This window comes from Actinobacillus indolicus (assembly GCF_004519515.1).
Taxonomy (GTDB): domain Bacteria; phylum Pseudomonadota; class Gammaproteobacteria; order Enterobacterales; family Pasteurellaceae; genus Glaesserella; species Glaesserella indolica_A.
The window spans coordinates 1,120,793-1,351,478 of the sequence record NZ_CP038145.1 but is presented as its reverse complement, the minus strand read 5'-3'; the positions used below and the strand labels follow the sequence as shown (position 1 = coordinate 1,351,478).

At 40.8% G+C, this 230,686-nt stretch carries 236 protein-coding genes, 8 tRNA genes and 1 pseudogene (2 of these 245 cut by a window edge); 82 read left to right on the top strand and 163 right to left on the bottom strand.

The window, feature by feature from the left end:
• The 20 genes from EXH44_RS06710 to EXH44_RS06615 form a co-directional block, all read right to left on the bottom strand.
• A protein-coding gene (locus EXH44_RS06710) for an ApeI family dehydratase (protein ID WP_162856774.1) crosses the window boundary here: on the bottom strand, positions 1-355 show its 5' portion. 1,310 nt of this gene lie to the left of the window's left edge; 355 of the gene's 1,665 nt are visible here — the first part of the coding sequence; the start codon lies at positions 353-355; the stop codon falls past the left edge of the window.
• Between the two features lie 59 nt (positions 356-414).
• Positions 415-660 (bottom strand): acyl carrier protein, encoded by a 246-nt coding sequence (locus EXH44_RS06705; RefSeq protein WP_162856773.1) that lies wholly within the window; start codon positions 658-660, stop codon positions 415-417.
• Positions 661-671: 11 nt separating this feature from the next.
• A complete protein-coding gene (locus EXH44_RS06700; protein WP_162856772.1) occupies positions 672-929 on the bottom strand; it encodes a phosphopantetheine-binding protein in 258 nt (85 codons plus the stop codon).
• Positions 930-931: 2 nt separating this feature from the next.
• Positions 932-1,693 (bottom strand): lysophospholipid acyltransferase family protein, encoded by a 762-nt coding sequence (locus EXH44_RS06695; protein ID WP_162856771.1) that lies wholly within the window; start codon positions 1,691-1,693, stop codon positions 932-934.
• Positions 1,678-2,430 carry a beta-ketoacyl synthase chain length factor gene (locus tag EXH44_RS06690; protein ID WP_162856770.1) on the bottom strand — a complete coding sequence of 251 codons (753 nt, stop codon included), beginning with the start codon at positions 2,428-2,430 and terminating at the stop codon, positions 1,678-1,680. The genes EXH44_RS06695 and EXH44_RS06690 overlap by 16 nt, the downstream gene beginning before the upstream one ends.
• A 40-nt stretch (positions 2,431-2,470) precedes the next feature.
• Positions 2,471-3,100, bottom strand: a complete 630-nt coding sequence (locus tag EXH44_RS06685; RefSeq protein ID WP_208717121.1) for a hypothetical protein — start codon at positions 3,098-3,100, stop codon at positions 2,471-2,473.
• Positions 3,093-4,142 (bottom strand): beta-ketoacyl synthase N-terminal-like domain-containing protein, encoded by a 1,050-nt coding sequence (locus EXH44_RS06680; protein WP_162856769.1) that lies wholly within the window; start codon positions 4,140-4,142, stop codon positions 3,093-3,095. The genes EXH44_RS06685 and EXH44_RS06680 overlap by 8 nt, the downstream gene beginning before the upstream one ends.
• Positions 4,142-4,426: an acyl carrier protein gene (locus tag EXH44_RS06675; RefSeq protein WP_162856768.1), complete on the bottom strand. Its 285-nt coding sequence runs from the start codon at positions 4,424-4,426 to the stop codon at positions 4,142-4,144. The genes EXH44_RS06680 and EXH44_RS06675 overlap by 1 nt, the downstream gene beginning before the upstream one ends.
• 72 nt (positions 4,427-4,498) lie before the next feature.
• The gene (locus tag EXH44_RS06670) at positions 4,499-5,743 is read right to left on the bottom strand and encodes an ABC transporter permease (RefSeq protein WP_162856767.1); all 1,245 of its coding nucleotides are present in this window, start codon (positions 5,741-5,743) and stop codon (positions 4,499-4,501) included.
• Positions 5,737-6,459, bottom strand: a complete 723-nt coding sequence (locus EXH44_RS06665) for an ABC transporter ATP-binding protein (RefSeq protein ID WP_162856766.1) — start codon at positions 6,457-6,459, stop codon at positions 5,737-5,739. Before EXH44_RS06665 ends, EXH44_RS06670 begins: the two co-directional genes overlap by 7 nt.
• A gap of 39 nt (positions 6,460-6,498) precedes the next feature.
• On the bottom strand, positions 6,499-6,846 hold the full coding sequence (locus EXH44_RS06660; RefSeq protein WP_244238712.1) for a transposase: 348 nt from the start codon (positions 6,844-6,846) through the stop codon (positions 6,499-6,501).
• Positions 6,847-7,061: 215 nt separating this feature from the next.
• Positions 7,062-8,051 (bottom strand): BtrH-related acyltransferase DarH, encoded by a 990-nt coding sequence (gene darH, locus EXH44_RS06655; RefSeq protein WP_162856764.1) that lies wholly within the window; start codon positions 8,049-8,051, stop codon positions 7,062-7,064.
• 91 nt (positions 8,052-8,142) lie between these two features.
• A complete protein-coding gene (locus tag EXH44_RS06650; protein ID WP_244238711.1) occupies positions 8,143-8,571 on the bottom strand; it encodes a DarG family dialkylresorcinol biosynthesis protein in 429 nt (142 codons plus the stop codon).
• Between the two features lie 44 nt (positions 8,572-8,615).
• Entirely contained in the window at positions 8,616-9,755 is a 1,140-nt protein-coding gene (locus EXH44_RS06645) for a beta-ketoacyl-ACP synthase III (protein ID WP_162856763.1), read from the bottom strand.
• Between the two features lie 75 nt (positions 9,756-9,830).
• Positions 9,831-10,739 carry a dialkylrecorsinol condensing enzyme gene (locus EXH44_RS06640; RefSeq protein WP_162856762.1) on the bottom strand — a complete coding sequence of 303 codons (909 nt, stop codon included), beginning with the start codon at positions 10,737-10,739 and terminating at the stop codon, positions 9,831-9,833.
• 56 nt (positions 10,740-10,795) lie between these two features.
• Positions 10,796-12,046: a beta-ketoacyl-ACP synthase gene (locus EXH44_RS06635; protein ID WP_162856761.1), complete on the bottom strand. Its 1,251-nt coding sequence runs from the start codon at positions 12,044-12,046 to the stop codon at positions 10,796-10,798.
• Between the two features lie 50 nt (positions 12,047-12,096).
• Complete coding sequence (fabG, locus tag EXH44_RS06630; RefSeq protein WP_162856760.1) at positions 12,097-12,828, bottom strand: 3-oxoacyl-ACP reductase FabG; 732 nt, start codon at positions 12,826-12,828, stop codon at positions 12,097-12,099.
• 85 nt (positions 12,829-12,913) lie between these two features.
• The gene (locus EXH44_RS06625) at positions 12,914-13,366 is read right to left on the bottom strand and encodes a hotdog family protein (RefSeq protein WP_162856759.1); all 453 of its coding nucleotides are present in this window, start codon (positions 13,364-13,366) and stop codon (positions 12,914-12,916) included.
• Entirely contained in the window at positions 13,359-14,582 is a 1,224-nt protein-coding gene (locus tag EXH44_RS06620) for a beta-ketoacyl-ACP synthase (RefSeq protein ID WP_208717119.1), read from the bottom strand. The genes EXH44_RS06625 and EXH44_RS06620 overlap by 8 nt, the downstream gene beginning before the upstream one ends.
• Positions 14,583-14,590: 8 nt before the next feature.
• Positions 14,591-15,073, bottom strand: a complete 483-nt coding sequence (locus EXH44_RS06615) for a hypothetical protein (protein WP_162856757.1) — start codon at positions 15,071-15,073, stop codon at positions 14,591-14,593.
• 181 nt (positions 15,074-15,254) lie between these two features.
• On the opposite strand from EXH44_RS06615, the gene dapD reads away from it, so the two are divergent.
• The 4 genes from dapD (at position 15,255) to acs (ending at position 20,295) form a co-directional block, all read left to right on the top strand.
• Positions 15,255-16,079: a 2,3,4,5-tetrahydropyridine-2,6-dicarboxylate N-succinyltransferase gene (gene dapD, locus EXH44_RS06610; RefSeq protein ID WP_162856756.1), complete on the top strand. Its 825-nt coding sequence runs from the start codon at positions 15,255-15,257 to the stop codon at positions 16,077-16,079.
• Positions 16,021-16,752, top strand: coding sequence for a haloacid dehalogenase-like hydrolase (locus EXH44_RS06605; RefSeq protein WP_162856755.1), 732 nt, complete (start codon positions 16,021-16,023; stop codon positions 16,750-16,752). The genes dapD and EXH44_RS06605 overlap by 59 nt, the downstream gene beginning before the upstream one ends.
• Positions 16,753-16,843: 91 nt before the next feature.
• Complete coding sequence (gene paeA / locus EXH44_RS06600) at positions 16,844-18,142, top strand: polyamine export protein PaeA (protein ID WP_162856754.1); 1,299 nt, start codon at positions 16,844-16,846, stop codon at positions 18,140-18,142.
• Positions 18,143-18,345: 203 nt separating this feature from the next.
• A complete protein-coding gene (acs, locus tag EXH44_RS06595; RefSeq protein ID WP_162856753.1) occupies positions 18,346-20,295 on the top strand; it encodes an acetate--CoA ligase in 1,950 nt (649 codons plus the stop codon).
• Between the two features lie 75 nt (positions 20,296-20,370).
• On the opposite strand, the gene crp is transcribed toward acs, so the two are convergent.
• The 8 genes from crp to coaBC all read right to left on the bottom strand — a co-directional run bounded on the left by crp (position 20,371) and on the right by coaBC (position 26,186).
• Positions 20,371-21,045, bottom strand: coding sequence for a cAMP-activated global transcriptional regulator CRP (gene crp, locus EXH44_RS06590; RefSeq protein WP_162856752.1), 675 nt, complete (start codon positions 21,043-21,045; stop codon positions 20,371-20,373).
• A gap of 66 nt (positions 21,046-21,111) precedes the next feature.
• A complete protein-coding gene (locus tag EXH44_RS06585; protein WP_135673907.1) occupies positions 21,112-21,336 on the bottom strand; it encodes a YheU family protein in 225 nt (74 codons plus the stop codon).
• 6 nt (positions 21,337-21,342) lie between these two features.
• Positions 21,343-21,948: a nucleoid occlusion factor SlmA gene (gene slmA, locus EXH44_RS06580; RefSeq protein WP_135673905.1), complete on the bottom strand. Its 606-nt coding sequence runs from the start codon at positions 21,946-21,948 to the stop codon at positions 21,343-21,345.
• An 8-nt stretch (positions 21,949-21,956) separates the two neighbouring features.
• Positions 21,957-22,412, bottom strand: coding sequence for a dUTP diphosphatase (gene dut, locus EXH44_RS06575; protein ID WP_135673903.1), 456 nt, complete (start codon positions 22,410-22,412; stop codon positions 21,957-21,959).
• 16 nt (positions 22,413-22,428) lie between these two features.
• Positions 22,429-23,361, bottom strand: a complete 933-nt coding sequence (locus EXH44_RS06570; protein ID WP_162856751.1) for a DUF5672 family protein — start codon at positions 23,359-23,361, stop codon at positions 22,429-22,431.
• A 21-nt stretch (positions 23,362-23,382) separates the two neighbouring features.
• The gene (locus EXH44_RS06565) at positions 23,383-24,054 is read right to left on the bottom strand and encodes a YARHG domain-containing protein (protein ID WP_162856750.1); all 672 of its coding nucleotides are present in this window, start codon (positions 24,052-24,054) and stop codon (positions 23,383-23,385) included.
• A 91-nt stretch (positions 24,055-24,145) separates the two neighbouring features.
• The gene (locus tag EXH44_RS06560) at positions 24,146-24,979 is read right to left on the bottom strand and encodes a glycosyltransferase family 8 protein (RefSeq protein ID WP_162856749.1); all 834 of its coding nucleotides are present in this window, start codon (positions 24,977-24,979) and stop codon (positions 24,146-24,148) included.
• Complete coding sequence (coaBC, locus tag EXH44_RS06555) at positions 24,972-26,186, bottom strand: bifunctional phosphopantothenoylcysteine decarboxylase/phosphopantothenate--cysteine ligase CoaBC (RefSeq protein WP_162856748.1); 1,215 nt, start codon at positions 26,184-26,186, stop codon at positions 24,972-24,974. Before coaBC ends, EXH44_RS06560 begins: the two co-directional genes overlap by 8 nt.
• A gap of 169 nt (positions 26,187-26,355) precedes the next feature.
• Here coaBC and radC point away from each other — a divergent pair, with 169 nt between their 5' ends.
• From radC to EXH44_RS06515, 8 genes are all read left to right on the top strand, one after another.
• The gene (radC, locus tag EXH44_RS06550) at positions 26,356-27,072 is read left to right on the top strand and encodes a RadC family protein (protein ID WP_162856747.1); all 717 of its coding nucleotides are present in this window, start codon (positions 26,356-26,358) and stop codon (positions 27,070-27,072) included.
• Between the two features lie 125 nt (positions 27,073-27,197).
• The gene (rpmB, locus tag EXH44_RS06545) at positions 27,198-27,434 is read left to right on the top strand and encodes a 50S ribosomal protein L28 (protein WP_006251446.1); all 237 of its coding nucleotides are present in this window, start codon (positions 27,198-27,200) and stop codon (positions 27,432-27,434) included.
• A gap of 11 nt (positions 27,435-27,445) precedes the next feature.
• Positions 27,446-27,616 carry a 50S ribosomal protein L33 gene (rpmG, locus tag EXH44_RS06540; protein ID WP_005624479.1) on the top strand — a complete coding sequence of 57 codons (171 nt, stop codon included), beginning with the start codon at positions 27,446-27,448 and terminating at the stop codon, positions 27,614-27,616.
• A gap of 299 nt (positions 27,617-27,915) precedes the next feature.
• Complete coding sequence (adhE, locus tag EXH44_RS06535) at positions 27,916-30,531, top strand: bifunctional acetaldehyde-CoA/alcohol dehydrogenase (RefSeq protein ID WP_162856746.1); 2,616 nt, start codon at positions 27,916-27,918, stop codon at positions 30,529-30,531.
• Between the two features lie 158 nt (positions 30,532-30,689).
• Positions 30,690-31,019, top strand: coding sequence for a MaoP family protein (locus EXH44_RS06530; RefSeq protein ID WP_162856745.1), 330 nt, complete (start codon positions 30,690-30,692; stop codon positions 31,017-31,019).
• Between the two features lie 52 nt (positions 31,020-31,071).
• Positions 31,072-32,166, top strand: a complete 1,095-nt coding sequence (gene trmA, locus EXH44_RS06525; RefSeq protein ID WP_162856744.1) for a tRNA (uridine(54)-C5)-methyltransferase TrmA — start codon at positions 31,072-31,074, stop codon at positions 32,164-32,166.
• Positions 32,167-32,256: 90 nt separating this feature from the next.
• Positions 32,257-32,346 (top strand) — tRNA-Ser (locus EXH44_RS06520).
• An 84-nt stretch (positions 32,347-32,430) separates the two neighbouring features.
• Positions 32,431-32,520: transfer RNA gene (locus EXH44_RS06515), tRNA-Ser, on the top strand.
• A 50-nt stretch (positions 32,521-32,570) separates the two neighbouring features.
• Here EXH44_RS06515 and EXH44_RS06510 read toward each other — a convergent pair.
• From EXH44_RS06510 to hemH, 4 genes are all read right to left on the bottom strand, one after another.
• Entirely contained in the window at positions 32,571-34,598 is a 2,028-nt protein-coding gene (locus EXH44_RS06510) for a M13 family metallopeptidase (RefSeq protein ID WP_162856743.1), read from the bottom strand.
• Between the two features lie 94 nt (positions 34,599-34,692).
• On the bottom strand, positions 34,693-36,000 hold the full coding sequence (locus EXH44_RS06505) for an ammonium transporter (RefSeq protein WP_162856742.1): 1,308 nt from the start codon (positions 35,998-36,000) through the stop codon (positions 34,693-34,695).
• An 18-nt stretch (positions 36,001-36,018) separates the two neighbouring features.
• Positions 36,019-36,357 (bottom strand): P-II family nitrogen regulator, encoded by a 339-nt coding sequence (locus EXH44_RS06500; RefSeq protein WP_162856741.1) that lies wholly within the window; start codon positions 36,355-36,357, stop codon positions 36,019-36,021.
• A 243-nt stretch (positions 36,358-36,600) separates the two neighbouring features.
• A complete protein-coding gene (gene hemH, locus EXH44_RS06495) occupies positions 36,601-37,563 on the bottom strand; it encodes a ferrochelatase (RefSeq protein ID WP_162856740.1) in 963 nt (320 codons plus the stop codon).
• A 233-nt stretch (positions 37,564-37,796) separates the two neighbouring features.
• On the opposite strand from hemH, the gene rpsL reads away from it, so the two are divergent.
• The 8 genes from rpsL to EXH44_RS06455 all read left to right on the top strand — a co-directional run bounded on the left by rpsL (position 37,797) and on the right by EXH44_RS06455 (position 49,648).
• Positions 37,797-38,171, top strand: a complete 375-nt coding sequence (rpsL, locus tag EXH44_RS06490) for a 30S ribosomal protein S12 (RefSeq protein WP_005708967.1) — start codon at positions 37,797-37,799, stop codon at positions 38,169-38,171.
• Positions 38,172-38,297: 126 nt separating this feature from the next.
• Complete coding sequence (gene rpsG, locus EXH44_RS06485) at positions 38,298-38,768, top strand: 30S ribosomal protein S7 (RefSeq protein WP_021111952.1); 471 nt, start codon at positions 38,298-38,300, stop codon at positions 38,766-38,768.
• Positions 38,769-38,861: 93 nt separating this feature from the next.
• On the top strand, positions 38,862-40,964 hold the full coding sequence (gene fusA, locus EXH44_RS06480) for an elongation factor G (protein ID WP_162856739.1): 2,103 nt from the start codon (positions 38,862-38,864) through the stop codon (positions 40,962-40,964).
• Between the two features lie 69 nt (positions 40,965-41,033).
• Positions 41,034-42,221, top strand: a complete 1,188-nt coding sequence (gene tuf / locus EXH44_RS06475; protein ID WP_162856707.1) for an elongation factor Tu — start codon at positions 41,034-41,036, stop codon at positions 42,219-42,221.
• 1,564 nt (positions 42,222-43,785) lie between these two features.
• On the top strand, positions 43,786-45,510 hold the full coding sequence (gene ltrA, locus EXH44_RS06470) for a group II intron reverse transcriptase/maturase (protein ID WP_108923275.1): 1,725 nt from the start codon (positions 43,786-43,788) through the stop codon (positions 45,508-45,510).
• 284 nt (positions 45,511-45,794) lie between these two features.
• Positions 45,795-46,811 carry a YeeE/YedE family protein gene (locus EXH44_RS06465; RefSeq protein WP_162856738.1) on the top strand — a complete coding sequence of 339 codons (1,017 nt, stop codon included), beginning with the start codon at positions 45,795-45,797 and terminating at the stop codon, positions 46,809-46,811.
• Positions 46,812-46,872: 61 nt separating this feature from the next.
• Positions 46,873-48,240 carry a rhodanese-like domain-containing protein gene (locus EXH44_RS06460; protein ID WP_162856737.1) on the top strand — a complete coding sequence of 456 codons (1,368 nt, stop codon included), beginning with the start codon at positions 46,873-46,875 and terminating at the stop codon, positions 48,238-48,240.
• A 76-nt stretch (positions 48,241-48,316) separates the two neighbouring features.
• Positions 48,317-49,648: a rhodanese-like domain-containing protein gene (locus EXH44_RS06455; RefSeq protein ID WP_162856736.1), complete on the top strand. Its 1,332-nt coding sequence runs from the start codon at positions 48,317-48,319 to the stop codon at positions 49,646-49,648.
• 65 nt (positions 49,649-49,713) lie between these two features.
• Here EXH44_RS06455 and EXH44_RS06450 read toward each other — a convergent pair whose 3' ends face one another.
• Entirely contained in the window at positions 49,714-49,878 is a 165-nt protein-coding gene (locus tag EXH44_RS06450) for a hypothetical protein (protein WP_162856735.1), read from the bottom strand.
• A 208-nt stretch (positions 49,879-50,086) separates the two neighbouring features.
• On the opposite strand from EXH44_RS06450, the gene EXH44_RS06445 reads away from it, so the two are divergent.
• Entirely contained in the window at positions 50,087-51,595 is a 1,509-nt protein-coding gene (locus EXH44_RS06445; protein ID WP_244238757.1) for a subtype B tannase, read from the top strand.
• Between the two features lie 121 nt (positions 51,596-51,716).
• Here the strand turns inward: EXH44_RS06445 and accC are convergent, their stop codons facing one another.
• From accC to arsC, 4 genes are all read right to left on the bottom strand, one after another.
• On the bottom strand, positions 51,717-53,060 hold the full coding sequence (accC, locus tag EXH44_RS06440) for an acetyl-CoA carboxylase biotin carboxylase subunit (protein WP_162856733.1): 1,344 nt from the start codon (positions 53,058-53,060) through the stop codon (positions 51,717-51,719).
• A gap of 78 nt (positions 53,061-53,138) precedes the next feature.
• On the bottom strand, positions 53,139-53,606 hold the full coding sequence (accB, locus tag EXH44_RS06435) for an acetyl-CoA carboxylase biotin carboxyl carrier protein (protein WP_162856732.1): 468 nt from the start codon (positions 53,604-53,606) through the stop codon (positions 53,139-53,141).
• 193 nt (positions 53,607-53,799) lie between these two features.
• Positions 53,800-54,243 (bottom strand): type II 3-dehydroquinate dehydratase, encoded by a 444-nt coding sequence (gene aroQ / locus EXH44_RS06430; protein ID WP_162856731.1) that lies wholly within the window; start codon positions 54,241-54,243, stop codon positions 53,800-53,802.
• A gap of 8 nt (positions 54,244-54,251) precedes the next feature.
• On the bottom strand, positions 54,252-54,590 hold the full coding sequence (gene arsC / locus EXH44_RS06425; RefSeq protein ID WP_162856730.1) for an arsenate reductase (glutaredoxin): 339 nt from the start codon (positions 54,588-54,590) through the stop codon (positions 54,252-54,254).
• A 134-nt stretch (positions 54,591-54,724) separates the two neighbouring features.
• On the opposite strand from arsC, the gene EXH44_RS06420 reads away from it, so the two are divergent.
• Positions 54,725-56,263 (top strand): YjjI family glycine radical enzyme, encoded by a 1,539-nt coding sequence (locus EXH44_RS06420; protein ID WP_162856729.1) that lies wholly within the window; start codon positions 54,725-54,727, stop codon positions 56,261-56,263.
• 21 nt (positions 56,264-56,284) lie between these two features.
• Positions 56,285-57,073: a 4Fe-4S cluster-binding domain-containing protein gene (locus EXH44_RS06415; RefSeq protein WP_162857538.1), complete on the top strand. Its 789-nt coding sequence runs from the start codon at positions 56,285-56,287 to the stop codon at positions 57,071-57,073.
• A gap of 86 nt (positions 57,074-57,159) precedes the next feature.
• On the opposite strand, the gene lipA is transcribed toward EXH44_RS06415, so the two are convergent.
• The 29 genes from lipA to EXH44_RS06270 form a co-directional block, all read right to left on the bottom strand.
• Entirely contained in the window at positions 57,160-58,122 is a 963-nt protein-coding gene (lipA, locus tag EXH44_RS06410; RefSeq protein ID WP_162856728.1) for a lipoyl synthase, read from the bottom strand.
• A 12-nt stretch (positions 58,123-58,134) separates the two neighbouring features.
• Positions 58,135-58,791, bottom strand: coding sequence for a lipoyl(octanoyl) transferase LipB (lipB, locus tag EXH44_RS06405; RefSeq protein ID WP_162856727.1), 657 nt, complete (start codon positions 58,789-58,791; stop codon positions 58,135-58,137).
• Positions 58,792-58,794: 3 nt separating this feature from the next.
• The gene (locus EXH44_RS06400; RefSeq protein ID WP_162856726.1) at positions 58,795-59,382 is read right to left on the bottom strand and encodes a Fic/DOC family protein; all 588 of its coding nucleotides are present in this window, start codon (positions 59,380-59,382) and stop codon (positions 58,795-58,797) included.
• The gene (locus EXH44_RS06395; protein ID WP_021114106.1) at positions 59,348-59,533 is read right to left on the bottom strand and encodes an antitoxin VbhA family protein; all 186 of its coding nucleotides are present in this window, start codon (positions 59,531-59,533) and stop codon (positions 59,348-59,350) included. Before EXH44_RS06395 ends, EXH44_RS06400 begins: the two co-directional genes overlap by 35 nt.
• Positions 59,534-59,553: 20 nt before the next feature.
• Positions 59,554-59,853: a DUF493 family protein YbeD gene (gene ybeD / locus EXH44_RS06390; protein WP_162856725.1), complete on the bottom strand. Its 300-nt coding sequence runs from the start codon at positions 59,851-59,853 to the stop codon at positions 59,554-59,556.
• Between the two features lie 115 nt (positions 59,854-59,968).
• Positions 59,969-61,150 (bottom strand): serine hydrolase, encoded by a 1,182-nt coding sequence (locus EXH44_RS06385; RefSeq protein WP_425266835.1) that lies wholly within the window; start codon positions 61,148-61,150, stop codon positions 59,969-59,971.
• Positions 61,151-61,162: 12 nt separating this feature from the next.
• A complete protein-coding gene (locus tag EXH44_RS06380; protein WP_162856724.1) occupies positions 61,163-62,143 on the bottom strand; it encodes a septal ring lytic transglycosylase RlpA family protein in 981 nt (326 codons plus the stop codon).
• A 48-nt stretch (positions 62,144-62,191) separates the two neighbouring features.
• On the bottom strand, positions 62,192-63,319 hold the full coding sequence (gene rodA, locus EXH44_RS06375) for a rod shape-determining protein RodA (RefSeq protein WP_162856723.1): 1,128 nt from the start codon (positions 63,317-63,319) through the stop codon (positions 62,192-62,194).
• Positions 63,312-65,264, bottom strand: a complete 1,953-nt coding sequence (gene mrdA / locus EXH44_RS06370) for a penicillin-binding protein 2 (protein ID WP_162856722.1) — start codon at positions 65,262-65,264, stop codon at positions 63,312-63,314. The genes rodA and mrdA overlap by 8 nt, the downstream gene beginning before the upstream one ends.
• 6 nt (positions 65,265-65,270) lie before the next feature.
• Positions 65,271-65,738, bottom strand: coding sequence for a 23S rRNA (pseudouridine(1915)-N(3))-methyltransferase RlmH (gene rlmH / locus EXH44_RS06365; protein ID WP_135673913.1), 468 nt, complete (start codon positions 65,736-65,738; stop codon positions 65,271-65,273).
• Positions 65,739-66,053 (bottom strand): ribosome silencing factor, encoded by a 315-nt coding sequence (gene rsfS / locus EXH44_RS06360; RefSeq protein WP_135673911.1) that lies wholly within the window; start codon positions 66,051-66,053, stop codon positions 65,739-65,741.
• An 811-nt stretch (positions 66,054-66,864) separates the two neighbouring features.
• Positions 66,865-67,173: a helix-turn-helix domain-containing protein gene (locus EXH44_RS06355; protein WP_162856721.1), complete on the bottom strand. Its 309-nt coding sequence runs from the start codon at positions 67,171-67,173 to the stop codon at positions 66,865-66,867.
• Between the two features lie 10 nt (positions 67,174-67,183).
• On the bottom strand, positions 67,184-67,519 hold the full coding sequence (locus EXH44_RS06350) for a type II toxin-antitoxin system RelE/ParE family toxin (protein ID WP_162856720.1): 336 nt from the start codon (positions 67,517-67,519) through the stop codon (positions 67,184-67,186).
• Between the two features lie 586 nt (positions 67,520-68,105).
• Positions 68,106-70,292, bottom strand: a complete 2,187-nt coding sequence (locus tag EXH44_RS06345) for a DUF927 domain-containing protein (RefSeq protein WP_162856719.1) — start codon at positions 70,290-70,292, stop codon at positions 68,106-68,108.
• Complete coding sequence (locus EXH44_RS06340; RefSeq protein ID WP_162856718.1) at positions 70,276-70,683, bottom strand: hypothetical protein; 408 nt, start codon at positions 70,681-70,683, stop codon at positions 70,276-70,278. The genes EXH44_RS06345 and EXH44_RS06340 overlap by 17 nt, the downstream gene beginning before the upstream one ends.
• Positions 70,680-70,943, bottom strand: a complete 264-nt coding sequence (locus EXH44_RS06335) for a hypothetical protein (RefSeq protein WP_162856717.1) — start codon at positions 70,941-70,943, stop codon at positions 70,680-70,682. The genes EXH44_RS06340 and EXH44_RS06335 overlap by 4 nt, the downstream gene beginning before the upstream one ends.
• The gene (locus EXH44_RS06330) at positions 70,936-71,244 is read right to left on the bottom strand and encodes a hypothetical protein (RefSeq protein WP_162855753.1); all 309 of its coding nucleotides are present in this window, start codon (positions 71,242-71,244) and stop codon (positions 70,936-70,938) included. Before EXH44_RS06330 ends, EXH44_RS06335 begins: the two co-directional genes overlap by 8 nt.
• 1 nt (position 71,245) lies before the next feature.
• The gene (locus EXH44_RS06325) at positions 71,246-71,452 is read right to left on the bottom strand and encodes a hypothetical protein (protein WP_162856716.1); all 207 of its coding nucleotides are present in this window, start codon (positions 71,450-71,452) and stop codon (positions 71,246-71,248) included.
• The gene (locus tag EXH44_RS06320; RefSeq protein WP_162856715.1) at positions 71,445-71,630 is read right to left on the bottom strand and encodes a hypothetical protein; all 186 of its coding nucleotides are present in this window, start codon (positions 71,628-71,630) and stop codon (positions 71,445-71,447) included. Before EXH44_RS06320 ends, EXH44_RS06325 begins: the two co-directional genes overlap by 8 nt.
• Entirely contained in the window at positions 71,623-72,567 is a 945-nt protein-coding gene (locus EXH44_RS11115) for an ash family protein (RefSeq protein ID WP_244238710.1), read from the bottom strand. Before EXH44_RS11115 ends, EXH44_RS06320 begins: the two co-directional genes overlap by 8 nt.
• A 49-nt stretch (positions 72,568-72,616) precedes the next feature.
• A complete protein-coding gene (locus EXH44_RS06310) occupies positions 72,617-73,372 on the bottom strand; it encodes an antA/AntB antirepressor family protein (protein WP_162856714.1) in 756 nt (251 codons plus the stop codon).
• Between the two features lie 18 nt (positions 73,373-73,390).
• Positions 73,391-73,828 (bottom strand): hypothetical protein, encoded by a 438-nt coding sequence (locus EXH44_RS06305; RefSeq protein ID WP_162856713.1) that lies wholly within the window; start codon positions 73,826-73,828, stop codon positions 73,391-73,393.
• Positions 73,810-74,133: a hypothetical protein gene (locus EXH44_RS06300; protein WP_162856712.1), complete on the bottom strand. Its 324-nt coding sequence runs from the start codon at positions 74,131-74,133 to the stop codon at positions 73,810-73,812. The genes EXH44_RS06305 and EXH44_RS06300 overlap by 19 nt, the downstream gene beginning before the upstream one ends.
• A gap of 39 nt (positions 74,134-74,172) precedes the next feature.
• Positions 74,173-74,457, bottom strand: coding sequence for a hypothetical protein (locus EXH44_RS06295; protein ID WP_208717117.1), 285 nt, complete (start codon positions 74,455-74,457; stop codon positions 74,173-74,175).
• Positions 74,441-74,794 (bottom strand): hypothetical protein, encoded by a 354-nt coding sequence (locus EXH44_RS06290; RefSeq protein WP_162856711.1) that lies wholly within the window; start codon positions 74,792-74,794, stop codon positions 74,441-74,443. Before EXH44_RS06290 ends, EXH44_RS06295 begins: the two co-directional genes overlap by 17 nt.
• Positions 74,795-74,810: 16 nt before the next feature.
• Complete coding sequence (locus EXH44_RS06285) at positions 74,811-75,017, bottom strand: helix-turn-helix transcriptional regulator (protein ID WP_010787251.1); 207 nt, start codon at positions 75,015-75,017, stop codon at positions 74,811-74,813.
• Between the two features lie 227 nt (positions 75,018-75,244).
• Entirely contained in the window at positions 75,245-76,243 is a 999-nt protein-coding gene (locus EXH44_RS06280; RefSeq protein ID WP_162856710.1) for a DUF2076 domain-containing protein, read from the bottom strand.
• A gap of 251 nt (positions 76,244-76,494) precedes the next feature.
• Complete coding sequence (locus tag EXH44_RS06275; RefSeq protein WP_162857535.1) at positions 76,495-77,754, bottom strand: tyrosine-type recombinase/integrase; 1,260 nt, start codon at positions 77,752-77,754, stop codon at positions 76,495-76,497.
• Between the two features lie 294 nt (positions 77,755-78,048).
• A tRNA-Sec gene (locus EXH44_RS06270) sits at positions 78,049-78,143 on the bottom strand.
• 64 nt (positions 78,144-78,207) lie between these two features.
• Here EXH44_RS06270 and selA point away from each other — a divergent pair.
• Positions 78,208-79,593 carry an L-seryl-tRNA(Sec) selenium transferase gene (selA, locus tag EXH44_RS06265; protein ID WP_162856709.1) on the top strand — a complete coding sequence of 462 codons (1,386 nt, stop codon included), beginning with the start codon at positions 78,208-78,210 and terminating at the stop codon, positions 79,591-79,593.
• Entirely contained in the window at positions 79,590-81,440 is a 1,851-nt protein-coding gene (selB, locus tag EXH44_RS06260) for a selenocysteine-specific translation elongation factor (protein WP_162856708.1), read from the top strand. Before selA ends, selB begins: the two co-directional genes overlap by 4 nt.
• Before the next feature lie 150 nt (positions 81,441-81,590).
• Here selB and tuf (EXH44_RS06255) read toward each other — a convergent pair whose 3' ends face one another.
• The 5 genes from tuf (EXH44_RS06255) to EXH44_RS06235 form a co-directional block, all read right to left on the bottom strand.
• Positions 81,591-82,778, bottom strand: a complete 1,188-nt coding sequence (tuf, locus tag EXH44_RS06255; RefSeq protein ID WP_162856707.1) for an elongation factor Tu — start codon at positions 82,776-82,778, stop codon at positions 81,591-81,593.
• 242 nt (positions 82,779-83,020) lie between these two features.
• Positions 83,021-83,096: transfer RNA gene (locus EXH44_RS06250), tRNA-Thr, on the bottom strand.
• Positions 83,097-83,098: 2 nt separating this feature from the next.
• Positions 83,099-83,173: transfer RNA gene (locus tag EXH44_RS06245), tRNA-Gly, on the bottom strand.
• 43 nt (positions 83,174-83,216) lie between these two features.
• Positions 83,217-83,301: transfer RNA gene (locus EXH44_RS06240), tRNA-Tyr, on the bottom strand.
• A gap of 35 nt (positions 83,302-83,336) precedes the next feature.
• A tRNA-Thr gene (locus EXH44_RS06235) sits at positions 83,337-83,412 on the bottom strand.
• A gap of 244 nt (positions 83,413-83,656) precedes the next feature.
• Here EXH44_RS06235 and coaA point away from each other — a divergent pair.
• Together coaA and EXH44_RS06225 are read left to right on the top strand one after the other, a co-directional pair.
• Positions 83,657-84,607, top strand: a complete 951-nt coding sequence (gene coaA, locus EXH44_RS06230; protein WP_162856706.1) for a type I pantothenate kinase — start codon at positions 83,657-83,659, stop codon at positions 84,605-84,607.
• A gap of 3 nt (positions 84,608-84,610) precedes the next feature.
• The gene (locus EXH44_RS06225) at positions 84,611-85,312 is read left to right on the top strand and encodes a tRNA1(Val) (adenine(37)-N6)-methyltransferase (RefSeq protein ID WP_162856705.1); all 702 of its coding nucleotides are present in this window, start codon (positions 84,611-84,613) and stop codon (positions 85,310-85,312) included.
• 39 nt (positions 85,313-85,351) lie between these two features.
• Here EXH44_RS06225 and rraA read toward each other — a convergent pair whose 3' ends face one another.
• From rraA to EXH44_RS06170, 11 genes and pseudogenes are all read right to left on the bottom strand, one after another.
• A complete protein-coding gene (gene rraA, locus EXH44_RS06220) occupies positions 85,352-85,852 on the bottom strand; it encodes a ribonuclease E activity regulator RraA (RefSeq protein ID WP_162856704.1) in 501 nt (166 codons plus the stop codon).
• Between the two features lie 63 nt (positions 85,853-85,915).
• Positions 85,916-87,165, bottom strand: a pseudogene (locus EXH44_RS06215) (PqiA/YebS family transporter subunit).
• Positions 87,162-87,749, bottom strand: a complete 588-nt coding sequence (gene rnhB / locus EXH44_RS06210) for a ribonuclease HII (protein WP_162856703.1) — start codon at positions 87,747-87,749, stop codon at positions 87,162-87,164. The pseudogene EXH44_RS06215 and the gene rnhB overlap by 4 nt, the downstream one beginning before the upstream one ends.
• The gene (ygfZ, locus tag EXH44_RS06205; RefSeq protein WP_162856702.1) at positions 87,749-88,639 is read right to left on the bottom strand and encodes a CAF17-like 4Fe-4S cluster assembly/insertion protein YgfZ; all 891 of its coding nucleotides are present in this window, start codon (positions 88,637-88,639) and stop codon (positions 87,749-87,751) included. The genes rnhB and ygfZ overlap by 1 nt, the downstream gene beginning before the upstream one ends.
• Before the next feature lie 110 nt (positions 88,640-88,749).
• Complete coding sequence (locus tag EXH44_RS06200; protein ID WP_162856701.1) at positions 88,750-89,205, bottom strand: hypothetical protein; 456 nt, start codon at positions 89,203-89,205, stop codon at positions 88,750-88,752.
• 15 nt (positions 89,206-89,220) lie between these two features.
• A complete protein-coding gene (locus tag EXH44_RS06195) occupies positions 89,221-89,676 on the bottom strand; it encodes a hypothetical protein (protein ID WP_162856700.1) in 456 nt (151 codons plus the stop codon).
• A gap of 66 nt (positions 89,677-89,742) precedes the next feature.
• Positions 89,743-90,234, bottom strand: a complete 492-nt coding sequence (locus EXH44_RS06190) for a hypothetical protein (protein ID WP_162856699.1) — start codon at positions 90,232-90,234, stop codon at positions 89,743-89,745.
• 11 nt (positions 90,235-90,245) lie between these two features.
• Positions 90,246-90,713 carry a hypothetical protein gene (locus EXH44_RS06185; protein WP_162856698.1) on the bottom strand — a complete coding sequence of 156 codons (468 nt, stop codon included), beginning with the start codon at positions 90,711-90,713 and terminating at the stop codon, positions 90,246-90,248.
• A 576-nt stretch (positions 90,714-91,289) separates the two neighbouring features.
• Positions 91,290-91,748, bottom strand: a complete 459-nt coding sequence (gene mgsA / locus EXH44_RS06180) for a methylglyoxal synthase (protein ID WP_042905927.1) — start codon at positions 91,746-91,748, stop codon at positions 91,290-91,292.
• A 123-nt stretch (positions 91,749-91,871) separates the two neighbouring features.
• On the bottom strand, positions 91,872-93,200 hold the full coding sequence (pgtP, locus tag EXH44_RS06175; RefSeq protein WP_162856697.1) for a phosphoglycerate transporter protein PgtP: 1,329 nt from the start codon (positions 93,198-93,200) through the stop codon (positions 91,872-91,874).
• 199 nt (positions 93,201-93,399) lie between these two features.
• Positions 93,400-94,185: a Cof-type HAD-IIB family hydrolase gene (locus EXH44_RS06170; RefSeq protein WP_162856696.1), complete on the bottom strand. Its 786-nt coding sequence runs from the start codon at positions 94,183-94,185 to the stop codon at positions 93,400-93,402.
• Between the two features lie 153 nt (positions 94,186-94,338).
• Here EXH44_RS06170 and thrC point away from each other — a divergent pair, with 153 nt between their 5' ends.
• Positions 94,339-95,616, top strand: coding sequence for a threonine synthase (gene thrC, locus EXH44_RS06165; RefSeq protein ID WP_162856695.1), 1,278 nt, complete (start codon positions 94,339-94,341; stop codon positions 95,614-95,616).
• 22 nt (positions 95,617-95,638) lie between these two features.
• Here thrC and EXH44_RS06160 read toward each other — a convergent pair whose 3' ends face one another.
• The 3 genes from EXH44_RS06160 to EXH44_RS06150 all read right to left on the bottom strand — a co-directional run bounded on the left by EXH44_RS06160 (position 95,639) and on the right by EXH44_RS06150 (position 98,292).
• Entirely contained in the window at positions 95,639-96,217 is a 579-nt protein-coding gene (locus EXH44_RS06160) for an NAD(P)H-dependent oxidoreductase (protein WP_162856694.1), read from the bottom strand.
• A gap of 71 nt (positions 96,218-96,288) precedes the next feature.
• Entirely contained in the window at positions 96,289-97,647 is a 1,359-nt protein-coding gene (gene mnmE, locus EXH44_RS06155; protein WP_162856693.1) for a tRNA uridine-5-carboxymethylaminomethyl(34) synthesis GTPase MnmE, read from the bottom strand.
• Between the two features lie 84 nt (positions 97,648-97,731).
• On the bottom strand, positions 97,732-98,292 hold the full coding sequence (locus tag EXH44_RS06150) for an LOG family protein (protein WP_162856692.1): 561 nt from the start codon (positions 98,290-98,292) through the stop codon (positions 97,732-97,734).
• Between the two features lie 63 nt (positions 98,293-98,355).
• Between EXH44_RS06150 and EXH44_RS06145 the strand changes: the two genes are divergently transcribed.
• Positions 98,356-98,676: a MazG nucleotide pyrophosphohydrolase domain-containing protein gene (locus EXH44_RS06145; RefSeq protein WP_162856691.1), complete on the top strand. Its 321-nt coding sequence runs from the start codon at positions 98,356-98,358 to the stop codon at positions 98,674-98,676.
• A 57-nt stretch (positions 98,677-98,733) separates the two neighbouring features.
• On the opposite strand, the gene EXH44_RS06140 is transcribed toward EXH44_RS06145, so the two are convergent.
• Complete coding sequence (locus tag EXH44_RS06140) at positions 98,734-100,083, bottom strand: GntP family permease (RefSeq protein ID WP_075592251.1); 1,350 nt, start codon at positions 100,081-100,083, stop codon at positions 98,734-98,736.
• Between the two features lie 195 nt (positions 100,084-100,278).
• Here EXH44_RS06140 and EXH44_RS06135 point away from each other — a divergent pair, with 195 nt between their 5' ends.
• Positions 100,279-100,794, top strand: coding sequence for a gluconokinase (locus EXH44_RS06135; protein ID WP_162856690.1), 516 nt, complete (start codon positions 100,279-100,281; stop codon positions 100,792-100,794).
• On the opposite strand, the gene gntR is transcribed toward EXH44_RS06135, so the two are convergent.
• The 10 genes from gntR to EXH44_RS06085 form a co-directional block, all read right to left on the bottom strand.
• Positions 100,791-101,792, bottom strand: coding sequence for a gluconate operon transcriptional repressor GntR (gene gntR, locus EXH44_RS06130; RefSeq protein ID WP_162856689.1), 1,002 nt, complete (start codon positions 101,790-101,792; stop codon positions 100,791-100,793). The two genes, EXH44_RS06135 and gntR, sit on opposite strands and share 4 nt — an antisense overlap.
• Positions 101,793-101,926: 134 nt before the next feature.
• The gene (locus EXH44_RS06125; protein WP_162856688.1) at positions 101,927-102,517 is read right to left on the bottom strand and encodes a cytochrome c3 family protein; all 591 of its coding nucleotides are present in this window, start codon (positions 102,515-102,517) and stop codon (positions 101,927-101,929) included.
• Complete coding sequence (locus tag EXH44_RS06120; RefSeq protein ID WP_135676244.1) at positions 102,517-102,945, bottom strand: nitrate reductase cytochrome c-type subunit; 429 nt, start codon at positions 102,943-102,945, stop codon at positions 102,517-102,519. Before EXH44_RS06120 ends, EXH44_RS06125 begins: the two co-directional genes overlap by 1 nt.
• Positions 102,942-103,811 (bottom strand): quinol dehydrogenase ferredoxin subunit NapH, encoded by an 870-nt coding sequence (gene napH, locus EXH44_RS06115; RefSeq protein ID WP_160403434.1) that lies wholly within the window; start codon positions 103,809-103,811, stop codon positions 102,942-102,944. The genes EXH44_RS06120 and napH overlap by 4 nt, the downstream gene beginning before the upstream one ends.
• The gene (napG, locus tag EXH44_RS06110; RefSeq protein WP_162856687.1) at positions 103,811-104,569 is read right to left on the bottom strand and encodes a ferredoxin-type protein NapG; all 759 of its coding nucleotides are present in this window, start codon (positions 104,567-104,569) and stop codon (positions 103,811-103,813) included. The genes napH and napG overlap by 1 nt, the downstream gene beginning before the upstream one ends.
• 92 nt (positions 104,570-104,661) lie before the next feature.
• A complete protein-coding gene (napA, locus tag EXH44_RS06105) occupies positions 104,662-107,145 on the bottom strand; it encodes a nitrate reductase catalytic subunit NapA (RefSeq protein ID WP_162856686.1) in 2,484 nt (827 codons plus the stop codon).
• Between the two features lie 32 nt (positions 107,146-107,177).
• Complete coding sequence (locus EXH44_RS06100) at positions 107,178-107,462, bottom strand: chaperone NapD (RefSeq protein WP_021110111.1); 285 nt, start codon at positions 107,460-107,462, stop codon at positions 107,178-107,180.
• 52 nt (positions 107,463-107,514) lie between these two features.
• Positions 107,515-108,072 (bottom strand): ferredoxin-type protein NapF, encoded by a 558-nt coding sequence (gene napF / locus EXH44_RS06095; RefSeq protein WP_162856685.1) that lies wholly within the window; start codon positions 108,070-108,072, stop codon positions 107,515-107,517.
• Positions 108,073-108,243: 171 nt separating this feature from the next.
• The gene (gene ykgO, locus EXH44_RS06090; RefSeq protein ID WP_005713329.1) at positions 108,244-108,369 is read right to left on the bottom strand and encodes a type B 50S ribosomal protein L36; all 126 of its coding nucleotides are present in this window, start codon (positions 108,367-108,369) and stop codon (positions 108,244-108,246) included.
• A gap of 18 nt (positions 108,370-108,387) precedes the next feature.
• Positions 108,388-108,654: a type B 50S ribosomal protein L31 gene (locus tag EXH44_RS06085; protein ID WP_005713327.1), complete on the bottom strand. Its 267-nt coding sequence runs from the start codon at positions 108,652-108,654 to the stop codon at positions 108,388-108,390.
• Between the two features lie 212 nt (positions 108,655-108,866).
• Here EXH44_RS06085 and rpe point away from each other — a divergent pair, with 212 nt between their 5' ends.
• A complete protein-coding gene (gene rpe / locus EXH44_RS06080) occupies positions 108,867-109,541 on the top strand; it encodes a ribulose-phosphate 3-epimerase (RefSeq protein WP_162856684.1) in 675 nt (224 codons plus the stop codon).
• 57 nt (positions 109,542-109,598) lie between these two features.
• Here rpe and trkA read toward each other — a convergent pair whose 3' ends face one another.
• The 6 genes from trkA to EXH44_RS06050 form a co-directional block, all read right to left on the bottom strand.
• On the bottom strand, positions 109,599-110,975 hold the full coding sequence (gene trkA / locus EXH44_RS06075; RefSeq protein ID WP_162856683.1) for a Trk system potassium transporter TrkA: 1,377 nt from the start codon (positions 110,973-110,975) through the stop codon (positions 109,599-109,601).
• Positions 110,976-110,990: 15 nt separating this feature from the next.
• Positions 110,991-112,289, bottom strand: a complete 1,299-nt coding sequence (gene rsmB / locus EXH44_RS06070; RefSeq protein ID WP_162856682.1) for a 16S rRNA (cytosine(967)-C(5))-methyltransferase RsmB — start codon at positions 112,287-112,289, stop codon at positions 110,991-110,993.
• Positions 112,289-113,239, bottom strand: a complete 951-nt coding sequence (fmt, locus tag EXH44_RS06065; protein WP_162856681.1) for a methionyl-tRNA formyltransferase — start codon at positions 113,237-113,239, stop codon at positions 112,289-112,291. The genes rsmB and fmt overlap by 1 nt, the downstream gene beginning before the upstream one ends.
• Before the next feature lie 164 nt (positions 113,240-113,403).
• Positions 113,404-113,829 (bottom strand): universal stress protein, encoded by a 426-nt coding sequence (locus EXH44_RS06060; protein WP_162856680.1) that lies wholly within the window; start codon positions 113,827-113,829, stop codon positions 113,404-113,406.
• Positions 113,830-113,838: 9 nt separating this feature from the next.
• Positions 113,839-116,475 (bottom strand): TRAP transporter permease, encoded by a 2,637-nt coding sequence (locus EXH44_RS06055; RefSeq protein WP_162856679.1) that lies wholly within the window; start codon positions 116,473-116,475, stop codon positions 113,839-113,841.
• A 140-nt stretch (positions 116,476-116,615) separates the two neighbouring features.
• Positions 116,616-117,575 (bottom strand): TAXI family TRAP transporter solute-binding subunit, encoded by a 960-nt coding sequence (locus EXH44_RS06050; protein ID WP_075605646.1) that lies wholly within the window; start codon positions 117,573-117,575, stop codon positions 116,616-116,618.
• A gap of 225 nt (positions 117,576-117,800) precedes the next feature.
• Here EXH44_RS06050 and EXH44_RS06045 point away from each other — a divergent pair, with 225 nt between their 5' ends.
• Positions 117,801-118,409, top strand: a complete 609-nt coding sequence (locus tag EXH44_RS06045) for a YigZ family protein (protein ID WP_162856678.1) — start codon at positions 117,801-117,803, stop codon at positions 118,407-118,409.
• A gap of 27 nt (positions 118,410-118,436) precedes the next feature.
• On the opposite strand, the gene yidD is transcribed toward EXH44_RS06045, so the two are convergent.
• The 4 genes from yidD to EXH44_RS06025 form a co-directional block, all read right to left on the bottom strand.
• Positions 118,437-118,739, bottom strand: coding sequence for a membrane protein insertion efficiency factor YidD (gene yidD / locus EXH44_RS06040; RefSeq protein ID WP_162856677.1), 303 nt, complete (start codon positions 118,737-118,739; stop codon positions 118,437-118,439).
• Positions 118,682-119,062 carry a ribonuclease P protein component gene (gene rnpA, locus EXH44_RS06035; protein WP_162857534.1) on the bottom strand — a complete coding sequence of 127 codons (381 nt, stop codon included), beginning with the start codon at positions 119,060-119,062 and terminating at the stop codon, positions 118,682-118,684. The genes yidD and rnpA overlap by 58 nt, the downstream gene beginning before the upstream one ends.
• Positions 119,063-119,091: 29 nt before the next feature.
• Complete coding sequence (gene rpmH, locus EXH44_RS06030; protein ID WP_005599701.1) at positions 119,092-119,226, bottom strand: 50S ribosomal protein L34; 135 nt, start codon at positions 119,224-119,226, stop codon at positions 119,092-119,094.
• Positions 119,227-119,353: 127 nt separating this feature from the next.
• Complete coding sequence (locus EXH44_RS06025; protein ID WP_162856676.1) at positions 119,354-119,782, bottom strand: EamA family transporter; 429 nt, start codon at positions 119,780-119,782, stop codon at positions 119,354-119,356.
• A gap of 135 nt (positions 119,783-119,917) precedes the next feature.
• Between EXH44_RS06025 and nhaA the strand changes: the two genes are divergently transcribed.
• Positions 119,918-121,096, top strand: a complete 1,179-nt coding sequence (gene nhaA / locus EXH44_RS06020; protein WP_162856675.1) for a Na+/H+ antiporter NhaA — start codon at positions 119,918-119,920, stop codon at positions 121,094-121,096.
• Positions 121,097-121,163: 67 nt separating this feature from the next.
• Here the strand turns inward: nhaA and EXH44_RS06015 are convergent, their stop codons facing one another.
• Positions 121,164-122,066 carry a LysR family transcriptional regulator gene (locus tag EXH44_RS06015; protein ID WP_162856674.1) on the bottom strand — a complete coding sequence of 301 codons (903 nt, stop codon included), beginning with the start codon at positions 122,064-122,066 and terminating at the stop codon, positions 121,164-121,166.
• A 177-nt stretch (positions 122,067-122,243) separates the two neighbouring features.
• On the opposite strand from EXH44_RS06015, the gene EXH44_RS06010 reads away from it, so the two are divergent.
• The 3 genes from EXH44_RS06010 to EXH44_RS06000 all read left to right on the top strand — a co-directional run bounded on the left by EXH44_RS06010 (position 122,244) and on the right by EXH44_RS06000 (position 124,489).
• Positions 122,244-123,212, top strand: coding sequence for an alpha/beta hydrolase family protein (locus EXH44_RS06010; protein WP_162856673.1), 969 nt, complete (start codon positions 122,244-122,246; stop codon positions 123,210-123,212).
• A 93-nt stretch (positions 123,213-123,305) separates the two neighbouring features.
• Positions 123,306-123,866, top strand: coding sequence for an NAD(P)H-dependent oxidoreductase (locus tag EXH44_RS06005; protein WP_162856672.1), 561 nt, complete (start codon positions 123,306-123,308; stop codon positions 123,864-123,866).
• Positions 123,863-124,489: a flavodoxin family protein gene (locus EXH44_RS06000; RefSeq protein WP_162856671.1), complete on the top strand. Its 627-nt coding sequence runs from the start codon at positions 123,863-123,865 to the stop codon at positions 124,487-124,489. Before EXH44_RS06005 ends, EXH44_RS06000 begins: the two co-directional genes overlap by 4 nt.
• 92 nt (positions 124,490-124,581) lie before the next feature.
• Here the strand turns inward: EXH44_RS06000 and ptrA are convergent, their stop codons facing one another.
• The 8 genes from ptrA to EXH44_RS05960 form a co-directional block, all read right to left on the bottom strand.
• Complete coding sequence (ptrA, locus tag EXH44_RS05995; RefSeq protein ID WP_162856670.1) at positions 124,582-127,524, bottom strand: pitrilysin; 2,943 nt, start codon at positions 127,522-127,524, stop codon at positions 124,582-124,584.
• Positions 127,525-127,668: 144 nt separating this feature from the next.
• A complete protein-coding gene (recC, locus tag EXH44_RS05990; RefSeq protein WP_162856669.1) occupies positions 127,669-130,947 on the bottom strand; it encodes an exodeoxyribonuclease V subunit gamma in 3,279 nt (1,092 codons plus the stop codon).
• 51 nt (positions 130,948-130,998) lie between these two features.
• Positions 130,999-131,298: a DUF5374 domain-containing protein gene (locus tag EXH44_RS05985; RefSeq protein ID WP_162856668.1), complete on the bottom strand. Its 300-nt coding sequence runs from the start codon at positions 131,296-131,298 to the stop codon at positions 130,999-131,001.
• Positions 131,291-131,950, bottom strand: coding sequence for a DUF2572 family protein (locus tag EXH44_RS05980; protein ID WP_162856667.1), 660 nt, complete (start codon positions 131,948-131,950; stop codon positions 131,291-131,293). The genes EXH44_RS05985 and EXH44_RS05980 overlap by 8 nt, the downstream gene beginning before the upstream one ends.
• Complete coding sequence (locus EXH44_RS05975; RefSeq protein ID WP_162856666.1) at positions 131,947-132,642, bottom strand: hypothetical protein; 696 nt, start codon at positions 132,640-132,642, stop codon at positions 131,947-131,949. Before EXH44_RS05975 ends, EXH44_RS05980 begins: the two co-directional genes overlap by 4 nt.
• The gene (locus EXH44_RS05970; RefSeq protein WP_162856665.1) at positions 132,608-133,117 is read right to left on the bottom strand and encodes a pilus assembly FimT family protein; all 510 of its coding nucleotides are present in this window, start codon (positions 133,115-133,117) and stop codon (positions 132,608-132,610) included. The genes EXH44_RS05975 and EXH44_RS05970 overlap by 35 nt, the downstream gene beginning before the upstream one ends.
• A gap of 88 nt (positions 133,118-133,205) precedes the next feature.
• Positions 133,206-133,736, bottom strand: coding sequence for a bifunctional 3-hydroxydecanoyl-ACP dehydratase/trans-2-decenoyl-ACP isomerase (gene fabA / locus EXH44_RS05965; protein WP_010785985.1), 531 nt, complete (start codon positions 133,734-133,736; stop codon positions 133,206-133,208).
• Between the two features lie 120 nt (positions 133,737-133,856).
• On the bottom strand, positions 133,857-135,491 hold the full coding sequence (locus tag EXH44_RS05960) for an AAA family ATPase (protein ID WP_162856664.1): 1,635 nt from the start codon (positions 135,489-135,491) through the stop codon (positions 133,857-133,859).
• A 76-nt stretch (positions 135,492-135,567) separates the two neighbouring features.
• On the opposite strand from EXH44_RS05960, the gene matP reads away from it, so the two are divergent.
• Positions 135,568-136,014, top strand: coding sequence for a macrodomain Ter protein MatP (gene matP / locus EXH44_RS05955; RefSeq protein WP_162856663.1), 447 nt, complete (start codon positions 135,568-135,570; stop codon positions 136,012-136,014).
• Between the two features lie 58 nt (positions 136,015-136,072).
• On the opposite strand, the gene ompA (EXH44_RS05950) is transcribed toward matP, so the two are convergent.
• The 3 genes from ompA (EXH44_RS05950) to ompA (EXH44_RS05940) all read right to left on the bottom strand — a co-directional run bounded on the left by ompA (EXH44_RS05950) (position 136,073) and on the right by ompA (EXH44_RS05940) (position 139,204).
• Positions 136,073-137,164 (bottom strand): porin OmpA, encoded by a 1,092-nt coding sequence (ompA, locus tag EXH44_RS05950; protein ID WP_162856662.1) that lies wholly within the window; start codon positions 137,162-137,164, stop codon positions 136,073-136,075.
• Between the two features lie 162 nt (positions 137,165-137,326).
• Positions 137,327-137,980 (bottom strand): IS1595 family transposase, encoded by a 654-nt coding sequence (locus EXH44_RS05945; protein ID WP_162856388.1) that lies wholly within the window; start codon positions 137,978-137,980, stop codon positions 137,327-137,329.
• A 117-nt stretch (positions 137,981-138,097) separates the two neighbouring features.
• A complete protein-coding gene (ompA, locus tag EXH44_RS05940; RefSeq protein ID WP_162856661.1) occupies positions 138,098-139,204 on the bottom strand; it encodes a porin OmpA in 1,107 nt (368 codons plus the stop codon).
• Positions 139,205-139,611: 407 nt separating this feature from the next.
• Here ompA (EXH44_RS05940) and ydiJ point away from each other — a divergent pair, with 407 nt between their 5' ends.
• Both ydiJ and EXH44_RS05930 read left to right on the top strand, forming a co-directional pair.
• Positions 139,612-142,704: a D-2-hydroxyglutarate dehydrogenase YdiJ gene (gene ydiJ, locus EXH44_RS05935; protein WP_162857533.1), complete on the top strand. Its 3,093-nt coding sequence runs from the start codon at positions 139,612-139,614 to the stop codon at positions 142,702-142,704.
• A gap of 333 nt (positions 142,705-143,037) precedes the next feature.
• Positions 143,038-143,457, top strand: a complete 420-nt coding sequence (locus EXH44_RS05930; RefSeq protein ID WP_162856660.1) for a hotdog fold thioesterase — start codon at positions 143,038-143,040, stop codon at positions 143,455-143,457.
• A 75-nt stretch (positions 143,458-143,532) separates the two neighbouring features.
• Here the strand turns inward: EXH44_RS05930 and rpoC are convergent, their stop codons facing one another.
• From rpoC to EXH44_RS05915, 3 genes are all read right to left on the bottom strand, one after another.
• Entirely contained in the window at positions 143,533-147,813 is a 4,281-nt protein-coding gene (rpoC, locus tag EXH44_RS05925) for a DNA-directed RNA polymerase subunit beta' (RefSeq protein WP_162856659.1), read from the bottom strand.
• Positions 147,814-148,081: 268 nt separating this feature from the next.
• Entirely contained in the window at positions 148,082-152,110 is a 4,029-nt protein-coding gene (gene rpoB, locus EXH44_RS05920; RefSeq protein ID WP_162856658.1) for a DNA-directed RNA polymerase subunit beta, read from the bottom strand.
• A 442-nt stretch (positions 152,111-152,552) separates the two neighbouring features.
• Positions 152,553-152,753 carry a hypothetical protein gene (locus EXH44_RS05915; RefSeq protein WP_162856657.1) on the bottom strand — a complete coding sequence of 67 codons (201 nt, stop codon included), beginning with the start codon at positions 152,751-152,753 and terminating at the stop codon, positions 152,553-152,555.
• Between the two features lie 187 nt (positions 152,754-152,940).
• Between EXH44_RS05915 and EXH44_RS05910 the strand changes: the two genes are divergently transcribed.
• Positions 152,941-153,201, top strand: coding sequence for a helix-turn-helix domain-containing protein (locus tag EXH44_RS05910; protein WP_162856656.1), 261 nt, complete (start codon positions 152,941-152,943; stop codon positions 153,199-153,201).
• A 51-nt stretch (positions 153,202-153,252) separates the two neighbouring features.
• On the opposite strand, the gene EXH44_RS05905 is transcribed toward EXH44_RS05910, so the two are convergent.
• The 8 genes from EXH44_RS05905 to secE all read right to left on the bottom strand — a co-directional run bounded on the left by EXH44_RS05905 (position 153,253) and on the right by secE (position 157,557).
• On the bottom strand, positions 153,253-153,660 hold the full coding sequence (locus tag EXH44_RS05905; RefSeq protein ID WP_162856655.1) for a type II toxin-antitoxin system VapC family toxin: 408 nt from the start codon (positions 153,658-153,660) through the stop codon (positions 153,253-153,255).
• The gene (locus EXH44_RS05900; RefSeq protein ID WP_162856654.1) at positions 153,657-153,905 is read right to left on the bottom strand and encodes an antitoxin; all 249 of its coding nucleotides are present in this window, start codon (positions 153,903-153,905) and stop codon (positions 153,657-153,659) included. Before EXH44_RS05900 ends, EXH44_RS05905 begins: the two co-directional genes overlap by 4 nt.
• Before the next feature lie 129 nt (positions 153,906-154,034).
• Entirely contained in the window at positions 154,035-154,403 is a 369-nt protein-coding gene (gene rplL / locus EXH44_RS05895; protein ID WP_135675243.1) for a 50S ribosomal protein L7/L12, read from the bottom strand.
• A gap of 57 nt (positions 154,404-154,460) precedes the next feature.
• Positions 154,461-154,952, bottom strand: a complete 492-nt coding sequence (gene rplJ / locus EXH44_RS05890; protein ID WP_005714465.1) for a 50S ribosomal protein L10 — start codon at positions 154,950-154,952, stop codon at positions 154,461-154,463.
• A gap of 291 nt (positions 154,953-155,243) precedes the next feature.
• Positions 155,244-155,933 (bottom strand): 50S ribosomal protein L1, encoded by a 690-nt coding sequence (rplA, locus tag EXH44_RS05885; protein ID WP_111750034.1) that lies wholly within the window; start codon positions 155,931-155,933, stop codon positions 155,244-155,246.
• 4 nt (positions 155,934-155,937) lie between these two features.
• The gene (gene rplK, locus EXH44_RS05880) at positions 155,938-156,366 is read right to left on the bottom strand and encodes a 50S ribosomal protein L11 (RefSeq protein ID WP_111750035.1); all 429 of its coding nucleotides are present in this window, start codon (positions 156,364-156,366) and stop codon (positions 155,938-155,940) included.
• A 197-nt stretch (positions 156,367-156,563) separates the two neighbouring features.
• A complete protein-coding gene (gene nusG, locus EXH44_RS05875; RefSeq protein ID WP_162856653.1) occupies positions 156,564-157,142 on the bottom strand; it encodes a transcription termination/antitermination protein NusG in 579 nt (192 codons plus the stop codon).
• Position 157,143: 1 nt separating this feature from the next.
• On the bottom strand, positions 157,144-157,557 hold the full coding sequence (gene secE, locus EXH44_RS05870; protein WP_135675240.1) for a preprotein translocase subunit SecE: 414 nt from the start codon (positions 157,555-157,557) through the stop codon (positions 157,144-157,146).
• 220 nt (positions 157,558-157,777) lie between these two features.
• Here secE and EXH44_RS05865 point away from each other — a divergent pair, with 220 nt between their 5' ends.
• Positions 157,778-158,311, top strand: coding sequence for a hypothetical protein (locus EXH44_RS05865; protein WP_162856652.1), 534 nt, complete (start codon positions 157,778-157,780; stop codon positions 158,309-158,311).
• Positions 158,312-158,377: 66 nt separating this feature from the next.
• Here EXH44_RS05865 and EXH44_RS05860 read toward each other — a convergent pair whose 3' ends face one another.
• The 3 genes from EXH44_RS05860 to EXH44_RS05850 all read right to left on the bottom strand — a co-directional run bounded on the left by EXH44_RS05860 (position 158,378) and on the right by EXH44_RS05850 (position 162,761).
• Complete coding sequence (locus EXH44_RS05860; protein ID WP_162856651.1) at positions 158,378-159,739, bottom strand: sodium-dependent transporter; 1,362 nt, start codon at positions 159,737-159,739, stop codon at positions 158,378-158,380.
• A 155-nt stretch (positions 159,740-159,894) separates the two neighbouring features.
• A complete protein-coding gene (gene ald, locus EXH44_RS05855; RefSeq protein ID WP_162856650.1) occupies positions 159,895-161,004 on the bottom strand; it encodes an alanine dehydrogenase in 1,110 nt (369 codons plus the stop codon).
• Between the two features lie 272 nt (positions 161,005-161,276).
• The gene (locus EXH44_RS05850; RefSeq protein WP_162856649.1) at positions 161,277-162,761 is read right to left on the bottom strand and encodes a TrkH family potassium uptake protein; all 1,485 of its coding nucleotides are present in this window, start codon (positions 162,759-162,761) and stop codon (positions 161,277-161,279) included.
• A 106-nt stretch (positions 162,762-162,867) separates the two neighbouring features.
• Here EXH44_RS05850 and epmA point away from each other — a divergent pair, with 106 nt between their 5' ends.
• The 12 genes from epmA to EXH44_RS05790 all read left to right on the top strand — a co-directional run bounded on the left by epmA (position 162,868) and on the right by EXH44_RS05790 (position 171,478).
• The gene (gene epmA / locus EXH44_RS05845; protein ID WP_162856648.1) at positions 162,868-163,848 is read left to right on the top strand and encodes an elongation factor P--(R)-beta-lysine ligase; all 981 of its coding nucleotides are present in this window, start codon (positions 162,868-162,870) and stop codon (positions 163,846-163,848) included.
• 107 nt (positions 163,849-163,955) lie between these two features.
• Positions 163,956-164,738: a TatD family hydrolase gene (locus EXH44_RS05840; protein WP_016527622.1), complete on the top strand. Its 783-nt coding sequence runs from the start codon at positions 163,956-163,958 to the stop codon at positions 164,736-164,738.
• 39 nt (positions 164,739-164,777) lie between these two features.
• The gene (locus tag EXH44_RS05835) at positions 164,778-165,305 is read left to right on the top strand and encodes a DUF1523 family protein (RefSeq protein ID WP_021113777.1); all 528 of its coding nucleotides are present in this window, start codon (positions 164,778-164,780) and stop codon (positions 165,303-165,305) included.
• Positions 165,306-165,410: 105 nt separating this feature from the next.
• Entirely contained in the window at positions 165,411-166,139 is a 729-nt protein-coding gene (gene lpxH / locus EXH44_RS05830) for a UDP-2,3-diacylglucosamine diphosphatase (protein ID WP_162856647.1), read from the top strand.
• The gene (locus tag EXH44_RS05825; protein WP_162856646.1) at positions 166,140-166,934 is read left to right on the top strand and encodes a glycosyltransferase family 2 protein; all 795 of its coding nucleotides are present in this window, start codon (positions 166,140-166,142) and stop codon (positions 166,932-166,934) included.
• A 13-nt stretch (positions 166,935-166,947) separates the two neighbouring features.
• Positions 166,948-167,310, top strand: coding sequence for a YbaN family protein (locus EXH44_RS05820; RefSeq protein WP_162856645.1), 363 nt, complete (start codon positions 166,948-166,950; stop codon positions 167,308-167,310).
• A 52-nt stretch (positions 167,311-167,362) separates the two neighbouring features.
• The gene (gene mog / locus EXH44_RS05815; protein ID WP_162856644.1) at positions 167,363-167,956 is read left to right on the top strand and encodes a molybdopterin adenylyltransferase; all 594 of its coding nucleotides are present in this window, start codon (positions 167,363-167,365) and stop codon (positions 167,954-167,956) included.
• An 8-nt stretch (positions 167,957-167,964) separates the two neighbouring features.
• Positions 167,965-168,303 (top strand): nitrogen regulatory protein P-II, encoded by a 339-nt coding sequence (gene glnB / locus EXH44_RS05810; RefSeq protein ID WP_005711076.1) that lies wholly within the window; start codon positions 167,965-167,967, stop codon positions 168,301-168,303.
• 8 nt (positions 168,304-168,311) lie between these two features.
• Positions 168,312-168,800, top strand: a complete 489-nt coding sequence (gene lspA / locus EXH44_RS05805; protein ID WP_162856643.1) for a signal peptidase II — start codon at positions 168,312-168,314, stop codon at positions 168,798-168,800.
• Entirely contained in the window at positions 168,801-169,745 is a 945-nt protein-coding gene (ispH, locus tag EXH44_RS05800) for a 4-hydroxy-3-methylbut-2-enyl diphosphate reductase (RefSeq protein WP_162856642.1), read from the top strand.
• The gene (locus EXH44_RS05795; RefSeq protein ID WP_162856641.1) at positions 169,745-169,984 is read left to right on the top strand and encodes an FAD assembly factor SdhE; all 240 of its coding nucleotides are present in this window, start codon (positions 169,745-169,747) and stop codon (positions 169,982-169,984) included. The genes ispH and EXH44_RS05795 overlap by 1 nt, the downstream gene beginning before the upstream one ends.
• A gap of 69 nt (positions 169,985-170,053) precedes the next feature.
• Complete coding sequence (locus EXH44_RS05790) at positions 170,054-171,478, top strand: DHA2 family efflux MFS transporter permease subunit (protein WP_162856640.1); 1,425 nt, start codon at positions 170,054-170,056, stop codon at positions 171,476-171,478.
• Between the two features lie 31 nt (positions 171,479-171,509).
• Here the strand turns inward: EXH44_RS05790 and EXH44_RS05785 are convergent, their stop codons facing one another.
• From EXH44_RS05785 to EXH44_RS05770, 4 genes are all read right to left on the bottom strand, one after another.
• Positions 171,510-172,700: an anaerobic sulfatase maturase gene (locus EXH44_RS05785; RefSeq protein ID WP_162856639.1), complete on the bottom strand. Its 1,191-nt coding sequence runs from the start codon at positions 172,698-172,700 to the stop codon at positions 171,510-171,512.
• A 6-nt stretch (positions 172,701-172,706) separates the two neighbouring features.
• Positions 172,707-173,288 (bottom strand): Crp/Fnr family transcriptional regulator, encoded by a 582-nt coding sequence (locus EXH44_RS05780; RefSeq protein ID WP_162857532.1) that lies wholly within the window; start codon positions 173,286-173,288, stop codon positions 172,707-172,709.
• 154 nt (positions 173,289-173,442) lie between these two features.
• Positions 173,443-174,891, bottom strand: coding sequence for a sulfatase family protein (locus tag EXH44_RS05775; RefSeq protein ID WP_021110113.1), 1,449 nt, complete (start codon positions 174,889-174,891; stop codon positions 173,443-173,445).
• A gap of 89 nt (positions 174,892-174,980) precedes the next feature.
• Positions 174,981-176,672, bottom strand: a complete 1,692-nt coding sequence (locus tag EXH44_RS05770; protein ID WP_162856638.1) for a solute:sodium symporter family transporter — start codon at positions 176,670-176,672, stop codon at positions 174,981-174,983.
• Between the two features lie 261 nt (positions 176,673-176,933).
• Between EXH44_RS05770 and EXH44_RS05765 the strand changes: the two genes are divergently transcribed.
• Positions 176,934-177,737, top strand: a complete 804-nt coding sequence (locus tag EXH44_RS05765) for a sulfite exporter TauE/SafE family protein (protein ID WP_162856637.1) — start codon at positions 176,934-176,936, stop codon at positions 177,735-177,737.
• Here the strand turns inward: EXH44_RS05765 and pdxY are convergent.
• The gene (gene pdxY / locus EXH44_RS05760) at positions 177,734-178,597 is read right to left on the bottom strand and encodes a pyridoxal kinase PdxY (protein ID WP_162856636.1); all 864 of its coding nucleotides are present in this window, start codon (positions 178,595-178,597) and stop codon (positions 177,734-177,736) included. The two genes, EXH44_RS05765 and pdxY, sit on opposite strands and share 4 nt — an antisense overlap.
• A 109-nt stretch (positions 178,598-178,706) precedes the next feature.
• Between pdxY and EXH44_RS05755 the strand changes: the two genes are divergently transcribed.
• Positions 178,707-178,782, top strand: a tRNA-Thr gene (locus EXH44_RS05755).
• A gap of 129 nt (positions 178,783-178,911) precedes the next feature.
• Here the strand turns inward: EXH44_RS05755 and accA are convergent.
• The 3 genes from accA to EXH44_RS05740 form a co-directional block, all read right to left on the bottom strand.
• A complete protein-coding gene (accA, locus tag EXH44_RS05750) occupies positions 178,912-179,865 on the bottom strand; it encodes an acetyl-CoA carboxylase carboxyl transferase subunit alpha (protein WP_162856635.1) in 954 nt (317 codons plus the stop codon).
• Between the two features lie 121 nt (positions 179,866-179,986).
• Positions 179,987-181,396: a multicopper oxidase domain-containing protein gene (locus EXH44_RS05745; RefSeq protein ID WP_162856634.1), complete on the bottom strand. Its 1,410-nt coding sequence runs from the start codon at positions 181,394-181,396 to the stop codon at positions 179,987-179,989.
• Between the two features lies 1 nt (position 181,397).
• Complete coding sequence (locus EXH44_RS05740) at positions 181,398-182,120, bottom strand: 1-acylglycerol-3-phosphate O-acyltransferase (RefSeq protein WP_162856633.1); 723 nt, start codon at positions 182,118-182,120, stop codon at positions 181,398-181,400.
• A 154-nt stretch (positions 182,121-182,274) separates the two neighbouring features.
• Here EXH44_RS05740 and tpx point away from each other — a divergent pair, with 154 nt between their 5' ends.
• Positions 182,275-182,775 (top strand): thiol peroxidase, encoded by a 501-nt coding sequence (tpx, locus tag EXH44_RS05735; protein WP_162856632.1) that lies wholly within the window; start codon positions 182,275-182,277, stop codon positions 182,773-182,775.
• 40 nt (positions 182,776-182,815) lie between these two features.
• Here tpx and ccmI read toward each other — a convergent pair whose 3' ends face one another.
• The 5 genes from ccmI to EXH44_RS05710 all read right to left on the bottom strand — a co-directional run bounded on the left by ccmI (position 182,816) and on the right by EXH44_RS05710 (position 186,096).
• Entirely contained in the window at positions 182,816-183,715 is a 900-nt protein-coding gene (gene ccmI, locus EXH44_RS05730) for a c-type cytochrome biogenesis protein CcmI (RefSeq protein WP_162856631.1), read from the bottom strand.
• A complete protein-coding gene (locus EXH44_RS05725; RefSeq protein ID WP_162856630.1) occupies positions 183,715-184,173 on the bottom strand; it encodes a cytochrome c-type biogenesis protein in 459 nt (152 codons plus the stop codon). The genes ccmI and EXH44_RS05725 overlap by 1 nt, the downstream gene beginning before the upstream one ends.
• Positions 184,174-184,178: 5 nt before the next feature.
• Positions 184,179-184,718 carry a DsbE family thiol:disulfide interchange protein gene (locus EXH44_RS05720; RefSeq protein ID WP_162856629.1) on the bottom strand — a complete coding sequence of 180 codons (540 nt, stop codon included), beginning with the start codon at positions 184,716-184,718 and terminating at the stop codon, positions 184,179-184,181.
• 46 nt (positions 184,719-184,764) lie between these two features.
• On the bottom strand, positions 184,765-185,658 hold the full coding sequence (gene asd, locus EXH44_RS05715; RefSeq protein WP_162856628.1) for an archaetidylserine decarboxylase: 894 nt from the start codon (positions 185,656-185,658) through the stop codon (positions 184,765-184,767).
• Between the two features lie 96 nt (positions 185,659-185,754).
• A complete protein-coding gene (locus EXH44_RS05710) occupies positions 185,755-186,096 on the bottom strand; it encodes a ComEA family DNA-binding protein (RefSeq protein WP_162856627.1) in 342 nt (113 codons plus the stop codon).
• A 275-nt stretch (positions 186,097-186,371) separates the two neighbouring features.
• Here EXH44_RS05710 and EXH44_RS05705 point away from each other — a divergent pair, with 275 nt between their 5' ends.
• From EXH44_RS05705 to rfaC, 4 genes are all read left to right on the top strand, one after another.
• Entirely contained in the window at positions 186,372-187,793 is a 1,422-nt protein-coding gene (locus tag EXH44_RS05705; RefSeq protein ID WP_162856626.1) for a LysM-like peptidoglycan-binding domain-containing protein, read from the top strand.
• A 64-nt stretch (positions 187,794-187,857) separates the two neighbouring features.
• Positions 187,858-188,262, top strand: coding sequence for an MliC family protein (locus EXH44_RS05700; RefSeq protein ID WP_162856625.1), 405 nt, complete (start codon positions 187,858-187,860; stop codon positions 188,260-188,262).
• An 8-nt stretch (positions 188,263-188,270) separates the two neighbouring features.
• Positions 188,271-189,323 (top strand): lipopolysaccharide heptosyltransferase II, encoded by a 1,053-nt coding sequence (gene waaF, locus EXH44_RS05695; protein ID WP_162856624.1) that lies wholly within the window; start codon positions 188,271-188,273, stop codon positions 189,321-189,323.
• The gene (gene rfaC / locus EXH44_RS05690; RefSeq protein ID WP_162856623.1) at positions 189,304-190,284 is read left to right on the top strand and encodes a lipopolysaccharide heptosyltransferase RfaC; all 981 of its coding nucleotides are present in this window, start codon (positions 189,304-189,306) and stop codon (positions 190,282-190,284) included. Before waaF ends, rfaC begins: the two co-directional genes overlap by 20 nt.
• Here the strand turns inward: rfaC and EXH44_RS05685 are convergent.
• The 3 genes from EXH44_RS05685 to ffh all read right to left on the bottom strand — a co-directional run bounded on the left by EXH44_RS05685 (position 190,281) and on the right by ffh (position 195,039).
• A complete protein-coding gene (locus tag EXH44_RS05685) occupies positions 190,281-191,504 on the bottom strand; it encodes a capsule biosynthesis protein (protein ID WP_162856622.1) in 1,224 nt (407 codons plus the stop codon). The two genes, rfaC and EXH44_RS05685, sit on opposite strands and share 4 nt — an antisense overlap.
• Positions 191,505-191,517: 13 nt before the next feature.
• Complete coding sequence (locus EXH44_RS05680; protein ID WP_162856621.1) at positions 191,518-193,569, bottom strand: capsular polysaccharide biosynthesis protein; 2,052 nt, start codon at positions 193,567-193,569, stop codon at positions 191,518-191,520.
• A 78-nt stretch (positions 193,570-193,647) separates the two neighbouring features.
• Positions 193,648-195,039, bottom strand: a complete 1,392-nt coding sequence (gene ffh / locus EXH44_RS05675) for a signal recognition particle protein (RefSeq protein ID WP_162856620.1) — start codon at positions 195,037-195,039, stop codon at positions 193,648-193,650.
• Positions 195,040-195,294: 255 nt separating this feature from the next.
• Here ffh and EXH44_RS05670 point away from each other — a divergent pair, with 255 nt between their 5' ends.
• On the top strand, positions 195,295-196,272 hold the full coding sequence (locus EXH44_RS05670) for a DUF1852 domain-containing protein (protein WP_162856619.1): 978 nt from the start codon (positions 195,295-195,297) through the stop codon (positions 196,270-196,272).
• Between the two features lie 22 nt (positions 196,273-196,294).
• Complete coding sequence (locus tag EXH44_RS05665) at positions 196,295-197,329, top strand: methionine synthase (RefSeq protein WP_162856618.1); 1,035 nt, start codon at positions 196,295-196,297, stop codon at positions 197,327-197,329.
• A 165-nt stretch (positions 197,330-197,494) separates the two neighbouring features.
• Here the strand turns inward: EXH44_RS05665 and EXH44_RS05660 are convergent, their stop codons facing one another.
• Complete coding sequence (locus EXH44_RS05660) at positions 197,495-197,839, bottom strand: helix-turn-helix domain-containing protein (RefSeq protein ID WP_162856617.1); 345 nt, start codon at positions 197,837-197,839, stop codon at positions 197,495-197,497.
• 127 nt (positions 197,840-197,966) lie between these two features.
• On the opposite strand from EXH44_RS05660, the gene EXH44_RS05655 reads away from it, so the two are divergent.
• The 4 genes from EXH44_RS05655 to EXH44_RS05640 are packed head-to-tail and all read left to right on the top strand — an operon-like array spanning position 197,967 to position 199,146.
• Positions 197,967-198,215: an outer membrane protein assembly factor BamE gene (locus tag EXH44_RS05655; protein ID WP_162856616.1), complete on the top strand. Its 249-nt coding sequence runs from the start codon at positions 197,967-197,969 to the stop codon at positions 198,213-198,215.
• Between the two features lie 15 nt (positions 198,216-198,230).
• Positions 198,231-198,551, top strand: coding sequence for an outer membrane protein assembly factor BamE domain-containing protein (bamE, locus tag EXH44_RS05650; RefSeq protein ID WP_162856615.1), 321 nt, complete (start codon positions 198,231-198,233; stop codon positions 198,549-198,551).
• Positions 198,535-198,855 carry an outer membrane protein assembly factor BamE gene (locus EXH44_RS05645; protein ID WP_162856614.1) on the top strand — a complete coding sequence of 107 codons (321 nt, stop codon included), beginning with the start codon at positions 198,535-198,537 and terminating at the stop codon, positions 198,853-198,855. The genes bamE and EXH44_RS05645 overlap by 17 nt, the downstream gene beginning before the upstream one ends.
• Positions 198,856-198,864: 9 nt before the next feature.
• Entirely contained in the window at positions 198,865-199,146 is a 282-nt protein-coding gene (locus tag EXH44_RS05640; RefSeq protein WP_162856613.1) for a hypothetical protein, read from the top strand.
• Positions 199,147-199,246: 100 nt separating this feature from the next.
• On the opposite strand, the gene EXH44_RS05635 is transcribed toward EXH44_RS05640, so the two are convergent.
• Complete coding sequence (locus tag EXH44_RS05635; protein WP_162856612.1) at positions 199,247-199,774, bottom strand: GNAT family N-acetyltransferase; 528 nt, start codon at positions 199,772-199,774, stop codon at positions 199,247-199,249.
• Between the two features lie 85 nt (positions 199,775-199,859).
• Here EXH44_RS05635 and mioC point away from each other — a divergent pair, with 85 nt between their 5' ends.
• Positions 199,860-200,303 carry an FMN-binding protein MioC gene (gene mioC / locus EXH44_RS05630; RefSeq protein WP_162856611.1) on the top strand — a complete coding sequence of 148 codons (444 nt, stop codon included), beginning with the start codon at positions 199,860-199,862 and terminating at the stop codon, positions 200,301-200,303.
• Between the two features lie 9 nt (positions 200,304-200,312).
• Positions 200,313-201,977 carry a bifunctional metallophosphatase/5'-nucleotidase gene (locus EXH44_RS05625; RefSeq protein ID WP_162856610.1) on the top strand — a complete coding sequence of 555 codons (1,665 nt, stop codon included), beginning with the start codon at positions 200,313-200,315 and terminating at the stop codon, positions 201,975-201,977.
• A 61-nt stretch (positions 201,978-202,038) separates the two neighbouring features.
• On the opposite strand, the gene EXH44_RS05620 is transcribed toward EXH44_RS05625, so the two are convergent.
• Together EXH44_RS05620 and EXH44_RS05615 are read right to left on the bottom strand one after the other, a co-directional pair.
• Entirely contained in the window at positions 202,039-202,308 is a 270-nt protein-coding gene (locus tag EXH44_RS05620; RefSeq protein ID WP_162856609.1) for a helix-turn-helix domain-containing protein, read from the bottom strand.
• On the bottom strand, positions 202,289-202,651 hold the full coding sequence (locus tag EXH44_RS05615; RefSeq protein WP_162856608.1) for a type II toxin-antitoxin system RelE/ParE family toxin: 363 nt from the start codon (positions 202,649-202,651) through the stop codon (positions 202,289-202,291). Before EXH44_RS05615 ends, EXH44_RS05620 begins: the two co-directional genes overlap by 20 nt.
• Positions 202,652-202,845: 194 nt before the next feature.
• Between EXH44_RS05615 and EXH44_RS05610 the strand changes: the two genes are divergently transcribed.
• The 9 genes from EXH44_RS05610 to napF (EXH44_RS05570) all read left to right on the top strand — a co-directional run bounded on the left by EXH44_RS05610 (position 202,846) and on the right by napF (EXH44_RS05570) (position 212,135).
• Positions 202,846-203,688 (top strand): patatin-like phospholipase family protein, encoded by an 843-nt coding sequence (locus EXH44_RS05610; protein ID WP_162856607.1) that lies wholly within the window; start codon positions 202,846-202,848, stop codon positions 203,686-203,688.
• 231 nt (positions 203,689-203,919) lie between these two features.
• Positions 203,920-204,006, top strand: a complete 87-nt coding sequence (gene tnaC, locus EXH44_RS11170; protein ID WP_373767434.1) for a tryptophanase leader peptide — start codon at positions 203,920-203,922, stop codon at positions 204,004-204,006.
• 67 nt (positions 204,007-204,073) lie between these two features.
• Complete coding sequence (gene tnaA / locus EXH44_RS05600) at positions 204,074-205,492, top strand: tryptophanase (protein WP_162856605.1); 1,419 nt, start codon at positions 204,074-204,076, stop codon at positions 205,490-205,492.
• A 117-nt stretch (positions 205,493-205,609) separates the two neighbouring features.
• Complete coding sequence (locus tag EXH44_RS05595) at positions 205,610-206,827, top strand: aromatic amino acid transporter (protein WP_162856604.1); 1,218 nt, start codon at positions 205,610-205,612, stop codon at positions 206,825-206,827.
• A 218-nt stretch (positions 206,828-207,045) separates the two neighbouring features.
• Positions 207,046-209,475, top strand: coding sequence for a DMSO/selenate family reductase complex A subunit (locus tag EXH44_RS05590; RefSeq protein WP_162856603.1), 2,430 nt, complete (start codon positions 207,046-207,048; stop codon positions 209,473-209,475).
• Between the two features lie 10 nt (positions 209,476-209,485).
• Positions 209,486-210,103 (top strand): DMSO/selenate family reductase complex B subunit, encoded by a 618-nt coding sequence (locus EXH44_RS05585; protein WP_162856602.1) that lies wholly within the window; start codon positions 209,486-209,488, stop codon positions 210,101-210,103.
• Between the two features lies 1 nt (position 210,104).
• A complete protein-coding gene (locus EXH44_RS05580) occupies positions 210,105-210,941 on the top strand; it encodes a DmsC/YnfH family molybdoenzyme membrane anchor subunit (RefSeq protein ID WP_162856601.1) in 837 nt (278 codons plus the stop codon).
• Positions 210,942-211,007: 66 nt separating this feature from the next.
• Positions 211,008-211,610, top strand: coding sequence for a Tat proofreading chaperone DmsD (gene dmsD, locus EXH44_RS05575; protein ID WP_162856600.1), 603 nt, complete (start codon positions 211,008-211,010; stop codon positions 211,608-211,610).
• A gap of 6 nt (positions 211,611-211,616) precedes the next feature.
• Positions 211,617-212,135, top strand: coding sequence for a ferredoxin-type protein NapF (napF, locus tag EXH44_RS05570; protein ID WP_162856599.1), 519 nt, complete (start codon positions 211,617-211,619; stop codon positions 212,133-212,135).
• A gap of 174 nt (positions 212,136-212,309) precedes the next feature.
• Here napF (EXH44_RS05570) and glpK read toward each other — a convergent pair whose 3' ends face one another.
• The 3 genes from glpK to glpT all read right to left on the bottom strand — a co-directional run bounded on the left by glpK (position 212,310) and on the right by glpT (position 216,523).
• Complete coding sequence (gene glpK, locus EXH44_RS05565; protein ID WP_162856598.1) at positions 212,310-213,818, bottom strand: glycerol kinase GlpK; 1,509 nt, start codon at positions 213,816-213,818, stop codon at positions 212,310-212,312.
• 113 nt (positions 213,819-213,931) lie between these two features.
• Positions 213,932-215,014, bottom strand: a complete 1,083-nt coding sequence (gene glpQ / locus EXH44_RS05560) for a glycerophosphodiester phosphodiesterase (RefSeq protein ID WP_162856597.1) — start codon at positions 215,012-215,014, stop codon at positions 213,932-213,934.
• Between the two features lie 63 nt (positions 215,015-215,077).
• Positions 215,078-216,523, bottom strand: coding sequence for a glycerol-3-phosphate transporter (glpT, locus tag EXH44_RS05555; protein WP_162856596.1), 1,446 nt, complete (start codon positions 216,521-216,523; stop codon positions 215,078-215,080).
• Positions 216,524-216,826: 303 nt separating this feature from the next.
• On the opposite strand from glpT, the gene glpA reads away from it, so the two are divergent.
• The 5 genes from glpA to EXH44_RS05530 are packed head-to-tail and all read left to right on the top strand — an operon-like array spanning position 216,827 to position 222,310.
• Positions 216,827-218,518 carry an anaerobic glycerol-3-phosphate dehydrogenase subunit A gene (gene glpA / locus EXH44_RS05550; protein WP_162856595.1) on the top strand — a complete coding sequence of 564 codons (1,692 nt, stop codon included), beginning with the start codon at positions 216,827-216,829 and terminating at the stop codon, positions 218,516-218,518.
• The gene (gene glpB / locus EXH44_RS05545) at positions 218,508-219,791 is read left to right on the top strand and encodes a glycerol-3-phosphate dehydrogenase subunit GlpB (protein ID WP_162856594.1); all 1,284 of its coding nucleotides are present in this window, start codon (positions 218,508-218,510) and stop codon (positions 219,789-219,791) included. The genes glpA and glpB overlap by 11 nt, the downstream gene beginning before the upstream one ends.
• Before the next feature lies 1 nt (position 219,792).
• Positions 219,793-221,070: an anaerobic glycerol-3-phosphate dehydrogenase subunit GlpC gene (gene glpC / locus EXH44_RS05540; RefSeq protein WP_162856593.1), complete on the top strand. Its 1,278-nt coding sequence runs from the start codon at positions 219,793-219,795 to the stop codon at positions 221,068-221,070.
• A 59-nt stretch (positions 221,071-221,129) separates the two neighbouring features.
• Positions 221,130-221,504 (top strand): helix-turn-helix domain-containing protein, encoded by a 375-nt coding sequence (locus EXH44_RS05535; protein ID WP_162856592.1) that lies wholly within the window; start codon positions 221,130-221,132, stop codon positions 221,502-221,504.
• Positions 221,489-222,310 carry an IS3 family transposase gene (locus tag EXH44_RS05530; protein WP_162857531.1) on the top strand — a complete coding sequence of 274 codons (822 nt, stop codon included), beginning with the start codon at positions 221,489-221,491 and terminating at the stop codon, positions 222,308-222,310. The genes EXH44_RS05535 and EXH44_RS05530 overlap by 16 nt, the downstream gene beginning before the upstream one ends.
• Positions 222,311-222,426: 116 nt before the next feature.
• On the opposite strand, the gene EXH44_RS05525 is transcribed toward EXH44_RS05530, so the two are convergent.
• The 8 genes from EXH44_RS05525 to aldA form a co-directional block, all read right to left on the bottom strand.
• Positions 222,427-223,365, bottom strand: coding sequence for a phosphatidate cytidylyltransferase (locus EXH44_RS05525; protein WP_162856591.1), 939 nt, complete (start codon positions 223,363-223,365; stop codon positions 222,427-222,429).
• Positions 223,362-224,018 carry a lysophospholipid acyltransferase family protein gene (locus tag EXH44_RS05520; RefSeq protein WP_162856590.1) on the bottom strand — a complete coding sequence of 219 codons (657 nt, stop codon included), beginning with the start codon at positions 224,016-224,018 and terminating at the stop codon, positions 223,362-223,364. Before EXH44_RS05520 ends, EXH44_RS05525 begins: the two co-directional genes overlap by 4 nt.
• 10 nt (positions 224,019-224,028) lie before the next feature.
• On the bottom strand, positions 224,029-224,394 hold the full coding sequence (locus EXH44_RS05515) for a hypothetical protein (RefSeq protein ID WP_162856589.1): 366 nt from the start codon (positions 224,392-224,394) through the stop codon (positions 224,029-224,031).
• A 29-nt stretch (positions 224,395-224,423) separates the two neighbouring features.
• Positions 224,424-225,725, bottom strand: a complete 1,302-nt coding sequence (locus EXH44_RS05510) for a phosphatase PAP2/dual specificity phosphatase family protein (RefSeq protein WP_162856588.1) — start codon at positions 225,723-225,725, stop codon at positions 224,424-224,426.
• Between the two features lie 65 nt (positions 225,726-225,790).
• Positions 225,791-227,539 carry a bifunctional alpha/beta hydrolase/class I SAM-dependent methyltransferase gene (locus EXH44_RS05505; protein WP_162856587.1) on the bottom strand — a complete coding sequence of 583 codons (1,749 nt, stop codon included), beginning with the start codon at positions 227,537-227,539 and terminating at the stop codon, positions 225,791-225,793.
• Between the two features lie 12 nt (positions 227,540-227,551).
• Positions 227,552-228,151, bottom strand: coding sequence for a CDP-alcohol phosphatidyltransferase family protein (locus EXH44_RS05500; protein WP_162856586.1), 600 nt, complete (start codon positions 228,149-228,151; stop codon positions 227,552-227,554).
• Between the two features lie 188 nt (positions 228,152-228,339).
• Complete coding sequence (locus EXH44_RS05495; RefSeq protein ID WP_162856585.1) at positions 228,340-229,785, bottom strand: NAD-dependent succinate-semialdehyde dehydrogenase; 1,446 nt, start codon at positions 229,783-229,785, stop codon at positions 228,340-228,342.
• A gap of 116 nt (positions 229,786-229,901) precedes the next feature.
• Positions 229,902-230,686, bottom strand: the 3' portion of a protein-coding gene (aldA, locus tag EXH44_RS05490) for an aldehyde dehydrogenase (protein WP_162856584.1). 658 nt of this gene lie beyond the right edge of the window; 785 of the gene's 1,443 nt are visible here — the last part of the coding sequence; its start codon lies off the right edge, out of view; the stop codon is at positions 229,902-229,904.

The window sequence follows — 230,686 nt, the reverse complement described above, 5'->3', positions numbered from 1 at the left end:
CAAGCGGTCGGTTTTGATCGATTTTTTGCAAAGGAAAATCGGTGGCTAATTCCGAAAACATAAGATGGCTGGGCTTAGGTTGTTCGTTATCCGTCAGCCAAAAATCAGCGTGTTGATTTGCCCAAGTTACACTTTCTGGTGTGTCATTGGGTGGAAATAGGACTTTCACATTAGCGTGCCAACAAGCAAGTAAAGTACAAGCTAAATTTGCTCCATCTTCCAACCATACAGCAATGGCTTTTATCTTGTTTTGTTGTAAATAAGCGGAAATTTGTAATGCTCGTTGTTCAAAATCCGCATAAGTCCACGTTGGGAAATGTGCTATGGCACTATGAGGTAAGTAATGATTTTTCATAAAGTCAGTAGAGGCAAGCCCTTATTAAACAAATGGGCAAATGCCCCTACATAGATAGATTAGTTGCTACTAATTTTTTTTACCGCAGTAACGACATCACTGACGGTGCGCACATTACGGAAATCTTCTGCTTGAAGTTTGTAACCCGTTTGACGTTTGATGTAATCGATCAAATCGATCGCATCAATACTGTCAATTTCAAGATCTTCATATAAATTGGTTTCAGGCTTAATACGATCTTCATCAATTTCAAATAATGAAACTAAAGCTTCCGTTAGAATTTTCTGAATTTCTTGTTCAGTCATTGTCTCCCCCCTTAACCTTTGTGAGAGCGGATAAAACTTGCGAGCGTTGCAACGCTTTCAAAGTGTTCACGCAAGTTTTGTTGTTCACTATCAAGTTGTAAACCAAAGGTTTTTTGCACTGCTAAACCTAATTCCAACGCATCAACGGAATCTAAACCTAGACCGTCATCACCAAAAAGTGGAGCCTCTGTTTCAATATCTTCAACGGTAATATCTTCAAGGGCAAGACTGTCAATAATCAGCTGTTTAAGTTGTTGTTCGAGTTCCATTTTTAGTCCTTAGAGTAAGTATTAAAATAATTTTCTAAATAATCATTTAAACGGCGAGAGGCGATTGGCAACGGTTTTTCTGCAAGCCACTGTTGCGGATCAATATCCTCTCCCACCGTTAATTCATAACAGATTTTCTTGCTTGGTATTTTATACCAAGGCTGACCTTTTTTGAAATTTAACGGATGCATTTTAATTACAATCGGCGTAATTACTTTCGCACTGCGTAAACCGATGGATACTGCACCACGGTGTAATTTTACCACGCCATCCCAGTCTGTGCGTGTTCCTTCGGGAAATAACAAGAGCACTTGGTTTTGTAAAATCTGATGGCTCTGCTCAAGTAATTCTTCCGATTCGGTATTTGGAATAAACCCACAAGCACGGATCGGGCTACTCATAGATGGATTATCTAGCAGATCTTTTTTCACGATACAGTTAAAACGAGGCTCTTGGCTGAAAATCAACACTACGTCGAGTAGTGATGGGTGATTGGCTAATACCAACTGTCCTTCTCGCCCCAAGCGTTCAAAACCGTGATATTTCACTTCCAAAATTCCTGCCCATTTCAGGTAATTGACGAAAAATCGCCACGTTTTCCCGACAATTTGTCGCCCTTGCAGTTGCGTTGCCAAATCGTTATGCGGATAATTTTTCGCATAGCGATGCAATACAATTTTAAACAACACGCCGACTATGCCAAACAATACAAAGCCGAATAACGTGCCAAGAAAACGCCTAATCCAATCTAGTTTTTCTGCCATTGCCAATATCCCCCTCGACTGCTTGGTGTTTGCCATTGCGATTGAGCAAGATGCTGTTGTTTAACCCAATTTAAACTATTATCACCTGTTGCAAAAAAAGACTCTATATTCCCCGGCTGTGCGTGTAAACTAAGATGATATTGCTCCCCCTTTTCTATGATCATTGCCAAAGCATAAGCAAACGGCTGGCGTATAACGGGCTGAGCATTATATTCTGCATATAGCGGAGATTCCGAAATCACCACTAACACTTTCTCGTAACCATCGTTCAACAATAAATATGCCTCAAGTAAAGCGGTTTCCAAATTATCTTGTTGAGCTGTAATTGCAGTCGTTTCTGTTTTCACCTGACGCATTTCGGACCATTGTCCGACTAAGGCGTTGTGAACCGACAGACTAAAGGAAGTCGGCGAAACATCACCCTCTTGCAATAACGTTTGCCACAAAGCAAAACTGCGGTTGATCTCACTGTTTGAAGAGGCATATACCACGGGCAGATTTTCATCTTGTTCAGTTAAACACCACGCAGACTCAAAAAAGAGCCGTGCAGAATCACTTAAACGGCGACGTTTAAGTGGGGGAAGAAATGCCAGTTTTGGTGCAAAATCTTCCCAACTTGTACTGTTTTGTTGCCAGTGGTTTTCGCCTAGTTTCCAATCTTCTACGGTTAAGGTTTTATTACAAACCACATTCCAACGACTGATATTAAAAGAAAAGTTACAAATTAAAGTTGTCATTCGTGGCTAATTCATGATCTAAGATTGACATTAGTTTACACTATTTCAGTAGGGAAAATACAGACTCATTTGTGATATTCATTTCTTGAATCGTAGTAAACCAATGAGATGTATTTAACCCATTATTCGCATCATCTATTGAAATAACATCTGACGATATATTGTTGAGTGAATTTTGAGAGAGTAGCCACCAAATACTTCCTTCTTGCTCGCCATTTGAGCTTTCATATGCCCAGCCGACTAAGGCATTTTGACAACATTCAGATTGTAGATCTAACATTGCTAATTTTAACGGTTGCAAATAATTGTGTTGATTGACCGCCAAAAAAAGCGTTGTGGCGGTGGTATTTAAAGTTTGAGCAAGTTGAAATGTGGCAACATTATTGAGATTCGCCATAAAATCTAAGGGGCTAGGGATATTTTCTGTATTTAATTGCTGAAAGATTTTGTTAAATTTAGCTGGCGAGCTAAAACTGGACGCAAGATAAATAGGGGTGTTTGGGTAAATATGCTCTTTTAAAGGCAAAGCACCCAACATGGCTAATTGGGTAAAACGGCTCATTCGGCGAGCATCGATACCCTGTGTTTTTAACTGTTGGCGTAGGGTTTTATCATCAACATCTTGGCAAAGAAATTGGCTGCGTTGAGCAATATAAACGGCATTATTCATTGTGATTTAACCTCATTATCCACGCCACATTGCTGCCACCAAAGCCTAAAAAGTAGCTAAGATAATAGCCATTTTCGAGCTTTTTACCGTGAGCAAGCGGTAAGTTATCGGCATTTTTTTGCAAATTAGGAACTTCACTTTGAATAAAACAATCAAGCAAAAAGGCGGTTTCTAAGGCACCGCTTGCCCCTAAGGTATGCCCCATAAAATGTTTAGTAAGAATCCATTGGGCTTGTGGAAATAAGTCTAATAATAACCGCCCTTCCATTTCATCACTATTTCCGCCTACACCATGAACCTTAATTCCTTGAATAAGGTTAGGTTCAACATTGGCAACTTCACAGGTTTGGAGTAATAATTTTTGCAAGGCGATTGGGCTGTTGTTGGTTAGATTTTCATTGTCCGTTAAACTGCTGACACCCAATAATTCACATTCAAACTGATGATTGGGTTCAGTGCTTAACGCCAGACAAGCTACCCCTTCACCCAACACAATGCCTTCTGAATCAATCAATGGAAGATACGGCTCAGAATGGGATAACAAGTGCATGGAATGGAAATGTTCAAACGTTAAACGATTAAATAGCTCAAAACCAATCACAATCGCTTTGGAATAAAGCCCTGATTTCAGCATCTTATAAGCATAATGCACCCCTTGTGCCGAAGAAGTGCAAGAAGTTGCGAAGCTAAACACTTCCGTCTGATATTTTTGTCGCAAATATTCGCCAATCACCGCAATGCTGTATTCTGTCGGCAAAGGCTGTTGTTGAGCCAAGCGTGCCTCACAATCAGCAATCACATAACTGGTTGAACCTAAGAAAAAGGGAATTTGGCTTAATTCTTCCTGCGACCAAGCGGTTTGTTCAAGCAGTTGTGCGATTTGTTGCTCAATCAGTGAATAGAGTTCGGGCAAGGTTACAAATTGCGAATCAAAGGCTTTGAAATAAGGCAATGCCGTCTGCACACCGAGCTGACAAGCGGTCTGTTTCGAGATATTTTCTGCAAAGCGTGATTGACTGGCAACAAGATAAACGTTCGACATTATGAATGGCTCTCACGCACAAATTTTGCCAAATCTTTCACACACATCATATGCTTACGCACCATTCTATCCCCTTGCAACCGCACTTTAAAATGCGCTTGCAACGCCACCACAATTTGTAACGCGTCTAAGGAGTCCAGCTGAATACGACTTTGTTCACCAAACAGCCATTCATCATCGCTGATGTCTTCGGGTGCAAAATCGTCTTTCTCGCTTTCTTGGATAATCAGTTTTTTTAACTCTAATTCGAGCAATTCGGGTTCTAGGGTAAATTGGTATTTCATAATTCGTAGGGTGCGTTTGCTAACGCACCATTTAAATAAATGTTAATAATCGGTGCGTTTACACGCACCCTACTAAAATCTTACTTGTGTTTTTAATTGATGTTGATAAATCAACGCAGCCAAGCCTAATGCAGTCAAACCAAAAGCGGTCAATTTCCCCAATTCATTTGCAATTTGCGACAATTCATATTGATTTAACAGCAAATTTTGGAAACCGCTTAACGCCCAACCCATTGGCGACCATTGTGCTACCGTCTGCATAATGTCAGGCATCACATAAGTCGGCACCATAATACCGCCAATTGCCGCCATAATAATGATGCCACCACCGCCCAACACCACGGCGTGTTCTGTGGTGCGAGCCACCACGCTCACCAACAAGCCGTAGCCCAATGCTGCTAAACTCACCGCACTGGACAGCACTGCATAAGGCAACCAATCGCCCGACAAGGTAAAGGCAGGCATATCCAACTGCGGTAACACCAGATAGCCAAGGGCAATCATACCGACAAATTGCAGTTGGTTAATCATAAAATAAGGGATCAGTTTGGCGACAATCAACTGAAACGCCGACGCCCTTGCCATTCGTAGCCGTGTAATGGTATTGGTTTGGCGTTCCATTGCCATCACATTAGACAGCGGAATCATAATAAAAAACATACCAAAAATCAGCCAAGCAGGGACGCTGTGTTGCACCGAATTGGGTTTCGCCACTTCTTTGCCTTGGCGGTTGAGATACACTTCTTGCCACAGTTCTTTGCTCAAATAATCGTTGATTTGGCTAAACTTTTGGTCTAGCTCTTTGTTTACTTTGTTCTCTATCTCTTTAATTTGTTTGCGTTTATTGTTTTCTAAGGTGATGTGATTGTCTTTCAGATAATGCTGAATACGTTGTTCCGTATAATGTTTTTGCAATACGCCTTTCACCCCCAACAACCAACCCCGATCGACACTCGGATTTAGCCATAATTGCAAGGCTTGTTCTTTGTTCAAAGCGGTCTGTTCCGTGTTGAAATTGGCAATTAATAGCTCAAATTTACCCGCTTGTAATGCCGTCTGATACTGTTCCAACTGGCTTAAATCCGCCTGCTGAATATTCAGATTTTCCCGTTGCAATGCCTTGAAAAAATCGTAGTTAAGCGAATTATTTGGCTCACTTAATAACACGATTTCCGATTGGTGACTGAGTTCATTATCATTGCTCAACGCCGCCGACATAATCAACATAAACAAAATCGGCATCATAAACAACACGGCAACCCCGTGTAGATCACGACTTAAAAGGCGAAGTTCTTTAAAGATCGATGCTATTAACACGATTTATCCGCCTTAGCCAAAAATGACAAATAAAACCGCTCCAAACTTTGACCCTCCGACAAAATTCCTTGCACCGAACCTTGATAAATCAGCTTGCCTTCATTCAATAACACCAATTTATCGCACAACTGCTCGATTTCCTGCAAATAATGAGACGTATAAATCACCGTCACTCCTTGCTTGGTTAAATCCGCCACGCTGTCTAAAATAAACTGGCGAGATTGTGGGTCGATGCCAACGGTGATTTCATCAAGAAAAATCACTTTCGGACGGTTGATTAACCCAATCGCAAAATTTAAACGGCGTTTCAAACCGCCCGATAAATGCTTGGCAAGTTTGGATTGATGTGCCGTTAGCCCTGTTTTTTCCAACAATTCCGCCAACCATTTTTTATCGCTGACATCATAAAGTGTGGCGAAAAATTTTAGATTTTCCCACACCGTCAAAAGCGGATAAAAGGCAAAATCTTGCGGCACAAGGGAAATTTGATGTCGTTGAGCCTTCGTCAGTTTCTCAAACGGCACACCATTAAACAAAATCTGCCCCGATTGCACCGCTTGCAACCCCGTCAGTAGCGACATCAAAGTCGTTTTCCCTGCCCCGTTCGGACCAAGCAAACCAACCGCCAAGCCTTGTTCAATATGCAGATTGATATTTTGCAAAGCAGGGGTTGGAGCGTTGGGGTATTGGTGGTTTAAATTGTGTATAACTATCATCTAATATCCGTAGGGGCGGGTCCTGTGCCCGCCCGTAATTTATTCTTGCATATATAATTTGTCGTGCATCCAATTTAACGGATTATTCTCAATATATTCAGCAATCGTTAAATAATCTTTTTCATTTCGAATAATATGTTCGTAATAACTCCGTTGCCATAATTTTCGATTAAAGGGTTGCCAATTATTCTGCTTTACATTTTTGATATATTCAACATTTGTCCGAGATTTAAATCGCTGGATAACACCAAATAATGAATGACGAGCTAGTTTATCTGAATTTTCAATTTGTAGAATAAAATGAATATGATTAGGCATAATCACATAATCTAAACATTTTATTGTTGGAAAATGCTGTTCCAATTCAAAATAAGCTGTTTCAACCATTTTTCCGGCATTATTTAAGTTCATTTTCTCATCGCAGATGTTTCCGAATAAACATAGGCGATCTTGAACACAAATGGTAATGAAATAAAGTCCACTTTCGGAATAATCGTAGTGTTGTAGACGAATTGTTTTTCGTCGTGGTAAATTTAATTTATTCATATATCCCGATATTTAACAATTATTTTCGGGCGGGCACAGGACCCGCCCCTACCATATTATTTCAACATCTTCCACAATCTTTCTTCCCTTTCCGCAATTCCCCTCAAAAACTCCGCTATTTCCCGATACCCTTCCACATTCGGTTTTCGACACTGTTTTACACAAAGGCTGGCGAATTGTCGCCATTGGTCGCCGATTTCGGTCATCTGTTCTGATGCCTGTTTAAACTTCGGTTCTTGGCAAATATCAGCGGCTTGTTCAAGGAAATAAGCATAAAGGTAGCGAAAACCTGCACCGCCCGTGCCGATTTCTTCTTGCATACGCACAATATGCCCAAGATACAAGCAGTTGTATTTTTCACCTTTTTTACCAGTTGCCAGCTTTTCAATGCTGTTCGCCACGGTACGAATGCCTTTTACCCCCACAAAAAACAGCGGAGCAAGCATCTGTTTTGCCTGTTTGCGAATGGCTTTACGGATTAAATTCGGCAAGTCAATCTGCGACATATCGGGTTGATTGTCAAAATAGTACATCAAACCTTTTGCCGCCAATGCCCCTTTGGCAAACCTTGCCCGTTGCAAATCGTCTGCATTGCAACGTTGCACCGTTTCAAAAACAGGGTCGCTAATCAAATAGTCGCTGCCTTCCTTGCCATACACCAACAAATTATGTGCATTAAAATGGAACCGCATTTCAGGCGGAAAATAGGGCAACCAAAACACCGAAGTTTGCAAGCCCACTAATTTATTTTGTGCCAATGCCTCATCAAGTGCCGTCTGCCCTTGTTCAGCCGAGCGAAACTTTTGCATTTTTAACCGCGCGTTGAGCGATTTAGCCAAAGATTTAATAATCGAACGAGGTGGCATACGATAAGAAATCAATGGCATTCCGCTCACTTTAATCAACGGAATATAAACAAAGGTTAATGCCGATGCTAAGCCGAAAACCATTGCCTCGTTAAAATCAACACCCTGCGATTTCAACAAGGTGGACATCACGCCACTTTCACAATGGGCAGTGTGTTGGTGTTGGAAGTTGTTGTTCATTTGCAAAATTTTTATAAAAAGTAACCGCTTGAAAAATTGTTCCAGTTGTCAACTTTAAGTTTACAACTAAATGCTATTTTGAACTGTCAACTTAAAGTTGACTGTTCAAATTTAACATTTTTATATCTACCCCAAACACCCCTGCATAATTCTCCAACTTCTTCTGCGACAATTTCGCCCAAACTTCGGGCTTGCAATGCCGTCTGATTTGCCATTGCCAAAATCCGGTGGCTTGGGCGAGGGATTGTTCATCGAAACGGTATTTGTACATCAAATAATAAAGTAGGGATTTTTCGCCGTTTTTGACCGCTTGTAGGGCTTGTTCGGTTTGTTGGTTGAGTTCTTCCACCGCTTGTTGCGTAGCAAATTCTTCATCGTCCCAACCCGATGTGGTGCCGCTTTCGTAGTTGCCGTTACGGGTGGCGTAGATGATTTTTTTCTGTCCACGAAAGATTTTGCTGTTGTCTTGGGGAATGTCTTTTATATCCATAGTTCGCAGGGGTGCGTGTAAACGCACCATTTTATCTTCGTTACATTTATTGGTGCGTTTACACGCACCCTACCTTAATTTTTCACGACTTCTAACAACATAAAACAAGACGAAAACCGTCCGCTTTCGGGAATGTAGCACAATACTTTTTGCCCTGATTTTAGCTCAAACGTACGGCTAAATTCGTCCAAAATAATGTAAATGGATGCCGAGCCTGTGTTGCCTTTAGTTGTGAGGTTGGTAAACCATTTTTCTTGCGGAATATCGAAGTTGATATTGCGTAAACCTTCCGATAGCTTATCACGGAAGAAACCCGAAGAATAATGGGGAAGTAGGTAGTCGATTTCGTCTGCTTTTAAGCCGTATTTTTCAATGGCACGAGCTAAGGCTTTTTCCACCGTGTATTTAACGATATTTTCGTTAAGCAATTTCACATCTTGCTTGATTGCCATAAAACTCTTAGCGTCCCGTTCCGTCTGCGACACCGATTTCCAACTGACAAATTTGCCGTCTTGTACTTCGCCGCCTGCGTACATACAAACCGGCATTTCATTGGCATAAGAAATCAGCTCAATCCAGTGAATTTGAAAGCTGATGCCGTCTGCATTGGGCTGATTGGAAAGTTGCACCGCCCCTGCCCCATCGGACAACATCCAACGCAAGAAATCTTTTTCAAAACCGATTTCAGGTTTGGCATTATCAAGCTGTTTTTGTGCCACTTCACTTTTGAAATTTTCACTACGCATAATGGCTGAGGCACATTCCGATGCCACGGCGACCGCACTTTGATGTTCGCCTGTGCGTACCGCATTGAAAGCGTGTTTCATCGCCGCCATACCTGCAACGCAAACGCCCGACATTGACATCACTTCCATTGGAGGTGCCTTGTCGAGCAAACTGTGTACCATCACCCCTTGCCCTGGCATAATTTGGTCTGGATAAGAAGTACCAACCGCAAGGCTGGTAAATTCATTGGCAGAAATACCTAAATTTTTCACCGCTTGCACAGCAAGTTCCGTGCTACTGTGTGTGGCTTGACGAGTGACAGGATCAATGGCGTAATAACGTTGCTCAATAGCATTTGAACGCAAAATCATTTTACGCACGCGTGAAGGCACATCTCCCACCATTCCCAATACCGCTTCCATTTGGTCGTTGGAAACGAGGTTGTTCGGCAAGAAAGCGGAAATTTTATTGATATAGACGTTTTGCATTTTTTATTCCGTAGGGTGCGTTTGCTAACGCACCATTTTTATTATCGTTTTCAAAGCGGTGCGTTTACACGCACCCTACTCGCCTGATGGCTCGGCAAAATACCGTTTTTGTTCATCTAATTTTTTCTGTAACACCGGCTTTAACGCCCATTTAATCACCGCTGAAATCGGTACAACCGTTAAAATCATTGCGATTAAAAAAGCGATATAGACACAGAGCATTACTTTTCTAAATTGTGGTGAAATCTGACCGCACTTGATAAGCAATTTGCCCCAAATATGGAAACTTCGGCTACCTACTTTTTCGCTCATCATCAGCTTTTCATCAATCTTCACCGCATTCATATTGCGGAAAATGCTTGTATCAAGCGGTCGGTTTTCGCTAAAAATTTGCAACAGTTTTTCACCAAATCGGCTGACATCTTGAATTTCACTTTCTGCAATGCCTGCACTCGGCAGATTACCGACTTTTTTCTTGCCGGTCAGCATCCAAAGCGGTGTGGTGATAAAACTCGCCCAGTCGTTCGATTGATCAACCTTAACCACGTTGCCAATCAGGTTTGCACCACAATCCGCCAGCAATTTTTTCATTTTTTCTTGAGCTTGTAGCCACATATTACGACAGCCGATTAGCGTAATAACGGGCGTATCTTTTAAAATCTGTTTGGCTTGTTCACTTTGCAAAAATGCTGTGATGGGTTGTGAAGGCGATAAGAACCAAACCGTGTAGGCAATAATCACTAAATCATATTTTTCACTATTCAATTCGGGTTGCTTGATGGGTGCAGGTTGCAAATGCACGCTTTCAGGAAAAGCATTAAAAAACGGTAAAAACCGCCAAGGAAATGTATAGGCGGTTTGCGGTTGAAGTTGGCAATGCTCGATAATAATGTCCGATTGCGTTTGTAATGGCGAAACAAAACTTTTGGCAAGCTGTGTGAGTTGCCCAGTTTGAGAATAAGAAACCAGTAAGATTTTTTTCATTTTTTTCTTTATGTAGGGTGCGTGTAAACGCACCTGAAATATTCCCTTTGGTGCGTTTACACGCACCCTACCCAACGTTTAAAAATCAATGAGGTATTGACCCCACCGAAGGCAAAATTATTGTTCATCACATAATCCGTTTGGATTTCTCGTCCATCGCCTTGGATATAATCGACCTTGCCACAGCGTTCATCAACAGTTTCAAGGTTGATTGTCGGTGCAAACCAACCATCACGCATCATTTCAATACTGAACCAACTTTCTAATGCACCGCAAGCACCGAGCGTGTGTCCGAGATAGCTTTTTTGTGAACTGAGCGGAACATAACCGAAAACTGCCTCTGTGGCTTGCGTTTCGGCAATATCACCTTTTTCCGTTGCGGTGCCGTGTCCGTTTACATAGCCGATTTGCGTTGGCGAAATACCTGCATCTTTTAACGCCAATTCCATACAGCGTTGCATTGTGCTTGCTTGCGGTTGGGTAACGTGGCTACCGTCACTGTTCGCCCCATAGCCCACCACTTCGGCAATAATATTTGCACCACGAGCTAAGGCGTGTTCCAACTCTTCCAACACAAACATTCCAGCCCCTTCACCAATCACCAAACCATCACGATTTTGATCATAAGGACGTGGGGTTTGATGTGGATTATCATTGTTACGGCTTGCGGCATACAGGCTGTCGAACACATAGACTTCAGACGGGCAAAATTCCTCGCCACCACCTGCCAACATCATTGGGATCATATCGTACTTAATCGCTTCATAGGCATAGCCAATACCTTGTGAGCCTGATGAACAAGCACTTGACGTTGGGATAATCCGTCCAGTTAAACCGAAGAAAATCCCGATATTTGCAGCAGTAGTGTGAGGCATCATGCGGACATAAGTGTTAGCACTAAAAGTATGGCATTGCCCCGTCATTAAAAGCTCACCAATATCACGAATATCTCGAGTACTTCCCGTTGACGAACCGCACGCTACACCCATCCTACCGTCGGTAACAGTTGGGATAATTTTGCCATCAAGATACAAATTTGCAGAAGCTAAAGCTCGTTCAGCCGCATCAACACATAATTGTGAAACTCGTCCCATACTGCGTAACTGTTTGCGAGTCCAATGCTGAGGTGTTTGATAATTCGAAACTGGAGCACCTAAACGGGCTTCCAGTTCAGGATAGCGTCCTTCCCAATCCATAAATTGCACAGCATTTTGTTTGCGTTGGAAAGCATTTTTAATCTCCGCCCAACTATTACCAAATGCGGTAATGCCTCCGATACCTGTAATAACTACTCTTTTTGTTTGCATAATTTATCTCGTTTTATCGTCATAGCTGAGCGTTCACACATCTACTACATTTAGCACAATCCACCATTCACAGCGATCACTTGGCGAGTGATGTAACCTGCTTTTTCGTCCATTAAAAATTGAACGACGTGTGCCACTTCTTCAGGATCACCCATTCGCCCAGCTGGGATCATTTTAAGAATTTCATCAATAGGCACATTTTCATCTAAAATATCCGTATCAATCAGCCCTGGAGCAACGCAGTTCACGGTAATTTTACGTTTTGCTAATTCAATTGCAAGGGCTTTCGCCGCACCAATAATACCTGCTTTAGAGGCACTGTAATTGACTTGCCCACGATTGCCGATCAAGCCAGATACGGAGGTAATACAGACAATTCGCCCTGCTTTACGACGGCGGATCATTGGCATCATAATCGGGTGTAATACGTTATAAAAACCGTCTAAATTAGTGCGAAGTACGCTATCCCAATCGTCATCAGTTAAGGCTGGAAAGGCATTATCACGGGTTAAACCTGCATTTAAGACCACACCATAATAAGCCCCATTCGCCTCGACATCAGCCTCAAGAATGGCTTTCACCTGTTCACGGTGGCTGACATCAAACTGCAATACTCTTGCATTTTGTCCTAGGTTTCTCACCGCTTGTGCAACTTCTTCCGCTTCTTCAATACGGCTACGACAATGCACCACAATGTCATAACCTTGTTTTGCTAATGTTAAAGCAATCGCTTTGCCGATACCTCGGCTAGAGCCTGTAATTAAAATCGTTTTATCTGACATTTTTTGATTCCGTAGAGTGCATTTGCTAACGCACTAAATTTTCTAGATGATTTCAAGAATGGTGCGTTAGTAAACGCACCCTACGTTAAATTTTGCTATCCTTCGGACTAAACACATTCAACGCCCCTTCTAAAATAGCCTTACCCGAAGTTAAGTCAATCAGTTGGCTGTCAAAGACTCCAAAGCCTGTACTGTCTTGGATCGACATCTTAATTTTAATTTGTAGTTTACTTCCAACAGGGATTTCTTGTGTATGAATATGTAGTTTTCGAGTACCGAGCAGATAACCTAAACGCACAGGTTCATCAGCAAGTGTGGCTAAACAACCTGACCACGCAGCCACACCTTGTGCCATAATCTCAATGCCTGCAAAGGTAGCTAATTTCCCATGTTTAATCAAAATGTTATCTGAACGAATTTCTGTTTCGGCAATCAGAAAGTCTTCGCCAAAATCGCTGATACGATCTAACAAAACCATATCGCCACTGTGTGGTAACAATGGTGCCACTTGTTCAATCGGGCAAACTAATTTAGCCATTGGTTTCTCCTAAAATTAACACGGCATTGTTACCGCCAAAGGCAAAGGAACTGCTTGCGCCGATTCGCTGGCCGTCTGCCCAAACGCTGTTTTCATCGGTAATAGCAATATTTGGCAAAGTACTGTCCGCTTGTTTATCCCAAAGTTGCGGTAGTAATTTGCCTGTTGGGTTATGTTTACGGCTGATTACCGCCCATAAAATTGCTGCCTCAACTGCCCCTGCTGCACCGAGAGTATGCCCTGTATAAGGTTTAGTGGTGGTACAAGCGGTTTGATTGCCGAAAACTTTTGCAACGGCAAGGCTTTCCATCTGATCGTTATGGATTGTTCCTGTGCCGTGTAAATTAATCCAACCAATCTGATCAGCTGAAAGTGCGGTAGATTTTAATGCTGTTTCAAAAGCGGCAATCGCCCCTTCACCTTCGGGGTGTGGTGAAGACATATGATAAGCGTCGCTACTCGATCCATAGCCGAATAGTTGAATATGATGCTCGTCTAGCGGTGCTTTAGTCATTATAAATACTGCCGCTCCTTCACCAATGTTGATCCCGTTACGATTTACTGAAAAGGGATTGGTTTGTTGTTCCGATAATACCGATAGCGAACCGAAACCGCTGATGGTTAAAGGCGAAAGGGTATCGACACCACCACAGATAACAGCATCGCATAAGTTATTCTTGAGTAAACGTGCCGCACTAATTAACGCTCTTGCACCTGAAGTACAGGCGGTGGAAATACCGTAAGTTAATCCTTTTAATCCATAAACTTCCGCCACAAAATCAGCAGGTGCAGAAAAAATCTGTTGCTGTTGGCGAAACTCTGCTCCAGACCAGTCATTATGTAATGCCCCTTGTTTAAAGACAGGGATATTTTCATCAACACCTGTTGTGGATGTTCCCATTACCACGGCAATACGTTGTTTTCCAAAACGTTCAATCGTTGCCTGAATTTGCGGTTCAATTTGAGCTAACGCGTGCCAAAGAAGTTGGTTATTACGGCTATGATGCATTTTTGCCAAGTTTTCAGGAAAGGCTCTTAACGGGAAACGACATTCGCCGAAAACGCCTGTTTTACCTTGAATTTGATGATCTTGAAAGACATTCTCTGATTGTTTTAACGGGGATTCTGCCCCAATCAGTAATTGACTTAAATGTGTTTCAATGCCTTCGCCTAAACTACTGACGAGGGCAGGCTGGCTTAAATAAAATCTATCCACATAGTCCCCTATTGTTCTAACGGCTCGATTTGCCATTGACTACCATCGGCAAGTGTAATCTGAAATTGATTTTGTTGCTGTGAAATACGCCACACTTTTTGGTAATTTATTGAATAAATCTGACCGCTTGTTGTCTGCTGAATATCACTAAACTGAAAGAGTGGTTGATTTGGGTTTAATGCTGTGGCTAACGCAGAGTAAAGTTGTTGGGCTTGGCGATTCGGCATCACAAAACCGTCATTTTGCCAGCCTTGTTTGGTTAATAATAAACGGGCAATCGGCGCACCAAGCGGATCGGTTTGCACCCAACGCCATTGTTCTGTAGAAAATTGTACCGCAAGTACGCTAGTTTCTTGTTTTGGTTGGAGCTGTTCCACTTTAAATAAACGTTGTTCAACATCTTGTCTAGGGAGCTGTTGAACAGAAATTGAGCTACAGGCAGTTAATACGCACAATATTAAAAATAAGTATATATTTTTTAAGAATGTCATAAGCATTTTATAAAATATGTTCGAATTTTATTAATATGACTAATTCTTTCATACTTCACGTTACGGAACAACTCTCAAACAAAATCAACAAAGATATTTTTGTGAATTTAGTAGAAATCCCCGCGCTTATATGTTAAAACGTTCGCCGTTTTTTTATTTTATTCACAAGAAGGAAATGCAAATGTCATTACAAGCAATTATTGAAGCGGCGTTCGAGCGTCGCGCTGAAATTACCCCAAAAACGGTTGATGCACAAACACGTTCAGCTGTCGAAGAAGTGATTAAAGGATTAGATAATGGTTCACTACGTGTTGCAGAAAAAATTGATGGTGAATGGGTTGTTAATCAATGGGTGAAAAAAGCGGTTTTACTTTCATTCCGTATCAACGACAACGAAATCATTGATGGTGCAGAAACCAAATATTACGATAAAGTACCAACCAAATATGGCAAATATAGTGAAGAACAATTCAAAGCAGACGGTATCCGTGCTGTTCCAGGTGCCGTTGTGCGTCAAGGTTCACATATTGAGAAAAACGTGGTGTTAATGCCATCATTTGTGAACATCGGTGCTTATGTTGGCGAAGGTACCATGGTGGATACTTGGGTAACGGTGGGTTCTTGTGCACAAATCGGTAAAAACGTGCATTTATCAGGTGGTGTGGGTATCGGCGGTGTGTTAGAGCCGTTACAAGCTAACCCGACCATTATCGGCGATAACTGCTTCATCGGTGCACGTTCTGAAATCGTAGAAGGTGTGATTGTTGAAGACGGTTGTGTGATTTCAATGGGGGTGTTTATCGGTCAATCCACCAAAATCTATGATCGTGAAACAGGCGAAATCCATTACGGTCGTGTACCAGCGGGTTCTGTGGTGGTTTCAGGTAGCCTTCCGTCAAAAGATGGTAAATACAACCTTTACTGTGCGGTTATCGTGAAAAAAGTTGATGAAAAAACTCGTGGTAAAGTGGGTATCAACGATTTATTACGTTCTATTGAAGAGTAATCATTATTTTAGGGAGGGAAACCTCCCTTTATTTATTGCAAATCCTATGAAACATATCTTTTTTGATCTTGATGGCACACTTCATCAGGAAGATACTGGGGCTCTTTTTATTAAATATTTGATCAAAAGGCGCATCATCAATTTGATCGTTTTTTTCCCTTTCTTACTGATTTCTTTAGGAATTTATTATCTCTTTCCGACAAAAAGAGCCAGCCTAAATCTTATTTTATTTTTTACAACTTTAGGCTCCACGAAAAAACAGTATCAGCAGTATATTAACGGCTTTTGTAAGCAATTCTTACCTACGCCAATCCCCCAAGTTTATCAAGCATTTGAAGGGCATTTAGTTCAAAAGGATACCATTTTTATCATTTCAGGTAGCCCTCTCATTATCATAGAGAAACTTTATCCTGATTGGTTCAAACACCCTTATATTCACGTTATAGGCTCACTACTCACTTATCGTTTTGGCAGTTTATGGTTAACGGAATATTGTTTAGCAAAGAATAAAATTAAGATGTTGGATAAACGTTTTCAGCCCGCAATTCAATTTGAAATGGGCTATTCAGATAGCATGACTGATTTGCCTTTATTTCTACGCTGTAAGCAAGCATTCAAAATCACCAAAGGTGGTGAGTTACAAGAATTAAGATTACAAGCGGTCAGATCTTGATCTTTTTTTGCAAAATTTTGCGGAAATCTTACCGCTTGTCTGCCTAGGCTTTGCTATAATTTCTCCAACATTGTTTTAATTTGAATCGATCATGGGACTATTTGAATCTATCTTACTTATTCTTTGTTTGATTGTTATCAGTGCAATTATTTCTTCAGGTGAAATTTCACTCGCGGGCGCAAGAAAATTAAAGTTACAGACTTTAGCTAATGAAGGCGATAAACGCGCTGAGCGTGTACTTGCTTTACAAGAAAAACCTGGGCAATTCATTACCGTTGTACAAATTGGCTTAAATATGGTGGCAATTCTTGGCGGTATGGTGGGTGAAGGGTCGCTTACTCCCTATGTGCATCAATTTCTAAGCCAATATAGCCAAGCTGAGTGGCTGGAAAGTGCATCATCGTGGCTCTCTTTTGCGATTGTGACGATCTCATTTATTATTTTTGCGGACTTAATGCCAAAGCGTTTAGCTATGGCTAACCCTGAAAATGTTGCTATGAAAATGGTCGGCATTATGTCCTTTAGTATTCTTATTTTTAAACCTTTGGTGATTATTTTTGATACTGTCGCCAATGGTTTATTCCGTTTATTACGTATTTCAACCGTCCGCCAAGATACGATGACATCGGACGATATTATTGCCGTGGTTGATGCGGGTGCAGAAGCAGGCGTACTTAAAAACCAAGAACATTATCTAATCGAAAATATTTTCGATATGCAACAGCGAACAGTCACATCAACCATGACCATTCGGGAATATATTGTTTCTCTAGATAAATCGTTCAATCGCCAACAAATCATTGAAACCCTAAAAGAGAATTCCCATTCCAAGCTGATTATCACCGACGGCAGTTTGGATAAAATCTTAGGCTATGTGGAATCACACACCTTATTGACGCTCTATTTGCAGGAAGAAAACGTAAAATTGACTGATAATCGAGTGTTACGTAAAGCATTGTTTATTCCTGATACCCTTTCGCTGTTTGAAGTGTTGGAGCTGTTTAAATCGTCAGGGGAAGATTTTGCGGTGATTATCAATGAATATGCGTTAGTTGTGGGGATTGTGACCTTAAATGACGTGATGAGTATTGTCATGGGCGAATTGGTCTCTAGTGAAGAAGAGCAGATTGTTCGCCGTGATGAGGACTCTTGGCTGGTCGATGGTTCAACACCATTAGAAGATGTGATGAGAGCCTTAGATATTGAAGCCTTCCCAAATCAAGAGAACTACGAAACCATCAGCGGTTTTATGATGTATATGCTACGAAAAGTGCCGAAAAAGACCGACTTTGTGCTGTACGACAAATATAAGTTTGAAATTATTGATACGGAAAATTTCAAGATCGATCAGCTAATGGTGTCTTTAAGAAAAGACTTAAAAAATGAGTAAACTCGTTATTATGGCAATACTTCAACACATACCACATACTGTTATTTAAGAAATTAAATATATTTTCTTGGTGCTTTTGTAAATTTATGCGAACAAGATCACAACAATTTATTAACAAAATTGATCTTTATTTAATCTTCGCATAGAGTGCTGTGGACTGATTAGATTCTGTCCACATTCCTTATTATCACAGGAGCACTTCTATGCAAAATACAACTCCTCTTATTTTTAAGCCAAATGATGAATTTCGCCGTCAAGCAAATGTTTCTGGGCTTGAAGATTATCAGGCACTATGGGAATTTGCAGACAAGGATTACCTGCAGTATTGGAGTGAATTAGCACGCGAGCTAATCACTTGGAAAAAGCCTTTCATGCAAATTTTCGATGATAGTAACCCACCGTTTTATAAGTGGTTTTCTGACGGTACATTAAATGTCTCCTATAACTGTTTGGATCGTCATCTTCCCGATAAAGGCGATAAGCTTGCGCTGATTTTTGAATCCGATTTTGGTCAGATTTCTCAATTTACTTATGCACAGTTACACAATCGTGTGTGCCGATTTGGTAATGCACTACGAGAACTTGGCATCAAGAAAGGCGATCGTGTCATTATTTATCTTCCAATGATTGTCGAAGCTGTCATCGCTATGCAGGCTTGTGCACGAATTGGTGCGGTACATTCAGTTGTCTTTGGTGGATTCTCCGCTGGGGCATTGCGTGATCGTATTGAAGATGCGGAAGCGAAATTAATTATTACGGCAAATGCAGGGCTTCGGGGTGGAAAAATTATTCCATTAAAAGAGACCGTTGATGAAGCGCTCGATATAGGCTGTAAATCAGTAGAAAATGTTATCGTTTATCATCGTGTCAATATTGATACTCCATGGAAAAAAGGGCGTGATCTTTGGTGGAATGAGCTTTCTAAAAACCAACCTGCGTTTTGCGAACCTGAATGGATGAACGCAGAAGATCCGCTCTTTATTCTCTATACCTCGGGTTCAACAGGTAAACCGAAAGGGGTAGTACACAGTACGGCAGGTTATTTATTAGGTGCGATGAACTCCTTTAGGGTGATTTTCGATCATAAACTGAATGATGTGTATTGGTGTACTGCTGATGTTGGTTGGATTACAGGGCATTCCTACATTTGTTATGGTCCGCTTGCCAACGGAGCAACTCAACTGATTTATGAAGGCGTGCCAAGTTACCCTGATGTAGGACGTATCTGGCGTATGATTCAACGTCATAAAGTCTCGGTATTTTATACATCTCCAACACTTATTCGTTCTCTAACGCGTTTAGGTGAGAGTGTAGCCAATAAATATGATCTGTCGAGTTTACGCCTACTTGGTTCGGTCGGTGAGCCGATCAACCCTTCTGCATGGCTTTGGTATCATAATGTGGTGGGTAAAGGGAAATGTCCGATTGTGGATACTTGGTGGCAAACAGAAACAGGTTCCATTATGCTTGCCCCTGTTCCAGGCGTGATTGCAACAAAACCTGGCTCCTGTACATTGCCTCTGCCTGGTATTATGGCGGAAGTCGTGAATGATCAAGGGCAAAAATGTGATGTGGAAGAAAGTGGTTCTTTAGTGATTAAACGCCCATTCCCATCAATGTTGCGGACTATATGGGGAGATGATGAACGCTACAAAGAGACCTATTTCCCTGCTACTTTTGGTGGGAAATACTATGTCGCAGGCGATTCTGCTCTACGAGATAAAGATGGCTATTTCTGGATTTTAGGTAGAACAGATGATGTGCTTAATGTGTCAGGACATCGACTTGGTACCGCAGAAATTGAATCTGCTTTAGTTGCCCATGAACGTGTTGTGGAAGCAGCTGTTGTAGGTAAACCAGATGAAATCAAAGGTGAATCTGTCGTTGCCTTTGTGGTATTAAATGGTTTCCGTCCAGAAGGGGAAGAGGCGAAAGCACTCGCGGAAGAATTGAAAATCTGGGTATCCAATGAGATTGGAAAAATCGCTCGACCAGAAGATATTCGTTTTGCAGAAAATCTGCCAAAAACGCGCTCAGGTAAAATTATGCGCCGTTTGTTACGTTCTATTGCGAAAAACGAGTTGATCACCCAAGATATTTCGACCTTAGAAAATCCTCAAATCATTGGTCAATTACAACAATCTGTTTTATAACATGATACAAGCGGTAAGATTCCTCGATTAATTTGCAAAAAATAAAGGAAATCTTACCGCTTGTCAGTATCAAAATTAGCGTGTTCCGAACACTACGATTGTTTTACCATGGGCTGAAATTAGCCCATCATCTTCTAACATTTTTAAGATACGCCCCACGGTTTCACGGGAGCATCCCACCATCTGCCCAATCTCTTGGCGAGTAATTTTAATTTGCATCCCTTGTGGATGAGTCATCGCATCGGGCATTTTAGCTAAATTCATCAATGTTTGAGCAATACGCCCTGTCACATCAAGGAAAGCAAGGTTGCTGACTTGTCTTGATGTCATACGTAAACGACGAGCCATTTGCGCAGATAAATACATCAAAATATCAGGATTAAGATGGACTAACTGTTTAAATTTCTTATAAGAAATTTCCGCAATTTCACAGTTACCTTTTGTTCTCACCCAAGCCGTTCTAGGCTGTGTTTTTTCTTCAAAAAGACTTATTTCACCAACAAATTCGCCTTGACCTAAGTTTGTTAATAGCATTTCTTTGCCTTCATCATCCTTAATGAAGACAGAAACAGATCCACTGACAATATAGAATAATGATTCAGCATCTTCTCCTGCATGAATCAGGGTATATTTTGCAGGATAACGATGAATATGACAGTGCGTGAGAAACCATTCAACAGCGGGATCATGAATTGATGGCGGTGGGCTAACGCCTTCTAATTGCGCTGTTGAGATTGAGACATCTTGCATAAAAACCTCTATAAATCATTTATAGTTGATATAGCTTAATACTACGTAAAGAAGTGTAGCACAAATTTACAAATTCCCTAAGAAAGATTTTTTGTCCTTGATATCAATGCTCTCATGCAATTCAGACCATACAATGACGATTTTATCTGCTTTAAGTTGTGCCAAAAGATGTTCCCGTTTTTCTTCCAAAGTATATTCACGAGTGCCGTAATCGGTCCCCTCTCTTAAAATAAAAGAATCTAAAACGTTATATAAGGTACTTTCTTCAAGTTCTTGCCAAGGGATAATCATTTTTTCCTAGTAGAATAATGGCTTAATTAGTTGCCACTGTTTTTCAAAATGTTGATGTTGGTTGAAGCTAAAATTAGAGCGAACAAGGCGCAAAAATTGCCCTTCACAGAAATTCACCAAGTAACCCGCTAATGCTCGTTCATCGGCAAAAGCTCTGCCTTCACGCAATTTACGCATCTGCAATAAATTCATAAATTGTAGCTCTAACCCTTCAAAGAATTTTGCGACACGAGCTTTGAGTAACTCATCTTCAAACATTAATGCATGCCCTGTCAGAATGCGTGTCACCCCAGGGTTCTTTTGCGCAAATTCTAAGATGGTTTGTAAAATTGCTTTAACCGCAAGTTCCGTACTTTCTTGGCGTTTACTTGCATTGATATAGCTCGTTAATGTCATTTCAATCCGTTCAATCAGAGCCTCAAACATCTTTGTTTTACTTGGGAAATAACGATATAACGCCCCTTCAGACACGCCGACCGCTTTTGATAATCTTTCGGTCGTAACACGTTGCATACCTTCTTCCGAGTTAAGTAGCCCGATTAAGACTTCTAACACTTGTTGCTGGCGTTCTTTTACCGATTTTTTCGGCATCTTGATAACAGGTTCTGTCATTTTCAATCCTATTGCTTACCTGAATGACCAAATCCACCCTCACCACGATCTGTCGCAGTAAACTCTTCTACAATGTTAAATTGTGCTTGCACCACAGGCACAAACACGAGCTGGGCGATACGATCACCAACTTCAACAGTAAACGGCTTATCGCTACGGTTCCATAGGGAAACCATAAGCGGGCCTTGATAATCGCTGTCGATTAAGCCAACCAAGTTACCCAATACGATCCCGTTTTTATGCCCAAGCCCTGAGCGAGGCAAAATCACCGCAGCTAAGCTTGGATCAGCGATATAAACCGAAATCCCTGTTGGAATTAACACCGTCTGCCCTGCTTCTACGGTTAAAGGTTGTTCGATTAATGCGCGTAAATCTAACCCTGCTGAGCCTGTTGTTGCATAGGTTGGCAATGGAAATTCTGTTCCGATACGTTTATCTAAAATTTTTAAGTCGATTTGTTTCATTTTTTATCCTATCCATTTAATCATTATTCTTTTCTAAAAAATGTCTTGGTACATCAATACTTAGTTTTGATGCTAATAGCCAATTACACCAAGAGTTTGTTGCAATATTATCATCTCTAAATTTTACTTTTTTTTGCATATATACTGTGTTCTTGGCTTTAAGCACTAAATACCCAAAAGTATGACAACCCAATATCTCAGTCAGTGGAATCTTACGTTTACTATGAATATTCGCTGACTCACATGCAAAATATGTAGATATTTTAGGTGGCGCAAATTTAATATCCTTTTGAAGTAATTGTTTTCTGAACAACACTGTCAATACAATATCTTCATAATGACTTTTGGAGGATGTGTAATCTAAACTGACTTCTTCTCCTACCGAAATAGGCTCTGGGATGGGAAAAGGAAATTTTATTTTGAGTTCTCTAGGAAGTTTTAAGATCCTTTTACTTCTTAATGAAAAGCCACCATTTTGCCCTTCAAAAACATGTTCTGGCATATTTTCATAGAAAGGATCACACTGTTCGTTGTTATACTGTTTTAAGCTACCATCTTCAAGGTATTCATACATACAATAGAGTGGAGCTCCAATAAAATCATAATTAAAAAATTCATCTTTCCAATTATCGCCATTAACGACAAAGCCGTCATTTTGTACAACAAGTGCAAAATCAGTATCGATAAGATCACCTAAGGCATATAAAATAAAAAGATTGTATTCCAAATAGCTAAACGGCTTACAACGAATATGTTGTACATAAGCTTCAAGATGTTCAGGGCGCTCTGGCGAAATTAATACACATTTTAAATTTTCAACAGGAAGCTTTTTCTGCAATTCCTCGTAGCTACGCTCAATCGCATAGGCTGAACCTTGTGCATAAGCCTGATGGCCAGTTACACTCACTATCGTGAGTGTTTTAGTATTTTTGTCAGAAGATTTATTCATTTTGCTTTCACTCAAATTCATTTAACCCGCAATATCGGTACGGATGTATTTCAAAGATTGGTGCTCAAGTTCAAATACCCAATAAATTGCCCATTCGTCATCTAAATCCCCTTTTTCATTAAAAGAAAGCACAAGCTGATTATGATGAATATAAGCTTGATAGCCTTGCCAAGACAGCCCATTATCTATATTCACACTATAAAAACCAGACTGTTTTAGTGCCTCATTATCTATGGTATTTAGTAATTTTTGGAAAATAGACCAATGTTCTTTATCTATGATCATCTTCATCGTTTTCTCAAGTAAAACCTTATCTTGAGCTAACTGTGTTAAATGTTCTATCTGGGCTATTATCTCTTTGTGTCTTTTTTCTAAAATTAAAATCTGTTTTTGTAAGAGGTCAACATTTTGTTGCTCTATTGCCGTCAATGTAACACTGCTATTATCTTTTGCAGGCTTATACCAATGCTGTTGCTCATAATACGCTTGCAATTCTTGTTTTTGAAAGCGGTATCCTTTGGTTGCATAAAGATCATTTTTCATTCGTAGCAACTTAGCCAAAGGTATTTCAGCAAGATTGGTTTTCGCAAGAAGCTCTGTCGAACATTTTGTACAAGTACTTTGAGGCTCTGCTATATCTAAAGCTAAAAGTGTAGGACTGAAAAATAAATAGAGTAGGAAGTATTTTTTCATATACCTGTAAAATTTTTATTAAATCTGACCGCTTGTTTTCAAGATTTCACAAGATAACTAGCTAATTCCCTCACCAGCTATCAAACTAAAATTATAATGTTAATTTAAGGCTTCCAATCGGAAGATTTACAATACAATCCCAAGATAGCTGATGATAACATCTAAATAAAGCAATAACCGCCATTACATTTTTATCCGAGGATGAAACGTTACCAAGTGGTTTATTTGGTCCGGTAAAATGCAAAATATAAGGTGCTATTTTATCTTTCTCAAACGTACATTTTTTATATAAAACATGATCTAGTTGGAAATTAGATAATTTATCTAATTTTAGCCAATTATCTTGAAAGTACACATTCAAAATATCTTGATCACCAAAAACAATCCGTTCTTTTAATTGCTCCGTTAATTTAATCAAATCTGTTTTTATGCCTCGACATCGATTTGCCTCAAAATAAAGAATACCAGCATTAAAATAATCTCGATGTTTATAGGGGTGATCAGCAATACTATTTACATATGGATCAGACACCGCAGCTATCGCGTATTTAGAGGCTTTAAGCTGATTAAATGGTAAAGTGATATCGCCATTAATCACAATATCACAATCTAAATATATCCAATAAGGTGTTGAAGCATATTGAAAAAGATCTTCAATATAATATCTTAAATAAGTCGCCTTACTGATATAACCGTTATCGTCAAAACGATTTAAAGAGTCTTGATTTAAATAACAAAGCTTTAATTCTGAACGGCGTTGCGCAAAATAAGGCTGTAAATTTTTCGCCCAATCACTTGGAATATCCCTCGTATTTAATACAAATACAGATAAATTTTCATTATGTGCCAATAAAGATTTTAATGAACATTCTAAATAAGGAAGATAATTTTTATCGGTAGCAAATAATACATTAACTTTATCCATTCAGCCCTTTTTCCTTATAGCGTTTCTGAATTTCTTCGACCAACCCTTCCGCCAATTTCCCTTTCTCTGCAAGCGGTAAGATTTTCTCGCCATTTTGCCAAAAGAGATGAAGTGAGTTTTGATCTTGCCCGAACACCTGTCCACCAGAGACATCATTGGCACAAATTAAATCTAAATTTTTACGTTGTAACTTATCTTTCGCATAATCTGCTACATTTTGCGTTTCAGCAGCAAAGCCCACAACAAAAGGGCGGTTTTGAGTAAGATGGGCTACTGTTGCAATAATATCGGGATTTTTTACCAGTTTTAAAGTCAGTTCATCATTATCGCCTGTTTTCTTAATCTTCTGTTCTGCTACCTGCTCCACTCGGTAATCTGCGACCGCCGCACAGCCGATAAAAATTGCATTTTTTTGTGCCAAACTCACCGCTTGTTCCGCCATTTGTTGTGCAGAAATCACGTCAATACGGCTAACATTTTGTGGTGTAGCTAAATTGACAGGACCTGCAATCAAGGTGACTTTTGCTCCACGTTTAGCGAAGGCTTCTGCGATCGCAAAGCCCATTTTGCCTGAACTATGATTGCTGATATAACGCACAGGATCGATCGCTTCACGCGTTGGGCCTGCGGTAATCACCACGCTTAAGTCAGCAAGATCTTGCGATTGCGTAAAATGATCTTCAATCGCTTGGAAGATCTCGAACGGCTCAGACATTCTGCCTTTACCTATATCGCCACAGGCTTGAAAGCCAGCGTTAGGCCCAATAATCGAAACGCCTTGCTCTATTAAACTTTGCAAATTTTCCTGCACAATCGACCGCTTGTACATCTGCTGGTTCATTGCCGGTGCAAGTAAAATTGGCGAAGCGGTCGCAAGGCAAATGGTGGAAAGTAAATCATTGCCCATTCCAATACGCAGCCGTGCAATAAAGTCTGCTGTTGCAGGGGCAATTACCACTAAATCAGCCCATTTCGCCAATTCAATATGCCCCATCGCTAATTCTGCTTGGGGATCTAGTAAAGAAGTCGAAACCGCGTTACCTGAAATGGCTTGTAACGTTAGTGGCGTGACAAAGGCTTCTGCCGCTGGGGTTATTGCTACTCGCACTTCTGCTCCCGCTGTTTTTAATAAACGGATTAGCTCAATGGTTTTGTATGCTGCAATACCGCCAGTAATGCCGATAAGGATTTTTTTATCTTTTAACATAACGAATCATCTTTATGATGGATTTTCTGTTCGCTATTCTACGCAAATAGGTACTCACTCACAACGCCCTATTTTTGCGATCTTTGTCGAAAAAAGAGAAAAAGCCTTTTGAATCAAGGAGGGAAGATTTTTATGCTGTTTGCACTTTTTAACTAATTGAACAAAAAATATGAATGAAAGTTATAGTGAATTAATGCCGAGAGAAAAATTGCTGAAATTTGGTGCTGAAGCCTTAAGTGATGCTGAGCTATTGGCAATCTTTTTACGTACAGGAATTAAAGGGATGCCTGTGATGGAACTCTCCGAAAATGTATTAACAGCATTTGGATCATTACGTGGTTTACTCTCAGCGACATTAGAAGATTTCTGTAAAATCAAAGGATTAGGGCAAATTCAGTATATTCAACTTCAGGCAACAAAAGAGATGACCAAACGCTATTTATCACAACAAATGAAAGTGAACGAAATGATTGATAGCCCTTATCTTGCAGTAATGTATTTTCAATCCGAATTGGAGTCATGGGAGCGAGAAGTGTTTATGGTGATCTTTTTAGATAACCAAAATAGGTTGATTAAAACAGAAAAAATGTTCTATGGCACAATCAACCAAGCGTCCGTCCACCCACGTGAAATCATTAAAGAAGCCTTAAAATGTAATGCAGCCGCTATATTAGTCGCACATAATCATCCATCGGGAAATTGCACACCAAGTGAAGCGGATCGCTACTTAACGAGAAAGATCGAAATGGCGTGCGATCTGATCGATCTTCGCTTTGTCGATCATATTATTGTTGGCAAAGGTGATTACTTTTCATTCGAAGAAGAAAAGTTTGAACTGGAAAATTGTGAATTTTCCCCTTGTTTAGATGAACTAAAGCAAGTATAATCCGCAGTCTTTAAAATAGTCTGTGGGTCGGGTGTATGTACCTGACGAGGTCGTCAGATTGAGTTGAGCCTTTCTGATCGCCCGAACCATTTAGCTTAAGCTTAAGTAATATCGGAGAATTGAAAATGTCTAGAGTCTGTCAAGTAACAGGCAAGCGTCCAGCAGTTGGTAACAACCGCTCACACGCAATGAATGCGACTAAACGTCGTTTTCTTCCAAACCTTCACACTCACCGTTTCTGGGTTGAGAGCGAAAACCGTTTCGTAACTTTACGCTTAACAGCGAAAGGTATGCGTATTATTGATAAAAAAGGCATCGATGCAGTATTAGCTGAAATCCGTGCTCGTGGCGAAAAAATCTAAGGAGCTAACAAATGGCAGCTAAAGGTAATCGCGAGAAGATCAAATTAGTTTCTACAGCTGAAACTGGTCACTTCTATACAACAACAAAAAACAAACGTAATATGCCAGAAAAAATGGAAATCAAAAAATTTGATCCAGTTGTGCGTAAACACGTTGTTTATAAAGAAGCAAAAATCAAATAATTTGCTTGTTCATCTTAAAAACCCAGCGAAAGCTGGGTTTTTTAACCTCCCCAAAATATTGCATCAGATATGCAAGAAATATCAAATATCTCACCGCTTGTATTTTCAGCAAAAAAGTTTCCTATTTGTTACTGAAAAGTAATCAAAAAATCTCTGAAAAATGATGTTTTTGAAAGGAAAAATACCCTTTTTGATCTAGGTCAGATCTATCTCAAAGTCTTTGAAGAACTACAAGCATTTTCACTCCAAATGAGCAATAATTTCCTCAGTTAAAATATTAATCTTTAGAGGAAGCTACTATGGCTCAAAACAACCAAACTGCATCTGTTTATGATGCTCAAACAGAAGTGAATGAACTTGTAGAAAAAGGTTTAAAAGCGTTAGATGAATTTCGCTTATTAAACCAAGAACAAGTGGATTATATTGTGGCAAAAGCATCTGTTGCAGCCCTAGATAAACACGGTGTACTAGCGCTTCACGCCGTAGAAGAAACGGGACGCGGGGTGTTTGAAGATAAAGCGACAAAAAACCTGTTTGCCTGTGAATATGTCGTCAATAATATGCGACATCTCAAAACTGCCGGGGTTATCAGTGAAGATGATGTAACAGGTATTACGGAGATTGCTGATCCTGTCGGTGTTGTTTGCGGAATTACTCCAACTACTAACCCTACATCTACCACCATTTTCAAAGCACTCATCGCCCTTAAAACTCGTAATCCAATCGTTTTTGCCTTCCACCCATCTGCTCAACAATGTTCTGCTCACGCTGCTCAAATCGTCTATGATGCTGCGGTTGCTGCTGGTGCACCTCAAAACTGTATTCAGTGGATCAAAACCCCATCTATGGATGGAACTTCACTCCTTATGAAACATAAAGGTATCGCAACCATCCTTGCAACGGGTGGTAATGCGATGGTGGAAGCCGCCTATTCTTGCGGTAAACCTGCGTTGGGGGTCGGTGCTGGTAATGTTCCTGCCTATGTAGAAAAAACCGCTAAACTTAAACAAGCAGTATATGACATTGTGATGTCAAAATCCTTTGATAATGGAATGATCTGTGCATCAGAACAAGCAGCCATTGTGGATAAAGAGATCTATGACGATTTCATCAAAGAGATGCAATCTTACGGTGTTTATCTCGTGAATAAAAAAGAGAAAGCGTTGCTTGAAAAATATATCTTCGGTGTAGATAAAGCCGATAAAGCAAGCTGCTCCGGCGCTAAATTAAACTCTGCGGTGGTAGGTAAACCTGCGGCTTGGATTGCAGAACAAGCGGGCTTTTCTGTGCCAGAAAAAACCAATATCCTACTTGCAGAATGTAAAGAAGTGGGTGAAGTGGAACCTCTAACTCGCGAGAAATTATCGCCTGTCCTTGCTTTATTAAAATCAGATTCCACCGAACACGGTTTAGCCTTATCCGAAGCCATGGTGAATTTCCACGGTTTAGGTCACTCTGCCGCTATTCACACCCAAGATAAAGAATTAGCAAAAATCTTTGGTGAACGTGTGAAAGCCATTCGGGTGATTTGGAACTCACCATCTACCTTTGGTGGTATTGGTGATGTATATAACTCTTTCTTGCCTTCTCTCACCTTAGGCTGTGGCTCTTACGGTAAAAACTCGGTGAGTAATAACGTAAGTGCATTCAATCTATTAAATATCAAACGTGTGGGCAGACGGAGAAATAATATGCAGTGGTTTAAAGTACCATCAAAAATCTACTTTGAGCGTGATTCAATTCAATATCTCAAATCAATGGTAGGTGCAGAAAAAGTGATGATCGTAACCGACAGATCGATGGTTGATCTTGGCTTTGTCGATCGTATCACTGAGCAACTTCGCCAACGTCGTAATAAAGTCACCTATCAGCTCTTTGCAGATGTCGAGCCAAACCCAAGTTTAGATACCGTTAAACGTGGTACAGAGTTAATGCGTAGTTTCCAACCAGATACGATCATTGCTCTAGGTGGTGGTTCACCGATGGATGCAGCGAAAATTATGTGGTTATTCTATGAACAACCGGAAGTGGATTTCCGTGACCTTGTTCAAAAATTTATGGATATTCGCAAACGTGCTTTTAAGTTCCCACAATTAGGACGTAAAGCGAAGTTTGTCGGTATTCCAACCACATCAGGAACAGGTTCTGAAGTGACACCATTTGCGGTAATTACCGATGGTGACATTAAATATCCGTTAGCAGACTACTCACTAACACCAACAGTCGCGATTGTCGATCCAGCATTGGTGATGTCTGTCCCATCTCACGTTGCTGCAGATACGGGCTTAGACGTATTAACTCACGCAACCGAAGCCTATGTGTCGATTCTTGCTAATGACTATACCGACGGTTTAGCCTTACAAGCGATTAAACTCGTTTTTGAAAACTTAGAAAAATCGGTAAAAGCCTTTGATGAAGTCGCTCGTGAAAAAATGCATAACGCCTCAACTATGGCTGGTATGGCATTTGCGAACGCTTTCTTAGGTATTTGTCACTCAATGGCACACAAAATCGGCGGTAAATTCCATACTGTTCACGGACGTACCAATGCAATCTTGCTTCCGCACGTGATTCGTTATAACGGTACTCGCCCGACAAAAGTGGCAACTTGGCCGAAATATACGGATTATGTTGCGGATGTGCGTTATCAAGACATTGCGAAAATGCTTGGTTTACCAGCATCTACACCAGCAGAAGGAGTTGAATCTTATGCTAAAGCGGTGCACGATTTAGCCGTACGTTGTGGCGTGAAAATGTCATTAAAAGATCAGGGAGTTGATGAAAAAGCCTTCCTTGATGCTCGTCGTGAGTTAGCCTTCAATGCCTTTGAAGACCAATGCACGCCTGCCAACCCTCGTTTAGCGATGGTGGCTGATATGGAAGAGATTATGACCAAAGCCTATTATGGTAAATAATCATTTTTACGATATTTAGGGATACAAGCGGTGAGATTCGTAAAAAATTTTGCAAATCTCACCGCTTTTTGCATTAAAACATTGATCTTTTCCTAAGTTTTGGCTTTAATGCTTGCCCGATTTTGATTTTCCTAAATACAGTATAGATAGAGGCAATTATGGCAGAAAGTTTTAGCGTAACACGTCGTTTCTTCGACGATAAAAATTATCCACGTGGTTTCTCTCGTCACGGTGATTACACCATTCGTGAATCACAAACCTTAGAACAGTTTGGTCAAGCTTGTCTAGCATTAGAAAGCGGTGAACGCCAACCTGCTACTGCAGAAGAAAAACAATTTGTTGCCGTAATGAAAGGTGAAAGAGCTGCAGAAACTTTCTTAGAAAAAGTCTGGGTTAAATACCGTGATTTAACCAGCAAAACTAAACGCATTTACACCCTTTCAGGTGATGTAAGTGGCGACCTTGGTGGCGACGATTCTGCAGAATAATGTGTGGGAAGGCTTGAAAAAGCCTTTTCTTTTTCCTTTTTGATAAATTCAAATGACCTTACCAATTCATCAATATCCAGCGTTACTTGCAAAAAAAGCTGAGAATCTCACCGCTTTACTTGCACCTTTTAATGCACCTGAACTTGACGTTTTTGCTTCTGACACAAGCCATTTTCGCTTACGTGCAGAATTTCGTGTCTGGCACGATAATGGCGATCTTTATCACATTATGTTCGATCAAGCGACTAAACAACGCTACCGTGTCGATCAATTTCCGATTGCAAGCCAACTGATTAATCGAATGATGACAGTGTTGCTGGCTGAAATCAAAGGTAACGAGTTACTGACGCGTAAACTGTTTCAGATTGACTATTTAAGTACATTAAGTGGGCAAATCGCCGTTTCAATGCTTTATCATAAATCGCTGACAGAAGAATGGATAGTGCAAGCGAAGTTACTTAAACAACGCTTGATCGGCTATGGTTTTGATGTCCAGTTAATCGGGCGTGCGACGAAGCAAAAAATTGCATTAGATTGTGATTATGTAGAAGAAGCCTTGAATGTTGATGGCAAAGTTTACCGTTATCGCCAAGTGGAAAATAGTTTCACGCAACCCAACGGCAAAATGAACATCAAAATGTTGGAATGGGCGAGAGCTTGTACGGCAAATAGTAAGGGTGATTTATTAGAACTCTATTGTGGCAATGGTAATTTTTCAATTGCGTTAGCAAACCAATTTCGTAAGGTGCTAGCGACCGAGATTTCAAAATCATCGGTAGAATCTGCCCAATATAATATTGAAGTAAACGGTGTAGATAACTTGCAAATTATCCGAATGTCTGCGGAAGAATTTACGGAAGCGATGAATGGCGTTCGAGCCTTTTACCGCTTGCGTGGTATTGACCTAAAACAATATGATTGCAATACCATTTTTGTTGATCCGCCACGAGCAGGGCTTGATCAAGCCACGTTAGATATGGTGCAGGGCTATGAAAGAATCCTCTATATCTCTTGCAATCCACATACGTTAGCCGACAATTTAAAACAATTAACTCAAACTCACCGCATTGAACGCTGTGCATTGTTCGACCAATTCCCTTACACCGAGCATATTGAAAGTGGGGTTTGGTTAATTCGTAACAGCTAAGTAGGCGAAAAATAGAACATTTGACGGTTTTGCATCATTTTGTGCTTGACCTAGTTCAGAGTTATCTATATCATTCCGCCTGTTTTCAGCGGAGGAATGGCAGAGCGGTTGAATGCACCGGTCTTGAAAACCGGCGAGGGTTAACGCCCTCCGTGAGTTCGAATCTCACTTCCTCCGCCACTGAATATACAGCCTGTTGATAAGTAATTATCAGCAGGTTTTCGCTCTCAAGAGCAAATAAAAATTAAAAATAGCTTTCAACTCGGAGGAATGGCAGAGCGGTTGAATGCACCGGTCTTGAAAACCGGCGAGGGTTAACGCCCTCCGTGAGTTCGAATCTCACTTCCTCCGCCACTTATTTTAAACGCCAGTTTTGATAACTGGCGTTTTTTATTTATTATTAATTACCAAATCCTAATCCGCTCATTAATCGGACGGTACATTGCATCACCTTGCTTTGTATTAAAAGCATTATGGAAGCCTGAGATATTTAATACAGGGGCAAAAGCACGGTATTGTCCTGGGGCGTGTGGATCGCTTTTCACTTGGTGCGTTAAGGCTTGGACCGTCGCTTTATTTCGCCACGAACGTGTCCAGCTCATAAAAAAGCGTTGATCTGGGGTAAGGTTCTCCAAAGTTGGGGTTACGCCGTGATCTTGCTCATAACGTTTTAAGGCATCATAAGCAATACTTAATCCGCCCAGATCCGCAATGTTTTCCCCTAAGGTGAAACGTCCATTGACAAAGATTTTCGGGACGACTTCAAATTTATCAAATTGAGCAACCAGTTGATCTGCAAGGGCTTCAAATTTTTGTCGATCTTCTGCTGTCCACCACTCTTTTAAGTTGCCATCACCATCAAATTTTGAACCGCTGTCGTCAAAGCCGTGGGTGATTTCGTGTCCGATAATGGCACCGATAGCCCCAAAATTAACGGCAGGATCAGCGTTCATATCATAAAGCGGTGCTTGTAAGATCCCGGCAGGGAATACAATACGGTTCATCAATGGGCTATAAGAAGCATTCACCACCTGTGGCAACATTCCCCATTCATTCAAATCAACAGGCTTGCCGATTTTGTTCAAGGCTTCTTGATAATTCCATTTGGCAATTTCACGCAAGTTAGCATAAAGCGAACCGCCTTGTTCTACGGTTTTCAAATGCAGTTGGCTATAATCTTTCCATTTGTTTGGATAACCTACTTCAATGATGAATTTATCTAGCTTCACTTTCGCTTTTGCTTTGGTTTCTGGCGACATCCAACTTAAATTGTCGATACGATAATGATAGGCTTTGACCAAATAGCCAGCCATTTCAAGTAGGTCTTTTTTGGCTGTTGCAGGGAAGAATTTTTCCACATAAAATTGAGCAAATTCCTGCCCGATTTGGTTGTTAATCAAACGTAACGCTCGTTTATCTAACGGCCTTTGCTGTTTCTGCCCGACCAACTGCTTGCCATAAAAAGCAAAATTCGCATCATCTAAGGCTTTGTTTAAATAGGTGGACGCATTTGAAATGGTTTTAAAGCGTAGGTAATCTTTAATTAACCCAAGATTTTGTGGATTGATGAGCTGATCAAACTGCTTTAAGAAATTCGGTTCCCAAACAATCACTTCTTCCGTATTCACCCCAACGGCTTTAAGATAATTCGCCAGATTAATATGTTTACTTGCTTTAGCTAATTCATTGATAGATAAAGGATTATAGCGTTTTTGAATATCTCGACGCTGTTCATTGGTAAATAGGGTTTTCGCAATCGCTTTTTCATATTCCACAATCGCTTTCGCTTTTTGCTTCGGATTTTTTACCTGAGCAAAATGAAGCATTTGTGCGACATAATCTTGATAAAGCTGTAATGTTTTACGATTTTCAGGGGTATCTTTTTGATAATAATCGTTGCTCAAACCAAGGCTATCATTACTGAAATAGATCGCATTTTGGCGAGAATTTTTCAGGTGAGCAAACACCGACCAACCAAATAACATCTCATTGCCTTGCTTGGTTTCGTCAATTAAGTATTGTTCTAACTCGGCAAAGGTTTTTATCTGATCAATTCGGATTAAATCAGCTTGAATTGGACTTAAACCGAGCTTTTCACGGGCAGTCAAATCGGTATAACTTTGATAAAGTGCTTTTAAACGTTGTGCTTTTTCATCATTCGCAAAATTTGGGTCTGAAATCACCGCTTGTAACAGCTCAACGGAACGCTTTTCATTCAATTCATTAAGTTCTGCTAAGGTTCCCCAAGAAGTACGATCCGCAGGGATTTGGGCGGTATCCAGCCACTTACCATTCACATAGCGATAAAAATCTTGCTGTGGGGCAACGCTGTTATCCACCCCTTCGGTTAAGGTGCTTTGATAGGTTTTCGTGGTACAAGCCGTTAAGCCTAAAGCTAGGGCAATAAGACTAAAAGAGAGTGTTTTTTTCATTTTATCTCCAAAGGCAAGCGGTAAGATTTGACTAATTATTTGCAAAAAACTTAGTCCATCTTACCGCTTGTAAGTTCGATTGTCTTGTTAATCGTTATTCAACGCGCTCGCCGTGGATGGTAATATCCAAACCTTCACGTTCTTCGTCACGTTCCACACGTAAACCTTTTGTGATTTTCTCAATGATTTTGAGAAGAATAAAGCTGACGATACCACTATAAAGCACGGTGATGATGACATCTTTTAATTGGGTTAACACTTGGCTACCGACAGTCGCTTCGCCACCAAAAATCGTGTTGTTGAAGAAGATACCTGTCAATACTGCTCCTGCAATACCGCCGAAACCGTGGATACCAAAGGCATCTAAAGAGTCATCGTAGCCTAGTTTGTGTTTGAGTACGGAGACAGAAAAGTAGCAAACTACTGCGGTAATGATACCGATGAAGATGGCGCCTTGTGGATCAACAAAACCAGCTGCAGGCGTAATTCCGACTAATCCTGCGACAGCACCTGATGCTAAACCTAATGCAGAAGGGCGGTGTCCTGCGATTTTTTCACAAATTAACCACGTTAATGCACCAAAGGTTGCCGCAATTTGTGTCACAGCCATTGCCATACCTGCAGATGCGTTTGCTGCCACAGCTGAACCTGCGTTGAAGCCAAACCAGCCAACCCAAAGCATTGCTGTTCCCATTAAGGTGTAAACCATGTTGTGTGGTGGCATTGCTTCTTTGCCATAGCCGACACGTTTGCCGACTACAATCGCAGCTACTAAACCTGCAACCCCTGCGTTAATGTGTACGACGGTACCACCAGCGTAGTCTAACACACCGCCTTCAGCCATAAAGCCACCACCCCAAACCCAGTGGCAAGTTGGTACATAGACCAGTAAGAACCAAAGTCCAGAGAACCACATCATTGCGGAGTATTTCATACGTTCTGCAAATGCACCTGAAATAATCGCTACAGAGATTACTGCAAAGGTCATTTGGAAAAACATAAATACGGCTTCAGGTACTGTGCCTGCGTTAGGGGCAATGGTTGTCATCTCTTTAGCAAGATCTAATCCCATGCCGGATAAGAATAGGCGATCAAAACCACCGATAAACGCATTACCTTCGGTGAAAGCTAAGGAGTAGCCGACGGTAATCCATAATACTGAAATTAAAGCGGTTACAGAAAAACTGTGCATCATTGTGCTGAGTACGTTTTTCTTACGCACCATACCGCCATAAAACAGCGCTAAGCCAGGAATAGTCATAAAGAGTACTAAAATGGCAGAAATCATTACCCATGCAGTATCGCCACTATTTAATGCTGATAAAGGTTGCCACCAAGAGGTTTCGGCATAGCTCAATGTGGGTAAAAGAGAAAGTCCAAGTAAAATTGATAATTTTTTCATAATCATATCCTTATTGTCTTATAGAGCGTCGTCGTCTGTTTCACCCGTTCGAATACGGATAACACGTTCAATATCGGTGACAAAAATCTTTCCATCACCTACTTTGCCAGTTTTAACAGATTGTTGAATCACACCAATGACATCTTCGACAACATCATCGCTTACCGCAATTTCAACTTTGATTTTAGGTAGGAAATCCACCGCATACTCAGCACCTCGATAGTTTTCGACATGCCCTTTTTGACGACCAAAGCCTTTGACTTCTGTGACGGTCATACCATGTATGCCAAGATCAGAAACCGCTTCTCTTAAATCATCAAGACGGAAAGGATTTATAATTGTTGTAATTTGTTTCATGGTTTAACTCCTGTATATTTTGATTAATACACTCCATTTTGGGTGCAAAGAGAAGTTAACCAATTTCTATTAAATCAACAATAGCTGAAGTTAAAAATTCAAACAAAATGCATTAATATTGAATTTTATTTAATATAAATGCAATTTAATTAAATTTTATCTAAAAATTTTTATTCTAGCGTGATGGAGGGCAAAGAAAAAGCCTTTTTTCCCAAAAAATAGGGAGAAAAAGGCTTTAGAAAATTAAGCTAATTTATCTTCGATAAGTTTAACGAGTAGGCGGATATGATCGCTATTGGCATTTAAAGCTGGGATATAGCGGTAACTTTCTCCGCCTGCATGTTCAAAGTTTTCACGATTCTCTTCTGCAATCTCTTCTATTGTTTCTAAACAGTCTGCAGAGAATCCAGGACAGATAACGGCAACTTTTTTGATGTTTTTGGATGGAAAGCCCATTAAGGTTTCATCAGTATAAGGTTTAAGCCACTCTTCTTTGCCAAAGCGAGATTGGAAAGAGATATGCCATTGTTTCTCCGTAAGATCGAGCTGTTCCGCAACCAAATGTGCTGTTTTACGGCAATGTTCTGCATAGAAATCACCCTCCGTTTCATAACGAGCAGGTATGCCATGAAAAGAGAACAGCAATAATTCATCCTGTTCTAATTGAATAGTATTGGCGAGAGCTTTGATATATAAAGGCTCATTATGATAATTATGGATAAATTCAAAAGGAACCACTTTCTTATGTTGTGTAAGCGCACGGGCAAAGGCATCAAATACAGAAGCGGTTGTCGTTGAGCTATATTGTGGATAAAGCGGAAGTACAATGATTTTCTCAACATCATGTTTAATCAAACGTTCTACTGCACTTTCAATGCTTGGGTTACCATAGCTCATGCCTAATTCTACAATGACGTTTTGATTTTTAGCATTGAAATAAGATTGAACCGCTTTTTGTTGTTGGCGAGAAATGGAAAGCAAAGGCGAACCGGCTTCAGTCCAAATAGATTTATACGCTTCTACAACTCTTGGCGCCCGTTTAGGTAGCACCATAAAATTGAGAATAAATTGCCATTTCCACTTAGGTAGGTCGATAACACGCGGATCACTTAAAAATTGTTTAAGATAGCGTTTGACTGCGGGTGTTGTAGGTTCATCAGGTGTACCAAGATTAGCAAGCAATACGCCGATTTTTTGTTGTGACATAATAATCTCCAAAAATAATGTGCATAGTGTAGCAAGAGGAACCTCAGAGAGAAAGTGTCTCTTACCTATCAAACACATTTGTTATATTTACGCCTTTACAAGCGGTGGCTTTTAGGAAAAATTTTGCAAAATTTAAATGGACTTGACATTAATTAAACAGAGTAATAGAATTTACCGTCCTTTCGTCTGTGAAAGGCTTTTTTATTGTTTTAATTTTAACTGGAGCTTTATTAATGGCAACTATCAACCAGCTAGTACGCAAACCGCGTGTGAAAAAGGTTGTAAAAAGCAACGTTCCTGCATTAGAGGCTTGCCCGCAGAAACGTGGTGTGTGTACTCGTGTATACACTACAACTCCTAAAAAACCAAACTCAGCGTTACGTAAAGTATGTCGTATCCGCTTAACAAATGGTTTTGAGGTAACTTCTTATATCGGTGGTGAAGGTCACAACCTTCAAGAACACAGTGTTGTATTAATCCGTGGTGGTCGTGTTAAAGACTTACCAGGTGTGCGTTATCACACTGTACGTGGTGCACTTGACTGTGCAGGCGTTAAAGACCGTAAACAAGGTCGTTCTAAATACGGCGTTAAACGTCCTAAGTCTTAATGGTTCTCCGTTAAGTAAGGCCAAACGTCTAAATTAATATTTAAACCATAAACTCCAGTCAAAGGCGCTTAGTCGCAAAAGATGAGTTTTGGATATCCTGAAGATTTATAATACGGAGAAATCGCAATGCCACGTCGTCGTAGTATTGAACCACGCAAAATTCTTCCAGATCCGAAGTTCGGTTCAGAATTACTTGCAAAATTCATCAACGTTTTAATGGTTGATGGTAAAAAATCTATCGCAGAATCAATTGTTTACGGTGCGTTAGATACATTAGCTCAACGCTCTGGTAAAGATGCGTTAGAAGCATTCGAAATCGCACTTGAAAACGTGCGTCCAACTGTTGAGGTTAAATCTCGTCGTGTTGGTGGTTCTACTTACCAAGTACCAGTAGAAGTTCGTCCAACTCGTCGTAATGCTTTAGCAATGCGTTGGATCGTTGAAGCAGCACGTAAACGTGGTGACAAATCAATGGCACTTCGTTTAGCTAACGAATTATCAGATGCAGCAGACAACAAAGGCTCAGCAGTGAAAAAACGTGAAGACGTTCACCGTATGGCTGAAGCTAACAAAGCGTTTGCTCACTATCGTTGGTAATAAGCTTTTGATTTTTGTAGGCTTCATCTCAAAATTTGCGATGAAGCCTCTTACTATATAAATTTACATTAGATTCCAAATAAGGTAATAATAATGGCTCGTACAACTCCCATTGAGCGCTACCGTAATATCGGTATCAGTGCTCACATCGACGCAGGTAAAACAACTACCTCAGAGCGTATCCTTTTCTATACAGGTGTAAGTCACAAAATCGGTGAAGTACACGATGGTGCAGCGACGATGGACTGGATGGAACAAGAACAAGAGCGTGGTATCACAATCACCTCAGCTGCAACAACAGCGTTCTGGTCTGGTATGTCTCAACAGTACCCACAACACCGTATCAACGTTATCGATACTCCGGGACACGTTGACTTCACAATCGAAGTAGAACGTTCAATGCGTGTTCTCGACGGTGCGGTAATGGTTTACTGTGCGGTTGGTGGTGTTCAACCACAATCTGAAACTGTATGGCGTCAAGCTAACAAATATAAAGTTCCACGTATTGCGTTCGTAAACAAAATGGACCGTACTGGTGCAAACTTCCTACGTGTTGTTGAACAAATCAAAACTCGTTTAGGTGGTAACTCTGTTCCGCTTCAACTTCCAATCGGTGCTGAAGATAACTTCAAAGGCGTAGTTGACCTTATCAAAATGAAAGCGATCAACTGGAATGAAGCTGACCAAGGTATGACATTTACATACGAAGATGTTCCAGCGGATATGTTAGCTGCGTGTGAAGAATGGCGCGGTAACCTAGTTGAAGCAGCTGCAGAAGCATCTGAAGAGTTAATGGAAAAATTCTTCTCTGGTGAAGAATTAACTGAAGAAGAGATCAAAACTGCATTACGTCAACGCGTATTAGCGGGCGAAGTCATCCCAGTTTGCTGTGGTTCTGCATTCAAAAACAAAGGTGTTCAAGCTATGCTTGATGCGGTAATCGACTACTTACCAGCACCAACAGATATTCCAGCAATCGAAGGTATCAACGAAGATGGTACTCCTGGTGAACGTCACGCGAGCGATGATGAGCCATTCTCTTCATTAGCATTCAAAATTGCAACTGACCCATTCGTAGGTAACTTAACCTTCTTCCGTGTATACTCAGGTGTAATTAACTCTGGTGATACAGTTTATAACTCTGTAAAACAAAAACGTGAACGTTTCGGCCGTATCGTACAGATGCACGCAAACAAACGTGATGAAATCAAAGAAGTTCGTGCGGGCGACATCGCTGCAGCGATCGGCTTAAAAGATGTAGGTACAGGTGACACATTATGTGCACAAGATGCTCCAATCATCCTTGAGCGTATGGAATTCCCAGAGCCAGTAATCTCTGTAGCGGTAGAACCAAAAACTAAAGCTGACCAAGAGAAAATGGGCTTAGCGTTAGGTCGTTTAGCACAAGAAGACCCTTCATTCCGTGTTCACACAGATGAAGAGTCAGGCGAAACCATCATTTCAGGTATGGGTGAGTTACACTTAGACATCATCGTTGACCGTATGAAACGTGAGTTCAAAGTGGAAGCGAACATCGGTAAACCACAAGTATCTTACCGTGAAACTATCCGTACTCGTGTTAACGATGTTGAAGGTAAACACGCGAAACAATCAGGTGGTCGTGGTCAATACGGTCACGTTGTTATCGACTTATATCCATTAGATCCAGAAGGTCCAGGATACGAGTTCGTGAACGAAATCAAAGGTGGTGTAATCCCTGGTGAATACATCCCTGCAGTTGATAAAGGTATCCAAGAACAACTTAAATCTGGTCCATTAGCAGGCTACCCTGTAGTGGATTTAGGTGTACGTTTACACTTCGGTTCATACCACGATGTTGACTCATCAGAATTAGCGTTCAAATTAGCAGCGTCATTAGCATTTAAAGCAGCGTTCGCTAAAGCAAGCCCAGTTCTACTTGAGCCAATCATGAAGGTAGAAGTTGAAACTCCACCAGATTATGTTGGTGACGTAATTGGTGACTTAAGCCGTCGTCGTGCTATGGTAAACGGTCAAGAAGCGAACGAGTTCGTTGTTAAAATCAATGCTGAAGTTCCACTTTCAGAGATGTTTGGTTATGCAACAGACTTACGTTCACAAACTCAAGGTCGTGCATCATACTCAATGGAACCGTTAAAATATGCTGAAGCTCCAGCAAGTGTTGCAGCTGCAGTTATCGAAGCGCGTAAAAAATAATTTTTAACTTTTTAAAACCCCATAGCACATAGTGTGCTATGGGATTTCATCAACAAAGGAAACTTTACAATGGCTAAAGAACAATTTAATCGTGGCGATAAAGTCCACGTAAACGTAGGTACTATCGGTCACGTTGACCACGGTAAAACAACCTTAACAGCAGCAATCACAACCGTTCTTGCGAAAAAATTCGGTGGTGCTGCACGTGCGTTTGACCAAATTGACAACGCACCAGAAGAGAAAGCGCGTGGTATTACCATCAATACTTCACACGTTGAGTACAACACAGAATCACGTCACTATGCACACGTTGACTGCCCAGGACACGCGGACTATGTTAAAAACATGATTACCGGTGCGGCACAAATGGACGGCGCAATCTTAGTAGTTGCAGCAACAGACGGTCCAATGCCACAAACACGTGAGCACATCTTATTAGGTCGCCAAGTAGGTGTACCATACATCATCGTATTCTTAAACAAATGCGACATGGTTGACGATGAAGAGTTATTAGAATTAGTTGAGATGGAAGTTCGTGAACTTCTTTCACAATATGACTTCCCAGGTGATGACACACCAATCGTACGTGGTTCAGCGTTACAAGCGTTAAACGGCGTGCCAGAGTGGGAAGAGAAAATTCTTGAATTAGCGGGTCACTTAGACAACTACATTCCAGAGCCAGAGCGTGCGATTGATAAACCATTCTTATTACCAATCGAAGACGTATTCTCAATTTCAGGTCGTGGTACAGTAGTAACAGGTCGTGTTGAGCGTGGTATCATCAAATCAGGTGAAGAAGTTGAAATCGTAGGTATCAAACCAACGACAAAAACAACAGTAACTGGTGTTGAGATGTTCCGTAAATTATTAGACGAAGGTCGTGCGGGTGAGAACGTAGGTGCATTATTACGTGGTACCAAACGTGAAGAAATCGAACGTGGTCAAGTATTAGCGAAACCAGGTTCAATCACACCACACACAGACTTCGAATCAGAAGTTTACGTATTATCAAAAGAAGAAGGTGGTCGTCATACTCCATTCTTCAAAGGTTACCGTCCACAGTTCTACTTCCGTACAACAGACGTAACTGGTACTATCGAATTACCAGAAGGTGTTGAGATGGTAATGCCAGGCGATAACATCAAAATGACTGTAAGCTTAATTCACCCAATCGCAATGGACGAAGGTTTACGTTTCGCGATTCGTGAAGGTGGTCGTACAGTAGGTGCGGGCGTAGTAGCGAAAATCATCAAATAGTGCGACAAGTTGTCGTGCTTATGGCAATAACTCCTTATATATCAAGGGGTTATTGTTGAAAGCAAGTGGTCTTCGTACCACTTGCTTTCGACTATTCTGATAGCTCTGTGAGCTTGATGGGTAGGCAGACCAAGAACGGAGCGTTGCTCAAGACTTGGTTCTAAGTTGGGAAAGATAATGTCCAACTTTATGCGGTAATAAGGTATGGTCTTCACTCTGATGTACTTAATTTCTCTCGTCAGAAGCTAAGAAGAGTAAGAAAGCAAGACCCGTTATCGAAAGATATGACTACCGTTAGTCTCCTGCATTATGTAGAGTGGCTTGGGTCAGTTCCTAAATGTCATATCGTCCATAAAGACTAGTTATCCAACCTACTATAAATAAAATCCCAAAGGTTTTCGGCATTCTGAGAAAAACCGACCATAAGAAAGTGGAATTTCTTATGATTGAATGTATCCTTTACGACTTATCTTAACAAAGGGACGTTCCGAATAGGAAGCACCCATTGTGGTTTGAGAATAATAACCACCCGTGAATGGCTTGCGGTAACAGCACGGCTGTTGTTCGGTTCAAATTTACCTAAACTTTCATTGACTCATCTTACTTCGCTATGTGATAAATAGACAGAATGTCTACATACAGTAGCATAGGTTTGATCTATCTAATGAAAAGTGGTCGATTTACAATGTTATTCTTAATAACAAAAGCTAAGTTTTAAAGCAACAGTAAGGGCTTATTTATTACAACTTAGTAAGTATGCGTAAGCTGTTATTACCATTGTTACAATCAATAGCGTTGAAGATATAGGCAGTACAACAACATTGATGAGTGTAACCTGTTATGTAACTAGCAGTAACCTAGGGATAGTGCATTACTGGCAACGGTAGTGTACAGAGCTTCCTGACAATGTACACCCCGCAAGGGTTATTGAAATCGTGAGAAGACAATAAGAAAGCATTAAACTACATAATGTTGAGTGGCTAGGTTGAGTGGAAAGATAAATGTAAAGTGAACAGTTGATAAACTTCGTTAGATTTGAAGAGCCTACGGTAGTTATTGGCTCTAACCAAAAGGTATGCAGTGGGTTATTCCTTTTATTTGTGGGAATACGTTACCGTAACACTGTCGGAGAACAGACTGTATCTTCCCCACTCGTGTGGTAATAATGGAACTTGGTAAGCCTATATTTTCGCCTGAAAAGGCAGGTAAAGCGTAAGTGATACTGTTGGGAATGTAGGTAGAAGAGGTTAGAGAAAGCGAATGTTGTGCTGTAATGGTGCAAATAGGGTATGAGAGATGACCTAACCCGAAAGGGTGCAGACTTCTAACTGGTCTTTCATCGCAAGATGTCTGACAATTCCTTAGCCGTTTTAACCGAGAAGAAGAAAGCGAGCGTTGGCTTGCTGATTAGCAATAATCAAATAAACCAACGCAAGCACTCTTTATCTCACACAGATAACAAGAGTGTAAGTCTATTGGTCGCAATAGCAACTCTTGTACGTCTACAAACTGCTAGAGAAGCTATTCTATTACCAAGAAGACTTATCTCTTTATGGAGATAGGTATGAAAGAGCAAACTCATCATACTAAGAAATTAGTAGGCAGTCCAGCTCCAACGATCTCACACATATCACAATGGCATTATATCGACTGGTATAAGGTAAATAGGTATGTGAAAGGGATGCAGGTGCGGATTGCGAAGGCAACACAGGAAGGCGATTGGCGTAGGGTTAAAAACCTACAACGAATGCTGACCCACTCGTTTTATGCGAAGGCATTAGCAGTACGACGAGTAACTGAAAATAAAGGCAAACGAACCGCAGGTGTTGATAAAACAATTTGGGATACCCCCAAATTGAAATGGCAAGCAATTAGTGAACTTTCAGGCAAAAAGTATAAGCCAAGCCCATTAAAGCGAGTGTTTATACCCAAAGCAAATGGAAAGAAACGCCCACTGGGTATTCCGACGATGAAAGATAGAGCTATGCAAGCTTTGCACCTGTTGGGATTGCAACCTGTTGCAGAAACCTTGGCTGATAAAAGCTCTTATGGATTTCGAATAAGCCGTTCAACAGCTGATGCGATTAACCATATACACAGCATTTTCTCTTTAAGGGGAGAAAAGAAATCAGCAGAATGGGTACTTGATGCAGATATACAGGGATGCTTTGACCACATAAGCCACGATTGGCTTATTCAGCATATCCCAATGAACAAACGGATATTGCGGAAGTGGCTAAAATCAGGCGTGGTTGAGTTTGGACAGTTAAAGGCAACGAAAGAAGGGACTCCGCAAGGGGGAATCATTTCGCCAACTTTAGCGAATATGGCACTAGATGGATTGGAAACTTTGCTTGCCGAGCATTTTGGTAAAAAGCAAAGCAGACAGATAATCCGTAACAAAACCTATATGGTGCGATATGCGGATGATTTTATTATTTCGGGAAGTTCGCAAGAAATACTGGAAGAGAAGGTTATCCCATTAGTTAAAGGTTTCTTGGCAGAGCGTGGTTTAACGCTATCAGAAACAAAAACTCACATCGTACACATTGAGCAAGGGTTTGACTTTTTAGGCTGGACAGTGCGACGGTTTAAGCGGAAAGTACTTATCAAACCAAGTAAGAAAAATGTGGAAACATTTTACCGAAAAGTGAAAAAAGTATTGACCGAAATGCGTACTGCCAAGCAGTCCGATGTGATTAAAGTATTAAACCCAATGCTCAAGGGGTGGGCAAACTACCATAGACATAGTGTAGCAAAAGCGACCTATAATCGAATGGATATGTTGATTTGGCAAGTCTTATGGAAATGGTGTCGCCGTCGTCATTCAAATAAAGGGACGCGTTGGATAAAAGAGAAATACTTTTGTACTACGGCAACTCGGAATTGGGTGTTTGGCACAGTAGACATCAATGAAAAAGGCGAGCAATATCCGCTTGACCTGCTTTATTGTAGTGATACTAAGATAAAACGACATAAGAAAATAAAGACAGATTACAATCCGTTTTTACCTGAATGGGAATTGTATAAAGAAGTTTTAAACCAACGCAGACTTTATGAAGAGCAATCTCATAGACAACAATGGCGAGCTTTATTCAAAGAACAGAAAGGAAAATGTGCGTTATGTCAAGGTATGATTACCAAAGAAACAGGGTGGCACGACCATCACATTACCTATAAAGTACTAGGTGGTTCAGATAGTTTGAGCAACCGATGTTTGGTACACCCAACGTGTCATACGAAAATTCACGCTTTAAATTTGAAAGTGGTGAAGCCGACTACAATGTAGTTAATAGAAAGGCTTGAGCTGTATGCAGAGAAATTTGCTTGTACAGTTCTTAGGGGGCTAGGTTGCAGTAATGCAATCTGGCTACCCGATATTAATTATTTGATAGAAACGTTAAGCTTAAAAGCGAATAGAGAAGGCTCATCGAAAGGTGAGCCTTTTTGTTTGGCATACAAGCGGTGAGATCTTGTCAATATTTTGCAAATAATTTGTCATTTATTTTTTGTTAGAGTTATGTTCTAATATTACACCTACATTTCCGTAACATTTGTATTAAGGTTTAATCAATGTTCAGTGGTCTTTTTATCGGAATACTTCTCGGTTTTTTCTTACAACGTGGGCAATTTTGCTTCGTGTCTGGTTTTCGCAACATTTATACCCAGCGAAACTTCCGCTTTTTTACCGCATTGTTAATTGCGGTGTCCATTCAATCCATCGGATTTTTTAGTTTAAGTGAATTAGGGCTGATCACCATTCCGAATACTCCTATGCCTGTGTTAGCAACAGTGTTAGGCGGTTTTGTTTTTGGTATCGGTATGATCTTGGCGAATTGCTGTGCCAGCGGTGGTTGGTTTCGCACTGGGGAAGGGGCAGTTGGTAGTTGGATTGCCTTGGTATGTTTTGCCCTCACAATGACGGCAACTCAAACGGGGGCGTTGAAGCAGTGGGTCAATCCGTTACTACTGGAAACGTCAAACCTTGACAATATGCACCGCACTTTTGGCATTTCGCCGTGGATTTTAGTTGCCATTCTCGTATTGATGACACTGGCAATGATTATTCACCATATCAAACACCCACGCTATCAATTCCCGAAAGAACCGACGCAAGCGGTGATCTCCCATCGAATTTTTACCAAACACTGGCACCCTTTTGCCACCGCCGTATGTATCGGTCTGCTCGGCGTGTTAGCGTGGTTTGTTAGTGAGCAGTACGGCAGAGCTTACGGCTATGGTGTTGCTGTGCCGACCGCCAATGTAGTGCAATATATCGTGATCGGGCAACAGCGTTATCTTAACTGGGGAACTTATTTCGTTCTCGGCATTTTGCTCGGCTCTTTTATTGCCGCAAAATTGAGTGGGGAATTTGAAATCCGTGTGCCTGAACCCAAAGCGATTATGCAACGAATGCTTGGCGGTTTTCTGATGGGGATCGGAGCCAGCCTTGCAGGCGGTTGTACGATCACCAACTCGCTGGTTTCAACCGCTTATTTTTCGTGGCAAGGTTGGCTTGCTACGCTGATGATTATGCTCGGCTGTTGGACTGCAACTTACTTTATTAAGCCAACGCAATGTCGTATTTAATTTAATAAACCAGCCTAAATTCCCTCCCCCGTTTACGGGGGAGGGTTAGGGTGGGGGGAATATGAAAAAAACACTTTTTGCAATTTTTTCTCTCTTTCTGACCGCTTGTAACGACAATGTAGTCAAGACAATCGATACGGCAGAACTACTGGCGAACCTTGATAATCCTGACTATATCATTATTGATAGCCGTAACGACAGCCTGTATAACGGCTTTAAAGAGAAACACGCCAGCCGTGGCGGACATATCAAAGGGGCTATTCAATTTCGTTGTAACTGGTTTGAACGGATTGAAGCCGATAAGTTCGACAGTTTTGCCGAAGCCAAAGGGATCAGCAAGCAGAAAACCTTAGTGATTTACGATAGCAACTCTGACGAATCAGCTTGCATTTCGGCAGAATTTAATGCAAAAGGCTACAAAGTTCGCACTTTTAGCGACTTTATCAGCTATGCCAATGCCGGTTATCCATTAGACAGTTTTCCTCATTTCCAATATAGCGTTTCGCCCGAATGGCTGTACGCTTTAATGCAGGGGGAGCAACCTGAAACTTACCACAACGACCAATTTATGCTGTTTGAAGTGTCGTGGGGAACGCTCGAAAAAGCCAAAGCCTACACGCAACATATTGTCGGAGCTTACCATTTCGATACGGACTGGGTGGAAGGTGAAGCCCCTGTCTATAACCTTGCCAATCCGCAACAAATTGAGCAAAACCTGTTACAACACGGGATCACCAAGGATAAAACTATCGTGCTTTATTCTGATAATCCACTTGCCGCCTATCGTGTGTTTTGGGCGTTGAAATGGGCTGGAGTGGAAGATGTACGAGTGTTAAACGGCAATCTTGCCACTTGGATGGACGCAGGTTTTCCAACGGAAACCAAAGTCAATCTGCCACTGCCTGAAACGGAGTTCGGCACAACCATTCCGGCTAATCCGCAGATCAACATCAGCCAACCTGAACAGGCTTACGCCCGTCAGCAACGAGGCTTGAAGCTCGTTAGCACAAGGGCGTGGGAAGAGTTTATCGGCGAAGTGAGCGGTGATGAACATATTCAAGCAACAGGCGAACCGCAGGGAGCGATTTGGGGCTTTTCAGGAACGGCACCGTCAAATGTGGCAGATTTTTACGACCCTGATGACACCTTGCGTAACCCGAAAGAGATCGTAGCACTGTGGCAAAGTCAGCATATTCAACAGGGCGATCAACTGGCGTTCTATTGCGGAACAGGCTGGCGAGCGTCCGTACCGTGGTTTATGACCCAACTGCTCGGCTGGCAAAATACGGCGGTTTATGACGGCGGTTGGAATGCGTGGCAGATGACCAAATTGCCTGTACAAAAAGGCGTTCCCAACGACGTTGTAAAACCCGATGCCAAAAATGACGCCGGCAGAATGTTGAAAAAAGGCAATTCGTGTCGGAGTTAAAAAAATATTCCCCTCTTTAGCAAAGAGGGGAGCTTGTTTCGTGGCAATGATTTATTAAAAAACAAAAGGAAACCCTATGAAACTCAAACTTACTTTACTTGCAACTTCTTTGGCTTTTTTGACCGCTTGTGACGACAAGTCGGTGAAAGAAATCGGCATTGATGAACTGGTAAAAAATCTAGACAACCCTGAATTTGTGGTGGTTGATGGTCGCCAAGACAGCCTTTATAACGGCTTTAAAGATGGCGATGCCAAACGTGGCGGACATATTAAAGGGGCGGTGCAATTCCGTTGCGACTGGTTGCCACAAATTGCCGATGACAAATTTGAAACATTTGCTAAAAACAAAGGGATCAGCAAAGAGAAAACCGTGGTGTTTTACGATACCAATGCGGAGCAACTGAGCTGTTTAAGCAAAAAATTTGCCGACAAAGGTTATAAAGTGCGTGAATTTAAAGCGTTCAAAGAGTACGCAAACAGCGATAAGCCACTTGAAGCCTTCCCGAATTTCCAATACAGCGTATCGCCTGAATGGGTCAATGCGGTGATCAAAGGTGAAAAACCTGAAACCTACGCTAACAACGATTTTATGGTATTCCACGTTGGTTGGGGACCTGTTGAAAAAGCGGAAAGCTACAAACAGCATATTCCGGGGGCGTTCCACTTCAACACAGACTGGGTAGAAAACGATCCGGTATGGAACTTATCTGAGCCGAAAGTAATTGAGCAAAACTTACTCAATGCAGGAATTAACAAAAACAAAACCATTATTCTTTATTCTGATAACCAACTCGCCGCTTACCGCATTTTCTGGGCGTTAAAATGGGCTGGTGTGGAAGATGTACGAGTGTTAAACGGCAATTTTGCCACTTGGACAAAAGCAGGCTTCCCAGCAGAGACGACCGTTAATACCCCAACTCCGGTCAGCGAGTTTGGTGCAGTTATTCCGGTTAATCCACAGATCAACATCTCAATGCCGGCAGATGCGATGGCTCGTCAGCAACAAGGCTTGAAATTAATCAGCAACCGAGCGTGGGACGAATACACGGGCAAAATCAGCGGTTATGACTACATTCCGGGTAAAGGCGAACCACAGGGGGCAATTTGGGGCTTTGCAGGTAGCGACTCGTCCAATATGGCGGATTATTACGACCTTGACGGCACACTGCGTAACCCAAATGAAATCTTCGCACTTTGGAAAGGACAAAACATCAACCAAGGCGATCAACTTGCATTCTACTGCGGCACAGGCTGGCGAGCAGGGGTATCTTGGTTTATGACCCAATTAGCAGGCTGGAAAGATACCTACGTTTATGACGGTGGCTGGAATGCGTGGCAGATGGACTCAACCTTCCCTGTACAGAAAGGCGCGCCGAATAATATGGCGAAGCCGGATAGTAAAAATTAATAGAAATGATCAAGCGGTCAGATGATTGCAAAATTTTGCGACGATCTGACCGCTTGTATTAGAAGTTAGCGATCGTTTGGACCTTTTTGCATCTGCATTCCACCTTGACCGCCTCCATGGCTACCTTGACTGCCACCATGACCGCCAGGTCCCCAGCCCCAAGGCCCACAACAAGCACTTAATGCAAATACTGCAATTGCGACTGTCGCTAATGAAAATACTTTTTTCATATAAATTCCTTTGCTTTCCGAAATAGTAAAATAAAAAATATGCACATAAGATGCATTTACTATGACAAGTTATTAGAAGATTCGTTTCCATTCGATATATATAGATTTATACTAAGATAGAAACATTTTTCTGATTCTTTTGTCATATATAAAGATTATTTTACATTTGGAGAGCATGATGAAACTCAATAAATTAACTACACTTCTTATGGCCTGTTTTGTATCCACAGTCTTTGCAGCACCACCTTCACAGCCAGATCCATTAGCTAATCTGCCTTATTTTAATCAAACTCAAGATGGCTATCAGCTTGAATTCGATGATAAAAATTACCGTAGCTTAGAAACCGTTATCAATGGTGAAATGATTAAATTCCGTGCTTTTGAGAAGATTGTGTATGTCAAAAATCCACTAGAGCCTGATTATCAAACCATTAACTTATATGTTCCTGAAGCCTACTTTAACGGTGGTTCAATAAACGGATTTAATGTTAACACCGCTCCAATTTTCTTACCGAATGCGGTTGGAGGTTATATGCCTGCAAAAGCAGCAACCTATGATAAGAAAGGTTTTGGCTCAAATGCAGATAAACCAAACGCGATTGTGACAGCTCTCTCTAAGGGCTATGTCGTTGCAAGTGTTGGGGCCAGTGATCGAACCCTTGAAAAAGATGGTAAATATACAGGTAAAGCTCCAGCGGTAATTATTGACTTAAAATCGGCTGTCCGCTATTTACATTTTAATGATGCACGTATGGCTGGTGATGCGAATAAAATTATTTCAAATGGTACAAGTGCAGGCGGTGCTTTATCGGCTTTACTTGGTGCTAGCGGTGATCACGTAGATTATGCTGAATATTTCAAACAGGTTGGCGCAGCAGAAGCCAGCGATGCAATTTTTGCCGTATCTGCTTATTGCCCAATTACCAACTTAGAGCATGCTGATAGTGCCTATGAATGGGAATTTAATGGCTTAAATCAATTTAGCCGTATGGATATGAGCAAGCTAAATGCAACGACATTTAATGATCGCTCAAAACCTATGCCTAAAATTGAAGGAGAGTTAACTACAGAGCAGATTAAAACATCGGATGAATTAAAAGCCGCATTTCCAGCTTATGTTAATAGCCTGAACTTAAAAGATGAAAAAGGCAATTCGCTTACTCTTGATAAAGAAGGAAACGGATCTTTTAAAGAGTATGTCAAACACGTGATTGTGAGAGCCGCCGATACCGCTCGTAAAAATGGTACAGATTTAAGTGATAAATCGTGGCTTACTTTAAGTAAAGATGGTGTTTCTGACATGGATTGGAGTGGCTATATTCATTCAGAAAAACGAATGAAGTCCCCTCCTGCTTTTGATGCTTTCGACTTAAGCACAGGCGAAAATAACCTATTTGGAACGGAAACCGTCAATAATCAACATTTTACTTCTTACGCCCTTGAACGTAGTACCACTAAAGGCGGTATGGCAGATGCTCATATCATCAAAATGATGAATGCAATGAATTACATCGAAAATCCTAAAGCTGCAGAGCATTGGCGTATTCGTGTAGGTACATCAGATCGTGATACATCTCATGCAATCGCTGCTATTTTGGCTGTTAAGCTCAATATGGCAGGTAAACAGGTTGATTATGAAACGCCTTGGGGGGTTCCACATTCTGGGGATTATGACTTAGATGAGTTATTTAAATGGACGGATAGCATCACGAAATAATGGTAAAATTTAAGTGATAACTCACCGCTTGTATCATCCACTTTAATGGATGTTAAAGTGGATTTAATTAACTTTTTATAAAAAAATAGCGCTGATTAAGCGCTATTTTTATGAGATAAAACTATTTCAATCCCAGTTTCTTCTCAAGATAGTGGATATTTGTTCCACCTTTGCAGAAGTTCTCATCAGAAAGAATCTGTTTATGAAGAGGAATATTCGTTTTAATTCCTTCAACAATAGTTTCTGATAACGCATTTTCCATACGACGAATTGCAATATCACGATTTTCAGCAAAAGTAATCAATTTACCAATCATTGAATCATAATGCGGAGGAACAGAATAGCCTGCATAAATGTGAGAATCCCAACGAACACCTAAACCACCTGGAACGTGTAAGCGGGTGATTTTACCTGGTGAAGGTAAGAAGGTCGCTGGATCTTCTGCATTGATACGACACTCAATTGCGTGGCCACGCACTTTAATATCTTCTTGTTTAACTGAAATTGGTAAACCTGCAGCAACACGGAGCTGTTCTTTGACAAGGTCAATACCTGTAATCATTTCTGTCACAGGGTGTTCTACTTGTAAACGGGTATTCATTTCAATGAAATAAAACTCGCCATTTTCAAATAAGAATTCAAATGTACCTGCACCGCGATAGCCGATTTCACGGCACGCATTGGCACAACGTTCACCAATAAACTTACGTAATTCAGGGGTAATGCCTGGAGCTGGCGCTTCTTCCACCACTTTTTGATGGCGACGTTGCATAGAGCAATCACGCTCTGCTAAATAAACCGCATTACCGTGTGTATCTGCAAGCACTTGGATTTCGATATGGCGTGGATTTTCAAGGTATTTTTCCATATAAACCATATCGTTATTGAAGGCTGCTTTTGCTTCTGCTTTGGTCATCGCAATAGATTCTTCTAAATCTTTTTCATGATGAACCACGCGCATACCACGACCGCCACCGCCACCAGAGGCTTTGATAATTACAGGGTAGCCAATACGCTTAGCGATTTCTTTATTTTTTGCAACATCAGAACCTACAGGACCATCTGAACCTGGCACACAAGGTACGCCTGCTTTTTTCATCGCATTGATAGCAGAAACTTTGTCGCCCATTAAACGAATCACATCGGCAGTTGGGCCAATAAAGGTAAAACCTGATTTTTCAACCTGTTCCGCGAAATTGGCATTTTCAGACAAGAAACCATAACCAGGGTGGATCGCATCGGCGCCAGTTACTTCTGCGGCTGCAATAATCGCAGGTATGTTTAAGTAACTTTTGGTTGATGGAGCAGGCCCAATACATACCGTTTCATCCGCAAGAAGAACGTGTTTCAACTCACGGTCTGCGGTTGAATGGACTGCTACTGTTTTGATACCTAATTCACGGCAAGCACGCAAAATACGTAACGCAATTTCGCCACGGTTTGCAATGACAACTTTTTCTAACATAAAACTATGTCCTTCGTTGAACAAGCGGTCACTTTTTTGCAAAATTTTGCAATAATCTGACCGCTTGTAAGAGATGAATTATTCAATAATGAAGAGTTTTTGATCGAATTCAACCGCTTCGCCGTCGTTTACTAGGATCGCTTTGATCACACCCGCTTTATCAGACTCAATACGGTTCATCATTTTCATCGCTTCAACGATACAGAGTGCATCACCGACTTTTACTGTTTTACCGACTTCAACAAATGGCGCAGCTTCAGGGCTTGGGCTACGATAGAATGTTCCTACCATTGGAGAAAGTACTGCATGTCCTGAAACTTCCGCAGTTGGTGCTGGAGTTGCTGCAGACGGTGTAGCAACTGGTGCTGGCGTAGCTACAGGCGCTGGAGTTGCTTGTGGCGCTGCAACATATTGTACTGTAGCAGGTGCAATCGCTGGAGCTGCACGGCTAATGCGTACTGTACCTTCTTCTTCAGACACTTCTAATTCAGTGATGCCTGATTCTTCTACTAATTCGATAAGTTTTTTGATTTTGCGAATATCCATAGTGAGATCCGTTGTGATAATAAAATAAAAGAATCTGTACAGAATTGTACAGTGAAAAATTGCGCGTAGATTACCTGAATTTTTATGAATTTGCGACGAAAATCTTACAAAAATGATGGATTTGTTAGCAAATTTGCCACTGATCGTAGCAGTTCAGTTTTTCTCTTTTTACTTCAGACAACAAAAAGTGGGTTTATTTCCCATTCTTTAAAAACTGAATAGCATAATCTAAAGCATAATCGTAACCTTTTGTTCCTAACCCACAAATCACACCTTTTGCAACATCACTTAAATAGGAATGATGGCGGAAAGGCTCACGGGCGTGTACATTGGATAAATGAACTTCAACAAAAGGAATGGCAACCGACAACAAGGCATCACGCAAGGCAACGCTGGTATGAGTAAACGCACCAGGGTTGATAATGATAAAATCAACCTTTTGAAAGCCTTGATGAATCCGATTAATCAAAGGTTCTTCGCCATTTGCTTGAAAATAGTCAAACGCAAAGCCTTGTACTTCTGCTTGTTGTTTTAAATGTTGTTCAATATCAGACAGCGTTTGTGAGCCGTAGATATGCGGTTCACGTTTGCCGAGCATATTTAGGTTTGGACCATTTAACAATAAGATGCTTTTCATCATTTTTCCTATAATAATGTGTTGACTAATTCAGGTGGTCTGCAAAGTTTTGTGCCTTTCTGGCTGCTTACAAAAGGTCGATTTAGCAGATTAGGGTATTGGGCAATCAACGCGAAAATATCGTTGTCACTCATCTCTGGCGTAATCTGTTGGTAAGCATCCACATCGCTACGAATGGCATCTCTTACAGACAGTCCACTTTCGGTAATCAGCTGGGTAATTTGTTCGACATTGAGCGGAGATTTCAAGTATTCAATGATGTTCGGCTCAATGCCCGCTTCCTGAATGATCGCTAAGGTTTCACGGGATTTACTGCATTTAGGGTTATGGTAAATCGTGATTGTCATTGCTCACTCCTTATGCATTTGGTTATTGACGAGATTGCAGATCAAGAAAATGCTAAGTATCTCGCATTTTTATATTAAGCAAAGTGCTACAATCATACTGATTTTTTAGCCAAATTGCGAATGGGGAATTAGCGATGCAAGCGACATTACAAGATATTTTAGATACCGTGAAATCAAACGGTTTAACTTACCAACAAAAATTGATGATTATTGGCAACATTGCGGAACGTCTGTTTAACCCGATGGATCTGCTCGGCTATACGCAAGAAGAGTGGGATCACATTAATAATCAGATGATCTGCGATCTGAACGAAGGCTATGCGATTTATCGTCCACGTTATATTTTGCCCGATTACAGTGTGTATATTAAAAAAGGTTGCCAATTTTTAGATTTGCCACCGCCTAAGGATCTTGATGAAGCACTTGATGGCTTGTTAATCATCTACTCACACGTGCCGTCGATTACTACCTTCCCTGTCTATATCGGGCGTTTAGATGAGTTGTTAGATCCGTTTATTACCAATGAAGAACAAGATTACATCAAGATTAAACGATTCTTAAATCATATTGATAAAACCGTGCCAGATTCATTCTGTCACGCCAATATCGGTCCTTATGATACCAAAGCAGGTCGCTTAATTCTCAAGGCGGTGATTGAGCTTGAAAATCCAACGCCAAATATGACGATTCGTTATGATAAAAACAAAACATCTCGAGAATTTGCAGAGCTTGCTGCGAAAGCCTGTTTGTTAGTATCCAAACCGTCTTTTGCAAATGACGCTTACTATATTTCAGATTTAGGTGAGCAGTATGGCGTGGCCAGTTGCTACAACGCATTGCCTGAATGTGGCGGGGCTTACACCTTAACTCGCCTACGTTTAGGCACTATCGGGCGAGCTTGTAAAACGGTGGACGAAATGGTCAATCACCTATTACCAAAAGTTGCCAAACTTGCCCTATCCACAATGGATAAACGCCATAAATTCCTTGTGGAACAAAGCAACTTTTTTGAAACGGATTTCTTAGTAAAAGAAGGCTTTATTGAGCGGACTAACTTCACGGGAATGTTTGCGATTGTTGGGCTTGCAGATGCGACCAATCATCTACTTAAACAAGAAGGTTTAGATGAAACCTTTGGTAAGAGCAAACGTGGCGATGAAATTGCGACACAAATTATGGAAAAATTGCGTGAAGTAACTAATGCTCACCAAGGCCTTTATGCAGAACGCACAGGCAACCGCTATTTGCTCCACGCACAAGTTGGGGCAAGTATGCACGAAGAAGATAAGGCAAATGCACCAGCTCACCGAGTGCGTGTCGGCGAAGAGCCAACATTGCTTGCTCACTTAAAGCAGTCTGCTCCGTTCCATCAATACTTCCCATCGGGTACGGGCGATCTGTTTGCCTTTGACCAAACCTATGTCGATCATCTTGATGCGGTTGTCGATATTATTGACGGTGCATTTGCCCTTAACTATCGATACATTACCACTTATTTGAAAAACACCGATTTGATTCGAGTAACAGGCTATTTGGTGAAGAAAAGCGAAGTAGAACGTTTCCGCAAAGGTGAAGCGGTGTTAAGAGATACCACGTGGTACGGTTCAGGTACGGATGAATGTGCTAATGTGTTTGATCGCCAATTACGTGATGAACAAGATGTGAAGGGCTAATTTGTAAAAAATTCAATGGAAATGACCGCTTTATCTGAGATTTTTGTCCCTTTGCACCGTATTATTCCGTTCTCAAACGTGGAAGGGCAAGGCAATCGAACATCTATTTTCTTACAGGGCTGTAAGCTAAATTGCCTCTATTGCCATAACCCCGAAACCATTCCACGTTATACGGCAGATGCAAAGCAAGTGAGCCTACAATATCTCTACGAGCAAGTGATGGACGCAGTGCCTTTTATTCGTGGTGTCACAATTTCGGGGGGAGAACCGACGATTCATCATAAAAAATTAGTACCGCTATTTAAGGCTCTCAAAACACAGGGGCTTACGTGCTATTTAGACAGTAGCGGTTTTTTTGATTATGAAACAACGCTTCCTTTAATTGATGTGACGGATAAATTCCTGTTTGATTTAAAAGGGCAAGGCTTAGGATTGCAGACGCTCTGTTTTGAACGTAAAAACCAAGCAGGGAAAGTACCGAACCAACTTATTCCGAGCTATCAACATATCAAAAGTGAGAACCTAGATCGCAATTTGCAAAATCTAGCTAAATTGTTACCGCTTGGAAAGGTGGAAGAAGTGCGTTTAGTCTATTTGACGGAGTTCTTTGATAGCAAAGCATTAGTCAAACAGGTTGCTGATTTACTGATGCCTTACCCTGATGTCGCCTTCAAAATTATCCGAGTGCATACCAAAGGAAGCCGAGATCCTGAAGGATTAACCCCTTTTGTCCCTACCAATGAACAAGTCGATGAATTGGCTAAATTTGCAGAGTATTGTGGGATTAAGAAGGTGGTGAAGATTTATTAGACTAAAGGATTATTGATCTGCACCTTAATGAGTAGGAGGTTAATTCCACTTTTGAGGGCAGATCAATTTTTAAAATTTTTATCCTTTTACTTCACCAACTCACCTTTCGCTTGTAAATCTGCGTGGTAGGAAGAGCGGACGAAAGGTCCACAGGCAGCGTGTTCAAAGCCCATTTCGTTGGCTTTTTTACGGAACATATCAAATTCCGTTGGGTGAACATAACGTGCCACTGGTAAATGGTGGCGACTTGGTTGTAAATACTGCCCTAATGTCAGCATTGTGACCCCGTGATCACGCAAGTCTTGCATCACCTGTAAAATCTCTTCGTTGGTTTCCCCTAAACCGACCATAATGCCTGATTTAGTTGGAATATTTGGGAAAACCGCCTTAAATTCCTTGAGCAATTTGAGCGACCATTCATAATCTGCACCTGGACGAATTTCTTTATACAGGCGTGGCACGTTCTCAAGGTTATGGTTAAACACATCTGGTGGATTTTCTTTTAAAATTTCAATCGCTTGTTCAATGCGACCACGAAAATCTGGCACTAAAATCTCAATTTTAATCCCAGGGTTTAACGCACGGATTTCTTTCACACATTCCGCAAAATGTCCTGCACCACGATCAGGCAAATCATCACGGTCCACAGAAGTAATCACCACATATTTGAGCTTCATATCCTGAATGGTTTCCGCCAGTTTCTTCGGCTCGTCTTTATCTAAAGGCAACGGCTTGCCGTGAGCCACATCGCAGAATGGGCAACGACGAGTACAAATTGCCCCCATAATCATAAAGGTTGCCGTGCCGTGATTAAAACATTCGTGCAAGTTAGGGCAAGAGGCTTCTTCGCACACAGAGTGTAACCCGTGGCGACGCATACCGTTTTTGATACTTTCAATTTTCGCTGAGTTGGCTGGCAGTTTAATTTTCATCCACTCAGGTTTTTTCAGTAATTCTTGGTTGGGATCGATATTTTTAACGGGAATAATGGACGTTTTAGCAGCATCACGATACTTTACGCCACGTTCCATTTTAAAAGGTGTACCCATTCGATAATTGTCCTATTTGTTAATAATTTGTTGCTTATTATAGCCGAGAATTTGGGTAAAGTAATCGACCAATTTAGGCGAAACTTTGTCGCAATCGGCTTCAGCTTCAGCGACAAAATCAGCCAATTGACACATTTCCAACCCTGCGTAGCCACAAGGGTTGATGTTGCGAAACGGCGTTAAATCCATCTGGATATTCAACGCTAGTCCGTGAAACGAACAGCCTTTACGAATGCGTAACCCGAGGGAACAGATTTTCTTACCGCTCACATACACCCCGGGGGCATCTGGTTTTGGATAGGCATCAATCCCATAATCTGCAAGGGTTTTCACTACACATTGTTCCAATGCCGTCACCAAATCTCGTACGCTCAAATCGTTACCTTTTGCTTTGTGGCGTTTAATGTCAATCAGCACATACATAATTTGCTGTCCTAAACCGTGATAGGTAATCTGCCCACCACGATCCGATTGTACCACGGGGATATTCGTTGGATTGAGCAGATGCTCAGGTTTCCCAGCAGAACCTTGAGTAAACACCGATGGGTGCTGAACCAGCCAAATTTCATCAGCGGTCTGTTCATCACGCTTATCGGTAAAATCCTGCATTTTGTGCCAAATTTCTTGGTAATCTTGCACACCAAGTTGGCGAATGATAAGTTGGGGCATAGGTTATAACTGTTTTATCCGTTGTCTAATAATCTGTTCAAGCAAGCTATAATCACAACGTTGTGATTTAATGGATGCTTCAATGTTTTCTTCGGGGCTTAACTGACCAAAATGTATTTGATAGCCAGCTTGTCGAGCAAGTAATATCAAAAAAGCCCTTTGCGTTCTGCCATTGCCTTCTCTAAAAGGGTGTAACATATTAATTTCACCCCAATAAAAAGCTAAACGCTGAATAAATGGCTCTAACGCCAGTTCTCGCAAATAGTTCTCTGCTTTTAGTTGAGCAAAGAGTTTATTCGCTTCAAGCTCAATCCGCAAAGGTAACGCAAACATAGAAGATCCTTTACTGATTGAGATTGTTCTCAACTCACCTGCCCACTCATAGACGTCCTCAAATAAAAATTTATGAATAGCCTTTAAATGTGCTAAATCAAATTTTCCTTCGAGCGGTTTTTGTAACAACAAGGTCAGTTTTCGTAGAACAAAAATGGTTTCCGCTAGATCAAGCTCTTCTTCTGTCTTTGCCCCAAGCTTATTTTTTAAGATACCTGCTTGATTAAGATAGGGATCTCGTCCGCTCCCATATTTCATAAGCCGACTCCATTAACTGTTTATCATTAATTTCCCCTGCTAACCAAGCAGACATCTGTTCAAGATTTTCTTGGGTTGGAGATAAAAATTCTAACGCAAATGAATCAACCGCATCTTGTAGGGCTTGGCTCTTACGTTGAAAGAGTGTCATTTCATTCCCCTAAATTTTTATTACAACACCATTCTCACGCCTTCAATTTTGGCTAAGTCAGCGTACAATGTCTCGACTTGTTCGATATTTTCGGCTTGAATGGTGACGGATACCGAATGATAAGTCCCTTTACCACTTTCTTTGAGAGACGGGTTATAGTCCCCTTTAACCACTTTTTGCACTTCGCTCACGACATCATCGATTAGACCTTCACGAGCCGCCCCCACCACTTTGAAAGTAAATGAACAAGGAAATTCAAGTAAGTCTTTTAATTTTTGTTGTGGAATATCGGCTAAATTTACGTTTTTTGTTTCTGCCATTTCGTATCCTTATGAATGTGATAGCGGTGCGATCTTGCAAATTTTTTGCAAAATCCCACCGCTTGTAAGATGTCTCCTAAATGGGGATCATTATTTAAATTACAAGAGGCGGAAATTAGTTGAATAGCCCTTTCACCGTTAAGACTATCCAATCCCACGCTTTGCCAAAAATACCTGCTTCTTCAACATCTTGCATGACTTGCAGATCAATAGAAGCAATATCTTTATCATTTAATTGATAAATTACTTTCCCTACAATTTGACCTTTAGCTAATGGTGCTTCTAAATTGTTTTTATCCAACGTATAACGGGCCTTAAGCTCTGCGGCTTTTCCTTTTGGCACAGTAATATAGCTATCATTTAATGTACCTAGCTGAATTTTACCCACATCACCATAATAAACACTTTGCTCTAATACATTCTGCCCCGCTGAAAGTGGCTTAACGGTCTCAAAGTTGGCAAAACCCCATTGTAATAGATTTTTGCTTTCTACTTCACGGCCTTTCATGGTTGGCACACCCATCACAACTGAAATAAGACGCGTATTAGTATTGTAAGCGGACGCAACTAAATTATAGCCAGCTTTATCGGTATGGCCTGTTTTCATCCCATCTACATTGATAGATTTATCCCACAATAAACCATTACGGTTAGGTTGCTTAATTTTATTGAAGGTGAAATCTTTCTCTGCATAGATCTTATATTCTTCAGGTAAATCACGAATGATATGAGCACCAATAATCGCCATGTCACGTGCTGAAGAATATTGCTCTGGATGGTCTAAACCATGTACCGTTGCAAAGTGAGTGTTTTTTAAACCAAACTGTTGCACATATTTATTCATCACATCAATAAAGGCTTGTTGTGAACCTGAAATATGTTCCGCAATTGCCACACAGGCATCATTACCTGATACAACAATAATTCCCTTATTAAGATCAGAGACTGAAACTTGTTGATTTAAATTGAGAAACATCTTCGATGATCCTGGGAATTTTTGCCCCCAAGAACTCTCTGTTACTGTCACTAAATCTTCATTTTTAATTTTTCCAGATTTTAATGCCTCACCGACAACGTAGCTCGTCATCATTTTTGTTAAACTCGCAGGATATTGGCGTTGATCTGGATTTAAGCTGGTCAATACAGCACCTGAATTATAATCCATTAGAATGAATGTTTGCGCATTTAACTGAGGTGCAGGAATACCAAAATCGATATCGTTAGCATAAGCAACATTTAAGCTAGAAAAAGCAAGTGCACATAAACTTGCTGTTTTAAGTAATTTACTTTTCAACATATAAAATCCTATCTATTTTTCTGAATAACTTATCACACGATAGCCCAAACGGTTGAGCTGCTGTCTTACTTTTATTGATTCATTTGCCGATGCAACATCAATCACAACATTAAAGCGATTGCCTTTTTCTATAATATGGCTTTTTGCTTTCACCGCATTTGCCACTTTCTTCGCTTCTTTTTCTGTTTTTAATTGCAGAACTTTTACTGCAAATTTCGGTTGGGATATGACCGCTTGTGTTGCCGGTTTGGTTGTCTGTTCTACCTGTGTAGCCGGTGTCGCTTTTATGGCTAATGAATCACCTGATTTTTTTACTTTTAAATTTAAGCCTTCTCTTTTTGCCAAATGATAAAGAGCTTCAGCCCCTTTACCGATAATATAACCTTGGCTATCAACTTGCATTGCCTCAACTTTAACACGAGCTGTACCAGATTGAATCATACCAATCTCTTTTGCAGCGCCTTTTGATAAGTCAATAATACGACTTTTACTAAATGGACCACGATCATTGATTCTTACGATCACTTTTTTTCCATTACGTAAATTTGTGACTAATGCATAAGAACCTAACGCTAAAGTTTTGTGTGCAGCGGTATAAGCATGTTTATTAAAAATCTCGCCATTGGCTGTTTTTCTTCCATGGAATTCACCGCCATAGTAACTAGCTACCCCTGTTTGACTATATTGTTTAGAGGCTTCTTTTCCAATAATTTTATGGGTTTTACCTTTTTCTCGATAAGTTCTCTGGCTAGTTGATACCTTAACAGGTTTTAAAACTGCACCTTTTACGCCATATAATTTTTGTGTTTCATTCACAGTTTTAGCGGTAGCTTTTTTCTTTGTTGCTGATTTTTTTACAACTTTAGCTACGGCTTTCTTTTGTGTTTTTTGAGCTACCACACTTTTTGTTTTTTGTGGTGCAGCAATTGAATCTAACGGGCTAAATGCCACTAGACTAGCCAATAATATTGTTGCAATTTTGGTTAGTTTCATAGAAGTTCCTCTTAATAATACAATGTAAATTTATCAACTAAATCCACACTATAATTTAGTATAAGGATTATTTTTGTCTCGACGTTCACGATGAACATAACTCGACATCATTAATCCAAAAGCCGCCATAAGCGTCACATAAGATGTTCCACCGTAGCTAAAAAGGGGTAATGGTACACCTACGACAGGTAAAATACCGCTCACCATACCAATGTTCACAAAAACATAAACGAAAAAAAGTAGCGATGTTCCGCCAGATAAAATTCGTCCAAATGCAGTACCCGACTTTGCTCCAATCATTAAGCCTCGAGCAATAATAAAAAGATAAATCACCAATAAAATTAATACCCCAATCATACCGTGTTCTTCACTTAATACCGCAAAAATAAAATCGGTATGCGGTTCAGGCAAAAACTCTAATTGTGATTGAGTACCTTCCATCCAGCCTTTTCCTTCAATGCCACCTGAGCCGATCGCAATCTTAGACTGAATAATATGATAACCAGCTCCTAACGGATCTTTCTCTGGGTCAATTAATGTCATCACTCGAGTTTTCTGATAGTCATGCATTAAGTAAAACCACATAATTGGAATAAAGCCTGCTAAAAAGACCACGCCAGCACCAATAAGTTTCCAACTTAATCCAGCAAGGAAAAGTACAAATACCCCAGCGGCACACACTAAGATAGAGGTTCCTAAATCGGGTTGAGCTGCAACCAACAAAGTTGGAACAATAATCATCGCAAGAGCAATAGCCGTATCTCTAAAATCGGGTGGAAGTGAGCGTTTACCTAAATAAGCCGCCACCATCAATGGCACCGCAAGTTTTGCGATTTCTGAAGGCTGAAACCGAACGAAACCTAAATTCAACCAACGTTGTGCACCTTTACTCGTTTCACCCACTAAATCCACGAGTACTAACAAAATAATACAAACCACATAGAGATATGGAGAAAGTTTCTCATAAAACCGAGGTGGAAACATTGCCATTACGAACATAACACCAAGCCCTAGACAAACTTGGATAATTCTATTGGTAAACATTCGCTCACTGCCACCACTAGCACTATAAAGAACCAGTAAACCATAGCCTGTAATAGCAAACAGACCAACTAGGAGCCATATATCTAAGGCAAAAATTTTCCAAAAACGGCTTAAAAATGATGATTTATTCACTTAATCCCTCTGTAGCTTCAATAGCAAGCGGTGATTTTGTTTCCACATTTTGCGAATCTGTAGATTTAAGCAAATGCAACAATGCATAATCCATGATCTTACGAGCAACTGGTGCTGCAGTACTACCGCCACCGCCCGCATTCTCTAAAATAATTGAAATAATCACTTTTGGATTTTCATAAGGTGCATAACCAATAAACCAACCATGGTCATGAAGATCTTTTTTCAATCCTTTTGCATTGTAGTTTTGCCCATTTAAACTGAAGACTTGTGCTGTACCCGTTTTTCCAGCTGCACGATATGCTGTTCCTGCAAAGGCTTTTTTACCTGTTCCGTTGCTTGCATTAATAACGTTATACATACCTAACTTAGCCAGTTGCCAATATCGACTAGAAACACCAGTAATATCTTCATACAACAGCGGATCTTTATATGGTGTCACTTTGGTGGACATCACTTCTTTCATTAAGTGAGGGGTGTTCACTTTTCCATCATTGATTAAGACGGCTGTCGCTTTAGCTAATTGTAATGGCGTAGAAATCCAATAACCTTGTCCAATGCCAACGGAAATTGTATCGCCTTGTAACCAAGGTTTTTTATAACGTTTTTGTTTCCACTCTCTGCTAGGCATAATACCGACAGATTCTTCTGCTAAATCAATCCCTGTTTTAACACCAAAACCAAACTTTTTCATCCAGTCAGACATTTTATCAATCCCCATATCGTAGGCGAGTTGATAAAAGAATGTGTCTGAAGATTCTACAATCGCTTTATGCACATCCGTTCTGCCATGACCACTCTTTTTCCAGTCACGGAAACGTTGTGTTGAGCCAGGTAAAATCCAAAAACCAGGGTCAAAAATAGTTGTACTTGGGGTAATTTTACCTTCACTTAGCCCTGCGACTGCCATAAAAGGCTTAATGGTTGATGCGGGGGGATAAGTTCCTTGAGTTGCACGGCTATATAGCGGACGATCAGGATCTTCTAGAAGTTGCTTATAATCCTTTCCCGAAATTCCATCGACAAATAAATTATTATCATAACTTGGGTTCGTCACCATAGCTAAAATACTGCTATCTTTCGGATCCATGACAACTACCGCCCCTTTCTGATTACCCAATAAATTTGCCACAAAGCGCTGTAATTCAATATCAATGGTTAATCGAATACTTCCGCCAGCAACAGCAGGCTGATCACGCAATTTACGGATGACTTTACCACGGTTGTTGATTTCAACTTCTTCAAAACCGGTTATGCCATGAAGTTGTTCTTCATAAAATTTTTCAATCCCTAATTTACCAATATCAGATGTTCCCGCGTAATTTCCATATTTTCCTTCATCTTCTAAACGCTTTTTATCTTTATCGTTAATTTTCGCAACATAGCCTAAAATATGGGTCAAGACATCACCATAAGGATAATTACGTTTGAAATATGCGTGAACATCCATACTTGGGAAACGGTGTTGATTCACAGCAAAACGTGCAATTTGCTCTTCTGTTAAATCGGGCTTTAATAAAATTGGGGTATAACGTGAGGCTCGTTTTTTTTCTTTACGGAAATTCTCAATATCTTCATCACTCAAGCCAACGAGTTGCTTAAGCTCTTCTAATGTTTGTTCTAAATTATCTACCTTCTCTGGCACAATGTATAAGCCAAAGTAAGTTAAATTTTCGGCTAAGACTTTACCATTACGATCGTAAATTAATCCACGTGTAGGCGGTACAGGTAATAATTTAATACGATTGCCATTCGAACGTGTTTGATAAGAATCATAGTCAACAACTTGTAAATGATAAAGGTTAGTCAGTAATACACCTGTAAGGACAAGAACACCAATAAAAGCCACGAAAGCACGACGAACAAACAAATTTAACTCTGCTTGCCCATTACGCACTTTTTCGTAACGTTTTGATTTCGTGAGTTTGCCTAATTTACCAATCATGCGTCATTATTCTCGATGATAAGGGTGATTTGTGGTTAAAGACCAAGCTCGGTACATGCTCTCTGCCACCACTATTCGCACAAGGGGGTGCGGTAAAGTGAGCGGTGAAAGAGACCAACTCTGTTCTGCGGCAGCTTTACATTCAGGCGATAAGCCTTCAGGCCCACCAATTAATAGACACACATCTCGCCCGTCGTTTTTCCAACTTTCTAATTGCTGGGCAAGCTGTTCCGTTGTCCATGGTTTACCTGGAATATCTAGCGTAACGATTTTTCCACGCCCGCAAGCAGCCAACATTGCCTTACCTTCTTGCTCTAAAATACGCTTAATATCCGCATTTTTGCCACGCTTTCCAGCTGGAATTTCAATAAGCTCAAAAGGCATATCTTTTGGGAAACGGCGTTGATACTCTTCAAAACCTTTGGTAACCCAATCAGGCATTTTAGTTCCCACTGCCACTAATTGAATTTTCATCTATACCCAAAGTTTCTCTAATTGATACATTTCACGACTATCTTGTTGTAGGATGTGCACAATCGCTTGACCGAAGTCGACAACGATCCAATCTGCGACAGACTTACCTTCGTGAGCAAAAACTTCAACACCCGCTTTTTTACTTTCTTCAATTAAATTATCCGCCGTTGATGCCACATGGCGACTTGATGTCCCCGTACATACAATCATAGTATCGGTAATACTGGATTTTCCACGCACATCTATCGCTTGAATATCTTGAGCTTTGAGCCCTTCTAATGTCTCTGTTAAAAATTGAACTAAATTCATGACCATCTTTATTCTACTTATTTTAAAAGGCGCGAATTATACCATAGAAAAGTGAAGAAACAGGCAAAATGCCATAGCAAGCGGTTAGATTTATGAAAAGTTTTGCAAATTTTTAGCTGGAGTTTTAGAAGAGAAAAGATTGGCGGAGCGTATGGGAGTCCAACTCATAGCTTAACCATTTGAAATTTAAAGATTTTATTTTTGCAACTTAAAATCTTGTTACTAATCTTGTTACTATTTTTCATTCCATACCACTAAATAGATTGTTATTTAATCAATTTTTAGTAGCTAAACACTACAGAATTTTGAAGTTTATCACTTGTATAGGATTGTTTTTAAAATTGGTGGTTCAGGTGAAGAACGTTCACTTTTTACTATGGTGATATAACTATGCTTAAGGTGTCATCTCCTCAAAATTGAGGAAACGATTTAATTTTAGGATAATCCATTTACTTAAAATAACACGCCTTGCAATTTTAAGAGGCTGAAGAAAACCAATATCAGCAAATTCGACATCTACCGCCATCATTCTAGGCATAATTATTCACTTTTAATCAAAAGATGATGATGGCTAGAACCCCGAAAAATTGCCGAAAACCACGCCGCCGCAACCCCGTGGAAACCCCCACCCCGTCGGGAGTACCTTTTTAATTGGAGCAAATATATAATTATATTTCCTATGTATAATTTTGTATAAACCCCCTAATTCTTAAAGCCCACAAAAAAGCCCTACATTCAAAAAATGTAAGGCTTATTGTTTAGTACATCTGCTTAACATCGCAATCATAGATTTTTGAGAAGCGTTCTATTAATGAATTTAAGCATTCGCAATTTGTTCAAATAGTTGAGGTGATTTCTGTACCATTTTAAGCAAGAGCATAGCTTGCTGATTTGGTTTGCTTTTGCCTTGCTCCCACCCTTGATAGGTTCTTACACTTGTCCGCAATTTTAAAGCAAATAATGCTTGTGATAGGTTTAACTCCTCTCTAATAGCTTTGATTTCTTCTGCTCGCATTTCTAAAGGCTCAGGGCGTGCTAAGCTTTCCATTTTTAGCGTTCTTTTCCCATCTAAAAACTCCTCCATTGCTGTTAAGCCTTCCATTAAATCATTATAAAACTTTGTCATTCTAGTTCCCCTATAGTTTTGTTTTGATACGTTCAATTATTGTAATTAGTGATTTTTGTTGTTCCAACGTTAGATCGGTTTGCTCATTTTTGCCGTAAGCCATAATTAAAAATATTTGGCTTTTGGTTTGAAAGTAGTAATAAATAACCCTTGCTCCTCCTCGCTTGCCTTTGTTCCGCTTATTGTCTGCTATTCTTATCTTTCTCAATCCTTTTAAGCCTTGTATCACATCGCCTTTTTCAGGGTTTTCTAATAATTCATTTTGGAAAGCTCTATACTCTTCATCTGTTAAATTCTCCGCTCTAAATCTTTCGAATGGTGGTAATTCAATAAAAGTTAAATTCATTCTATAAATCCGTTAATTGCGTATAGTTCTATTATATACTCTTTTTGCGTATAGATACATCATAAAAGCTAATTTATTGCTGTTCCCCAAAATGTGTAGCATAAAAAGAGATATTATCCGCAGAAACCAAAACGCCACCCCTCCGCCACTTTTACTGTTTCAAAAAATTTTTTTTATATTTAGTAAAAAACAGTAGTCCAATTAGTCCAATTAGTCCAATCCTTTAAAATCAAATACTTAAGTGGCGTTTTTTGGACTAATTGAGTAGTCCAATGTAGTCCAAAATTAGTCCAAAACTAACAAAATACTCTTATTGTTCATTTTTTGAGTAGTCCAAAATGCCCTGAAATTAGTCCAAAAAAAGAAAAATTAGTCCAATGAATTTTATGTAATATATTGATAAATAAAGATATTATTTTTTAAATAGGTGTTTTGGACTAATTGGACTACTAAAAAACTACGCGTATGGAAAAAAAATTTTTTGTAAAGGTAAAAAAAAGAGCTAACCATCTCTGGAAAGCTCTTAAATTATCAATGTAGCATACAGACTACAAAAACACTTGATGTTATGGTTTGTTATGGTTTTTTATGCTTCGTCACTTTCAACAAGTGGGAAAACGAGATAACATCTTGTACGTTTCGGATCTATCCTGCTTGGTATTCTTACTAAGTATCTATAGCCATTTTCGCCCTTAGATAGCATTCCTTTATCTGATAGGATTTTACAAGCCTGCTCCTTTGGGTGTCCCTTTATCGCTTCCTCAAAAGCTAATGGATACAGATAAAAGCTCTCTATCTCATTATCTCGTTGAGGAATGATTTTATAGCCTGCGATATTCGAGATGGCTCGCTGTTCAGGGTTGTTTGGGTATTCGATAAACCGCCCCTCAGCATTTGCTAATAGCCAGCCGTTCACCTGCTCAATGATTTGCTTTTCTTCTTGGCTATGTAGTCCAAAGATATTGATCCATTCATTGAAGCAATGTAGCAACGCCTCACCGTTGGCGGAAATATCCCACCCTGTGAGAAAGCTCGCTAATTGCAAGGCAGTTTCGAGGATAGCAAAACGGCTAGCCACTCGTTGAACTTGTGGACTTGCGTCACTTGGCAAGCGGTCTAACCATTTTGTTTTCATTTGGCTATGGACAATAATCAATACTTTCTGATTGTCCTCCACTGTTAGCCACTCAATCCACGCCCTGCCAACTGCTCCGTAGTGTTGCTTGCTCGCATAGTTCAAGTGGTCGGCGTGTGCCTTGCCGTCAGGGAATGAATGATAGACTTTCGCCCTTGTGATAGGTACATTCAGCAAGCGGACTAATTGCCCTGCGTTTGTCTTAATGCCTCCCATCGACAAATAGCCCTCTAGGTCAATTTCACCCGTAGAAAATGCCATAATCCGCCACCGTTGTAGCTCTCTATTACCGCCGTCTTTTGCTCCCTGTATTTTCCCCATGCCATTAAATAAAGCGTAGGCGGTTTGCTCTATGTACTTGCGGTTTGAGCCTTGCCCGATTTCATCAAGTGGCATGAAGTTATCATTTCTTGCTGAGGCTTCATTGATTAAGCCTAGCCCTGTTGCGTTCCACGATAAGCGAATTTTGTCAGGGTGTCCGTATAGACTGCTGGCAATGTTTGCGGTAGTGGTTTTGCCTGCGGTTGAGCCACCGAATAAGTGAACCCCAAAGCTCTCAGCCTCTATGATGTTCATTATCGGGGCAGATAAAGCACAAGCCACGCCCAACATCATTGAAGGATTGCCTCGCACATTATCCGCAATCTCTTGCCTCCAGCTCTCTATTGTGCCTTTGGTGTCGTATCCGCTGGCGGTGGCGGATTGTCGGTTAAATAGCACAGGTGTTTCAGGTTCGCCTAATACTTCCCCGTTTGGCAAAATGTAAGCCCCGTTATGCCACCCTGTAGCGTTGGTGATGTGCCATAGGGTACGCTTACCGCTACTTTGTAAATAGTCCGCTAGCTCGTTGCGTAGGTAGGTGCGAGTAGTTAAACGTAGCCCTTTGGCTTTGAGCTGTCGCCACCCTTCACGTTCGCCTAAATCCCCTAAGGATAACGCCTCTTTGACTGGTTGCGATTTGCCCTCAGGCGTCCACTCTAGCACGAGATAATGTTCAGCCTCGCTTTGCCCTATGCCAACCACTGCGATTTCATCTGAGAGCCATTCCGTGCGTTCTGAGAGCAGTTCGCCTGTGTCCTTGTCGTATTTCGGGGTAATGCGATAAAGCCCCTCTACGCCGTTTTCTGTGCGTTTTTCGACATAAGGCTTATGTTTATCTATGTCAGCATTCACATCATCGCTAGCGGTCACTTCCGCCACATTTTCCGCCATTGCTTCACCTTGTCGAATGCGTTCGATATATCCGCTTAAATCTTCTAGGTGTTGCTCGGCTTCGTCAATGTAGTGAATGGCTTTTGCCTGCGTGTTGTTAGCAAGGTTTAAGCAAAGTTTAGCAATAATCTCACCGCTTACCGCTTCCCCGTGGTTAGCTCGCTGTAGTGTGATAGTGTGAGCTTGCTCAGGTGCTATGCGGTATTGATGAACGTTTTTCAAAACCTCACCTGTTAGCACAATAGGAGGCGATTTCTCGCCCTGTGGTAACACATCATCAAGTGCTATCTCGCCCTGTGTGCGTTCAGCTGGTGGAGCTTTGGCAAAATCCCACGCTTGAGAGCCGATAATGATATAAGCATTTTCCGCATTAGGTTTTTGTAGTTTCATATTTGGGGCGTTTTTTAGCTTAGTGAATGCTTTCATTGTCGCCCCCTGTTAAGCCCATTACTGCCATTTGGCTAGCTGTGTTACATTGAGCAATGATTTGATGAAATTGACGAGCAACAAAGCTAGCCACAATGTTTTGCAATAGCGTTTTCTGTACTTCTTCGTCGCTCATTTCCTCTTGATTTGCCAGGCTTGGCGGAAGCTCTAGCAACACTTTAGCAATACATTGCAACTCACCACATAAACGGCTTGATAGCTCAGGCGTTACCATTGAGACATCGGCTAATAACTCGCTGAGTGTGTCAAAAAGAATGTGACAACGTGGAAAAATCGGCTCTTCTGTGCCGTCTAACATATTCTTATAGGCAATTGCGATAGCGTCCTTTTCGGCTTCGTTGAAGTTATCCCAGTTTAATTTGTCGTTCATACATTCCCCCTGCTTAAAATCTCGTCCGTTTTATCAATCAGTTGATTAATTCTATAAACATGGTTTTGTAATACCTGTAAATGCTCCGATTGTTCGCCTAAATGCCACTGAATAACGCTTAGAGCGTGTTTTAATACTTCGCCTGTGTAAGCGGTCGGATTATCCGCCATTGCGTTAATTTGGGCGTTTATGCGTGTGTGGTCTATGTTCATTCGATCTAACAACGATAAAGGGATTTTGATGTGCTGAATGCTATTCATCGCCTAACCCTCCTATGTGAGCCATTTCAACGGTTTTGTATTGTGCTTTAAGCGTCTGATAGGCTAGGTCTGCCTGTGCTTTGGTTTGGTATATGCCACATTTGGCTAGCTCGCCTTTGTCGTTGAAGCAGTTGATTTGATACTGGTAAACCTTAGCAATGCGGAAATCAACGTAAACATTTTGCGGGTCGACTTTTCGTGAACGCATTTCCGCCACCGCTTGCCCGTGCTTGTCGAATGTGCCTAATAGTGTGCCTTTGCCGTTGTAGGTGTAGCCTGTGAGTTGGTATGGGTTATTCATCTTAAACCTCCGCCAAGTCATCTAAGCCTTTACTCATTAATGCCAATACGCCATTTAATGCGGTGTAATGGTCTATCATTTCGTCATCAGTTAGCGATTTTTGGACGAACTCTAAGAGCGTATAGGCTTGCCATAGGGTATTTGTGCCGTCTTTTAAGCATTGCTGTGCTTGCTCGTCTAAAGCGTATGGTTTGATTTGATTACGCATTTTCTTCCCCCTCTACATCGATTAAATACTGAAAGCCTGTGAGTTTAATCACTCTTAAATACTTGTAAGCTTGTTCTAATTCGCCTGCTTCGGCTTGCTGTTTAGCCCATTTGATATAAAGCTCAATCTCTGCGATTTCTTGCTGTAATTTTTCTTGGGTGAGGGTTTGATTACGCATATACGCCCCCTTTTGTCGCAAATGAAAGGGCAATAGATACATTTCGGGCGGTGTTTCCGCTTGGGGTTTGGGTTGGGTTTTTCATATTTGTAACTGTGTTTAGTAAGTGATTGAAAGGATATATCGCTAATGGGTGCGATACGGTCTCAACTACCGCAGTTACACGGCTAGCCTTATTCGTCCGATTGCTCGGCTTATCTCGGCTTATCAACCGTACCGCAAATTCTGAATAGATCACAGGTGTAGTAATCCCGTGATTTTGGGAAATTTGAGATACAAAAAAATCGCAAATCTTACAGGTGCGATAACCGGTAACTGTTTTAGTAGTGCAATCATCATACCCGTAACGGCTTGCTTTTGGCAATCTGTTATTTTGTTCAGGGGTTTGACAAGCGGTCTGATTTGCTTGTGATGATTTACGAGCAATTAAAAGCGGTTTAATGTCTGATTTTGGTAAACGTGAATAGGCTTCTGTTAAGCTGTTGGCAAATACAGAAATTCTTAAACGAGAATGAATAAATAGGAATGTGTAAAACATTTTTGATAGCTCCATGTATGATTTATGAAGGCTACCGCTAAACTTCTCAGGGTTTGGGCGGTAACGTGTAACGGGCTGAGAAACTGCGATACATGGAACACAGCAAAGGGCGAAACCTTTCCCATTACACGCTACCATTGAGAGAAATTCACTCGCCCGATTTCTCGGGGCTGTGTTTTCTTTGGGTGTGCGTGTGCTACGAATAAAAAAACACGCTTTGGGCGTGCTATTCGCCATGTATAAATCGTTCGAGTTCTCAGGCTCGGTTGTAGATTTTGCTACAACGTGAGCAGGATAAACCTCGCTTAGCATTTTGAAAAGTGAAATGTTTTCATTAAGGTTGATTTTTGAATGAAAAAGAGTAATATCTCTTTTGACATTGATAAGATTGCTTTTCATAAGTATGTTACTCCATAACCCCTTAGTGTTTCGGCTAAGGGGTTTTGTTTTATTGCTGGAATTTATTCATCAGCATTTCTGCTAATCGTGCTTTGCGTTGGTGGAAATCATTGATATTCATATCAAGCAAAATCTGATCTGCCTGTTCTAAATACTCCAACCGTTCTAATTGCTCCGCATTTAACGCTTCTCTTGTGTCGATTGTGATAGCGTGAGCCGTCCGCCAATGCTGAACATTCATACCTAATACAAGTGATGTCAGCATATTTGCTTCGTTGGTGTAGTGGTGTTTGTGGGTTTCCTTGCCTAATCGGGTTCGGTTACGCTCTAAGGAATTACACATCTTAGTAAACGGTGTTTTAACGGCTTCTCGCTCAATTCGCCATTCTTGACGGTGTTTATCCACTAAATCAGGTGCAATGCTTAACAAGGTATCTTCACATTTCAAAAAATACTGGCGTGCTAATTTTCCTTGTTCGTTGCGTTCTACCATTGCCAATTCTTTAGCCATTGAGAGCGTAATCAGGTAATCTTTGCGATTATGTCCGCCCCGATTGTTTGTTTTTTGCTCCTCATTTTTGAGGATTAAAGATTGAGCAGTGTTTTGCTTGATAAATTTATCAACCAAAAAATAATCCCAATCTTTCTTAAAACCGTAGGCTTTGGCGTTACGTCTAAACCAATCATCAAAACGAGTTTCAACTTCTAAGAATTTCCATAAATCCCTAGCGTTTACTAGTGGCTGTTTTTCGCCTTGCTTAAATATTTGGGTGATTGGTAAAAGTTCTTTTAGGTTTGTTTTCATTGGGTTGATCCTTAAATATCAAGTTTTACTAGGGGATCTTTTTTTAAATTTCAGATAATCCGCTCTAATTTCTGCTAAAAGAGCCATTTTCTGCGTCACCACGTCATAAAGTTTCATTTGAAGATGTTTCAGCTCTTGAAAACCTTGCTCAATCTTTTCCTTGCGTTCTTTGGCTTGCTGGTTGGCTTCTGGCATTCCAACCCCTAAATCAACCCTATATGTTCGCAGTCGATAACGTGGCAAATAATCCCCTCGCTCAATCATTAATTTTTTCTCTTGCTCGATAATCTCTACCGTTCTGAAGTCATTTAGTAGAGTGCTTGCCTTTGCTCTTAGTGTGTGGCGTTGCATTTTGTTTGCTCGCTCACTTCCTAACACTTGAATAAGAGCTTTAGTTGCATTACCTAGCTTTGCGTAAGCTCTTGCAAAATCTTCTCTTATCGCTCTACCGTACACGTTTCCCCCTTTCGTCTATGAATTTCTTTGTTGAAGCTATCTTCAAAGAATTGATTAATCTCAATCATTGAATTTAATAAATCCGCCAAGTGTTTAAGCTCTTCCCCGATTTCGTGAATAGGATTTATAGCCATAAATAACGGGTCTTCGCCTTGTTCTTTTAAGCTCTCAACCTGTTCACGAATTGCGACAAACTCACTTAATTGATGTTTTGCTCTATCGGTAACGGTTGAGATTGTTGTAAGGTTCTTGGAAGTCGTTTCTATAAACTTCTGATAGCCGTCCACCTTAGCTTTTGCTGTCATTGTCTTGCTCCTTAACTGAAATTTCGTGCATATTTTTTTTTACTTAACTGAAATTTTGTATAAAGAATTAAACTTCTTCCGTAGTGGCGATAACTGAAGTAATAGGCTATCGCTTGGCATTGCTTTAAATTCCCTTGCTAGCGTTTCTATTCGCTCAGATAACACGATTAGCAATTCATCTAATGGGTAAGGTTCATCATCTGAATACAAGCTCTTAAACGTGAATAGAGGCGTTTTAGAGCCGTTTTCAATGTAGTGCTTGATTGCTATATCCATTAGCACAGGGTTCATTTTGGCGATTACGCATTTAATTACTGCGGTCATCCGTCCCCCTAAATTGTGATAAATAGCGTTGTGTTTCATACTCAGTCAGCATAGGTAAACCACATTTAGCACGCTCACCATTTAGCAATGTGATAGCCTTCAAGGCTTCTTTTGCATTGAGTAAGCTGTAAATTGTGTAAGTCCCTGTGCCGTGTTGGTTCGGTTTTTTGATTTTATGAATGGCGATATTGTGTAGTCTTGGTAATTCCGTTACCTCATTACGCCCGCAGTTGATGAAGTATTTAAAGTCAATCTCACGTCCACTTATGCCTTGTGGGTGTTCTAGTAGAGCTTTGATAGCTTTCGCTTTTCGGGTTGGGTAGATAGGTTGCTTCATAAGATGTCACCTCGCTTTATTGTTGGAATGAAGCCAACCACGCTTTTACATCGCTCTCTTTCCAGCGAGAAGAACGCCCCCATTTCTCAGGTTGTGCTAGTTTGCCGTTTTTAATGTGTCGATAAATGAAAGCGTGTGATACTCCGCTTAATGCTCTTAATTCCGCCATTGAGTAACGTTTCTCTACGGCTTCGGTTGTGGTTTGGTTTTGGATTTGTTCCATATAAATACCCCTGTTTATGTTGGTTTATGGTTGGAAATGTAGGGGTATTAAATCGCTGTAAGCTTTGGGATTATGGGAAATTCTCAAAACAAAATGGGAAGTGAATTTGGGAAGTTAGTTAAAGCCTTATACAGTCTAGCTTTGAAGTGTTTTGGGAAGTTATAAAATTTTTGGGAAGTATAGCAAGCGGTAAGATTTGGCGGATTTTTTTGCAAAGAAAAAGGCGGTTATTCCGCCTCTTTCAAAATCTCTGTAAGTCTATTTCTAAACCCCTCTGCTGTTTTTGGGGTTATAAATAGCCCTTGTAGCTCTCTTTCTAAGTCATTGGCTATTGCCATTTTGTTGATCTTATTTCCTCGTTGATATTTTGAATGGTTGATGTCTTTTTTAGTCAGCTTCTCAACAAGCCCATAAATAATTTGTAAATGCGTTTCTCGTTCCGTTGGGTTGTAGTTTTGGCTATTGTCCACCGTTGGCGATTGTGTTGCCTGAGCTAGCTTCTGTTTTAGCTCCTCAAGTTGTTGCTCTAATTCGGTTATGCGCTGGTTTAAAGTCGAAATAATTTCATCTGTTTGTGATTCTTTAAATTTATCAGGAAACGGCATTTTATTTATAAAATCTTCTAATGAACATCTTGTCATAAAAACATTTTGATTGCTTACAGGAATCTTTCCCAGTCTAATTTGGAAAAGTTTCCAATAAGAGCAATCTTCCTCGTTTTCTATGCCGTTTATGATTTCTGTTAATTGAATATCTCTATATTTTAAGATAGGCGGCAGCAGTTGATTAAAAAAGAAATATCCATTTTCATAATCAACTCTTTTTTTTCTAGAAAAAGAATTTTTATTCGCTATACCAAATATTCCTTTCATTACTGGAAAATCCACAAAATGAAATGCTCCTCTTTTATCTTCTTGATTCTCTATTTCCCCAAAAATAGAGAATTTTAATGAATTTAGATAAATCCTATTTTTATCATTAGTGATTATCTTTGATTTCCCACTTTCAGATAGCACAACTACACCACGCTTAAAAGATTGATATAGTAACTCTTGTTCCAATACGCTCAATTTATCTATATCAATATGCAAATAAATTTGTAAATCATCGCAGTAATCAAGCAAATCATCTATGGTTAAATCTAAGCCTGTTTCTTGTTTTATAATTTGAATGCTTTCAGAAATAGTAAATTTTTGTTTTATAGATAAATCTGATAATTGAAACATATTCGCCCCTATGCGTTGCCCTATTTGGTGAGGAAGTGGAAAAGAGCAAATAGGGTTACTCTCTTTCAGTTTGGTAGCTACTCCGTACCTATCCACTTCAATTCGAGTTACAAGCATTTACGCTTGTTTACGGTGAGAATAATTTTACTGATTTTTTAAACAGTTTCAAGGCTGTTTATTAGACAAAGTAATAAGATTTTTTGCAGAAAACTAATAAAAAAGCCTAGCTGTAAAACTAGACTTATCGGTACTTATAAAAATGGTTTTGGTGCTAATTCTTCCACATAATCCGCCCAATGTTGCAACATATCAAAACGTTGCTCTAAGTAGTTCGCTTTGTTATAACTGCCTCGTATTCGATTTCTATCTTTGTGCGATAAAGCTCGCTCTATCCAATCCGCATTAAAATTCTGTTCATTGAGTGATGTACTGAACAAATGGCGGATGCCGTGAGTGGTTAGCCGATCTTCACCAATGGATTTAATAATTGCTTTACGCATTGCTTCTATAGATAAATGCCCTGTTTTCTTTGAAGCAACACTAGCAAAAACAAAAGGACTTTGAATATTGGCGTTTACTACCTCATTAAAATGCTTCATCTTGTTTAAAAGCTCAATAGATTGGCGTGATAGCGTAACAATGTGCGTTCTGCCCTCAGGTAAGTTCTTATTCCCTTTCTGTACTTGATAAGCCCATAGCCTTTCTTTTTCGTCTATATCTTCCCATTTTGCTTTTGCAATCTCTGATGGTCTGCCACCTGTTAGCAGAACCAACATTACGGCATAAAACACATTTAAACCAAAACGCCCCTCATCTCGTTTTTGATAGAAAGCCTGTAGAAATTCCGCTAATTCGTCAGGTTGAATTGTGTTCATACTTTGCGGTGTTGGTTTATCGAATTCTTTCCCAATATCAGAAAGATTATTGGTTGCTATTAGCCCACGGTGTAAAGCGTACCGCATTACCTCGTTAATTTTAGCGATAGTTTTGCGTATAGTTTCAAGTTTCCCTGCTCTCTCTAAAGGCTTTAACGCATTAATTGCAATAAGCGGGGTTATTTCTGAAATAGGATAATTGGCAAAATGCGGAAGAATGTGGCGTTCAAATAAAGCCCATGTATCTTTTGCGGTTCGTTCTGAAAAGTCTGCCTTAAGCTTTCTATCTTCGAACCACTTCACCGCCATTTTCCCAAAAGTTAATTCTAATCTATTCGCTTGCTCTTGCTTGTCTAGTTCTCTTTGTCTAACTGGATCGATATTTTGAGCAAGTAATGCTCTTGCTTTTGCGTGTTCTTTCCTTGCTTGTATTAAAGAGATTTCAGGGTATTCCCCAATAGTGAAGTTTGTTCTCGTTTTGGTGTATGGTTTGTAGTAGTTAAAGATAAATACTTTAGCCCCGCTCTTTCTAACAATTAAACGCAATCCGCCACCGTCAGAGAGTGGATAATCTTTATCTTTGGGTTTCGCTTGTCTGATTTGCGTATCTACTAGCTTGTATTTCATCTTTAAAATCCACCAAAAGTAACAAGGATAGTAACAAGGTTTTATTCGTTCAATAAATTCTTCTAAGTATTGGCACATCTAGCCTTAAACCAAAAACAGTAACAAGGTTTTTTAAATAAAATATGGTTTTTTGGGAGTAACCAACACAAAAAGCAAAATCTTGTTACTAATCTTGTTACTATTTTTTTGTGATGATAGGATACATTGAGAGACGTAGAGAGACAATAGAAAGATTAAGAAGCTAGTATTTTCAAGGGGTTTTGTTAGGTTGGTTTACGTTGAGAGATGTGTAGAAACTTGAGTTGGCGGAGGTGTATGGGAGTTGAACCCACCCGAGAACGCTGGCGTCCTCAACAGGATTTGAAGTCCTGCCACATCACCGGATATGACACACCTCCGAAAAAGTGGCACTATTCTACTGAATTTATTAGAATTGTGCAAAATTTCTGACGGATTTCTGCTATGCAATCACTATTTCGTTCAATTCCTGCGATTGATAAACTGCTAAAAACACCGCAAGGTGCTGATTTAATTCAACAATTCGGACATCAAGCCTTTGTTACTCAAGCTCGTTTGTTGATTGAACAAGCTCGCCAACATATTCAGCAACATCAAAGTCTGCCTGATTTTCTACAAACGGAAAATACGCTTTTTAACGAATTAACTCACCGCTTGCAAAGCCTCGCTCAAGTCAAGATGAAACGCGTGTTTAATCTGACGGGAACAGTTTTACATACCAACCTTGGTCGGGGTTTATGGTCGGAGCAAGCGATTTCAGCTGCTACTGATGCAATGCGAAATAATGTGGCGTTAGAGTTTGATATTGACGCAGGTAAACGCAGTCATCGCGATCTCTATATTTCGGAACTGTTGCAACAACTGACAGGGGCGGAAGCGGCTTGCGTGGTAAATAATAATGCTGCTGCCGTATTGCTAATGTTGGCTACTTTTGCTCAAGGCAAAGAAGTGATTATCTCCCGTGGTGAATTAATTGAGATAGGCGGTGCTTTCCGTATCCCCGATATTATGGCTCAAGCAGGGTGCAAGTTAGTTGAAGTGGGTACGACAAATCGCACCCATTTAAAAGATTATCGCAACGCAATCAACGAAAATACCGCATTTTTAATGAAAGTTCACACCAGTAATTATCAAATTCAAGGTTTTACCTCGAGTGTGAGTGAAGAAGAGTTAGTGGCATTAGGGCAAGAGTTTAATCTGCCTGTGATTAGTGATTTAGGCAGTGGCTCACTCACCGATATGCAAGCTCTAAACCTACCTGCTGAACCTATGGTGCAACAGAAAGTTGCTTCAGGGGTGGATTTAGTCTCGTTTTCAGGGGATAAACTACTTGGCGGACCACAAGCCGGGATTATCGTTGGGAAAAAAGCCTTTATCGATCAGCTTCAACAACACCCACTCAAACGGGTTTTACGTTGTGATAAAGTGATTTTATCAGGCTTAGAAGCCACATTACGCCACTATCTTTTCCCTGATCGTTTAACGGACGGTTTACCGACCTTACACTTGCTGACTCAATCTCTTGATAGCTTGCAACAGAAAGCGGAACGTTTAAGAGAGGCTCTCTACAAGCGGTTAGATTCCCGTTATTTTTTGCAAATCGAACCGAGTGAAGCCCAAATCGGCAGTGGGGCGTTACCGACAGAAAAAATCCCATCGCTTGCCGTAACCATTTCGGCAGACAAGCAGAGCGATTTACTTGAACTAGAAAAACAGTTTAAGGCCTATCCAAACCCGATTATTGCTCGTTTTGCCCAACAAAAAATGTGGCTAGATGTGCGAAGTGTGGCGGAGTTTGAGGCACTTATTTTTATGTTGGAGGAACTATGATCATCGTCACCGCAGGACACGTCGATCACGGCAAAACATCACTTTTACACGCTCTAACAGGCACTCACACTGCTCATTTGCCTGAAGAGAAGAAACGAGGGCTGACGATTGATCTTGGCTATGCTTATTTGCCGATTGAAAATGATATTTTGGGTTTTATTGATGTACCGGGTCACCAAAAATTTCTGTCTAATATGCTGGCAGGGCTTGGCGGTATCCAACACGCTTTGTTGGTGGTATCGGCAGACGAGGGGATTAAACCGCAGACGGAAGAGCATCTTGCCATTCTTCGCCTGCTGAATTTTAAGCAGATTATTGTCGTACTCACCAAGGCGGACAGAGCGGAAGCTACTCGTATAACCCAGCTGATCGAACAATTAAAACAGCGTTATCCGTTTTTAGCTTCAGCACATTTCTTTGCGACTTCGGCTCAGACAGGCGAGGGAATTGAGCCGTTAAAGCAATACCTGATCAGCCTTAATCACCAAAGCACACAAATAGATAAACCGTTCCGCTATGCGATTGACCGTGTATTTAATGTGAAAGGTGCAGGTTTAGTTGTAACGGGGACTGCAGTCGCAGGGAAAGTAGCTATCGGTGATGAATTTTATCTCTCAAGCGGTCAGAAAGTGCGGATAAAAAACATTCACGCTCAAAATAATGAAGCGTCAATCGGGGTGGCAGGGCAACGTTTAGCCTTAAATATCGCCAATGTAGAAAAAGAGCAGATTGAGCGTGGCGACTGGATTACACAACAAGATCCCCAATTTGCTTGCGACCGCATTACCGTTCGCCTAACGACAGCCCAAGCCTTAAAAGAAAACAATGTTGTGCATCTCTATCACTTTGCCAGCCACACTACCGCCAAGTTAAATTTACTGGATAGAAGCCAATGCCTTGCTGATGATACAGCGATAGCCGAACTGATTTTAGATACGCCGTTGCATATTGCTTTAGAAGACAAACTCATTTTGCGTAGTGGCGATGACAGCCAAACCCTTGCCGGTGCGGAAGTGATCGAAATCCACTCGCCGAAACGCCATAAACGTAGCGAAGCACGCTTGAGTTATCTCTCACAGTTAGCTAACTGCACAAGCTATCAAGAACGTATTGCACTCTATCTGCAACATAAAGCGGTGAATTTGACCCAACTACTGTGGGCAGAGCAGATTTTTATTCGTGATTTAGAAAAACTGTCGGAAAAATCGGATTACTATCTCAATGCTAATCACCTGTTTAACGGGGCATTTAAAACTCAGATCCAGCAACACATTGTAGCGAAGCTCGAAGAGTATCATCAACAACATAGCGATCAGCTTGGAGTGACTAAAGCTCGGTTACATCGTATGACTGCATTAGATCAGGCAGAACTGCTTATTTTTGCGTTGATTGACGATCTAATTGCGAATAAAACCTTGGCACAAACTCGCGGTTGGATCCATACTCCAACACACCGCATTGAGTTCAGCGATGCCGAATTGCAAATTTGGGCAGAAATCCGACCGCTATTTGAACGCACCAATCAAGCCTTATGGGTGAGAGATATTGCTTCCGAACTCTCCATAGACGAAACAGAAATGCGTAACTTGCTATATAAAGCAGGAAAGTTGGGTTATTTAGTGCCGATTGTCAAAGACCGTTTCCTATTACATGAACAGATCAGTGCATTTGCTCAACTTATCAAAAATTTCATTGAACAACACGGCGAAATTTCGGTAAATCAGCTTAGAGATGAAATTCAATATGGGCGTAAAGTGACCGTACAACTGATCGAATACTTCGACCGTTCAGGCTTCTTACGCCGTAAAGGGAATGTGCATCTATTAAGAGACAAGGAAACTTATTAACAAAAATGCTAGGTAAAACTACCTAGCATTTTTTATATAATTGCAAAATATTGACAAGATCTCACCGCTTGTAGGCCAAATAAAAAGGCTCACCTTTCGATGAGCCTTCTCTATTCGCTTTTAAGCTTAACGTTTCTATCAAATAATTAATTATTTGATGATTTTCGCTACAACGCCCGCACCTACTGTACGACCACCTTCACGAATCGCGAAACGTAAACCTTCGTCCATTGCGATTGGGTGAATTAAGCTTACAGTCATTTTGATGTTATCGCCTGGCATTACCATCTCAACACCTTCTGGTAATTCGATAGTACCAGTTACGTCTGTTGTACGGAAGTAGAACTGTGGACGGTAACCTTTGAAGAATGGAGTATGACGACCACCTTCTTCTTTTGATAATACGTAAACTTCTGATTCGAAGTCTGTGTGTGGTGTGATTGAACCTGGTTTCGCTAATACTTGACCACGTTCGATTTCTTCACGTTTGGTACCACGTAATAATGCACCTACGTTCTCACCCGCACGACCTTCGTCTAATAATTTACGGAACATCTCAACACCAGTTACTGTTGTTTTTGTCGTTGGTTTGATACCTACGATTTCAACTTCTTCACCTGATTTGATGATACCACGCTCAACACGACCTGTTACTACTGTACCACGACCTGAAATTGAGAATACGTCTTCGATTGGTAATAAGAATGGTTTATCAATCGCACGCTCTGGCTCTGGAATGTAGTTGTCTAAGTGACCCGCTAATTCAAGAATTTTCTCTTCCCACTCTGGCACGCCGTTTAACGCTTGTAACGCTGAACCACGTACGATTGGTGTGTCATCACCTGGGAAGTCATATTGTGAAAGAAGTTCACGAACTTCCATCTCAACTAATTCTAATAACTCTTCATCGTCAACCATGTCGCATTTGTTTAAGAATACGATGATGTATGGTACACCTACTTGGCGACCTAATAAGATGTGCTCACGTGTTTGTGGCATTGGACCGTCTGTTGCTGCAACTACTAAGATTGCGCCGTCCATTTGTGCCGCACCGGTAATCATGTTTTTAACATAGTCCGCGTGTCCTGGGCAGTCAACGTGTGCATAGTGACGTGATTCTGTGTTGTACTCAACGTGTGAAGTATTGATGGTAATACCACGCGCTTTCTCTTCTGGTGCGTTGTCAATTTGGTCAAACGCACGTGCAGCACCACCGAATTTTTTCGCAAGAACGGTTGTGATTGCTGCTGTTAAGGTTGTTTTACCGTGGTCAACGTGACCGATAGTACCTACGTTTACGTGGACTTTATCGCCACGATTAAATTGTTCTTTAGCCATTGTAAAGTTTCCTTTGTTGATGAAATCCCATAGCACACTATGTGCTATGGGGTTTTAAATTAAAACCTACTTATTATACTACACATTTATTTCGTTTATAAACTCAAAACCTAGAGATTTTTTTAGGTTTAAATGTTAATTATAAACAAATAGGATCAATGCTATTTTAGCACATTAATCAAATTTAAAAATCAATTATTGCTTAAAAGTAAAGGAAAAGATGAAGATAGAAAGAGAATAGGTGGTGCTGATAGGCGGATTTGAACCGCCGACCTCACCCTTACCAAGGGTGCGCTCTACCAACTGAGCTATATCAGCGCTGGAGCGGGCAGCGGGAATCGAACCCGCATCATTAGCTTGGAAGGCTAAGGTAATAGCCATTATACGATGCCCGCTGTTCTAAATTCGTCTGTCCCATCAGGATTCAATTAGAAGAAATGGTGGAGGGAGAAGGATTCGAACCTTCGAAGGCTGAGCCAACAGATTTACAGTCTGCCCCCTTTGGCCGCTCGGGAATCCCTCCACGTTAATTGAATACTTGTCTACCTTAAGCTAGAATGGTGCCGACTACCGGAATCGAACTGGTGACCTACTGATTACAAGTCAGTTGCTCTACCTACTGAGCTAAGTCGGCGTTGCGTTGTCGTAAGCAAGTGATGCGCATTATAGGGATTTCGGAAAACCTTGCAAGCATTTTTTTCAAAAAAATTAAAAAATCATTTCTTTCGATGACAAAATACGCAATATGCTGATTTTTTAGATATTTTCGTGATTTTTATTAGATAAAATCCCAATCAACGTCATTTATATTGTATATTTCACAAAATGAATGCCATTTCAGATGGATGCTTTTAATAAGAAAAATAGAGAATTTGGCAATGAGCCTGACAAAATCCACCAAAATTACGCCTTTTTTAACCTTTGATCGACAACAATGGGCAGAACTCCGTAAATCTGTACCATTAAAACTGACCGAACAAGACCTGAAACCCCTTTTGGGTTTTAATGAAGAACTGTCTTTAGAGGAAGTCAGTACCATCTATCTTCCCCTTGCACGTTTGATTAACTATTACATTGATGAAAATCTCAAACGCCAAGAAGTTTTACATAAGTTCTTAGATGTAGAATCACCTAAAGTACCTTATATCATCAGTTTAACCGGCAGTGTATCGGTAGGAAAAAGCACTTCTGCCCGTATCTTGCAAGCCTTGCTTTCCGAATGGCCTGAAAAGCGTAAAGTGGATTTAATCACCACCGACGGTTTTCTCTACCCATTAAAAACCTTACAAGAACGTAACTTAATGAAGAAAAAAGGCTTTCCTGAGTCTTATGATATTCATCGTCTTATTGAATTTGTTTCTGACATAAAATCAGGCAAGCGCCATGTTAAAGCACCGATTTACTCTCATTTAACTTACGACATCATCCCTGATAAATATAATGAAGTGGATCAACCTGACATTGTGATTTTAGAAGGCTTAAATATGTTACAGAGTGGCATGAACTACCCACATAGTCCACATAGCGTTTTTGTGTCTGACTTTGTCGATTTTTCCATTTATGTTGATGCGGATGAGAGCCTACTGAAAGAATGGTATATCCACCGTTTCTTAAAGTTCCGCCGTAGTGCCTTTACCGATCCGAATTCCTATTTCCACCACTATTCAAAATTGACACAAGAAGAAGCGGTGCAAACGGCATCAACGATTTGGGATGAAATCAACGGATTAAATTTAAAACAAAACATTTTACCTAGCCGTGAACGTGCTAATCTAATTCTCGTGAAAGGCGAAGATCATGCGATTGAAACCGTCAAACTCAGAAAATAGCCTATGAGTAAGGGGTTTCAGTTTAAACAGTTTTTCATTGCACACGATCAATGTGCAATGAAAGTCAACACCGATGGTATTCTTTTAGGGGCAATCGCAAATATAGATCATGCACAGACGCTCCTTGATCTCGGTACAGGCACAGCATTGATCGCCCTGATGTTAGCACAACGCGCCCCTTCCACGCAGATTACCGCCCTTGAGCTTGATGAGTCAGCCTTTCAACAAGCGAGCCACAATGTTGCGCAGAGCCCTTGGGCAGATCGGATTGATGTGCTTCAAACGGATGTGATGCAGTGGACATCGACTCAAAAATATGACCTGATTGTGTCAAATCCACCCTACTTTGAACATAGCTTAGCCACGAAGAGCAAACAACGAGATTTAGCAAGAAGTGTGATTCATCGCCATATAGATTGGCTAATCCAAGCAAAAAAATGGCTACATCCACAAGGAAAAATCAGTTTTATACTTCCTTTTGACAGCGGTATAAAACTGATTTCACAAGCTGAACAAGAGCAACTTTACTGTATTGAGCATTGGAAAATTAAAACCACGCCCACAAGCTCATACAAGCGGTCAGTTTTGACCTTTTCTTTGCAAGCTCTCACATTAAAAGAACAAGAGCTCACGATTTATGATGAGCATCATCAATATCGTGATGAATTTAAACAGCTCACCAAAGATTTTTATCTCAATTTCTAAAAAACAAAACAGACACCGAAGTGTCCGTGAACAACAAGTTTATTCTGCGATTTCATCTGCCAAGTCTAAGAGTTCAGGCGACAACACAATCCCTGTTAAATCCGCATAGACATAATCTTCAGGCAAAAAGGTCACTCCGCCAAAATTGACAGGGGTATCAACTTCACCCACCATTGAGTCATCAGCTCCAACAGGAATTGGGGCGAGGGCTTGGATACCAATATCTAGGGTTTCCAATACATCTAATTGACGTACTGCACCATTGACAATAATACCTTCCCAGCCATTATCCACGGCAAGTTGGGCAAGTTCTGCATCAATTAATGCTCGACGCACTGCACCACCGCCATCGACTAAAAGCACTCGTCCTTGACCTTCTTCTTCCAACACTTCTGCAATTAAGCCATTGCTTTCAAAGCATTTTACTGTGGTAATTTTGCCGTAGAAAGATGAAAGTCCGCCAAAGCTAGAAAAAATAGGTTCAACAACATCAACCTGATCGGAATAAATATCACAAAGTTCAGAAGTATCAACACGCATAACTTGCTCCTTTTTTCAATTTTATTGGTGGAAGTATAAACCTTTGCAAAATTTTGTTCAAATCTAACCGCTTTGCTGAGTTGTATTATGTTCTCGATGTATCCGCCATAACATTCTGGCATCAATGTTTGATGATGAAATCATTGTTAGAAAAACGGCTGCTCCAAAATAAAAGGCTGCTTCACCCACCGAGAAGCTGATAATTTGCCCACGTTCAACCAAAGACATCATCAGTGCGAGAACAAACAAGTCTAACATTGACCAGCGTCCAACAAAGTGAACATAGTGTAGTAGTTTCATTTGCCAGTGAATTGGGTGTTTCCAGCGGTAATGGATCGCAAGCAACAAGTAGAAAATCACGGCAACTTTACTAAACGGTACGGCAATACTGGCAATAAAGATAATGGCTGCAATTAAGTAACTGCCCATTTCCATAAATAAAATCACCCCGCCCATCAATGTATCTGCGGAAGTTGTCCCAGCAAATTCAGTCGATGAAATCGGCAAAAGGTTGGCAGGGATCATCATCACTGCCCCAGCAATCAAAGTCGCCCATACCCGTTGTAGTTTAATGCTGTCGGATACATCTAAATTGCTTTCACAACGTGGGCAACGATGTCGCCCTTTTTTATCCACAATATTTTCATCAAAGGTATATTCGCAAGCCGAGCAAATACTTGGCTGGCAAGGGTGATCGGCAGGCAGTGTATGATATTCAGGATAAAACCGCTCCCACCAACGTTTCGGATCGATTTTGATAAACAGTAACGTGGTTAAAATCGCTGTCATTATGAATGCGATAATGTAGTAGTCAAACTCCAACTTGGCATATTCACGCACTTTAAATGCCGCCACAGCAATCGCCACGAGATAAACATCTAACATCACCCACTGTTTCGCTTTGCTGAGTAAAATCAAGGTGTAGCGTGGTCTATGGTGGATTAGCCGTTGAATGAAGATCAACAACACCAAGCCTGCAAAGGCAAAAGGCATAATCACCGAACAGAGCAAAATCATAAATGCCGTGTAGGGAAAGCCTTCCGTCGCCATTTTCCATACCCCCCCCAGACGGACGCATAAATCGGCACGCCTAGTAGGTCGATATTCATCAACGGCAGCCATAAGCCAAAAGGCAATAAAATAAGAATAGACAAGGCGATAATGGCACAACGTCGCAAGCTCCAACGGTTGCCTGATTGCAACACTTCATTGCAATTCGGGCAACAAGCGGTCTGATTGGGTAGATCTTTTGCTATGCTGACAACGCTGTCACATTCAAGGCATCGCTGTAAGTAAATCTCGTCTTTTTTCATTCTTTGGTTAATCGTTGTGCAACAGGGGCAAAACTTTTACGGTGATAAGGAGTTACGCCCAGACTTTCTAATTTTTCAAAATGTAGCTTGGTTGGATAGCCTTTATGCTGTGCAAAGCCGTACTCAGGAAACTGTTTATCCAGTTCGTCCATTTCCTGATCCCGTGCCACTTTGGCTAAAATAGATGCAGCACTGATTTCAGCAACAAGACTATCGCCTTTCACGACCGCTTGTGCAGGCATAGGCAAGGTTGGAATACGATTGCCGTCCACCAGTACAAAATCAGGTTGAATACGAAGCCCTGCAACCGCTCGTTGCATTGCCAACATTGTGGCGTGCAAAATATTTAGCTGATCGATTTCATCTGGCTCTGCTCGCCCTAAAGACCAGCATAATGCCTTCGCCTTAATTTCTTCTGCCAACGCCAGACGACGTTTCTCTGAGAGTTTCTTCGAGTCGGCAAGCCCTTCAATCGGCTGATTAGGATCAAGGATAACGGCAGCCGTCACAACCGCTCCAACCAAAGGCCCACGCCCAACTTCGTCCACCCCTGCAATGAGCTTTGCTTTTGGATATTCAAACATCAATTTTCTTCCAAGCTATAAGGCAGTTCAAATAATGCCAAGCTGACATTGCTGACACGGAAATTGGCTTCTGGCTCAAGTTCTTTATTCAGCACCACTTGTAACCAAAGCTGTTGTTGATAACGCTGGACCGCTAAAATTGTCCCAGTGTTTTTCCAGTTTTCGCCCAACTGCATTTCAATGCTAGATACAACGGCTGGCAATTCGATTTCTCCTTCCACATTACCCACAAAGGTAAACATCGCCCGTTTATTTGCACCACGATATTTCGCACGAGCCACTGTTTCCTGACCGATATAACACCCCTTAGTAAAGGAAATTGCTTTATCAAGCAGTTGCAGATTGGTTGCCTGTGGAATTAGCTCAAACTGATTAACCTTGTAGAGTAACGGCACGCCCTGTTGAATATCAATCAGATCCCACAAACTGCCATCGCCATTGGTTTCTACCGCAATATCGCCCCAAAAGATCGCCCGTTTAGGCTCTTCGTCAAGGTAACAAGCGGTCACATTCTCGTTAAATTTTGCAATGATCTCACCGCTTGTCGTTCCAAACAGAGCCTGATCTAATTCAGTAAAGGTCACTTTGGAAAACACCGCATATTTCTTCAACTGCACTAGCGCTTCAGGCAACAGATCTTGTTGAATAATCAGGAAAAACTGCTCCGCCGTTGCACGATATAAACGGAACAACGCACTCATTTTTCCTTTCGGATCGCAATGGCAAGTTAAGGTCTGTTCACCGACCGCCAGTTTCGCCACATCACAAGTAAGCTGTCCTTGCAGATATTTTTCCGCATCAATCCCAGCTACTTCAATCAAGCGATATTGGGTTAAAGCCACACACAACTCAGGCTGTTGATGTGTCACTTTTTGACATTCACATTTCATCTTATTATCTCAAAATAGGGTTAAAAACAGGCAGATCATACACGATTTGCCCGATGGGATAAATTGATTTACAGGGGGAATTTATGGGGAAGGATATGTTATAACCAAATTCACAAACAAAAAATATTATTCGGTTTTAACCCTAATACTTTAGTAATTTTAATTATTTTCTTATTCTCTGTATTAATCACTTTTATGAAGCGACTTCTTTCTACATCTGTAGTTACATATTCTTCATAGAGTTGTTTAAATTGTTTTAGATGCTCTTGTGATAACATATTTGCTTTATCACGTTCATCTTCCTTGACAAAATCTACCATTAAATCAATGAGTTCAGACTGAAAATAATCTTTCCACTCCTCATTTTCTCGATGACAGTATTCATTTAATAATTGTAGCGTATTAAAAATTTGATTGATATATAAACGGTAAAAGTCTGCATCAAAATCAACTAATTGACGATAACCCCAAATAAGTTCTTTTTCTGCAAATAAAATAGAATGTATTTCGTTTGAATCAATAGCTGTATCTAAAAACCATTTAGTTTTAACTATATTAGCTAACAAATAGTTTTCTACAGATCAGTATTCTTTATTAACATATTTCTTCAGTTCTAGTTCTTGTCCTTGTTGGTATTTTATGTAATCTATAAATTTTTGTTTTATCTCATATTCCTGAATTAGTTTATCTAAAGTATGATTATTCTTTTTTAGTTTTTCAAGTTCTAATATTATTAGTTTTTTAGCATTATCGATTTCTTCAGTCGCATCTTGGTGTTTCTCCTTAAACTCTTTAGTTTTCTGCTCTATATTAAAATAAGTATAAACTGTTCCTATAGCTAAAATTCCACCTAATAAAGTAAATACATTTACTGCTGCTTCCCAAGCTCCTTCCGTATTAAATTTTTGATAAATTGATAAACTTGAGAAAACAAATAATGCAATAGAAAAAACAATAATAGTTAAACAATAAAAGAATTTTTTACACATAGCAAAATAACTTATTTTTTGATGATAAAAAAAGCCACCTTTACGCATAAATTACTAAAGGTGGTTTATATTAAATCCTCTATAACGCAGAATGATATTAGCCTATGACAAAGTTTATAATAAATGTCCTTTACCAAATTTATTAGCAAATTCTTTCAATGACTTTTCTGCAATATTTGGAGTAAAACAAAGATCTGTTCCTTTCAGATCTGCAACAGCTGCTTTATAAATAGCCTTTTCAAGATATTTGTCTTGAAACTGTTGTTTATAAATATTTTCAAAGTTTTCTAGTGTCAGCGGTATATTATTTTTTCTCATATATGGAGATGCTACTCTACTGACAGATGATGCCAATATATATTCTTTATCATTTTTATTATACGAATTGGCAATTTTTAAAGCTTTTTCTATATATCTATCCCATTTCTTTTCCATTTTAGGATTAACATGTTTGCAAACATCAGCTGTACCCAGAACAAAACCTAAATAATTTAATTCATCAGAATTAGATACCACCTCTTGTATATTTGTATTCGGTAAACTAATATTATTCATACACCCCGATAACACAAAAGATATCGTAATAGCTGATAATAATTTTTTCATTTTAATACTCCTTAGTAGGTATTACACATTACCTGCCCACCGATCTTATTACAGAAAGTATTCACAGGGCGATTTTGATAGATTTGTTGAATCACTTGGTTATTTTGTTGTTGCTGTGCTTGATAAGCCGCATCTCTCTGTCCAGCAAATTGAACATCTACAGACTGAACATTATTACTTACAGCAGTTAGACTGTAAGAATGACTACTGGAATTAACAGGGAATCGGTTGCGATAAGTATCTGTAGCACCTCCCATCCAGACTGCTTTACAAGGCTGTACTTGAACATAACCACGCTGAATATCACCTTCAGAAATATTGTAATAAGCATTGTATGGTGTGTAACCTACAAATTGACCACCACAAATCAATTTTGCAGACTGTGGGGCTGAGTTATACCAAACGTGTAAGCCAGATGAACAGGCTGATAAACCTAAACTTATAGCGATAAGTAATAATTTTCGGATTGATAAAAACATAAACTAGGACCTTCGGTTAAAGTAAATTGGGTTAATGAATAAATAGTTTGAAGAAATTTGAATAGCTGATGAAAATTTCCCCCCCTCTAGAATCGAGTATTTTGTGATTATATATTGTTTTTTTTTGCACAACAAGCTATGCTAGATAAGGTGTAAAAGTAAGGTTTCAAAAAGGAAAAGTACTGGTATTGTGGATAATATGACACAAATTGATTAACCACTCTTATCAACAAACATTTCCCATTTGAACCAACTGATTTTTAGGTATGGAATTTTGTTCATTAGTGTTGAACGGTTTTGTTCATTACTATTGAATAGTTTTATTCACTAGCATTAAACAATTTGTACCGTTTTGGAAGATGTTTGGGCAATAACAGTAACTTATTGAGGAAAAGCATAGATTAAATGTAGGGGCAAACTACATTTGCCCCAAAATGCTCTAAATAAATGAAGCGGATCACTTGGCATCCGTTTCCTAAATTTGTGAAAAGCGATATTCAATGGACGCCAAGCGTGGCGTCCCTGCTTGCTTTAAGCTTGGATAAAAATATCCCATCACTTGTAAAGATTAAACAATTATTTCAAACGCTCTTTCAAATAACGGTCGTAATCAGGAATTTCGATCTCAACATCTTGTTCAAACAAGCTAGATTGTAATAAGAAATCGGCAGATGCTTGGTTGATTGCCACAGGGATATTCCAGACGGTCGCAATACGCATTAAGGCTTTAACATCAGGGTCGTGCGGTGCGGCATTCATCGGATCCCAGAAGAAAATCAGCATATCAATTTTCTTTTCCGCAATCAGTCCGCCCAGTTGCTGATCCCCTCCCATTGGACCGCTTAATAATGCAGTAATTTCTAAGCCTGTTTCTTTGGCTAGTAGGTTACCTGTTGTGCCTGTCGCATAAAGCTGGTGGGATTTTAACGCAGTGCAATGTTTCTTTGTCCATTCCACTAAGCTCTGTTTACAGCTATCGTGAGCGACAAGGGCGATATGTTTGTGTAAAGGGATAGTTCGATTGGTGCGATACATAGAAACTCCTTTTATGCTAAAAATAAGCTCAAGTTTAGAATAAATTGGTTTTATTGGGAATGAAAAAAGCGACTTAGAGAACATATTTGCTCTAAGTCGCCTTATCTTTATATTTAAGAGAAATTATTGTTTTTCAGGTCTATGGAATAAGGTGAATGCGATAAAACCGAATCCTAAGAAACAAGATGCGATTAAGGCATAGAAACCACCATCCCAACCGTAAACGTCCACTAATTTACCCATTACCCAACCTGCACTTGCAGAACCAAGTAAGTAACCGAATAAACCAGTTAAACCTGTTGCTGTACCTGTTGCAACACGTGGAACTAAATCTGCCGCTTGTAAACCGATCATCATTACTGGGCCGTAGATTAAGAAACCAATCGCCACTAAGCAGATGTTATCAACTAATGGGTTGCCTGCTGGGTTTTTCCAATAAACAATGATCGCAATTAATACACCCACTAGGAATAGTAACATTGGCGGTGCACGGTGACCTTTGAATACTTTATCACTTAAGTAACCGCTTGCGAGCATACCAAAGATACCTGCGTATTCATAAAGGAAGTATGCCCAACTTTGTTTGTCTACGGTAAAGTGTTTCACTTCTTTTAAGTAGGTTGGTGCCCAGTCAATAATCCCATAGCGAATGAAGTAAACAAACACGTTCGCAATCGCAATCGCCCATAGGAATTTATTGTTGATGATATATTTGTAGAAAATATCTTTAGAAGAAAGGGTATGCGCTGATTCCACTTTTTCTAATACTTTCTCGCCTTTCCATTCATCAACAGGCGGTAAACCTTGTGATTCTGGCGTATCACGCATTAAGTAAAGCACCACAAAGGCAAGTACAATCGCAATCAATGCTGGCAGGTAGAACAAGGATTGCCATACGCCGAAGATAGATAAACCTAAAATCGCCAATGGACCAATCAAACCACCACCTAAGTTGTGTGACACGTTCCACCAACTCCACCAAGCTCCACGTTCAGAACGAGAGAACCAGTTAGTCATCGTTTTTGCACCAGGTGGATACCCCATACCTTGGAACCAACCATTTAAGGCGGCAAGTAAGATCATTAATGGAATTGAAGAAAGTACACCCGGTACCAAACCAAAAATCAAGCTGATGATGGCAGAACCTAATAAACCAATAGTGATGAAATATTTTGGGTTTGAGCGATCTGAAACATTTCCCATAATGAATTTACTAAATCCATAAGCGAGAGATAATGCCACTGCTACCGTACCAAGATCTGCTTTGCTAAATCCATATTCGTCGATTAAATAAGGAATGGCTAAAGAAAAGTTCTTACGAATCAAATAGTAAGCCGCATAGCCAATAAACACGCCAGCAAATACTTGCCAACGTAATTTGCGATATTCTGCGTCTGTACGAGAACTTTCAATTCTCGGTGCAGGTGCAGATGCCTTTAGAAAAGAAAACATACAAGCTCCTTTGTAACTTTTGTGATTTTGAAAAATTCGATTTCAAACATTTTATGTTCGAATACGATTATTAACCAAAACTACTTTACACTACAAATGAGTTTTGTAAATTTTATGATATAGATCTAATTTTTTAAGCGCATTTGCTTATAAAAACAACGACTTAATCACGCAAACGTTTACTTTAAACCTTTACAAATCAAGAAAATAGCCGATTTAATACCACTGCGACCCCATCTTCATCGTTAGAAAGGGTAACATAATTTGCCTTTTCTTGAATTTCTACTGGGGCATTCGCCATTGCCACCCCAAGCCCTGCATATTCGATCATATCTAAATCGTTGAAATTATCGCCAAATGCAATAATTTCTTCCGTTTTAATCTGGTGCAACTCTTGGATAATCCGAATGGCATTGGCTTTACTCGCCTGCTTATTCATAATTTCTAAATAAGTTGCTTTTGAGCGGTGGATATATAAATGAGGAAACTGTACTCGTAAGTTGCTTTCTAAAGATGCAATCTCTTCAGCTTCGCCGATTAACAACATTTTATGTGTCACAGGTAACACGGTTGGTGTAGGACGTGGCTGTAACTGAGTAATTTCACTTTCTTGCCTTGTCCAACTATTTTCAATGTTATTCGAAAACCACTGTTCATAGCTGTAATGGTTAATCGAAAGATGGTCATAATCTTTTAGCGTATGAGCAAGGTCACTCAAATCTTTCTCTGATAAAGTGATACTATAAATCGCGTTCAGCTTATCATCGACAATCAGCGAACCGCCATAGCAAACCATCAATTCAGAACTAAGCTGTTTCATATAACTCGTCATTGCAGACGGTGCTCTAGCAGACACTAAAATAAAAGGGATTCCCAGCTCGGAAATATGGTGAATTGCCTGCATTGTCTTTGCTGAAATCTGGTGTTGTGAATTAAGCAACGTACCATCAATATCACTGAAAACCATTTTATACTTTATCGACATTATTCCACCAATTAAAAACGCCCTTTAACTTTACTTATTATAAACGATGCATTTGCAAAAAATCTTACAAATCTCACCGCTTGTGATTGACTAACTAAGGTGAACAGATACAATCGTTCCATTTCCGATTATTCATAATAAAGGACAACATTAATGAACCTATACAACATCAAACATCCCGAAGAACAAGTGAATTTTGCTCAAGGCGTTCGCCAAGGGTTAGGCAAAGATCAGGGCTTATTTTTCCCTGAAGTGTTACCGCAATTTGACGATATTGACGCTTTATTAGCATTACCGCTGGTTGAACGTAGCCAAAAGATTTTATCGGCACTGATTGGCGATGAACTGCCGCAAGAAACCTTAAATGCGATGGTAAAAAATGCGTTTACTTTCCCTGCTCCATTGGCGAAAGTAAATGAGGATATTTATGCGTTAGAGTTATTCCACGGCCCGACCCTTGCGTTTAAAGACTTTGGCGGTCGCTTTATGCCTCAGGCATTAAGTGCGGTGCGTGGCGATGGCAAAATTACCATTTTAACGGCGACATCAGGCGATACCGGTGCGGCAGTAGCTCACGCTTTCTACGGTTTGGAAAATATCAATGTGGTTATTCTTTATCCGAAAGGTAAAATCAGTCCGTTACAAGAAAAATTGTTCTGCACCTTAGGCGGCAACATTCGTACCGTGGCGATTGAGTCAGACTTTGACGCTTGCCAAGCGTTAGTTAAACAAGCCTTTGATGATGCGGAACTTCGTCAAGCTATCGGCTTAAACTCAGCGAACTCTATCAATATCAGCCGTTTGCTTGCTCAAGTGTGCTACTACTTTGAAGCGGTAGCTCAGTTGCCAAAAGAGAAACGTAGCGATGTGGTAGTTTCTGTGCCAAGCGGTAACTTCGGTAACTTAACCGCAGGCTTAATTGCCAAAACCTTAGGCTTACCGATTAAGCGTTTTATCGCCTCAACGAATGCGAACGACACTGTGCCACGTTATCTCAAATCGGGCAAATGGGAACCGAATGCAACGGTTGCGACATTATCAAATGCAATGGACGTAAGCCGCCCGAACAACTGGCCACGTGTTGAAGAGCTGTTTAAACGTAACGGTTGGAACTTGAGCGAGTTAGGTTCAGATGCCTTAAATGATGCAGAAACCGAAGAAGCATTAAAAGCACAATATGCGGAAGGTTACCTATGTGAGCCACACGGAGCGATTGCTTACCAAGTGTTGAAAGATCAGCTACAAGCAGGCGAAACAGGTATTTTCCTTTGCACCGCACACCCTGCAAAATTCAAAGAGAGCGTAGAGCGTATTTTAGGCATTGAACTACCGTTACCTGAAGCGTTAGACAAACATAACAAAATGGAACTGTTGTCGGACACAATGGCGGCAGATTTTGCACAATTAAGAACCTATCTGTTAGCGAAGTAATCGCCTTTTCCAACGGTACTCATCAGATGGTGAGTGCCGTTTTTGTTATATTTTCTACTTCTTGCAAAATCCCCTGATAATCGGTACTTGGTAAGCCAATCTCACCAAAGTAATGCATATCGACCTTTTCAATGCCGCAAAAGCTAAACAAGCCATAGCCTAAGGTATGCTCAAAGGCTTGCAGATAGCCTTGCCGGCGATATTCTTCCACCGGATTGCCAAGGGTGACAAACTGCTGAATTCGTTTATCGCCCAATAAGCCGATACTTTTTTCTTTGCCATCTTTATAGGCGAAGCCATAGGCAATCACACGATCAAGATAACCTTTCAGAATAGCAGGAAAGCCCATCCACCATAGCGGATAAATCAAGGTAATAAGATCTGCCTGTTGGAAATAGCGATGTTCTTCAGCTACATCCGCAGTATATTGATGCTCGATAGTTGATCGAAACTCTTGCCAAGTCAGAGTCGGATTAAAATCAAGCTGATACAAATCCCGCACAATGACATTATGGTTCGCACTTGCTTGAATCACTTTGTCTAAAATCGCATGGTTAAAACTGGTTGGATTCGGGTGAGCATAAATAATCAAATGTGTCATGGTTCTCTCCAAAGCCTAAAATGCAAGCGGTCTGTTATTTGCAAATTTTTGCAACGAACAGACCGCTTGTCTTATTTACCGATACAGAATGAACTAAAAATATTGCCGAGCAAGTCATCGGAAGTAAATTGCCCCGTAATTTCACTCAAGGCATTTTGTACCATCCGTAGCTCTTCAGCGAGCAATTCTCCGGCATAGAATTGCGTTAATTGAATATGTCCACGTTGCAGATGATCCGCTGCGGTTTCAAGTGCAACCAAGTGACGACGACGAGCAATAAAACCGCCTTCCGTTGAGCTTTGATAACCCATTGATTTTTTAAGGTGTTCACGCAATAAGTCCACGCCGACTTTAGTCTGTGCAGAAAGGCGAATCACGGTAAAATTATCCGTTTGCACCAAGCTTTCCGTTTCGCCGGTTAAATCGACTTTATTACGAATCACCGTCACTGGAATATTTTTCGGCAACTTGGCTAAAAACTCCGACCATTCTTGTTGGAAATCATCGGCTTGCGATTGGCTACTGTCGATCATCAACAATACGTGATCCGCTTGTTCGATTTCATCCCACGCTCGTTTGATCCCGATTTTTTCGACTTCATCACTCGCTTCACGTAAGCCTGCTGTGTCAATAATATGCAACGGCATACCGTCTATATGGATATGCTCACGCAATACATCCCGTGTTGTACCCGCAATATCGGTGACAATCGCTGCTTCACGTCCTGCTAAAGCATTTAACAAACTGGATTTACCGGCATTAGGTTTACCGGCAATCACGACTTTCATCCCTTCACGTAAAATCGAACCCTGTTTTGCTTCTTGGCGAACATGGGCAAGTTGCGCAATGATCTCATTCAATTTGGCTTCAATTTTGCCATCAGCAAGGAAATCAATCTCTTCATCAGGGAAATCAATCGCTGCTTCTACATAAGTACGTAAATAAATGACCGAATCGACTAACGCATGGATTTTATTGGAAAACTCACCTTGCAAAGATTTCAATGCAGAACGTGCTGCCTGCTCGGATGTTGCGTCAATTAAATCGGCAATCGCTTCGGCTTGAGCAAGATCGAGCTTATCATTTAAAAAGGCTTGCTCGGAGAATTCACCTGCCCGAGCGATACGCACGCCCTTGACCTTTAAAATACGGTTGAGCAACAGATCTAAAATCACCTGTCCGCCATGTCCTTGCAATTCAAGAACATCTTCCCCCGTAAACGAATTCGGGGCTTTAAAAAACAGAGCGATCCCCTGATCTAATACCGTTCCATCTTCATCTTTGAACGGCAAATAGTCCGCCATGCGTGGTTTTGGGCATTTGCCTAATACGGCTTGGGCGACATCCGTCGCTAATGGTCCAGACACCCGCAAAATCCCGATACCGCCACGCCCGATAGGTGTAGCTTGTGCAACAATGGTTTCTTTCATGCTAAATATGTAAGTCTAATAAGAATGGAGCTATTGTACCCCATAAAAGCGGTAAGATTGAGACAAAATTTTGCAAATCCAAAATTAATACTTTCTCACTTCGGGTGGTGTATAACTTTGAATAAAACGTTCAATTTCCACCAAATTATCTGAAAACAGCGTTTTTTCTCTATCAGCTTGAGTGAGAAAACCTTGTTTTACCATATTGTCAAAAAAGGCTTTTAAATCATCATAATAGCCATCACTATTAAACAAAATACACGGATTGGGGTTTTGACCAATTCTCGCCCACGAGATCACTTCAACGATTTCTTCTAAAGTACCCGGTCCGCCTGCTAACGCAATATAAGCGTCACCCAACTCTATCATTTTACTCTTACGTTCAGGCATAGAATTGACGGTTATCATCTGCGTCAAGCCTTTATGTGCCAACTCTCTTTCCTGTAAAAAGGTTGGCATAATACCAATCACTTCACCACCATTTTCCAACACAATATTTGCCAATAAGCTCATCAACCCCGCATTACCGCCACCATAGACTAACGTATGTTGATGTTCTGCAATCCATTTACCCAATTCAATCGTCGCTTGTTGGTGAGCCAAATTATTCCCGACACTTGCTCCGCAATAGACGGTTATTTTCATTTCTTTTTCTTCCTGTTTTGCTAAAGTAGTGGCAGATGGTAACAAATAATCAGAGAGAACAAAATGCACTTTCAAGAATATCAACAATGGGTCAGGGAATTTTATCAACAGCAGAATTGGTACGAACGAGATGTCTTTCGTCGCCTAGCTTATCTTACAGAAGAAATTGGCGAAGTCGCCTGTGCTGTGCGTGCTATTGAGATTGGTCGAGAACGTCCTGATGAAATTGAGCAAAATGTCTTACAGAAAAAAGAAAATTTAATTGAAGAATTGGGTGATGTGTTTGATAACTTATTTATCTTAGCGGATAAATACGGTATTGCGATTGAAGATGTGATGGCTAAACATCAACGGAAGTTTATCAAACGTTATCGAGGGGAATAAGTAAGCGGTGAGATTTGCAAAAAATGTTGCAGATCTCACCGCTTGTCATATCAATCACTAAAGTAAAATACTACCAATATAAGCAATGATAAAGCCTACAACACCGATAGAGGTTTCAAGAGCAGTCCATGTTTTTAAGGTTGTTTTTTCATCCATTTCTAAGAAGCGGCTTACGAGCCAGAAGCCTGAATCGTTTACGTGAGAAAGCACTGTTGCGCCAGAGGCAATCGAAATCACAATAAAGCAGAGATCAAATTGGCTTAGACTTGTATCTGCCGCAACCATTGGTGCAATTAATGCTGCCGTTGTGGTTAATGCGACTGTTGCAGAACCTTGTGCGACACGGAAAGTTGTTGCGATAATAAATGCCGCTACGATAATTGGCATACCTGTATCTGACATTAAGGCAGAAAGTTCATCACCAATACCACTTGCACGCAATACACCACCAAACATACCACCAGCCCCTGTCACTAAAATAATAGAACAGATTGGTCCTAAAGCGTTGTTACAGATTTTTTCAATTTGTTCATAGCTACGATTGCCTTTTAACAGCAGAATCGCTACCACTAAGGTAATCAATAAAGCAACGGGCGTTTTACCAATCAAACGTAAACTTTGGACCCAAAGGTCTGAACCATCAACCACTTTAGCAACGGTTAATGTATTCAACCCTGTATCAAATAAAATCAAGAAGATCGGTAATAACAGAATAATCAAAACACGTTTGAAACTTGGAGGATTTTGTACTGCAGTCTCATTTACAGCTAATGAATTTAAAAATGCTTTTGGTAAATCCACATGGATACGTTTACTCACAAACATACTGAATAAGTAAGTACCAATATACCAAGTTGGAATCGCACAGATTAATCCAACAATCACCAACAATCCCATATTCGCACCCAGTAAATCGCCAGAAGCTACAGGGCCTGGATGTGGAGGTAGGAAAGCGTGCATCACGGCAAAAGCACCCGCTGACGGTAATGCATAACGTAATACAGATCCACCAAACTGTTTTGCTACGCTAAAAATAATCGGTAGCATCACCACAAGTCCAGCATCAAAAAAGATCGGGAAACCAAAAAGTAAAGAGGCTACACCAAGAGCGAATGGAGCTCGTTTTTCCCCAAATTTATTGATTAGGGTATCGGCAAGGACTTTTGCACCGCCCGTAATTTCAAGTAAGCGACCGATCATCGCGCCTAAACCGACCAATAAGGCGACAGATGCTAATGTACTTCCAAAGCCTCCTAACAAGGTAGGTAAAATTTTATCGACTGAAATCCCTGTCGCTAATGCAGTTAGTAAACTCACAATAATTAAAGCCACAAATGCGTGTACTTTAAATTTCATAATCATCACAAGTAGCAAAATAATCGCTACAATCATCGTAAAAATTAACATATAACCCCCTAAGGTATGAAGTGTTACTGGTAACATATTATTTTGTATCTAAAATGTAAATATCATTCTTAAATTTATTTTAAATCTGTGATCTTGTTCAAATTTTAAATAAAAACTTCATGATTTAATCTATCAGCATGATACATTATAGAAAAATATCAGTTATCGGTAACATTTTGTTGTAGGAGAATGGTTATGTCAGAAGGGAAAGCATTTATTTTAATGGGCGTATCAAGCACAGGGAAAACATCTATTGGTACAGAGGTTACACGCCGTTTAGGGATGAAATTGATTGATGGTGATGATCTTCATCCAAGAGCAAATATTATTAAAATGGGGAGTGGCATTCCGCTCAATGATCAAGACAGAGAACCTTGGTTAGAACGGATTAATGATGCAGCATTTAGTCTAGAACAAAAAAGTGAAAAAGGTATTATTGTCTGCTCAGCGTTGAAAAAAATCTATCGAGATCGCATCCGACAAGGTAATAATGATGTTAAATTTATCTTCCTCAAAGGCTCTTTTGAATTAGTGCTAGAACGCATGAAGCAACGAAAAGGGCATTATATGAAAACAGATATGCTGAAAAGCCAATTTGCGACTTTAGAAGAACCACAGGCAGATGAAAAGGATGTGATTTTTATTGATATTGATGCGCCTTTTGAAACTGTGGTAGAACGTTGTATTGAAGCCATCAAACCGTTGCTTTAAATACTTTCGCCCAAATGAATCTGATAGCCTAAATTAATGATACTACTCTGCTGTGGTTCGCCCTTTAGGCGATTCAATAGTTCTTGAGCTGCAACTTTGCCGATCTCTAAACGAGGGGTAATAACTGTCGCTAATTGTGGGGTGAGTGATTGCCCCACATCATGTCCATGAAAGCCAGCAATCGCCATCTCTTTTGGCACCTTAATGCCTAGACGTTGACATTCAAACAATGCCCCAATCGCTAAATCATCATTGGTACAAAAAATGCCATCAATATCAGGATATTGTGCCAATGCCTGTTGAAGTTGTTTGGCACCAAGCGTAAAAGAAGATGGTTCATCTGTAATCAAACTATGTGGCTCTAGCTGATATTTTCGCATGGCTTGTTCATAGCCTTGCATTTTCAATTTTGTTCGTTTATCCATACGCGCAGTAAAATAAACAATATTTTTATGCCCACGACTAATCATGGTTTCAACCATAGATTGTGCTGCAGAAATATTGTCAAATCCGACCGCTTGTTGAATACCGATTTCACTGCTATCCATGATCTCAATCACGGGGATATTGGCAACTTCCAACATCTTCAAGGTACGCTTAGAGTGGTGATTTTCCGACAGAATAATGCCATCAACATTATAAGAGAGTAACGACTCAATGCGCTGCTCTTCTTTCTCTTGGCTATACCCATAGTGAGCTAGCATTGTTTGATAACCCGCCTTATCGGTAACTAATTCAATGCCCTTGATCACATCGGCAAACACTTGGTTAGTTAAAGAGGGCACCAACACCCCAATGGCTCGACTTTTAGCATTCGATAAAATATCAGGTGCTCGATTGGGAATATAGCCAAATTCCGTAATCGCCTCCGCAATACGCAACCCTGTTTCATAAGCCACAGATTCTGGATTACGCAAATAACGGCTAATCGTCATTTTTGTGATCCCCAAATGATCGGCAATATGTTGAAGCGTTGGGCGTTTGCGTTTTGGTGTCATGGATAGAATAGATAAAGAATAGATGGCTTATTCTACTGAAATTTGAGGGATGTTCCAATGGAAGGAATAAATAATACCAATAATCAAGCGGTCAGATTTGCAAATTTTTTTACAAATCTAACCGCTTGTATCTCTTATTTCTCTGAAGAGAAACCGGATTTCACCCCGTGCATATTTGGCAACTGGTGAGCAATTCCTTTATGGCAGTCGATACAGGTTTTACCTTCTTGTTCAGCCATTGCGTGCATTTTTGCCGCAACGCCTTTTTGTTGGGTGAAGTCCATATCGCTGAAGTTATGGCAGTTACGGCACTCTTGTGAATTGTTAGCTTTCATTCTCGCCCATTCACGTTGAGCCATTTCTAAGCGATGAGCTTCGAATTTCTCTTTAGTGTCCACTTTGCCCGTCAGATGAGCAAATACTTCACGGGAAGCAACAATTTTGCGTGTCCATTTTGGAATAAATTCGTGTGGTAAGTGGCAATCCGCACAGTCTGCTTTGACACCACTACGGTTTGAGTAGTGAGCAGAAGCTCGGTACTCAGGTACAACGTCGTTCATATGGCAACTTGAGCAGAATTCTTCCGTATTAGTATGCTCTAAGCCAACATTAAAACCACCCCAAAATAAAATACCACCGATAGCAGAGACAACAATGAGGAAACCGACACCGATTTTGCTTGGAGTTTTAAACCACGTCCAAAATTTCTTGATGAGCTTAAACATTATTTACCCCCAAATGCTTTGGTCGGTTCAAATTTGTTTTCGATAATTGGATCAACATCTGCCTGTGGAACGTGGCATTGTAAGCAGAAATAACGACGTGGTGATGTGTCACCAGTCACTTTGCCATCACGATCCATAAAGTGTGTTGGGCTAATACGTGGCGCACCTGTGGTGCGATAGTTCTCTACGCCGTGGCAGTTTAAACATTGGTTGGTGTTTTTGGTCACTTGATAGCCTTTAATGCTATGTGGGATCATTGGGGGTTGGTTCACATAGCTAAGCGGTAACTTTCCTTCGTCTTTTGGCATATTGTGGAAAGCTGGCTCAATCGCTTCAACACCTTTATCTGGACTTGACGGGACTTTTTCCACATTCGCAAAGGCCACACCTGTTACTGCGATTAATAATAGGGCGAGATATTTTTTCATTTTTCACTCCGTTCACGTTCAAAACGTGTTGTAAAACTAAATACATTTTCTGCACAGACATCAACGCAACGTCCGCAACTAATACAATCTTTAGATAACACTATTTGGCTATCTTCGGGTTTACCGTTTAAGGGTAAGCGTAGTACCTGTGGTTCAGGGCAAACGTGGAAGCAATCCATACAGCGATCACACTTCGCACGATCAACAACCCCTACTCGTACAATGCTTTTGGCACCGATTAAGCCGTAGGTCGCTCCGATTGGACAGAGATGCCCGCACCAACCGTGTTCCACAATCAATAAATCAAATAAGAAAACCGCTAACACCAACCAAAGCGTTGCACCAAGACCGAAGACGAACACTCGTCCAAGTGCGGCAACAGGGTTGATCCATTCCCATAATAATGTGCCTGAAATGGCTGACCCGACTAAGATCATCGCTAAAATACCGTAACGTAATGAACGGGGTAATTTAGCGGATTGGCGGATCCCCAGTTTTCGCCGTAGCCAAGCTGCACAGTCCGTAACAACATTGACAGGGCAAATCCAGCCACAGAATACCTTGCTGGCGAGTAAGGCATATAGTGCCACGATAATCGCTGCGCCCAGTAAAGTCTTCCATTCAGGCAAATAGCCTGTGGCAAGGCTTTCTGCGGTAATCAGTGGATCGGTTAAAGGGATAAGATCAAACAGCATACTTGAGCTGTAGTTCCCTTTTAAGATCCACACATTCCACATCGGACCGCTTAAGAACATTAATACCACACTAAGCTGGCTTAGTCGGCGTAAAATTAAAAAGCGATAGGCTCGCCACCAACCGAGCTTTTGTCGGGCTTCAAGCCCTGCATCTTTCGGGGAATTTGCCATTACTTCACCCCCTCTGGCATGCGTGTTGGTAAGGAAATAATGCCTTCAGGGTTGGTTTCATCAAGCAGAGAATGTCCTACTTTCTGTTTTTCTTCCCAACCAAGTCGGTAATGTTTACCTAACATTCCTTTTGCCAATGACATTGGTAATACCTTGATTGCAGCTTCTTCCAACACACAGGCTTCTTCACACTTACCACACCCTGTACACGCATCAGAATGTACAGTTGGGATAAACATTGCGTGCTTACCTGTACGATCATTGCGTTGCATCTCAAGGGTGATTGCCTTGTCAATTAACGGGCAAACCCGATAACACACATCACAACGTAAGCCTTGCCAGTTCAAACAGGTTTCGTGATCAAGCAGAACTGATAAGCCCATTCGAGCATCATCAATATTCGTTAAATTTGGATCTAACGCACCGCTTGGGCAAGCCTTAACGCAAGGAATATCAGGACACATTTCGCACGGTTTATCACGGGCGATAAAGTAAGGTGTTCCTGCTTCCATTGGCGATAGCAATGAAGCCAAATGCAACATATCGTAAGGGCAAGCCTGTACACATTGTCCACAGCGAACACAAGCGGCTGTGAAATCTTTATCATCGGCTAATGCACCTGGTGGACGCAATGCCACGCCTTGTCGAGCAAGGCTTTGGTTTTGTTGTAAGGCTAAGATGATCCCCACACCACAAACACCGCCTGCCGTGCGTGTCGCATTTTTTAAAAATTGGCGACGATTTGGATCGAGTTTCAATGCCTGTTCCTTATTTGCAAATTTTGGATTAAATCTGACCGCTTGTTTGCCTCCTCTCTCCCGCTAGCGAGAGAGAGTTTCGAATTAGGCAACTACGCTTTCTCAACCTTAACCGCACATTTTTTGAAGTCGGTTTCTTTTGAGATTGGGTCGGTTGCATCTAAGGTTAATTTATTGGCTAACTGACCTGCATCGAAGAAGGTGGTGTAAATTAAGCCTTCAGGCACTTTGTTACGACCACGAGTATCTAAATGCGAGATCATTTCACCACGGCGTGAAATTACTTTCACTTTGTCGCCGTGACGTAAACCACGTTTTTGAGCGTCCGTTGGGTGCATCCACACTAAGTTATTCGGGAATGAACGGTGTAATTCAGGTACACGACGGGTCATTGAGCCTGAGTGCCAGTGTTCAAGTACACGCCCTGTTGATAACCATAAATCATATTCCGCATCTGGTGCTTCTGCAGGTGGTTCATAAGGTACAGCAAGAATAATCGCTTTTTTATCTGGATAACCGTAGAAAGCAACGCCTTCGCCTGCTTTGACATATGGGTCATAGCCTTCACGGTAACGCCATAAGGTTTCTTTGCCATCCACGACCGGCCAACGTAAACCACGTGCTTTATGATAAGTTTCAAAGTCTGCTAAATCGTGACCGTGACCACGACCGAATGCCGCATACTCTTCAAATAAACCTTTTTGTAAATAGAAGCCAAAATGGGTTGACTCATCATTGATATAATCAGCTTTATCCGTTGGTACTTGGAATTTATCCACTTGACCATTGCGATATAACACGTCGTATAGTGTTTTACCTTTATATTCAGGGTTTGCCGCTAATACTTCTGCTGGCCACATTTCATCTGTGGTGAAGTATTTAGAGAACTCCACTAATTGCCATAAGTCAGATTTCGCTTCACCTGGTGCTTTCACTTGTTGGAACCAGAACTGAGTACGACGCTCTGCGTTACCATAAGCCCCTTCTTTTTCTACCCACATTGCTGTTGGAAGAATTAAGTCCGCAGAAAGTGCAGAAACTGTTGGGTATGGATCTGACACAACAATAAAGTTGCGTTCATCACGCCAGCCTGGCATACGCTCTTGGTTAATGTTTGGACCAGCTTGCATATTGTTATTACACATAATCCAGTATGCATTGAGTTTACCGTCTTTTAATGCACGATCCTGTGCTACTGCGTGTAAGCCTACTTGAGTTTGAATAACGCCGTTTGGTAACTTCCATAATTTTTCTGCCGTTTTCACGTGTTCAGGGTTAGTCACCACTAAATCTGCTGGTAAGCGGTGAATAAAGGTTCCTACTTCACGCGCTGTACCACAGGCTGACGGCTGACCTGTTAATGAGAAAGGTCCGCAACCTGGTTTAGAAATTTTGCCTGTCAGCAAGTGAATGTTGTAGATGAGATGGTTTGCCCACACACCACGAACGTGTTGGTTAAAGCCCATTGTCCAGAATGAAACGATGTTCAAGTTTGGATCCGCATACATTTTCGCAAGGCTTTCCAACTGATCTTTTGGCACGCCTGATAATTCGTGTGCTTTATCTAAGGTATATTCAGAAACAAGCTGTTTAAACTCTTCAAAGCTACTGTCGTGCATTTTGCCTGCAGTTTTTGCATTTTTAGCCGCTTGTTCTAATGGGTGGTTGTCACGCAGACCGTAACCGATGTCTGTTTCACCACGTTTGAATTTGGTGTGTTTTTGGATAAAGTCTTGGTCAATCGCATTGTTTTGAATTAAGTAATTTGCGACATAGTTTAGGATCGCTAAATCACCTTGCGGTTTGAAAATAATAGGTAAATCTGCAAGTTCAAAAGAACGGTGTTCAAAGGTAGAAAGAACTGCAACTTTTGCATCTTGTTTGGATAAACGGCGATCAGAAATACGCGACCATAAGATCGGGTGCATTTCCGCCATATTTGATCCCCAAAGCACAAATGCATCGGCTTTCTCAATATCGTCATAGCAACCCATCGGCTCGTCCATACCAAAGGTACGCATAAACGCAACCGCTGCTGAAGCCATACAGTGACGTGCATTTGGATCGATGTTATTTGAACGCAAGCCTGCTTTAAATAGTTTAGATTTTGCTACTCCTTCAAAGATCGTTGATTGACCCGAAGTGAACATACCCACGCCATTTGGACCTTGCTCTTTAATCGCTTTCTTGAATTTTTCCGCCATAATGGTGAATGCTTGATCCCAAGAAACAGGGGTAAATTCACCATTTTTGTCGTACTTACCATCTTTCATACGCAACATTGGCGATGTTAAGCGGTCTTTTCCGTACATAATTTTCGGCAGGAAGTAACCTTTAATACAGTTCAAACCACGGTTTACTTCGGCATCAGGGTCACCTTGAGAAGCAACCACACGTCCATTTTGCGTACCCACAAGCACGCTACAACCTGTACCGCAGAAACGGCAAGGTGCTTTATCCCATTTAATGCTATTGTCGTTAGCGTACACATTTTTCACAGGTAACGTAATACCTGCGGCGAGAGCTGCTGCTGCCGCTGCATTCGCTTTCATAAAATCGCGACGATTGAGTTCCATAAATTCCCCACAAAATAATAGGTAATACCAAATTAAAGAGCTTCATCTTGGTGGCTATAAATCAGCGACACCACGATAACCCCTTCAATATCTTTAATCATTTCCATACGATCAACCAAATCAGGTTGATAACTGGACTCCAAAACAACCACGAGCTTACTTTCTTCAAGTTTCACCCCGTGGATTTCCGTATTCGGTAACTCAGTTAAGGCTTGCTTCACCAAGTCCAACTTTTCAGGTTTCACTTGAACTACAAGACTACAAACATACCAGTTGTCCGCTTCGTCATAGTTCAATTTATCAGATACATTTCTCATTATTACTCTCTTTTGTCCCTCTCCCGTTTACGGGAGAGGGAGGAGAAAGCCTTTAGGCTTTCGGAGGGAGAGGGCTTTGGACATTTCTCACCAAAGTGACCGCTTGTGTCGGACAAACTGCCATACAAGCCCCACAACCATTACAACTTTCCACATTTAATTCAGGCATTGCCACTCGCCCCACTTGTCGCTTAAAGCGAATAGCGCGGCTTTCACAACTATCTTCACAACTACGGCATTCCACACCGCTAAACGTCATACAACTTTGCTGAATTTCAACATAATGAAACCACGCTCGCTCATCTGTTGAACGAAACACATCGGCTTCACACGCCTTCACACACGCCTGACAAAAAGTACACTCCCCACGTCCATTCATAAAATTGACTTCAGGATAACCGCCAGCCCCTTTCACTAAAATTTGCGTTTCACACACAGCAATACACTTATCGCAAGCGGTGCATTTATCAAAAAAATTTGCAAGATCGGTCCAAGGTGCTCGAATGGCTTGATGCCCTTGCTGAGCCACTTTTTCGTCCTGAAGTGATTTCAAAAAATGTCCACGCAAAAAGCTACGGCGAGGTAAAGTCGTTTCTGTAAAATTAGCCAAAAATAGTTTACTAAATAAGTAGGTTACTTGTAGCTATATTGTAACATCTGTAAAACATAAAAATGCAAATAAAATACATCTTATGCATTTTATTTGACAAAAATCAATAAAAAAGCGGTGAAGATGGTTTAATCTTCACCGCTATCTATTTTATTTTATAATGATTTAGAATTATCTCTGACGAGCCTTAAAACGTGGATTCGTTTTACAAATCACATAAAGCTTACCTTTACGACGCACCACTTGGCAATCTGGGTGGCGTGATTTCGCTGATTTAAGCGAATTTAAAATTTTCATTTTGTCCCCTTTTATTTCTTATTTTTTCGTTAAGCTCGAAATGCCTTTAAAGCGTTCATTGAATTTGCTTGCACGTCCTTCAGTATTTGCTTCACGACGTTTACCCGTATAAACAGGGTGAGAAGCAGAAGACGTATCTAACGGATAAAGTGGATACTCTTTACCATCTTCCCATACCATTGTTTTATTAGTTGCCGCACAAGAACGGATAATCCAGCCTTGTTGCACACTACCGTCGTAAAATAACACTTCACGATAATTTTCAGGGTGAATCCCTTTTTTCATATATTCTCCTAGTCAAATAGTCAGACTTAAAACCATAAATTAAATATGGGAATAATTCTGCCTGAAATCAAACTAAAAAGCTATAATTTTTTTATGGTTTTTATTATTTTTTCATCTCAAGCAAGCTCAAATAGAAAAATTGCGAAATGGATCGAAGTTTATTTAGTATAAATATGCTAGGCTATAACGAGTTTGTAAGTAGGAGATCCACCATGGCAAAACAACCTTATCTTATTGCACCCTCTATTCTTTCTGCTGATCTCGCTCGCTTAGGCGATGATGTCACAGAAGTACTAAAAGCAGGCGCAGACCTAATTCATTTTGATGTAATGGACAACCACTATGTGCCGAATTTGACGTTCGGTCCTGCAATTTGCAAAGCCCTACGAGATTACGGCATTACTTGCCCGATTGATGTTCACCTCATGGTAAAACCTGTTGATCGCTTAATCCCTGACTTTGCAAAAGCAGGGGCAGACTTCATTACTTTCCACCCAGAAGCGACAGAACATATCGACCGTTCATTGCAATTAATCCGTGATCATGGCTGTAAATCAGGCTTGGTGTTTAATCCAGCAACACCGTTAAGCTACTTAGATTATGTGATGGATAAAGTTGATGTAATTTTATTAATGTCAGTTAACCCTGGATTTGGTGGGCAAGCATTTATTCCATCTACACTTAATAAATTACGTGAAGTTCGTCGTCGCATTGATGCAAGCGGATTTAATATTCGCTTGGAAGTCGATGGTGGTGTGAAAGTGAATAATATTGCTGAAATTGCAGAAGCAGGGGCTGATATGTTTGTTGCAGGCTCTGCGATTTTTGATCAACCTGACTACAAAGCGGTGATTGATCAAATGCGTGCTGAATTAGCGAAAGTGTAATGTTTAATACAAGCGGTCACTTTCTGCAATTTTTTTGCAAAATGTGACCGCTTGTCGTTATAAGAAAAACGCACCTAATTGGAATAACTTCTCAACTTCGGCTGACTGCTTCTTATCATTAACAAAAACAATGACATGATCGCCATCTTCAATGACCGTCGATTTATGGGCGATCATCACATCCCCTTGCCGCATGATTGCGCCAACAATCGCCCCTTGTGGTAATTTTAACTCACTAATTTTACGCCCAACAACCTTAGATGAATCTTGATCGCCATGGGCAATAACTTCTATACCTTCAACCAATCCTTGTTTAAGCGAAGCAACATGCACAATGTCCCCTTTTCTGACGTGGCTCGATAAAGCGGAAATGGTGGCTTGTTGTGGCGAAAGGGCAATATCAATAGTTCCGCCTTGAATTAGATGTAAATACGCCATACGCTGAACGAGTACAATCGCTTTTTTCGCTCCAAGTCGTTTTGCTAACAAAGACGACATAATGTTCGCCTCATCATCGCTCGTTAAAGCCAAAAATAAATCAATATTCTCAATATGTTCTTCAAATAGCAGCTCTTGATCGGACGCGTCGCCACATAACACTAAGGTTTTGGAAAGTTTTGCCGCCAATTTTTCAGCACGTTCTTGATTACGTTCGATCAGTTTTACACTACATTTATCTTCCAACGCTTTCGCAAGTGCCGTGCCAACATTACCACCGCCCACTATCATCACACGTTTATGGGGCTTTTCTAAGCGTTGTAATTCCGCCATAACCGCTTTGATATGTTGCGTTGCACACACAAAAAAGACTTCATCACCCGCTTCAATGATGGTCGATCCTTGTGGAATAAAGGCTTTTTCATGGCGGAATATTGAGACAATTCGAGCTTCAATATGCGGTAAATGATCGCTTAATGCCGAAACAGGATAACCAACTAATGGACCGCCATAATATGCTTTTAAGCTGACTAAACTAATCAAATCATTAGCAAAATGTGCAATTTGCAAGGCACCAGGGTAATCCACTAGTCTCAGAATTTCTTGAGTTACCAACAATTCAGGTGCAATGATGTGGTCAATCGGCAGCACATCATCGTTAAATAAGGCTTCTCTTTCTCGTACATAATCCGCATTACGAATACGAGCAATTTTGGTCGGAATATGGAATAAGGTATAGCCAATCTGGCAAGCAATCATATTGCTTTCATCGTTATTCGTGACGGCAACAAGTAGATCTGCATCACTTGCCCCAGCTTCCCTTAGAATACGGGGCGAAGCTACATTTCCTGTGATCACTCGTAAATCATGCTTATCTTGCAATGGAATTAAACGGCTCTGATCATGATCGATAATCGTAATATCGTTATCATGATTTGCTAAATTTTCTGCAAGCGTCGCCCCCACTTGCCCTGCACCTAAAATGATGATTTTCATTGCTCACTCACCGTATTACGCCTGTTTCACTAACTTCGCATAGAAAAATCCATCTCCTTCCTCTGATTTAGGAAAGAACTGTTTCATTAAACATTGCTCACCGCCCACATTGATTTCGACTAATTTAGCCTCTGGGGTTTGTGCTAGAAAGTGCTGAATTTGCTGACTGTTTTCTTCCGGTAACACAGAACAAGTGGCATACAACAACACGCCGTTGGGTTTGAGCCTTGCCCAAAGTGCTTTGAGAATTTTTCCCTGCAATTCCGCCAACTCAGCAATATCCTCTTCTTTGCGTAGCCATTTAATATCTGGGTGACGACGGATTACCCCCGTTGCAGAGCAAGGGGCATCAAGTAAAATTTTATCGAACATCTCACCGCTTGTAAGCCACTGTTCCGGCTGGCTGGCATCACCGCAAATCACCGTTGCCGTTTGGTTTAAACGGGCTAAATTCTCTTTAACCCGAACTAAACGGGCTTCTTCAATATCTAACGCAATCACTTTTGCTTGCGGTGCTTTTTCTAAAATATGGGTCGTTTTGCCCCCCGGCGCTGCACAGGCATCTAAAATCAACTCGCCATTTTGTGCATCAAGTAATTCGGCAGACCATTGTGCGTGTGCATCTTGCACTGTCACCCAACCTTGCTCAAAGTGGGGAAGCTGGCTTACCGACACCGCTTTATCTAATAAAACCGCACAATCAGGCACACAAGCGGTCGCTTCTTCGTGGTTTTTTGCAAGATCGCCTAACAATGCCACATAGTCCGCTCGGTTAGTCCGTTGAGCATTAACCCTAATCCACATCGGCGGTTTTTGGTTATTCGCATCGACAATCTCTCGCCAATTCGGATAGGCTTTTTTCAGCTTATTCACCAACCATTCAGGGTGTAGCGTTTGCCAATGTTTATCCACCTTCGCCAAAATTGCTTCTTGCTCACGCAAAAAACGGCGAAGCACCCCGTTAGTCAAGGCTCGAAAGCTATCCAACTTTAACGTTTTTGTCGCATTAACCACTTCATCTACCGCAGCGTGGGGCGGTACTCGCATATAAAGTAACTGATACAAGCCCACCAAAAGCAAACAATGCACCAAGCGAGTTTTGTTTTTCAGCGGTTTTTCCACCAATAATTTGATAATCGCTTCCAAACGGGGCAAAACACGGCAAATACCAAAGGTCGTTTCTTGTACCCACGCTAAATCCTTAGCGTCGAGTTGCGATTGTGCTTCGGGGATCAAGGTTGAAAGGGATTTACCCTGATCCAACACCTGTAAAATAATCTGTGCTGCAACGGCACGAGCGGAATGTTTTTTCATTAGAGAACGCTTCCTACTTTAAACCAGTCTCCCCGACCGTTTAAGAAATCTTGTACGGACATCGGTTTCTTGCCTGCCGGCTGAAGTTGGGTAATATTTAACACACCTTGTTGAGTGGCAATTTGGATACCGTTTTTATCCACCGCCAACACCGTGCCGACCGCTTTCTCTTGATGTGGCAGAACCTCAGCTTGATACACTTTTATCCGCTCTTCCACTTCATTCACCATCAAGGTTAAATATGCCATCGGGGCAGGATTAAAGGCTCGGATATTACGCTCAAGCTGACAAGCGGTCATATGCCAATCTAATTTTGCTTCTTCTTTCGTCAATTTTTCAGCGTAGTTCGCTTGCTCGTCTTGCTGTTTTTCAGGCTTAAACTGACCGCTTGTTAAACCGTTTAATACCTCAAGCAAAGCTGGCGGTGCAAGCTCGGCAAGTTTGGCATACAAGCTGGCGGACGTTTCCGTTGGTAAAATCGGTGTCGTCACCTTATGCAACATATCGCCCGTATCTAAGCCAATATCCATCTGCATAATGGTCACGCCCGTTTCCGTATCACCGGCCCAAATTGAACGCTGAATAGGTGCAGCCCCACGCCAACGCGGTAACAACGAACCGTGAACATTTAAGCAACCATATTTCGGTGCTTTTAACACCGCTTCTGGCAGAATTAAGCCATACGCCACCACAACCATCACATCAGCGTTTAACGCCTGTAACTCCGCCTGAGCCTCTTCTTTGCGTAACGATTTCGGTTGATACACCGGAATATGATGTGCTTCCGCCAACTGTTTTACCGGGCTGGCTTGTAGCTTTTTCCCACGTCCAGCAGGCTTATCGGGCTGTGTATAAACAGCAATAACGTTATGTTCCGAATTTAACAAGGCTTGTAAATGGGTTGCGGCAAAATCAGGGGTGCCTGCAAAAATAATGTTGAGTTTTTTCATTGTTGATAATCAAAAGTCATTTTGTTGAATGACATTATTGTAGCGTAAAAATGGTTTGAACGTTGGAACAAAATGAGGGTAAGCAAAGACAAAAGCGGTGAGATTTTGTGAATATTTTGCAAATTGCAAAAATACTTCAAAATCTCACCGCTTGTATTGATTGCCTAACGCAGGACTAAAATCGGTTTGTCGCTATTTCGAGCGACTTTGACCGTATTCGAACTCAACCCTTTCGCTTTAGGTTTACTGCTTGCCAACATCACGATCAGATCAACGGATTTTTCTTCGGCAATGCGGTTGATCTCTTCGTAGATAGTGCCGTGAGCTACAATGTGCTGAACCTTAGAGCCTTCAGGGAAGCTGGCTTGAGTAAAAGCGTGTAAGGCTTTGTTCGCTTCTTCCACCACGGATTTATCGAAGTTTTTCGGTAAAAACGCAGAAATAAAGCTGTCGTCAATCGGCTCGATAATGGTGACGACACGATAAACCGCATCGGGATTGTTCGCTGTGAGTTTTAATGCCGTATCAACCACATACTTAGCACTATTAAGATCGTTTAAGTCGATCGCAAGGAGAAGTTTGTTATACATAATTTGTCCTTATTTTTTCATGCGACGGCGCTGATTCCAGCCGACAAAAATCGCTAATAGGAAAGCCGGAATAAACATTAATTCTTTTGGAAGCGAGTTTTGTGGTAACGCCACATCAAGAATGGTTTGATCCCAGTTTAAACCTACTTTTGCTGCTGGTGAATCAATTTCTACATTGTCAATCAAGATCTTCGATGACATTTCGCCGTTGATTTCAATTTTCTCTCCAGTATCCAACAAGGTTAATCCCATCGCTTTGATACGCTCTTCCCCTGTTGCGCCTGCTGGTACAGTAAGCTGAGAGTAGAATTCAATCGGTTTACCATATGGATTAACACCCGCGACTTTCAGGGTGAGATTTTGACCAGCGGGTACTTTCTCTAACTCCTGAGTCATTTGAGCCGGCTCAATATGGCGTGAAGTCGGTGAAATATGCTCCATAAAGAAGCCCGGACGGAATAACATAAAGGCAGTAAAAATTAATACCAATGTTTCCCATAGTTTATTCTTAGTGAAGAAGTAATTCATCGTCCCTGCGGTAAACAGCAAAATACCAATAGTTGCGGTGAGGAATACTAAAATACCTTTTGCCCAACCCACATCAATTAAGAGTAAATCGGTATTGAAGATAAATAGGAACGGTAAAATCGCTGTTCTTAAGCTGTAGTAGAACGCTTGCACCCCGGTTTTAATCGGGCTACCACCTGAAATGGCTGCTGCAGCAAAAGAAGCTAAACCAACGGGTGGCGTTACATCAGCCATAATCCCGAAGTAGAATACGAATAAGTGAACGGCGATCAATGGTACGATTAATCCATTCTGTTTACCGACTTCAACAATCACCAATGCCATCAATGAAGATACCACGATATAGTTGGCCGTAGTCGGTAATCCCATGCCTAAAATTAAGCTAAAGATAGCGACTAGAATCAGCATTAATAAGATATTGCCCATTGAGAGCATCTCAATAATACCGGAAAGTTGTACGCCGAAACCGGTGAGCGATACCGCACCTACAATGATACCTGCCGTTGCTGTTGCAATACCGATACCAATCATGTTTCTTGCGCCAGACTCTAAACCATCCACTAATTCTTGAACGCCTTGTTTAAATAGCGCAACTTTGTTACCTGCATCATTACGGAAGAAACTTAATAATGGGCGTTGTGTAACTAAAATGACCGCAAGCGCAACGGTTCCCCAGAAAGCGGATAACCCTGGTGAGAATTGCTCAATCATCAAGCACCACATTAATACCACAACAGGTAATAAGAAATGTAAGCCAGCGTTCACAGTTGGTTTACGACGAGGTAATGATACAACCGGTGAATTTGGATCGTCAGCTTCTAAATCAGGGAATTGCGAAACGCGGTGAATCAATTTGATATAGACCGCCGCTAATAAAATACACACAATCAAGAAAGCAAAATCAGGAACAACATCTTTAATCCAACCTAATCCGTAATGAACCGCAATGGCTAAGCCAAGTGTCACTAAAATGTAGCTTACAACTTTAAGTAAGGTGATTAAAATCGGACTGACAGGTTCGACACGATCCAACCCTTTTAAGCCCATTTTTTGTGCTTCAAGGTGAACAATGTAAACTAAGGCGATATAAGAAATTAATGCCGGTAAGAAGGCGTGTACAATCAGTTGGCTATACGGCATATTGACGTATTCAATCATCAAGAACGCTGCAGCTCCCATAACTGGCGGCATAATTTGTCCGTTCACCGAGGATGCAACTTCAATTGCTCCTGCTTTTTCTGAGCTTAAACCAACACGTTTCATCATCGGAATGGTGAATGTCCCTGTGGTCACCACGTTGGCAATAGACGAACCTGACACTAAACCCGTTAAGGCTGAAGAGACCACCGCAGCTTTACCCGGACCACCGCTAAAGTGACCTAAATAGGCGAAAGCGGTTTTGATAAAGTAGTTACCAGCCCCTGCTTTATCCAATAAAGCCCCGAATAATACGAATAAGAACACATATTTGGTTGAAACACCGAGGGCGACACCAAATACCCCTTCCGTGGTGATCCATTGTTGGTTAATGATTTGAGATAATGAGCCAGAACGGTGGCTAATAATAGAACTGCTCGGTAAGAATTGTCCAAAATAGTTATAGAGTAGGAATACACCTGCGATAATCACTAACGGCAAACCTAAACTACGGCGACATGCTTCCAGTAATAATAGAATTCCTAAACAGCCTGCAATAATATCTTGCGTATTCGGCGCACCAAAACGGGTAACTAGCCCTTCATAGAAAAAAATGTAGTATGCTGCAAGGAATGCCCCGAGGGTTGCAAATAACCAATCTTGGTAAGGAATGCGGTGTTTTGGCGATGTTGCAAAGGCTGGGAAAGATAAGAAGGCAAGGAACATGGCAAAGGCAAGGTGAATAGAACGTGCTTTGGTATCATCTACCACCACATTCAAATTCCAGCCCCAATCTCTCACCACTTCTTGTAACCAAAACGGAAACGGTGAAGTGTAATAGATTTGGAATAGCGACCATAAAATCGCTGTAATAACAATTAATTTTTTACTAAAACCTGTCGGGTTACGACCGCCTGAGTCATTTGAGGCGACGAGATCTTGCAGATCATCGTAATCCATAGTTTTGGATTGAGCAGACATAAACTCCTCCGAGAAAACCTAAGACAAGCGGTTAGATTTAACGAAAAATTTGCAAAAAATCAGCCAAATCTGACCACTTGATGAAAACGACAAAAGGCAGGAAGCAATTTACTCCTGCCTTAATATTAGAAACGGATGAATTACATCCAACCACGCTCTTTATAATAACGGATTGCACCTTCGTGTAATGGCGCAGAGAGCGCATTTTTGATCATCTCTTCTTCTTTTAGGTTTTCAAACGCAGGGTGTAAACGTTTGAAACGATCGAAGTTATCAAATACCGCTTTCACTACAGTATAAACACGATCCGCATCCACATCCGCAGAAGTCACAAGCGTTGCATACACACCGAAGGTTTCTACCGGATTATCGGTACCTTTATATAAACCGCCCGGAATCGTTGCTTTTGCATAGTAAGAGTGATCTGCCACTAATTTATCAATCGCTTCGCCGGTTACTGGCACTAAATGTGCATCACAAGATGCCGCTGCTTCTTTTAATGCGCCGTTTGGGTGACCAACGTTATAAGTAATTGCATCTAAGTTGTTATCACACATTACTGATGCCATTTCTGCTGGTTTTAATTCAGAAGCCACTTTGAACTCTTTATCTGTCCAACCTTTTGCCGCTAAAATAACGTTCATCGTTGCACGTGTACCTGAACCTGGGTCACCGACATTCACACGCTTACCTTTTAAATCATCAAAGTTAGCAATTTTAGCATCGGTACGAGCCATTACGGTGAATGGTTCTGGGTGAATTGAGAAAACAGCACGTAATTTATCGTTTTTCTTGCCTTCAAATGAGCTTGAGCCATTGTAAGCGTGATATTGCCAGTCTGATTGTGCAATACCCATTTCCATTTGCTTATCCGCAATCGCATTCAAGTTTGCGACAGATGCACCTGTTGATGGCGCATTACATTTCACATTGGTTTTTGCTGTGTCACGGTTGACTAATTGGCAGATTGATTGACCAACCACATAGTAAACCCCAGTTTGACCGCCAGTACCAATGGTCACGAATTTATCTTCAGCATGAGCAGACATCGCACCCATAGCTAAGCTTGCAACTAACGATAATTTAAAAAAGTTTTTCATGTCTATTTCCTCTAAAAATTCAGGATTGGGAAAAGTAAGATGTTGCGTTTGACCTATAACTCAAATAGGAAAACAGTATAAGATATACTCGACTTTTTTCTGTTATGCAAACGTTTTCTCTTAAAAATCTGAATAATTTCACATTTTTTTAACAAATCAAAGAGAATTTATCAAATTTCATCATTTAAAGTATGATAGAACTCTATGAAATAATCAGTTGAGAATATGGAATTTTTTATCCCCAAAGCAGAAGTGATCTTTGAAGAAGAGATCAAAAAAAGCCGTTTTATTACCTACATTCGCCATACAGAAGGCATGGAACAAGCCAAAGCCTTTTGGGCTGAAATACGCGCCTTACACCCGCAGGCTCGACATCATTGTTGGGCGGCGGTTGCAGGGCAGCCGAATGATTCACAACAATATGGCTTTTCTGATGATGGGGAGCCTTCTGGGACGGCAGGTAAGCCAATGCTCAATTACTTGCTAGGTTCAGGCTTGGGGGAAATCAGTGCGGTGGTGGTGCGTTATTACGGTGGGATTTTGCTTGGTACGGGTGGACTCGTTAAAGCCTATGGCAATGGTGTACAACAGGGGCTATTGCAAGTCGAAAAAATTCGCAAAGTTTTACGCAAATCTTACCGCTTGCAGTGTGAATATGAACAATTTAATACGATTCAGCATTTGATTGCGGAACGGGATATTGAGCTACTTGAGCAACAATTTAGTGATAAGGTGGAATTAATCTTAGCGATTAACCCCACACAAATAGATCTATTTCAAAATGAATTGACGCAACGTTTTGCGGGGAAGTTGATCTTGAATAAGATAGATTAAGTCGAGCATCAATGCCGACCTACAATCTTATTCATGTTTTTTACCGCAATTGCACTTCGGCGGAACGGGATCTTCCCCCCCTTCGCTCAATGGATTGCAACGTAAAATACGTTTTAGGGCAAGCCAGCCCCCTTTTACTGCACCATGAATTTTAATCGCTTCTAACGCATAGGTAGAGCAAGTGGGATAAAAACGACAGCGTGGTCCAATTAATGGACTGATAACATAACGGTAAAAATGCACAAGAGCGAGCATTACATAAGCTAAAGGGCTTAGTTTTGATGTTGTTCCTGCTGTGCTTTCTGAGCGAGACGAATGTGGCGTTGCCATAGTTTATCCAAGGTTTCAAATAATTCTTGGTTGCTGAGTTTACCAATTCCGCCTTTTGCTACAAAGACAAAATCGTAAGCAGGAAGTTGATGTTGCTTCAAGCGGAAACTTTCTCGCACAATGCGTTTGATACGATTACGGTCGTGAGCCCTTTTTAGATGTTTTTTTGCAACGGTAAGACCAATTCGAGCGTGTTCAATATCGTTTTGGCGAGATAAAAGGGTTAATTGAGGCGTGCTAGCACGGAGAGGTAGTTCAAAAACCGCTTTAAATTGAACGGGAGCTAATAGACGTAGCTCCCGAGAAAAAGTTAGCTTATTCACACTGAGTGTTTTGGCTGACTTATCTGTCATTATGCAGATAAGCTTTTACGACCTTTAGCACGACGACGTGCTAATACTTGACGACCGTTTTTAGTTGCCATACGAGCACGGAAACCGTGAGTACGAGCACGTTTTAATACAGATGGTTGAAATGTACGTTTCATTTGTTATCTACCTAAAAAATTAAAAATTGACTATAAGTCAAATAAGGATCATGAAAAAAGAGTGGCGATTTTAGCGATAAACATCAAAAAGATCAAGGCTAACTTTATACTTTTAAAGTTAACTTTATTATCTCTTTATTGCTAAGAATAAAACACCCGCCGTAATCAACCCAATTCCCACCCAATCTTGCCCGCTGGGACGCTCACCTAAAAATAACACAGCAAAGAGTGTCACCAAGACAATACTAAACTTATCAATAGGAGCAACTTGGGACGCATTACCCATTTGTAACGCTTTAAAATAAGCAAGCCAAGAGGCTCCCGTTGCTAATCCTGATAAAATCAAAAAAGCCCAATTTTTACTGGTTAAGCTCCCTAAGGGTTGCCACTTACCGCTATAAGTTAAAAAAGCGACCAAAGCGATAATAATGACAATAGTGCGAATAAAAGTCGCAAAATCAGAATCCATGCCTTGTAATCCCACTTTAGCAAAAATTGCGGTTAACGAAGCAAAAAGCGCAGAAGCCAACGCCCAATAAAGCCATTCTTGAGACATGAATATTTTCCTGTTCGATCAAATTTTATCAATTTTACCATAAACAAAATGGAGTTTACCTTGATCTCTTGCTCCAATTTTGTTAAAAGAAAGCATAACTTAACAATTCTTTACGAATCCGACAGGAAGGTAAAAATGATTCAACAATTTAAAAAATTCTTACAACTTGAATCAGCAAGCGGTATTTTACTCCTTGCGTTCGCTATGCTTGCCATGGTGTTTGCAAATACGCCACTTAAAGATCTCTATTTTGATTTTTTAAGTATGCCCGTCAGCATCCAAATTGGACTATTCAGTATTCATAAGCCATTACTTATGTGGGTAAATGATGGTTTTATGGCAGTTTTCTTTGTACTCGTTGGACTTGAAGTAAAACGAGAAATGATGGTGGGTGCAATTTCAAGCTATCAAAAAGCTATTTTCCCTGCAGTGGGTGCACTTGGCGGAATGGTTGTACCCGCTTTAATCTTTACGATTATCAACCTTGATTCCCCTGAATTCCAACAAGGTTGGGCAATTCCAATGGCAACGGATATTGCCTTTGCAGTCGGGGTGTTAGGCTTATTAGGTAAACGTGTGCCTTTTGCTCTCAAAATATTTCTACTCGCCCTTGCCATCATCGACGACCTTGGTGCGATCATCGTCATTGCGATTTTCTTCTCCCACGACCTAAGTACCACAGCATTAATCTCTGCTGGCATTGCGATTGCGACACTTATTATCATGAACCGTATGCGAGTTACCGCAATTTGTGCTTATATGGTTGTCGGCTTAATCCTATGGGCATCGGTCTTAAAATCTGGCGTTCATGCAACATTAGCCGGGGTTATCATCGGATTCTGCGTGCCATTAAAAGGTAAAAACGGAGAGGAGCCACTCGCACACTTTGAACATATTCTTGCGCCTTGGTGTGCTTTTGTTATTTTACCACTATTTGCCTTCTCAAATGCAGGGGTTTCACTCTCAGGAATGAGCTTAAATACCCTATTCTCTCCGCTCACCATGGGGGTTGCATTAGGACTTATCGTGGGTAAAACCTTAGGCGTGTTTAGCTTTAGTTTCTTCGCGGTAAAACTTGGTATCGCCCAACTTTCTGAAGGCATCAATTTCAAACAGATCTTTGCGGTCTCTATTCTCTGCGGTATCGGCTTTACTATGTCTATGTTCCTTGCAGGGCTTGCCTTTGGTGGTGAAGAAGCTGACGGTCGCTTTATCTCATTAGCTCGTTTAGGCATCTTAATCGGCTCTGGAATTTCTGCTATCGTAGGTTATTACTTACTCAAACGCTTTACTGAGCCTGACGCAACAGAATAACCTGAACTGACAAGCGGTGAGATGATCGAAAAAATTTGCAAAATTTTCACCTGATCTCACCGCTTGTTTATATCACCAACTTCCGTTCCAAGATTTCCGCCAACATATCAAACACTAATTTAACCCGAGGGTGCGTAACGGTACGTTGCGGGCGATACACATAGGCAATCCATTGTTTGCGTTCCATTTCGGGGAACAATTCCACTAATTCGCCCGTCAATAAATACGGCTGACACATCAAACGTGGTAAACAGCCAAACGCTTGCCCTTTTAATACACCAATCAATTCATTTTCCATGTGATTGCTGACAAATTTCGGTTTGGTTGGCGCGAATTGATGTTGATTAGACAAATACCAACTCCACACCCGTCCTGTATTTTGATTAACTAAGGCACTTAACGGATAGTGGCGTTGCAAACTGTACCAATCCTGTGGTTTGCCGACTTTTTCAATCAACTTGGGGCTGGCAACAATGCAATCTTCCGCTGTGCCGACTTTTTTGATAATCAAACGGCTGTCTTCGGGCGTACCAAAACGGATACCGACATCAATTTGTTCATCAACCACATCAACCAAACCCAAATCCGACCGCCAATCAATCATTAAATCGGGATAGTCCGCCAATTTATCCCATAACTCCGCCAACACTTCTCGCATTAACGCCATATCCGGCACAGCAATCCGCACCAAGCCTGCGATATGCTGATCTGCGATAAGGCTTTCCTTAGAAAAAAGCCGTTCGCTGTCTGCCAATAATTGTTGGGCTTGCGGTAAAAATTGTTTGCCGAAATCGGTTAATTTGACTTGCCGTGTACTGCGTTGAAACAGCACTTCGCCCAATTCCTTTTCCAACTCGCTAATGGTTCGGGTAATCACTTGGGGCGATACCGCTAACCGATGAGCCGAATTCCGAAATTGCAAGGTTTCAGCAACTGAACAAAAGATTTTTAAAGCGTCCAATCTATTCATAATGTTTCTATTTTAACGTGATAAACAAGCAGTATGATTATGCCAAAATTTTGCAATTATTCCACGTTTACGAATAATAAATCTCAAATTCAGGAATGGTTTTATTCATTATTTCATTACATAATAATCCATGTTCGGTTCGAACACGTTAGAGAAATATTTTAAGAGGAAAGCACTATGGCTCGTATGACCCCGGAACGCCTTGCCAAAGCATTAGAGCAAGAAAAAACCATTTCTGCCGAAGACTATGAAAAAGTTAAAGGCTTGGCTTTAAGCATGGCAAAACCAATTCGCAGTTTTATTTTTAAAACGCCTGATGAATATGGTATGACTTTTGAAAATCACACCATTCCGTCTAATGACGGTGTACCGCTTGAAGCGTGGTATATCCCAGCCAAAGAAAAAAGCGATAAATTGGTGATTTTTAACCATGCTTTGCCGATGTGCCGTGCGGGTTTCCCTGGTCATTTTGGTATGCCGTGGGCTGGTTTTGATGCGGTAGAAATTGATTTTGTCATTCAATACAAACATTTGACCGATGCAGGTTACAATGTTTTGACTTATGATTTCCGCAATCACGGCAACAGCGGTGCAGCCAATAATGGCGTTGCAGGCGTGGGCAATTATGAATGGCGTGATTGCGTTGGCATTAAAAAATGGGTGGATAATCACCCCGAACTTTCTAAAATGAAAGTGGCGTTGTACAGCCAATGTTTAGGTGCAGACAGCCAATACCGTGCGATGTTGGAACGCCCTGAATTATTTGAAAATGTGCAATGTATGGTCAATCCATTAGTAGTGAATATGCCGTTTATTTTTGACGCATTCTCTGAATTGTACGGCATTAACCAATATCAAGAATTGGTGGATTTGGAATTGATTAAATTGGGTGGTTTTACTGCCGAAGAAATGCAAGCTGCGAATTGGGCGCATGCGGTTAAAGTGCCTGTTTTTGTGATGCAAGTGAAAAATGACGAATGGACACGCCAGCCAACCGATGGCATGAAAACCTTTAATGCGTTGGTCAATGCCCCTGAAAAAGAAATCTTTTGGTTGGACAGCACCAAGCGTTTTAGAGACGGCTACAACTGGTTTGGCAAAGAGCCTGCAACCGTGTTGGCGTTTTTAGATAAATATATGAAATAATTTAAGTTTATACTGAATAAAAACAAGCGGTGTATTTGTGCTGATTTTTTGCCAATACACCGTTTTTTTACACCCAATTTTTAGGAAAATAAAATGAAACAAGTTTTAATCATTTCAGGACACCCCAATTTAGCCCAATCTACCGCCAATTCGTTGATTATCCAAGAAATTCAAAAGCAGTTGCCTAATGTAGAAGTACGTTTTTTAGATAAATTGTATCCTGATTATCAAATTGATGTGTCAGCCGAACAAGACGCATTAAGCCGTGCCGATGTGATTGTGTGGCAATTTCCGTTTTATTGGTACAGCACCCCTGCATTGCTAAAAAAATGGATTGACGATGTGCATACACATGGTTTTGCTTATGGTTCTACGGGCGATAAATTGCACGGTAAACCGTTGATTATTTCATTTACCACAGGCGGTTCGGCACAAGATTATTCGCCTGAAGGACATGAAGGCATGGAATTGCCGGCCCTTTTCCCACAATTTTCCCAAACCGCTCATTTATGTAGCATGGCTTTTCAACCGCCTGTGTATTCACAAAGTATGCACTATATCGCAGGGATAAGCTGTGCGGACGAATTAGCCAAAGTAGAGGCTAATGCCATTGACCATGCCCAGCGTTTAATTCAGTTAATTCAATCTGTATGAAATTATTGCCTAAAATGATGTTATGGATTTTTGGTGTACTGTGTTTGCTGGTTTTGATTGCAGGTGGGGTGATTGTCGGCATTGACAGCTATCAATACCGACAAAATCAAAAATTAATTGAGCAATTTTCGCCTAATCAACAAGCCAGTAAAACATTGGTCGTCTTTTTTTCTCGTTCAGGCAATACCGAAGTAATGGCTCGTAGAATTGCCCAATTAACAGGGGCTGATGTGTTGCCTTTGCAATCTACTCGCAATCAAATAGGCGTGGTTGGCTGGCTACAAGCCTTACAAGATGCTCGCAATACTGATGCAGATATTACGCCCAATAAAGTGGATTTAACTGCTTATGATACGGTGTACATCGGTTCGCCTGTGTGGTTGTATAGCCCTGCACCGCAAGTGTATCAATTTGCGAAAAATCATGATTTTTCAGGCAAAAAAGTGATTTTGTTTAATTCTATGAACAGCAAATTTGAACAACGTTTTATTGATGATTTTAAACGCATTGTGGAACAAAATGGCGGTAAGTTTCATAAGCATTTATATGTGATTCGTGGGCGTATGGGGCAACAAATGTCATCTGCTGAATTTTTACAAGAAGTGGAAAAACTTATTCAATAAACGATCTACTAGTTTGATACGCTGTTAATTAAAATCGGCATAGTAGACAAAATGATGGCTAATTTCGTCAAAGCTATGCCTATTTTCTAAGACTAATACTGCTTAATCTCAAACCCCTTCTGCAATGCTTCCACGCTTTCAACCTTCTCAAAGCCTTTTAGATCTGCAACTTGGTTAATTTTTGGATTTTTACCAACGGCTTGGCTGGCAAAAACAAAACCTGTTTGGTCGATAATGGTCTGCTGATAGAAATCAAGAATATCTTGTTTCGTGAGTTGTTTAATCAGTTCAATCACTTTTGCTTTACGGTCAAATTGCCCGTTGCCCCGTGCGAAATCGGTGGTAAATTCAGCAAATTCTTGATCTAAGGACTCCGGCTTATGTTGTAACACTTCAAGTAGGCTTGCTCGATATTTTTCAAACTCTTCGGCACTCATTGCGTTAAGTTTAGCCAAACTTTCTTTAAAGAAGCGTTCATTGTGTTGCATTATCTCTTTTGGTGAAGCGGTCGGGCTTTGCACCGAAAATTGCAAGCCTGATGTAGTGCCGATACGAGTGTTATAGGCGTAAACCACATAACCTAGCTGTTTGTCTGTACGCAAATCATCAAAATACCAACGAGAGAGAATATCTTTTAATAAACTCGCACGGCTTAATCCCTGTAACTCATCATAACCTTTTGGGAAATAGGCGATTGTTAAAGCATTATCTTCGTGAGAAATCTGTTTGATATGATTTAGCTTGCGTTGGCTTTGATTAATGTCGAGATAACGTCCTAAATCAATCTGGCTATTTTGATTGTTAAAGACAGTTTCAACTTCCGTTGCAATCTGTTTCACTTGGTTATCTGAAAGATTTCCTACCGCAAGCACGCGTAATGATGTCGCCTTATTCAGTAATTTTTCACGCATTTGCTGAATATCCGCCAAGCTGACCTGCTCGATCATTGCTCGCTGTTTTGCCACTTCAAAATAGGGGTAATTAGAAAAACGAGTAATTACCGCATTTGCTTGGCGTAAAGCGTTCTCTTTTTCTGCACGATCTAAGGCTTCAAGATAACGCTGTTTCGCTTGAGCTAAGGTATCTTCACTTAACGCAAATTGTTGGAATAACGCCATTTTATCTTTCAGCAATTTTGCTAAATTTTGGGTATAACCGTCCGCTTGTATCAATACACCATTCTCTGTCGATGAAACATCGGCACTCATGCCTGCAACGGAAGCTTGGAAATCAATTTTGCTTTGGACTAAATCACTCATATAACCTAGCAATGTTGTACTGACGGCTTGTTTAAGATCTTCCACTTTTGGCGTAATGCCTAGCACTAACGAGATTTTCGCTTTTGGTTCGTTAGCAAAATAATGGCTTGGCATTGCATAGATTTGCGTGCCTTGTTCTGCTTCAATCAGTTGCGGTTTTAAGCGAGATTTATCACTTTCATTTAGGCTGAAATCCGTTGCGAAGTACGGGTTCAACGCCGGCAATTTAAGCTCAGGATTTTGGCTAAAATCAAGCCATTTTGCCTTTTGTTGCTCACTGATTTTATGCACGGCATAAGGGGCTTCAAAATATTTGGTTTTTTTATCGGTTTTCGCTTTATCATCAACGAGCAAAATACGCACGTTAGCTAATGTCATCTCTGCAAGTTTTGCGTTGATCGCCTGCGTATCCATCTGTTCAATGGCATAAGGCTGGTCGATGATATTTTCGAGCGGATAATTCATCATTTGGCTCACCAAATCGGCGACATAATTGCCACTTTTTTCCGTCTGCAGATGTTGAAACTCTTGGCTTAAGCTCTCTTTTAATTCATCAAAATAGCTCTGTTGAATACCTGCTTTTTTGACCGCTTCAATTTGCTGGAACACCAACGAAATAATTTTGTCTTGTTCCGCTAAACCTTTGTCAGTCAATTCAATATAAAAGGTAAAATCGCCACGATTGCGACTAACATCATCACTTGCAGAGGCTTGAACACCACTGTCAGACAGCCCTTGCTTAATCAAATAATCAGACAGCGTGCCATCGGTATTATTATTGAACACATAAGCGAGATACGCCCCTGTTTTATGCTTAAACTGAGCTTTATCTTCAGGCATATCAAAGGAAATCGCCAACATCTTGCTTGGTTTCACCGGTTTATAATGGATCATCACCGCTTTATCTTCCGCACGGAAAAATGGCATATCCACCGTCGGGGCAGTGAGTTTTTTATTCTCAACCTTGCCTAAGGTCTGTTCTGCAAGTTTTGCCAGTTTTTCAATCGGTTGATTAGAATAAAGCACCGCCTTCATCAAGTTTGCGGAATAGTATTGTTGATAAAATTTCACTAATTCATCTTGTAGCGTACTATCAGCTTTATCAGATAGCGTGACCTTATTCCCAACAGCAAATTTGGTAATCGGGTGGTTCGGGTTAGCGGTAGCAAGATTAACATCGTGCATTAAAAAGCCATCGTTGGATTTCGCTCGCACCATCTCCGCATTAACCGCATTCACTTCTTTTTTAGCATTCGTCTCAGATAACAACGGTTGAGCAAAGGCATCAGCAAGGCGAGCCACCGCTTCATCAAAGGCATTGTTATTTACTTCAAGATAATAAACGGTACGATCTGACGCAGTAAAGGCATTATTGTAGCCCCCGTTTTTCGTTAAAAAGCCATCTAAGCTGTTGGTTTCAGGGAAGGCTTTTGACCCCATCAAAATCATATGTTCTAAATAGTGAGCCAAGCCTTGTTGCTTAACTGGGTCGTCCATTGAACCGACAGGCAAACCGACAGACATTAGCGATTTGTTTGCTTTGTCATCTGAAATCAGTAACACGTCCATTCCATTAGCAAGACGAATACCTTGATAGATAGCTTTATCCGTTGGGCTTTTATTGATGGCTGTTTTGATTAGCTCAAAGCCTAATTGCTGTTGAGTGTTTGTGATAGCGGTAGGTTGGGTCGCAGAATTTGCAAAAACAGGCAAGGAAACCACTGCTCCTAAGCCTAAAATTAACGATAAGCTGTAACTTAATAATGATTTTTTCATTTTTTCTCCTTTAATTATTCTTGTCGAATGTTATTGTGAGTATTTTTCGTAGGGGCGGGGGTTATCCCCGCCCGTTCAAACGAATACGAGTGGGGATAAACCCCACCCCTACAACATATTTTAAGACCCACAATACATACACATCTAATTTTCTTGCTCCACCATACTTTCAATCATCACCCCAAACCATTTCTCTGTTCGCTGTGCAATGTCTTGGAAATCAAGAGCTTCTGTTTGTGTGATTACTCGGACTAAATAAGGATCTTCACTTAATTCAACGATATTTCGACAAAGATCAGCAGGGTTAGTTTCCGATTTTTTTGGATCTTTGAGTGATTTAAAATATTCTCGAATATCTTTAGTAATCGCCCATTTTAATTCGGTTTGGCTTGCCAAATAATCTTGTAAATAAAGATTTAATATCTCCGTTGCTTCTGTTTGCGAAATATCATTAAAGGTTAGGCAATTTGCTTTTTCACCTTGTCGATAATAAAAACGTAGCGAAAGAATAGGGTGATTATTTGCTTTTAATAACAAATAATAAATCCACGCTTGAATAATATCTTTATCTCGCAACCCACCTACTCGCCATAATACCACTTCATTATTAAAGCAATTTGGAATATTACCCACAAGTTGATATTTTCTCTCTGCAAAAATAACAGAGTGTTCTATTTCAATAACGTTTTTCTCTTGCGATAAATAAGAAGATAACGTATTTCTCAAAAGCTGAATATCTTCGGTGAGTTTTGTTTTATTAATCTCTGCAAAATAACGAGCGGGTAGATTGCCTTTTAATTTTTCATTCTCAAAAAAGAGTTCAATATCTTGTTCTTCGACTTGAATTAAATCATCAAGTAAATTATATCTTTCCAAGCCAGATAATTGGAAAATTTCACTTTCTTCAATTTTATCTTCATTCTGCTCAAAACGAACCCCTAATTGTTGTTGGAAGAAATATTTTATTGGTTCTTGAATATAATGAATAAACTGGGTCAGTGGAATATCTGACATTATATCTTCCTGCGTCTTGGTTAATTTCTGCAAGAAATCTTTGCGTGGTAAGATATTATTTTTAACTTCCAACCACTCTTTATCATAAGCCACTTTACCTTCTCTGAAATTATTTGGGCTAAATACAGTCATTGGGTGAACAGATAATAATTTAGCGTAGTCAGTTTCAGGCAGATTTTCCTTCAAATAATCAAATAACTGTGTCACCAACACTGATGGTAATTTGTCTTGGCTACTTGTGAGCGACTGCCCGATATAACTGATATAGAGCATTTGTTGAGCAGAAAGCAGGGCTTCAAGGAAAAGATAACGATCATCATCTCGTCTTGAGCGGTCGCCTTTTTGTGGGGCGTACTGCATTAAATCAAAGCTGTTGATCGTCTGTTGGCGTGGAAACTCGCCTTCATTCATACCTAACAAGCAGACCACTTTGAAAGGAATTGCTCGCATCGGTAATAACGTACAGAAATTCACCTTACCCACAAGGAAATTTAAGTGGCTACGCTGTTCGCTCAGCTGTTGAGTAAATAGCTCAAGCATCACATCAATGCCTATCGCTTCTTCAAAATGGCTGTGCTGAATTTGCTCAATCACATCACGGATAGCCTGCTGTAAGGTCAAAATCGCATCAATACTTTGATCATTTTCTTGATACGTCTGTGCCACAAGGGCAAACAGCTGTTCTTGCCAAGCAGATAGGCTCTGTGACTGACAAATAAAGGCGTGCCAAGCGGTGAGATTGTCGATAAATTTTGCTAAATTCCCCGTTAATTCAGAGATTAATCCATAGCTTTCATCAAAAGCTAAAATGTTCTGCCAACCATTATTTTCTGCTTTTAAACTTGTGCCTAATAATAATCGGTTTAGCCCGTTTTCCCACGAATTATAATTCTGCCATTCTGGGTTCTCTATTTTTAAGCCAGATCTAATGCCAACAGATTTAATCCATTCTCTTAATGTATTAATGTTCTGTTCATTAAATTGGTATTTTTCCCGAATAGCTGAAATATCAAAGAGATCTAATATTTCTTCTGCTGAGAATTTATTTTCTTTAATCGACAATAATTGTAAAAAGCTCGCAATAATTGGATTAATATAACTAATTTTCTGATCTGATAAAGTAAAAGGAATATATCTTTTCTCTTTTTCATAACGAGAAAATACCGCATTAATATAAGGTGCATAACTATCAATATCCGCAGACATCACAATAATATCTTTCGGGGATAAGTCAGGATAGGTTTCAAATAAATATAATAATTGATTATATAATACTTCTACTTCACGCATTTTGCTGTGACAAGCGTGAAGCTGAATGGAACTATCTTGTTGACCTAAATGAAATGTTGAGCGATATTCTGAATATAAAATAGATTTTTTAATTTGAGTTAATAATGTTGTATTTTCATCTTCAAAATGATTATAAAGCGATATATCTTGAATACCTGTTTCAGTTAATAAATTTAAAAATTCTTTACCTTGTTTTCCCCAAGCTGTTAATAATGGATTTCCTTGTTTTTCAAATAACTCAGCTAATTCTGTTTCAGATAAATTATCTTTTAACGCTAATTTTTCTAACACCTTATCTTCACGATCATTTGCCCAGTATTCCATACTTGGATTAGTGAAAAAGAGATGAACATTGCAATGCTCACTCAATTTTTTCAATACTGCGAGCTGAGAATGGGGAAGAGAGGAAATGCCAAACACAAAAATCCGTTTCGGTAAGCGAGCTTTTTCGGTGGCGGTTAAATTATCAAGTTTATCGAAATAACGCTGTTGCAAATAGGCACGGTGTGAAGTATTAAAAATCGCTTCATCGCTATCCTGCTTTATATCGGTAACCAACGCATTCCAAAGGATACTTTGCCACGCCACATTCGTCGCAATCTCTTTGGCATTTTTTTGCTTAAAAGAGACCGCTCGCATAATCTCATCAACCACCGCTTGCGATTGCCCCTTTTCCCATAGCACCAGCCATTGCGGACGATACACGAGATATTGGTCAAACAGATCAGCGATTTTCTCAGCTAATTGATACTGTTTTAGCTGATCGCTTTGGCTTAAATAGGACGCAAGAGCTTCAAAGGAAGGCTGTTCAAGGAACTGCGGAATTATTCGCATTAAACGCCACAACATTGACTGACGATCAAAGCTATTCTCTTTCGGCAAATCCGGAAAAAGCACACGATATTGTTGCCATAAAAAACTGGTTGGGTAAGGAAATTGCACATTACCAGACACCCCGATTTCTTGAGCAATCTGCATTTGCAACCATTGTGCCATACCTAAACTTTGTACCAACACAATCTCTTGGCTAAATGGATCGGGGTTTGGATCTTTCGCTAAGATCGCAGTCAATAGATTTTTCTGTTCGGTTATTTGGTTTGAATAATATACTCTAAACATAGCAATTCCCCTTTGTAAGCAAGCTATTTTAGCGAGTTTGGGGGGAATGATCTATTTTCCTTTTTCAATCACAACCTCACCGCTTGCAAAGCTGACTTTAAGTGTATTACTGCGACATTCTACCTTAAATATCTGTTCATTTTGGCGGATTTCGTTTTCGCAGGGTTTTCCAGCCATTAGCAATGCAATCTGATTTTCGGCAATTTGTAAGGCTTGCTGTTGCTGAAAAATAAGTGTGCTTTGCTTATTTTGTATATGTTGCCAACGGCTATAACCTAAATATATCACTGAAAAAATCAGCATAACCACCATTAATGATGTCAGGCTTTCTGCCTTAATAAGTTTATTCATTTGCTAATATATTCCGTGAATAAGGCAAATAGTGCCAAGATGAAAATTTATTTTCCAGATGTTGAATAACTTCTTTTTTATAACTGAGATTTCTTTCTTCTCGTAAATTATCATAGGTGGAATAAAGTGTGCCATACATTCTTTTACTTCCTGTAAGATCAAATAAATAATCGGTAATGATAATGCCGTAAAAATCTTTTTCTAACTTTTCATTAATATCTTGTAATGCAATCACAATCTTAGGGTTCTCTAGACTACTTTCTGGCAACTCCGCTAAATGATTGATTTTATATATCTCTGATTGATAAGGTAATAAATTTAACCAGTTTTCAATTTTATCTACTTGAATATATTTTTCTTTAGTTGGTTTAAAAGGATCAAAAACAGAGGAAAATTGACAATGAAAACTGTATTTCATTACCTTAAACTCGAAAATAATATCAGCCTGCTTTTGCTTCTGACATTCTATTTCAGGATCTATTGCTAGCTTTTCAAGAAGTTTATATTTATCGGTGAGATATTGTTGATAATAGAATAAGCTCACTTTTTCTTGTTTTAACAAGCTATCTTTATTGAGAAAAATTACTGCAAACAGACCGCTTAATAATATCAAAGTAATTAATAAACTACTGGCTGGATAATAACGTTTCATTTATCACTTCCATTTAATAGGTAACTATAAGCAGTGGCTTGATATTTTAGTTGATTATCTTTGCTAGATGAGAGAGATAATTCTATTTTCAATAATTTAGTCTGCTCAAGCCATTCAAAAGATAAATTTTCGACATTATAATCAGACATATCTGACATTTTTCGCCAGTTTCCTTTTTGACAATTTGTTAGGATCTTTTCACACTCTGCTTGATGACAGAATTGAATTTGACTGTCTTCATAAATAAAAATTGCTTTATTTTCCAATTTAAATCCAAAAATTTCTTGGCTTACCTCTTTAGTATTATTTACGCTATTTATTTCGCAGGCTTGAGTTTTATTTCGATTTCCAACACAACCATCACCACTTAAATCATAAAAAAACATTAGACAATTTGGATTGTTCAGTGAATAACGCTTATTATTGTTTGCAAATAAACCATAATTTGTTTCTTTTCTATTTTGTCCTTGATAATCAAAATGTTGAATATGTTGTTGAAAATACTCAAGTAATTGGTGAGTATGTTTTTGTAAATTCAATAATTCCCGTTGTTTGATTTGATTGCGATAGCTATCACTATAAAAAGAAGATAAACTCCATAAAATAATGCAACCTAGAAATAAAGATAATAATATTTCAATCAAACTAAATGCGTGATTAACAACTGGTACGTTTGCCTTTTTGAATAACATTAATCACTCCATTTTGTTCCACTTGTAAGATTTCATAGATGTTATTGACCGTAACCCTTAAGCACTTTGACTCTAATCGCCCAGACTTTCCATCAACATTAATAAAAACTTTGGGATATAAACTATTATTTTTAACTACGGCATTTTCTGTTTGATAGAGATAATAACTTTTTTGAATATCACAACTTGCGATATTCAAACAGTTACAAGGGATCTGTTTATCACTGATTTTTTCAATGGCGACCATACACCATTTTTTATCTGCTACATTTTGGCTGATAGAAATAGAATAATTCTGTTTTTGATAGCGTGCTTTAGCTTGAATTTGATAAATAAAAGACTTTATATGATCGATTTCATTATTTAAGACAATATGGTCTTGTAAATAAAATAAGGTGGGTGAAAAGAAATAGAGTGCGATTGCCATTATGCTAATCGCAAATAGAGTTTCAATAATAGTGATCGCACGAAACATAATATCTCTCCCAAAGTGAGAGAGATATTAGATGTTGAAAGGATTTTGTAAATCGGCAATTTTTATTTTTTCGACACAGATCGAAAAATTAGAAAGATGTTGTATCTTGGAATAGACCCACTTTTAAGTCTGTGGCAGTATAAATAATTCTGCCATCAACTTCGACTTCGCCATCAGCAAGCCCCATCACGAGCTTACGGTTGATCACACGTTTCATATTGATACGATAAATCACTTTTTTAGCTGTCGGTAGAATTTGCCCCGTAAATTTCACTTCGCCAACCCCTAAGGCTCTGCCCTTGCCTTTACCGCCGACCCAGCCTAAGTAAAAGCCAACCAGTTGCCACATTGCGTCTAAGCCTAAGCAACCCGGCATTACAGGATCGCCGATAAAGTGACAGCCAAAGAAAGGCAGATCTTGGTTAATATCTAATTCCGCTTCAATATACCCTTTCTCAAACAGACCTTCTTTGTCGGTGATTTTGGTAATTCTGTCCATCATCAGCATTGACGGTGCTGGCAGTTGTGGACCTTCGCTACCAAAAAGTTCGCCTCGTCCTGACGCTAAAAGATCGTTGTAATCATAACTTGGTTTGATGTTGGGTGTACAAGTGTTCATTATTTTGTTCCTGTAATAAAGTGGAAAAGTCCGTTATTGACGGTTTATGTTGCGTTTGCTTGATAAATACATCTTAACAGACTTTTAAAATAGCGAACAGTTGTAAGCTGACTTGTCGGATCAGTGCCCCTTTAACAGTTTGCGAATTTTTTGGAAAATCGAACCGCTTGCGTCTTCATTTTCGCTCTGTTCGATCCCTTGATGAACTAACGCAAAAATGGATTTTTTCTCACTGTTTTCAGGCAGATCTTCATCATAAAACAGGTGCTGTAACAGAATTTGTAAGGCTTCAAAGACATCTTCGACTGCCCAAATATGAAATTTTCCAGCTTCAATCGCCGATAATACCGCAGGTTTTAAGCTCAAATGGGAAACGCATACCGCTGGAATAATAACCCCTTGTTTCCCCGTTAATTCCCTTGCTTCACAAACATTGAAAAAGCCTTCAATTTTCTGATTAACGCCCCCTACGCTTAACACATTCCCAAATTGGTCAATCGCCCCTGTCACCGCAAGGGATTGTGGCAATGGTAACTTGGTTAAGGCACTGATAAGCACGCAGAAAATGGCTAACGATGAACTATCCCCATCAATTTCACCATAAGATTGCTCAAAGGCAACGGACGCTGAAAACGGAAGCTGTGTCGGTAATTCCAGTAAATTTGCCAAGCAAGATTGAGCGATAATAATCCCTTTAGAGTGAATATTGCCCCCTAGCTCCACTTTGCGTTCAATATCGTGAATTTCTCCATCACCATATTGCACGTTACAGCTAATGCGTAATGGCTCACCAAAACTATGGGGAACACCATCAAACTCGACCACAGATAAGCCGTTAATTTGCCCGATAGTTTCTTCTTCCGTTTCAATATAAAGCTGATGATTTAAAATATCATTTAAAACAAATTTATTTAATACGCCAGACTGTTTTTCTAAATAATCAAAATAATCTTGAATATGGTTAAATTGGGTTTGTTTTGGATAAAAATGTTGTAATCCTAATAAATGTTTTTTTAATAATGTCGGTGAAATAGAAATTAATGTTTGATTTTCACTTTCACGAATATAATAATGTAAAAGCTGATTTAAACCTGTTTTAGAAAAGGTTCTATTTAGATATTTTTTGGTTGAAGATTGAATATAGCTTCCCCATTGTTCGCTATTTTCTTCATCAATATTCAAATACGACTCGATTTCAGCATATTGGCAAAATTGATATAAATCTTCATCATAATTATGCAAAGTTGCAATATCATCTCTACTACCTACTAATATCAATTTGAATTGAGATTGAATAGGCATAATTGCTTCAGGTAATTTACCTGCAATAATAGGATCAAACTGCCCAAATAACAGAGCTTGTTTTAATTTATCCCATTGCACAATGTCTAATAATAATGCACTCACATTTAAAATAAGAATACCCTGATGAGCTTGCTCAATCGCCCCTGCCACCGTTTTAATCTGATTTTCTTTTTCTAAATAAAGGCTATATCCAAATAAACTTTGGCGATTAAATTCTGTTTTTAGCACCGTTTGGCAATGTAAATTTTCAAAATAGTCCGTGATTTCATTTAAAAATTCAGGAAATAGTTCCGTTTTCAAAATGAGTGCCGAACCAAATTCACTTAAGGCAAATTGTTGCATTGCCTGTTGTGTATTTTGTTGAAAATCCAAAAATCTCACCGCTTGATCGGTCTGTTTAAAAGGATAGTGAACGCTTAATGATTGCAACGATAATGGGGATACTTGCACAAATTTGCCTCTTCATAGAAATTTGCTTCATTATACCTATAATTACGCTATACTTCACAAATAATTCGGAGGCAAAATGCGATACCAAAAACTTGAAATTCAAGAAGCAAGTTGGAAATGGAAATACTTGCTGAAAAAATATCGTGAAGGCGAAAATATCACCAAATACGAAGAACAGAGCTTGATCGAATTGAAAGTTCAATTATTAACCACCTTACAAAACTCGCCCGAAGAAATCGAGCAATGGATTAAAGCGGAAATGACATCTGAACAACGCAAGAAAATGCGTCAATCAATTCGAGCAAGACGCAAGCGTTTTTTCAATGCCGAAAAGCAATCGACCCGTAAAAAATCTATAGATTTAGAATACGCCAGCTGGCAACGCCTTTCTAAGCAAGCCACAGAAATGGATCTGACTTTATCTGAAACCATTCATTATTTGATTGATGAATTAGAGAAGAAACAGATTTATGCTGAACAAGTGGATAAGATGAAAGCAAATTTAAAAGCATTATTAAAATAGAAAGTAAAATGCCCGCATCAAGCGGGCATTTTACTAAGCTTTTCGGCTTAAGAAGTCATTACATAGAAACTTCTTTTGAACCTTGAACTTGGATTTCAACACGACGATCTGGTGCTAAGCAAGCGATTAATGCTTTACGACCTTTAACTGCGTCACATGTGTTGCCAGTTACTGGGTTTGCTTCACCGTAACCTACTGCTGTTACGTTCGCCGGGTTTACACCTTTAGAAACGATGTAGTTAGCTACTGTTTCTGCACGACGTTGTGAAAGTTTTAAGTTTGATGCTTCTTTACCGATACGGTCTGTGTAACCATTTACTTGTACCGCTGGGTTAGCTAAACCTAAACCAGAAATTTCAGTATGAGCTGCGTCTAATGCTTGAGCTGCTGCTGGTTTTAAGTTCGCTTTACCGAAGTCAAATAATACATCTGAGCTGAATGCGAAGTTTTTAGTTACAACTTCAGGAGCAACTGGTGCAGCACCTTGACCGAAGCGGTAAGAAACGCCTGCTTTAACCGCACTTAAGTCTGGACGGTAGTCTGATGCGCCCATACGGTTAAGAGTTGCTTGGCTTGCTTTGCCTAAATTGTTTAACCATTGGTACTCAACGTTTACCGCTAATTCTGGAAGAATTGCGTATTCAACACCTGCACCTAAAACTAATGAGCTTTGGAAACGAGATGTTTTTGTAGGAACATGAGTTTGAAGATCTACTGTTTTATAACGGTTGTTCACTAATGCAATACCAACACGACCAAATACATCTAAGTTAGGAGCAACTTCGTAGCTTGGTTTTAAGCTAATTACTGTACCGTGAGCTGAGTGTTTAAAAGTTTGTTTGTCTTTACCACCAGCAACTTTCTCTTCAGTACCACGAACACGACCAAAACGCTCATAACCAATTTCTGCTGCCAATCCAACATTTGCTTGGTTAAGAATTTGGTAACCAGCGAATACACCGTAAGTTACACCATTACGGTTGATACCATATTTACCACCGTGTTTAGCATCTAATTGTTTGATACCATCGTGGAATGATGACCAACCCACGTTAGCACCTGCGTAGAAAGTATTTTGTTGTGGTGCCGCATTAACTACTGAAGCTAAAGCTAGACCAGATACTGCTACTGCAATTACAGATTTTTTCATTTTGATGATCCTCATCTAAACGTCATAGAATAAAAAATTACGCAAAATAATAATTTACGCACACATACTTACTCTCTTTTAAAGAGAAATAACTTCATATAAGTGTTTAAATTATATCAATAAAATTATTCAAAAAAAATAAGGGGCTGTAGTAGATAAGGTCTAAATCCCACACCATTTTCTCAATATTTTAAGCTGATTAGATGGTGTGCTGTAGTTAAATCTAAACTCACATTCTTTGATAAAAAGATGGAAGTTTTTCTTGTCAATGCCATTGTATTTTCTAAGTACTCGTTTGGCTTGAGACCAGAAATTTTCAATGCCATTGATGTGGTTGTGATCTTTGACAAACTCTTTGGAATGATTGATGCGAAAGTGTTTAAACTCACTCACATCAAGAGCATTATAGCTTCTGTAACCATCTGTGTAAACGATGCTATCTGGCTTGATTTTGCTTGAGATGATAGGCATTAAGGTACTTTGCTTGGTATCTTTTACAACAACAGTATAAACCTTGCCATTACGCTTCAAAAGACCAAATACAGCTGTTTTGCCACCAGCTCCACGACCTCGCTTGCCTTTGCGAATGCCACCGAAGTAGCTTTCATCAAGCTCTACTTCGCCATCAAACAAAGTGTGAGCTTCAAGGTTGAGATTATATTCTATCACAAGTCTGATTTTGCGGTAAAATAAAGCTGCTGAATTGTGCTGAATGCCAAGCAAATCACTTGCTGTTCTAGCAGTAACTTGTGCAACAAAAAATTCAAGCAGTTTTATTTGAACTTTTTTACTTAATTTACAACGAGTTATCTTCATGTTTGTAGTATAGCATAAGTGCTAATCTACTACAGCCCCAAAAATAATTATTTCTAATATAGAAGAAAAACGCCCGTAAAAACGGGCATTTTTTAAGCATATAAGCTTAAGAAGTGATTACATAGAAACTTCTTTTGAACCTTGAACTTGGATTTCAACGCGACGATCTGGTGCTAAGCAAGCGATTAATGCTTTACGACCTTTAACTGCGTCACATGTGTTGCCTGTTACTGGGTTTGCTTCACCGTAACCTACTGCTGTTACGTTCGCTGGGTTTACACCTTTAGAAACGATGTAGTTTGCTACTGTTTCTGCACGACGTTGTGAAAGTTTTAAGTTTGATGCTTCTTTACCGATACGGTCTGTGTAACCATTTACTTGTACCGCTGGATTTGCTAAACCTAAACCATTGATTTCAGTATGAGCTGCATCTAACGCTTGAGCTGCTGCTGGTTTTAAGCTTGCTTTACCGAAGTCAAATAATACATCTGAGCTAAATGCGAAGTTTTTAGTTACAACTTCTGGCGCTGCTACTGGAGCTGCACCTTGACCGAAGCGGTATGTTAAACCTGCAGATACAGAGCTGATATCTGGACGGTAGTCAGTTGCACCAGCTTTATTTAATAATTCTGCACCAGCTTTATTTAATAATTCTGCACCAGCTTTACCTGCATTGTTTAACCATTGGTATTCAACACGTGCTGCTAATTCTGGAGTAATTGCGTATTCAACACCAGCACCTAAAAGTAATGATGTTTGGAAACGGTGATCTTTAGTACGATCTGCTTTAGCTACTGAGTTTTGAACATAGTAGTCGTTACGAACTAATGCAACACCTACTTTAGCATAAGTATCTAAACCATCGATGATTGCATAGTTACCTTTTAACGCTAAGTTAGCACCGTGTGCTGTGTGTTTGAAAGAGTTAATATCTCTATCTGTACCTTGTTTATTAGTACCACGAACACGACCATAGTAGTCATAACCTAACTCAACTGCTAAGTTATCAATGATTTGGTAACCACCAAAAACTCCGTAAGTTACAGAATTTTTGTTGATACCGAATTTACCACCGTGTTTAGCATCTAATTGTTGGATACCATCATGGAATGAAGCCCAACCTGCTTTTGCACCTGCGTAGAAAGTATTTGCTTGTGGAGCTGCGTTTGCAACTGAAGCTAATGCTAAGCCTGAAACAGCTAAAGCGATTACTGATTTTTTCATTTGATGATCCTCTATAATCGTCATCGAGATTTAAATAAACTTCCTAGTATCTAATCAATAGATATAGGTCTCAAATTTTCTACTCATATAGAAAATGAGTAGCATGAATTTCGGGATATATTCTACTAGGAAAAATCCTAAAAACAAGAGAACTTTTATTCAAAAGTTCTGTCATAGCTAAAATGCTATATTCTAGTCTCTAAGTTACCACTACCCCTAAAGCCAAGAATTTCTAAATTATCCTTATAAAATTTGCTAAAATCAATCATAAGTTCCACCAAAATCGTAATAAATTGTAAATAATCCATTTAATATTAAGTTTTTGTCAATTAAAACCGAAGATATTTCATTCATTGAAAATCTTGCTAATATTTAGTTAACACTTTAATAATTGAATAACAATGACTATGATCCCACGCCTTGCAAACATACCCCAACTTAATCCGTTAGTTCAGCAATATCTAGCTGAACTCAAACAGCAACACTTCAGCGGTGATATTGCTTCCAATTATGCTGATCGCCTTTCTCTTGCTACCGACAACAGCGTTTATCAGCAACTGCCTCAAGCGATTTTGTTTCCGAAATCCGTTGCCGATGTGGTGATTTTAACCAAGCTGGCACAGAAAACCGCATTCCAAGCCTTAACCTTTACACCGCGTGGTGCAGGTACCGGTACGAACGGGCAGTCGCTGAACAACAATATTATTGTCGATCTCTCTCGCCATCTAACTCAAATTTTGGAACTGAATGTGCAAGAGCGTTGGGTGCGAGTGCAAGCCGGCGTGGTGAAAGATCAGCTTAATCAATTTCTCAAACCGCACGGGCTATTCTTTTCGCCCGAACTTTCGACCAGTAACCGAGCCACCTTAGGCGGAATGATCAACACAGACGCATCGGGGCAAGGTTCGTTGCAATACGGCAAAACGTCCGATCATATCTTGGCGATTAAAGCGGTGTTGATGAACGGCGATATTTTGGAAACACAAGCGGTCAAAACCGACGATTTTTCTGCAAATCTCGAAAAGCTCAATCTCACGGCAAATGGCAAAAAATTACATAGCGAGATCTTCGAGCGTTGCCAAGCATTACGCCCGACTGTGCTAAAAGAGCTACCGCAACTGAACCGATTTTTGACGGGTTATGATCTGAAAAATGTGTTTAACGACGATCTCTCCGAATTTAATTTAACCCGTATTCTCACGGGTTCTGAAGGCTCGCTTGCCTTTATTTGTGAAGCCAAACTCAATCTTCTTCCTCTTCCTGAATACCGTACGCTGATTAACATTAAATATAATTCCTTTGATGCGGCGTTACGTTCCGCCCCTTTTATGCTACAAGCCCAAGCCTTATCGGTGGAAACGGTGGACTCCAAAGTGCTGAACCTTGCCAAACAAGATATTGTGTGGCATTCGGTGTCGGATTTACTCACCGAAGATGAACACAATCCGATTTTGGGGATTAACATTGTTGAGTATGCTTCCAACGATAAAGCTCAGAATGAAGAGCGGATTGCCAAGCTGTGCCAAGCTCTAGATAAAAAAATCCAAGACGGCACAAGCGGTATCATCGGCTACCAACTTTGCAACGACTTGGCTTCGATTGAAAAAATTTATGCAATGCGGAAAAAAGCGGTGGGTTTGCTGGGCAATGCAAAAGGTTGGGCGAAACCTATCGCTTTCGTGGAAGACACCTGCGTACCGCCTGAACATCTGGCTGATTATATCGTGGAATTTCGCCGACTGCTCGATGAACACGGCTTAGATTACGGTATGTTCGGACACGTTGATGCAGGGGTGTTGCACGTTCGCCCAGCCCTTGACTTATGCGACAAAGCACAGGTTGCCAAATTCAAAGCAATTTCCGACCAAGTGGTTGAATTGACGGCGAAATACGGCGGTTTGATTTGGGGTGAACACGGCAAAGGTATGCGTTCTGCCTATGGCGAACGGTTCTTCGGCGAAACTTTATGGAAAGAGCTGCGTTACATCAAACAGCTTTTCGATCCGCAAAACCGTTTGAACCCAGGCAAAATCTGTACGCCATTAGACAGCCAAGCCAGCCTTTACCCGATTAACTCACAAATGCGTGCCGATCTCGACAGACAAATTCCTATTCAAGTGCGAGAAGCCTTTAAAGGGGCAATGAATTGCAACGGCAACGGTTTGTGCTTCAATTTTGATGTACACAGTACAATGTGTCCGTCAATGAAAGTGTCGGGCAACCGTCTGTTTTCACCGAAAGGGCGAGCAGCGTTAGTGCGTGAATGGCTACGTTTACTGTCGGAACAAAATGTTTCCCCAGATGAATTAATCTTTGAAAAACAGCAAACGTCGGCGAAATTAGTCGATTTTGCTAAGAAAATCCGCAATCAGTGGCGAAAATCGCAAGAGTATGATTTTTCCCACGAAGTGAAATCGGCAATGGACACTTGCCTTGCTTGTAAAGCCTGTGCCAGCCAATGCCCGATAAAAATTGATGTGCCGACGTTCCGCTCACAATTTAATGAACTCTATCACCGCCGTTATCTGCGACCACTGAAAGATTATGTGGTGGCAAACCTCGAATTTATCGCACCGCTAATGGCGAAACAGCCGAAGTTGTTTAACTTCTTCAGTGCCAACAAACTGGCTGAAACCGTTGCAAGCAAAACCATCGGAATGGTCGATCTACCGGCGTTATCCGTGCCGACCTTACAGCAACAGTTAGTTGAAATCGGCTATCAAGGCAAAACCTTAGAAGAACTGGAACAGCTTGCGACAAGCGGTCAGTTAGACGCAGAAATTTGCAAATATGTCCTTGTAGTGCAAGATCCGTTCACCTCTTATTACGATGCCAAAGTGGTGGCGGATTTTGTTCAGCTCGCCCAAAAACTCGGCTTCAAAGCGATTGTGTTGCCGTTCAATCCAACGGGCAAAGCACAACATATCAAAGGCTTTTTGCACAAGTTTGCCAACACAGCTCGCACGCAAGCCGAATTGTTAAACCGTGTTGCCAAATTAGGCATTGCAATGGTTGGCGTTGATCCTGCCTTAACCTTGATTTACCGCGAAGAATATCGCCAAATTTTAAAAGACGACTGTGGCGAATTTAAGGTGTTGCTGGCTCACGAATGGCTGTTGGCTCAACTGAAAAACGGCACTCTCGACCATTGCAAAAAATCAGCCGAAACCGACCGCTTGCCGTGGCATTTATTTGCACACTGTACCGAAAGCACCTCGCTGCCAAACAGCTTGAAAGAGTGGCAACAGATTTTCGCACATTTCGGCGAAACCTTAACGGCGGAAAATATCGGCTGTTGCGGAATGGCAGGCACGTTCGGACACGAAACCAAGCACCTTGCAATGTCAAAAGGGATTTACGCACAATCGTGGCAAGTGAAGTTACAAGGCAAAACCTTATCTCGTTGCCTTGCCACCGGTTACTCTTGCCGTAGCCAAGTGAAACGAATGGAACATCAGCTACTCAAACACCCTATGCAAGCATTGTTGGAAGTGATTTGACCTAGATAAAAAATAGGCATAAAATAAAAACAAGGGACGATTGCCGTCGCCCCTTGCCAGCGTTATCTGCTACATTATTCCAGTTGTGTCACCTTTGAGCAACAAGCACAGTAGAATAACGACGAGAAATAAAAATAACTTCTTCATAGTTTTTATCCTATGTTGAATAAACTTAGGATCTACATTAACAGCCCGTCAGGTGCGAACTGGCGGACTGTCTAGCAGATCCGCCTCTGTTTTATTATGTTCAAACAATAAAACATTGGGAAAAATTATACACAAAGCCTGTTTATTTGAACAGGCTTTTGTTTTATCTATATACGGAAAATAAAAATGATTTGGAAAAAAAACACAACGATTGAGCAACTTAATCAACTCTGCCAACACTCTGCCATTTCGCATTTAGGCATTGAATTTACTTCTCAACAGAACGATAGCCTAGAAGCGACCGTGCCTGTCGATCACCGTACAACCCAACCATTCGGCTTATTACACGGCGGTATTTCTGCGACTTTAGCGGAAACCTTAGGATCTGCAGCTGCGTTACTTTGTTGTGAAGAAAACCAAACTCCTGTCGGTACAGAGTTGAATATCAGCCATTTAAAAGCGATAAAAAGCGGCAAAGCCACTGGCAGAGCAATGCCGTTACATTTAGGCAAAGAGAGCCAAGTGTGGCAAATAGAAATTCGAGATGATGCACAACAGTTATGTGCCGTGGCAAGATTAAGTATTAAGCTGCTATTCCAAAGATAAAACAAAGCCCCAAACCTTTCGATTTGGGGCTTTTCATTTCTAATAATGGTGGGGGGAATCCCCACCTATAAGTGATTACTCTTCATCACCATCAAACCCTGCATTTAGTAATGCTGCAAGATTTTGGGTTGCTTCGTCATTAACAAAGCTTTGGGTTTCAGCTTCGATGTCTTCTGCGGTTGCAAAAGAAGAAGCAGAAACAGCCGCTTGTGCTACGCTGATTTCTTCATCTAGGCTACGGCGTTTTGCACGTTCTTTGTGATATGCAAAACCTGTACCTGCTGGGATTAGACGACCGACGATAACGTTCTCTTTTAAGCCGCGTAATTCGTCACGTTTACCTGCCACAGCTGCTTCGGTAAGCACACGAGTTGTTTCTTGGAACGATGCCGCAGAAATGAATGATTCTGTTGCAAGTGATGCTTTGGTGATACCAAGTAATTCACGCTCAAATTCCACTTCTGGTTTACCTTCAGCAACACGTTTACGGTTAGCAATTTTCACACGAGCTACCTCTACTTGTTCACCTTCTAAGAACTCAGAGTCATAAGCATTGGTGATCACGGCTTTACGCAACATTTGACGCACGATAACTTCGATGTGCTTGTCGTTAATTTTTACCCCTTGTAAGCGGTAAACTTCTTGCACTTCGTTTACGATGTAATCAGTTACTGCGTGAACACCACGTAAGCGTAAGATGTCGTGTGGTGTTTCCGCACCGTCAGAAATCACGTCACCACGTTGTACCATTTCACCTTCAAACACGTTGAGCTGACGCCATTTTGGAATCATTTCTTCGTGTGTTTCGCCCTCTGCTGGAGTGATTAACAAGCGGCGTTTTCCTTTGGTTTCTTTACCAAATGAAACGATACCTGAAATTTCCGCAAGGATTGCTGGCTCTTTCGGTTTACGTGCTTCAAATAAGTCTGCAACGCGTGGAAGACCACCCGTAATATCCTTAGTTGCTGTGGATTCTTGTGGAATACGTGCTAATGCTTCACCCACAGAGATTTCTGCACCGTCGTTTAAGGTAACAATCGCTTTACCTGGTAAGAAGTATTGTGCTGCAACATCGGTACCTGCGATTAAAATATCGTTGCCTTGTGCATCGACTAATTTTAATGCCGGACGTAAATCTTTACCTGCTGTTGCACGCTCACCCACATCTTGTACTACCACAGATGAAAGACCTGTGAGTTCATCGGTTTGACGTGTTACGGTTAAACCATCGACAATGTCGCTGAACTTGATGAAACCGCTCACTTCAGAGATGATTGGCATTGTATGTGGATCCCAGTTAGCAACCACTTCGCCTGCATTCACTTCTGCACCATCTGCTTTTGAAAGCACCGCACCGTAAGGCACTTTATAGTTCTCTTTGGTACGACCGAACGCATCAACCACAGTTAATTCAGTGTTACGAGAAGTTAATACTAACTTGCCGTCTTTGTTTGTGACCGATTTCGCATTGGTGAGTTTGATCGTTCCTGCATTTTTCACTTGAATGCTAGATTCTTTTGCTGCCGCAGATGCCGCACCACCGATATGGAACGTACGCATCGTTAACTGTGTACCCGGTTCACCGATTGATTGTGCTGCAATAACACCGATCGCTTCACCTTGGTTGATTAAGTGACCACGAGCAAGGTCACGACCGTAACATTTCGCACACACGCCGAAGTCTGTGTTACAGGTTACGACTGAGCGTACTTTGATCACATCCACGGATTCACGGTCAATCACATCACACCATTTTTCATCAATTAAGGTGTTGCGTGGGATTAATACGTCTTCTGAACCTGGTTTTAATACGTCTTCAGCTACCACACGACCTAATACACGATCACGCAATGCTTCTTTTACATCACCACCTTCAATGAGTGGAGTCATCACGATACCTTCGTGTGTACCACAGTCATCTTCGATGATAACTAAGTCTTGTGCCACATCAACTAAACGACGGGTTAAGTAACCTGAGTTCGCTGTTTTTAATGCCGTATCCGCAAGACCTTTACGCGCACCGTGGGTTGAAATAAAGTACTGAAGAACGTTCAAACCTTCACGGAAGTTTGCGGTAATTGGCGTTTCGATGATCGAACCGTCTGGACGAGCCATCAAGCCACGCATACCCGCTAACTGACGAATCTGTGCCGCAGAACCACGCGCACCTGAATCCGCCATCATAAAGATGCTGTTAAATGATGCTTGTTTTTCTGGATTACCTTCACGGTTTAATACTTCTTCCATGGATAAGTTTTCCATCATCGCTTTCGCAACACGTTCGTTTGCAGCCGCCCAAATATCGATCACTTTGTTATAACGCTCACCTGCAGTTACAAGACCTGAGTTGAACTGCTCTTGGATTTCTGCAACTTCTTCTTCAGCAGCTGAAATAATTTCGTATTTCTGTGCTGGGATCACCATATCATCAATACCAACAGATGAACCAGAACGTGCCGCATAGGCAAAACCTGTGTACATAATTTGGTCAGCGAATACAACTGATTCTTTCAAACCTAAACGGCGGTAGCTTTCGTTGATTAATTTTGAAATCGCTTTTTTGCCTAAAGTTTGGTTGAATAGTTTAAACGGCATACCTTTTGGTGAAATCATCCATAGGATTGCACGACCGATAGTGGTATCGACTAAGCTGGTTGCTGCTTCAAACTCACCGCTTGCGTTTTTCTCATATTCGGTAATACGCACTTTAACACGAGAGTGTAATTCCGCTTGACCTGTACGGTATGCTTTTTCTGCTTCACGAGGGTCAAGGAAGTACATTCCTTCGCCCTTACCGTTTACTTTCTCACGGGTCATATAGTAAAGACCTAATACAACGTCCTGAGATGGTACGATAATCGGATCACCGTTTGCCGGTGAAAGTACGTTGTTGGTAGACATCATTAACGCACGTGCTTCTAACTGTGCTTCAAGCGTTAATGGAACGTGTACCGCCATTTGGTCACCGTCGAAGTCCGCGTTGAACGCCGCACACACAAGTGGGTGTAACTGGATCGCTTTACCTTCAATCAACAACGGTTCAAACGCTTGGATACCCAAACGGTGAAGTGTTGGTGCACGGTTAAGCAGGATCGGGTGTTCACGGATAACTTCAGCAAGAATATCCCATACAATCGGATCTTCACGCTCTACCATTTTCTTCGCCGCTTTGATCGTTGAAGCAATGCCACGGCTTTCTAATTTAGAGTAGATAAACGGACGGAATAATTCCAACGCCATTTTTTTCGGTAAACCACATTGGTGTAAGCGTAGGTATGGACCTACGGTGATTACTGAACGACCGGAGTAATCTACACGTTTACCTAATAAGTTTTGACGGAAGCGACCTTGTTTACCTTTGATCATATCCGCAAGTGATTTTAATGGACGTTTGTTAGAACCCGTAATTGCACGACCACGACGACCGTTATCTAATAACGCATCAACCGATTCTTGTAACATACGTTTTTCGTTACGCACGATAATATCCGGTGCGATTAAGTCTAAAAGACGTTTTAAACGGTTGTTACGGTTAATAACACGGCGATATAAATCGTTCAGATCCGATGTCGCAAAACGACCGCCATCAAGCGGAACTAATGGACGAAGATCCGGCGGAAGTACAGGTAATACCGTCATTACCATCCATTCAGGTTTGTTGCCTGATTGAATGAATGCTTCAAGTAATTTTAAGCGTTTAGTGATTTTTTTGCGTTTGGTTTCTGAGTTGGTTTCTTGTAACTCTTCACGCAACATTTCACATTGATGTTCTAAATCTAAGTCTTTGAGTAACGCTTGGATACCTTCTGCACCCATTTTCGCTTCAAACTCGTCGCCCCAACGCTCTTCTGCGTCTAAGAACTGTTCTTCGGTTAATAACTGATTTTTCTCTAAATCCGTCATACCCGGTTCGATAACAACATAGCTTTCAAAATAAAGCACACGTTCAATATCACGCAACGGCATATCAAGGATTAAGCCGATACGGGACGGAAGTGATTTTAAGAACCAAATGTGTGCCACTGGGCAAGCCAGTTCAATGTGTCCCATACGGTCACGGCGAACTTTGGTTTGGGTGACTTCAACACCACATTTTTCACAAATCACACCACGGTGTTTTAAGCGTTTGTATTTACCACAAAGACATTCGTAATCTTTTACCGGCCCGAAAATACGCGCACAGAAAAGACCGTCACGTTCAGGTTTGAATGTACGGTAGTTGATGGTTTCTGGTTTTTTGACTTCACCAAACGACCAAGAACGGATTTTGTCTGGTGATGCTAAACCGATTTTAATCACATCGAAATCGTCGTTCGATTTAGATTGTGCTTTTAAAAACTTAACTAAGTCTTTCACGTTTTTGCCCCTGATTTGAGGTTTTTGTTCTTGAAATGGAAAACCATTTCAACTGAAAATCTTTGGTTGCAAGCGGTGAGAGAGTTGCAAAAATTTGCAAAATTCACCCCGGCTGTTCATTTAGCGAGATTTGACCGCTTGTTGCGTTTTATTACCCTGCTTAATTCAAATTCGTAGGGGTGGGGGTTATCCCCACCCGAAAAATATCAATTCATCTGCGGGCGGGGATAAACCCCGCCCCTACGAAAATTTTTTTGGGGAAAATCAACTACGCTTCGTCCAACTCCATATCGATTGCTAATGCACGAATCTCTTTGGTGATTACGTTAAAGGATTCTGGCATTCCCGGCTCCATATAGTGTGTACCGTCCACGATGTTTTTGTACATCTTCGTACGACCGTTTACGTCGTCCGATTTCACCGTGAGCATTTCTTGTAAGGTGTAAGCAGCACCGTATGCTTCTAATGCCCATACCTCCATCTCACCGAAACGCTGACCACCGAACTGTGCTTTACCACCGAGTGGCTGTTGGGTAACAAGACTATAAGAACCTGTTGAACGAGCATGCATTTTGTCATCAACTAAGTGGTTCAATTTGAGCATATACATATAACCTACGGTTACCGGACGCTCAAATTTCTCACCGGTACGTCCATCATATAAGGTAATTTGACCTGATGTCGGTAAGCCGCCAAGCTCAAGTAAGCCTTTGATCTCGCTTTCGTGTGCACCGTCAAATACTGGTGTTGCAAGCGGTAAGCCTTTGCGCAAGTTTTGTGCTAAACGCATCACTTCTTCATCAGAGAAGGTGCTGAGATCTACGCTTTGCGCTCCGTGACCTAAGTCATAGGCTTTTTGGATATATTCACGTAACTTCGCAATCTCTTGCTGTTGCTTGATCATCTTGTCGATTTGATCACCGATACCACGAGCCGCTAAACCTAAGTGAGTTTCAAGGATCTGACCGATGTTCATACGAGATGGAACGCCCAGTGGGTTTAATACGATCTCAACTGGCTGACCGTTTTCGTCATACGGCATATCTTCAACTGGGTTAATTTTTGAGATAACCCCTTTGTTACCGTGACGACCCGCCATTTTATCCCCAGGTTGAATTTGACGTTTCACCGCAAGATACACTTTCACCACTTTTAATACGCCCGGTGCTAAATCGTCCCCTTGAATGATCTTGTTACGTTTGATCTCAAGTTTACGTTCAAACTCTTTGCGTAGTTCTTCGTGCTGTTCTGCAAGCTGTTCAAGTTGGTTTTGTTTTGCTTCGTCATCAAGGGTTTGTTCCAACCATTTTTCACGTGCAAGGTTATCTAACGTTGCTTGTGCAACGCCACCTTCAAGTAATAGGTTGCGAACACGGGTGAACAAGCCTGCTTCTAAGATCTCTAACTCTTCGGTTAAGTCTTTTTTCGCTTCACGTAATTGAATTTCTTCAATGTCTTTCGCACGTTTGTCTTTTTCTACGCCATCACGGGTAAAGACTTGAACGTCGATAACGGTACCTGATGTGCCGTTTGGTACACGAAGCGAACTATCTTTAACATCTGATGCTTTTTCACCGAAGATCGCACGGAGTAATTTTTCTTCTGGGGTTAATTGGGTTTCACCTTTTGGTGTCACTTTACCCACAAGAATATCACCGCCTTTCACTTCCGCACCGATATATACGATACCTGATTCGTCCAGTTTGCTTAATGCTGACTCACCCACGTTTGGAATATCTGCGGTGATCTCTTCTGCACCAAGTTTGGTATCACGAGCTACACAAGATAACTCTTGAATGTGGATTGTAGTAAAGCGGTCTTCTTGTACTACACGCTCAGAGACTAACATTGAGTCTTCAAAGTTATAACCGTTCCAAGGCATAAATGCCACACGGATATTTTGACCTAACGCCAACTCACCTAAATCTGTTGAAGGACCATCAGCTAAGATTTCACCACGACCAACCGGCTCACCTAATTTCACACAAGGAATTTGGTTGATACAAGTGTTTTGGTTTGAACGGGTATATTTGATTAAGTTATAAATATCAATACCTGCTTCACCTGCAACGGTTTCATCTTCATTGACTTTCACTACGATACGAGAAGCATCAACGTACTGGATAGTACCACCACGTTTTGCAATCACCGCAACACCTGAGTCAAGGGCGATTGGTTTTTCCATACCTGTACCGACTAATGGTTTGTCCGCACGCAATGTTGGCACTGCTTGACGTTGCATGTTTGCACCCATTAACGCACGGTTCGCATCGTCGTGTTCAAGGAACGGAATTAATGCTGCCGCCACAGAAACCACTTGTTGCGTTGAAACGTCCATATAGTGAATTTCTTCTGGGCGATATAAACCAGACTCACCGTGTTCACCACGACAGGTCACATAAGTATCGGTAAAGCGGAAGTTCTCATCTAAGTTTGAGTTCGCCTGTGCGATAACGTAAGCACCTTCTTCAATCGCTGATAAATATTCGATCTCTTCTGTCACTTGACCATTCACGACTTTACGGAATGGAGTTTCTAAGAAGCCGTAGTTGTTGGTACGTGCATACACAGAAAGCGAGTTAATTAAACCGATGTTTGGACCCTCTGGGGTTTCAATCGGACATAAGCGACCATAGTGAGTGGTGTGTACGTCACGCACTTCAAAGCCTGCACGTTCACGAGTTAAACCGCCTGGACCTAACGCTGAAATACGACGTTTGTGGGTGACTTCTGAAAGCGGGTTGTTTTGGTCCATAAATTGCGAAAGTTGTGATGAACCGAAGAACTCTTTCACTGCCGCAGAAATTGGTTTCGCATTGATTAAATCTTGTGGAGTCACGCCATCTAAATCGCCTAATGAAAGACGCTCACGCACCGCACGTTCAACACGCACTAAACCGATACGGAATTGGTTTTCCGCCATCTCGCCCACTGAGCGGATACGACGGTTACCTAAGTGGTCAATATCATCTACTTCACCACGACCGTTACGGATTTCGATCAATTTCTTCATTACACCGATGATGTCATCGTTGCTTAAGATACCTGTGCCTACGCCTTCAGGAATATCTAAAGAACGGTTGAACTTCATACGACCTACCGCAGAAAGATCATAGCGGTCGGTTGAGAAGAACATATTGTCAAATAACGCTTCTGCCGCTTCTTTTGTTGGTGGCTCACCTGGACGCATCATACGATAGATTTCCACTAACGCACTTAAACGGTCGTAAGTTGGATCGATACGCAAGGTTTCAGAAATGTACGGACCGTAATCAAGATCGTTAGTAAATAATACTTCGATCTCGTGGTAACCTGCTTGTGCTAATGCTGCAAGGGTTTCTAAACCGATCTCGCTGTTTGCTGGGCAAACAATTTCACCTGTTGAAAGATCAACGTAATCTCTCGCTGTCACACGACCAACGATATACTCGGTCGGCACTTGGATTTGGGTAATATTGTCTTTTTCTAATGCACGAATGTGACGAGCGGTAATACGACGACCACTTTCAACATAGACTTTGCCGTTTGCTTCAATGTCGAAAGCTGCGGTTTCACCACGAAGACGCTCAGGTACTAAGGTCATCAATAATCTGTTGTCTTCAATGTGGAAAGTCACGGTTTCGAAGAACATATTTAAGATTTCTTCGGTGGTGTAGCCTAACGCACGCAGAATAATGGTTGCCGGTAATTTACGACGACGGTCGATACGTGCATAAAGGTTGTCTTTCGGATCGAACTCGAAATCTAACCAAGAACCACGGTAAGGAATGATGCGTGCGTTATAAAGCACTTTACCTGAAGCGTGGGTTTTACCTTTGTCAGAATCGAAGAATACGCCCGGACTACGGTGTAACTGAGAAACGATAACACGCTCAGTACCGTTGATTACGAAAGTACCGTTGTCGGTCATCAATGGGATTTCGCCCATATAGACATTTTGCTCTTTGATGTCTTTTACTGTGCCTGCTGCCGCTTCGCGGTCAAAGGTCACAAGACGAAGTTTTACACGTAAAGGTGCTGCATAGGTTGTACCACGAATTTGGCACTCACGCACATCAAATACGGGTTCGCCTAATTCGTAAGAAACGTATTGTAATTCAGTTGCACCGTTGCTGCTCACAATCGGGAATACTGAACGGAATGCCGCTTCTAAACCTTGAAGTCCTTCAGGATCTCTTTGGATAAATTTATCAAAAGAATCGAGCTGAATTGTTAATAGATAAGGTACGTTCAGAACTTGTGAGCGTTTGCCAAAGCTCTTACGAATACGCTTTTTCTCGGAATATGAGTATGCCATTAAATATAGCCTCTGATTTTCTGTTTGGTTGAGTTTTCACAATCCGCCTAAAGACCGGCAGGAAGTGGCATTATAAAAAATGATACGAGGTGTCGTTTTCTGAGTTCACACAAAGGGTCAAAAATCACTACCGCAGAGGTTAGCTCAGGGGGGAACGGTCTTTGCAAAATTTTGCAAGAAAGTGACCGCTTGTTATGTCGATCTATAAATCTATAACAACATCTTATAAATCAATTAGTTAACTGAATTAAAACGACGCAAATTCAGCTAACATTATTCAAGCATAAAAGGCCAGACGAAAATTCATCTAGCCATATATGCGAAATTCGGACTGCAAATTATAGCAATTTGGTGTTTTTTTGGCAATAAGAAGAAACTTAGTAAATTTTGGAAAACTTAATTATTTAAAAAAATGGCATTCCAAATGAATGCCATAAAACTATTAGAAATTATATGATACTGGACATACAGAATACGATGAAATATTGATAGTACGAGTTGATCCTAGTACATCATAGTAACAAATTTTATTTGTTCCACTTACTTCTTCTCTAATTAAAAAGCCCATTGCAGCATATGTTGTTGTAACTGCACTTAACATTGCAACTATTAATACAGTTTTCTTTGTAATTGAGAGTTTCATTATAAGAATCCTCCTAGAGAAATTAAACGATATTATTAAAAAGAGCATACGCTCCTTGCAAAATTCATCTATAAATCAATTTTTGCGATCATATATTAATCTAAAATTATAATTATGTAAACTATAGTTTATATTTTATATCTTTAAGTAGATTGATGAATATAGTGCTAGAATCAATACTAAAAAGATGAAAAATGAACATCTTACTAGCCACCCTATTAGATATACTTTTGCGAATAATCTTAGAAAAATTCGTAGATTAAAGGATATTTCTCAAGAAGCTCTTGCTTTTGATGCAGAACTTAGTCGAGCTTATATTAGTGATGTAGAAAGAGGAAAGAGAGCGATTTCGATTGATGCGATGGGAAAAATTGCCGATGCATTAGGCATCAGCCTAATTGACCTACTGAAAAATGATTACTCAGTAGATGATTTAATTCAGAAATAGCAAAGAAAGAGGATATTTTTCAGTACCATACATACAAAGTAGTTAGCCCAATTAAAACGATGAAAATTCATCTTGCCAATCTTCTAATTTTAACTCATCAATTCTGATAAATTCTTTTGTATTATGTGTAATCAACGTTAAATTTCTGCTACAAGCTTGGGCTGCAATTTGCACATTATAAGCCCCAATTGATTTACCAGCTTTAGCAAGCTCTGCCCTGAATTTACCTGCTAGGCGAGCATCATCTGCTGAAAACGGAAGAACTTCAAAAGGTAAACGGGCTATATTCGCTAAGTTTTCTGCCTTACGCTGACTTTTCTCTGCCCCATAATACAGTTCAAAAAGCACAATTGCAGGTAAACCAAAATCTGATGGACGATATTGCTTCAACTTTGAAATAAAAGTCTGGTTTTTGTTTAAAATAGTAATCACGGCATTAGTATCAAGCAAAAATTTCATTCAAGTTCGCTCCAATCTCTCTCTTGAGCAAGTTCTTGGCGAAAATTATGAGTTGCTTCAATAAAAGCATTATCCACAGGAGAAAGGTCATCTAAAAAATCCCAATTATCCACGATAGGCTCAATGATCAAACGATTCCCTTGTTTTTCAATACGTACTTCGCTACCTTCAAATCGGAAAAGTTTAGGTAATCGAATCGCCTGAGAATGACCTGACCAAAATAATTTTGCGGTTGTTACTGACATAGGCTCTCCATATATACAAATCATATATACATAATAAAATAAGAATAAAAAAGACGCAATAAACAAAAACCCCGATGTTTCCATCGGGGTTCTGTTGAACTTGAAGTTCGGGAAAAGTTAAATCAAAAATTATTTGATTTCTACTTTCGCGCCAGCTTCTTCTAATTCTTTCTTAAGTGCTTCAGCTTCACCTTTAGAGATGCCTTCTTTTAATGCTGCTGGAGCAGATTCAACTAAGTCTTTAGCTTCTTTTAAGCCTAAGCCTGTTGCACCACGTACTGCTTTGATTACCGCTACTTTGTTAGCACCTGCGTCTGCAAGGATAACATCGAATTCAGTTTTCTCTTCAGCTGCTTCTGCTGGGCCTGCTGCTACTGCTACTGCTGCCGCTGCTGCTGATACACCAAATTTTTCTTCCATCGCAGAGATTAATTCAACGATTTCTGATACTGATTTAGAAGCAATCGCTTCAATGATTTGTTCGTTAGTTAATGACATAACAATCAATTCCTAAAGTAAATAAGTTAAACGAGTTGAGAATACGGCGAGTAAAAATTATGCCGCTTCTTGTAATTTGTCGCGTAATGCCGCAAGAGTGCGAACAAGTTTGCCTGCCGCAGCTTCTTTCATTGTGCCCATTAAACGTGCAATTGCTTCTTCGTAAGTTGGTAATGTTGCCAAGAATTCAACATCTTGGATTTTACCTTCAAAGGCTGCACCTTTAACTTCAAACTCTTTGTTTGCTTTTGCAAAATCTTTGAACAAACGTGCTGCTGCACCTGGGTGTTCGTTAGAGAATGCAATAAGAGTTGGACCAGTAAACGTATCTTTTAAGCACTCGAATTCAGTACCTTCAACCGCACGACGTAATAAAGTATTACGAACAACACGCATTGAAACGCCTGCTTCACGAGCCGCTTTACGTAACTCAGTCATTTTCTCTACTGTTACGCCACGAGAATCCGCAACAACAGCAGAAAGGGCACCTTTGGCAGCTTCGTTTACTTCAGCAACAATTGCTTGTTTGTCTTGAAGATTTAATGCCATTGGTTTTAGCTCCTGATACACTCCACACAAATACTGTGGAATTTACAAAAAATCTCAAAAAAGTAACCGCTTGAGCGACGTTTTTGAGGCTAAGGTGTACAGAAGCAGATAATTCTGTCTGTTCACCATCTACGTAGGTTGTTTTCATTAAGAAACTGTTCACACAGGTTCACCTACGGTCTTGGATGGGGCTTGAGATAAGGCTCAGCACCACCATTGGCTTTTCAGCCAAAAAGAGCCGTAGATTATAGGGATAACCTACGGTCTTGTAAAGTCTAATTTATCAACAAATTAGAGTGAAGCTTGATCAACCGCTACACCAGCACCCATTGTCGTAGAGATGCTTACTTTCTTGATAAAGATACCTTTTGCTGTTGTCGGTTTCGCTTTCACTAATGCCGCTAATAACGCTTGAAGGTTCTCTTTTAATTGCTCTGGAGCGAAGTCTGCTTTACCGATTGTAGTATGGATAATACCATTTTTGTCGTTACGGTAACGGATCTGACCAGATTTAGCATTTTTAACTGCTTCTGCTACGTTTGGTGTTACTGTACCCACTTTCGGGTTTGGCATTAAGCCACGTGGACCTAATACTTGACCTAATTGACCTACAACACGCATTGCATCTGGAGAAGCGATAACAACGTCAAAGTTCATTTCGCCTTTCTTGATTTGCTCTGCAAGATCTTCCATACCCACTAAGTCTGCACCCGCTGCTTTTGCTGCTTCTGCGTTTGCACCTTGTGTAAATACTGCTACGCGAGCTGTACGACCTGTACCGTGTGGTAATACTGTTGCACCACGTACGTTTTGGTCTGATTTACGAGGGTCAATACCTAAGTTTACCGCAACATCCACGCTCTCAACGAATTTAGCTGTCGCGAATTGTTTTAATACTGCGATTGCTTCGTTGATTTCATAAGCTTTTGTAGAATCTACACCAGCTTTAATTGCTTTCATTTTTTTAGTCAATTTAGCCATTGTATTATTCCTCTACGATTAAGCCCATTGAACGAGCTGTACCAGCGATTGATTTCATTTTGGTTTCGATAGTTGCACCAGTCATATCTGCTGCTTTAGTTTCAGCGATTTGACGTAATTGTGCTTGAGTTACTGTACCCACTTTATCTTTGTTCGGTTTACCTGAACCAGATTTGATACCCACAGCTTTTTTCAATAATACTGCTGCTGGTGGAGTTTTAGTTACGAAAGTGAATGAACGGTCTGCGTAAACTGTGATAACAACAGGGATTGGTAAACCTTTTTCTAAGCTCTCAGTACGAGCGTTGAATGCTTTACAGAATTCCATAATGTTAACACCTTGTTGACCTAATGCTGGACCAACTGGTGGTGATGGGTTAGCCATACCCGCTGCAACTTGCAGTTTAACGTAGGCTTGGACTTTTTTTGCCATTTTTAAAGTTTCCTCTAGTGTGGGTGATAACGCCGATACCGGCTCCCCTGTTACATAAAAATACGAGTTAGCAAGCTAACTCGTAAATAGGGTGCGGATTATACTTGAAATTTAGATCGAATTTCAAGCAAAAATTTGCAAAACGCAGATAAAATCAAACCGCTTGCAAGCGGTCTGATTTCAATAAAAATTTACGATTAACCGTTTTGTTTTTCCACTTGGTTAAATTCAAGCTCAACAGGTGTTGCACGACCGAAGATTGAAACAGACACTTTAACACGTCCTTTTTCGTAATCCACTTCTTCAACCGTTCCAGTAAAGTCTGCAAATGGACCTTCTTTAACACGAACTTCTTCACCTGGGTGAAATTCTGTTCTATGGCGTGGTTTTTCTGCCGTTTCTTGAACACGGTTAAGGATGCGATCAGCTTCCGCTCTAGAAATTGGTGCAGGTTTATCTGCGGTGCCACCAATAAAGCCCATTACACGTGGCACACTTTTTACTAAGTGCCATGTGTCATCGTTCATTTCCATTTGTACTAAAACATAGCCTGGGAAAAATTTACGTTCCGTTTTACGGCGACGACCGCCAACATTCTCAACCACTTCTTCTGTTGGCACTAAAACTTCACCAAATTGATCTTCCATTTGATGCAATTTGATGTACTCGCGTAATGTCATTGCAACACGAGCTTCAAAGCCAGAAAATGCCTGTAATACATACCAACGCATTTTGCTTGTATCTTTTTCTTGTTCGATCACTTCAATTTCGCTCATTTTAGAATCTCAAATTAGTTAGAAAATCAATAATTAATACGATGATAGAGTCAATACCCCATAACGCTAATGCCACAACTACACACATTGCAACTACAATGAGTGTAGTTTGTGTTGTTTCTTGACGCGTAGGCCAAATAATTTTACGCATTTCTTGGCGAGAATCTTTGATAAAGCCAATCGCTTTTTGACCTTGATTTGTAATCGCCGCTAAACCTAATGCCCCTGCACATAATACTACTAAGAGCAAGACACGGACAATTAATGAAAAATGCGTTGCAAAATACGTGTTACCCACCGCTGCTACTACCAATAATGCAATGGAAAGCACCCATAATACGCTATTTACACCTTTACTTTTTACACCCTTATTTTCTACTTTCTCAGGGCTTGTAGTTTGAATTTCTTTAGCCATAGACAACCTAAAATTTATTAAAAAAGAGAACGTTCAATTTTTAAAGCGTGCAATTCTAGCATTTTCTGACCTTGTTGCCACGATCTTTTCAATATTTTCTTTCTAAAGAGGCAAAAATTTGATCTTCTTAAGCTTTTCTTCAGATCTGTCTGTTTTAATACACTCAACGAAAGCTAAGACTTTCGCTTTAACAATAACCATGAAACAGAAGGAAAAAACCATGACAAATCAAGATATTCAACAAATGATTGAAAGCCGTATTGCTGAACTCAATGCAACAGCAGAGCAGAAAAAACAGGAACTCAAACTACAATTATCGCAAGAGATGGAAAAAAGTGAGGAACTCCTTATATCACTAAAAAACGAGCAAGAACGCTTAACCAATCAGCTTTCTCTAGCACGTGAAAATATAGCAGCACTTGAACAACCGCTTCAGTTTAACGATATTATTCATGAACTTGAGCAGTCGCTTACACAAGAGAATGTCGATTTAGAAGAACTGAGTAAAACGACTCAGCATAGTTTGCAAGAAAGCATGAATCAACAAATGAATGAGTTGAAAGCAAAATTGCTCTCTAGCCAACAAGATTTAGCTGAGACATTAAAAGAAAGCCAAGCGACATTAACCGGCACGCCTGCATTTTGGTTAAAACTGAACGCACAATTTCAGGCACGTTTTGGCGATAAGATTCAAAAAGTTAAAATCAAACTGGCAGAACAATTAGAAAGCTGTGCTGGTAAATTAAAAGCCTAAAATACAAGCGGTGAGATATTACCTAAATTTTGCAAAATTTAGCTCTAAACTCACCGCTTGTTCATTTTAGAGAGAGTTCACAAAAATCACTAAGATTAAAACTGGAATTACGTAACGCACATAGTTAAACCAAATATTCGTAAATTTCTCACTTGCGCCCAACTCTTTCTTGGCTTCATCTTTCAATACATAACCAACGAAAATGGCACTTCCTAACGCAGTTAAGATAAAGAGAATATTACCACTGATATAGTCGAAGGCATCAAAAATGCTCATACCTGCAATTTTAATGCTACTCCACTCATTATCACCTAAAATAGATGGAATATTCCCTACAATGAAAATTCCCACCAATGTTAATGTAATCGCCTGTTTACGACTTAAATTCGTTTTTTCTTGTATCGCGGTAATCAACACTTCATAGATAGTAATAGAGGTTGTTAATGCGGCGGTAATTAATAGGCTAAAGAAGATTGTCGCAAAGATAGTGCCTGCCCACATATGTGAGAACACAATCGGTAGGCTTTGGAATACCAATGTTGGACCAGAGTTCGGGGCAACATTAAAGGTAAAGAGCGAAGGGAAAATCATAAACCCTGCGGCAAGCGCAATTAATGTATTAATTGTGCCCGTAATCGTTGCTGTTTTAACTAAATTTTCTTGTTTAGATAAATAGCTCGATAAGGTGATGAGTACCCCAAAACCAAGACTTAATGCAAAGAACACTTGCCCTAATACGAAGACAAAGAGTTTAGGTGTAATTTTTGAAAAATCAGGTATCAAATAGAACGCAATCCCTTCTGATGCGCCTGGCAATGTCACATTACGGATAATCATGATGATTAAGAAGATAAACAGTAATGGCATCAACAGTTTAACGGAACGCTCAATCCCTTCTTTAATACCCCGAATTAAAATGAAGTAATTTACAGCGACAAATAAGCCTGTATATAGGATAACTGTTGAAGGGCTATTTTGAATATGGTCTCTGAAATAGGCTGAGGTCGTTTCAATCGTCACAGGTGCTGAAAGATCTAACTCGCCCGTAAGTAGGCTACCAATGTAAGTCAGAACCCAGCCACCGATCACCATGTAATAGGCTAAAATACCGAATGAGCCGAGTAATCCCATATAGCCTAATATTTTCCAACCTGAATGGATTTTTTTACCGTTCGCCTCGCCAGAGAAAGAATCAATAGAATTAACTTGCATACGACGACCGATCACATTTTCAACTAAAATCATTGGAATACCGATCACAATCATCGCAATACAGAAAAGGAAAACATAAGCACCACCGCCGTTTTCCCCTACAAGATAAGGGAAACGCCAAGTCGCACCGAAACCGACTGTCGCCCCTGCGACAGTTAAAATATAGGTTAATTGACTAGACCAAGACTGCCGTGCAGGTTTTGTATTTTCACTCATAGTACACCTCTTTTTAAAATAGCAGAAAGTAGGCTTAGTCAAGCGAACACAACCGCTAATTTGAGATTAATTTAGGGAAAACCCTAAATGGTGGATAGGAGAGCCCCCTGATTTCTCAGGGGGAACGTTCTTGATCAATACAACACAGCTTGATATTAATTTAATGCTTCTTTTGGATCGGTATAAGCAATACCAAAGGCATCACTCACCCCTTTGAAAGTACATTTACCGTTATAAGTATTCAAACCTTGTAATAAGGCTGGATCAGACAAGCACGCTTCTTTCACACCAAGAGCGGCGAGTTTCAAGCCAAATTCTAAGGTAGAGTCGGTTAAACCTAAGGTTGAAGTACGAGCCACACAACCTGGCATATTTGCCACACAGTAATGGATTACGCCATCAACTTCATAGATAGGTTCATTGTGTGTAGTTGGGTGAGAAGTTTCAAAGCAACCACCTTGGTCAATCGCAACATCCACTAAGACCGCACCTTTTTTCATCAATTTGAGATCTTCACGACGTAATAAGTGTGGAGCTTTAGCGCCTGGAATTAATACCGCACCGATAACTACATCAGCTTCTGGTAATAGACTTAAAATATTGCCACGAGAGCTGGTGAGTGTTTTGATACGCATATCAAAGATTTGGTCAATATAAGCAAGGCGTGCAGCGTTAATATCTAGGATAGTCACATCAGCACCGATACCCATCGCAATTTGAGCCGCATTTAAGCCCACAACACCGCCACCTAAAATCACCACTTTCGCTTTTGGTGTGCCAGCAGTACCGCTGAGTAACACACCTGCACCGGCGAAGGTTTTTTGGATATATTTCGCGGCTTCTAAAGTCGCTAAACGTCCAGCAATGGCACTCATCGGCGCTAAGCAAGGTAAACCTGCAGGGGTTTTAATGGTTTCATACGCCACAGATTGAATTTTGCGTTCAAGTAACATTTCGGTAAGTGGTTTATCTGCGGCTAAGTGTAGGTAGGTATAGAGAATTTGATTTTCACGGAAATAATGATATTCACATTCGATAGGCTCTTTCACTTTAATGATCATATCACTTTTTGCAAAGAGTGTTGCTTTGTCAGTCAACGTTGCACCAGCTGCTTGATAAGCTTCATCAGGGAAACCAATTTCTGCGCCAGCACCATGTTCAATATAAACTGTATGGCCTGCTTCCACGTAAGATTGGACATTTGCAGGGGTTAAACCAACACGATATTCTTGAACTTTAACTTCTTTTGGGCAACCAATAATCATGATCTTCTCCTTCATTATATTATTTTGAGTAAATATGAATTTGAAAAAGCACGGATAATATTAAGTGAACTTCAAGCTAATTTTGGACTTCACCAAATATTATGAGTGAAATTTCTATATTTATTATAATGAGGCAATTTTCTCCCCTTCCGTGATCTTCTTCACACTTTAGGGGAGAATGAGTTAAAAATAGAGAAGAATTTTATTTAGATCAAAAAATTAACAAATTCTTAATAAAATTTTGTAAATTTTTTGCCGGATCTAACCGCTTGTTAATCCCGCCAAAAACTTGGACTTAAAATAACTAACAAAGTAAAGACTTCCAAACGCCCACAAACCATCGCAAAGGTTAGAACCCATTTTGCACTATCGGGAATTTGGGTAAAGTTACTGCTGACCGTACCTAACGCTGGCCCAAGGTTATTCAAACTTGCAATCACCGCATTTAACGCATCGAAAGTTTCCATACCACAAGCAATGGTCGCCAACCAACAAACCACAAACACAAAGAAATAGGCTGAAAAGAATGCCCATACCCCTTCGACAATCCGCTCCGATAAAACGTGTTTACCCAATTTAATCGGCTGAATCACATTTGGGTGAATAAAGCGGTGAATTTCTCGTTTTCCTTGCAAATAAAGCAACAACACACGGAACATTTTCAAACCGCCACCCGTTGAACCTGCACAGCCACCGATAAAGGAAGCCAGCACTAACAACAACGGCAAGAAAGACGGCCACTGGCTAAAATCGTTGGTAGTGAAACCTGCCGTAGTCGAAATAGAGACCGACTGGAACAAAGCTTGAATAAAAGTGACGGAGTGATCGTCAAAATAGTTATAAATCCACAACACGCCAAAACAGATAACAAACAACGCTAACTGAACCGTAATAAAAAAGCGAAATTCGTAATCTTTCCAATACAAACCAAGAAAATTCGACTTATTATTACCTTTGTAGCGGTCATTAAACTGATCAAACACCGCAAAATGCAGAGCGAAGTTACAGGAAGAGATCAATAAGAACAGCACCGTAATCAAGTCAATCATCGGGCTGTTAAAATAGCCGATACTCGCATCGTGGGTTGAAAATCCGCCAATCGCCACCGTGGCAAAGCTATGGGAAATCGCATCAAAACCGTTCATACCGGCCAACCAATAGGCAAAAGCACATAACACCGTCAAAGAGAGATAAATCAGCCACAACGCTTTTGCGGTTTCTGCAATCCGTGGACGCATTTTCTGCTCTTTCAACGGGCCAGGCATTTCCGCACGGTATAACTGCATTCCCCCAATGCCTAATAACGGAATAATGGCTACCGCAAGCACGATGATCCCCATTCCACCGAGCCATTGTAGAAACTGACGATAAAATAAAATCGCTTTTGGCAGGTGATCTAGCCCTGTAATTACCGTTGCCCCCGTTGTCGTTAAGCCTGAAAAAGACTCAAAAATTGACTCAGAGAAATTCAGATCAGGATTTTCCAACAGAATAAACGGCACAGCCCCCAGCGACCCTAGTACTACCCAAAACAGCACCACGATTAAGAAACCTTCACGGGAACGTAGTTCTTGCTTATATTTTCGACAGAACCACCACAACGCCGTGCCGACACTGAAATTCAGCACAAAGGCTTCCAAAAACGCACGACCGCCGCCATCATCATAAATCAACGCTACAAACGCTGGCACAAGCATAGTGAAAGAAAAACACATCACCAAAATGCCGACAATACGCATAATTGAAAAAAATTGCACAGAGAAATCCTTTAAATAATGAGATAGTGAAATGGTACTCTGCTTTTCGCACGAGTCAAATCATTTGCTATAATGCCCCCACTTTTATTACAAGCGGTACGATTTCATGGAAAATTTGCAAGAACAACCTGACTGGAAACCATCAGCCTCTATTCAACATTTATTGAAACGAGCAAAAATTATGGCGGAGATCCGTCAATTTTTTACGGAACGTGGGGTATTGGAAGTTGAAACACCTGCGATGAGTGAGTTTTCCGTGACGGATGTACATCTTTCAACCTTTAGCACTCAATTCTTATCGCCGTTTTCAAGCCAAGCGAAAACCTTACACTTGATTACTAGCCCTGAATACCATATGAAGCGCTTGCTTGCCTGCGGTAGTGGGGCGATTTTTCAGCTCTGCCGAGTGTTTCGCAATGAAGAAGTCAGTAAACGCCATAACCCTGAATTTACGATGTTGGAATGGTATCGTCCCCATTTTGATATGTACCGTTTGATTAATGAAGTGGACGATCTGTTACAACAGATTTTAGACTGTGAGCCTGCGGAATCCTTTAGTTATCAATTTGTGTTTCAAACCTACGTTGGCTTAGATCCACTCTCTGCCACTAAAGCTCAGCTGGTGGCTAAGGCTCGTGAACACGGTTTGCAATGTGATGAAGATGAACAACGTGATACTTTACTGCAATTTTTATTTAGCGAAGTGGTCGAAGCGAATATTGGCAAAGAGCGTCCAACGGCAGTTTATCACTTCCCTGCAACCCAAGCGGCACTTGCTCAAATCAGTACGGAAGATCACCGTGTGGCTGAACGCTTTGAGTTTTATTACAAAGGGTTAGAACTTGCTAACGGCTTCCATGAACTCAGTGATGCTAAAGAGCAAATTCGCCGTTTTGAACAAGATAATGTGTTGCGTGAAGCGATGGGTTTACCGCCACAGCAATTAGACAGTCGTTTCCTTGATGCATTAAAAGCTGGTATGCCAAACTGCTCGGGCGTCGCCTTGGGGGTGGATCGTTTGATGATGATTGCGATGAATGCTGATAGTATCGATCAAGTGATGGCATTTGGAGTGGAAAGGGCGTAATTTAGATGTTGGAGCAGATTGGTAGCCTGCCCGAAATATCGTGTTATTTTAACAGGGCGGACACATCGGTCCGCCCCTACTGACAATAAAACTAAAAAGGAACAACCTTGAACAATTTATTTATTATTGACTCACACTGTCACTTAGACTCGCTAGACTATGAAACTCGCCATAAAAACGTGGACGAAGTGATCGACAATGCCAAAGCTCGTGGCGTGCAACAGATGATCTCGATTTGTACAACACTTGGTCGCTTTGAAGCAATGAAGCAACTCACGGCTCACCGTAGCGAAGTGGCTCTCTCTTGTGGTGTTCACCCGTTGAATGTGGAAGATGAGCCGTTTGACTATGACAAACTAGTGGCATTAGTGCAAGATCCTAGAGTAGTTGCGGTGGGGGAAACAGGGTTAGATTATCACTACACACCCGAAACCAAAGCTCTCCAACAATCGTTGTTTGAGCAACATATTGAGGTAGCAAAACAAGTGCAGAAACCGTTAGTGATCCATACCCGTTCTGCCCGTGAAGACACAATGCAGTTTTTAGAACAAGGGAATGCCGAGCAGTGTGGCGGTGTGTTACACTGCTTTACGGAAGACTGGGCAATGGCAAAGCGTGCATTGGATATTGGTTTTTATATTTCGATTTCGGGGATTATTACTTTCCGTAATGCCGAAGAATTGCGAGATGTGGTGCGGAAAGTACCGCTTGATCGTCTGTTAGTTGAAACCGACTCGCCGTATCTCGCCCCGATCCCTTATCGTGGTAAACCGAATCAGCCAGCTTATGTTCGAGAAGTCTGTGAATATGTCGCAACACTAAAAGGCGTATCTTTAGAAGAATTTGCTAACATTACCACGCAAAACGTGCGAAAATTGTTTAAAATTTAATGGTTATATTAATGCCGAACTTTCGGATAAGGATTTTTTATGAGAGCAATGTTTAAATACTTTCTAATTTTAGTTTCACTCTCGCTACACATCGTATTAGTTGGCGCAGTCAACTATGCATTTCCTAGCTATGAGCAAACAATGGTCACTGGAATGGAAGTGCGTCGTATGGATAAAGATGGGGTAATCAGCAAATCAAATCCAGCCGATGGCGAAGTGCGTGATGTGTATTTTCTTTTCACTGAACACCCTGATACCAAAGCGGTAATGGTGTACCGTAATGAAGATACTGGTTGGGGATTACCGCTTTACTTCAAATTTGGCTCTGCCGATATTCAAGCAAAAGCACAAGCCTATGCGAACGAAAAACAGATGGTACAAATTAAGTACTACGGCTGGCGAATTAATTGGTTGAATGAATTTAGAAATATCGTGTCAATCACACCGCTTGCGGAAGGTGAGAGCGTGTCAAAACCGTGGGTAAGCTATATTTTATATGCTTTCTTTGCATTGACGTTCTTCTTGTCTGTGCAGTTTATTCGTGGGTGGTTTGATAGTAGCAAATAATGAATAAGGACGCCAAGCGTGGCGTCCCTACCATTCTTCAATTCACCTTATTTATATTACATTTTGTAGGGACACCACGCTTGGTGTCCCTAATGAATTATCACAATGACCACCTACTTTATCGCCGATCTTCATCTCAACGACAATCAACCCGAATTGACGGATCTGTTTTTGCAATTTATGACAGAAAAAGCACCGCTTGCTGAAGCAGTATATATCTTAGGGGATCTGTTTGATTTCTGGATTGGTGACGATGAGCAATCGCCTTTGATTGATAAAGTGAAACACGCCATTCGTCAGCTCACAGAGCGGGGCGTTCCGTGCTATTTTATTCACGGCAATCGTGATTTTTTAATTGGTAAAGATTTTGCTAAAGCCACCGGAATGACCTTATTACCAGATTATCAACTGATTGATTTATATGGTAAAAAAACCTTAATTTGTCACGGTGATACCCTTTGTATTGATGATATTAAATATCAACAATTCCGCCAAAAAGTTCATCAAAAATGGCGACAATGGCTATTTCTCTGCTTACCGCTCAACCTGCGTATTCATATCGCTCAAAAAATCCGAGCTAAAAGCCGTGCAGACAAACAACAAAAGTCGGCTGAAATTATGGACGTCAATCCTGAATTTACCGCTCAAGTTGTGGATAACTATCACGCTGAATGGCTTATTCACGGACATACTCACAGACAAGCGGTGCATTTTAGTAAAAATTTTGCAAAATCTGACCGCACATTCACTCGCATAGTCCTTGGCGATTGGGGGAAAACTGCATCTATTTTATCTGTATCACCGCAAGGTTTTGCTTTTAATGAGGAACGTTAAATGCTCGATGTGATTATCCCGTGCTATAACGCAGAACAGACCCTTCAACGAGCAGTACAAAGTGTGCTTAACCAAGCTGAATTAGGCACATTATGGATCATTGATGATGCTTCTACCGATAACACCTTTGCCCTTGCCAAACAGTTTGAAGCACAAGTTCCACATAAGATTAAAGTTGAACAGATGCCCCGAAATAGCGGTGTTGCAAAGGCTCGAAATTGGGGGGCGTTACAAAGTGATGCAGAGTTTATCGCTTTTCTTGATGCCGATGATGCTTATGAAAATGGGGCATTGCAAGTTGCCGACGCGATTTTCCATTTCCGTCCTGAAGCAATGGTAGTTCGCCTTGCCTTAAAGCCTATTGGTATTGCAGAACGCTATGCTTCTCACCCTAATTTTGAGTATGCGTGGCAACATATGCGAATGACCTGTGGTGGAAATGTGGTATTTCGCCGTGCATTCTTCCTTGCTTGTGGCGGTTTTCCACAACATCAACTGTTTAGGGAACTGGGCGGTGAAGATGGTGCTTTAGGCATTGCAACGACCAAAATCAGCTATGTCGCAACGGCATTTACTGAAGCGGGCGTATTACATTACTGCCGTGACGGTATGCACGCAGAACGTTTGCTTGATGCGATTCTCTTTAATAAACGCCCTGAAAATGTAACGGAAGAGAAAATGGCTCAAGCCAATGCGATAACAGAAGGTATCTGCAATCAAATCAATTTGTTGAAAACACATCTCAACACGCATAATATTGGCATCTATCCATTAGTTTTAGAACGAACAAAGTAAGAGCAGACAGAGTATGAAACCAATTTATGTGGCATTAGGATTTCTCAGCTTGGCCTTAGGGGTTATTGGTATTTTTATACCTGGCTTGCCGACAACTCCATTCTTGCTACTTGCTCTTTTTTGTTTTGGTAAAGGTTCAGCACGTTTAAACCAATGGTTTTTAAATACCTCTATTTATCATAAATATCTCAAAAATTTTGATGAAAAACGTGCTATGTCACTCAAACAAAAGATCGGTATTTTAGCATTTTCTGCTCCGTTCTGTATTTTCGCTTTCTTTGTGATTCCTCACATCATCGGTAAGTTAATCCTAATTGCCGTAATCATCTTTCAATATTATTACTTCATCTTTAAGATTAAGACTTTGGAAAAATAGTCTCTCACGGTAGAATAGCAAGCTGTCCAAATTTGCAAAAAAGAGAAAGAAAATGACCGCTTGTTTAAGCAAAGAAATCTTAAAAATTGGCTTAGTTTCCGTGTCTGACCGAGCATCTGCAGGTGTTTATGCCGACCAAGGTATTCCTGAATTACAGGCTTGGCTACAAACTGCCATTACCACACCTTTTGAACTTGAAACTCGTCTAATTCCTGATGAACAAGCGATGATTGAGCAAACACTAATTGAATTAATCGATAACCTCGCTTGTCACTTAGTCTTAACCACAGGAGGAACAGGCCCTGCTAAACGTGATGTTACACCTGATGCGACTTTAGCCGTTGCTCATCGTGAAATGCCTGGCTTTGGTGAACAAATGCGACAAGTGAGCCTGCACTTTGTACCAACTGCCATTCTCTCTCGTCAAGTGGGTGTGATTCGACATGACTCTTTGATTTTGAACCTACCCGGACAGCCAAAGGCAATCAAAGAAACCTTAGAAGGCGTGAAAGATCAAGATGGAAAAGTGTTAGTTCGGGGTATTTTCAGTGCAGTTCCCTACTGTTTACAACTTTTAAGCGACATTTATATTGAAACTTACCCTGAAATTTGTGAGAGTTTTAGACCGAAATCAGCGAGAAGATAGGATAACTTATGAAAAAAATTGAAGCCATTATTAAACCATTCAAATTAGATGATGTCCGTGAAGCATTGACGGACGTGGGCATTACGGGAATGACGGTTACCGAAGTCAAAGGCTTTGGTCGTCAAAAGGGGCATACGGAGCTTTATCGTGGGGCAGAATATGCGATTGATTTTCTCCCGAAAGTAAAATTAGAAATTATTGTGGCTGATGAGCAAGTTGATGAATGTATTGAAGCGATCATTGATACAGCACAGACAGGCAAAATCGGTGATGGTAAGATTTTCGTGTATGATGTAGAACGTGTTATTCGTATTCGTACGGGCGAAGAGAACGAAGAAGCCATTTAAGGAATAAAATGAAAAAAACAGGTTTATCGTGGTTGTGGTTAAGTGTCGTGGTATTAATCACAGATTTATTGAGCAAATACATTGTTGTACAACGCTTTGAGCTTTATGAAAGCGTGAATGTTCTGCCGATTTTCAATCTTACTTATGTGAGAAACTATGGGGCGGCGTTTAGCTTTTTAGCGGATCATTCAGGCTGGCAAAAATATTTCTTTTTAGGGTTAGCCATTGTGATCTCTATTGCATTGATTGTAATGCTGTTTAAAAATAAAGCAGAACTTAAACTGCAAAATGCGGCTTATGCCTTAATTATTGGTGGGGCAATCGGCAATGCGATTGATCGTGCTTATAATGGCTATGTGGTTGATTTCTTAGATTTTTATTGGGACATTTATCACTATCCTGTATTTAACATTGCCGATATTGGTATTGTGGTGGGGGCAGGATTGCTGATTTTGGAGTCCATTTTAGAACATCGTAAAAGTAAAAAGAGTGATTAAATGAACATTATTTTAGCGAACCCAAGAGGGTTCTGTGCAGGTGTAGATCGTGCCATTTCGATTGTAGAGCTTGCCTTAGAAATTCACGGCGCGCCGATCTATGTGCGTCACGAAGTGGTACATAATCGCTTTGTGGTGGACGGATTAAAAGCCAAAGGGGCGATATTTGTTGAAGAGCTTGATGAAGTTCCAGATGGTGCTATTGTGATTTTCTCTGCACACGGGGTTTCTCAAGCGGTTCGCCACGAAGCTAAACGTCGTGAATTGAAAGTGTTTGACGCAACCTGCCCGCTTGTAACCAAAGTCCATATGCAAGTCGCTCGCGCGAGCAAAAAAGGCACAAAAGCGATTTTAATCGGACACGAAGGACACCCCGAAGTCGTTGGTACAATGGGGCAATATGATAATGAGAAAGGTGGCATTTTCCTTGTAGAAGATGTGGAAGATATTGCTAAACTTAGTTTAAAAGAAGATGAAGATCTCACCTTTATGACTCAAACCACCTTATCTATTGACGATACCAGCGATGTGATCGAAGCCTTAAAGCAGAAATACCCTGCAATTCAAGGCCCGCGTAAAAATGATATTTGTTATGCCACCACGAACCGTCAGCAAGCGGTGAGAGAATTGGCAAAATTAGCACAATTAGTGCTAGTTGTGGGGTCTAAAAACTCGTCCAACTCAAATCGTTTAGCTGAGTTAGCTTCTCGAATGGGAACACCCTCACAGTTAATTGATGGTCCACAAGACATCGATCCAAACTGGCTACAAGGAGTGACAACGATCGGCATTACCGCAGGTGCATCTGCCCCTGAAGTGTTGGTGCAATCCGTGGTTGAACACTTAAAAGCACTGGGTGTTACCAAAGTCGAAGAATTGGAAGGCTGTGAAGAAAATACCGTTTTTGAAGTACCAAGAGAGCTACGCATTACGGAGGTAAACTAATGAATCGTTTTAGAATTGAATGGGAATGCCGTCGTGGTATGCGTGAATTAGATAAAATGATTATGCCGTTTTATCAAGAACATTTTGATAGTTTGACCACTGAACAACAGCAGACTTTCGTAGAAATGCTTCGCTATACCGATCCAGAGCTATTCCGCTGGTTTATGAATCAAGACACACCGCCAACGGAAGCATTACAAGCGATGGTGAAATTGATTCAATCGAAATTAGTCTATTAATTTATTCTCATTACATACAACTTACTCGGGACGCTATATTCAGCGTCCTATTTCTTTTTTATCAAAACTATGACACAAAACACTTACGAATACTTTGGCGAAAATCCCGAATTTCCGACCAAATTAGTGACATTTACCGTCCTGATCGGTGCATTTTTCGGTTACTTAAATGAAACATTACTCAATGTTGCATTAACCAATCTCATGCACGAATTTTCTATTGATAAAACCACAGTACAATGGATGGCGACAGGTTTTCTCTTGGTAATGGGGGCATTTACTCCCCTAACAGCCAATATTATTCAATGGTTTACTACCAAAACCATGCTGTTAGTTACCCTAATTACCTTTTTAGTGGGAACGCTTATCTGTGCCTTTGCGCCGTCATTCGCTATCTTACTTGTCGGACGCTTTATTCAAGCCGTTTCCGCGGCATTTACCGTGCCTATCCTATTTAATACGATTTTATTGATTTACCCACCCAATCGCCGAGGCACGATTATGGGTATTATCACGATGATGTTTATGGTTGCCCCTGCGATTGGCCCTACCCTGTCAGGCATTATCGTTGATCATTTTGGCTGGCGTTATCTCTTTTTACTCACCATGCCTTTTATTCTCTTATCGATTTTATTGGCAATCCTGTTCTTAAAAGTCAACCTACAACCGATTAATAAACCTAAAATTGATGGTTTATCCGTCCTATTGTCGATTGTTGGGTTAGGATCTTTGGTCTATTCGACAAGTAACTTTGCGACATTGAGCTTATCGGTATTTAGCTTAATGTTTATTAGCGCAATTATCCTAATTGCGTGGTTTGCCAAACGCCAAACCCAACTGGACGTTCCCTTGATCGACCTAAAGGTCTTTCAATTTCAACAATATCGCTATGCGATGCTGATTTTAGCGATCTTAATGTTCGTGTTTATCGGTACGGAATTGATTATGCCAATGTACCTACAACAAGTGGTTCTGCTTTCGGGTACAGTCACAGGATTGATTTTACTCCCTGGTACTGTCATTCAAGCTTTCCTTTCTCCCATTATGGGCAATCAGCTCGATAAACGCGGTGCAAGACCTATCGTGATACCAGGTGTTATCTTGATGATCACCACCTTTGTTCTGATGATGCTTTTTTATCGGATCGACAGTGCCAGCTGGCTATTGACTGCGATTTTCGCCCTATTACCAATTGCGGTATCGATGATTGTTGTCTGCGAAACCCACGGACTTAATGCACTACCGAAAGAGATGTATCCACATGGTACAGCGATTATCAGCACTATCAATCCGATTGCAGGGGCGGTTGGTGCGGCATTTTTTGTAGGTGTTACCCATATTGGTGAAACCCTTTATCAAGCAGACAGTATCACCGCTGAAACGCCACGATTTGCTATGCTTTCTGGGGTTCAGCTTGCCTTTGGTATTGCCATTGGTATGGGAATCATCTCGCTCTATTTCGCGAATAAATTAAGGACAGAATTTAATAAATAAACGCATTACGCCAACATTATGTTGGCGTTTTTTATGGACGAATAAAATTCGTAATCTCTTGGGGAGAGCCACCACGACGAATAATATCTCGCATTTTTCGCATAAATGGCGCAGTTTTTCGGAAAAAGAGTTGATAGGATTGGCAAAGGTAGTTGTGTTTATTTGCTTCATTTGGCAAGCTAATCATTCGATGTTTCGGGCAACCACCGTGACAAAACGTTCGCACATCACAAGCCAAGCAAGCCTGAGTGAGTGCGGTTCTTTTTTGTTGTCCAAATTGGCGTTGTGGTTGAGAATGCACAATCTCGCCCAACGGCTGTTCGTTTAAATTACCCACTTTATAGGTTGGATAAACAAAATGGTCGCAGGAATAAACATCACCATTCGCTTCCACAATCAGTGATGTGCCACAGCTTTCCTGATGAACACAACTACTTGACGGGTAGCCAAGCCATTGTCCAAGCAGATTGTCAAATTCCAGCACATAAATTTTGCCGACATCCTGTTGCACCCACTCTTTAAACACTTCAAGCAGAAAATGCCCATAGCCCTGTGGTGGCACAGAGAAAGCGGTCGGTTTTGCATCCTTTTTTGCAAAAGGTGTTGTGCCACAGCCTGTTTCAACAATCGGGATAAACTGCATAAAGGTTGAACCCAGCTCTTTTAAAGCAAGGTAGGTTTCTCTGCCTTTATGCCAATTTTGATCGTTAATCACCGTCAATGTATTAAACTCAACGCCATAGTCTTTCAACAAATCTACCGCTCGTTTAACCCGTTCAAAGGTAGGCTGACCATTGACCGATATGCGATATTTGTTATGCACTTCACTCAAGCCATCAATCGAAATGCCAATCAAAAATTGATGTGTTTTGAAAAATTCTGCCCATTGGCGATTGAGTGCAATGCCATTGGTTTGGAAAGCATTGGTGATCGTTTTACCGTTTGCAAATTCTTGCTGAAATCTGACCGCTTGTTTGAAAAAATCCAAGCCTAATAACGTTGGCTCTCCCCCTTGCCACGCAAATTCTACTCGCTGTCCTGCACTGGATTGAATGTAATTACGCACATAATTTCGCAAGGTGTCTTCATTCATAAAACGTACATCTTGCTCAATGGTATGCGCTTTTTCAAGATAAAAGCAGTATTCACATTTGATGTTGCATTGAAAGCTACTCGGCTTTGCCATCAAATGAAAGTGGGCTTTGGGGGCGTTTTCAAACATAGTGACCTACTTCTGTTTATGCCAATCTTGTAATAAACCGTTGCGTTTCAACTCTTTAGTAATGCGGATCGCTGTTTCGGTTTCACACCCTGCATATTCGGCAATTTCACGGTGCGTCCAGTTATAGTAAGGGAAGTTTTCCGTGAGAAAATAAATGCTGTCGATAACACGATCAAGGGTGCGTAAATAGGCACTTTTTGCCAAACGTTGTTCCGCTTCTCGCAGTTCATTTGCAAGGGATTGCAACAAAAATTTGCTCATCTGCGGATTTTCTACGAAGAAAGTATCAATGTCTTTTGGTTTAATCCGAATGATCTCTGCTTCAACCAAAACTTTGGCGTTGCAATGGTAGCCGTCATCGCCAAACAATGTTCGATAACCGAAATAATCCCCTTTTTGATATAGACGAACAAGGCTCTCTTTGCCGTTATCTAAGGTATGGTAAAGCCCAATAAGTCCATTATTGACGTAATAAAACTCTTTGGCGGTTTCACCTTGCTTATACACAGTCATTCCTTTAGTGAAGGAATGAAGATGGGTGAGTTGGCACCGTTTTAAGTCGGTTGGGTAGCGTGGATTTACTGACATATCACTTCCTGTATTCATATCGGTCATCTCGTTTTATCCTAACATAGAAAAGAAAGTGGCTCTATGATGGGGATCAGTTTGTGTGAAGTGTGTCAAAATAAAATCAACCCACATACAAGCGGGTTGATTTCTTTCGTTTTTTGCGAATCTGTTGCTAGATTTCATCAATGATCCGATACACCCAATTCTCAAGTGGGTCGTTCAAACGCTTCATTTCCAAACGCATCTCTTCGAGCATCTCTTTTTTGATTTCCTTATAGGCATCATCATAGAAAAGGTTGTGCATTTCTTCAGGATCTTTACGGACATCATAGAGCTCGCAGAGGTCGGTGGCGTTGAATACCAGTTTGTAATCTTTACGTCGCCACATACGCTGTTCAAAGTAAACAAAGTGTCCTGCAAGTTGGCAGAGCAAGCCTTTGCGGTCATTCTCTTTGTTTTCTCTGGTGATCGGTAAAATGGTTTCCCCTTGGAACTCTGGCGGTACTTCTTGCCCAGCCACATCATAGACCGTTGAGGTGAGGTCGTGAAGATAGACGAGATTGTCATCGACTTCATTGACACGGTTAGATTGTGGGTCTTTGATGATCAATGGGACGTTGTAGGTGGTTTCAAACATAAACTCACCTTTTTCAATCATACGATGTGCACCCATTGCATCGCCGTGATCTGCTGTGGCGACAAGGAAGGTGTTTTCGTATAAGCCGTTTTCTTCCAAGAAGGTAAACAGCTCACCGATGGCATCATCGATTAAGGTAATGTAGCCCCAGAATTTGGTGATCACTTCTTTCCAACGTTCTTCGCTGGCTTCCCACATTCCCCACATTTTTGAGATGGTGCGGAAATGCCCAGGTTTTCCTTCAAGCGGTTTGAAGAAACTTTCATCTAGCACAACATCTTTTGGATCGTACATTGAGTAGTAAGGCTCAGGCACGATACAAGGGGTGTGTGGTCCCCAGAAGTTGATCCAAGTGAAGAATGGTTTACCTTCAGCCAGCGACTCGCGGATATATTTTTTCGCTTCGTCAATGATGAAGTATTCGATGGTTTCTTCTTTTGTGCCAGAGAGCAAACCACATAACTCTTGTACTCGTAAATGAGGGTTATCGCCAAAGTAAGCTCGGCTGACTTCAGGGATTTCATAGCCTTTTTCTTCTAACCATTCACGATAACGGTTCGAGTGTGTCGGTGGTTGGTTGAACACCAGATTTTTATAGACTTGGCTACCCGGGTAACCGTAGCCGTCAAAATTGTGTCCTTTAATCCCGTAATCTTCAGGAACAGATTTTGTGCCGACGTGCCATTTTCCTACGACATAAGAGTTATATCCTTCTAAGTTACAGATATTCGGTGCCTGTTGGCTGATTTCCCCTGTGCCACCTTTTTCGCCGTTCTTAATAATACCGTGACTAGATGGCATTAAACCGGTAAACAATGATGTTCGAGCAGGTCCGCAAACAGAGGCAGGCGTAAACGCATTATTGAAACGAATACCGTCTGCTGCAAGTCTGTCAAGGTTAGGGGTTTTGACAATTTGGTGTCCGTAAGGACCAAGCATATCTTTGCGGACTTGGTCTAAAAGAATGTAAACGATGTTGTTCATAGTATTGTCCTTATATGGACGCCAAGCGTGGCGTCCCTACAACACATTTCAAGATTTTGTAGGGACACGACGCTTCGTGTCCCTTATTATTATGCTTTATCTACCACTTTCTTTTTACCGAAGAAAATCAGGATAAGCACTTGCACCACAGCCCATACGCCCATAATCATTGTCGCATTGCCTTCTGCGGAAGCTAAACCAAGCGGTGATAACACTAAGTGTAAGGTAATTAAGCCTAACACTAATGAAGCTACTGTAGTTCTTGCATATTCCCAGTGGGTTAAATCTACATTTGAATGATTGACTTGGTTATCTTCGTATGGGGTCGCACGTTTTAAGAACTGACCTAAGATAAGCATTAACGCCACATCAAAGACGAAGAGTGAACCCATTACATACACAAAGTTGACTTTCACGTTGATAATCCAAACGAGAGTAAAGTAAAGCACAACATGGACTAACAAGGTAATGCGAGCCGCCAAACCTGATACATAGCGGTTAAACAATCCAACAGCAAAGAGTGCTACGATAGGAATGTTAAAGAAGCCAGCAAAACGGCGAGTGAATAAGAAGATACCGTCTGTACCGAACATCAATAACGGTGCAACAACCATTGTGATAATCGCCATAATGGTACCGACTTTTTTCGCATAACTGATAAGCTCTGCATCGGTGCGTTTGACTTTAGTAATCGCAGGCAATAAGTCGTTACAGTAGATGGTTGCCGCTGAATTTAAGAATGAGTTGAAGGTACTTAAAATCGCTCCGAATAATGCAGCCACAAAGAAGCCTTGTAACCAAGTCGGTAACACTTTATTGACTAAACTTGGGTATGACGCATCAATCGGTTTTAAGCCTTCGCCAAGAATGTGATAGCTTAATAAGCCCGGTAAGTTAAGGATTAACGGTAGCAGCAAGAGAAACAGTGCTGCAATTAAAATCCCTTTTTGGCCCGCTTTTAAATCTCTCGCCCCTAACGCACGTTGTACAATCGCTTGGTTTGTTGTCCAGTAGAAGAAGTTGACGATTAAGATACCCGTAAAGATAGCTGGCCAAGGCACAGCATCTGTTGCACTACCGATAGCGTTGAATTTTTCAACGTGGGTTGTGCTGATAATGTGTAAACCTTCTGAAATACTGCCGTTACCTAAATAAGCAAGGGCAAAGATAGGCACAAGTAACGCACCGATCACTAAGATCACCGCATTCCAAGTATCCGATACGGCAACGGCTTTTAAGCCGCCAAAAATCGCATAAATTGCACCGATGATACCGATTGCAATTACGGTGTAAGTGATCGCTTCGCCATAACTGAGATTAAACACTTCTTGTAGGCTGAAGATTTTATTAAATGCAATCGCCCCTGTATAAAGTGCGGTTGGGATAGCAATGAAAAGATAGAAGAACAAGAAGAGCGTTGACATAATCAAACGTGTTTGTCTGTCGAAACGTGCTTCAAAGAACTCTGGAATGGTGGTGTAACCGTTACGGATATATTTTGGTAACAGGTATAACGCAAGGAAACAGAGTGGGATAACAGATTGCACTGTCCACGCCATAATCGAGAAGTTACCTGCATAAGAGTTTGCGTTGATCCCGATTAACTGTTCCGTTGAAAGTGAAGTTAATACCATTGAGCAGCCGATGACTACGCCACTCAATCCACGCCCAGCCAAGAAGTAGCCTTTTGAAGTGCTTAAATCATCCCCTTTGGTTTTATACCAAGAGATTAAACCGACTGCGGCGGTTACAACTAAAAAACTGACTATTGTAAGAAACATATAGTCCTCCTTAAATTGTTACGATGAAATAGACTGATGTCATTCTAGGAATTTAGAACAGCCTTAGCATAATCTCGTTAGATGTAAATAAACTATGATAATTGTCATAAATGTAAAGTGATCTTGCTCACAAATTTAGAAATTAATGAAATTTCACTCCAAAAAACAGCCTAAAAATATGAGAACGATCATAAAGTCTCTTCTGTTTTCCCTTTCATAATAACGCCAACACATTTCATGCTTTTCAATCGGGAGAAGAAGATGACTCTCACTACGATTTTCATTCTAATCGCTTGCGGCATACTGACTAATCTCATGTCCGCCCTTTTTGGTATTGGTGGTGGCGTTTTAATGGTGCCGATTTTGCACACGCTATTTCCTGAATTTCCTCTACAAATGGTGGCGGCCACGTCACTGATGACGGTAATGGGAACGGCGACGATCAACCTGATTTATTTTTATAAACAACAAGTCTCTATTAACATCAAATCCCTACTTCTTTGGTCTATTGGCATGATTATTGGTGTACAGTTAGGGTTTGAAGCCAGTTTCTTTGTACCGAATTGGTTAATTGTGGCTGTATTTGTTATCACACTTTTGGTATTAGCACTACGTCTCTTTTTTGCAAAAGAATCAGGGAATCTGACCGCTTGTCGCCCGATAAAAGAGCATATCAAAGGCATTTCAGTCTGTGTATTCGGGGGAAGTGTTGCTGGAATGACGGGAATTGGCGGTGGTTCGATTATGGCACCACTGATCAGTTTATTGCCAAGTGTAAAAAACCATCAGATTGCCGCATACAGCAACTATATGATGATTATCGGTGGATTAGGAAATTTATATGGCTATCTAAGCAAAACCCCACCTGTCTATTTAGAAAACTCTTGGCAAGTGGGGTATGTGAATTTCACCGTTGTCGCTATTGTGGTGAGCTGTTCTTTTATGACCAGCTTCTTTTCAATGAAATTACGTGGCATTTTAAAACCACAAACCATGCAAAAATTACTGGCAATCATTTTATTAACGATTGCCATTTATATGCTGTTATTACAACTTTTCCGTTAAGCGATTTTAACTGCTTTATACTGGCTTTGTGGCTCAACAATCAATGCGCGAGCTTTAATAATTTGTAACTCATATTTTCCGCTTTGTTGAGTTACGCTCATTACATCATTGACCGCATTTGCAGTATGTTCAAAAGCCTCTAAATCTGACTTACCATTGAGTAAATTTGCTAAAAACAAACCGCTTGTTAAATCACCTACGCCCACAGGATCTTTTGCGACAAATTCATGAAGTGGGCGACTAATATGCCAAATGCCGTCTTGATTTGCTAACACCATTTCAAATTTAGAAGGATTTTGCCCAACTTTACTTAAGTGTTTTACCAATACACGCTTAACCCCTTTACTGCGAATAAACTTAATGGCTTCAAGAGCCTGTTCAAAATTCTCTACTGCCAAGCCTGTAAGTTCTCGCAACTCCACCAAATTCGGCGCGATGATATCTGCTTTCGCCATGGCTTCATCACGTAAAAATTCTGCTACCCCAGGTGCAACAATACACCCTTTATCTGGATGCCCCATGACAGGATCACAAAAGTAAATGGCATTTGGGTTTACAGATTTCACACGCTCAACACAAGCCAAAATTTCCGCACCTTGCTCCGCAGCCCCGATATAACCAGAAAGCACCGCATCGCATTCATGTAATGCCTCAATTTCCGCAATGCCTTGAGTAATCTCACCAATTTGCTCTTTAGGCACAACCATCCCTTTCCATTTACCATACTGTGTATGATTCGAAAATTGCACCGTATTTAACGCCCAAACATCAATGCCTAATAATTGCATTGGGAACGTCGCCGCTTTGTTACCTGCATAACCATAAACAACATGAGATTGAATGGATAGTACATTTTTCATTAAATCAAACTCCTTTTCAGGTAAAATTTTACGTTGTGAATTAAAAAATAGTTGCAAGAAGAGAGAAAATCGCTAAAATGCGCACTCTTTCCAAGACATCTTGTCCTATGCCGACTTAGCTCAGTAGGTAGAGCAACTGACTTGTAATCAGTAGGTCACCAGTTCGATTCCGGTAGTCGGCACCATTTATTTCTATTTCATCACTTAAATCGATTATTCACTTTTTTACTTTTCTTCTTATGCTTCACAAAAAGAAAACGGTAAGAGAGTTGCAAAATTTTGCCTTCATCTTACCGCTTCATCAAAATAAGAAATTAAACGTAGCCGTAATTCATTAAACGTTGATAACGACGATCTGTTAATGATTCCGCATCAAGTGGATCTAAGTCCGCCAAATCTTCAATGAGACGTTTTTTCAAGTTTGCTGCCATCTCATCAAAGTTACGATGCGCACCACCCAATGGTTCTGGTACGATATTATCAATTAGCTCAAGTTCTTTTAGGCGAGGTGCGGTTAAGCCCATCACTTCCGCAGCGGTTGAGGCTTTTTCAGCACTTTTCCATAAGATAGAAGCACAACCTTCAGGGGAAATCACCGAATAGGTGCTGTATTGCAACATATTCACTTTATCGCCCACGCCAATCGCTAACGCACCGCCTGAACCGCCTTCGCCGATAACCGTACAGATAACAGGCACTTTTAAGGTGGACATCTCACGCAAGTTGCGTGCAATCGCTTCTGACTGTCCACGCTCTTCTGCACCAATGCCTGGATATGCTCCTGGTGTATCAATAAAGGTGATAATCGGCATATTGAAACGTTCTGCCATCTGCATTAAACGAAGGGCTTTACGGTAGCCTTCTGGTGCTGGCATACCGAAATTGCGTTTCACTTTTTCTTTCACGGTACGCCCTTTTTGATGTCCAATTACCATCACTGGACGACCATCTAAACGTGCAATACCGCCAACGATCGCTTTATCATCTGCAAAAGCACGGTCGCCAGCAAGTTCATCAAATTCGGTAAAAATACGCTCAATATAATCTAAGGTATAAGGGCGACTTGGATGGCGAGCCATACGAGAAATTTGCCACGCATCTAAATCTGCGAATGTTTTCTTCGTTAATTCTTCACTCTTTTTCTGTAAGCGTGCAATTTCATCATCGAGGCTGATCTTGTTGTCATTACCTACGGCGGAACGCAATGCTTCAATTTTTGCTTCAAGTTCAGCAATCGGCAATTCAAAATCTAAATATTCTGTTGTCATAATTTTTTCCTATCTGTTTCGGCGGAAATAAAAATCGCTGTATTCTATCAGCGAATGCGACACAAGCGGTAAGATTTCCACATTTTTTTGCAAATTTTCTCGCTGATCCGACCGCTTAATGCTATTCCGTAACAGCAAATTGCCCCATACAACCACGATCTCGTAACATTAAATCGGATACCCCGAAGGTAAATGGCTGTTGCTCAGAGGCTATATGTTCAAACTTAACCAACAATGTGGTTTCTTGCGTTGGTTCTAACCATACACAATCTCGCCAAGCCAACTGTTTGTGAGGCACAGCCTGACGATTTTTCGTTTCCACAATAAATTTCGCACCTTGTAAGCTAAAACCTACCGCTTCCGTTGTGGTTAAATACCAACGTTCCACCAAGCCTTTTTTCACCGTGAAATCAATCCGTTTAGGATCAAATCGTTGCTGATTGATTAAACGATCCTGTGGGCGGAGATTGATTTTGCGTTCTTGGGTAATTTTTAAGTTAAACTCTTCCACATTAAATGGAGGAAGTTTGGGGGTCACATTTAATGCTGAAGGCAGACCCTCTGGACGAAGCTCTAATACCACATTATCCTTTAACTCGTTGTTATCTTTGAACAATTGCCCAACTTCATCAAAAAAATCTCGCTTCTTGCCACTGATTAACGAAACATTTCCCCCTTCATTTAAGTCCACTAAAACTTCAATTCGTTCCGACGGTGCAAGGGGAATATGTTCCATTTCAACCATATCAGCTAGAAATCCAATCCCCGTTGCAATCAAATATAACGGCTTACCATTATCTAAACGTAAATCATAACGACGAGAGAGGGAAGCATTCACAATCCGCAAACGCACCCAGCCTCTCGGCACATTCATATAAGGTGATTCAACCCCATTGACAAATAAGCGTTTCCCAAAGAATTGGTTCGCTTGAGTATCAATCACTTGCACGCCATCTTTATTAATCAACTGATCTTGCAAGATTAAGGGAATATCATTCACGCCATATTTATTTGGCAATGATGCTTTTCGGCTTTCGTTATCTTCAATAATCCATAAACCAGCCAAGCCACGATAAACTTGGAACGCCGAATTCAACATCGTATCGGCATGATACCATGCGGTACAAGCGGGTTGATTGACCGATAAAATTGGCGACCAACTGCTATTTTTCTCCATTTTACGATGAATAGAACCGATCATCTCGGTGGTTGCCTGTAAGCCTTGAATATTGATAGACAACGCTTGGGGAAGATTGTTGGTATAGGTGAGTTTAACAAAATCGCCTGACTTCACTCGCACCGTTGGGGCAAGATAACGCCCATTTACGCCCCATACATCAACCAATTTGCCTTTATCAAACTGAGTCTGTGCGGTTCTAAAATCTAATCTTACAGGGCGACCGCGTCCTACTTCGATAATAGGAGGAATCGTTAAGGCAGTACGATTTTTTGCCCACAATGGTGTCGGAGCTAAAGAGATAGCACCGACAAAAGCGGAACGTTGTAAAAATTGACGGCGAGAAAGTTTCATATTATTTACGTTCTAATTGAGCCACTTCTTGATCTAACTGTTCAATTTTAGCTTGCATAATTTGGTGACATTTTTCGATTAGTTCTTTGAGATTTTCACGATCATAACCTGACGTATCAATCGGTTCTAATTGTTCGCAAATCACTACGCCATTATCCTTACGATTTAAGTCAATCTTATTATGGGTCGTTGAACAGACAATCGGCACAATCGGCACACCTGCCGCAATCGCCGTATGGAACGCCCCTGTTTTAAAAGGTAGCAACCCACGCCCACGGCTACGCGTACCTTCTGGAAACATCCATACTGAGATCTGTTTATCACGAATAATCTCACCGACTTTATTCATCGTATTAATGGCACTACTGCGTTTTTCACGGTGAATAAAAATATTCCCCGTTGCCCAATATACTAAGCCAAAAAAAGGAATCCAAATCAAACTGCGTTTGCCAATGCTCACCGTTCTCGGTGGAACCATTGAAGCGATCGTTACCATATCATAGTTATTTTGGTGGTTGCCGATATAAATCGCAGGTTTATCAAAGCCCGAATAATTACGCGTAATCAGTTTAATCCCAAGACATCGATGTAAAGCACCAAACATACGAGCAACAACGCCAACACTACTCGGATGACGGAAACGGATTAATGCATAAATTGTGCCAATAAGACTAATTAGAATGGCTAATACAGCCACAAAAATAATACGAAGAAGCTTTAACATGTTAAAACCTTAAATCAAAGAAATTTAGATAAAGTATAGCTGAGATGTCCCCATTTGCCAAAAAGATAAGCATAAACTATATTACTAAAATTCATTTCCATTTTGTTAATAAATCGTTATATTGCACTAGTTTTTTAACCACATAGGAGTCATTATGAGCCAAGTTACATTAGCAGGAAATGCTATCGAAGTTGCAGGTCAATTCCCACAAGCGGGTAGTTCTGTGTCTGATTTTACATTAGTGAATAATGGTTTAGAAAATGTATCACTCTCAGATTTTGCGGGAAAACGTAAAGTCTTAAACATTTTCCCAAGTATTGATACAGGTATCTGCGCAACCTCAGTTCGTGTATTTAACAAAGAAGCGGCTGAATTAGCCAATACCGTTGTACTTTGCATTTCAGCTGACCTTCCATTTGCACAAGCACGTTTCTGTGGTGCAGAAGGCATTGCGAATGCACAAACCTTATCAACCTTCCGTAATAAAGCATTCCACCAAGCAGTCGGTGTTGATATTGCAACAGGTCCATTAGCGGGTTTAACAGCACGTGCGGTAATTGTGTTAGATGAAAATAATAAGGTACTACACAGTGAATTAGTGCCTGAAATCAAACAAGAGCCTAACTATGAAGCTGCTTTAGCAGTATTAAAATAAGATGTAAAAAGAGCAAGTTTTTCAACTTGCTCTTTTATTTTTATTTCTGATTTTCTTTATTGTCCGTTTTTATCATCGATAATGCTGACTGAATACTTCGCTCAATGGTTTCACGTCTCGGATCATCTTCAGGCATTAACTTCAACATCATTCCCCACGTCATTGCCGCCATTTTATAGTCTTCCTGTTCGAATGCACGGAAAGCCAATAAACTCAAGGCATTGGTGTTGGTATGATCGACTCGAATCACTTCTTTAAGCAGTTGCTCACCTTGAGATTTATCTTTTGGATCTTCAGAGAACAGTAAAATTTCCGCATGGCGTAGTTTATATTGAGTATTCTCTGGTTTTAAGTTGCTCGCTTTGGCAAAGCTATCAAGGGCTAATTGCCCATTATCCAGCGCCATTCCAACCTGACCTAACATAAACCATGATTTATCATCTTGTGGATTATTCTGTAACTCGACACGTAGTGCCATCGCAAACTGATTGAGCTCTTGTTCAGAAAGTGGATCGGTTTCTTCCGTTTTAATCCGCTCATAAAAATAATCTAGCTTTTTGTGGCTCATTTCAAGCATGGTGCCACTAAACCACGAACCGACATTCCAATAAATACCCGCACTAATACCACCGATACACAAAATCAAAGCAATAAACCAAATCTTACCTAGATGACTCTTTGCCTCCACCACTTTTTTAGCCTGTTGTTCAGGAATATCATCCAATAAACTTTGTTGTAACTCTAACGTGGTTTGCTCTTTATCTTCGATCACCCCTTCATCTACTTCACGTTCTACTTCTTTCAAACGATCAAAATAGAAGGCTTTATTGAGATTATCTCGCTTTTGTGAGCTTAATTGCTGACGTTGTTTTAATAAAGGGTAGAACGCCACCACGCCAATAATCAGCGTAATAACCGTGATTAAAATCCAAAAATTCATTATTTATCCCTTTCATTTAAAATTTGATTAAGACGAGCTTTGTCGATCACATTTGCATTTTTTTGCTCAGAACTGACCGCTTGTACACGCTTTTTACGTTTAAACATAATGCCTAAACCGATTCCAATTAATAATAACGGCATAAGCCAGAGTAAAATAGTCGCTGGTGTAATCGGTGGATCATAGGTCACAAAATTACCATAACGTTCCACCATATAACCCACGACTTCATCTTTGCTTTTACCCTGTTTCAATAGCTCAAGGGTCTTGTTACGCATATCCGTCGCAATGGTTGCATTTGAATCTGCAATATTGTTATTTTGACATTGAGGACAACGTAGTTCTTGGATTAATGCACGATAATCGGATTCTTGCTGTGCATTATCAAACTGCTGAATATCCGTCGAAGCTATACTTAATGCAGGGACAAGCAATAAGAGTGCAAATAATTTCTTCATAGCCATTACTTCAATTTCTCATAAATGGGTTTTAGCACTTCATTCCACACTTTTTCATTCACATCACCTGTGTGGCGGTAATGAATTTTGCCGTTACCGTCAATAATAAAGGTTTCAGGCGCACCATAAACCCCTAAATCTAACCCTAAAGAGCCTTTTGGATCATAAACAATGGCTTTGTAAGGATCACCATAATCTTTTAAAAATTTTAAGGCTTTAGCACGCTCATCTTTGTAATCTATCCCGACAATTTCAATCCCTTGTTTAGCAAGAACAGTTAAAAATTGATGTTCCGCAAAACAAGTTGGACACCAAGTTGCCCATACATTTAACAAGCGTGGCGTTCCTGTTTTAACTACAGATGAATCTAACATCTGTGTTGCTTCGTATAACGACTCTAACTTAAATTCAGGGATCGTTTTACCTATGAGTGCAGACTCAAGAGCTTTGGGATCTTCCCCATTGGCATTGCGTTGAAGCTGAATAGTAAAGGTAATAATTAACCCTAAAAAAACAATCAGTGGAATAAGTAGCTTGGCTTTCATCTGTTTTCCTTACACATAACAAAGGGCGTATATGAACGCCCCACTTTTAGAGATTGATTTTACCTAAACGTTCACCCATTTTGGTTGGTTCACCGGCTTTTAAGTGAGCTTCCAACTCCACGGCACCTTTCGGGAACAAGTTAATCACCGTAGAGCCTAAACGAAATACCCCCATTTCTTGCCCTTTTTTCAGATGTACTGCGGTTTCGCCTGTGGTGAGATATTCATAAACCGTCACTTCTTTTGCTCTTGGTGGATTGATTACGCCCGCCCAAACAGTACTCATACTGGCAGTAATAGTTGCCCCTACAAGGATTTGCACCATAGGCCCAAATGCCGTTTCAAATTCACAAATCACACGTTCATTACGTGCAAAAAGATTTGGAACGTGTTCGGCTAAAAATGGATTGACCGAAAACAGCTCACCAGGCACATAAATCATTTTACGCAAGGTAGCATCACAAGGCATATGCACACGATGATAATCTCTTGGCGATAAATAAGTGGTAATAAAATTGCCATTTTTGAATTTATCTGCCAGATTAAGATCATTAGCAAGTAAGGTTTCTAAACTAAATTGGTGGCCTTTCGCTTGTAATAATTGGTTCTCTTCAATTTTACCCAACTCACTCACTCGACCGTCCGCAGGTAAACAGAGTGCTTGCGGATCTTGGTTAATTGGGCGAGCATTCTCTTTTAATGGGCGAATAAAAAATTCATTGAATGACGCATAATCAGAAGCCTTGGTTTTTTCTGCTTCTGCTAAATTGACTTGGTATTTTTTCGCAAAAACATTGATGATGAAATGAGTGATTGCTCCCCATTTACGTTCCGCAAGCCAGCCCGCTGCTTGGGTTAAGTACAGCTGTGGCATCATATATTGAAACGCGATTTTGGCACGTTGTGCGTAAGTTGGCGCTGGGTAGGATCTTAATTGCATTGCTATATCCGATAATTAATAACATAAAGGGAGCAAAGTATAGCAAACACAAGGAAAAATGAGTAGGGGCGAAAAAAGATTCGCCCCAGTAGATGATTATTCGATCACAATTCGATCACGATTTTTTTCAAGAGTTGCTTTACCAATACCAGAAACTTCAGTCAGTTGTTCAACATTTAAAAACTTACCATTTTTCTCACGATATTCCACAATCGCTTGTGCCTTTTTCGCCCCAATACCGACCAACTTATCTTGGATTTCTGCGGCTGTAGCGGTATTGATATTGACAACATTCACATTTACTTTTTGTGTTGTTGCGACTTGTTCTGTCACTACTGGCGTAGGTTCTGTTGGTGTAGTCATTTTTTCTTCCGCAAATGTGGTTGCAGAGAAAAGTCCAAGTAAAAGGCCGAATGTATAGCGAGAGAGTTTTTTCATAAATTGCTCCTTTAAGGTTGGTTTAAATTGCCCGCATACCTTACAAACCAGACAAAAAGCCTGCAATGAGCAAAAATGTATTTTTCGACAGAGATCGAAAAAATAGAAAAAAGTATTCGACAAAACAAAACTTTGGTTTTTAGCGTTAATTTGCAAAAAATAGATAAAACTTACCGCTTGTTACATAAATTTTTAGAAAATCTGATGCTGATAAAAAAGAAATCCTTTAAAATAGATTTATTTTTACTCCTTTTAAACTATTACTTGGAATCATTATGAGCCAACAAAATATGCGCAAAGAACCTACTTTCGGTGAACCAGCTAAAACGGTAGAAAATACAGCAGCTATCAATCATGAAGAAAAAGAAAGCGCCCCAAAGCTTAACTTTTCTTTACATTCAACCAAATCACCAGGACACACATTTACACCAGTAATGAAGCGTCCGACGAATGCATCAACACCATTTGCCTCAATGGAAGAGCAACAAACATCAACCAAAGAAGAAATTACAGATGCGACAAAAGAACCTGCGACATCTCCAGCAACCATAAAAAATGCAGGATTTGCCTTTGCTCCGGTTACGGAAGAAAAACCAGCACAGAGCGCATTAAAAGAGCAGGCTTCAACCGAACCAAAAAGTGTTCAAACAGAGCCTAAATCAACAACAGAAACGTTAAAACAAACGACAGCGGTACCACCAACAATGAATACAAACAATATTGAGCGTGTAATTCCAACACAACCTCAACCAGAAGCAAAAAAACCAGCACTTAATAAAGTGCCATCTAAATATCGTCGCCTGATCTTAGTCGGATTATTGGCATTAGCACTGTTGTTGGTATTCTTTTTACTTAAACCAAATACACCAGAAACAGTAGAACAACTACAAGAACAAGGCAACAGCTTACCAATCGAATTCCGTCCAGTTGATGAAGCAGAAGCTAAACGTGCGGAAGAAGAAGCAAAAGCAATGCAAGAAGCACAAGCGACACAACAAGCAACAAATGAGCAAGTAGCGAATACACAAACAACGGCAGAAACTACAACAACACCATCTGCACAAACGCCAGCAACATCAACACCAGTGACAACAACAGAAGCAACGCAAACAGCTCCAGCTCAAGACACAACGCCAGCAGTTGCAGTGAAGCCTGTTGTACCAGCTAAGCCAGCCGTTGAAACAGCAAAACCAAGCGTGGAGAAAACAACGCCTGTTGTGAATAAACCTATTACCAATAAACCTGTTGTTGTAGAGCCAGTTAAAAAACCTACATCGAGTGGCAGTGTGATTTATCAAGCGGAAACCGAGAAAGCGCAAACTACCGAGAAAAAAGTAGAGAAAATCAAACCAGCGCCACAACCAAAAGCGGAAGTGAAAGCAGAAAAAGTAACAACAGCAGAAAAACCTAAAGCAGAAGTTGTGACCGCTAAACCTGCAACATCAGCGGCTAGCGGTGTTGTTGCAAGCAAAACCTTAACGGTACCGAAAGGTGTATCTCTAATGCAGGTCTTCCGTGACAATAACTTAAACATTTCAGACGTAAATGCGATGAGTAAAGTGAATGGCGCCGTAAGCAACCTAAAAGTGGGTGAAAAAGTGACGGTGAGATTAGATAAAAATAATCGCGTAGCTGAAATGGTTATTGGCGCAGGTCGATACACGCGTCAAGCAGATGGTAGCTACACATTCAGATAATTAAAAATAAAGGCAACGCAAGGCACGTTGCCTTTTTTCTCAATAAGATAAAAAGGAGAATAGTATGCAAAATGTAGGGAAATTAAACGCAATTCTTTTCATATCAACGTGTGGGATATTCGTTACTGCTTGTACGCCATCTAGCATGTCTCCCGTAGCCCAAGTAGAACAAAAACAAACATTACCTGAACCAGATAAAAGTAATACGATTGTCAAAGTAAAAAATCAATCTATTATTAAATATCAATGTGACAATAAAAAAATAGTCACCATTGAACCAGATAATACAAAAAAGAAAGCTATTCATTTAACCTTTGCCCAAACAACACATACCTTATCTTCGGTCGTCACGAAAAAAAGCCAAAAATATAGCAATATCCGCTGGGTATGGTCAGAAGATTTTAGTGGCAAATGGAAACTACGCGACAATAGAAATAAAGTACTCGCAGAAAACTGTGTTAAAAAATAGGAATTACAATGAATATTTTAGTCATTGCACCTTCTTGGGTCGGCGATATGATGATGTCCCACGCCCTTTATCAACAGCTCAAAACCAATTATCCAAATTGCCAAATTGACGTGATGGCGCCCGACTGGTGTCGCCCATTACTTTCTCGTATGCCAGAAGTTCGCAAAGCGATCTCAATGCCCATCGGTCACGGTTCGTTTGCGTTATGCAAGCGGTACGATTTAGGCAAAAATTTGCGAAATCAGTACGATATGGCAATCGTTCTGCCTAACTCATTGAAATCAGCCTTTATTCCGCTGTTTGCGAAAATTCCACAACGTCGTGGCTGGAAAGGCGAAATGCGTTACGGTTTTCTCAACGATTTACGCACTAATAAAAACGACTATCCAATGATGGTGCAACGCTATGTAGCGCTTGCGTTTGATCAAGGTAAAATCCCAACAGCAGAAAACTTACCGATTGCCTATCCTTACTTACAAGTCGATAGCGAGCAAATTGCACAAACCAAACAACATTTTGCCAAACAGTTTGAATATGCCGAAAACCGTGAAGCAATTGGTTTCTGCCCGGGTGCAGAATTTGGACCTGCGAAACGTTATCCTCATTACCACTACGCAACACTGGCTCAAAAACTGATTGAACAAGGCTACTCCGTACGTTTATTTGGTTCGAAAAAAGATGAAGAAGTCGGAGAGCAAATTCGCAATAGCTTGCCTGAAGCCTTACAACGCTACTGCATCAACCTTGCAGGGCAAACGGATTTAAATCAAGCTGTTGATTTAATTGCGGATTGCAAAGCCGTAGTCAGCAACGACTCGGGGCTAATGCACATTGCTGCTGCCCTTAACCGACCACTAGTTGCGCTCTACGGCCCAACTAGCCCACAGTATACGCCACCGCTCTCTAAATCTGCGGCAATTATCCGTTTGATTGAAGGCGGTTTAATCAAGATTCGCAAAGGCGAAGGGCAAGACGGTTATCATCAAAGTTTGATCGATATTAAACCTGAAATGGTGTTGGACAAGTTAAACGAGTTATTAAATGAAAGTTCTCATTGTTAAAACTAGCTCAATGGGCGATGTGATCCACACATTGCCTGCATTGACCGATGCTCAAAAAGCCATTCCTAATGTTCAATTTGATTGGGTGGTGGAACAACCTTTTGCTGAAATTCCTAAATGGCATAGTGCAGTCAATCAAGTTATTCCTATCGCCATTCGCCATTGGCGGAAAAATCTGTTTTCAGCTCAAACGTGGCAAGCGTGTAAAAGCTATAAAAAACAACTGCAAGCCACACAATATGATGCCATTATTGATGCACAAGGCTTATTAAAAAGTGCTATGTTAGTTACGCATTTAGCTAACGGCACAAAATATGGTTATGATAAACAGAGTGCAAGAGAAGGATTAAGTAGTTGTTTTTACGATAAAACTTTCGACATTCCCTATCAACAACACGCCGTTGAACGTATCCGAAAACTCTTCGCGATGGCTCTTGGCTATGATTTACCAACTACGATTGGCGATTATGGGATAGCGGATAGATTTGCCAAAAATCTTGCAAATTCGACCGCTTGCAACCCTTACATTGTCGCTATTCACGCCACAACCAGAGAAGATAAACATTGGCAAGAAGCCTATTGGGCTGAGTTACTAAAACAACTGAGCGATCAAGGCATTTCAATACATCTGCCTTGGGGAAACGACAAAGAAAAAGCAAGAGCGGAAAGGCTTGCCCAAGTATCGCCGTTGGTTAAGGTTCTGCCTAAACTTACATTAGCAGAACTCGCTCTGGAAATTGCAGGGGCAAAAGCCGTGGTTTCTGTGGATACAGGCTTGAGCCATTTAACAGCTGCTTTGGATAAGCCGAATGTTATTTTATATGGCGCAACGGATCCGAAATTGATTGGCGCTTATGGTAAAGAACAGTGCTACGTTACTCAGCAAGGTATGGAAAATATTTTACCTAAACATATTTTCTATCATCTAATGCCTTTGTTAAAGGGCGATTTTAACCCCTAGCCCTTATTATATGGATAACGCAGAATCACTTCATTATAGAAGCTCCCATTAATATGGGTCTTACTTAAATGAAATTTATGGTAAGAATCAAAGAGTTCAGCATTAGGCGAAGTAGGGTTTGACCAGAACTCTTTAAGCGAACCTTGATATGTTAAGCCTTCCATATCGTAATTCGCTCGACCTAATGTTTTTACTGGCATATTGTGTAATAAACCAGATAAACCACTCGTGCTATTGAGTGTAACCATACCTTTGCCATGACGTAAAAAAACAGGCATTGGCACATCATGAATATAAAAAACTCGCCCTTTGAGCTGAGGATACTTCCGGCAATATTCATCAATTACTACACCGTAATCAATAAAACCGCGATCCATAGGATGGTGTTTTACAATTAAATTTAAATGCTTCGGCGCATCTTGTACAAAAGAGTCTAAAACATCTCTTAAAAAGGCCTCAACACTTTCATAATCACTATGTACAAGAATTTGGCTATCATCATACACTTGCAGAGGGACGATAAAAAAGTCGCCAAATTTCCCTTGCTCAACTTTCCGTGCAAAAGAGTGATCATAAATATAATAATGTAATCTTTTTATCCCTGATGTGATCCAGAGCTTGACATAGTAGAGTGTATTTAAAATACGATGATGCTCATATTTGGGATACTTATGGCGACAATAGTAGCTACTGAAATAATATTGCATCGCTAGTTTAGCCATTGGCATAAAACCTTTTGCGACTGATTTAGGCGCGGGAATTGTTGGGAATTTTCCCTCAAATTGCTGAAAAAAATCTATAGATGTTGGCAAAGGTGAAAATGCATTGACGCCACCTTTCTCAAAAGTAATGTAATGTGGACGGAAGTACCCTTCTTCAAACACCCAAAATGTAATGTTAAGATGATTTGCTACTTTTTTAGCAATACGATGATATTTTCGGTTATCACCAAAACAGACAATATTATCGATCTGATGTTCTAAACAAAAGGTTTCGAGAAAGGAGGAAAATCCAATCAGACTTTCTCGATAGGCAAATGTGTTAGGTTCGCTTTGTGGGTAGAAAAGCTGATCTCCCGCATTTAAATTAATTTTAAATACAGTTTTATGTTGCGCTTGTAGCCATTTAGAGAATTCATAAAAGAATGAACCAATAGGACCTTGTAACAACAAGATATTCTTTGAGGAATCCACTAATTCGTCTAAATAATGGCGAACCATTCTTCACCTATAATTATTGTAATGTCTGATAAAGTTGTTTTAATTTACCCATCTGTTTTGCGATCCAAGGGCGTTTGATGCCGTCATTTACTTGTAACAATTTTTGTTTTTGTAAAATATGAATCGCACCTTGCGCATTGATAAATTGCTTTCTCTGAGGATCAACATAAAGCGGATAATAGACCAATACCGCAGAAATTAGTTCATTTAAACTTAATTTACGCGCCCTTCTTTCTAATTGTAACTGATCTTGTGTTAATCCCCAATTTGAATAAAACGGTAAACCATAACAATGCACAATTTTTCCACGCAACAAGGCTTCAAATCCAGCAAGTGATGTCATGGTATGAATCTCATCAACTTGCATAATGCAATCTAAAATATTTGCAGTTTCAACGATTTCATCTGCGAATTTCAACGCATTTTCAGTCGGGATATGCCCAACACGATTACCACTTACGACATCTGGATGCGGTTTATAAATAATATAAGTATCTGGATTTAATTCTCTGACTTTGCTCAATAAATCAAGATTTCGTTTAATTTTTGGCGATCCTAAACGAATAGAAGCATCATCCTCTACTTGTCCAGGCACGAGAATCGTACGTTTCTCGGTCTGTTTTAACATAAATCCGTGACTACCTACATTATATTTTCCTATATGTTCAGAGATTAAACGTTGTTTAATCTGCTCTGCATTATCAATATCTAGAGAAGAAAAGCGTTGGTGCTGTAAGATTTGCTCTAAGCGAGAAGGCTGTTCCGCATTAAAATAAATCCCTAAATCATCTACCACTAAAGATAGTGGTGCAACAAGATTCGAACCTAACCCAACAGATCGAATAAAGCCATCTTCCATCCGTAATATAGGCAGATTTTGTTGTTGCGCAAAGGTATGTAATTCTGGCTTACCTGCCCCCCAAACTAATAATTTCGCATTATCTACAAGCGGTCGGTTTTGCAGTTTTTTTTGCGAAGAGACAAAATGGAGGCGACATAAGGGTAATTTAAAAAACGGTTTAATGACGGCTTGCTTCCATAATGACATTCCAACGCAATAGAGATTTCCTGCTAAACGTTGATTAAGTAATTTTGCTCGATGAAGATAGTCAATAACATCAAAAATAGAGCCCGATTGTTGAGTATTTGGATCAATATAACGGCTATATTGCAAATAACTGGCGATAAACAGTTGCAACACACTGCGGGGCTGACGGCGTTCACCTAATGAACGGACATTGGGATGGCGATCATCTGTCACTCCCCAACCTGCAAACCAAGGCACACCAAAGGTTACCACAGGTTTTTGAAATAATAATGCCTCAAAACCTAACTGTGATGTGACACAATAAACTTTATCTACAACTTCCAATAAAGAGGGAGGATTTACATCTTGGGTAAATAGCGTAATACGTTCTGAATATGCGCCTAAATCCGTTAAATATCCCTTCTTCTTGCCTGTCAACACATCAGGATGTGTTTTCACCCAGATTTCAGCCTGTGGATTTTCTGAAATGGCCGTCTCAAGCATCTGTTTAAAATGTTGTTCATCTGCCTGACCATATTTTACTGCCATATCGCCAAAGGTTTGATCTACCACTAATACACGCTCTTTGCTTTTTGGTGTCATTTCCTGAAAATCTAAGGCATGGTTATATTTAGATAGACGGTATTGTTTGATCAGACTAATCGCTTTCTCCGCATCCGCCAGCAAATGAGCATCAACTTGATTTGCTAAAATTAACTGCTCTAAACGAGAAGGACGTGTCGTATCGTAATAAATTCCCACATCATCATAAACCAAAGCAAAAGGGGCGTAGCCTTCAACGCCAAGCCCTAGAGAACGTAAAAAGCCATCCTCTAAGGCAATATAAGGCAACTGATGCTGTTCAGCATATTGGCGAGCCTTTACTGTAGAAGGACGCATTCCCCAGCCAATCACATTTTGAATCCCTTTTGGTGATTGAAAGAACGTCGATGCGATGATTCGATGTTCTGGTAAAAAAGCCTGTAATGCGGGAAGTTTTAAAATCCCACGGGAAAATATTAACGATGTTATGTTCATAATAAATTGCAAAAAATAGAGAAGATCTGACCGCTTGTAGCCCATGAAAAAAGGTGGAAGACTCCACCTATTTAAAACCTATTTACGCCCAAACATGCTACCCAATCCGCCTAAGCCACCAAGACCACCACCCATCATACCTTTCATTCCACGCATCATTTTTGCCATACCTCCTTTACGCATTTTTTTCATCATACGTTGCATTTCGTCAAACTGTTTGAGCAGTTTATTGACATCTTGCACTTGCGTACCTGAACCCAATGCAATACGGCGACGGCGTGAACCTTTGATAATGTCTGGGTTGGCACGCTCTTTCAGGGTCATTGAATTGATGATCGCTTCCATTTTGATGAACATTTTGTCATCGACTTGATTTTTAACGTGATCAGGTAAGTTTTTCGCCCCCGGTAATTTATCAAGCATCGACATCATACCGCCCATTTTTTTCATTTCTACGAGCTGTTCACGGAAATCATCAAGGGTAAAATCATCGCCTTTCTTGAATTTTGCCGCCATTTTCTCGGCTTTTTCCTGATCGACTGAACGCTGTAAATCTTCAATCAACGACAGCACATCGCCCATACCTAAAATGCGTGAAGCGATACGATCAGGGTGGAACGGCTCAAGGGCATCGGTTTTCTCGCCAACCCCTAAGAATTTAATCGGCTTGCCGGTAATTTGACGAATAGATAACGCCGCACCACCACGTGCATCACCATCTACTTTGGTTAAAATCACCCCTGTGAGTGGCAAGGCTTCGTTAAAGGCTTTGGCAGTATTTGCCGCATCTTGACCCGTCATTGCATCGACAGTAAACAAGGTTTCAATCGGGTTTAATACCGAGTGAATTTGCTGGATCTCTTCCATCATCTCGCCATCAACGTGTAAACGACCTGCGGTATCGACAATTAACACATCAAAGAAATTGAGTTTGGCGTGTTTCAATGCCGCTTCTGCAATTTCAACCGGTTTTTGCGAAGTTTCTGTCGGGAAGAAATCAACTTTTAATGCTTCCGCAAGGGTTTGAAGCTGTTTAATCGCCGCTGGACGATAAACGTCGGCAGACACCACAAGCACTTTTTTCTTATGGCGTTCTTTTAAGAATTTCGCCAATTTACCAACAGACGTGGTTTTACCTGCCCCCTGCAAACCAGCCATTAAAATTACCGCCGGCGGTTGTGTTGCAAGGTTCAACCCTTCGTTTGCTTCACCCATCGCTTTTTCAAGTTCAGCTTGCACTATTTTCAGGAACTCCTGCCCCGGTGTTAAGCTCTTATTGACTTCTTCACCAATGGCACGCTCTTTGACTTTATTGATAAACTCACGCACCACAGGCAGAGCCACATCGGCTTCTAGCAACGCCATACGCACTTCACGCAGGGTATCTTTAATGTTATCTTCGGTTAAACGCCCTTTCCCCGTAATGTTTTTCAGGGTTTTAGACAGTCTGTCGGATAGGTTCTCAAACATAATCTTTTCTCTATTTGCAAAATATTAGCTCAATCTGACCGCTTGTATGCGGTGAACTATTGGCATTATACAAAAAAAGAGTGGAAGGCGGAGTTATATCTTTGCATAATCTTTGATTTCTCAACATCCACCACATCATCCCCATTATTAAACTTGAATAATTTTCATAATAAACACCAAAATCTATCATTTTTATTCAATCAAAAGTTGTGATTTAATTCACATTATCTTAACAAAATGAGTAGGAAGAACAGAATGACAACCCAATTCCAATGCCGTGTGCATACTGAAAGATTTGATGAAAACTATGAGCCAGCGAACAGCACTCGCTTAACCACCAACTTTGCCAACCTTGCCCGTGGCGAGAACCGTAAAGAAAACCTGCAAAATGCTATTGCAATGATCGATAAACGTTTTAACGACTTGGCGAACTGGGATAATCCCACTTCGGATCGTTACTCCGTCAATTTGGATATTGTTTCTATTGATATTGATGTAGAAGGTACAGGTAAATTTTTCTCAGCGTTAGAATGGCTCAAAACATCTGTGATTGATAAAAAAACGGGTAAAATCATTGACGGCATTGTGGGCAACAGCTTTTCTTCTTTTGTGCGTGACTACGATTTCAGCGTGTTACTGCTCGATCACAACAAAGATAAATCTGAATTTACCGTGCCAGAAGGCTACGGCGATCTGCACGGCAAATTGTTCAAACATTTACTGGCTTCACCTGAATGTACTGCACAATTCAAAAAGCCACCAGTGATCTGCTTGAGCGTAGCAACCACTCGAACTTACCACAGAACAACCAATGTTCACCCGATTTTAGGCGTGGAATATGAACAAAATGACTACTCATTAACTGATGCCTACTTTGCAAAAATGGGCTTGAAAGTGCGTTACTTTATGCCTCCAAAATCCGTCGCACCCTATGCGTTCTATTTTGATGAAAAAGCGGACTTACTGAACGACTATACCAACATTGAGCTAATCAGCACCATTGCAACTATGGAAGCGTTCCAGAAAATCTACCGCCCAGAAATATATAACGCTAACTCGGTGGCGGGGCAGGTTTACAAACCTAGCTTGACGAGCAAAGATTATTCTCTGACTAAAGTCGAATATGACCGTGTCGAACGGGCTCAACTTGCCGTTCAACAAGGTAAATATACTGAAGAGCATTTCATCAAGCCTTATAAAGCGGTGTTAGATGCTTGGTTAAATGAAAAATAATGAATAAAGGACAACATAAATAATGAGCAAAATTCTTTTACCTACTTCTACTGCAGGCAGTCTGCCGAAACCATTTTGGCTTGCTGAGCCTGAAAAACTTTGGTCTGAGTGGAAATTCAGTGGCGATGAGCTGTTACAGGCTAAACGTGATGCGTTGTTGATCGCTCTTGCGGAACAAAATGCATCAGGGATTGATATTGTTAGCGATGGCGAGCAGACCCGACAGCACTTTGTGACAACTTTCATTGAACATTTAGAAGGCGTGGATTTTACCAAGCGTGAAATCGTGCGGATCCGCAATCGCTATGATGCAAGTGTACCCAGTGTGGTTGGAACGGTTCGCCGTCCAAAATCTGTGTTTGTGGAAGATGCGAAATTCCTACGCCAGCACACCGATAAGCCGATCAAATGGGCATTACCTGGCCCTATGACAATGATCGACACACTGTATGATGGTCACTACAAAAGCCGTGAAAAATTAGCTTGGGAATTTGCCAAAATTCTCAATGAAGAAGCAAAAGAGCTAGAAGCGGCAGGCGTGGATATTATTCAATTTGACGAACCTGCATTTAACGTCTTTTTTGACGAGCTTAACGACTGGGGTGTTGCAGCACTAGAGCGTGCGGCGGAAGGCTTGAAGTGCCAAACGGCTGTGCATATCTGCTATGGCTACGGTATCAAAGCTAACACCGATTGGAAGCAAACGCTCGGCAACGAATGGCGTCAATACGAAGAGAGCTTCCCGAAATTGCAACAATCCAACATCGACATCATCTCACTTGAATGCCAAAATTCAAAAGTACCGATGGACTTGCTCGAATTAGTGCGTGGCAAAATCGTAATGGTCGGTGCGATTGATGTTGCCACCAACGTAGTCGAAACGCCAGAACAAGTCGCAGATACGCTCCGCAAAGCGTTGCAATTTGTTGATGCCGACAAACTCTACCCAAGCACCAACTGCGGAATGGCACCTATGCCACGCCACATCGCCCGTGCGAAACTCAACGCCTTGAGCCAAGGGGCTTCGATTGTAAGGGCGGAGTTGCTTGGGAAATAACGGTTATTATGTAGGGGCGGGGTTTATCCCCGCCCGTAAGCCCTGATATGAGATTCGGGCGGGGATAAACCCCGCCCCTACGAAAAAATTAAATGTTTGTGCAAGTGCTACATAATAATGAAAATTTGCAAAATTCTTTATAAATCGCACCGCTTGTCAGTATCTTTAATTATTTTTGCGTAATTCCTTCAACAGCGGAATAAACAACGCCTTCTGCGAAGCACTCAATTCTTGCCAATGGCGATCTAACTCCATTTCATCATTATTCCAACCAAACTCTTCCATACAATCCGCAAAAAAGTAGCTAATTGGCGTTTTTAAAAACGTCGCTATCGCAACCAAATGAGCCATATTGATTTTATTTGTCCCACGTTCGTAGCGGGAGAATTGAGGTTGAGAAATATCCACACATTCAGAAAGTTTTTCTGCCGTAAAACCCAACTCCTTACGTCTTCTTTGAATACGTTGCCCTATTAATCGATCAATCTCACTTGGAACAAATTTCGCCATATACACACACTTAGAATTATTCTATAAGTGCATATTTTCGTAGTTTTTATTCTTGCAATAAGCATCATAAAAGCATAGAATTTCAATAAATTCATTTATGTAATATTTTGAGATAAGGAGCATAAAGATGAATAAATTTGTTGTAACGCAACTCAGTATACTCACTCTTGTAGGCTGTGCATCATCGGGTACTTATGTCAACTCCAGTTTGCTTGCTCCAGGTATGACAAAGCAAGAAGTCATTTCCGTATTAGGAAAACTACCAGATAAAAAAGAAGCGAGGGGCAAAAAAGAACGGTATGACTACGCTAATGTTGAAATCTGTTTTGATGAAAATGGGAAGTTATATGAAGCTTCGGCAATTTGTAGTATTTAATAAAAGGAAGAACTAATGAAAAAACTATTATCTATTTTATTTGTATGTACTTTTCTCTCAAGTTGTGGCTCTATCCCTCCTAATACTAACTATGAAATACTATCAAGAAGTTTAATGGTTGGAATGACGAAACAAGAAGTCATCTCTATCTTAGGAGAGCCTACTTCTAAAAAAATAGAAGGGAAAAAAGAAACATATGACTATGACTCTACAGGGGTATATCGTGTTATATATCAGGTCTCTCCAGTTCCTCTACCTCGCCAAAGCACGTCTTATTTACATGCCTATTTCGATGAAAATGGGCTTTTGGAGCGTTTTTTTGCGAGTACTTATTAAATCAATAACCTTTATTATGCTTCTTGTGGGGTGTCAACAAACACCTTCTCATATTGCTATTCCAGAGATTGATAAACCGATTAATGATGTCGAAAAAATTATTAATGATATTCATATTGGAATGAATAAGAAGCAAATTATAGAGATTTTGGGATATCCACTTACCACTGAGGCAGATAGAGGTAAAGAATGTTTAACTTACCCACTCACCACAAGATACAGCACAGAATTTATCTTGTTATTTGAGAGCGGTATTTTGACTAAATACAACAAAAGTCAAAAATGTATTGATTTATTCAAATAGGAATTAAATATGTATCTTTCTATAAAAGCAAAACTGTATTTAATTAATAATAAAGTTGAAACTCATCAAGAATTTATCAACTTATTAGAAAAGCACAACTATTTCTTCGAAACGTTAGAAAAAGAAGAGTTAAAAAATAATAGAGGTATAAGACAAATTCTTATATTTACTAAAACATTTGATATATCGCATAGAAATAATTTAGATTATGAAGCACGAAAAGAGTTATCTCAAATTCTCCCTATGCTAGAACCTGATCAAATCATTGTTGAAGACATTGAAAAAAACTGACTTTTAAGAAAAAATCTCTAGCACCTTTTAAAAAGTTAAAAACAAGCGGTCAGATCAGTAGAAAATTTTGCAAAATTTTTTAGCGAAATGACCGCTTGTTTTACAACACCTCAACCCAAAACCGTTTCATTCTTTTGACTTGGTTAAATACAACGATAGCCTCAAACTTTCCGCCGTTATTTAAAATCACCTTTTCAGAGCCTACATTACTTTCTTCACAGGTAATCAGCACTTCATCTAAGCCTAGCGTTTTTACCTTTGCTAAAGCTAATTTCAACATTTCCGAGCCGTAACCTTGCTTGCGAAAGTCAGGGTGTATGGAATAACCGATATGTCCGCCAAATTGTCGCAGATAGTCGTTATTGAGATTGTGGCGGATATTAATTATTCCAACCACTCGATGTAATTGTGTATGCCACGCAAGATAGGTCGAGTCTTGCACCTTGTTAAATCCCCAAGCGGTCAGATAGCCTTCAGGTTGTGCTAAATAATCCAGCCATTGAGAGAAGTCATCAAATTTCTCTAACATTGCACCGCCGTCAATCGCGTGATTTGAAAAAGCCTGTCGATATGCCATCACTTCGGTTTGATGAGTTTTATTTGGGACTAACAATGTGATACAGCTCATATTCTCTCTCCTTGATGCAAAACTGGTTTATTCTTTATAACAATTCTTCTAGAATAAGTCGATTTTTTTACAATATGAGTATGCTATGTCGAAATCTATTTGTATCATCACTGGTAGCACCTTAGGCGGTGCGGAGTATGTCGCCGATCATCTCAATGATGTTCTCACCGAACAAGGCTATCAAGTTGAGCTGTTTAACCAATCCGAATTAGCCGATATTCAACATCAAACTGCCCTGTTAGTCGTGACATCCACACACGGAGCAGGCGAACTGCCTGAAAATATCCAACCCCTTTTCCAACAACTTGCCGAAAGCAATCTTGATCTCAGCCAAATGAAATTTGGGGTTGTCGGATTAGGCAGTTCCGATTACGACACTTTCTGCAATGCCGTTAATCTTGTTGAACAAGGCTTAACTGCCAAAGGGGCGACACAAGTATGCGAATCTCTACGCATTGACGTGGTGAACAATTTTGACCACGACGGCAGTGCGGAAGAATGGCTTCCTTCTTTTACTTCAAACCTATAAGGATAAAAAATGAAAAAACTACTAGGTACTTTCTTTATGTTATCGGCAGTCAGCGTGGCTGTTGCAAAAGAAGTGAACATTAAAATTTTAGGGACATCAGACGTTCACGGGCGTGTTGTGCCGTGGAGCTATGGTGCAGACGTAGAAGATCGTTCAGGCTCTTATGCCCAAATTGCAACCTATGTGAACGATGTGCGTAAAAACCACAAAAATGTATTGTTAGTTGAAGTGGGTGATGCGATTCAGGACAACCAAGTGGAAGTTTTTGCTAAAACAGCGGAATATGCCAAAGACAACCCAGTACCAAAAGTGTTAAATGCGATGAATTACGATATTTTCGTTTTAGGTAATCACGAATTTAACTTTGGTATGCCAGCGTTAGATGCCATTTTAGAAGATATGCAGGCGAAAAAAATCACCGCAAACTTCTATCACAAAGACGGTAAACGTTATCTTGATCCAACGACGATCATTGAAAAAGATGGGGTAAAACTCGGGATTATCGGCTTAACTACGCCAATGTCTGCGACTTTTGAAAAGGACACTGGTTATCTCGATAATATGAAATTTACTTCCCCAATCGAAGAAACCAAAGCTCAAATCGCCGACTTAAAAGCGAAAGGCGTTGATGCGATTATCGTTATTGCACATATGGGCATTGAAAACGAGAACAACATTGCAGACACGGGCGTGGCGGATTTAGTGAATGCGGTGGACGGTATTGATGTGATTATCGCAGGACATATGCATAAAAACGTACCAAGCGAAACCATCAAAAATACCTTAATCACCGAGCCACACCGCTATGGCACGGTTGTGTCTGAAGTGGATTTAACCTTTGATGTGGACGATAAACAAGCGGTCAAATTGCTGTCAAAATCTGCAAAAACCGTGCCTGTGAATAAATTGGAATCTGATCCAAAAATCGTCGAAATCTACAAACCTTATCACGAAGAACTTCGCCGTTTAAATAACGTGGTGATCGGTCAAGTTGCAAACGATATGATCCCACAAGGCAAAAATCACGGAGTGTCTATTGCGTTCTCAAAAGATACAGGAATGTCATCACTCATTCACGATGTGCAACAACATTATAGCAAAGCGGACGTGGTGTCATTTGCCTTTGACTATGAAACAGTGCGTTTAGATAAAGGTGATATTAAGAAAAAAGACATTATCTACAACTACCGCTATGCAGGTGGTGATGTATCCGTGTACGAAATGACAGGTAAACAGCTGAAACAATATATGGAATGGTCAGCAGATTACTTTGATACGATCCAACCAGGCGATACCAACTACCGTTATAATGAAGTGCGTGGTAAATCAAAATATGTGACCTTCGACTTATTCGGCGGTGTGAGTTACAAAATTGATTTACGCAACCCAAACGGTAGCAAAATCGTGGATTTAACCCTTGCGGACGGGCGCAAAGTGACCGATGAGATGAAACTCAAAGTGGGTATGAACTCTTATCGCTTTGGTCAATTAACCAAAAAAGGCGGTATTTTTGAAGGTCAAAAAATCCCTGTGGTTTGGGAATCTAAAGTGGCAATGGGTCAAGAAGCTGGCACGATTCAAAATATGTTGATTGATTACATCACCAACGTGAAACAAGGCAAAATCGAAGGGTTATCTCATAACCGTTGGGAGATTATTGGGTTAGGGAAATAAGAATTTCTCTTATTTATAGGGTGGGCTAAGAACCACCCTATACAATTCACTTAGCTTATCTCTAACGAAACTCAATCACCAATTCTTTCCCTAATCCATTTGCAATTCGCTGTAAAAAGGCAATAGAAGGATTATGTGTTCCAGCTTCTAAGCGACTTATCGCACTTTGAGCAACACCGATTTTTTCAGAAAGTTGCTTTTGAGTCAGTTTCTGCTCTTGCCGTAATGCAATAAGTTGTTTGATTAACTCATATTGTGGCTTTAAAGCGTCATATTCTCGTTTGATTTCTGGATTTTGTAGCGATTTTTGCTTAAATTCGTTGAAGTTCATTGTTCAGTCTCTGTTCATAGTCTTGTTTATATACCAATGCTTTTTTAAGCTCCGTTGTCGGTGTTTTTTCAGTCTTTTTGATAAAACCGTTAGTGAGAATAATCTGTTCATCTCTCATAAAGAAATAAAAAATCCTTACGGCATTATTAGACTGTGAAATACGTAACTCAAATAAACCATTCCCCATTGCTCTAGAATAGGGCATACCTAACTGATTCCCAAAATCTTGTAATAAACTAATATCGTGCAAAGCTTTTGCGTGCAGTTTAGGCGACAGTCCATCAATAAAATGAGCAATCGGACAATGCCCTGAGAGCGTTTCATAAAAAGTAATCTTCCACATATATTACCAAAATATAACAAATTTGATATAAAACAAGTGTAAATACCCTAACTTTTACTTATCTTGTTCACAATGTATAAAAATCATTTTTTCGATATAGATCGAAAAATTCACCTAAAATCAGTAAATAAGCTCTCACAATGTTCAATGAACACGCTAAAATAGCTCATCATTTTTTTACAATAGGATATGTAATGAAAATCGGATTAGTACTAGAAGGCGGTGCAATGCGTGGAATGTTTACCGCAGGCGTGTTGGATGTGTTTATGGATGAAAACATTCACATTGACGGCATTGTCGGCGTATCGGCTGGGGTGCTATTCGGGGCGAATTTTCCTTCTAAACAGCGTGGGCGTGCCTTACGCTATAATCTGAAATATCTCAACGATCCCCGTTACTTAGGCTTCCGCAGTTTAATCACCACAGGCAACATCGTGAATAAGGCATTTGCGTTTTATGATGTGCCGTTTAAATTGGATATTTTTAATAACGATACCTTTAAACAATCGCCGATTGATTTTTATGCCACCTTAACCAATATCGAAACGGGTTTAGCGGAATACCATAAAATCACTGATCCTTTTGCACAGATGGAAACCTTGCGAGCGACATCAGCAATGCCTTATGTGTCAAATATTGTGGAAGTGGATGGTAAAAAATACCTTGATGGCGGTATTGCAGATAGCATTCCGCTCAAGCAATGCCAAGCTCTCGGCTATGATAAAATCATTGTTGTACTTACTCGTCCGCTGGACTATCGAAAATCACCTTCCAGTCCGTTACTCAGTAAATTGTTCTACCATAAATATCCTAAATTGGTTGAAGCATTAATTCATCGTTATAAAAACTATAATGAATGTGTTGAGCAGGTCATTGAACAACAGCAACAGGGCAACATTTTTGTTATCCGCCCGTCACAAACGTTGCCAATTAAACGGATTGAAAAAGATCCAGCTAAAATTCAAGCTATGTACGATTTAGGGGTTTCGGATGCTCAAAGAGAGATGGAAAATCTGAAAGCTTATCTCAGTCAGTAGATCGACTAACCATACAAGCGGTCAGTTTTGTTGAATAATTTGCAAATTTTTATCATGATCTCACCGCTTGTATTCATTTCCCAACATCACTCAATCTACAAATCTATGTAAATAATTTGTGACAATGGTCACATTTTAAACAAATAATTTACACAAAATCATCACACCTTGTTACTATTCAGCGTCCTTAATATTTATGATTATGTCCATAAACCCTGTAAGGAGCTTACTATGAAAGTCTCTACAATCTTACTCAGTCGGTGGTTTAATCTCGATCATAAACTCTCTTTTTTCTTTCCGTTAAATCCTCTCGCTTAGATTTTTCTTTTATTTCAATTTGTTATTCATTTAAGCCACCAAATTTATTTGGTGTAAGGATTTTATTATGCAAAATTTCAAACATTTACCAGAACCCTTCCGTATTCGTGTGATTGAACCCGTAAAACGTACTACCCGTGAATATCGTGAACAAGCGATTTTAAAAGCAGGGATGAACCCGTTTTTATTAGATAGCGAAGATATTTTTATCGATTTGTTGACTGATAGTGGTACAGGTGCAGTCACTCAAGATATGCAAGCGGCGATGCTACGTGGTGATGAAGCTTATAGCGGTAGCCGTAGTTATCACGCGTTAGCCAATGCCGTCAAAGAGATCTTTGGCTATCAATATACGATTCCAACCCACCAAGGACGTGGTGCGGAGCAAATTTATATTCCTGTTCTGATTAAAAAACGTGAACAAGAAAAAGGCTTGGATCGTTCAAAAGCGGTCGTTATTTCTAACTACTTCTTTGATACTACACAAGGTCATAGCCAAATTAATGGCTGTACAGTGCGAAATACCTATACCAAAGAAGCCTTTGATACGGGCGTTCGTAGTGATTTCAAAGGCAACTTTGATCTCGAAAAATTAGAGCAAGCGATTTTAGAAGCCGATCCGAAAAACGTGCCTTATATTGTGTGTACTATCACTTGTAACTCTGCTGGCGGTCAGCCCGTTTCTATTGCAAATATGAAGGGAATGTATGAAATTGCACAAAAATATGATATTCCAGTCGTAATGGATTCCGCTCGCTTTGCAGAAAATGCCTACTTCATTCAACAACGTGAAGAAGCCTATAAAGATTGGACGATTGAACAGATCACCTACGAAAGCTATAAATATGCTGATATGTTGGCAATGTCAGCGAAAAAAGATGCGATGGTGCCGATGGGCGGTTTACTCTGCTTTAAAGATGATAGCTTCTTTGATGTTTATACCGAATGCCGCACACTCTGTGTAGTACAAGAAGGTTTCCCAACCTACGGTGGCTTAGAAGGTGGAGCGATGGAGCGTTTGGCAGTCGGCTTAAAAGACGGTATGCGTCAAGATTGGTTAGCATATCGTATTAACCAAGTGCAATACTTGGTTGATGGCTTGGAAGCGATTGGTGTAGTGTGCCAACAAGCGGGCGGACACGCTGCGTTTGTCGATGCAGGTAAGCTCTTACCACATATCCCTGCAGAACAATTCCCAGCTCAAGCCTTAGCCTGTGAACTTTACAAAGTTGCTGGTATTCGTGCTGTAGAAATTGGTTCATTCTTACTTGGACGTGATCCGAAAACGGGTAAACAGCTACCTTGCCCAGCAGAATTGCTACGTTTAACCATTCCACGAGCAACCTATACTCAAACACATATGGATTTTATTATTGAAGCGTTCCAAAAAGTGAAAGAAAATATTAACAATATCAAAGGATTAACCTTCAGTTATGAGCCAAAAGTGTTAAGACACTTCACTGCCTTATTAAAAGAAGTGGATTAAATAGAAACAAGGGGTAAGTAAACACGATTTCAGACAGCTACATCGTAGGGGCGGACCGATGTGTCCGCCCGTTCGAAACGCTGAAAATGAACTTCCCCCAATCAAAAGGAGAAAAAAATGAGTAAACAACCTTCTGTCTTTGGCGGTGCGTGTATTATTGCAAGTGTCTGTGTCGGTGCAGGTATGCTTGGATTACCCAGTGCGGGAGCTGGCTCTTGGACGATGTGGACCATCCTCGTCATGTTGCTCACCATGATTATGATGACACTATCTGGCTGGATGTTATTGGAATCCTATAAACAATACGATATTCGTGCCTCATTCAATACCGTCACGAAAGCGGTGTTAGGCAACCAAGTCAATGTTATTAACAATCTTGCGGTTTACTTCGTCGGTGGAATTTTGCTGTACGCTTATATCACATCATCTGGCTTGATCTTGCAAGATTTACTAGGGTTAGATAGCAAAATTGCTTCGATCTTGTTTGTCTTCGTATTCGGTGCTTTTGTGTGGCATTCCACCCGTGCCGTTGACCGAATTTCTGTGCTGTTAATTGTTTTTATGGTGCTCAGTTTCGCCTTCAGTATTTTCGGTTTAACGAGCAATATCAGTCTTGAAACCTTATTTGACAGCGCAAAAACGGAAACGTCTGAATATGCTAAATACGCTATGATGATGCTCCCTGTGGCATTAACATCCTTTGGTTATCACCACTCTGTGTCATCTATGCGTGCTTATTACGGCGAAGAGAAAAAAGCCTCCCGAGCGATTTTATACGGTACATTAATTTCGCTATTCTTATATCTTGTTTGGCTATTAAGCATTTTCGGCAATTTACCACGAGATCAATTCGCCCCAATTATCGCAAGCGACGGCAATATTGATGTATTGCTAAAAACCTTAGGTGGCGTAATTGATTCACCGCATATCAAACAATCACTCAATGCCTTCTCTATGGCTGCAATTCTCTCATCTTTTATCGGTGTAGGATTAGGCGTATTTGACTTCTTGGCAGATTTCTTCAAGTTTGAGAACAGCAAAGCAGGTAGAACAAAAAGTTGGCTAGTTACTTTCTTACCGCCATTAATACTGTCCGTATTATTCCCGTTCGGCTTCTTAAAAGCGATTGGCTATGCAGGTGCAGTGGCAACTATTTGGACTTGTATTATCCCTGCAATTCTAGTCTACAAAGTCCGCCAACAAAACCCGAACCAACAAGGCTTTATCGCTTGCGGAGGGTCACTAATGGTTGGTGCATTAATTCTGTTCGGCATCTTAGTCGCTGCCTTCCACTTCTTAACCATGTTCGGCATGTTGCCAGTATTTAAAGGCTAAAACACAAGCGGTCAGTTGTTGCAAAAAATTTGTAAGAACTGACCGCTTTGTACTCTATTTGAACAATGAGAACCACTACTTAAAAAAGAATAATTATCAATAATTAACTTATTGATTTCAATCATATTTTTCCCAATTTCCCTCCTTTTAGTTTGGATATTTTTCATATTTAGGACTACACTTTCACTCAAACTAAAGTCATAAATTTAGGAGGAAATATGGAGAAATTACATCTTACGCCTAATGTGACGCGCCGAACCTTTCTTAAAGGCTCTTCTGTTGGTGTAGCCGCATTGGCAGCTGATCTTGCCGTACCATTTAATGCAATGGCAAATCCTGTACCACAAACCAATACAACAAGTGATGAAAAAATTGTCTGGAGTGCTTGTACTGTAAACTGCGGTAGTCGCTGTCCGCTACGCATGCATGTCAAAGATAATAAGATCACCTATGTGGAAACAGATAATACGGGGACAGATACCTATAATCTTGATCATCAAGTAAGAGCTTGCCTTCGTGGACGTTCTATGCGTCGCCGTGTGTATAATCCTGACCGTTTAAAATATCCAATGAAACGGGTTGGTAAACGTGGTGAAGGCAAATTTAAACGAATTAGTTGGGATGAAGCTCTCAAAGAAATTGCTCAATCCCTACAGAAAAACATTGCCAAATACGGCAACGAAAGTATTTATCTTAATTACGGAACAGGAACTCTTGGAGGTACTGTAACCAAATCTTGGCCACCTGGTGCAACCCTTGTTGCACGTCTAATGAACTGTATCGGTGGCTACCTCAATCACTATGGCGATTACAGTACTGCTCAAATTGCTGTCGGTTTAGATTATACCTATGGTGGAGGCTGGGCTTTGGGTAACGGTATGGCGGATATTGAGAATAGCAAATTAGTCGTACTATTCGGCAATAACCCTGCAGAAACCCGTATGAGTGGCGGTGGATTAACCTATTGTATTGAGCAAGCAAGGGAAAAATCGAATGCAAAACTGATCATCATTGACCCACGCTATACAGACACAGGTGTTGGACGTGAAGATGAGTGGATCCCTATTCGCCCTGGTACTGATGCTGCACTTTGTTCTGCACTTGCTTATGTGATGATTACCGAAAATTTGGTAGATCAACCTTTCTTAGACAAATACTGTGTTGGCTACGATGAGAAAACATTACCTGAAAATGCACCGAAAAATGGACACTATAAAGCCTATATTTTAGGACAAGGCGATGATGGAATTGCCAAAACACCTGAATGGGCATCGAAAATTACAGGTATTCCAGCAAATAGAATCATTAAATTAGCCCGTGAAATTGGTAATACAAAGCCTACTTGCATCTCTCAAGGTTGGGGGCCACAACGCCGTAGTAATGGGGAGCTAATTTCTCGTGCCATCGCTATGTTAGCAATCTTAACAGGAAATGTTGGTATTCATGGTGGAAATACAGGTGCAAGAGAAAGTGGATATAAAATTCCTTTTGTTCGTATGCCTACCCTTGAAAATCCTGTAAAAGCAAGTATACCAATGTTCTTATGGACAGATGCTATTTTCCGCTCTCATGAAATGACCGCTAAAACAGATGGTATTCGTGGTGTTGAGAAATTAACCGCACCGATTAAAGTGATTTGGAACTATGCTGGTAACTGTTTAATTAACCAACACGCTGATATCAATCGCACTCACGATATTCTACAAAATGAAGAGCAATGTGAGTTGATTGTCACCATCGACAACCATATGACATCAACCGCAAAATATAGCGATATATTACTACCAGATTGTACTGCATCAGAACAAATGGACTTTTGTATGGATGCCTACGTCGCAAATATGAACTACATTATCTTTGCGGATCAAGTAATAGAGCCTTCCTTTGAATGCAAAACGCTATATGACATGATGAGTGACTTAGCAGAAAAACTAAATGTCAAAGAACAATTCACAGAAAATCGCAGTCAAGAAGAATGGTTACGCCACTTATACGCTCTATCTAAAGAAAAACTTCCTGAATTACCAACATTTGAAGAATTTAGAAAACAAGGGATTTTCAAAAAACTTGATCCGAATGGTTTCTATGTTGCCTATAAAGATTTCCGTGAAGATCCAGAGAAAAACCCATTAAGCACGCCATCGGGTAAAATTGAGATCTACTCATCACGTCTTGCGGAAATTGCAAAAGAGTGGACATTGCAAAAAGATGAAGTCATCCACCCGCTTCCAATTCATGTGGACAGCTTTGAGCATTTCGGCGATCCGTTAATGGAAAAATTCCCATTACAGCTCACAGGTTTCCACTATAAAGCACGTACTCACTCAACTTACGGCAATGTAGATGTATTGAAAGCTGCAAATCCACAAGAAGTTTGGATCAATCCAATTGATGCGGAACCTCGTGGTATTAAAAACGGCGATATGATTCGTGTCTTTAATGATCGTGGTGAAGCGCGTATTCACGCAAAAGTGACCCCACGCATTATGCCTGGTGTTGTTGCATTAGGGGAGGGTGCTTGGCATGCCCCAGATAATAACAAAGTAGATCACGCAGGTTGTATCAATGTGCTGACGACACAACGTCCTTCACCGTTGGCAAAGGGCAACCCGCAACATTCTAATTTAGTACAGATCGAGAGAATGTAAGGAGTGAATAATGAAACAATTTGGCTTTTATTTTGACTCAGACCGTTGCACTGGTTGTAAAACCTGTGAACTTGCTTGTAAGGATTACAAAGATCTCGGTACTGAAGTGAATTTCCGCCGTATTTATGAATATACTGGCGGTACTTGGACAGCTCAAGCGGACGGTTGCTGGGAGCAAAATGTATTTAGTTACTATATGTCTATCTCTTGCAACCACTGTGATGATCCTGCCTGTGTTAAGGTCTGCCCGACAGGTGCAATGCATAAAAATGCTGATGGCTTTGTGGTGGTTGATGAAAAAACCTGTATCGGTTGCCGTTATTGTAGTATGGCATGTCCTTACGATGCACCGCAATATGATGCACAGAAAGGACATATGACCAAATGCGACGGATGTTATTCTCGAGTGAAAGAAGGAGATAAACCGATTTGTGTCGATGCTTGCCCATTGCGTGCTTTAGACTTCGCTCCGATTGACGAGTTGCGTCAAAAATATGGCAATCAAGCTTCTATCGCACCACTACCACCCGCAGATTTGACTCAACCGAACTTAGTGGTTAAACCAAATAAAAATGCGAAACCAAGTGGCGATACCAGCGGTTTCTTAGCTAATCCAAGAGAGGTGTAAGATGAACGGACTACACGAACTTCCACTGATTCTATTTACCGTGTTCGCACAAAGTGCTGTCGGTGCATTTTTACTGTTTACTTTCGTACTTTGTCAGGCTGAAAGTAGCAAAAGCCGCCAATATGTGCATAAAGTAATGTTTGTTGTATTAGCATTGCTTGGTATAGGTTTTGTCGCATCTATTATGCACTTAGGCTCACCGCTAAGAGCCTTTAATTCACTTAATCGCATCGGTAGCTCAATGCTCAGTAATGAAATTGCCAGCGGTGCATTGTTTTTTGCTCTTGCAGGTTGTTACTGGTTACTTGCTATTTTAAACAAAATGCCGCAAGCCTTAGGCAAATTATGGTTAGTGGTTACATCTCTTGTCGGTTTGGTCTTTATGTATATGATGGCAAATGTCTATCAAATCAGCACCGTACCAACATGGTATACACCTCTAACATCTTGGGCATTTTATTTAACCGTTGTTGTCGGCGGTTCGGCTTTAGGCTATACATTATTACAGCCAAACAGCTATAAAGAGTATTGCTTAAAATGGGTGCCTTATCTCTACTGGATCGGGGTTGTATTAGTGGCAATTACCGTGATGTATCAAGGAGCAAGCCTTGCCAACATTCACTCATCTGTCACACAAGCGGTCACTTTAGTCCCAGATTTTGCACCTTTAATGGCATTACGTTTAGCCTTACTCGGTTTAGCTGGATTTATCTTCTTGCGTAGCAAAAATACCGTTCTGCTCGTAGTTGCCGTCATTTTTGCACTCTTCGCAGAGCTGGTAGGACGTACACTATTTTATGGCTTACATATGACAGCAGGAATGGCGATTGCCAGTTAATGAGTGACTTTATCAATACTCAAATAGGACGTATCATTACGTCCTATTTTCTTCATAAGGATTATTATGCAACCTGAATTACAACAATGGATTTCCATTACTGGACGCTTGCTTGGCACATTATTTTACTTTGAACCCAATAGCGAACAGGCACAAAAGGTATTGTCGTTTTTCAATCAAAATGACTGGGCAGAGCAGTTAGGCGTTGAGCCGTCTGCAAAAATAAACCAATTATTAGCCAGCCAAACAGATTTAGCAGAGCAACATCAGGCAATGTTTATCGGTCCAAATACCTTGATTGCACCGCCTTGGGGTTCAGTCTATCTTGATCCTGAAAGCGTTATCTTCGGTAATTCACTACTTGAATTGCGTGCATTTTTACGCCAGCACCAAATCGAATTTTCACTCAATTTAGCTTACGACGAACCTGAAGATCATATCGGTTTGATGTTGTTACTCTCTGCTTATTTAGCTGAAAATAACCCTGAATTGCTGAATACGTTTTTAAGTAAGCACTTCTTCACTTGGTCAAAACGCTATTTACAGCTGGCAAGTGAACAGACGGAATACCCGTTCTACCAAGGTTTAGCATTGCTGACACAACAGGTATTGCAAGTGTGGCAAGAACAGTTGCTCCTGATTGTGCCGAATGTCACTTTCTATCGTTAATTTTCTATGGCAAAAGATGAACAGTATTATCAAGCCTATCTGTCGATGAATACTATTTCACGCAGAGGGCTATTTCGCGGTTTGCTTGGCGGTACGCAAAAAAGTGTGAGTACGGAAATCGCTCGCCAAGTAGCCCGCCCGCCGTTTGCTTGCCCTGAACATCTGTTTGTATCGGTATGTAACGGCTGTGGTGACTGTGTGAGCGTCTGCCCCTATGGTTTAATTCAATTACAGCAAGGCAAAGCAACACTCGAAATTGATTATTCCGCTTGTGATTTTTGTGGGAAATGTGCCGAAATCTGTTCAACCAATGCGTTAAACCTCGCTTTCAAAGCCGACACAGAACTACGTCCCGTTTTTAATCAACGTTGCCTTAAAAAAAATAAACAATCTTGCGATACTTGCCAACAAGCCTGCCCGCAGCAAGCGATTTTGTCTGATTTAACGTTAGATAATGAAAAATGTAACGGTTGTGGGGAGTGTAAGATTGCGTGTTTTGTGAATGGTATCGAACTAAAAATCTAGGGCTTGCTGATATTTTAAGGTTATAAAATCATCAAAAGATATTTATTTAACATCCCTGCACGGCAAAGCCGTACTGGGTTACGCATTTTGCGTGCTAGGTATAAAATTAGAAAAACAAGCGGTCAGTTGTTGCAAAAAATTTGCAGAAACTCACCGCTTGTCTATTTATAGAAACTATTCAGCGTCTTCTTTCGCCCATTCTAATGAACGTTTCACCGCACGTTTCCAGCCTTTGTAGCGTCTTGCACGTTTTTCTTCATCGTTATCTGGTGAGAAAGTTTTTTCAACTTCTGCTTTGCCGCGTAATTCTTCTAAACTACCCCAGAAACCTGTCGCCAAGCCTGCAAGGTAAGCCGCACCGAGCGCTGTCACTTCTAGTACTTTAGGACGCTCTACTTTAGCATTGAGAATATCTGCTTGGAACTGCATTAAGAAGTTGTTCGCAACCGCACCGCCGTCAACGCGTAAGGTTTCTAATTTCTCGCCGCTGTCCGCTTGCATTGCATCTAACACTTCACGGGTTTGGTAAGCGATAGATTCTAATGTCGCACGCACAATGTGGTTACGGTTTGCACCACGAGATAAACCGACGATAGCACCACGCGCATACGGATCCCAATATGGCGCACCCAAACCAGTAAATGCAGGCACGACATATACACCGTTTGTGCTATCAACTTTAGTGGCGAAGTATTCAGAGTCACGAGCGTCGTGGATGATTTTGAGTTCATCACGTAACCATTGGATTGAAGCACCAGCCATAAAGATTGAGCCTTCTAGGGCATAGCAAGGTTCACCTTTGGCGTTACACGCAATGGTGGTTAATAGACCGTTTTTCGATTCAACCGCTTGAGCGCCTGTATTCATCAACATAAAACAGCCTGTGCCGTAAGTATTTTTCGCTTGACCTGCTTCGACACAAAGATGTCCGTAAAGTGCCGCTTGTTGGTCACCAGCAATCCCTGCAACAGGAATACGCACACCGCCCATACCGCCAATGTTGGTCTGTCCGTAGATTTCAGAAGAATTTTTCACTTCAGGCAACATTTCATGTGGAATATCTAATAGTTCCAACATTTTGTCGTCCCACTGTTTTGTGTGAATGTTGAACAACATTGTACGAGAAGCGTTGGTGTAGTCAGTGACGTGGCTTCTTCCTTGAGTTAATTTCCAAACTAACCAAGTATCGACTGTACCGAATAATAATTCGCCTTTTTTCGCACGTTCTCTCGCACCTTCTACGTTATCCAAAATCCATTTTACTTTTGTGCCAGAGAAGTAAGGGTCTACCACTAAACCTGTTGTTTTACGGATGTAATCTGCATGACCTGCTTTTTTCAATTCATCACAGAAAGACGAGGTACGGCGACATTGCCATACAATCGCATTGTAAATCGGTTTACCTGTTTCTTTTTCCCAAACGATGGTGGTTTCACGTTGGTTAGTAATACCGATTGCAGCAATCTCATCGGCTTTAATCCCTGCTTTTGCAACCACTTCATTTAAGGTCGAACTTTGGCTTGCCCAAATTTCCATTGGGTTATGTTCAACCCAACCCGCTTGTGGATAAATTTGAGTAAACTCACGTTGTGCTACTTCAACAATATTTGCATTTTTATCTAATAAGACGGCACGAGAACTTGTTGTACCCTGATCTAATGCAATGATGTATTTTTTAGTCATAGGGTCTCTTCTGAAAATTATTTAAGGTTACATAGTATATTTTTTAAGAAAATAAAAACGGTTAGTTATTGCAAATATATTCCAATAACTAACCGCTTATTTAAAAAGTAACGTTATTTACCTTTTTTCAAAAACTCTACCCCAGTATCAGGGAAGTCCGTAAATACCCCCGTTGCACCTGCTTTATTTAATAAAGCATCATACATTTCATTTACGTTAGTAAAGAACTCTGGTAGTGCATCTTTACGTACAGTGTATGGGTGAAGTTCCATTTTATATTGGGCTAACTCTTTAACTAATGGAGTATAGACAATGTTGCCCTTTTTAGATTGTTTGTCGTCAATGAGCATGTACCAACCCGGTCCAACGCCGTCTGCATATTTCGCTACTTCGGCCATCGCTCCTGGTTTAAACATCCAGTCATAATCGTAATTTACCCATTTACCTGATTTGTCTTTTTCTTCCGTTTCATGCCAGTCAGTGTAAGCCACTAATTGTACAAGTTTCACGTCCATACCAAGTTTTGGTAGCAATTCTGTTTTGATGCGTTTTAACTCGTTGAAGTCAAAGGTTTGTAGATAAACAAGGTCTGATTTTTGGTCATAGCCGTATTTTTTCAATACTTTTAAGGTTTCTAACGCAATGTCTTTGCCTTCTTGGTGGTGTAACCAAGGCGCTTTGATTTCAGGGTAGATACCGATTTTTTTGCCTGTGGATTTTTCTAATCCTTGAATAAATTCAATTTCGTCTTCAAAGGTATGAATTTTGAAATTCGATTGCCACATTGGGAAGCGGTTTGGATAAACTTGAACTTGTTTGCCATTTTCTACACTGAAGTTTTCGGTCATTTCAAGGGTTTGGATTTCTTTTAAGGTGAAATCCGCCACGTAATAGCGTCCATCTTTTCTCGCACGATTTGGGAATTTTTTCGCGACATCGGTTAAGCCATCAAGGAAATGGTCGTGGATAACAATTAAGCGATTATCTTTAGTCATTGCAAGATCTTGCTCTAAATAATCCGCTTGTTGTCCAAATGCGAGAGCTTTACTTTCTAAGGTATGTTCTGGTAAATAACCACTTGCACCACGGTGTGCAATAATCAGTTTATCTGACTGTGTTGCGACTAGGTTTGAGGTTGAGCAACCTGCTAATACTGCTGTTGCTACTAAACCTAATGCAAATTTTGTGAGTTTCATACTGTTTTCCTCTTTTTATAGATATAAAAAGGAAGACTAGAGAGTCTTCCTTTTAATCGTTAATTATTTGCCGTAGCTATCTTCTAATTTCGCTTTATGTTTGCCCTCTTCAAGCATAACGATAAGCATGAGTAGTACTGCTAATACACCACCAGCGATCATGACATAGAAGCCACCGTCCCAGCCGTAGTACTCTGCTGCCCAACCTACTACCGCAGAAGCAGATACTGTACCACCTAAGTAACCGAATAAACCGGTGAAACCTGCTGATGTACCCGCTGCTTTTTTCGGTGCAAGTTCAAGTGCGTGCAAGCCGATTAACATTACAGGGCCGTAGATTAAGAAGCCGATTGTGGTCATCAGGATGAAGTCCATTAATTGATATGGGTTTTCATACCACGCTTTGCCTGCATATTGAGCCAATTCTGCTTCAGGTGTGGCCGGGTTCATCCATAAAGCAACAACAGCTGCTGTGGTTAAAATCATAAACACGAAACCAGTTAAACCACGTTTACCTTTGAAGATTTTGTCGGATACCCAACCGCAGAGTAATGTACCTGGGATTGCCGCAAGTTCATAGATAATATAAGCCGATGCGGTGCCTTTGATATTGAAGTGTTTGACTTCGCCCAAATAAACTGGTGACCATTTCAATACACCATAACGGATTAAGTAAACAAAGACGTTTGCGATGGCGATATACCACAAGAGTTTATTTTTCAATACATAAGTGAATAAAATCTCTTTGGTGGTTAATTCAGTTTCAGATTTTTTCTCATCGTAATCATCTGGGTAATCGTTACGCCATTTTTCAATTGATGGTAAACCGCAAGATTGTGGTGTATCTTTCATCATAAAATAGATTGGCACTGCCGCAATCATTGCTGCGATACCCGGATAGTATAACGCTTGTTGCCATACGTCTTTCGCGGTTGCTTCTACGCCATAGGTGTTGAAGTAAATTGCACCAGCAAGAATCACCATCAAGCCCGGTACCATACCGCCCACGTTATGCGCACAGTTCCAAATAGACACGATCGTACCACGCTCGGATTTAGACCACCAGTGAACCATCGTACGTCCGCACGGCGGCCAACCCATACCTTGGAACCAACCATTTAAGAAGATCATCACGAACATTACTGCGATACCTGAGGTTGCCCACGGCATCAAGCCCATCATTGTCATACACAAGCCGGATAACAATAAACCGAATGGTAAAAAGACTTTTGGGTTTGAACGGTCTGACATCCACGCCATCACGAATTTAGATAAACCGTACGCAAGACCAGCCCCCGTACCAATGATACCGAGTTCTGCCTTGTTGTATAAGCCAGCTTCAATCAAACCTTTTTGAGCTAAATCGAAATTCGCACGAACGAAATAATATGCTGCGTAACCAAAGAAGATCCCTGCAAACACCTGCCAACGCAAGCGATTATAGGTCGAATCTATCTTCTCTTTTGGTAGCTCCGCAATGTGCGGGGCTGGTTTAAAAGGACCAAACATAGAGCCTCCAACTAAGAATAAAAATGTTTGTTTATAGACAAAATTAATATCTATTTGTGTGAAAATTCACAGAGTAAAAGAGTCGCTAATGATAAAGTTTTTCAAAAAAGAAAAAAGAAATATTTCTCCATTTTGTGAGGTAGTTCACAAAACAAACTTTCAAAATTAAATAAAAAAGTGAAAAAATGTGATTATTATCACAAATTTAATTTCTTTTTCGCTCATTTTATTGTTTATAAAGAATGATTAAGGATAAAATACATTCAAATTATTTTGTTTTATGTTTATTTTGTGGGGGATAAGATGAATATATCACCAAAAATGTATAAAAACGTGGCTGATTTTTCACCCTTAACAACGGATGTGATTATCATTGGTGGCGGAGCTACAGGCGCAGGGATTGCTCGTGACTGTGCTTTACGTGGTATTAACTGTATTTTGCTTGAGCGTCGAGATATTGCGACAGGGGCAACAGGACGTAATCACGGTTTGTTGCACAGTGGGGCAAGATATGCGGTAAATGATAGAGAATCTGCTCGAGAATGTATTGAAGAGAACAAAATTCTACGCAAGATCGCTCGTCATTGTATTGACGAAACGGAAGGACTATTTATTACTTTACCTGAGGATGATTTAGCGTACCAAAAAAACTTTTTACAAGCCTGTAGCGAATCAGGCATTGAAGCGGTTGCTATCGATCCAAAACTTGCGATGCAAATGGAGCCTTCGGTAAATCCAGCCCTTGTAGGTGCAGTGGTTGTGCCTGATGGCTCAATTGATCCATTTCGCTTAACGGCATCAAATATGTTAGATGCTACAGAGAATGGTGCGAAAGTCTTTACCTATTGCGAAGTGAAAGGGTTAATCCGTGAAGGTGGTAAAGTGATTGGCGTGAACGTTTATGACCATAAAAACAGAGTGGACCGTCAATTCTTTGCCCCTGTTGTTGTAAATGCTGGTGGTATTTGGGGACAAGGCATTGCTGAATATGCCGATTTGAAAATCAGAATGTTCCCTGCCAAAGGCGCATTGCTGGTGATGGGACACCGTATCAACAAAATGGTGATCAACCGTTGCCGTAAGCCTGCCGATGCGGATATTCTTGTTCCAGGCGACACTATCAGCGTTATCGGAACAACATCAAGCCGTATTCCCTACGATCAAATCGACAATATGATCGTCACCCCTGAAGAAGTCGATATTCTCTTTAGAGAAGGCGAAAAACTTGCACCAAGTTTAAGACATACCCGTGTATTGCGTGCTTACGCTGGGGTTCGCCCGTTAGTGGCTACCGATGATGATCCATCAGGACGTAATGTCAGCCGTGGTATCGTCTTGCTCGATCACCAAGAGCGTGATGGCTTAGAAGGCTTTATTACTATTACAGGCGGTAAGTTAATGACCTATCGCTTAATGGCTGAGTGGGCAACGGATCTCGTTTGCAAAAAATTAAACAAAACCGACCGCTGTGTTACTGCAGAAAAAGCCTTACCTGGTTCAAGTGAAAGCCGAGCGGAAACCAACAGCAAAGTCATTTCACTGCCAAGTACCATTCGCTATTCTGCAGTTTATCGTCATGGCTCTCGTGCTACTCGCCTGTTGGATAAAGAACGTCTTGACCGCTCTCTGGTTTGTGAGTGTGAAGCGGTCACCGCAGGGGAAGTTCGCTATGCAGTGGACGAGTTAAGTGTCAATAATCTTGTCGATCTACGTCGCCGTACCCGCGTTGGTATGGGAACTTGCCAAGCAGAACTCTGTGCCTGCCGTGCCGCTGGGCTGATGACCCGTTTTGAAGTGGCAACACCACGGCAATCCACCACTCAACTGGCTTCTTTTATGGAAGAACGCTGGCGTGGGATTGAGCCGATTGCGTGGGGCGATGCCATTCGAGAAGCCGATTTTACCAGTTGGATCTATTACAGTTTATTAGGTCTAAATGATGTGCAACCGCTTGCAGAGCAAGCTCAACAGGGGACAGATAGCAATGAATTTTGATGTAGTCATTATCGGTGGCGGTCTTGCAGGCTTAACCTGTGGGGTTGCCCTACAAGAACAGGGTAAACGTTGTGTGATTATCAACAATGGTCAAGCGGCGATTGATTTCTCTTCGGGTTCAATGGATTTACTCAGCCGTTTACCAAGCGGAGAGTTTGTCGCTGATTTTTGCAAATCCTATGCAACTTTCGCAAAACAGTTGCCACAGCACCCTTATAGCTTACTTGGCAAAGAGAAAGTGCTTGCCAAAGCGACACAATTTGAACAACTTGCCACATCGCTCAAGCTCGATTTAGTCGGCTCTACCGCACAAAATCATCTACGAGTAACGCCTTTAGGTGGCTTGCTTGGGGCGTGGTTATCGCCAAATAGCGTGCCAACAGTCAAAGGTAGCGAACCTTTCCCTTATAAAACGATTGCGATATTGGGGATCGAAGGCTATCACGACTTCCAGCCACAACTGTTAGCCGATAACCTAAAACAGAACTCACAATTTACCCACTGCGAATTAAGCACTGGCTATCTCAACATTCCAGAGCTTGACCAACTGCGTAACAATGCCCGTGAGTTCCGTAGTGTGAATATCGCTCAAGTGTTAGAACACAAATTGGCTTTCCGTGATCTTGTGGCAGAAATCAAAACGGCAACCAAAGGGGCAGAAGCGATCTTCTTACCAGCTTGTTTTGGCTTGGACGATCAAAGTTTCTTCAACCAGTTACAACAAGCGGTGGAAGCGACGATTTTTGAATTACCAACCTTACCGCCATCACTACTCGGCATTCGCCAACATAAACAACTTCGCCACCGCTTTGAACGCTTAGGCGGTTTGATGTTAAACGGCGACAGAGCATTAAGAGCCGATATTGAAAATGGCAAAGTACAACGGATTTACACCCAGCTTCACCAAGACAATGCGATCAGTGCAGAACATTTTGTACTCGCCACAGGAAGCTATTTCAGCAACGGCTTGAAAGCAGATTTTGATCGTATTTTTGAACCAGTGTTCCAAGCCGATATTATCGGTTGCAAAGATTTCAACGAAACCGACCGCTTGTCGTGGACAGCTAATCGCTTTTCATCGCCACAGCCGTATCAATCCGCAGGGGTAGCGATCAACGAAAAATGCCAAGTTCGCAAAGAAGGGCAATTTATGGCGAATTTATATGCAACTGGCAACGTCATTGGCGGTTTTAACAGCCTTGAATTAGGCTGTGGCTCAGGTGTGGCAGTGGTAACGGCACTTGCCGTTGCAGAAGAAATTGTGGGGGCATAATATGAACAACATTCAACGTTTAATCGAACAAGCTCAACAAAATACCCATTCTGCCGTTGTTCATCACGGTTTTGATGAGTCCTTTGAAAGTTGCATTAAATGTACCGCTTGTACGGCGGTTTGCCCTGTTTCGCGTAATAACCCGATGTATCCAGGCCCGAAACAATCTGGCCCAGATGGTGAGCGTTTACGCTTAAAAAGCTCTGAACTTTATGATGAAGCACTCAAATACTGCACCAACTGCAAACGTTGCGAAGTAGCTTGTCCGTCTGATGTCAAAATTGGTGACATTATCGTACGAGCGAGAAACCGTCATTTAGATCGCCAAAACAAACCGCTAATGCACAAACTGCGTGATGCGATTTTAAGTAATACCGATCTGATGGGTAAAATGAATACCCCTTTGGCTCCGATTGTGAATACCATTACGGGTCTAAAAGCAACCAAATTCTTGCTTGAAAAAACCATTAAAGTGAGCCGTCATCGCTCATTGCCAAAATATTCATTTGGCTCATTCCGTAACTGGTATATGAAAAAAGAGCAAGAACGCCAAGCCCTTTACCGTGAAAAAGTGGCGTACTATCACGGCTGTTATGTGAACTATAACAATCCACAACTTGGCAAAGAGCTGATTGATGTATTTAACGCCATGGACATCGGCGTTGTGCTACTCGAAAAAGAGAAATGCTGTGGCTTGCCATTGGCTGTAAATGGTTTCCCTGAAAGAGCAAAAGGATTAGCGAAATTCAACCTGGCGGAACTTGAAAAAGTAGTGATGAAGCGAGAGCTTGACGTAGTGGGAACATCATCAAGCTGTACAATGAATTTGCGTGACGAATATCATCACGTTCTAGGCATGGATAATGCCAAAGTCCGCCCACACGTTCATATCGTCACCAAATATCTCTATGAACTGTTTAATCAAGGCAAAAAACCAAAATTCAAACAGATGCCATTACGCATTGCGTATCACACCGCTTGTCACGTTGATAAAGCAGGCTGGGCGCCTTACACCCTTGATGTATTAAAACATATCCCAGGGATTGAAATCGTGATGTTGCCATCACAATGTTGCGGTATTGCAGGGACTTACGGCTTCAAAGCGGAAAACTACGAAACCTCACAAGCCATCGGCAATCCGTTGTTCGAACACATCAACAACGGCGGTTTTGACTATGTGGTGTCCGAGTGCGAAACCTGTAAATGGCAGATTGATATGTCCACCAACTTAACCTGCCTACACCCGATTACCTTGTTGGCGATGGCGTTGGAGAGATAACTCAACCATAGACATGATCTGCACCCCAAAACTTGGACACCTAATTTGAGGTGCAGATTATGTCCCATCCTTATCAATTTCGTTTAGACATTATCAAATTGGTCATCGAGCAGGATGTTGGTATCCGCGAGGTGGCAAAACTTCATCACATTCCCCATTCTGTGGTAATTCATTGGCTAAAAGCCTTTCGTGAAAGAGGACTTGATGGCGTAAAATTCCCCTATAAAAAGCCTCAACCACCGAAAATAGTGAAACAGAAAATGAAAAAGAAAGAAATTGAAGTGCCGGAGCCAACCGACCTTTCGCCCCAAGCGTTTAAAAAACTGCAACGAGAGTTGGCTTATTTACGAGCGGAGAATGCTTACCTAAAAAAGTTGGAGGAGCTAGACCGTCAAAAACAACGGCAGAAAAAAGAGAAATTATCGAAGCGTTAAAAACAAATCATGCATTAAATGATTTACTTCGCGTGGCTAAAATGCCGCGTTCAACCTTTTATTATCAACAGGTTAAGCGCGACTACACACAAGCGAAAGAGGCTATTTTATCGCTGTATCACGAGAGCAAACAGCGTGACGGCTATCGTCCTTTAACATTAAAATTGCGTCAAATCGGCTTGGGTTTGAATCACAAAACCGTGCTGAAATTGATGTACGAATTGTGTATTCGTTCAATATTACGTAAGAAACGAAACGGAAAACGCGGGAAAACGTCACATATTGCCCCGAACGTGCTGAATCGTGATTTTACGGCAACACGACTCAATCAAAAATGGGTGACCGATGTGACGGAATTTCAGATTGGGCAAGAAAAACTCTATTTTTCACCGCTGATGGATTTGGCTAATAGGGAAATTATTGCGTATAATTTTGCTGCACGTCCGAAGTTCTCATTGGTAAAAAGGATGTTAGAGCAAGGACTGAGTCAGCTCAAGCCGACAGATTGCCCAATTATTCACAGCGACCAAGGCGTGTTATACGGCACGGCTGAATGGGTAAAAATGTTGGAAGGCAAGGCAATACAAAGCATGAGCCGCCGAGGCAATTGCTATGACAACGCCGTGATTGAAAGCTTCTTTGCGATATTGAAATCAGAATGTTTTTACTCACGGACTTATACATCAATCGCCGAATTACAGGCAGAAATTGAAGAATATTTGGTGTATTACAACCAAAAACGAATTAAACTCGACTTAAAAGGATTGAGCCCGGCACAATACCGAGCTCAATATTTACGTGAATAACCTGTCCAACTTTTGGGGGGTAGATCAACAAGCGGTTGGATTTGCAAAATATTTTGCAGATCCGACCGCTTGTGATATATCAAACCGATTAAATAAATCGTTCTTTTATCTCTTTACTACCCATTCCAAAAATAACGCACAACATGGAAGTAAATCGGTGCGGCAAAGCAAATTGAATCGACTCTGTCCAACATGCCGCCGTGTCCGCTGATCATATTTCCCCAATCTTTGACATGATGATCCCGCTTAATCGCCGACATTACCAGTCCGCCGAAAAAGCCCATCAGGCAAATAACCAAACCAATTCCCGCTGCTTGCCAATGGCTGAACGGCGTAATCGGCGCCATCAATGCGGCAAGCCCTGTTGCGGAGACAATACCGCCTACGGTACCGGAAATGGTTTTAGACGGTGATAAGGTCGGCATAATTTGGGGACCGCCAATGGACTTTCCCCAAATATATTGCAACACGTCGCTCGCTTGTACCGTCGCAATCATAAAAATTAACAATAAAATATTGTTACTGCTGTCAAAACCGTCCAATTCTAAGAACAACAATGCCGGTACATGTGATAAACAGAAAATACAGATCATCGCCATCCACTGCGTTTTTGCCGCCCGCGCCAAAAACTGCTCGGTATTACCGCTCAAACTCGCGACAATCGGTAAAATCAAAAAGCCGTAAACCGGGATAAAAATCGAAAACATTCCGTACCATTGTGACCAAACAAAATAATATTGTATCGGGAGCAACAAATAAAAGCAGACAACCATACTGTAATAGTCGCTTTGTTTCCGATAAACCAAGGTCATAAACTCGCGTAATCCGACGAAAGAAATTAAAAAGAATAAAATAATCGTGCCGATATGCCCGAACAAAAATGCAATAAACAGCACAAGTACCATTGCCCACCATGCATTGATACGATCAATCAGATTCACGATCGTCGTATTTTGCGCCCCGTATTTTTGTTTCAACAACTCTCCAATCACACTGGCAATAATCAATACGGCAAATACTGAAGCAAAAATATAGCCGACTTGTTGAGAAATCATATACTTTCCTCCTTACCTCTCGGCGCTAATGCCAATAATGCCTCATGGGAACGATCTAAAAACGCCTGCTTTTCTTCACCTTCGTTCAACTGCAACGGTTCTCCGATAATCACATCACACAACAGCGGCACCGGCAGAACTTTTCCTTTCGGTAACACACGGTTAATATTGTTAATCCAAATCGGTACAAACTGTACGTCCGGATTCGCTTTGGCAAGGTAATAAATACCGGTTTTGAACGGCAGTAACGGTACATTTTCATCGGTATTGCGTGTGCCTTCGGGAAAGATGATCAACGAATCTTTTTTCAATGCCTCACTCATCTGCTCCGTAATCTCTTGCGGATCATCACTTTGACGCGGAATCAATAAGGCATTAAACACACTGTCAATAATAAATTCTTTGACTCTGCCCACCCTCCAATATTCTGCGGCGGCAACCGGTCGGGTTTGCAGTCGCCAACGAGCGGGCAATGAATTCCATACTAAAATAAAGTCACCGTGACTACTATGGTTGGAATAGTAAACTTTACGCTCCGGCTCAAAAGTCATTTCATGGGAAGATTTGGTACGGATTCCGGTTAAAAACGAAACAAAGCGGCAGAGCAAATGGTTAGTAAGCCACGCTAAAGGTTTTTTAATCAGCTGTTTCATACTTTACTCCTTAGGCTTGCAAAAAGAGCAAAATTAACTGCACACCACTGGCATACACGGCATTTTTCCAAAGCCGCAAAGCACCTTGCGCCCGTTCTTCAAGCGGTCGGTTTCCTAATGTTTTTTGCAAATCCAATTCGTTTAGCGAACGGTCTAATTCTTCGGTAGTCAGATGGTGATAAGCTAAATCGATAAAAAGTTGCTGGTCGAAATACACTCTAACGTGCAAATAGAGCAATACGCCGGCAAGTATGGTCTGTAAAAGGAATAATCCACCGCCTAATTGAGCGGACAAAATGAAAACAGCAAGATTTGCCACGGCGATATAGCGGGCAGTTGCAAGTAGGTTTGCGGTAACACGGGTATGGACAGACATATTTCCTCCTGAATTCAAGGTACAAGCGGTCAGTTTTCCTCGTTTTTTTGTAAATATTCAATTGTAGCAAGTACGACTTGTTCGGTAGCCAAAGGCAACACGACATGCGGACGAATGCTGCGTAATCGTTCAAGAGCTTGCGGTAAATGTTGACAGCCACCGTAGACAACCAACCATACGAGAATTACCGCTGCGCTGCGTCCGTAGCCTAAGGCACAACACACTAACACATTATACTGTTGGCGATGAAATTGTTGCACTTGATATACAGCGGTAATCAAATCATCCACAGTAGGTGTCGCCATATCCAACATTGGAACGGAAACATAGTTAGCCGGCGGTTTAATACAAGGATATTCCGCACAGAGGTCAACGACCGCATCAAACTGTTTGGCGACAGTCAGGCTACCGATCGCAAGGTTCGTTTGAACCTGCGAGCTTTTCGGTTTTCCCCTCAGCCAAAAGGCGATATTAGTACGAACGCCAATAAGGTAAGGCAATAATAATACCGTCGCTGCCGTACTCAGTTTACCGTTCGGCTGTTTTTGGTACACACGAATACCGCCATAATAAAGCGCGTAGCTGACTAAAAATAATGCCACACTTATCCACAATAACCAAAACCCGCTACCGCCCAATACCACGGCGATAACGCTTACGGCAATCCCACCGAGCAAATACCATTTCATTTGCGCAAAGCGCGAGGCATCAAACCGTCGCCATTTCTGCAACGGGCTCGGCTGCTCATAAGGCAATGCCCAAACGACTAACCAACCGACCAATGCTCCCGTCGGCAAATCAATAAAGTGATGTTGATAGGTGGTAAGAATAGAGACGGCAATTAACCCTAACCAAAGCAGCAACGGAATACGCCACGTTCTCGGCAAATAGCGCCAATAAAACATACCGACAATCACGGTTAAAATAATATGCAAAGAAGGGGCTTGATTATAAGGTTGGTCGAAAGTTGCCAACGAGGCGAATAAATAGCCTGAAATCCCTGTTGTTTCAGGTTTTGTCCAACTAAATTGTAACGGGAAAAGTAAAAAACAGCTCACCGCAATCACTTGCGCCACGACTAAATGCGTAATGTAGCGGTGCAGTTCCTGACGAGAACGGGCAAAAAAGAAGGCAAGTGAATACATCACGTTGAGCGACCAATAAGGTACGATAGTCCACGCTAAAAATGGAATGTGTTGTTCCCATTCATAGGCGATTTCGGGCACGTCCGCCCGTTGTGCGGTAAACCAATTGCTTAAACCGTAACTGGCGTAAAACAACATGCCGACTGCCAGTAAATAGCCTAAACGATGCCGCAGATGTTTCATCATTGCCTTGCTCTCTTATTTGCAAAATAACACGCCAAACCGACCGCTTGTCCGCCGCTAAACGGCATTTACTTTTTCACTGCCAAGCTGACGGTAAATATGCCGTCTTCATCAATCCATTGATGGATTTTTTCAAAACCGGCTTTTTCCACTAATTGATCCATCTCTTGCTGACTACGGCGGCGCATAACCCAATCCGGACTGCCCTCTTTATGGCTGGTTAAACAGCGGGCGATCAGCTCCAACTGTGGGTGCCAAGGCTGCCCGGTGTAAATCAAGTAACCGCCGGATTCAATCGCATCACCGAAACCGTAAATCGAGTTCAATATTAAATCATTATCGGCAAACAGTTCATGTAAACCGGAGACAATTCCCAAGGTCGGACGAGGAGAAAGATCACGATAATTGTTGCGATCATACGCATTCACTTCATCAAAGGTCACCACCCGTTGCAAATTGCGCTCTTCAATCAGCTTCCGCCCCGCCGCCACGTTAATCGGGCTGTAATCCCGCAGACGGACTGAGTCGGGCAAACTTTCCTCCGTTAATGCGTCCAGCACATAACGCCCGTGACCGGAAGCAATATCTAATACATGAACCGGTTTGGATTCCGCCCGAAGTGTTGCCATTGCCATGTGAATCGCTTTGCCGATATTTACTTTGCGTTGCCGAATTCCGCGCCAACCGATTGCATTCAAGTAGTTTTTATCGACCATCAGCCCGAATTTATTCGTTCCCTGCGGCTCATTGCGGTATACATAATCCAAAGTTGAACCCGAATCGTATCCCGTTTCTTTGCCGATTCTGAGTCCTTCGCTCCAATTAGCACCTAATTTCATCAACCAGCGATAAGCCGCCCAAAACGCCCCTCGCGGACTATACGGGGACAATGGCGTTGCCAATTCATCCGCTTCGATACGGCTTTGGCTGTGAATATGCGCCTGCGTAACATCCACGACGGGCAGCGGTTGATTAAAACGCTCACGGATAAAACGGCGCATTTCTTTAAATGCCGCTTCCCGTTGCTCTTCACCCAAGGTATCGTGATAAAAACCGTCTAATACGTGGCGTTCTTTAATATGGCTGCCCAAACGATTGTAAAAATCATGCTGAGGTTTATGGTGAACCACCCAGTCGCTGCCTGAAATCATTAGCTGAATCGGTGTGGTAATTGCCTGTGCATCAGCCACGACACGCTCCGCCGCATCATATAATCCGAGTAAAATACGGACGGAAATTGCACGGGCGATCAACAGATCGTTGTTATAACTGTCTTGTCGCGCCTTATTGTGCGTCAGGTAGTGGGCTTTTACGTAACTGTTGACAAAGAAATTGCCTCGCCATTTATACATCAATTTCAATCCTGCACGGGCAAACGGCACATACAATTTCACTTTAAACGCCGGTGAAGCCAATACCGCACAACGAATTTTCGGTGCGTAATCATGCAGCCACGTCGACACCAACACCGCTCCGACGCTTTGCGCAATCACCGCAATATTTTCCGGCTGAATACCATATTCCCGCCCGATATGTTGAATAAAATCCTGAATATCGGAAACCGACGTCCCCAAACTCGGGCTGTCACCCCGCTCACCCGGGCTTAACCCGTGCCCGCGCGCATCCCAAGCAAAATAGGCAAAATCATCAAAACCCAGTTCATCGGCAACAAACATCATCCGTCCGGAATGCTCGTGTCCGCGGTGAAATAACACTATCGCTTTGTCCTGACTACCGTCTTTTGCCGGGCGATAACGATAAAACAGTTGAGTGCCGTCTGCAGTCGTGAAATATTTTTCTTGGTCGATATTTTGCATTTGAGGCTCCTTTTAGTCTTGAGCTAAACCGCTTTTAACACGTCTATAACAGGTAATGATAAGTGCCAAACAGGCCAACCACATCAGCACATTGAAAAGAAAATGAAATTTACCGGCAATGGCATACCATAATGCTAACGCACCGATAAAAAAGGCGCGATCACTTTTACCAAACGGCCCGTCATAGCGACGACCGTTACCGTGCGCCTGCCCTAATACCCCGCAAAATTCTGTCATTGCGGCAAGAAAGATAAATAAGCCGATTTGAAAGCCGTTAAACGGTGCAATAAAGGCAAAGGGCAAGTAAAGCGCCGCATCGGCGACCACATCGGTAAGCTCGTTTAAATAGCCGCCGAGCTTGGATTTCCAGTTAAATTCACGTGCCAGCATACCGTCAATTGCATTAAATGCCATACGTAAAAACAGCCAAATTGGTAACAACCAAAAAAGTGCGGAAGAGAAAGAAAAGAGACTGAGAAATCCGCCAAGGAAAACGGAAACCCAGAAAGCAAACAGGGTTACTTGATTGGCGGAAACACCCAGTTTATCAAGTTGGTGGACAATAGGACGGAGTAAATCCTGAAATTTAGGTTTAAGTGCATAAATGCTCATAATCTACACCTTCTATTGTTGATATCTTGTGCTATAGTAGCCATTAATTCCGCTAAAAACAAGTGATTCAACCGGCAAAAAGCTTGAAATATCAAAGAAATAAATCAATTGATCGAAAACGGCAAGCGGTCTGATTCCACGGATTTTTTGCAAAAAACAGACGAAAACTGACCGCTTGTTTATCCACATTAGATTTTCAAACAGAGATATTTCATTTCTAAAAACTCTTCAAGACCATATTTCGATCCTTCTCTGCCTAAACCAGACTCTTTTACTCCGCCAAAAGGCGCGATTTCGTTACTGATCAAACCTTCATTAATCCCCACTATGCCATATTCTAGTGCTTCTGATACTCGCCAAATACGGCTCATATCTTGTGTGAAGAGATAAGAGGCTAAACCAAACTCGGTGTCATTTGCCATTTGAATGGCCTCTTCTTCCGCTTCAAATCTGATAATTGGCGCGAGGGGAGCGAAGGTCTCTTCATGAGCAATCAACATAGATTGTGTCGCATCTCGTAACAAGGTTGGCTCAAAGAACGTACCACCTAATGCACTCGGTTTTCCGCCCATCATGACTGTTGCGCCTTTTTGAACCGCATCTTCAATATGGCGTTGCACTTTTTCTACCGCAGATTGCGTGATAAGAGGCCCCATTGTGACGCCTAGTTCATTTGCACTTCCTAATTTTATTTGAGCCATCTTCTGTTTGAATTTTGCAAGAAACTGTTCATAAATACCCTCTTGCACATAAATTCGGTTAGTACAAACGCAGGTTTGCCCACTATTACGGAATTTAGAAGCAAAAACACCTTCAACGGCGTTATCCAAGTCTGCATCATCAAACACAATAGACGGCGCATTTCCGCCCAGTTCTAAAGCGAGTTTTTTCACAGTACAAGCGGATTGTTCCATTAAAATTTTTCCAACTCGAGTAGAACCTGTAAAAGTGACTTTACGCACAATAGGGCTTTCGGTAAGGACTTTACCCACAGCAACAGCATCAGTACTGGTGACAATATTTAACAACCCTTTCGGTAAGCCCGCTTGATGAGCAAGCTCTGCCAAAGCTAAAGCTGAAAGGGGCGTTTCTGCTGCAGGCTTCACAACAACGGCACAGCCTGCCGCCAAGGCTGGAGCGGCTTTACGAGTAATCATCGCATTAGGGAAATTCCAAGGAGTGATAGCTGCGACAACACCGATCGGTTGTTTAATCACCATCAGCCGATGATTGGTTTTATCCGACGGTAAAATATCACCGTAAATCCGTTTGGCTTCTTCTGCAAACCATTCAATAAAACTAGCGCCATAAGCAATCTCACCACGACTTTCGGCAATCGGCTTGCCTTGCTCTAAACTCAAAATTTGAGCCAATTCTTCTTGGTTTTGCATAACCAACTCAAACCAACAGCGTAAGATATTTGCCCTCTCTTTAGGTAATACTTTCGCCCATGCTTTTTGTGCAACTTCAGCAGCAAGAATAGCTTGTTCTGTCTCTTTTTCCCCTAAATCTGAGACTTGGCAAATTTCTTCACGGGTTGCAGGATTGGTGACAGAGAACGTTTTATTATTCAGAGCATCAATAAAAAGGCCATTGATATAAGCTTGTTGTTTTAATAATGTAAAACGATTCATTGCATCCTCCAATTAAGTCTATTTTCACCAAATATCTTACTATAAATAAAATCGGCTTAACCATCAAAGTTAAGCCGATTTGCAAATTTTACGTCAGATCTTACCGCTTGTAGCGATTAGATTTTGTCATCATATTGTAGATAAACAACATGGGTTTGGAGGTATTCTTCTAAACCATGTTTACCGTCCGCTCCGCCAATACCTGATTTACGCCAACCTGCATGGAAGCCTTGCATCGCCTCAAAGTTTTCACGGTTTACATAGGTTTCACCGAATTTTAAGCGAGAAACCACTTTCATCGCTTTATTGATATTTTGTGTGTAAACAGAAGAAGTTAAACCATATTCACAGTCATTTGCCAGTGCAATCACTTCATCAACGGTATCGAAAGTTGCAACAGGGATAACAGGAGCAAAAATTTCAGAACGGAGAATATCCATGCTGTTATCTACATTATCAATGACGGTTGGTTCAAAGTAATAACCTTTGCCTTCAACCGCTTTACCCCCCGTTAACACACGTCCACCCGCTTGTACGGCGGCATCAACCATCGCTTGAGCATGATCTAAACCTTGTTTATTTACCATTGGCCCCATATCTAAGGTTTCATCTTCTAATGGATTACCTGAACGGACTTTTTGCATACGTTCAACTAATTTTGCTACAAAAGCATCTTTAATTTCACGTTGAACATAAACACGCTCAGCACAGTTACACACTTGTCCAGAGTTAATCACACGAGAAGCTACAATCGCATTGGCTGCTAAATCTAAGTCTGCATCAGCAAAGACGATCGCAGGCGCTTTACCACCAAGTTCAAGGTTCACTTTGGTGATGTTTTGACTTGCTGCTTCCATGACTTTACGTCCAGCAGGTTCACTGCCTGTGAGTGAAATCAAGC

What these genes read in the sequence shown, in the direction of transcription:
- EXH44_RS05975 (WP_162856666.1), bottom strand. Translation starts at nt 132,642, where the DNA reads ATGTTATTCAAAAAGGCAAACGTACCAGTTGTTAATCACGCATTTAGT.
- rnhB (WP_162856703.1), bottom strand. Translation starts at nt 87,749, where the DNA reads ATGTTTGAATATCCAAAAGCAAAGCTCATTGCAGGGGTGGACGAAGTT.
- epmA (WP_162856648.1), top strand. Translation starts at nt 162,868, where the DNA reads ATGGAAAATTTGCAAGAACAACCTGACTGGAAACCATCAGCCTCTATT.
- EXH44_RS06645 (WP_162856763.1), bottom strand. Translation starts at nt 9,755, where the DNA reads ATGCAAAACGTCTATATCAATAAAATTTCCGCTTTCTTGCCGAACAAC.
- EXH44_RS06100 (WP_021110111.1), bottom strand. Translation starts at nt 107,462, where the DNA reads ATGAGAAATGTATCTGATAAATTGAACTATGACGAAGCGGACAACTGG.
- trkA (WP_162856683.1), bottom strand. Translation starts at nt 110,975, where the DNA reads ATGAAAATCATCATTTTAGGTGCAGGGCAAGTGGGGGCGACGCTTGCA.
- fabA (WP_010785985.1), bottom strand. Translation starts at nt 133,736, where the DNA reads ATGAACACTTGTACACCCAACATCAAACCAAGTTATGATTACAACGAT.
- mnmE (WP_162856693.1), bottom strand. Translation starts at nt 97,647, where the DNA reads ATGAAAGAAACCATTGTTGCACAAGCTACACCTATCGGGCGTGGCGGT.
- darH (WP_162856764.1), bottom strand. Translation starts at nt 8,051, where the DNA reads ATGAACAACAACTTCCAACACCAACACACTGCCCATTGTGAAAGTGGC.
- EXH44_RS06355 (WP_162856721.1), bottom strand. Translation starts at nt 67,173, where the DNA reads ATGACAAAGTTTTATAATGATTTAATGGAAGGCTTAACAGCAATGGAG.
- rplL (WP_135675243.1), bottom strand. Translation starts at nt 154,403, where the DNA reads ATGTCATTAACTAACGAACAAATCATTGAAGCGATTGCTTCTAAATCA.
- EXH44_RS06005 (WP_162856672.1), top strand. Translation starts at nt 123,306, where the DNA reads ATGAAACAAGTTTTAATCATTTCAGGACACCCCAATTTAGCCCAATCT.
- EXH44_RS06295 (WP_208717117.1), bottom strand. Translation starts at nt 74,457, where the DNA reads ATGACCGCAGTAATTAAATGCGTAATCGCCAAAATGAACCCTGTGCTA.
- EXH44_RS05835 (WP_021113777.1), top strand. Translation starts at nt 164,778, where the DNA reads ATGAGAGCAATGTTTAAATACTTTCTAATTTTAGTTTCACTCTCGCTA.
- EXH44_RS05700 (WP_162856625.1), top strand. Translation starts at nt 187,858, where the DNA reads ATGCAAAATGTAGGGAAATTAAACGCAATTCTTTTCATATCAACGTGT.
- EXH44_RS06160 (WP_162856694.1), bottom strand. Translation starts at nt 96,217, where the DNA reads ATGACACATTTGATTATTTATGCTCACCCGAATCCAACCAGTTTTAAC.
- EXH44_RS05535 (WP_162856592.1), top strand. Translation starts at nt 221,130, where the DNA reads ATGTCCCATCCTTATCAATTTCGTTTAGACATTATCAAATTGGTCATC.
- EXH44_RS06465 (WP_162856738.1), top strand. Translation starts at nt 45,795, where the DNA reads ATGTTCAGTGGTCTTTTTATCGGAATACTTCTCGGTTTTTTCTTACAA.
- EXH44_RS05785 (WP_162856639.1), bottom strand. Translation starts at nt 172,700, where the DNA reads ATGTTTGAAAACGCCCCCAAAGCCCACTTTCATTTGATGGCAAAGCCG.
- EXH44_RS06140 (WP_075592251.1), bottom strand. Translation starts at nt 100,083, where the DNA reads ATGTTAATTTTTACGATGATTGTAGCGATTATTTTGCTACTTGTGATG.
- EXH44_RS05510 (WP_162856588.1), bottom strand. Translation starts at nt 225,725, where the DNA reads ATGATGAAACATCTGCGGCATCGTTTAGGCTATTTACTGGCAGTCGGC.
- secE (WP_135675240.1), bottom strand. Translation starts at nt 157,557, where the DNA reads ATGGCTAAAGAAATTCAAACTACAAGCCCTGAGAAAGTAGAAAATAAG.
- EXH44_RS06340 (WP_162856718.1), bottom strand. Translation starts at nt 70,683, where the DNA reads ATGAACGACAAATTAAACTGGGATAACTTCAACGAAGCCGAAAAGGAC.
- dmsD (WP_162856600.1), top strand. Translation starts at nt 211,008, where the DNA reads ATGCAACCTGAATTACAACAATGGATTTCCATTACTGGACGCTTGCTT.
- recC (WP_162856669.1), bottom strand. Translation starts at nt 130,947, where the DNA reads ATGTTTAGAGTATATTATTCAAACCAAATAACCGAACAGAAAAATCTA.
- EXH44_RS06685 (WP_208717121.1), bottom strand. Translation starts at nt 3,100, where the DNA reads ATGAATAATGCCGTTTATATTGCTCAACGCAGCCAATTTCTTTGCCAA.
- nhaA (WP_162856675.1), top strand. Translation starts at nt 119,918, where the DNA reads ATGATTCAACAATTTAAAAAATTCTTACAACTTGAATCAGCAAGCGGT.
- EXH44_RS05820 (WP_162856645.1), top strand. Translation starts at nt 166,948, where the DNA reads ATGAAACCAATTTATGTGGCATTAGGATTTCTCAGCTTGGCCTTAGGG.
- EXH44_RS06385 (WP_425266835.1), bottom strand. Translation starts at nt 61,150, where the DNA reads ATGTTGAAAAGTAAATTACTTAAAACAGCAAGTTTATGTGCACTTGCT.
- EXH44_RS06690 (WP_162856770.1), bottom strand. Translation starts at nt 2,430, where the DNA reads ATGACAACTTTAATTTGTAACTTTTCTTTTAATATCAGTCGTTGGAAT.
- rsfS (WP_135673911.1), bottom strand. Translation starts at nt 66,053, where the DNA reads ATGGTCATGAATTTAGTTCAATTTTTAACAGAGACATTAGAAGGGCTC.
- coaA (WP_162856706.1), top strand. Translation starts at nt 83,657, where the DNA reads ATGAGCCTGACAAAATCCACCAAAATTACGCCTTTTTTAACCTTTGAT.
- EXH44_RS05985 (WP_162856668.1), bottom strand. Translation starts at nt 131,298, where the DNA reads ATGAATAAACTTATTAAGGCAGAAAGCCTGACATCATTAATGGTGGTT.
- EXH44_RS06145 (WP_162856691.1), top strand. Translation starts at nt 98,356, where the DNA reads ATGCACTTTCAAGAATATCAACAATGGGTCAGGGAATTTTATCAACAG.
- dapD (WP_162856756.1), top strand. Translation starts at nt 15,255, where the DNA reads ATGTCATTACAAGCAATTATTGAAGCGGCGTTCGAGCGTCGCGCTGAA.
- EXH44_RS05910 (WP_162856656.1), top strand. Translation starts at nt 152,941, where the DNA reads ATGAAAAATGAACATCTTACTAGCCACCCTATTAGATATACTTTTGCG.
- ybeD (WP_162856725.1), bottom strand. Translation starts at nt 59,853, where the DNA reads ATGGCAGAAACAAAAAACGTAAATTTAGCCGATATTCCACAACAAAAA.
- fusA (WP_162856739.1), top strand. Translation starts at nt 38,862, where the DNA reads ATGGCTCGTACAACTCCCATTGAGCGCTACCGTAATATCGGTATCAGT.
- matP (WP_162856663.1), top strand. Translation starts at nt 135,568, where the DNA reads ATGCGATACCAAAAACTTGAAATTCAAGAAGCAAGTTGGAAATGGAAA.
- ompA (WP_162856662.1), bottom strand. Translation starts at nt 137,164, where the DNA reads ATGAAAAAATCTGTAATTGCAGTAGCAGTATCTGGTCTAGCTTTAGCT.
- glnB (WP_005711076.1), top strand. Translation starts at nt 167,965, where the DNA reads ATGAAAAAAATTGAAGCCATTATTAAACCATTCAAATTAGATGATGTC.
- EXH44_RS06025 (WP_162856676.1), bottom strand. Translation starts at nt 119,782, where the DNA reads ATGTCTCAAGAATGGCTTTATTGGGCGTTGGCTTCTGCGCTTTTTGCT.
- mog (WP_162856644.1), top strand. Translation starts at nt 167,363, where the DNA reads ATGACCGCTTGTTTAAGCAAAGAAATCTTAAAAATTGGCTTAGTTTCC.
- EXH44_RS05780 (WP_162857532.1), bottom strand. Translation starts at nt 173,288, where the DNA reads ATGTCAGTAAATCCACGCTACCCAACCGACTTAAAACGGTGCCAACTC.
- EXH44_RS06605 (WP_162856755.1), top strand. Translation starts at nt 16,021, where the DNA reads ATGAAAAAACTCGTGGTAAAGTGGGTATCAACGATTTATTACGTTCTA.
- glpQ (WP_162856597.1), bottom strand. Translation starts at nt 215,014, where the DNA reads ATGAAACTCACAAAATTTGCATTAGGTTTAGTAGCAACAGCAGTATTA.
- EXH44_RS05865 (WP_162856652.1), top strand. Translation starts at nt 157,778, where the DNA reads ATGACAAATCAAGATATTCAACAAATGATTGAAAGCCGTATTGCTGAA.
- rpmG (WP_005624479.1), top strand. Translation starts at nt 27,446, where the DNA reads ATGGCAGCTAAAGGTAATCGCGAGAAGATCAAATTAGTTTCTACAGCT.
- EXH44_RS06050 (WP_075605646.1), bottom strand. Translation starts at nt 117,575, where the DNA reads ATGAAAAACTTTTTTAAATTATCGTTAGTTGCAAGCTTAGCTATGGGT.
- EXH44_RS05500 (WP_162856586.1), bottom strand. Translation starts at nt 228,151, where the DNA reads ATGAGCATTTATGCACTTAAACCTAAATTTCAGGATTTACTCCGTCCT.
- rsmB (WP_162856682.1), bottom strand. Translation starts at nt 112,289, where the DNA reads ATGAAAAAACATTCCGCTCGTGCCGTTGCAGCACAGATTATTTTACAG.
- EXH44_RS05765 (WP_162856637.1), top strand. Translation starts at nt 176,934, where the DNA reads ATGACTCTCACTACGATTTTCATTCTAATCGCTTGCGGCATACTGACT.
- EXH44_RS05725 (WP_162856630.1), bottom strand. Translation starts at nt 184,173, where the DNA reads ATGAAGAAATTATTTGCACTCTTATTGCTTGTCCCTGCATTAAGTATA.
- rpoB (WP_162856658.1), bottom strand. Translation starts at nt 152,110, where the DNA reads ATGGCATACTCATATTCCGAGAAAAAGCGTATTCGTAAGAGCTTTGGC.
- EXH44_RS06395 (WP_021114106.1), bottom strand. Translation starts at nt 59,533, where the DNA reads ATGACACTCTTTCAACGTAAGAGCCAAGCCCTACAAGATGCGGTTGAT.
- tnaA (WP_162856605.1), top strand. Translation starts at nt 204,074, where the DNA reads ATGCAAAATTTCAAACATTTACCAGAACCCTTCCGTATTCGTGTGATT.
- EXH44_RS06125 (WP_162856688.1), bottom strand. Translation starts at nt 102,517, where the DNA reads ATGTTTAAGCTCATCAAGAAATTTTGGACGTGGTTTAAAACTCCAAGC.
- EXH44_RS05970 (WP_162856665.1), bottom strand. Translation starts at nt 133,117, where the DNA reads ATGTTTCGTGCGATCACTATTATTGAAACTCTATTTGCGATTAGCATA.
- rpmH (WP_005599701.1), bottom strand. Translation starts at nt 119,226, where the DNA reads ATGAAACGTACATTTCAACCATCTGTATTAAAACGTGCTCGTACTCAC.
- accA (WP_162856635.1), bottom strand. Translation starts at nt 179,865, where the DNA reads ATGACAACAGAATATTTAGATTTTGAATTGCCGATTGCTGAACTTGAA.
- EXH44_RS06055 (WP_162856679.1), bottom strand. Translation starts at nt 116,475, where the DNA reads ATGTCTGCTCAATCCAAAACTATGGATTACGATGATCTGCAAGATCTC.
- ygfZ (WP_162856702.1), bottom strand. Translation starts at nt 88,639, where the DNA reads ATGAAATGTGAATGTCAAAAAGTGACACATCAACAGCCTGAGTTGTGT.
- EXH44_RS11115 (WP_244238710.1), bottom strand. Translation starts at nt 72,567, where the DNA reads ATGAAAAGCAATCTTATCAATGTCAAAAGAGATATTACTCTTTTTCAT.
- aroQ (WP_162856731.1), bottom strand. Translation starts at nt 54,243, where the DNA reads ATGAAAAGCATCTTATTGTTAAATGGTCCAAACCTAAATATGCTCGGC.
- lipB (WP_162856727.1), bottom strand. Translation starts at nt 58,791, where the DNA reads ATGCCCCAACTTATCATTCGCCAACTTGGTGTGCAAGATTACCAAGAA.
- EXH44_RS05790 (WP_162856640.1), top strand. Translation starts at nt 170,054, where the DNA reads ATGACACAAAACACTTACGAATACTTTGGCGAAAATCCCGAATTTCCG.
- EXH44_RS06150 (WP_162856692.1), bottom strand. Translation starts at nt 98,292, where the DNA reads ATGAAAATAACCGTCTATTGCGGAGCAAGTGTCGGGAATAATTTGGCT.
- EXH44_RS05775 (WP_021110113.1), bottom strand. Translation starts at nt 174,891, where the DNA reads ATGAACAACATCGTTTACATTCTTTTAGACCAAGTCCGCAAAGATATG.
- bamE (WP_162856615.1), top strand. Translation starts at nt 198,231, where the DNA reads ATGAAAAAACTATTATCTATTTTATTTGTATGTACTTTTCTCTCAAGT.
- ykgO (WP_005713329.1), bottom strand. Translation starts at nt 108,369, where the DNA reads ATGAAAATTTTAAATTCGCTTAAATCAGCGAAATCACGCCACCCAGAT.
- EXH44_RS06195 (WP_162856700.1), bottom strand. Translation starts at nt 89,676, where the DNA reads ATGCGTAAAGGTGGCTTTTTTTATCATCAAAAAATAAGTTATTTTGCT.
- ald (WP_162856650.1), bottom strand. Translation starts at nt 161,004, where the DNA reads ATGATTATTGGTTGCCCAAAAGAAGTTAAAGTTCAAGAATATCGTGTT.
- EXH44_RS06135 (WP_162856690.1), top strand. Translation starts at nt 100,279, where the DNA reads ATGTCAGAAGGGAAAGCATTTATTTTAATGGGCGTATCAAGCACAGGG.
- arsC (WP_162856730.1), bottom strand. Translation starts at nt 54,590, where the DNA reads ATGACAATCACGATTTACCATAACCCTAAATGCAGTAAATCCCGTGAA.
- EXH44_RS05740 (WP_162856633.1), bottom strand. Translation starts at nt 182,120, where the DNA reads ATGTTAAAGCTTCTTCGTATTATTTTTGTGGCTGTATTAGCCATTCTA.
- EXH44_RS05670 (WP_162856619.1), top strand. Translation starts at nt 195,295, where the DNA reads ATGACAACCCAATTCCAATGCCGTGTGCATACTGAAAGATTTGATGAA.
- EXH44_RS05520 (WP_162856590.1), bottom strand. Translation starts at nt 224,018, where the DNA reads ATGAAACAGCTGATTAAAAAACCTTTAGCGTGGCTTACTAACCATTTG.
- EXH44_RS06460 (WP_162856737.1), top strand. Translation starts at nt 46,873, where the DNA reads ATGAAAAAAACACTTTTTGCAATTTTTTCTCTCTTTCTGACCGCTTGT.
- glpC (WP_162856593.1), top strand. Translation starts at nt 219,793, where the DNA reads ATGAACAACATTCAACGTTTAATCGAACAAGCTCAACAAAATACCCAT.
- EXH44_RS06310 (WP_162856714.1), bottom strand. Translation starts at nt 73,372, where the DNA reads ATGAAAACAAACCTAAAAGAACTTTTACCAATCACCCAAATATTTAAG.
- ltrA (WP_108923275.1), top strand. Translation starts at nt 43,786, where the DNA reads ATGAAAGAGCAAACTCATCATACTAAGAAATTAGTAGGCAGTCCAGCT.
- EXH44_RS06680 (WP_162856769.1), bottom strand. Translation starts at nt 4,142, where the DNA reads ATGTCGAACGTTTATCTTGTTGCCAGTCAATCACGCTTTGCAGAAAAT.
- EXH44_RS05905 (WP_162856655.1), bottom strand. Translation starts at nt 153,660, where the DNA reads ATGAAATTTTTGCTTGATACTAATGCCGTGATTACTATTTTAAACAAA.
- EXH44_RS05915 (WP_162856657.1), bottom strand. Translation starts at nt 152,753, where the DNA reads ATGAAACTCTCAATTACAAAGAAAACTGTATTAATAGTTGCAATGTTA.
- EXH44_RS06565 (WP_162856750.1), bottom strand. Translation starts at nt 24,054, where the DNA reads ATGAAAAAATACTTCCTACTCTATTTATTTTTCAGTCCTACACTTTTA.
- EXH44_RS06325 (WP_162856716.1), bottom strand. Translation starts at nt 71,452, where the DNA reads ATGCGTAATCAAATCAAACCATACGCTTTAGACGAGCAAGCACAGCAA.
- nusG (WP_162856653.1), bottom strand. Translation starts at nt 157,142, where the DNA reads ATGAGCGAAATTGAAGTGATCGAACAAGAAAAAGATACAAGCAAAATG.
- EXH44_RS05860 (WP_162856651.1), bottom strand. Translation starts at nt 159,739, where the DNA reads ATGAGTGAAAATACAAAACCTGCACGGCAGTCTTGGTCTAGTCAATTA.
- fabG (WP_162856760.1), bottom strand. Translation starts at nt 12,828, where the DNA reads ATGTCAGATAAAACGATTTTAATTACAGGCTCTAGCCGAGGTATCGGC.
- EXH44_RS05930 (WP_162856660.1), top strand. Translation starts at nt 143,038, where the DNA reads ATGATTTGGAAAAAAAACACAACGATTGAGCAACTTAATCAACTCTGC.
- EXH44_RS06400 (WP_162856726.1), bottom strand. Translation starts at nt 59,382, where the DNA reads ATGAAATATGGGAGCGGACGAGATCCCTATCTTAATCAAGCAGGTATC.
- EXH44_RS06010 (WP_162856673.1), top strand. Translation starts at nt 122,244, where the DNA reads ATGGCTCGTATGACCCCGGAACGCCTTGCCAAAGCATTAGAGCAAGAA.
- EXH44_RS06420 (WP_162856729.1), top strand. Translation starts at nt 54,725, where the DNA reads ATGCAAGCGACATTACAAGATATTTTAGATACCGTGAAATCAAACGGT.
- EXH44_RS05720 (WP_162856629.1), bottom strand. Translation starts at nt 184,718, where the DNA reads ATGAAAGCCAAGCTACTTATTCCACTGATTGTTTTTTTAGGGTTAATT.
- crp (WP_162856752.1), bottom strand. Translation starts at nt 21,045, where the DNA reads ATGCAAGATGTCTCAATCTCAACAGCGCAATTAGAAGGCGTTAGCCCA.
- accC (WP_162856733.1), bottom strand. Translation starts at nt 53,060, where the DNA reads ATGTTAGAAAAAGTTGTCATTGCAAACCGTGGCGAAATTGCGTTACGT.
- thrC (WP_162856695.1), top strand. Translation starts at nt 94,339, where the DNA reads ATGAACCTATACAACATCAAACATCCCGAAGAACAAGTGAATTTTGCT.
- EXH44_RS05980 (WP_162856667.1), bottom strand. Translation starts at nt 131,950, where the DNA reads ATGAAACGTTATTATCCAGCCAGTAGTTTATTAATTACTTTGATATTA.
- EXH44_RS06185 (WP_162856698.1), bottom strand. Translation starts at nt 90,713, where the DNA reads ATGTTTTTATCAATCCGAAAATTATTACTTATCGCTATAAGTTTAGGT.
- EXH44_RS05900 (WP_162856654.1), bottom strand. Translation starts at nt 153,905, where the DNA reads ATGTCAGTAACAACCGCAAAATTATTTTGGTCAGGTCATTCTCAGGCG.
- EXH44_RS06170 (WP_162856696.1), bottom strand. Translation starts at nt 94,185, where the DNA reads ATGTCGATAAAGTATAAAATGGTTTTCAGTGATATTGATGGTACGTTG.
- ompA (WP_162856661.1), bottom strand. Translation starts at nt 139,204, where the DNA reads ATGAAAAAATCAGTAATCGCTTTAGCTGTTTCAGGCTTAGCATTAGCT.
- EXH44_RS05795 (WP_162856641.1), top strand. Translation starts at nt 169,745, where the DNA reads ATGAATCGTTTTAGAATTGAATGGGAATGCCGTCGTGGTATGCGTGAA.
- EXH44_RS06450 (WP_162856735.1), bottom strand. Translation starts at nt 49,878, where the DNA reads ATGAAAAAAGTATTTTCATTAGCGACAGTCGCAATTGCAGTATTTGCA.
- EXH44_RS05655 (WP_162856616.1), top strand. Translation starts at nt 197,967, where the DNA reads ATGAATAAATTTGTTGTAACGCAACTCAGTATACTCACTCTTGTAGGC.
- rpsG (WP_021111952.1), top strand. Translation starts at nt 38,298, where the DNA reads ATGCCACGTCGTCGTAGTATTGAACCACGCAAAATTCTTCCAGATCCG.
- tuf (WP_162856707.1), bottom strand. Translation starts at nt 82,778, where the DNA reads ATGGCTAAAGAACAATTTAATCGTGGCGATAAAGTCCACGTAAACGTA.
- EXH44_RS06625 (WP_162856759.1), bottom strand. Translation starts at nt 13,366, where the DNA reads ATGGCTAAATTAGTTTGCCCGATTGAACAAGTGGCACCATTGTTACCA.
- tpx (WP_162856632.1), top strand. Translation starts at nt 182,275, where the DNA reads ATGAGCCAAGTTACATTAGCAGGAAATGCTATCGAAGTTGCAGGTCAA.
- dut (WP_135673903.1), bottom strand. Translation starts at nt 22,412, where the DNA reads ATGAAACAAATCGACTTAAAAATTTTAGATAAACGTATCGGAACAGAA.
- tnaC (WP_373767434.1), top strand. Translation starts at nt 203,920, where the DNA reads ATGAAAGTCTCTACAATCTTACTCAGTCGGTGGTTTAATCTCGATCAT.
- napA (WP_162856686.1), bottom strand. Translation starts at nt 107,145, where the DNA reads ATGGAACTCAATCGTCGCGATTTTATGAAAGCGAATGCAGCGGCAGCA.
- rpsL (WP_005708967.1), top strand. Translation starts at nt 37,797, where the DNA reads ATGGCAACTATCAACCAGCTAGTACGCAAACCGCGTGTGAAAAAGGTT.
- ccmI (WP_162856631.1), bottom strand. Translation starts at nt 183,715, where the DNA reads ATGAATTTTTGGATTTTAATCACGGTTATTACGCTGATTATTGGCGTG.
- rlmH (WP_135673913.1), bottom strand. Translation starts at nt 65,738, where the DNA reads ATGAAAATTCAATTAGTGGCAGTGGGAACTAAAATGCCTGATTGGGTT.
- asd (WP_162856628.1), bottom strand. Translation starts at nt 185,658, where the DNA reads ATGCAATTAAGATCCTACCCAGCGCCAACTTACGCACAACGTGCCAAA.
- selA (WP_162856709.1), top strand. Translation starts at nt 78,208, where the DNA reads ATGCAATCACTATTTCGTTCAATTCCTGCGATTGATAAACTGCTAAAA.
- EXH44_RS06285 (WP_010787251.1), bottom strand. Translation starts at nt 75,017, where the DNA reads ATGGAACAAATCCAAAACCAAACCACAACCGAAGCCGTAGAGAAACGT.
- EXH44_RS05580 (WP_162856601.1), top strand. Translation starts at nt 210,105, where the DNA reads ATGAACGGACTACACGAACTTCCACTGATTCTATTTACCGTGTTCGCA.
- EXH44_RS06350 (WP_162856720.1), bottom strand. Translation starts at nt 67,519, where the DNA reads ATGAATTTAACTTTTATTGAATTACCACCATTCGAAAGATTTAGAGCG.
- EXH44_RS06650 (WP_244238711.1), bottom strand. Translation starts at nt 8,571, where the DNA reads ATGGTGCGTTTACACGCACCCCTGCGAACTATGGATATAAAAGACATT.
- mrdA (WP_162856722.1), bottom strand. Translation starts at nt 65,264, where the DNA reads ATGATTGGTAAATTAGGCAAACTCACGAAATCAAAACGTTACGAAAAA.
- coaBC (WP_162856748.1), bottom strand. Translation starts at nt 26,186, where the DNA reads ATGTTAAAAGATAAAAAAATCCTTATCGGCATTACTGGCGGTATTGCA.
- ffh (WP_162856620.1), bottom strand. Translation starts at nt 195,039, where the DNA reads ATGTTTGAGAACCTATCCGACAGACTGTCTAAAACCCTGAAAAACATT.
- EXH44_RS06510 (WP_162856743.1), bottom strand. Translation starts at nt 34,598, where the DNA reads ATGAAAAAAACACTCTCTTTTAGTCTTATTGCCCTAGCTTTAGGCTTA.
- accB (WP_162856732.1), bottom strand. Translation starts at nt 53,606, where the DNA reads ATGGATATTCGCAAAATCAAAAAACTTATCGAATTAGTAGAAGAATCA.
- EXH44_RS06290 (WP_162856711.1), bottom strand. Translation starts at nt 74,794, where the DNA reads ATGAAGCAACCTATCTACCCAACCCGAAAAGCGAAAGCTATCAAAGCT.
- EXH44_RS06635 (WP_162856761.1), bottom strand. Translation starts at nt 12,046, where the DNA reads ATGCAAACAAAAAGAGTAGTTATTACAGGTATCGGAGGCATTACCGCA.
- tuf (WP_162856707.1), top strand. Translation starts at nt 41,034, where the DNA reads ATGGCTAAAGAACAATTTAATCGTGGCGATAAAGTCCACGTAAACGTA.
- EXH44_RS06615 (WP_162856757.1), bottom strand. Translation starts at nt 15,073, where the DNA reads ATGACATTCTTAAAAAATATATACTTATTTTTAATATTGTGCGTATTA.
- ispH (WP_162856642.1), top strand. Translation starts at nt 168,801, where the DNA reads ATGAACATTATTTTAGCGAACCCAAGAGGGTTCTGTGCAGGTGTAGAT.
- EXH44_RS06675 (WP_162856768.1), bottom strand. Translation starts at nt 4,426, where the DNA reads ATGAAATACCAATTTACCCTAGAACCCGAATTGCTCGAATTAGAGTTA.
- glpA (WP_162856595.1), top strand. Translation starts at nt 216,827, where the DNA reads ATGAATATATCACCAAAAATGTATAAAAACGTGGCTGATTTTTCACCC.
- EXH44_RS06225 (WP_162856705.1), top strand. Translation starts at nt 84,611, where the DNA reads ATGAGTAAGGGGTTTCAGTTTAAACAGTTTTTCATTGCACACGATCAA.
- EXH44_RS05515 (WP_162856589.1), bottom strand. Translation starts at nt 224,394, where the DNA reads ATGTCTGTCCATACCCGTGTTACCGCAAACCTACTTGCAACTGCCCGC.
- EXH44_RS05660 (WP_162856617.1), bottom strand. Translation starts at nt 197,839, where the DNA reads ATGGCGAAATTTGTTCCAAGTGAGATTGATCGATTAATAGGGCAACGT.
- napF (WP_162856599.1), top strand. Translation starts at nt 211,617, where the DNA reads ATGGCAAAAGATGAACAGTATTATCAAGCCTATCTGTCGATGAATACT.
- EXH44_RS06060 (WP_162856680.1), bottom strand. Translation starts at nt 113,829, where the DNA reads ATGTATAACAAACTTCTCCTTGCGATCGACTTAAACGATCTTAATAGT.
- ydiJ (WP_162857533.1), top strand. Translation starts at nt 139,612, where the DNA reads ATGATCCCACGCCTTGCAAACATACCCCAACTTAATCCGTTAGTTCAG.
- EXH44_RS06585 (WP_135673907.1), bottom strand. Translation starts at nt 21,336, where the DNA reads ATGATTATCCCTTGGCAAGAACTTGAAGAAAGTACCTTATATAACGTT.
- lpxH (WP_162856647.1), top strand. Translation starts at nt 165,411, where the DNA reads ATGACCACCTACTTTATCGCCGATCTTCATCTCAACGACAATCAACCC.
- glpB (WP_162856594.1), top strand. Translation starts at nt 218,508, where the DNA reads ATGAATTTTGATGTAGTCATTATCGGTGGCGGTCTTGCAGGCTTAACC.
- EXH44_RS06085 (WP_005713327.1), bottom strand. Translation starts at nt 108,654, where the DNA reads ATGAAAAAAGGGATTCACCCTGAAAATTATCGTGAAGTGTTATTTTAC.
- EXH44_RS06560 (WP_162856749.1), bottom strand. Translation starts at nt 24,979, where the DNA reads ATGGATAAAGTTAATGTATTATTTGCTACCGATAAAAATTATCTTCCT.
- yidD (WP_162856677.1), bottom strand. Translation starts at nt 118,739, where the DNA reads ATGGCAACGCCACATTCGTCTCGCTCAGAAAGCACAGCAGGAACAACA.
- EXH44_RS06445 (WP_244238757.1), top strand. Translation starts at nt 50,087, where the DNA reads ATGGCCTGTTTTGTATCCACAGTCTTTGCAGCACCACCTTCACAGCCA.
- napH (WP_160403434.1), bottom strand. Translation starts at nt 103,811, where the DNA reads ATGGCAAATTCCCCGAAAGATGCAGGGCTTGAAGCCCGACAAAAGCTC.
- ptrA (WP_162856670.1), bottom strand. Translation starts at nt 127,524, where the DNA reads ATGAAAAAATCATTATTAAGTTACAGCTTATCGTTAATTTTAGGCTTA.
- EXH44_RS06640 (WP_162856762.1), bottom strand. Translation starts at nt 10,739, where the DNA reads ATGAAAAAAATCTTACTGGTTTCTTATTCTCAAACTGGGCAACTCACA.
- EXH44_RS05615 (WP_162856608.1), bottom strand. Translation starts at nt 202,651, where the DNA reads ATGTGGAAGATTACTTTTTATGAAACGCTCTCAGGGCATTGTCCGATT.
- EXH44_RS05640 (WP_162856613.1), top strand. Translation starts at nt 198,865, where the DNA reads ATGTATCTTTCTATAAAAGCAAAACTGTATTTAATTAATAATAAAGTT.
- EXH44_RS06415 (WP_162857538.1), top strand. Translation starts at nt 56,285, where the DNA reads ATGACCGCTTTATCTGAGATTTTTGTCCCTTTGCACCGTATTATTCCG.
- lipA (WP_162856728.1), bottom strand. Translation starts at nt 58,122, where the DNA reads ATGGGTACACCTTTTAAAATGGAACGTGGCGTAAAGTATCGTGATGCT.
- EXH44_RS05590 (WP_162856603.1), top strand. Translation starts at nt 207,046, where the DNA reads ATGGAGAAATTACATCTTACGCCTAATGTGACGCGCCGAACCTTTCTT.
- mgsA (WP_042905927.1), bottom strand. Translation starts at nt 91,748, where the DNA reads ATGTATCGCACCAATCGAACTATCCCTTTACACAAACATATCGCCCTT.
- trmA (WP_162856744.1), top strand. Translation starts at nt 31,072, where the DNA reads ATGACCTTACCAATTCATCAATATCCAGCGTTACTTGCAAAAAAAGCT.
- EXH44_RS06570 (WP_162856751.1), bottom strand. Translation starts at nt 23,361, where the DNA reads ATGAATAAATCTTCTGACAAAAATACTAAAACACTCACGATAGTGAGT.
- EXH44_RS05505 (WP_162856587.1), bottom strand. Translation starts at nt 227,539, where the DNA reads ATGCAAAATATCGACCAAGAAAAATATTTCACGACTGCAGACGGCACT.
- slmA (WP_135673905.1), bottom strand. Translation starts at nt 21,948, where the DNA reads ATGACAGAACCTGTTATCAAGATGCCGAAAAAATCGGTAAAAGAACGC.
- lspA (WP_162856643.1), top strand. Translation starts at nt 168,312, where the DNA reads ATGAAAAAAACAGGTTTATCGTGGTTGTGGTTAAGTGTCGTGGTATTA.
- rpmB (WP_006251446.1), top strand. Translation starts at nt 27,198, where the DNA reads ATGTCTAGAGTCTGTCAAGTAACAGGCAAGCGTCCAGCAGTTGGTAAC.
- pdxY (WP_162856636.1), bottom strand. Translation starts at nt 178,597, where the DNA reads ATGAAAAATGTACTATCCATTCAATCTCATGTTGTTTATGGTTATGCA.
- EXH44_RS05625 (WP_162856610.1), top strand. Translation starts at nt 200,313, where the DNA reads ATGAAAAAACTACTAGGTACTTTCTTTATGTTATCGGCAGTCAGCGTG.
- adhE (WP_162856746.1), top strand. Translation starts at nt 27,916, where the DNA reads ATGGCTCAAAACAACCAAACTGCATCTGTTTATGATGCTCAAACAGAA.
- EXH44_RS06380 (WP_162856724.1), bottom strand. Translation starts at nt 62,143, where the DNA reads ATGAAACTAACCAAAATTGCAACAATATTATTGGCTAGTCTAGTGGCA.
- EXH44_RS05635 (WP_162856612.1), bottom strand. Translation starts at nt 199,774, where the DNA reads ATGAGCTGTATCACATTGTTAGTCCCAAATAAAACTCATCAAACCGAA.
- EXH44_RS06320 (WP_162856715.1), bottom strand. Translation starts at nt 71,630, where the DNA reads ATGCGTAATCAAACCCTCACCCAAGAAAAATTACAGCAAGAAATCGCA.
- EXH44_RS05495 (WP_162856585.1), bottom strand. Translation starts at nt 229,785, where the DNA reads ATGAATCGTTTTACATTATTAAAACAACAAGCTTATATCAATGGCCTT.
- rplK (WP_111750035.1), bottom strand. Translation starts at nt 156,366, where the DNA reads ATGGCAAAAAAAGTCCAAGCCTACGTTAAACTGCAAGTTGCAGCGGGT.
- EXH44_RS05610 (WP_162856607.1), top strand. Translation starts at nt 202,846, where the DNA reads ATGAAAATCGGATTAGTACTAGAAGGCGGTGCAATGCGTGGAATGTTT.
- rpe (WP_162856684.1), top strand. Translation starts at nt 108,867, where the DNA reads ATGGCAAAACAACCTTATCTTATTGCACCCTCTATTCTTTCTGCTGAT.
- pgtP (WP_162856697.1), bottom strand. Translation starts at nt 93,200, where the DNA reads ATGTTTTCTTTTCTAAAGGCATCTGCACCTGCACCGAGAATTGAAAGT.
- EXH44_RS06505 (WP_162856742.1), bottom strand. Translation starts at nt 36,000, where the DNA reads ATGAAAAAATTATCAATTTTACTTGGACTTTCTCTTTTACCCACATTG.
- glpT (WP_162856596.1), bottom strand. Translation starts at nt 216,523, where the DNA reads ATGTTTGGTCCTTTTAAACCAGCCCCGCACATTGCGGAGCTACCAAAA.
- mioC (WP_162856611.1), top strand. Translation starts at nt 199,860, where the DNA reads ATGTCGAAATCTATTTGTATCATCACTGGTAGCACCTTAGGCGGTGCG.
- gntR (WP_162856689.1), bottom strand. Translation starts at nt 101,792, where the DNA reads ATGACACCAAAACGCAAACGCCCAACGCTTCAACATATTGCCGATCAT.
- EXH44_RS06500 (WP_162856741.1), bottom strand. Translation starts at nt 36,357, where the DNA reads ATGAAACAAATTACAACAATTATAAATCCTTTCCGTCTTGATGATTTA.
- EXH44_RS06120 (WP_135676244.1), bottom strand. Translation starts at nt 102,945, where the DNA reads ATGAAAAAATATCTCGCCCTATTATTAATCGCAGTAACAGGTGTGGCC.
- EXH44_RS05680 (WP_162856621.1), bottom strand. Translation starts at nt 193,569, where the DNA reads ATGAACATAACATCGTTAATATTTTCCCGTGGGATTTTAAAACTTCCC.
- EXH44_RS06695 (WP_162856771.1), bottom strand. Translation starts at nt 1,693, where the DNA reads ATGGCAGAAAAACTAGATTGGATTAGGCGTTTTCTTGGCACGTTATTC.
- EXH44_RS05705 (WP_162856626.1), top strand. Translation starts at nt 186,372, where the DNA reads ATGAGCCAACAAAATATGCGCAAAGAACCTACTTTCGGTGAACCAGCT.
- EXH44_RS06045 (WP_162856678.1), top strand. Translation starts at nt 117,801, where the DNA reads ATGGAATTTTTTATCCCCAAAGCAGAAGTGATCTTTGAAGAAGAGATC.
- EXH44_RS05620 (WP_162856609.1), bottom strand. Translation starts at nt 202,308, where the DNA reads ATGAACTTCAACGAATTTAAGCAAAAATCGCTACAAAATCCAGAAATC.
- EXH44_RS05585 (WP_162856602.1), top strand. Translation starts at nt 209,486, where the DNA reads ATGAAACAATTTGGCTTTTATTTTGACTCAGACCGTTGCACTGGTTGT.
- EXH44_RS06190 (WP_162856699.1), bottom strand. Translation starts at nt 90,234, where the DNA reads ATGAAAAAATTATTATCAGCTATTACGATATCTTTTGTGTTATCGGGG.
- EXH44_RS06015 (WP_162856674.1), bottom strand. Translation starts at nt 122,066, where the DNA reads ATGAATAGATTGGACGCTTTAAAAATCTTTTGTTCAGTTGCTGAAACC.
- EXH44_RS05525 (WP_162856591.1), bottom strand. Translation starts at nt 223,365, where the DNA reads ATGATTTCTCAACAAGTCGGCTATATTTTTGCTTCAGTATTTGCCGTA.
- EXH44_RS05945 (WP_162856388.1), bottom strand. Translation starts at nt 137,980, where the DNA reads ATGAAGATAACTCGTTGTAAATTAAGTAAAAAAGTTCAAATAAAACTG.
- rplJ (WP_005714465.1), bottom strand. Translation starts at nt 154,952, where the DNA reads ATGGCATTAAATCTTCAAGACAAACAAGCAATTGTTGCTGAAGTAAAC.
- EXH44_RS06705 (WP_162856773.1), bottom strand. Translation starts at nt 660, where the DNA reads ATGACTGAACAAGAAATTCAGAAAATTCTAACGGAAGCTTTAGTTTCA.
- EXH44_RS06345 (WP_162856719.1), bottom strand. Translation starts at nt 70,292, where the DNA reads ATGAAAGCATTCACTAAGCTAAAAAACGCCCCAAATATGAAACTACAA.
- EXH44_RS06330 (WP_162855753.1), bottom strand. Translation starts at nt 71,244, where the DNA reads ATGAATAACCCATACCAACTCACAGGCTACACCTACAACGGCAAAGGC.
- EXH44_RS06000 (WP_162856671.1), top strand. Translation starts at nt 123,863, where the DNA reads ATGAAATTATTGCCTAAAATGATGTTATGGATTTTTGGTGTACTGTGT.
- EXH44_RS05770 (WP_162856638.1), bottom strand. Translation starts at nt 176,672, where the DNA reads ATGTTTCTTACAATAGTCAGTTTTTTAGTTGTAACCGCCGCAGTCGGT.
- EXH44_RS05595 (WP_162856604.1), top strand. Translation starts at nt 205,610, where the DNA reads ATGAGTAAACAACCTTCTGTCTTTGGCGGTGCGTGTATTATTGCAAGT.
- EXH44_RS06455 (WP_162856736.1), top strand. Translation starts at nt 48,317, where the DNA reads ATGAAACTCAAACTTACTTTACTTGCAACTTCTTTGGCTTTTTTGACC.
- EXH44_RS06700 (WP_162856772.1), bottom strand. Translation starts at nt 929, where the DNA reads ATGGAACTCGAACAACAACTTAAACAGCTGATTATTGACAGTCTTGCC.
- radC (WP_162856747.1), top strand. Translation starts at nt 26,356, where the DNA reads ATGAATGAAAGTTATAGTGAATTAATGCCGAGAGAAAAATTGCTGAAA.
- EXH44_RS06300 (WP_162856712.1), bottom strand. Translation starts at nt 74,133, where the DNA reads ATGACAGCAAAAGCTAAGGTGGACGGCTATCAGAAGTTTATAGAAACG.
- rraA (WP_162856704.1), bottom strand. Translation starts at nt 85,852, where the DNA reads ATGCGTGTTGATACTTCTGAACTTTGTGATATTTATTCCGATCAGGTT.
- hemH (WP_162856740.1), bottom strand. Translation starts at nt 37,563, where the DNA reads ATGTCACAACAAAAAATCGGCGTATTGCTTGCTAATCTTGGTACACCT.
- acs (WP_162856753.1), top strand. Translation starts at nt 18,346, where the DNA reads ATGCAAAATACAACTCCTCTTATTTTTAAGCCAAATGATGAATTTCGC.
- glpK (WP_162856598.1), bottom strand. Translation starts at nt 213,818, where the DNA reads ATGACTAAAAAATACATCATTGCATTAGATCAGGGTACAACAAGTTCT.
- paeA (WP_162856754.1), top strand. Translation starts at nt 16,844, where the DNA reads ATGGGACTATTTGAATCTATCTTACTTATTCTTTGTTTGATTGTTATC.
- rplA (WP_111750034.1), bottom strand. Translation starts at nt 155,933, where the DNA reads ATGGCTAAATTGACTAAAAAAATGAAAGCAATTAAAGCTGGTGTAGAT.
- waaF (WP_162856624.1), top strand. Translation starts at nt 188,271, where the DNA reads ATGAATATTTTAGTCATTGCACCTTCTTGGGTCGGCGATATGATGATG.
- EXH44_RS06660 (WP_244238712.1), bottom strand. Translation starts at nt 6,846, where the DNA reads ATGGTTGAAACAGCTTATTTTGAATTGGAACAGCATTTTCCAACAATA.
- EXH44_RS06665 (WP_162856766.1), bottom strand. Translation starts at nt 6,459, where the DNA reads ATGATAGTTATACACAATTTAAACCACCAATACCCCAACGCTCCAACC.
- EXH44_RS05665 (WP_162856618.1), top strand. Translation starts at nt 196,295, where the DNA reads ATGAGCAAAATTCTTTTACCTACTTCTACTGCAGGCAGTCTGCCGAAA.
- EXH44_RS06335 (WP_162856717.1), bottom strand. Translation starts at nt 70,943, where the DNA reads ATGAATAGCATTCAGCACATCAAAATCCCTTTATCGTTGTTAGATCGA.
- EXH44_RS06280 (WP_162856710.1), bottom strand. Translation starts at nt 76,243, where the DNA reads ATGTTTCAATTATCAGATTTATCTATAAAACAAAAATTTACTATTTCT.
- EXH44_RS05710 (WP_162856627.1), bottom strand. Translation starts at nt 186,096, where the DNA reads ATGAAAAAACTCTCTCGCTATACATTCGGCCTTTTACTTGGACTTTTC.
- EXH44_RS05685 (WP_162856622.1), bottom strand. Translation starts at nt 191,504, where the DNA reads ATGGTTCGCCATTATTTAGACGAATTAGTGGATTCCTCAAAGAATATC.
- selB (WP_162856708.1), top strand. Translation starts at nt 79,590, where the DNA reads ATGATCATCGTCACCGCAGGACACGTCGATCACGGCAAAACATCACTT.
- EXH44_RS06530 (WP_162856745.1), top strand. Translation starts at nt 30,690, where the DNA reads ATGGCAGAAAGTTTTAGCGTAACACGTCGTTTCTTCGACGATAAAAAT.
- EXH44_RS05745 (WP_162856634.1), bottom strand. Translation starts at nt 181,396, where the DNA reads ATGAAACTTTCTCGCCGTCAATTTTTACAACGTTCCGCTTTTGTCGGT.
- rfaC (WP_162856623.1), top strand. Translation starts at nt 189,304, where the DNA reads ATGAAAGTTCTCATTGTTAAAACTAGCTCAATGGGCGATGTGATCCAC.
- EXH44_RS05825 (WP_162856646.1), top strand. Translation starts at nt 166,140, where the DNA reads ATGCTCGATGTGATTATCCCGTGCTATAACGCAGAACAGACCCTTCAA.
- fmt (WP_162856681.1), bottom strand. Translation starts at nt 113,239, where the DNA reads ATGAAAAAACTCAACATTATTTTTGCAGGCACCCCTGATTTTGCCGCA.